Below are 219,488 nucleotides of genomic sequence, written 5' to 3'. Positions count from 1 at the left end.
CGTTGAAGACTCACAACCACACCCCCGAAAGGGTGCAATCAGATCAAAAACTAGAGTCCGAAAACCTAGCAAAACAATCGCCAGCAAAAAGCTGACAAAAAATGCCCGACCCTCCACACGGGGAGTGCAAGAGCCGGAACCAAAAAATATTTGGCACTGACATTCATCGACACACTATTGAGTTCTCAAAGAACACACGCACACACATCCGGGCCGGTCTCAACCGAACCTTCTGTGAGGCAACTTTTCCAGTCTAAGCACGTAGTCAACCGAAGTCAAGTCCTGCCGGATGACCCACGCCACTCCGTATATCAGGCGCTCCTCGTCCTACCTCGTTTCCCGGTCCATCCGCTCAGCGTCTCCGCTTCGCTTCTCGGCTCCGGGTCGGTGTCCGTGTCGCTCTGACTTGGACTAAGTTACGCGGCGGATAACGCTACGTCAAATCGCCTGAACAACTTAGCGTTTCCGCAGGTCAGAGGGCGGGATTCGGAGTGATTGGCGGCTTGAATCACACGGATGTGATTCAAGCCACCACGAGGTTACACCCCTGCCCGCAGAACTCCGGCGAGGTTCTTCTTGCCGCGCCGCAGGACGAGCCAGCGTCCGTGCAGGTAGTCGGCATCGGCCGGAGTCCAATCGATATCGGAGATCTTCTCGTTGTTCACCGAGGCGCCGCCTTCGTTCACCGCGCGGCGAGCGGCCCCACGGCTCTCGGACAAGCCGGTCGCGACCAAGAGATCCACGATGGTGTTCGGCTCGCCTGCCTTGACCTGCGCGACCTCGCCGTCGATCGCAGCTTCGCGCAATGCCGCGCCGAGGGTCGCCTCGTCCAGCTCTCGCAGTTCGCCCCGGCCGAACAGCGCTTGACTGGCCAGCTGCACGGCGCGCGTGTCGGCTTCACCGTGCACCAGGGTCGTCATCTCGGCCGCGAGCCTGCGCTGCGCTTCCCTGGCGTGCGGGCGTTCGGCGGTCGCCCGCTCCAGTTCGTCGAGTTCCTCGCGGGACAGGAACGTGAACCACCGCAGGTAGCGCACCACGTCGGCATCGGCGGTGTTCACGAAGTACTGGTACCAGGCGTAGGGGCTGGTCATCTCGCGATCGAGCCACAGGCTGCCGCCGCCGGTGGACTTGCCGAACTTCTTGCCGTCGGCGGAGGTCACCAGCGGAACGGTGAGGGCGTGCACGGACGCGCCGTCCACCCGGCGGTTGAGCTCGACGCCGGCGATGATGTTGCCCCACTGGTCGGAGCCGCCCACCTGCAGTGTGCAACCGTAGTTGCGGCGCAGCTGCAGGTAGTCGTTGGCCTGCAGCAGCATGTAGCTGAACTCGGTGTAGGAGATGCCCTCGCCCTCCAGTCGTCGCTTGACGGTGTCACGCGCCAGCATGACGTTCACCGAGAAGTGCTTGCCGACATCGCGCAGGAAGTCCACCGCGGACAACGGCCCGGTCCAGTCCATGTTGTCGACGATGACCGCACCGGTGGGTGAGTCGTCCAGGTCGACGAAACGCTCCAACTGGGATCGGATCCGTTCGGCCCAGCCGGCGACGGTGTCGGCGGAGTTCATGGTCCGCTCGCCGACGTCGCGCGGGTCACCGATCAGCCCGGTGGCGCCACCGGCCAGCACGATGGGGCGGTGTCCGGCTCGCTGGAAACGCCTCAGGGCCAGCAGTGGCACCAAGTGGCCCGCGTGCAGGCTGGCGGCGGTGGGATCGAAGCCTGCATACAGGGTCAGCGGCCCGGCGGCCGCCGCCGCACGCAAGGCATCCAGGTCGGTGGACTGCGCGATCAGTCCGCGCCAGGTCAGTTCGTCGATGATGTCGCCGCTCACGCTGTCCTATCTTTCCGCACGAGGTCCACGGCCTCGTGCGGACCTCGGTGTCGTGGCACGGCGTGGACAGTTGCCGGACTCTCACCGACCGTCGCCGGCACCTGGGAGGCGCATCGACCTTGAACGCCTATCAGGTCGAGACTGCCGCGATGGCCGACTACAACGCGGCACGGCGGCTGGTGGACCGAAGTCGACCGACCGTCCTCGTTCGCGTCTTCGCTCAACGAGACAGCGTTCCACGCACCGCGCGGCGATGCTGTCGTGCCGCTGGTAGGCGATCCAGGCGAACACCACGACCGGCACCAGCGGGAACGGCGCCAGCGCGGGTGCGCCCACGATGAATGAATGCCTGGGTGGCTCCCGCCGATGTCATGGTGACGGAGCGCCCGGCTGCGGTCGGACCGCTCAGCCGCGGCACCGGCAGCCCGACACCACCCGCGACCTCGATCAAGCCTGTGAGGTATCGGAGCCATCGCCGAAGCCGATCTCGTCGAAGATTCCCACGGCGTCGGCCTCACCGACGAGTTTCGGCAGCCCGAGGCGATGATCAGCAACAGGCCGAGCAGGATCCGGAGTGTCCGCAGGATGCGATCGTCAGGCGGACTTCACGGCGGGCAGCGGAGCACGCGGACTGCGGCGGTACACCGACACCGCCCGCGAACCCGGAAGCCAGAACCGCCACGGCACGTCCGCCGCGCTGCTGACACCGACCCGCGGGCCGCTCGTGATCTCGGCGGCCTCGACCGGGCCGTTCAATTCCAACCGGATCGGCGATGACGGATCGAACAGTGGAGTTCCGTAGTCGCTCAACGTGATTCCCAACGCGCTGCCGAAGTTGCCCGGCCCACGGGCCAAGCCGAGATCGGAGCGCGCGCCCGGGCGACGCGCCCGTACGGTCTCGAGCCCCTCGATCACCTCGCCGGAGCGGATCAGCACGGCGCTGGCGACTCCATCCGGGCCGCTCGTCACGTTGATGCAGGTGTGCATGCCGTAGCTGAGATAGACGTACAGCACACCGGCAGGACCGAACATCACTTCATTGCGCTTGGTCCGGCCACGACCGGAATGCGAAGCCGGGTCCGGCCACGGCCCGGCCGGGTCGCCCCCGTAGGCCTCGACTTCGACGATGCGCACCGCGACCGGTCCCGACCGCAACGTGGCTCCGAGCAAGCGCCGGGCGGCGGCGGGTGGTTCGACGGCGAGTTCCTCGACAGTATGGGCACACACAGTCGCCATTGTCCTCGACGGCTCCGACATGGCTCGCCGAGCCACTGTGACCGCGGCGCGCAGCCCACACTCGGATCGATCACGCCGGAACCCTGAAGGGGTGCCGCTGAGCCGATCCAAACGGTCGGATCACCGAGGCAGGGTTCGCGGGTGGTGACGACCATAGGACAGGCGTACGGGCCGGGACGTGAGTCCCCGAGCTGTGTTCCGAGTCGGACGAGGCGATCGCACGGCGGCCGGACCACCCTGACGGTTGCGTCGCCTGCCGTCAGGGGCGGGACGGGGACGAAATAGGGACGCTCCCGGATGTGTTGGAGCGCCGTCGATTCTACCGTCGGTCCATGTCTTCGGATTCCCGGCCGCGCAGGTGGCGACGGTTGCTCCTGGTCCTCGTCTCCGTCGTGACTCTGCTGGTTCTGGCCATATTCGCCGGCGTGGCCCGGGTGTACGTCGAGGCGACCGTATCCACGGTCGGCAGTACCGACTTCCGGAACGAACTCGTCGTTCCTCCACTCGCGCCGTCCCGGCTCGGCACCGACGGAATTCGTACGTTCGAACTCGACATGCGACCGGGGCGGAGGGAATTCCTCCCGGGCCGGGCTACCGAGACCTGGGGTTTCAACGGCGACTACCTGGGTCCGACGCTGCGGGCGCGGCGCGGGGAGAAGGTGGCGGTCACCGTGCGCAACAACCTGCCGGAGGCCTCCACCGTGCATTGGCACGGTATGCACCTGCCCGCCGCGATGGACGGCGGCCCGCACCAGATGATCGCGCCCGCAGCGGCGTGGACGCCGACTTGGAGCATCGATCAACCCGCTGCCACGCTCTGGTATCACCCCCATCCGCACGGCGCGACCGAGAGCCATGTGCGCCGCGGATTGGCAGGCATGTTCCTGCTCGACGACGACGTGTCCACCGATCTGCCACTCCCCTCGACCTACGGCGTGGACGACCTGCCGGTGATCGTGCAGGACGTGAGATTCGACGGCGCGGCATTCGACTCCGCGCACAGGGTGTTCCGCGATGCCGGATTCCTCGGCGATCGGACGATGGTCAACGGGGCGCTCGCGCCCTACCGGAACGTCGCCGATGAACTCCTCCGCCTGCGACTGCTCAACGCTTCGACCGCACGCACTTACACCTTCGAGTTCTCCGACCTGCGCGCGTTCTTCCTCGTCGCCACGGACGGCGGCCTGGTCGAACGCCCCAGCAGCCTGGCTCGGCTGCGGTTGTCGCCGGGCGAGCGAGCCGAGATCGTGGTGCGGATGCGGCCGGGCGAGCGCACCGTGCTGCGCAGCGGCGAACTCGACGCCGGGCTCGATTTCTGGACCCAGCGTTTCTCCGGTGGGGACGACACCTTCGACCTTCTCGAACTGCGCGCGGCCCAGACGCTGCGGCCCTCACCGGCCTTACCCGCGACGCTGGCTTCGCCCACCACGCCGGATGGCGGCGATTCGGTGCGGGAACGGCATTTCGACCTGAACCTGAGCGGGATCAACGGCACGCCGATGGATATGGACCGCATCGACTTCGCGGTCACTCGCGGCACCGCGGAGACCTGGGTGGTGCGCAACAACGACGGGATGCCGCACAACTTCCACGTCCACGACGTGCAGTTCCGCGTGCTCGCACTGAACGACGGCCCACCGCCGGCCGGGCCGAAGGACACCATCTACCTGCCCCCGGGGAGCACGGCGCGACTGGCCATGCGGTTCGACGGCCCGGCGGATACCGACTCGCCGTACATGTACCACTGCCACCTGCTCTGGCACGAGGACCTCGGGATGATGGGCCAGTTCGTGGTCGTGGACCCGGGCCAGGCAGCGGGCAGACCGCCGACACACCACGGCCACTGATTACTCGGTCCGGCGCTCTTGCCTGGTCAGCCCAGGCGAGATAAATTCATCACATAGTGAATTCAACACTCGATGAATTGAGGCGGCCGTGTCGCAACCCACCCCATCCCCCGCAGTCGAAGTACGGAACCTGCGGGTCCGCCGCGGCGGCCGGGAGGTCCTGCGCGACGTCTCGCTGACCATCCCGTCCGGTTCGATCACCGGGCTGCTCGGTCCGTCCGGGTGCGGCAAGACCACGCTGATGCGCTGCGTCGTGGGCACTCAGATCACGGAGTCCGGTGAGGTCACCGCGCTCGGCATCCCGGCGGGCTCCGCGGCGTTGCGCCACCGGATCGGCTACGTCACCCAGGCGCCGAGCATTTACAACGACATCAGCGTCCGCGAGAACGTCGCGTACTTCGCCGCGCTCTACGGCCGCGACCGCTCCGACGTCGACGACGCGATCACGGCGGTCGGCTTGACAGAGCACGCCCAGCAGCGCGGTGACGAGCTCTCCGGCGGCCAGAAGACGCGCGCGTCCCTCGCGTGCGCGCTGGTAGCCCAACCTCAGCTGCTGGTCTTGGACGAACCGACGGTCGGTCTTGATCCCGTGCTGCGGGTCGAGCTGTGGAAGCAGTTCCACGAGCTGGCCGCGAACGGGACGACCCTGTTGGTGTCCAGTCACGTCATGGACGAGGCCGAGCACTGTGACCGGCTGCTGCTGATGCGCGACGGTCAGCTGCTCGCCCAACTCAGTCCCGACGAACTACGCGCGCGGACCGGGGAACAGAACCTGGAGACCGCCTTCCTCACACTGATCACGATGGGACAGAACGCATGACCGCCACCTCGGCAGCCGCGCCCCGGCGGACGCCCACGATGCGTCCCTACGCCGCGACCACCGGTCGCATCCTGCGGCAGCTGCGCAATGACCACCGCACCGTCGCCATGATCCTGGTGGTTCCCGCCCTGCTGATGACGCTGCTGTATTTCATCTACAAGGACACCCCGACCAACCCGATGAATCCGGTCTCGCTGTTCGACCGAGTCGGCATCAGCATGCTCGGCATCCTGCCGTTCATCGTGATGTTCCTGATCACCGCGATCGCCATGCAGCGCGAACGCACCTCGGGCACGCTGGAGCGGCTGCTGTCCACCCCGCTGACGAAACTCGACCTGCTCGCCGGATACGGCACCGCGTTCTCGCTGGCCGCCGCCGCTCAAGCGACCGTCGCCTGCCTGGTCTCCTTCGGGTTGCTGGGGCTCGGCGCGGCGGGCAGCCCCGGTTGGGTCGTGCTGATCGCGGTGGTCGACGCGGTGTGCGGGGTGGCCCTCGGCCTGCTGGCAAGCGCTTTCGCCCGCACCGAATTCCAGGCCGTACAGTTCATGCCGGTCGTGGTCGCACCGCAGATCTTCTTGTGCGGCTTGCTCGTTCCCCGCGACCAGCTGCCCGATTGGCTGGAGGTGATCAGCGACGTGATGCCGTTGAGCTACGCGGTCGATGCGCTGCAACAGGTTTCAGTGCATCCGGAGGTCACCGGTGCGATGTGGCGTGACCTGGCCATCGTCGCGGCATTCGCGATCGTCGCCCTGTGCCTGGGCGCGGCGACGCTACGACGGCGGACCGAGTGAGGGCAGGCGACGATTCCGGCGGTGCCGAGCGGCCCCTGCGCACCGGGCGTCGACCAGGGCGATCGGGCGCCCGCGAGGCCATCCTCGCGGCCGCCCGCGCGCGTTTCGCCGAGGCGGGCTTCGACAAGACCTCGGTGCGCGCGGTCGCCGCCGACGCGGGGGTGGATCCGGCCCTGGTGCACCACTACTTCGGCACCAAGCAACAGCTCTTCGCAGCGGTGGTGGAGCTGCCGGTGGATCCCGAGGCGACCTTGCGGATCCTCGATTCCGTGCCCCTGGAACAGTTGGGCGAGACCATCATTCGCGCGGTCGTGGGGGTATGGGACTCCCCGGCGGGTCCCGGTGTGGTCGCGGTGGTGCGCAGCATCCTGGCCGGCAACGACGACCCGGCGCTGGCCAGGACGTTTCTCTTGGAAGTCGTGCTGGAACGCGTCCGCCAGCGCATCGCCACCCCGGAGGACGACGGTCGCACCCGGGTCGCACTGGTGGCGTCGCAGATGATCGGCGTGCTGGTGGGCCGCAAGATCATCGGCGTCGAGCCGCTGGCCTCGATGCCCGCGGCCGACCTGGCGGCCACGGTGGGCCCGACGCTGCAACGCTATCTGACCGGTGACATCACGCGGAGACCGGCGTAAAGGTCACCGCTGCGCGGGCCGTCACTCCACGACTTCCACGACGTCACCCGGCCACAGGTACTCGTAAAACGCCTTCGCGCCCTCGTGGGTCATCCGGACGCAGCCGTGCGACTTCTTCTCGATCGGGCCGACGTGGAAGGCGATGTCGCCGTTGAAGAAGGTCGCGTACGGCATCGGAGCGTTGTGCATGGTGCTCCAATGGAACTCCTTCTTGAACGACACGCGGAAGACTCCGGGCGGCGTCTCGTATCCGGGCATCCCGTGCGAAATGGGGGTCGGGCCGTAGACCACCTTGCCCTCGTCCATCAGCCAGGCTTCATCCGTCGACAGCCGCATGCACGCACGGGCCGCCGTGGAACACGGCGCGACCGGCGGCGGGGGCGGAATCAGGGCGGGCATACCCGGAATGTCCGGTCCACCCGGCCAGAGCGGTTCCGCCTGCGCGGGCGCCGCTACGACCAATCCCGCCGCGGCCGCGCAGGCAATCGCACATCGAGCTGTCCAGTTACGTAAACGCGAGCTGCTCATTACGTTCCCGACCTCTCTCCCCATACGCCACCTGTGCCGCTCGTCAGGCTGGCCGCACCGCCCCTTTGCTGGAGCGAATGGACCGTCTCGAGGTGCAAATGATCATGGCGGACCCGGCTTCAAACGGTCAATGGAGGCAAAACGACCGTGACTCATCCGTTGCCCGGGGGCCGCCCCGACCGCCGCGAGGCCGACGGGAGAGGAATGGCAGCAGGACGTGCGGAGGATCAGGCGTCGGCCTGCGCGATGAACGCGTCGTGTTCGGCGTCGGTGACGTCCCTGGCTTCGTCGACGAGCAGGACCGGGATGCCGTTCTCGATCGGGTATGCCCGGCGCAGGCGCGGGTTGTAGAGCAGCGCGCTGCCGTCGGCGGCACGGACCAGCCGCAGCGGTCCCTTGTCCTGCGGGCAGGCCAGCAGGCTCAACAGTGTGGCGTCCAGGGTGGTGTGCTCAGGCATACGAGAAAACCTACCTCCCGGGCGGACCGGACCGAGAACCGTCCACACCGAGCGCCGGCGTCCGGCGGAACGAGATGTGGCGATGCCCGAAGAAGCTGGCGCCGGCCACCAGCGCCATCACCGCGACCGCCGACGGGATGCGCGGCAGATGCAGGACCGACACCCCCACCTGGAGCAGCGCCATGTTCAGCGCCAGCCCGCCGGAGTTCACCGCGACGAAGGCGAAGAAATCGCGCCTCAGGCGTCCGCGCACGCGGAACACGAGGGTCCGGTGCAGGAGGAACGCCACGACGACGCTGACGCTGTAGGCCAGGGCGGGTGCGACGGCGGCGGGCACCCGCTCGCCCAGCACCGCCAGCCACGTCACCGTCAAGACCATGCCGAGGCCCGTGTTCACCATGCCCACGAGGGCGAACGCGATCTCTTGACGTCGCACCAATCGCAGCAGCGGACCGGGATCGGCGGGAAGCGGCGTGGTCTTTTCCGCCACGCCGGTGAGCCGGGCGTCCGTCACGAAGGCCCGAGGCGCCTCCGTCACACCCGCGACGTCGCGCCGCATACCCGTCGTCGGCGCGCCGACTCGATCCGCCGCGCCCCCGTTCATCGGACGGCGTCGGCCAAGTCGGTCTCCGGTGTCACGGCCGTGTCGCCCGGGGACGGCGCGTCACCTGCTTCGACCGATCGGTCCGGCCGCCGCCTGCCGCGCCGGTACACCCACTGCAGCAGCGCGATGCCGAGCATCCCGAGCAGCGACGCGGCGACGCCGATCCGCCAGCCGGGCGGCTGCCAGGACAGCACCAGCTCACCGGAGCTGCCAGCCGGAAGATCGACCGCGACAAAGGTTTTCGCCACCAGGGTGGACGGGATCTCGCGGCCGTCCAGCGTCACCCGGTAGCCCGGCCAGCCGAGCCGCGCGAAGACGACCCGCCCGCCCTCCGGCGAACTCACGCGGACCCTGCTGGTCGTGTCCGATTCGGCGACCGATGTGGCCGTCACGCCCTGGACGGCCGCGACCCGGCCGTCGCGGGCCGAGATCAGGCCGTCGATGCGTTCCAGCACCGCGATGTACTTCTCGTGCCCCGGATAGTCGACCCACCTCCAGCCGGAGGGCGCGGGCTGGTCGCGCGCGTCCGGATACAGGGCGCGATGCAACACGACCCGATCGACTTTCATCAAGTCGACGATGGTCCGGCCGGTGGTCGGCTCGGCGGCGAAGGCGCGCCGGTAGGCGTCCGGGCAGACGCTGGTGTCCCATCGCATGCACAGCGTCTCGCCGAACCAGTAGTGCCCGTTGGGGGTGTACCCGCTGACGTAGGTCAGCTCGAGATTTTTGGCGTAGTTGCCGAAAACCAGCGAGCCATACGCACCGGAGAGATTCCGTTCCGCCGGCGGGATGAGCATACGGTCCCCGAGTTGGAGCGTTGTGCCCGCGAAATCGGGGAACGCGGCCTTCATCTCCGACCGGTTCTCCGGCAGATTCCAGCCCATCGGCGTCGGTTGCGCGGCCGACACCTGCCAATACGCGATCGGGAACACCGAAACGACGACCAGCGCGCACGCGGCCGCCGTGCCGTGGCTGCGCCCGAGCCAGACCGCCACCGCGCCGAGCGCGGCCACACCGAGCGCCGCGAGGACGTGCCCGACCACCTCCTGCGGGGCGGCCGAGAACGAACGCGCCCACAACAGGCCGATGAGCACCGCGGCCGCGATGCCACGCCGCCGCCGGTCCTGGAAGGTCGCGAAGCGGCCCAGCAGCACGCACACCAGTACCAGCAGGCCGAGCGCGACCATCGGCAGCACCCGGGCGGGCCAGCGCAGCGGGCCGATCGCGCCGGGCCCGGCTGTCCACATCAGCGCCATCACCGCGAACAGCGCGGGCGCGACGAATTCGCGCGCGGCGCGCAGCGCCCGGGGCCAGTCGACGAAGGCCAACGCCGGAATCAGGAACCACGCGATGTAGACCACCGGCATCGGCTGCACGTACCCCCACCAGGAATTGAAGGCGGGCAGCGAACTGGGCAGGCTGGCGTTCAACGACTCCGACCACGGCACCGTGAGGAACTGGTCGTTGTTGATCTGCGCGGTGCCGCGCCAAGTCACCTTCGCCGACAGCATGCTCGGCAGGTAGGTCGCCAATCCGGCCAGAGCCGCACAGGCCGCGACCGTGAGCAGGCGCAGGGAGGGCCGCCACGCCTTCTGATGGACGAGTTCGCCGATCGCGACGGCGCCCACCATCAGACCGGCCTCGACCGCGGGAAAGATGTACTGCACCGAGATGGCCAGGTACAGGAAGACGAACGTCGGAATCGGCCCGCTGCGCCCGCGGGCGTACCGCACCCCCGAAGCCCACGCGTGCGCCATCCAGGCGGTGCCGGTGAACGCGGTCATCCAGCTGGCTTCGTCGAAGAACAGCAGCCATCCCGTGAACGGCATGGCGACGCCGGCCACCGCCGCCCAAGGGGCCTTCGCCCCGTAGGCCGAACAGATCCGATAGACGCCGAGCGCGAGGATGATCGCGAAGATCAGCTTCACCACGGTGGCGTACAGCGCCAGATTGTCGACCGACGGAGCGATCAGGTCGATCAGCAGTTGCGGCGGATTGAGCAGACCGGCTTCTTCGATGGCGTAGTTGCCTGCCATCCAATGCTCGGGCACCAGCGCGGGAAAACGTCCCTCGCGCAGATACCGGCCGAGCATCACCCAGAGCGGGGCGTACTGCGACTCCGTGTCGTCGGTATAGAAATGCCGGGCATTGGCTAGTAGAACGGCACCGTATCCCGCGATCACCCCGAGCGCCGTGATAGCGCCCCATGTGAGATCTTCTCGCGAAGGAAAGGTTCGACGTTCGGCCACGAGTCACAGACCATACCCGCAACTCGGCGCCGTTCCGGCAAGCCAGTGCCGGAAGGCCGTCGGCGAAGGCGCTATCCGGTCGCGTGCGCCGACGGGGTCTCCGGCCTACGGCGGAACGAGATGTAGCGATGGCCGAAGAAACTGGCGAACGCGACCAGCCCCATCACCACGACCGCCGCCGGAATCCGCGGCAGGTGCAGCACCGAGACGGCCAGCGACAGCAGCACCGTGTTCATCAGCAGCCCACCGGAATTCACCACGACGAAGCCGGCGAAGTCGCGCAATACCCGGCCGCGCACCCGGAACACGAGGGTTCGGTGCAGAACGAAAGCGACGACGATCCCCATGCCGTAGGCCAGCACCACCGAGACGGCGGGCGGCCACGCGTCACCGAGCACCGCGAGCCACGCGACCGTCAGCCCCATGCCGAGCAGGGTGTTGCACGCGCCGACCAGGGCGAATGCCACCTCCTGACGACGGACCGCCCGCACCAGCAGGCCTGCCTCGGGCTCCGGTGCCGCCGCGCCGGGATCCGCGACCACGGGACGCGCGTTCGTCTTCACGAAACGACGTCCGCCAATTCGCGATCCGTCTCGGCGGGTTCGGCGGCGCCGGTCTGCTCCGGCTGCTCGCGTCGCCGGGAGCGGATATACAGCCACTGCAGAACGCCGAGGCCGAGCACGCCGGCCAGCGCGGTGGCGATGCCGATCTTCCAGCCCGGGGGACGCCAGGTCAGCACCAGTTCGGCGTTCTGGGTACCCGCGGGAACCTCGACGGCGACGAAGGACTTGGCGACAGTCGTGATCGGAAGAGACTCGCCGTTCAAGGTGACGCGGTATCCCGGCCAGCCCAGCCGGGCGAACACGACCCGGCCGCCGTCGGCCGAGGACACGCGGACGCGGCTGGTGGTGTCGGTTTCGGATATGGACGTCGCGGTCACGTCGTCGGCGGCGGCGACGCGGCCGTTCTTCGTCGAGACGAGTCCGTCCACCCGTTCCAGCACCGCGATGTAGCGCTCGTGACCGGGATAGTCCACCCACTTCCAGCCCTCGGGCGCCGGTTGGTTGCCCGCGTCCGGGAACAGCGCTCGTTGCAGCACCACCCGGTCCAGCTTCATCAGGTCGACCAGCGGCCGTCCCGTGGACTGCTCCGGCGCGAACATCCGCCGGTAGGCGTCCGGGCAGACGCTGCCGTCCCAGCGCATGCACAGCATCTCGCCGAAGTAGAAGTGACCGCTCGGGGTGTAACCGTTCACATAGTCGAGTTCGACGCCGCGAGCGTAGTTGCCGAAGACCAGTGACCCGTAAGCGCCCTCGACGCTCTTGTCCTGAGGCTGCAACAGACCGCGGTCGCCGAGCTGGATCGAGGTACCCGCGAAGTCCGGGAACGCCGCCTTGGCCTCCGATCGCTTCGCGGGCAGGTTCCACGACATCGGAGTCGGTTGCGCGGCGCTGACCTGGAAGTACGCGATCGGGAACATCGCAAGGACGGTGAGAGCGCAGACCGCCGCGGTCCCCTTGGTTCGCCCGAGCCACACCGCCGCGGCCACCAGGGCGGCCAGCGCGAGCGCCGCGACTACGTGCCAGATCGCGTCGTGCGGGTCGGCGGAGAACGAGCGCACCCACAGCAGCAGGATCAGCACGCCCGCCGCTGTGCCGCGGTTCTTCGGGTCGCGCACGGTCCCGTAGCGGCCCAGCAGCACGCACACCAGCACGAGCAGGCCGATGGCCAGCATCGGCAGCACGCGCGCCGGCCAGCGCAGCGGTCCGACCGAGCCGGGACCCGCGGTCCACATCAGCATCATGATCGCGAAGATCGCGACCGCGCTGAGTTCCCGCCAGGACTCCTTGGCCCGGCGCCAGTCGATGAACGCCAGGGCGGGAATCAGGAACCACGCGATGTAGGTGACCGGCAGCGGCTGCACGTAACCCCACCACGAACTGAACGCGGGCAGCGAACTGGGCAGGCTGGCGTTCAACGACTCCGACCACGGCACCGTGAGGAACTGGTCGTTGTTGATCTGCGCGGTGCCGCGCCAAGTCACCTTCGCCGACAGCATCGACGGCAAGAAGGTCAGCAGACCCGCGAGCCCGGCGCAGCCCGCCGCGAGGGTCAGCCGGAGCACCGGCTGCCACTTGCGCTGGTACACGAGTTCGCCCACGGCCACCGCCACCAGCATCAGCACCGCTTCCACCGCCGGGAAGATGTACTGCGTCGAGATGGTCAGATACAGGTAGACGAAGACGGGGACGGGCCCGCCGAGACCGCGCGTGTAGCGCACCGAGGCCGCCCAGGCGTGCACCAGCCACGCGGTGCCGGTGAGCGCGGTCATCCAGCTGGCTTCGTCGAAGAACAGGAAGAAGCCCGACAGCGGCAGCGCGATGCCCGCCACCGCCGACCAGGCCGGCCGCCCGCCGTAGGCGAGGCAGACGCGGTACACCCCGAGCGCTGCGATGATCGAGAAGATCAGCTTCACAACGGTGGCGTACAGCGCGACGTTGTCCACCGAGGGTGCGATCAGATCGATCAGCAGCTGCGGCGGATTGAACAGTCCCGCGTCGTCCATGGTGTTGTTGCCCGACATCCACTGTTCGGGGACCATGACCGGGAACTCCCCCGCGCGCAGCGCACGGCCCAGGCCGACCCACAGCGAGGTGTACTGGGACTCGGTGTCGTCGGTGAAGAAATGCCTGGCGTTGGCCAGCAGGACAGCGAGGTAACCCGCGACCACTCCGAGCGCGGTGATGACCCCCCACCGGTAGACATCTCGCCGCGAATAGACATCCGGCCGCGAGCCGAGCACTGCACTGTCCGTCACGAGTTCCAAACCCTACAGGGCGGCTGTGCGGTTGGCATCGCTCGTGGACGCCGCCAAGATGGGGGCATGATCAGCTGCTCCGGTGGCCGCGTATCGCACCGTGCTAAAGTCCACACCGGTTCGGGCTCTGCAGTTCTGCAACGAGTACCGGCACGCACCGTCATCGAAAGTCGATCCAGCTGATGCCGATTCCCCCCGCCCGTACATTCCGTTCCGGCGCCCCCGCCACGAACGGTGACCCGGCACGGCCCGGCGTGGATCGGCCGCACCGGGTGTCGGTGGTCGTGCCGGTGTACCGGGGTGAGGACACGATCGCGGGTCTGGTCGCCGAACTGCACGATCTCACGCGCCCCGTCGAGACGCCGGGCGGCACCACGTTCACGGTCACCGAGATCATCCTGGTGCACGACCACGGCCCCGACCGTTCCGACGTGGTACTGCAGGAACTGCAGCGAACCTATCCCACGGTGCGCACCGTCTGGCTCAGCCGCAACTTCGGCCAGGACGCCGCCACGATCGCCGGGATGTCGGTCGCGGCCGGTGACTGGATCGTCACCATGGACGAGGACGGCCAGCACGATCCCCGCTTCATCAGCACGTTCCTGGACACGGCCTTGGCGCAGCGAGCCGACCTGGTCTACTCCAAGCCGAGCAACACCAGGCCGCACGGATTCCTGCGCAATCTGACCTCGCGCGGAGCCAAGCTGGTGCTCGCGACGCTGTTCGCGTTCCCGGATTCCACCCGGTTCGAAAGCTACCGGCTCATCCGTGGGGACATCGGCAGGCAGCTCGCCGAAGTCGCCTCCAACGGCGTCTACCTGGACGTCGCGCTGACCTGGGTGGTCGGCGCCGTCGCGCAGGCGCCGGTGGTGTTGCGGGCCGAGGGCAGGGAGGAGTCCGGCTACAACTACCGTCGCCTGTTCTCGCTGTTCTGGAAGATGGTCCTGTGCAGCGGCACCCGCGGATTGCGGCTGGTCAGCCTGCTGGGCGTCACGCTGGCCCTGGCCGGCGTCGTGATGGCCGCGATCGTCGTCTTCGAAGCGCTGACCACCGACGGCTGGGCACCCGAAGGCTGGGCCTCCACCATCGTGGTGCTGCTGCTGTGCTCCGGCGCAGTGCTCTTCTCGCTCGGGCTCATCGCCGAGTACCTGGGCGTGGCCCTGCACATCCTGGTGGGCAAACCGCTCTACCTCACCGTCGAGACGCCGACGCCGCGTCCGGCCGACACTTCGGAATTGACCGCGACCACCGCCAGCAGGGGGACCGACCGGGTTGAGCACTGACCGCGTCATCTTCAGCCGCCCATTCCGGGCGCGCCGGGAACTAGCGAACCTGGAGGCCGTGCTGGCCTCCGACCACAGCCATGGCGACGGACAGTTCACCGCGTCGGCCACCGCGAAGCTGAAGGCGATCACGGGCGCGCCGCACGCCCTGCTCACCACCTCCTGCACGTCCGCGTTGGAGATGGCGGGCCTGCTGCTGGAGCTGGGCCCCGACGACGAAGTGATCGTGCCCAGCTTCGCGTTCACCTCCACCGCCACCTCGATGGCGCTGCGCGGCGCCACATGCGTCTTCGCCGACATCGATCCGGCAACCGGCAACCTGGACCCGGCGTCGGTGGCCGCAGTGATCACCGAGCGGACCAAAGCCGTGGTGGTCATCCACTACGGTGGCGTCGCCGCCGACATGGACGGGTTGCTGGCCCTGGCGAACGCGCACGGCTTCGCCGTCGTCGAGGACAACGCGCACGGGCTCGGCGGCACCTGGCGCGGCAGGCAGCTGGGCACCATCGGCACGATGGGCACGCTCAGCTTCCACGACACCAAGAACGTGCACTGCGGCGAGGGCGGCGCGCTGCTGCTCACCGACGAGATCCTGATGGCGCGCGCCGAGATCATCCGGGAAAAGGGCACCGACCGTGCCCGGTTCCTGCGCGGAGCAGTGGACAAGTACTCCTGGCAGGACATCGGCTCCAGCTATCTGCCGAGCGAGCTGAACGCGGCCGTGCTCGACGCGCAACTGGACGAGTTCGACACCATCCAGGCCGGACGGCACCGGGTGTGGGACGCCTACGCCGCCGCCCTCCCGGACTGGGCCCGGCGCAACGACGTGCGCCTGATGTCCGTGCCCGCCGATCGCGGGCACACCGCGCATCTGTACTACCTGCGCACCCCGACCGAGCGACGCCGCGACGACCTCATCATGCACCTCGCCGCGCAGGGCATCTCCGCCCCGTTCCACTACATCCCGCTGGACTCCAGCCCGGCCGGCTTCAAACTCGGCCGCACTCCGCGACCGTGCGCCCGCAGCGCCGAGTTCTCCGGAACCGTCGTGCGCCTGCCGCTGTGGCCGGATCTCACCGACGCGCAGGTAGCCCGCGTCGTGGACGCGGTCACCGCGTTCACCGTGTGATCGCGTCGTCGCCATAGACGAGACCCGATCACGGCTTACGCGGTGAGCACGTAGAGCTTCTCCCTGCCGCCCGCGATCAGGGATCGCCGTGCCACGCGCGGCGCGTACGGCGTGAAGAACTCGTCCAGCGTCTGCTCGGTGAAGCGGTGCGCCTGCTCGCCGTCGCCCGCGTCGGTGAACCGCTTGCCGATCGTGGCGAGGACCGGATTGTCGCTGGTCGCCAGGTTTCGGACCGGTTCGGCGACGATCACGTGCTTGCCCGCGGCCGCGAGCATCCGATCGAGGAGGGGGCCCGGCTCGGGGAGGAAATGATAGAGGCTGGCCTGCATGATGACGTAGTCGGCGGCGGGCAGTGCGTCATCCGAACGCAGGTTCCATACCCTGCCCCGCCCGCCCGCTTCGTTCACGCGCGCGACGAAACGCTCGTTCAGGTCCAGGCCCGTGTAGTCGACCGACTTGCGGCGCAAGTAGCGGGTGTAGAGCGTCGCAGGTCCGCAGCACAGATCCACCACGCTCGCTCCCTCAGGGACGAGCTCCGCGATAGCGCGATACCGAGCCGTGTAGTGCCTGCCGTACAACCCGCGCATCAGCACCTCGTAGACGGTCCCGTTGCGGTAGATGAGGCTCGTTCTCACAGGCACTCACTATGCCATCGGTCGGTGAATCCGGCGCTTCGGCAACATGAATCGCGTCAATCGCCCAGCAATGTGTGTGCTTGGTCCTCGGTGAGGATCTCGTAGGCATCGGAAGCCCGGTTGTACCACCAGGTGTCCGGTCCCGGCTCGGGGCGCCCGGCCGCCTGCACCGCACGGGCGGAGGGGCGGAAGGACGAGCTGCGGGGAATGTCGTTCACCACGTACACCAGGTCGGGCCGCTGATCCGGTTCCAGCGCGCGCAACGCCTCGGTGACGTCCTTCGGTTCCAGGTGGAAGCCTTCGCGCACGCTCACTGCGGCCACCGCGATGCAGTGGTCACCGACATTGAGGCCGTAGGTTACTTCCATGTCGACCGCGGTGATGTCGTTGAGCACGTCGACGATCGGCTGCCCGAACACCGGCCCGCGCCGCGTGTGGATCACCGTGTCCGTGCGGTCGATCAGCCAGTAGTCGCCGTCGCTGTCGCGGCGGAACAAATTCTCCGTCGGCATCCAGGAGTCGCCCGCCGTGAAGACCCCGCGCAGGCCGCCGGCGGAGATGTCGACGCCGTCGGACGCTTTGCCGATCAACAGGCCCACCTCGTTGTCCGCGCAGCGCCGGGCGAAGCCCGAGCCGTCGACCAGAACGCGCTCGGTGAGCGGATCGTAGGCGACCAACTCCACCTTCGCGGTGCCGGGAACCGGCCTGCCCTTGCACCCGCGCTTCTGACCGGCCACATTGGCCAGCACCACGTCGCCCTCGATCGAGGCGTAGAACTCCAGTACCCGGGCGGGTTCGAACTGCTCGACGGTGCGCCGCCACAGTCCGGCGGGCATACCGGAGCCGATGAACAACCGGATGGGGTGGCGATGACCGGCCGGGAACACCTCGGCGTCGAGGATGTCGCGCAGCATGGTCCAGGTGTAGGTGACCACGGTGACGCCATAGCGGTGCACCTCCTCGGAGAAGCGCTCCGGATTCAGCGACCGGGCCAGTGCGATCCGGCTCCCACCCGCGACCGCACCGCCGAGGCTGACCAGCAGCCCGGAGGAATGGTGCAGCGGGGCGAGGCAGTACACCGTGTCCTTGCGGTCGAGATCAGCCGTGGTCGCGGTACCGAACGCCGACAGTGCCCAGCGATGGTTGGTGATGTACTTGGTCTCCAATCGGTCGCCGGTACCGGTGACGAGCACGAACGCCAGCTCCCGCGCCAGGCCAGGATCGGGCCGGTACCACGCGGGCAGCTGCACCCGGGCCGGGTCGATCTGCTCGAGGTCGATCAAGCGATCCCCGGCGGGCAGGGACAATTCGCGGGTGTCGCCACCGCCGAGCACCAGCACCCGGGCGCTGGTCGCGGCGGCCTGCCGCAGGTTCTCCGGGTCGGCGATCAGAGTATCCACGCCGGTCAGCTCTATCGCGCGGCTCAGTTCGCTGTTCGGGGCCAGCAGCACCGCCACCGCGCCCAGCCGCGACAGCGCCGCGACAGCGGCCAACGCGCTCGGCCGCGTCTCCATCACCAGGCCGACCCGCATGGCGGGACGCACGCCCACCGAGATCAGGCCGCGCACCACGTTGTCGATGCGCGTGTTGACCGCCGCGTTCGTGTGCACCCGGTCGTCGAACAGGAACAGGTCCCGCCGCGGCGCGCGCCGCGCCTGCTCGGCCAGCAGTCGGCCGAGCGATACCCGGGTGTGCGGCTGGATCATGCCCAGTCGGGTCAGCCTGGGTAGTGCCCGTGCGGCTTCGCCGGCCAGTTCGATCGAGCCGCGCACCGTGTTGTTCGCGATGCCCTCGAGTGCTTTGCCCACGCCGGTGCCCGCCTCCGCCAGCGTCGCGGCGGTGTGCACCACCCGGGTCGCCGCCGACCGGGGGCGGTTGCTCGCCACATGCTCGGCCATCGGCACGATTTCCGGGGGCAGCGGCTTGTCGCCGTCCATCCACTCGACCCACTGCCGCACCAGCGGCCAGGTGTGGTTGGTGGCCGTGCTTCCGGCCACCAGGCCGAAGTGCCCCGCCACCAAGGTCGCCTCGTAGACCTCGGCGTTGGGCGCGGCCCGCACGATGCCGCGCACGGCGGCGGGCTGTCCGATGTCGTCCACCTCGCCGACGAACGCCAGGATCGGGCATTTCAGCTCGGCCAGCGAGATCGGCTGATCGCGGATCACGAATCCGCCGAGCATCAGCCGGTTGTGCGCGACGAACTGCTTGAGCAGGTCCGCCGCGGCGGGGCCCGCGTAACCGACCCAGCCGTCGCTGTTGAGGAAACGGCGCTGGCGCTCCTTCGGCAGCAGCGCCTCCCGGTCGTGCAGCTGACGCAGGAAATCGATCCTGGACTTGGCCGTCTTCACCGGGTCGAGCAATTGGAAGCCGATCCGCACCATGGAGTCGGTGATCGGCAGCCGGGTGACCACGTGGTCGGCCAGGAAGTCGGCGACGTCGGAGACCATGCCGTAGGGCAGTCCGAACGGCATGCCCGCGACGATGTCGACCGGGCTGCCGAAGGTCACGATGCTGTCCACGCCCTTGCCGTACCGGTAGGCGGCGGACTGGTAGGCGAACATGCCGCCCTGCGAGTAGCCCATCAGGTGCACGCCGCTGCCGGTGGCCTCGTTGACGGTGTCGATGGCGCTGTTGACGGCGAGCACGTGGTCGGCGAGGTCGCGTTGCCAGCCGCCCTCCTCACTCGCGGGCGAGCCGAAGTCCACCACCCAGCAGTCGACGCCACCGCGGTGCAGGATCCCGACGGCGCCGTCCTCGGCGTTCACGTCCCAGATGTCGGCGTTCACCATGAGAGGCGGGACCAGCAGGGCCACCGGACGGCCGGGGGTGGCGTCGTCGGGGAAGTAATGGCGCAGCCGGTACATGCGTCTGCGCTCCACGACTTCGAACGGAGAGGACGCGACGTCATGGGTCAGCCCGCCGAAGCGGATGACCTCCAGGCCGTTCTGCGCGGTCGCCATCAACCGCTGCACCGAGCCCACCACATCCTTCGCATTCAACTTCACCATCGCTCCTGGCCCTACCTAGAACGTGACCCGCATCACACACCGCGAGGTGTTCAGACGAGCTTCCCATACCACCTGTCCATTATGTGTCCGCTGTGACACGACACATGCATGGATGCCGCGGTCGGCTTCCATGACGTTTACGCATCGGCTCGTGAACGGCGCCCGGCGAACGTGCGAGGCACCGGGAAACCGACAGCGGAGAGTCACCGGTGCGCCTCGGTGGGCACGCCGCCCCCCTGAGCGAATACCGACCCACCCTACCCAGGGAGACGAGCCGCTCCCGGCACAGCCACGCACACGTCAGCCATGGCTGAGCCCGATCTCTTGATAAGCGAACGAGCGCGCCGGTGGGAGCCGCCTGCGCATTGCCGGTGGGTCGCCGCGGTGGTCTGGTCATCACATCGAGTACGACGCCCGACCACAGGCCAGGAGGCATCGATACAGAGAGCTGATCATGGGCAATCGCAAGGCAATTGGCAGATTCATCTCTGGGCGCCACCCGCCGTTACCGGAATCGACTGCGTGTCGTAACCATCCGCAGGCACTCGCGCGAATCTTCGAAGTTTTCCTGTGCGCAGCAGCTTTCGGCGTCTACCATCGATCACGTCTGGAACGCCTTGGCGCGTAGGCAATCTCGTTCGATGAGCTCTTCGCGGACATACCCGCTGCTGTTTTGATGTGAACACCCAGCGACTCTGAACTATCGACGACTCCGTATTCACCCTGCCCCAAAACCCGTCACCGGCTCCCGGTGGCCGTCTCGAGGTGAGGACCACGCATGACCATAGAAATGCCAGTCGAAACGGAAAACAACGTGCGCAGGAGCCTGAGCACCAGCACGGCAGGCCTACTCGCGCACACCACCAAATCCGAACCGCAGATGCAGGGCATCAGCTCGCGCTGGCTCACCCGCGTGCTGCCGTGGACGCAGGTCAACGGCGGTGTGTATCGGGTGAACCGCCGCCTGACCCATACCGTGGGCAACGGGGAGGTGGAATTCGTCATCGACGGCGGCTCCGCACGGGTGATTCCCCTCGAATTGCAAGAGCTTCCGGCACTGCGCCATTTCGACGACGAGGACGTGTTGCGCGGCCTCGCAGAGCGTTTCGAACAGCGTGATCTCGAACCGGGCACTGTAGTAGCGGAATTCGGCAACCCGATGGATCAGGTTCTGCTGATCGTGCACGGCAAATTGAGCAAGATCGGTTCGGGCGAATACGGAGAGCAGACAAAGCTCGGCATGCTGGGGGGCGGTGACTACTTCGGCGACGTGATGCTCATCGAGCCCTCGGCGATCTGGCCCGTCACCGTCAAGACGGTGACCAAGACGACCATGCTGGTGCTTCCCCGGCAATCCCTGACGGAGTACCTCGACAGCGCTCCGGCGCTGCGGGAGCAACTCTCCCGCGTCGCGTCCGCGCCCACCCACCGCCAGAACAACAAAGGCGAGGCCGACATCGAGGTCGCCTCCGGCCACTCCGGGGAGCCGCTGCTGGAAGGCACGTTCGTCGACTACGACGCCTCCCCGCGGCAGTACGAGCTCAGCCTGGCGCAGAGCGTGCTGCGCGTGCATACCAGAGTCGCCGACCTGTTCAACGACCCGATGAACCAGGTCGAGCAGCAACTGCGCCTGACCATCGAGGCGCTCTACGAACGGCGGGAGTACGACCTGGTCAACAATCCCGACTTCGGCCTGCTGCACAACTGCGATCTGAAACAGCGCATCTACACCGAGACCGGCGCGCCCACCCCGGACGACATGGACGAACTGCTCAGCATGCGCCGCAGCACGAAACTCTTCCTCGCCCACCCGAAAGCGATCGCGGCGTTCGGACGCGAATGCAGCAAGCGCGGGCTCTACCCGGACCCGGTCGAGGTGGACGGACATCGTGTGCCCGCGTGGCGCGGCGTGCCGATCTTCCCGTGCGGCAAGATCCCGATCAGCGACACCCAGACCACCTCGATCCTGGCCATGCGCACCGGCGAGAAGGACCAGGGCGTGATCGGCCTGCACCAGACCGGGATCCCGGACGAGTACGAGCCCAGCCTGAACGTGCGCTTCAAGGGCATCGATGACCAGTCGATCATCTCCTACCTGATCAGCTGCTATTACTCGGCCGCCGTGCTGGTGCCCGACGCCCTCGGCGTGCTCGACAACGTCCTGGTCGCCCGGCAAGCGGACTGACCGGGGTGATGAGCATGTCGGTGCTCTCCCGCGCCGCGGCGGCGCAGGCCTCCAATGAGGTCGCCGCCACCGTCGTCGCGCTGCTCACCAACACCGGGACGGCCGCTCCGTCCGACCTCTTCGCGCCGAAAAAAGCTGACGCACCGGATATTCCGCCCCCGGATGGACCAGCGGGTGTGCGGCCCGCCGGGTTGCTCGGTCCATCCGGCCTCGGCGCCGCCGCCCTGCTGCTGCCGATTGGTGGCACGGACCGTGTCACGACGCCCGCCGTCGTGGCGGCGACCTCGGCCGCTGTCCACACCGACGGGCGGGGCACCGCCATCGACGAAACCAGAACAGCGGCCACGCCCGGCGGCATACCGAGATCGGTGAAACGGATGCCGGTGTCGTCGCCGCCACGCATCCCCACCGGACCGACCGGACTCGGCACAGCGTCGGCGTTCTTCGGAAGAGACGGCATCGCGGTGTCGCCACGCACGGCCGGGCACACGGCGCCCGGCCCGGAACCCGCCGGTGATTCCGCGCGCACGCCGCGAATGCCGACCAGCACGACGCACCGCGATCGACCGGATCCGATTCCCCCGCTGTACTGCCCGCCGCCGCTGCGTGACGATCCCGCTCTGGCCGAAGCCGTCAATACCGGGATCGTCGATTGGGCGAGGGACATCGGGCTGTACGAGGGCCGGCTGGAGGAGTTGCGCGACGCCGATTTCGGTCGGCTGATCATGCTCGCCCACCCGGACTGCGACGACGCGGACCGGCTGCTGGCAGCGGCGAAGTGCGCCGTCTCGGAATGGTCGGTGGACGACTACTACTGCGAGGAGGACGCCGACGACCGGGCTCCGGACGGCACGCCGTCCAGTGCCGAGGCCGAACTGGGTCCCCGGCTCGAATTGGCCGCCGCCGCCATGGACCCGGTTCACCTGCCCGTGCGATACGTCGCCCAGCTCGAGGCGGCTCTCGAGGCCGACCCCATCCTGCGCGCCTTCCGCACGTCCTTCGACCATCTGGCGCGCTACGCCAGCCCGGCGCAGCTGGCCCGGCTGCGCACCGAGATCGCGGGCTGGTTCATCGCGCTCGGCGCGGAAGCGGGTTGGCGGGCGGCGGGACGGATGCCGCCGGTGTGGGAATACCTCACCAACCGGCAACCGCACAGCTTCTTGCCCTGCATGGCGCCGACCGACGTGCTCGGCGGCTACGAGTTGCGAGCCGCGGAGTACACCCACCCGGCGGTGCGCCGTGTGGTCACCACGGCGGCGCTGGCCAGCCAGATGGTGAACGACCTGTATTCGATGGCGCGCGAGGACCTTTCCAACGGCAGAGAGTTCAATCTGCCGACCGTCCTCGCCGCCGAGGAGCGCTGCTCACGCCGCGAGGCCGTGCTGCGCACCGCCGAGGTGCACGACGAACTGGTGCACCGGTTCGAACGCGAGGCGGCGCCCCTGGCCGCGGCGGGATCGCCGCAGCTACGCCGCTTCCTCGCCGGCCTGTGGGCCTGGATGGGCGGCAACCGTGCCTGGCACGCCAACAGCAAACGCTATCGCGATGTGAAATGAAGCAGTACCGCACCGAGAGAGGATGATCGCGCATGACCATGCTCAACCCGGACACCGGGACCGTTCTGCGTACCAGTTACCAGAAGTCCGTCGCCGCGTACTGGAACAACAACCCGAACGACGACCGGGTCAACACCAAACTCGGTGAGGTCGACGGGCTCTACCACCATCACTACGGCATCGGCGACCCGGATCTGTCCGTGCTGACCGGCCCGGAGGACACCCGCGAGGAACGCATCGTCACCGAGTTGCACCGGCTGGAGACCGCGCAGGCGGAGTTCCTGCTCGACCACCTCGGCGACGTCCGCCCCGGCGACCGGCTGATGGACGGCGGCTCCGGCCGCGGGGGCACCAGCTTCATGGCCAATCAGCGCTTCGGCTGCCAGGTCGACGGGGTGACCATCTCCGAATACCAGGTCGGCTTCGCCAACGACCAGGCCGCCCGCCGCGGTGTCGCGGACAAGGTGAAGTTCCACTTCCGCAACATGCTGGACACCGGATTCGAGACCGGTTCCATGCGCGGCATCTGGACCAACGAGACCACCATGTACGTGGACCTGTTCGACCTGTTCCGCGAGTTCTCCCGCCTGCTGGAACCGGGCGGACGCTACGTGTGCATCACCGGCTGCTCCAATGATGTCACCGGTGGCCGTTCGTCCTCGGTCAGCTGGATCGACGCGCACTACGGCTGCATGATCCATCCGCGCAGCGAGTACTTCCGCGCCATGGCCGAGAACAACCTGGTGCCCATCGCCGTGACCGAGCTCACCGCCGCGACAATCCCGTATTGGGAGCTGCGGACGAAATCCGAGCTGGCCACCGGCGTCGAGAAGCCGTTCCTGACCGCCTACCGGGAGGGCAGCTTCCACTACATGCTCATCGCCGCCGATAAGGTGGGCAGGTGACCGACACCCTCGCCCAGCAGCACACCGACCGCGAGGCCCTGCCCGTCGAGCTCGTCGACGACATGGGCCGCGCGGTCGGCGAGTGCTCGGTCGCCGAGGCCCATCTAGCTCCGGGGCGACTGCACCGCGCGTTCTCCGTGTTGCTCTTCGACTCGGCGGGCCGGGTGCTGTTGCAGCAGCGTGCGGCGGTGAAGACCAGATTTCCGTCGCTGTGGGCCAACACCTGCTGTGGGCACCCCGCACCTGACGAACCGGTCGCGACCGCCGCAGGGCTGCGACTGAACGAGGAAATGGGCCTGACCTGCGCGCTCACCGAAGCGGGAATCTACCGGTACCACGCCGCGGACCCGCGGACCGGTCGCGTCGAATCCGAATGGGATCACGTGCTGATCGGGCGGTTGGACATCGGGACACCTCGGCCGGATCCGGCCGAGGTCGCCGACTACGCCTGGATCCAACCGGACGCGCTCCGCGACGCGCTGGTCGACAATCCGGACGCCTACACACCATGGCTGGCGGGAGTCCTCGACATAGCCGAGCCCGCGTACGTCCCGAGAAGCTCGACACCCTGACCGTCCCTCGACTTCTATGGCCCGAGGCAGCCGAGCACATCGTCGACTGCTGGTGGTCGACGCCGATCCGGCTGCCTCGATCCAGCTTCGCGACGTCGCGGCACCTCCCTTTCCCGGCTGTCTCGTAACTCCGCGTTCGAGCGTGCTGTTACCGGCAGCCGGGACGATCTCATTGATAGATGCGCATATCCCTGTAACACCATGGACAGAAACTGAGAGAAATCATAGGAACGGCACAGGCTTTGGCCAGGACCGTTCTGCATCGTTGACGTTGTTGGAGTTCTCGGTGAAGTGAGGTGCGTGATGGTCGAATTCGAGGTCACCGGAACGAGGGTGACCGTGCACGTGCGCGGCGCCCATCAGCTGCTCGCACTGCGCGACCAGCTGACGTTCGATTTGTCCGACATCACCGCGCTCGGCTTGGCCGGGGTCGATCGCCGCCCGCCGTGGGTGCGCGCGCCCGGCGCGTTCTTCCCCGGCGTCATCGCGGCGGGAACGTTCCGGGGCAAAGGCCGCAAGGAATTCTGGGACACACGCTTCGACGGGCACGCCATTCGTATCGACTTGGCAGGCGCCGACGTGACACGCCTCGTGGTCGACGTGGCAGACCCCGACGCCGAGTTGCGGAAGCTCGCGACCGCCGTGGCCGCCTGATCCCTCGGACGCTGCACGAACTCGGCGAGCCCCCGTCCGGGTCAGGGCAGTGCGCTCGTGCCCGGACGGTAGCGCCCCCTCCCCTACCCGACTGCGCGACTGCGCGTGAGCCGCGTTTACAACGTCGGCGCCGCCGCCACGCCGCCACTCGACCATCATGGCCACGCTGACCACCGCCACGCCGACCTCGGTACGCAGGTGCGCACAGAGTCTGCCGCCCCCACATTCCGAAACGATCGCGTCGGACAGTCCGCCTTCCCCCACGCCTCGATGATCTGGCGACCGCTCGGACGAGGGCCATAATGGGCCGCGAGCACGCAGCGTCCCATGCGCTGGAAATCGAGCACGAGGTTTCGATGACAGTTTCGGCAGCACAGCACGTCGATCGCCGCTTCGCACGTTTGGTCGCCGAATTCGACCGGCTGTTCCGGCGTCCGTCCGACGGCGGCGGGGCGCTGGCGGTCTATCTGCACGGCGAGCCGGTCGTGGATGTCTGGGCCGGATACGCGCATCCCGACGTCCCGTGGGCGCACGACACCGTCGCGATGGCGTATTCCACCGGCAAAGGTATCGCGAGCACACTGGTGCACCGGTTGGCCGAGCGCGGCCTGATCGATTACGACGAGCCGGTCGCGACATACTGGCCCGAGTTCGCGGCCGCGGGCAAGGACCGCGTCACGGTGCGCGCGATGCTGACCCACCGGGCGGGGCTGCACCGCCTGCGCGGACTGCTGCCGGGCCCGATCGAGCTGTTCTTCGACGACGCGGCGGTCACCGCGGCGCTCGCGGCCGCCGCTCCCGATCCGCGGCACGAGGTGACCAGCGGCTATCACGGCATCACCTACGGGCATCTGGTCGCTGAGCTGGTGCGCCGGGTCGCCGGGTCGGAGTTCACCGATGTGCTGCGCACCGAGATCGCGCAACCGCTCGGGGCGGAGGAACTGTGGTTCGGTGTTCCGGAGTCCGAGCGCGGGCGTATCGCCACCAACTTCCCGCGTCTCACCGTCGCTGGGATGAGCTGGGAGCGCGGCTCACGGCTACTGGCCCGCACCCGCTTCGCGGCCGCGGCCGACACGACGCCGACGGGGTTCGCCGAACTGGTCGCCGACCCGCGCCTGCACGATTCGGTGATGCCCGGCCTCAACGGCGTCTTCTCCGCGCGGGCGCTGGCCCGGGTGTACGGCGCGCTCGCCGACGGCGGACGGTTGGACGGCTACCAGCTACTGCACGGGGACACCATCGAGCGAATGACCCGGCGACAGGTCTTCACCCCCGATTACGTGCTGGCCTTCCGCATTCCGTGGGCACTCGGCTACCACGGCGTGCCGATGAAACCATCCAGGGCCGAACCGATCTCGGCGTTCGGCCATTTCGGGCTCGGCGGCTCCGGTGGTTTCGCCGATCCCGCGACCGGGATGTCGCTGGGCTTCGTCACCAACCGCCTCGGCAGCAGGCTGACTCCTTTGGGCGATGCCCGCTTGGCCCGCCTCGGTGCGCTGGCTCACAACCTCGCCCGAGCCGCCTGACCGTCTGGCTGCCCGAATGGCAGCATGGCGGTATGGAGTCGGTTGACATGTCGCGAATCGAGGCGGCCGCGCGGCTGCTGGCCCCGGTGATCAGGCGCACGCCACTGCTGGCGTCGCGGGCGCTGTCCGAGCGCGCGGGCACCGAAGTGTGGTTGAAGTGCGAGAATTTGCAGCGGACCGGCTCGTTCAAGCCGCGCGGCGCCTACAACCGGATCGCCAACCTGTCGCAGGAGGCACGCGAGCGTGGCGTCGTCGCCGCGAGCGCGGGCAACCATGCGCAGGGGGTCGCGTGGTCGGCGTCGTCGCTCGGCATAGCGTCCACGGTGTTCATGCCGGTCGGGGCCTCCCTGCCGAAATTGACGGCGACCAAGGCCTATGGCGCCCAGGTGCGCCAGGTCGGCGAAACCATCGACGAGTCGCTGGACGCGGCGCTGGATTTCGCCGAACGGTCCGGCGCGACGCTGATCCACCCGTTCGACCATCCCGATATCGTGGCCGGTCAAGCCACCATCGGCCGGGAGATCCTGCGGCAGCTGCCGCAGGTGGGCACGGTGCTGGTGCCCACCGGCGGCGGCGGGCTCCTCGCGGGTGTCGCGGTCGCGATGCGGCACCTGGCGCCGGACGTGCGCGTCATCGGGGTTCAGGCGGCGGAAGCGGCCGCCTGGCCTGTCTCGCTGGCGGCGGGTGCGCCGGTGCGGATAGACCGGATGTCGACCATGGCCGACGGCATCGCGGTCGGGCAGCCCGGTGCGGTGCCCTTCGCCCATGTCGCCCAGTATGTTTCGAGCATCGTGACGGTGGACGAGGAAGCGTTGTCGCAGGCGCTGCTGCTGTGCCTGGAACGCGCGAAGGTGATCGTCGAGCCCGCGGGCGCCGCGGCGGTCGCCGCCCTGATGAGTCACGTACCATCGGAGCTCGGCCTGCGCGGACCGGTCTGTGCGATCTTGTCCGGCGGCAATATCGACCCGCTGCTGCTGACCCGGGTGATAGGGCACGGTTTGAGCGCCGCGGGCCGGTATCTGGCTGTGCGCGTGACGATCTCCGATCGCCCCGGTGCGCTGGGCACGCTGCTCGCGGTGATCGGCAAGACGGGTGCCAGTGTCGTCGACGTGGCGCATTCGCGCACCGGAACCTGGCTGGCGGTGGACGAGGTCGAAGTGGCGCTGACGCTGGAGACGCGCGGGTCCGAGCATCGTGACGACGTGCTCACCGCGCTCGCGAACGCGGGATACGCGGTGCGGGTCTCGGATTGACCGGTGACCGCCGGTGTCTTGGTCGGCAGGCGAGGACGCGGCAAGCCGCAGGTCAGTGCGCGCCGCCGAGTTCCAGAGCCAGTACTCCGAGAATCACCAGAGCGATGCCGCCCACCTGCATCAGGCTCAGTCGCTCGTCCAGGAACAGCACGCCGATCAGTGCGATAGCGGCCACACCCACCGCCGACCAGATGCCGTAGGCCACCCCGATCGGCATGCCCCGCTTCAGTGCCTGGGCCAGGAAGAAGAACGCCGCGCAGTATCCGACGACCACCACGATCGACGGAACGAGTTTGGTGAATCCCTCGGAGATCTTGAGTGAAACGGTCGCGGTCACCTCGGAAGCGATGGCCAAGGCAAGCAGCAGCAAGGTCATTTTCGCAGCGTAATCGAGCCTCGCGGGGCTCATACCGGGCAGCGTTCCGCAAACGCGTACGCTCCCCATCGCAGGGAATTCGCCGACGGGTTGCGGGACGACGCGCGGCTACGCTCGGCACATGCGTAGCTCGAACGTTGCGGTAACCGCTTTTCCGTTCCATGAAGTGACCTGCAACGAGTTGCCGTACGGCGAACGCGACGAGCGGTACCGGCGGTTGTACGCCTGGCCCGAACCTAGCTACGCACATCCGTCCGGACTACGCATGATCTGGAAATACGCCGACGTGCGCGAGGTGCTGGAGGCGAGGACGCCCGGCATCTCCAACGCGAATTCGCTGGACCCCTTGGTGGGCTACGCGCGCATCGCGGCGACTCCGCGAGCCATCCCGCATTTCGTCCGGCACCTGGTTCCGCCACCCGCGAAAGCCACCGCGAACCTCGCCGACGACCGCCTGCACAAGCGCGTGTGGAACACCATGGCCGGACCCACCGGACACTTCACGATCACCCCGGCCGAGCGTCCGAACCGGGCGGCGGAGATGATCGAGCATTTCCACGACGCGGTGCGCGAGGCGAGGTTTCGACCGGGGTCGCCGGTCGACGTGAGCGCGTTGTCGATCGCCTATGCCGCCCGGACCGTCGGCGCGGCGGTCGGCTTGCCCGCGGCGGACTGGCCGCACGTGGCAGCCTGGAGCGGCGCCCAATCGGGGCTGCTCGGCCGGGTGCTGCGGGGCCGCGAACTGGCCGACGCGGTGAGCGCGCTCGGCTGGTTGTTCACGGTGAGCGGCAAGGCGGTGCGGGAGGGCCGCGGCAGCGAGGCGACCGGCTTCGCGCGCAGGCTCCGCGATGCCGGGCTCTCGCATCGGATCGCGGTGTCGGTCATGGCGAATTCCCTGGCCGCAGGCGTGCACACGGTGAGCGGCAGCATTCAGCAAGGTGTGCAGCGACTGCTGGGCGATCCCGACCGCGCCTGGTGGGACCTGCTCACCGACCCGCGGGACGCCGGCCGGGTCGCGGCGAAGATCCTTCAGCTCGATCCCGGGCTGGTGGCGTGGAAGCGCCGAGCCCGAACGCCGGTCGAGTTGTCCAGCGGCACGCGGCTGCCCGCCGGGCCGTTACTCGTGCTGTTCGCCGCGGCCAATCGCGATCCGGAGGTCTTCCCCGACTGCCTCGACCTGCGCGGGACCGGCAAGATGCCGTTGACCTTCGGGTTCGGCAGGCACGTCTGTCCCGGCAAGAGCATGGCCACGCTGGCCGTCGAAGTGTTTCTCCAGCAGCTGCGCGAGCTGGCGCCGGAGGCCGAACTCGTGCCGGATTCAGGTCGTGCCGTTCGGCGCAGCGATCTGCTGTTCAGCGGCGCCGACATCACCATCGTCGGGTAGGCATCCCGCAACCGGCTCAGCAGCAACTGCTCGGCTGGCCGGATCAGCCGAGCCAGGCCCGCGCCGTGTCCGCCGCCCCGCGCACCTCCGCGAGCTGTGCCGTGACCTGCGCACCGGCCGTGCCGCCCCGGGCGTTGCGAGACGCGATGGAACCTCCCACGGTGAGTACCTCGCGTACTTTCCCGGTCAGCGCCGGGTCGACGGCGGCGAACTCGTCGTCAGTGAGTTCGTCGAGGCCGACGCCGCGGGACTCGGCTACGCGCACGCACGCACCCGCCGCCTCGTGCGCGACCCGGAACGGCACGCCCTGGCGGACGAGCCATTCGGCGATGTCGGTGGCCAGCGTGAAACCGGCCGGCGCGAGTTCGGCCATGCGGTCGGTGTGGAAGGTCAGCGTCGACACCAGGCCCGCGATGGCCGGGAGCAGCAGTTCGAGTTGCGCGACCGAGTCGAACAGGGGTTCTTTGTCTTCCTGCAGGTCACGGTTGTAGGCCAGCGGTTGCGCCTTCAGGGTGGCCAGCAGACCGGTGAGGTTGCCGATCAGCCTGCCCGCCTTGCCGCGGGTCAGCTCGGAGACGTCCGGGTTCTTCTTCTGCGGCATGATCGACGAGCCGGTCGACCAGGCGTCGGCCAAGGTGACGTAGCCGAATTCCGGTGTGCTCCAGAGGATCACCTCTTCGGCCATCCGGCTCAGATCGACGCCGATCATGGCGAGCACGAACGCGGCCTCGGCGGCGAAGTCCCGCGCCGAGGTGGCGTCGATCGAGTTGGCGGCCGCCGCGTCGAAATCCAGTTCCGCGGCGATCGCCTCCGGGTCGAGACCGAGCGAGGAACCCGCGAGCGCGCCGGAACCGTAGGGCGACACCGCGGCGCGGCGGTCGAAGTCGCGCAGCCGGTCGAGATCGCGCAGCAGCGGATGGGCGTGCGCGAGCAGATGGTGGGCCAGCAGCACCGGCTGCGCCGCCTGCAAGTGCGTCTTGCCCGGCATCACCGCGTCCGGGTGCGCGGCGGCCTGCTCGACCAGCGCGTCGATCACCGCGAGCACACCCGCAGCCACCCGGCGCACCCCATCGCGCAGCCACATCCGGAACAGCGTGGCCACCTGGTCGTTGCGGGAACGCCCGGCCCGAAGACGGCCACCGAGCTCCGCGCCGACGCGCTCGATCAGGCCGCGCTCCAGCGCGCCGTGCACGTCCTCGTCCGACTCGGCGGGACCGAACGCACCGGACTCCACGTCCGCCGCGAGACGATCCAGGCCCTCCAGCATGCCCGCGAGATCGGTGTCCGACAGCAGGCCGGCTTTGTGCAGCACCCGCGCGTGCGCCCTGGAGGCCCGGATGTCGTAGGGGGCCAGCGCCCAGTCGAAGTGCGTCGACTTGCTCAGCGCGGCCATGGCCTCGGCCGGGCCGGAGGCGAATCGCCCGCCCCAAAGCGCGCCTTGGTTCGTGCCGCTGCTCATGCTTGTCCGCCTCTCCGGTTATTCAGGCTCCCCCGCCGCTGCGTGCTTCAAGCCGTACAAGTCGGGAGACAAAACAATTTCGTTCAGGTGCCGCTCGAGGTCTTTGTTCGAATGTCGTGCCCTGGTGAAGCCCTCGCGTACCAGCCCGGACAGACGCACACCGAGTCATCCGGCTCCGAGACTACGACTTCACATGAGCAGTCGACGCGCCGGTACGCGTTCGCGCACCGGCGCGCCTGGCGCTTACTTCTGGTTCAGGTCGCGGCGGGCGGCGACCTTGGAGGACAGGCCGTGGATCTGGACGAAGCCCTTGGCCAGCGACTGATCGAAGGTGTCGCCCTCGTCGTAGGTGGCCAGGTTGAAGTCGTAGAGCGACTGCTCGGAGCGACGGCCGTTGACCACGATGGAGCCGCCGTGCAGGACCATCCGGATGTCGCCGGAGACGTGCTGCTGGGTGTCGCCGATGAACGCGTCCAGCGCCCGCTTGAGCGGGGAGAACCACAGACCGTCGTAGGCCAGCTCGCCCCAGCGCTGCTCGACCTGCCGCTTATAGCGGCCCAGCTCGCGCTCGATGGTGACGTGCTCGAGCGCTTGGTGCGCCGTGATCAGCGCCATGGCGCCCGGCGCTTCGTAGATCTCGCGGCTCTTGATACCGACCAGACGGTCCTCGACCATGTCGAGCCGGCCGACGCCCTGGCGGCCAGCGCGGTGGTTCAGCTCCACGATGGCCTCCAGCACGCTGACCTGGCGGCCGTCGATGGCCACCGGCACACCCTTGTCGAAGGTGACGATCAGCTCGTCCGGAGCCTCGAAGTTGACGGTCGGGTCGGAGGTGTAGTCGTAGACGTCCTTGGTCGGAGCGTTCCACAGGTCCTCGAGGAACCCGGTCTCCACCGCGCGGCCCCAGACGTTCTGGTCGATGGAGAACGGCGACTTTTTGGTGACGTTGATCGGCAGCGCGTTCTCCTCGGCGAAGGCGATGGCCTTCTCCCGGGTCCACGCGTAATCCCGCACCGGGGCGATCACGTTCAAATCGGGCGCGAGCGCGCCGATGCCCACCTCGAAGCGGACTTGGTCGTTGCCCTTGCCGGTGCAGCCGTGCGCGACGGTGCTGGCGCCGTGGAACTTGGCGGCCTCGACCAGGTGCTTGACGATGAGCGGGCGGCTGATCGCCGACACCAGCGGATACTGGCCCATGTACAGCGCGTTGGCCTGGATGGTGGGCAGGCAGTACTGGTCGGCGAACTCGTCGCGAGCGTCGATCACGATGGCCTCGACGGCGCCGCAGTCCAGGGCGCGCTGACGCACCACGTTCATGTCCTCGCCACCTTGGCCGAGGTCGATGGCCACGGCCACCACTTCGGCGCCGGTCTCCTTGCCGATCCAGCTGATCGCCACGGAGGTGTCCAGCCCACCGGAGTAGGCGAGTACGACGCGCTCGGACATGTTCTGTGTGCTCCTCGAAGTTCAGTAGGTGTATCAGCAGTATGGCGGGTGTCCGAGCGTGGGAACGGCCCGGCCCCGACGCCCCGAGACCAGCCTGGGCAGGCCCGCGTCGTTCTGCAAATGATTATGCACGATGATGCAATCTCATTCACAATTGGGGTAGCGTCCGCGGCCCGCGCCGATCTAGCGAACCATCAGGCGTCCCCGCCGCGCCACCGCCCGCCGCAATGATGATGCGGGCGTCGGGAGAGCTACCCTCGCGCCACCGAGCTGGGTCGAAATTGACGTCGCTATCCTCAATGCTCAACCGCTCCACAACGCCCTGACCGTCCGATTGCAACCTCTGATACTCCTCAGTCTGGAACTCACACCCACGGCGGCCATCGAATCGGCGTCGGCCGGGGCGGAGGCAAGATGTCCTGGACTCGCGGCAGTACATCCGTGTCTTCACCCCCTCGCCGCCAACGCCCGGTCTTCCCGTTTGCAGGCGGCAGTTGTATCGGTTCTGTCTCCGCCTCCATCCATCGCATGGCATCATTCGGATGGTTCGCGCTTACCCCCTCTTGCCTCCGCCCCCTCAGCACTGAGACCTGCGGCCGCTCCCCCGACGCCAGGTAACGCCCAGCATCTCCACTATGACGGTTTCCTCGGATGAGTTCGCGCCTGCCGGGGCTATGAGCCGCTTTCCACCACATGCCGGAACAGAAGCCGAGCATTGCGGCACAGAACAGCGAAGCGGGCCAGAGAATGAAGGCGAGGACGGAGGGCATTCGGATCAGCAGCCATTACCGCCGAGGAGGTGCGCTATCAAGAAGGGTCCTCGCTGCGCAGCAGCAAGCAGGCTGCTGCCAGATGCACCAAGCATTCGTCCGGATGATGCTCTCGGTGGATGTACTGCAGCTGCAAAGCCCGTTCCGGTGTCAGCTCGAGCAGGTGAACCTGGCACATGAACTCGGCGAGCACGCCATCGGCCTGGAGGAAGGTTCGATGCTTCACGGGATCCGTCATCAGCAGACCGCCTGGTCGTCACATCTCTTGAGCAAGTCGGTCTGCGCAGGATTCGGCCGGATCGTCTTCGGTGAGTGGACGTCCGCCGACTGCTCGGGCAAGCGGACTTTTCCCGTGCGGACGTTCGGCGCCTGGTGCGCTTCCTGCTCGCTCAGGACGTTCAACTTGTGGATGGCGAGTGAATGCATAGCGGATCTCCTCCGGCTCGGGCGGTTCTCGACCGGCAAGGTCGAGGTGGTGGCACCCGGCACCGGGGCGGGTGAAGCCCCTGGTTCGCCGCGTCGTTGGGCGACCGGTGCGCCGCTGAGGGGCTACGACGTCACCCCGATACCGGGTACCGGCCGACCGTAAACGGAATGCTGGGCCGTTCAGCGGACGGAATAACCGAAAGTTCTGGAAAATAGCCGGAACCGCATAAGGTAGCTCCGGGTGAAAATTACTGCTGGACAATAGGTCCGGAAATCGCACTGATCTTGCAGGTGTGCATTCACAGGGGGTGAAGACAATCGACACCAGTGTGCTCAGGTCTGCGCGACGAGCTCGCGGCTGGTCACAGGCACGACTGATTACCGCTTTGCGGGAACAGGCCGAGCGCGACCGCGTTAGGCTGATGACAACCGCAAGTCTTCGAGTTGCGCTGTCCCGCTGGGAGAACGGCCACGTTGTCCCAGACGCAGTGCATAGTCGCCTCCTGTGCCGGGTCCTGGAACTGGACGAAGGAGACGTGTCACCGGTCCGGATTGCACGCGACAGCGCGAATGACGGGTCCCTGTTCCAACTATTGACGGGGCATACGAACAGCTTGAGATTGCTGGACCGTCGGCTGGGCGCAAAAGCAGTCCGGATTCAAACAGCCGGCCACGTAGTGGCTTTGGAGGCATTGTGGCAAGAAGCTGTCGGTTCGGACCGGGTGAGTATTGCCCGCGTGCAGGCCGACACGGCAGCGTTGGCCGCATGGCAGGACCTCGATGTCGGCGACTACCTGAGTGCGTCGAGGCACTATGCGCTGGCAAGACGGGCTGCGTCCCGGGCAGGCGACCCGGTGTTGTGGGCTCATGCAGTAGGAGAGCATGCGGTGCTGCTTGCCGAAACCGGTAGAGCCGCCGCTGCTATCGCTCAGGTCGCCAAGGCGGAATCGATGCCCATGCTGCCGGTGTTGCTGCGCTCGTGGCTGGCGGCGACACACGCTCAGGTGGCCGCCGGGCTGCCGGGTCACGCACCGTCGGTGCGGTCAGCGTTGGCCCGCGCCGAGGCCGACCTGCTCCGTTCGAGTGACGGCGACGAGGAGGCCATGCCGTATCTGGCACTGAACGCGGTACACCTCCAACGATGGCAGGGCCACATCCTGGTCAGATCCGGTGACCCAGCCGGAGCAGATGCGACGCGAGCAGCGTTGAACGAGGTGCCTGGGGAGTTCGTTCGGGCACGCTGCGGGCAGGTACTCGACCTGGCCGAAGCCGACCTGGGCGGTGGTGAGTTGGAGGAGGCCCGCGAACTTCTCGACACCGCAGCCGCGACGATCTCACGGCTCGGCTCAGTCAGGCTCGGCAAGCGCCACGAACTGTTGTCCGGACGATTGCGTTGTCGGTTCGCCGGCGACCAGCGCTGCGGCCGCGAGCATGCCAACAGCCGTGCCGGTACCCAGTAGCATGCCTTTTGCCAGCAGGCCGGTGGTTTCGGCCAGCGGCATCCAGAGCAATTGGGCAGCTTCTTCGGCATCGCTGGGCGTGGTGACCTGACGGGGATCGTGCCCGAGGTACACGAGGTGGCGGGTTTGCACGAGCCCGGGCATCGGTTCGAGGTCGGCTACCAGCGTCAGTGTGTCGACTTCGAATCCCGTTTCTTCCAGCAGCTCTCGGCGAGCGCAGGTCAGTGGGTCTTCGCCCGGATCGACAATTCCGCCGGGTGATTCCAGGCCGATCGTGTCGACGATCCATCGGTGGCGGCGCATCAGGAGGGCGCGGTGGTGTTCGTCGACTGCGATCACTATCGCGACGGTGTTCAACCGGATGGCGTGATGGGTCCGGTGGAGTCCGTCGGGGGTGATGATCTCGTTGCGGGTCACCTCGAGCCAGGGGTTCCCGTCGTAGACAGTCCACACCCGATGAACGGTGGTGCGCGGCGGTTCGATCATGGATTCACGGTAGCGGGGGCCTCGAGCTACGGGGTGCTACCTTTCGGTACCAGCCGATCCCTGGGAAAGTGAGCGGAGACGAGTGATCACTACACTCATGTCGACGTGGCAGCCGTTTTCAATGGATCGGTTGTGAGGTTGTCGAACCCAGCAATTCGCCCCAGGCCGTATCAATGTCGTGGGCGACGAGTCGCGGATGCCCGCACCCGCCGGGCAGGCTACTGAGAGGACTTTCGCAGTCGTGACCCAGACCCGGGCCAATGCCCTTGACGAGCTCTCCTGGCGCGGGCTTGTCGCGCTGTCCACCGATGAGGATGCGCTGCGCGCCTCCCTGGCGGCCGGCCCGGTGACCTACTATTGCGGGTTCGATCCGACGGCACCGAGCTTGCACATCGGCAACCTGGTGCAGCTGTTGACAATGCGCCGCGTGCAGGACTTCGGGCACAAACCGATCGCGCTGGTGGGCGGGGCGACCGGGCTCATCGGCGATCCACGCATGTCGGGTGAACGGGTGCTCAACGACCACGACACTGTGGCGGCCTGGGTCAGCCGGATCCGCGACCAGGTTGAGCGGTTCCTGTCTTTCGACGGTGACAACGCCGCCGTGGTCGTGAACAACCTGGACTGGACCTCACCGATGTCAGCCATCGCTTTCCTTCGCGATGTCGGCAAACACTTCCGGGTCAACCGCATGCTGGCGAAGGAAGCGGTGTCGGCGCGACTCGACAGCGAAGCCGGGATCAGTTTCACCGAGTTCTCCTACCAGCTTCTACAGGGCATGGACTTCTACCAGCTCTACCGCCGATACGGATGCACATTGCAGACCGGCGGGTCCGACCAGTGGGGCAACCTCACCGCCGGCGCGGACCTCACTCACCGCGTCGAGGGCAAAAGCCTGCACGTCTTGGCCACGCCGCTGATCACCAAGGCCGACGGCACCAAGTTCGGCAAGACCGAAGGCGGCGCGATCTGGCTCGACCCGGAGATGACCTCGCCGTACGCGTTCTACCAGTTCTGGCTCAACGCCGAGGACGCCAAGGTCGCTGACTATCTCAAGATCTTTACCTTCCGCAGCCGGGACGAGATCGCGGTGCTCGAGGAGGCCACCCGGGACCGGCCCGCTCAACGGGAGGCGCAGCGCGCGCTCGCCGAGGACGTCACCGCCCTGGTCCACGGTGAGGAAACGATGCAGCGGGTACGTGCCGCCAGCCAGGCGCTGTTCGGCAGCGGCGACCTGGCCGCGCTCGATGCGTCGACACTGGGTGATGCGGTGCGTGAACTGCCCTCGGCGTCGATCTCGAGTGGGACACACAGCGTCATCGACCTCTTCGCCGCAACCGGGCTGGTCGCGAGCAAGTCCGCGGCCCGTCGTGCCGTGAGCGAGGGCGGCGCCTACGTCAACAACCTCAAGGTCGATACCACCGAGGCGGTGGTGGACGCTACGGACTTGCTGCACAACCGCTGGATCCTGCTGCGGCGAGGCCGCAAAACGCTCGCAGTCGTGGAAGTCGGCTGACAGAATCCGGTGCGGATCGTGCCCCGGCCGGAGCCGCCCCACACCTCCGTCGCCCGGGCATAAACGGACTGTCAGACGCGTGCAATCCGATCGACCAGAGGACGGCTGATGGGTCAGCGGCTGATCATTCTGGACCTCGATGGCACCTGCTATCCCAGCGACAGTGCGCTTACCCGGATCATCGATACCCGCACCACCGAATTCCTCACTCTGCGTGGGAGCTTGACCCCCATGCAACTTACCGCGATGGAGGAGCAGACACCTTCGATCCTCGAGGCACTCGCTCGACTCGGCCTCCCCCGCCAGCAGTGGGCGAGCGCGGTATATCGGGCGATGCCGTATCGACAACTTCTCCGTCGAGATCCTGCGTTGGTGCGCGCTCTGTCACGCATGGCCGCGCGCCGGGTAGTAGTGACCATGGCCCCGGAACAGCATGCGGCCGCCGTCCTCGAAGCGCTCGGGCTCACCGGGGTGATCGACGACACGATCTCAGTGTTCGAAGTCGGCCATACGGACAAGCGGGTCATCTACCGGAGCCTGGTCGAGACGTACGGCGCATCCACGACAACTGTTCTCGGGGATAACGTGGCCCTCGATCTGGAACCGGCAGCAGCGTTGGGATGCGGGTGCGCGCACATCCACCCCCGACACCACGCCGGACCGTTCCCTGTCTATCGCGATCTGCTCCAGGCACTATCGGCACTGCCATAAGTTCTGTAGCCCAATAGCATTCGCTTCATATCGCCATTTTTGACGTGCTACGTCATGCTACGTTCCCGCCCTCCCCGCGTTCCCCGATCCTCAAGGGTATGACTAAGGCAACCACACGCACACCCTCGAACTCGTTGCCGCACAGACTCTCCCTTGCTGACGGGCGAGAGACGAACACACCTCTTCTCGACCTCTTCCAGCACCCCGACCGAGTCGACCTCGGCGACATGCACCGCTGTCTTCGCATGCTGGAAGATCTCGTCAGCCGCTACACCGATCCGGCGGACCCACGAATGAGACGTGAGGACCTGCGGTCATTCGGCCAGATGCTCGAACACGAGTCGCTCCCGCACGAATCCAGTGCACCGGAGGCGGTGCTGGCCGAGCTGGCACCCTATTTCCAAGGCATGCTGCGCTGGAACCACCCCGGAACAATGATCAATGTAACCCCGCCACCGACGCTGCCGTCGGTGGCGGCTGCGGCATACGCGTCTGCGCTGAACCCCAACGGTGCGCAGGACATGTCCAGCGGCCTGCTGCTCGGCACCGAGCTCGCTGTGGTGAAGATGCTTTCCCAGCTGGCCGGGATCGACATCGACAGGTCGGGTGGGGTCTTCACCTTCGGCGGCAAAAGCACCAACATGCATGCGATCAAGCACGGCATCCAGCGGGCGCAGCCGCAAGCTCGCCGTGAGGGCATCACCACCCCGGTGCGGGTCGTGTCTTCGACCCAAGGTCACCCCTGTCACGAGGAGGCGTGCGGGTGGCTGGGCATCGGCGAAAGTAGCTGCTTGCGCGTACCGACCCGAGCCGACGGCGTCATGGACCTGCACGCACTGGAGGACACGATCCGGCGCAGCGTCCGCGCGGGCGAACAGATCGTGACGATCTTCGCCAACGGCGGCACCACAATTCAGATGCTTGTCGACCCCATCGGTGACATCGTCGCCCTGCGTGACCGGCTTGTCGAAGACCTCAACCTGGACTACGTGCCTCGCGTACACGTGGACTCGGTCGTCGGGTGGGTGTGGCTGTTCTTCCGTGACTACGACTTCCAGACCAACCCCTTGGGGTTCCCGCCGACGACGCTGGCCCGCATCCGCACACAGGCCGCCCGAATCTCCGAGATCTACCTTGCAGACTCCTTCGGCGTCGACTTCCACAAGACCGGATTCGCCTCGTACGCGTCGAGTATCTATATGGTCGCCGACCGGACCGAGATCTACCAGCAGGGTGGAATCACCGACGCCGACCACCCGATCGGCGGCGGTGGCCGTAGGGACTGCCGTACGAGGACCTTCGGTTCGGTCACCATTCGCCGTTCCAGTACACCCTCGAACTCAGCCGTTCGATGGCCGGGCCGGTGCAGGCCTACGTCAATTTGAAGATGCTCGGCATCACCGGCTACCAACGTCTCATCGGCGGTCTGCTCGTGTCCTCGCAGCGGTTCGCCGACGAGCTCACTGCGCTGGGCAGGTTCGAAGTTCTCAGCGACGCCGACTGCCAGGGCTTCGCCGTGCTGTTCGTCGCCAAACCGGCTACGGACACGCCGTCACTGTTCGACCACGCGTGGACCCGAGCCGGTCTGGAATCGATGGCGCGCTACAACTACCGCTTCTACCGGTATCTGTTCGAACAACAAGCCTTGGGGCGCTGTCCGATCGCCTGTGACTACTCCTCCGGCTATCACAAGCTGGTCGGCGGCGCGAAGATCGGAGTGCACAAGTCCTACCCCATGTCGCCGTTCTACGACCAGAAGACCGCCATCGCCTTCGCCCGCACACTCGGCGAACTACTCGACGGATTCGACCGCCCACACGCAGACCACACACCTGCAACCGGACCACATGAGGCCCGGCCGCTCATCTTCCGACCGGGATCGCTGACATGATCGACGGCCTCTACCTCTCCACATTCTTCGACATCGGCCCCTTGAAGAACCTCCTCGACATCCGCCTGCGCCACGATCACGGCGCCGCGTTGTGGGAACTCGACAGCGGCACCCTCAGGCTCCACCGCTACTGGGAGTTCGAGCGAATCAGCGGCATCAAGCAGCACAGTCGCGCCCTCTACGACCGGCCCCAGGCGCGCCGACTCCTTCAGCATCTCCTTGCTGAGGAAGGCGCCGACCTGCGCGACGTGGTCGAAATCTGGGGGACGCCCGGCATCGAAACCAGCACCGACTACCAGCGCACCTTCGGCGGCGCCTACGCATTCCACGGCATGGCCCACCTCATGACCGCCCTCCTCTGCCAGAACCAAGCACCGTTCACCGAACCGGTCGTGGCCATGTCGCTGGACGCCGGGCCCGACTGCCTCTTCGAACCCGACGCCTACAACCGCCACTACTACCCGGGCTGCGTCATTGACGAGCGCGGCCTGCGCATGTTTCCCTGCGAATCCCCGGGCCGGCTGTGGTCCTACGCCAGCAAGAAGTATGGGCTGCGCGAAGGGACGCTGATGGCACTCGCCTCAGCCTGTGACGACGACACCGAACTGGACCTGACCGCGTTCGATCGGCAGCCCCTCCTCGACCTGTCAGCACGGCGTGCCGCAGCCGACATCATCGACACCATCGACGCCCACGTACGCGGCACCCTGCGTGTCGGTCGCGGCACCACAACACCAGCCGCTGAAACCCTGACCCCAGCCGAACACCATGTCAGCGCCGTTATGAAGATCATCGCGAGACTGTCACTACGCATCGTCCGCCGCAACCTGTCCTTCGCTGAAACCGAGTACGACGCCGACCTGGCCACTTCCCGCCTAGCGATGGCCGGAGGGTTCGCTCTCAACTGTCCGACGAACTCGCAACTGTTGCGAGATTTCGCGTTCACCGGCTTCCAGATCCCACCGTGCACCAGCGACAGCGGCATCGCCCTGGGAACTGGGCTGGCTGCGTTTTATCCCCAGTTGAGCAGCGGCGAGATCACCACTGAGTTCGACACCGCCTACTACGGTCAAGGTCCCGGCAACATCGCCACCGAACTCGAAATGGTGTCGGACTTGGTCGAGGATGTGAACACAGTTTCGGCGAACGATGTCGCCGAACTCCTGACCAGAGAAGGCATCGTCGCCTGGGTCAACGGCTCGGCCGAGATCGGACCCAGAGCGCTGGGAAACCGCTCTCTGCTCGCCGATCCCCGATCGCTCGACGTCAAGAATCGACTCAACCACATCAAGCACAGGCAGTGGTGGCGCCCTGTGGCACCACTGATTCTCGACGACGACGGCCACGACTACTTCTGCGACTACCGGCACTCGCCATACATGCTGCTCAACCTCCAAGCCACCGCCCGTGCGCAAGCTGCGGTCCCCGGCGTCCTGCACCTCGACCACAGCGCCCGCGCGCAGTCAGTCAGCCCCAGCACCAACCCCGACCTCGCAGAACTGCTTCACGCCTTCAAAAGAAGTACCGGAGTCCCAATTCTGGGCAATACCTCCCTCAACGATGCTGGCGAACCCATCATCAACCGGCTCTCCGAGGCCGTCCACTTCGCCGCAGGCAAAGGGATCAGGGCATTGATCGTCAACGCAACAACACTGATCAGCCTGCGCGACAACACGACACACCACCCAGGACCCCACCCGCGCCAGCGGAAGTTCTTCGAGCCACCCGCCGGGACAGACTCCGACGCAGTTATCCGGGCGTTCAACCCGCATGACCTCGACCGGCACGAACTCACCTACTTCTACGACAACCCGGCGCTTTTCGCCGCCATCGACATCCGGGCCGCAGACGACGCGAAGCACGTCCGGAACCGCACCGAGGCGTACCTGCTTGAAAACCCCGGCGCATTGGACCGCAGATGACCACGCTCCCCGACCAAGTCCTCGAAAACCACCTACGCCACTACGCAGCCTTCGCCGAAGCCGACCGCACCCGCATCCTCGCCGCCGTCATCAAGAACTACGGCCGCAGCGTCGACAACTCCGACCTCGACCGCAACACACAGTGGCGCGCAGCTGTCCAGGACCTCACCACAAGCCCGCTCACCGCAGAACTCGTCGAGTCCACCGCCCGACTGCTGTCCAACCGTTCTGCCAACACGCGGCCGAAATTCCGGGCGCAATCGTTCCTGGCCGACATCGGCGCGGCAGTACAGCAGGTACCGTCGTCAGCCGAGCAGCAACTGGGCCTTGCCCTCGACATGCACGAGCAAGGCATTGCTCCCGTGCTGACCTACGCCTTCAACCAGTGGGTCACCACAGGCGTCGAACCGAAGGCGGTGGGACGGTGTCTCGCTGAACTCACCGTCATGGGCCTCTACCGCCTCGCCAATGCGCATGAAGCAGCGACCGATGCGACGCTGCTCGCCTCCGGCTCCACAGCGGCCGTGATCCGAACTCGCGAACGAGTCCATAAACACCCCCGGAACTATGCAGCCCGTGAGGTGCTGCTCCCGCTCGAGTTCACCAACTACCAGATCCTGGCCAAGACCTGTCTCCACGACCGCATCCCCGCCAACGCTGACTTCGATCCGACGACGAAAATCCTTCACCACGACTACGTTCCAGGAAGAGACGGAGAAGCCATCCTCAGATCCGGACTTCTGCCGAATCCGCAGCAGGAGACCGACCTGAAACACCTGCACTCGGCCCTGCTGCGAGAACTACGCGAACACAGCCTTGTTCTCGATCTTCATCCCGGAAACTATGTTTGGAATGCCGCCCGCGACAGATGGGTGCTGGTAGACATCGGGCCGATCCCGCTCATCGGATCCGAAGAGTACTTCATCGAAGACTTCAGCGCTTACTACACCCACACCTGGCTGAACCGCCTGACCAGGGAACGCGCCGAACCGGTTCGATCGATTGACTACAGCGTCGGGCCCCTGATCGATCCCCCAGCAAACGCAGGGTCTTCAGCGAGGTAGCCGAGAAGTCCACCGTGGGGAACCGCACCGATCTTGTAGATGCACATTCACAGGGGAATGGAAACAGCGGAATGCACATCACGACTGGCGAGATTATCCGCCGTATCCGCAAGTCGCTCGGCATGACTCAATCCGAATTGGGAGCCGTTCTCGGCTATACCCAGCCCGCCATTTCGCAGCTCGAGCGCGGCGGTGCTGCGGTGCACGATGTGCGGGTACTACGCCGAGTAGCCAAGGCGCTTCACGTTCCGCTTGCCATACTGGTGGTGGAGTCAGACGAGGAGGCGGATATGAACCGTCGCAACTTCCTACGCGCCAGCGCCCTCGGTGCCGGATCTGTCATCACAACTGGCGCGACGGGGCACGCAGTTGCCACAGTGCCATCAACCGCCAGCATCCGTGTGGGTGCTGCGGATGTCGCTGAAATTACTGCCAGTATCAATCAAATCCACGAGCTGGACCTGCTGGTAGGCGGCGACCGGCTGCGCCGGATAGCGGCCAACGAAGTGCGTTACGTCGGACAGTTGCTGGATAACGGAGCCTACACCGATGACATCGGGCGGACCTTGACCAGCGCCGCTGCTGAGATGATGACCGCCGCAGGCTGGGTCCACTTTGACGCGGTCCGGCTGGAGGACGCGCGTCGCTACTACGCACGAGCAGCGCAGACTGCGACCGCCGCAGGCAATGGCATTGCGGCGGCGCACGCTCTACTCAACGCAAGCATGCTCAGCTTCCAGGGTGGCTTCTCGCCGTCGAAGCCCTCGAAAGATGCGCGTCCCAGGGACGGGATCAACCTCGCCGACGCCGCGCAAACCTCAGCCCGCCGGGAGGGCGGGCCGAAGTTGCGTGCATTGGGAGCGATCTACGAAGCAGGAGCCCACAGCGCCATGGGCGATACCAGCACGATGGTGGAGGCGATCAGTCGTGCCCATCGTGCGTACGAGTCGAGCCGCGGTCATGACCCGGACTGGGTATACCTCCCGCCAGCGGCGCTGACCGGGATGACTGGTTGGGCGTACATGCGAATCGGCGACCACCGCACGGCGACCGCGTACCTCCAGACGGCAGTTGACGGCACGAACGCGTGGCCCCGGGAGAATATTGGCTGGCGCATCAAGCTGGCCGAGAATTTCATCCAGGCCGGAAAGATTTCTGAAGGCTGTCGGGTACTCATCGACCACTTCGATCAGATCAGCAACTTGACCTCCACGCGGTTGCAGTCCACCCTCCATGGCATCGTGGAAGACATCCGCCCATACGCCGGGGTACCGGAGGTACGCGAGTTTCTGGGGAAGCGGGCAGAAGCGATGTAGTTCAGTCGCAGTCCGCGGAAACCGCCGATCAAAGCCCAGGATCGGCACCGCTCGCCTCATCGATTTTCGCCGGGCCTGCGGTCCGGTGCGGTCAGGTGCGACTGCCACCAGCGGACCGTTGCACGCTGCGGGACGGAAGCGCCCGGTCTCTGCAACGCGAAGGACAGGCCCACCACCCGTCACGAATTTTCCCGAGAACCATTGGCCACATCCGATATCCGCGCAGTGAGAAATTCGGAGCGTTTTTGTTCGAGATACTCCTGCCAACGTTGACGAAGGCCAGGATACCCTGGAACACCGCCGGGTGGCGGCGGCATGAAGGTGACGAACTCCCCGACATCTTGCGGATAACCAAAATCGGCGAACAGCAGATCGACAGTTTTGAAGGGATCCTCGAATTCTGCCTGGTTCTCATGCACCCAAGCGAGTGCGAGATACGTCCAGACAAGGTCATCACGATCGACCAACTGATCCATCAGATCGGGGAGACGATCCAACTCATCCGAGAGCAGCAGTGAGATCTCCTCTATAGAACCCATCTTGGAACTAGCAGGCACAACGCATCCCAGCGCCAACTCAACCACATCCGACGGCGATATCCATCGGTTGACATAACCGTAATTCAGCTCGCCCGGAGTCAGGCGAGCTCGGTCGGTGATGAAGGACGCGGGGATGTTGAATTTCGCCGAATATTCCATAGATTCGCTCATGGCTTCGACGGTATTCCGTTAATCGTTCCATTGGGTACAAACAATTGATGTGTAACCTTTCCGGTCTCGTCTACAATCCACTCGAAACGCCCAGCCTTCCCGTTCAACTCACCCGGCATCTGCACCAGTGTATAGGGCTTACCATCTCCGCCGACGTTCTTGAACAAAGTCCCCTTCTCTGCGATGTCGTCGACAGGCCACGAAGCAGCACGATGATAAGGGTCAGGCTTCAGGCCGGATCCTGAGCGATCTGCCACCTTGATGACATCCTCGGCATCCTGTGGGGATCCGATCCTCATTGGAGATGTTTTCGCTTTCCCAGCATTCCTGACTTTTTCGAGCAGTTTGGTGGCAAGGTCCTTGATGCGCTGGACGACTTCTTTGGTCTTCGAGGTGACGCGTTCAACTGCGACGGCCGTACGTAGTTTCGCGGCTTTGACCGCAATTTTGATGAGATCGGCGAATTTATCGATGATCCTGGCGACCGCAGCGGTGGTTCTTGCGGCCACGGCGGCGGCACCGACGCCGAAACTGACGCAGGAGACGAGGACCGACAGCGCGAGGCTGACGGCCACTTCTACGGCGATTTCCTTGGCGAGGTTCCCGAGTAGTCGCTCGAGCTCGGCCCGCAGGGCGTCGTGGGCTTGTTTCTGGTCGCGGCAGGATTGGGCCATCTCGCCATACGCGCCGGCCAGGTCGGAGGCAACGGTTTTCAGTTCGCGCAGATCTTCGTCGATGAAGCCGGCGTCCGGTGAGGTGACCTGTTCGAACATCACCGCGGCGCGTTCGAGTTCGGTCGCGATAGCGGTGACGGACTCGTGAGTGGACAGCGTGTGCCACACATCGGCCGCGTGCGACAACTTGGCGGTGTCGCCATCCGGGATCGGGATACCGACCTTGGTGGCAAGTTCCAGACCGTCGTCGACCAGGCCGCGCCCGTCGCCGCCTGCGGAGGGCGGAATCGTCGACAACAGTTCCAGCGGTGTGTAGCCGAATGCCGCCGCCAGGCTCGGCAGCTGAGGTTCGGGCCGACCGCCGGCAGGGTCGTGATCGGCGAGGGCGTGGTTGTATCCGGCCTGATTCAGGACTTGGGCGTAGCCGTCGAGCGCCATGGTGAGGTCGAGCGAAAGCTTCCACATGTCGCTGGCCTGCTGATCATAGGACTCGGCCCAGATCTTGCCGTCGCCGATGCTGCCGGCCATGCCTCGTGTTTCGTCGAGGGACTGCATCTTGCTCTGGAAAGCGTTGATGAAACCGGAGGCGGCGGTGTTGCACGCGACGGCGGCGTCGTAGTAGACCTGTGGCGCGACATCCAGCACCGTCACGACGCTGCTCCACCACGGCCGAGCATTTCCAGATTCGCGGCCACGGCCGCGGTGTATCGCTGATGCGCGGCGACTGCGGCGGCCTGCATCTCGCGGATCCCCTCGGCGACATCCTGTGCGCCGGTGAGCCAACGAGCGAAGGCATCGTTCGCGGCGGTCGCAGACGGGCCGCTCCAGCCGGCTTGAACGGCGGTGATCCGCTGCTGGATACCGACGAGACTGTCCTCGAGGAAACCGGCGAATCCGGCCACGCGCGCGGTGATGTCGTCGAGTTCGGTCAGATCGACCCGAAACGGTTCGGCCATGCGTCATCTCCCCCGAGATCTACGGCAGATCGAGTGAACTGGTATTCGTGGCACGATCGGTATCGAGCTGGATATGCGTATCCGCGGTGACACCCATCAATTCGGCCAGCGTCGCGAGCGCGTCCAGAACGGTTTGCGCGCCTTGACGGGTTTCCTCCCAGCCTGCCTGGTACGCGGTCGCCGAGACCCCGGTCCATCCCTGCAAGAGGGCACCGATTTCAGTGTCCAAGGTACGGACTCCGTCGACCAACTCTTGGGCAGTCAACTGCAAGTAACGCCCCGCATCGGAAACCTCGGACGGGACGACATCGAAAGTCCCATCACCCTGCGCCATACTCCCCCTCCCCAGGCCCTGATGCCGGCAACCTTACCTCACCTCGTCCGATGGTTGCGTCCATAGCGTTGAGATGCGGCTCGAGCATCGGACCGGGTCAGAGCGTGTCGCAGCCGAACCGGCCTGGCCTCTCGCCGGGCTTCGGTCCGGCGTGTGCCGGCTCGGATTGGTTGCGGTGGTTGATCGCCCGGTGGGCAACCGAGGGTGCGTGCAACTTTTAATCCGCTTCAAGCGCGCAGAACAAGGCGGGATACGGAGGCCCGATCGTGCAGCGCGCCGCCCCGCACGGATTGCACCTGATGCCCTCGATCATCACCTGCGGCCTGTGGCTGCCGCTCTGGCTCATCCACTACCTTGTGGCCGGCAACCGCTGACCGCGACAACCACCTTTCGACGCCAAGGATCACTCGACATGTCCGCACGCTCGTCGCCGTCATCGCCTGCGGCGCCCTCACCTCGCTCGCCATCGGACTCGCCCACGCCGACTGGAGCGACTCCAAGCGCAACCGTATCCGTCGTGAGCATCCCGGCATTCTGCTGACCACACCGGAATCTTTGGAAGCCATGCTGATCGGCACAAAGACCGATCATCGGGAATTGCTCGGCCATATCCGGGCGGTCGTGGTCGATGAGGTACACGCCTTCGCCGGTGACGACCGTGAATGGCATCTACTGGCCGTCTTGGAGAGATTGCAGCGGGTCACCGGGACGCCGATCCAACGGGTCGGATTATCGGCGACAGTCGGCAATCCGAATTGATCAACGGAGCCTACACATGTCGATAGCCCAACGGATGAGTCGGCTCGGGCGGTTCACCGGATTCAGCCTCCTGGCCGTCGCCATAGTCGTGCCGGTAGCCATCGTCTGCCTGGTCGTCTGGGGCACGATCCGTAAGAAGTTGGACCCGCCCGCCGAGATGCGGCATACCTCCGCGACCGAAGTGGACCGGATACGAAACCGTCTCCACCGAAAAGGAGAATATCGGCGGCCTGCTCGTTTCGAAGGTCTTCATCGGTCCCGTAGTCGACCGGCCACAAGACCGCATAATCTCTCCGGGGGCGACGTACTAAGCCATGGGCAAACCGGGCCCGGCCGGAGTCTATTGGCTTGTCTACGGTGATTACGCAGACGGTTGTCACATCAGCGTCGATCGCGTGGTCGGCGGAGACGCCCTGCGCACAGTCCACAAGTTGTCGAGCACTCGACGCGACGAAGTATCCGGCGGCGAAAAACTGGTGCTGGTCGCGAAATTCACCTGCGGGGAGGGTTGATACCTCCAAGCGGCCATCCGGTCTCGTCCAGTCGGCGCTTGCTGCCGATCCCGTCACTGTCGAGCTAGAGATCGGCGGACGAGTGAATAATCAGGCTAGTTGTTCGATCTTCGCGGCTACCTCGGCGCCGGTCAGCGGCTCGCGCGCGATGACGGCGATGGTGTCGTCGCCCGCGATGGTGCCGACGATGTAGGGCAGTGCCGCGCGATCGAGAGCGCTGGCCAGGTAATGGGCGGCGCCGGGCGGGGTGCGCAGGACCGCGATGTTGCCGCTGGCGTCGGTGGAGACCAGCAGGTCGCCGAGCAGCTTGGACAACCGGTCGGTGCCGCCGGTGACGCCGCGGACGGGGCTGCCGTCCTCGGGCACCACGTAGACGCCCGCACCGCCGTCGGCGGCGCGCAGCTTCACCGCGCCCAGTTCGTCCAGATCCCGCGACAGCGTGGCCTGGGTGGTCTCGATGCCTTCGGCCGCCAGCAGGGCCGCCAGTTCGGTCTGGCTGCGCACCGCGTGCGCCGTCAGCAGCTCGATGATGCGCGACTGCCGTCCGGCGCGAGTACGCGCGATGGCGGGGCCGCTTCGCCCCGATTCCGACTGCGAAACGCTCACGACCGCGCCTCGCCTGAGCTCGGCGGCATCATCCGCGCTCGCACGCCGTCGCTTCGGTGCGCCGTCCGGCCCGGCTCGCCGCGACGGGAAGACGTCGCGGCGGTTCGCCCGCCCCCCTCGTTCACGCCCCGCTCCCGGATCGTCGCTCCAGCAACCAGACCAGCAGCGCTTTCTGGGCGTGCAGGCGGTTCTCGGCCTCGTCCCACACCACACTGCGCGGCCCGTCGAGCACCTCGTCGGTGATCTCCTCGCCGCGATGCGCGGGCAGGCAGTGCAGCACGACGGCATCCGGTTGGGCGTGCGCGAGCAACTCGGCGTTGAGCTGGAACGGCCGGAACGGACCGACGCGGTCCAGGCCGTCGTTCTCCTGCCCCATGGAGGTCCAGGTGTCGGTGACCAGCGCGTCGGCGCCCCAGGCCGCGGCGACCGGATCGCCGGTCACCGTGATGGTGGCTCCGGTCTCGGCGGCGCGCTTGCGCGCGGCCTCCACGATCCACGGCTGTGGCTCGAAGCCCGCGGGCGCGGCGATGGTCACGTTCAGACCCGCGGTGACGCCGCCGAGCAGCAGCGAGTGGGCCATGTTGTTGGCGCCGTCACCGAAGTAGGCGAGATCGCGCCCGACCAACTCGCCCTTGTGTTCGGCCAGCGTCTGCAGATCGGCGAGCACCTGGCACGGATGGAACTCGTCGGACAGCGCGTTGATCACCGGAACCGTGGCGGTGGCGGCCATCTCGTCGAGCCGGGACTGCTCGAAGGTGCGCCACACGATCGCGTCCACGTAGCGGGAGAGCACCCGGCCGGTGTCGCCGAGCGTCTCCTCCCGGCCCAGCTGGGTGTCGCGGCCGTCGACGACCACCGCGTGCCCGCCGAGCTGGGCGATGCCCATCTCGAAGGAGAAGCGGGTGCGGGTGGAGTTCTTCTCGAAGATCACTCCGACGCCGCGCGGGCCCTCGAGCGGGCGCCGGGCGAAGGGCGATTTCTTGAGTTCGGCGGCGAGCGCCAGGATCTCGGCTTGCTCGGCGGGGCTGACGTCGTCGTCACGCAGGAAGTGCCGCACGGAAGTCATTGCGCCGCAACTCCTTTCGTGTCCTCGAGCGCGCCGTCGAGGATCTCCGGCAGATCGGCGACGAAGTTGTCCGCCTGGGTCTCGGTGAGCACCAGCGGCGGCGCCAGCCGGATCACGTTCGGTTTGGCCGGGTTGACGAGGTAGCCCGCCTCCCGTGCTCGCGCTTCGACCCGCGCGGACACGTCGTCGGTGAGCACGATGCCCAGCAGCAGGCCCGCACCGCGCACCTGATCGATGAGCGGATGTTGCAACAACTCGATGCCGTCGCTGAGCCGCTTGCCGACCGACTCGACGTGCGAGAGCAGATCGGTGTCGTCGATCGTGCGCAGCACCGCGAGCGCCGCAGCCGCGCACACCGGGTTGCCACCGAAGGTGGTGCCGTGCAGGCCGGGGGTGAGCAGATCGGCCGCCCGCCCGTTGGCCAGTACCGCGCCGATGGGCAGTCCGCCGCCGAGGCCTTTGGCCAGGGTGATGACGTCCGGCACGATGCCGACGGCCTGGTGGGCGTAGAACTTCCCGGTCCGGCCGATGCCGGTCTGCACTTCGTCGAGCACCAGCAGCGCCCCGCTGCGCGCGGTGATCTCGCGCGCCTTGGCGAGGTAGTCGAACGGCGGTACCACCACTCCGCTCTCCCCCATGATCGGCTCGAGGAACACCGCGGCGGTGTCCTCGTCGACCACGGCGTCCAGCGCCGCGGCGTCGCCGTAGGGCACGTGCACGACACCGGGCGGCATCGGTTCGAAGGGGGTCCGCTTGGACGGCTGGCCGGTGAGGGCGAGCGCGCCCATGGTGCGGCCGTGGAAGGCCTCCTCGCAGGCGACGATCTTGTGGCGCCCGGTGAGCCGGGCGATCTTGAACGCCGCCTCGACCGCCTCGGTCCCGGAGTTGCAGAAGAAGGCGCGGCCCTCGCCGTCGGCGAAGTGCGCAAGCAACCGCTCGGCCAGCTCGATGACCGGCTCGCTGGCGTACAGGTTCGACACGTGCCCGAGCGTGCCGAGCTGCTGGGTGACCGCCTCGAGGATCGCGGGGTGCGCGTGGCCGAGGCTGTTGACCGCGATGCCGCCGAGGAAATCGACATAGCGCTTGCCGTCCGCGTCGTAGACCACGGCCCCCGCGCCGCGCACCAGCGCGACCTTCGGCGTGCCGTAGTTGTTCATCAGCGCGGCGGACCACCGCTTCTGCAGTTCAGCTGTGCTCATTGTTTCGTTCCGTCCGGTGCGCCGGACCCGTTCGGGGTGAGCGGGGCGGGAGTCACCATCGTTCCGATTCCTTCTCCGGTGAACAGTTCCAGCAGCACGGCGTGCGGGACGCGACCGTCGATGACATGCGCGGTCGGCACCCCCGCCGACACGGCGCGCAGGCAGGCTTCCATCTTGGGCACCATGCCCGCATCCAGGCGCGGGAGCAACTCGGCCAGCGCCGTCGTATCGATGCTGGAGGTGAGCGAGGAGCGGTCCGGCCAGTTCGTGTACAAGCCCTCGACGTCGGTGAGCACGACCAGTTTCTCGGCGCCGATGCCTTCGGCCAGCGCGGCGGCGGCGGTGTCGGCGTTGATGTTGTGCACCACGCCGTCGGCGTCCGGGGCGATGGTCGACACCACGGGGATGCGGCCGGCATCGATCAGGTCCAGCACAGCGTCGGGGTTGACCTCGGTGACGTCGCCGACCAAGCCGATATCGGTGGGCTCGCCGTCCACCTCGACGGTGCGGCGGGTCGCGGTGAACAGCCCGGCGTCCTCACCGGAGATGCCGACCGCGTAGGGGCCGTGCGAGTTGATCAGGCCGACCAGCTCACGGCCGACCTGCCCGAACAGCACCATCCGCACCACATCCATCACCTCGGGGGTGGTCACCCGGAAGCCGCCGCGGAATTCGCCTTGCAGGCCGAGCCTTTTCAGCATCGCGCTGATCTGCGGGCCGCCGCCGTGCACCACCACCGGGTGCACGCCGACCGTGCGCAGGAACGCCATGTCGGCGGCGAAGGCCTGCTTCAAATGCTCGTCGACCATGGCGTTGCCGCCGTACTTCACGACGACGATCTTGTCCCGGAACTTCTGCAACCACGGCAGGGCATCAGCCAGGACGTGTGCCTTGTCCAGTGCGGAGAGCGTGTGCAACACCTGACTGGTCATGAGCTGTAGGCCGAGTTCTCTTCGACGTAACCGTGCGAGAGGTCGGTGGTTCGGATGGTCGCGCTCGCGGAGCCGACGTTCAGCTCGATCCGCACCTCGATGTCGGTGCCGGAAAGGTCGACCGCGCGGGCTCCGGGCGCGCCGACTCCGTCGACGCACACCGGCTTCCCGTTGAACGACACCGAGATCCGGTTCGGATCGAGCGTGATCGGCGCCATGCCCACCGCGGCGAGCACACGTCCCCAGTTCGGGTCGGATCCGAACAGCGCCGTCTTGACCAGGCTATCGCGGGCGACGGTGCGCGCCGCGGCCACCGCCTCGTCCTCGGTGGCCGCGCCCGCGACGGTGACCAGCACCCGCTTGGTGACGCCCTCGGCGTCGGCCATCAACTGTGCGGCCAGATCGTCGCAGACCGCGAGCACGGCGGCGTCCAGTTCCTCCTGGCTGGGGGTGACCTCGCTGGCGCCGTTGGCCAGCAGCAGCACGGTGTCGTTGGTGGAGCAGGAACCGTCCACGTCGAGCCGGTCGAAGGTGCGGGCGGTGGCGTTGCGCAGGGCCTGGTCGAGCTGATCGGCGGTCACCGCCGCGTCGGTGGTGAGCACCACCAGCATGGTCGCCAGCGACGGGGCCAGCATGCCCGCGCCCTTGGCCATGCCTCCGACATTCCACTTGTCGCGGTGGTGGAACGCCGCCTCCTTGGGCACGGTGTCGGTGGTCATGATGGCCCATGCGGCATCCGAGCCACCGGAGAGGCCGCCGCCCATCTCGTGCACGATCTCGGTGACGGCGGGGATCAGTTTGTCCATCGGGAGCCGGTCACCGATCAGCCCGGTCGAACAGACGGCGATCTCGCCCGCGCCGGTCTCGGTACCCCAGTTGCTCAGCGCGGTGGCGAGTTCCTCGGCGGTCTTGTGCGTGTCCTGGAATCCGCCCGGCCCCGTGCAGGCGTTGGCTCCGCCGGAATTCAGGATCACCGCGCGCAGCCGCTTGCCGGTCAGCACCTGCTGCGACCACAGCACCGGTGCGGCCTTGACCTTGTTGCGGGTGAACACGCCCGCGGCCGGGTACTCCGGCCCTTCGTTGAACACCAGCGCCAGATCCGGCTTGCCGCTGGCCTTGATGCCCGCGGCGATACCCGCCGCGCGGAAGCCGAGTGGTGCGGTCACGCCCTGGGTCCGGACCAGCTTGCCGTCGGCGATGTCGGCTGTCGTCACGGTGCCACTCCTACGGTGGAAAGTCCTGCGGCCTCGTCGAATCCGAGCGCCAGATTCATGGATTGGACCGCGGCTCCCGCGGTGCCCTTGGTCAAGTTGTCGATCGCGCCGATCACCACGAGCAAGCCCGCGTCGGCGTCCACCGCCACCTGCAGGGTGACGGCGTTGGAGCCGAGTACCGACCCGGTCTGCGGCAGCACGCCTTCCGGCAGCAGGTGCACGAAAGGCTCGTCGGCATACGCTTTCTCGTACACGGCGCGCGCCTGGGCGGCGTCTACACGGATCGGCGCCGTGCAGGTGGCGAGGATGCCGCGCGGCATCGGCGCCAGTACCGGAGTGAACGACACCGAGACCTCGGCGCCACCGGCCGCCGCGAGATTCTGCGCGATCTCCGGCGTGTGCCGGTGCGCGCCCGCGATACCGTAGGCCCGCGCCGAGCCCATCACCTCCGATCCCAAGAGCCCGATGTCCAATTTGCGGCCGGCTCCGGACGCGCCGCTCACCGCCACCACGTGCACGGTGGGCTCCACGATGCCCGAGGCGACGGCGGGGGCCAACGCGAGGCTGGCGACGGTCGGATAGCAGCCGGGGACCGCGATCCGCGTCGCTCCGCGCAGTTTCTCCCGGCCGCCGGGCAGCTCGGGCAACCCGTAGGGCCAGCTGCCCGCGTGCGGGCTGCCGTAGTATTTCTCCCAGGCATTCGGGTCGGTGAGCCGGAAGTCGGCCCCGCAGTCGATGATCACCGTGGAATCGGGCAACTCGGCGGCGATGGCTCCCGACTGGCCGTGCGGCAGCCCGAGGAAGACCACGTCGTGGCCCGCCAGCTCGTCGACCGTGGTCGGTGCGAGCACCCGATCGGCCAGCGGCAGCAGATGCGGCTGCAACTCCCCCAGCGCGGTGCCCGCGTTCGAGCCCGCGGTGAGCGCCCCGATGACTAGGCGCCCGCTTCGGTAAGCGGGATGTCCCAGCAGCAGACGCAACACTTCGCCGCCCGCGTATCCGCTGGCGCCGGCTACCGCGACCCGCACGGCGGGTCCGGGCGGGCGGGGCGCATCCGAGGAATCAACCATGTGATGATTATGCATGACCATGCAAGCTCATTCACAGCCTGGGTTGCCGCTCCCGGTCACGACCACCTGATACCCGCCGCCTCGCTGACCAAACCGCGCGACCGAGACCTCGGCGCGAGCCGCCGTGCGACGGCTCAGCGCAGCACGGCCGGGTCGATACCCAGCGCTTCGGCCAGCCCGGCTTCGCCCCGCGCGGTGACCCGCACGGCACGGCCGCTACCGACGCCCTTGACCCACTCCAACTCTTTCAGGCGGCGGCACAGCTGTGCGCCCGCCGAGCCGCCGAGATGGACGCGGCGCTCGGTCCAGTCGAGGCAGGGCCTGGCCACCGGGCGTCGCGTGGCGCGCAGGGCGGCAGGGTCGACGCCCATCGAGCCGGTGAGCCACGCCGAGCCGGAATCGGTGAGGGCGAACCCGCCGTCACCGTGGAGCAGGCCACGCGCGGTCATGGCGTCGGTGATCGCCACACCGAGCCGGCCCGCGAGATGGTCGTAGCAGGTGCGGCCACGAGCCAGCGCGGCGGCGACCGCGGCGGTGCGCAAGCCGGTCACCGGGCGGCCGGACGGGCCGAGATGAGCGACCATGCCCTCGAGCAGTTCGGCGACCTGCGGACCGGCCAGCTGGACGTAGCGATGCCTGCCTTGACGGTGTTCGACCAGCAGGCCGCCGTCGCACAGGCGGTCCAGGTGCTCGGTCGCGGTGGACGCGGCGACACCGGTGTGGCGCGCGAGCTCGCCCGCGGTCCACGCCCGTCCGTTCAGCAGGGCGAGGCAGATGTCGGCTCGGGTGCGGTCGGCGAGCAGGGCGGCGAAACCCGCCAGTTCGGCTCCTGTGGTCGGCACCACTCCATGATGGCGGCCCCTCGTTTCGGCGGGCGCCGAAACGTTCCGTGGCTACCGTCGCGGCATGACTTCGTCTTCTCCGGCGCCCGGCGCGGCCACCTCGCCGACCAAGTTCGAGATCTTCCACGGTCTGCATCACCGTGACCGGCCCCTCGTACTGCCCAACGCCTGGGACTTCGCGTCGGCCGCGCTGCTGGCGACCGAGGGATTCCCGGCGATCGGCACGACCAGCCTCGGCGTCGCCGCCGCGGCAGGGCTGGCCGATGGGGCGGGCAGAACGAAGGCGGAAACGCTCGCTTCCGCCCGTCGCCTGGCGCGGCTGCCGATCCCCGTGACCGTCGACATCGAGGGTGGCTTCGACGAGCGGCCCGGCGCTGTAGCGGATTTCGTCGAACAGCTCGCCGCCTGGGGGATCGCGGGCGTCAACCTGGAAGACGGCCGTGCGGGATCGGCGCTGGCGACGCCGGAGCACCAGGCCACACTGATCGCCGCGATCAAGGAACGCACGCCTGAAATGTTCGTCAATGCCCGTATCGACACCTACTGGCTGGGTCTCGATCACGGCTCGACCCACGCCCGCGTGCGACGGTACGCGGCGGCCGGAGCCGACGGCGTCTTCCTGCCGGGCCTGACCGACCCGGAGCGCATCCGGCGGCTCGTGGCGACGACGGAATTGCCGGTCAACGTCCTCTATGCCGCCACCGGCCCCGGCGTCGCGACGCTGACCGGACTCGGCGTGCGCCGGATCAGCACCGGGTCGCTGCTCTACCGCTCGGCGCTGTCGGCCGCGGTGGAGGTCGCACGCTCCGTGCGGGACGACGCCTCCCCTGCGTCCGGCGTCGTGAGCTACACCGATATCCAACGCCTGCTGCCTGCGCACACCAGCCAGTGAGCAGCGATTCGTCCGGAACTCGAAAGCGTGGACCACTTCGCCCTCAGCCGTCGGCGAGCGGGTCCACTCCGGCCGCGTCGCCTGCGACGCACGAGTGGCGATGCCCCCGACGCGTCCGGCCGGAGCAGCGCCGTTTCCGCCACCGAGTCAGTGCTTCTGCACCACGCGCTCTCCTTCGCCGGGTTTCCAGATGGTGATGTCGAGGTGGTCGCCCGCTACCTCCACCGTCGACGCCCCGGTGAGCTCGGCGACGTAGAAGTGGTCGAACTCCTGACCTCGGATGTCGAAGCCGGTCTCATCGAACAGTTGCTGAGCGAAGCGGGTGTGCACCTCCCGGTCGGGGAGGTCCATGACGGTGCCGAACAGTTTGGCGTCGCCGTCGGACACGTTCGTGTCGACCGTGGCGGTGTGCAGGCAGAAGCGCGGATCCCGGGCGAGGTCGCGGAACTTGGTGGTGCCCGGCATCCCCGCGATCACGAGCAACCCCTCGAAGACCCGCGGCTCGATCGGGCTGATCCGCGGGTAACCGTCGGAACGGAGGGTGCCGAGCATGCAGAGATTCCCCGCGGCCCGGTGCCTGCGCAGGAAGACCTCGGCGATATGCGGCGCTTCTTCGGTGAATCGGCTCCAAGTGGTCATGCCGAGGACGGTACGGCGAAAACTTGCCGTCTTCTGTCAAGGTTTCCGGCTAGTGTCGCGGGCATGCGGGCGAGTCGACTGGTGCAACTGCTTCTGCTGTTGCAGACCCGGGGCCGGCTGACCGCGCCGGAACTCGCGCGGGAACTGGAGGTCTCGGTGCGCACCGTCTATCGCGATGTCGAAGCCCTCTCGGCGGCGGGTGTCCCGGTCTACAGCGAGCCGGGTCGCGCGGGTGGCGTGCGGCTGCTGGACGGCTACCGCACCCGGCTCACCGGCCTCACCACCGACGAGGCCGACGCGGTGCTGCTGGCCGGATTGCCCGGCGCCGCAGCCGATCTCGGGCTCGGCACCGTGCTGGCCACCGCGCAGTTGAAGGTGCTCGCCGCGCTGCCACCGGAACTGCGCGGACGCGCGACGCGCATCGCCGAGCGGGTGTACGTCGACGCGCCGGGCTGGTTCCACCGACCGGACGAGACGCCGACGCTCGCGACGATCGCCGACGCGCTCTGGCACGACCGCACGCTGCGCGTGCGCTACGGCCGCAAAGACACGGTGGTCGAGCGCTTGCTGGACCCGCTCGGGCTGGTGCTCAAGGCAGGCACCTGGTACCTGGTCGCCCGGAGCGGGCGCACGCCCCGCTCGTATCGGGTGGGCCGGATCCTCTCCGCCGAACCGACCGGCGAATCGTTCGACCGCCCCGCCGAATTCGACCTGCGCGCGCACTGGAGCGACGCCGCCGACGATTTCGCGCGTTCGATGCTGCGCGTCCGGGCGCGCTGCCGGATCGCCGCCACCCACCTGCGGTTGCTGCGGCTGATGAACGATCCGGCAGCGGTCGCGGAGGCACAAGCCTCCGCGGGACCGCCCGATGCCGAAGGCTGGGTCGAAGTGGTCGTGCCGTCCGAGTCCTTCGAGGTGCTCGCGCACGCTCTTCTTCCCCTCGGCGAGTTCGTCGAAGTGCTGGAACCGCCGCAGCTGCGCGCACAGCTCGCGGCGACGGCCGCCGCCATGCATGCGCGCTACCGCGGAGGTTAGCTCTCCCGCACCCGCCCGGTTCGGCTAGCGCCGGGTGCGGAAGAACTCGCGGACGTCCGCGGTCAGCAGGTCCGGCGCTTCCATCGCCGCGAAATGCCCGCCGCGGTCGAATTCGGTCCACCGGACGATGTTGTGCGCGTCTTCGGCGAGTTTGCGGATCGAGAGGTCACCGGGGAACAGCGCCGCCGCGGTCGGCACGTCGGACTTCCGCACGGGCGCTCCCCAGGCCGCGGATTCGCTGTAGAGCCGCAGCGAGGAGGCGAAGGTTCCGGTGAACCAGTACAGGCTGACATTGGTCAGCAGCGCGTCCCGGCCCACCGCGTCCTCGGGCAGTTCGATCGCCGGATTCGTGTACTGCCGGAACAGGTCGGCGATCCAGGCCAACAGCCCGGCGGGCGAGTCGTGGATGCCGATCGCCAGCGTCTGCGGACGGTTGGCTTGCAGCGTCGCGTAGTCGTAGCGGGCATAGCTCTCCGGGCCGGTCAGCGTGGCCAGCTTCGCCTGATCCTCCTGGCTGTACCCGGCCTGCGCACCCGCCGAGGACCACTCGCCCGCAGCCGCCGATTCCTCCGCCCCGCCCCACGAGTCGGTATCGCCGCTGTCCCACGCGGGGATCGTGATCGGACCGTTCACGTGCAGGCCCGCGAGGTGCTCGCGGGCGATATGGCCCAACCGAGCGGCGATGAAGTACCCCGCGTCGCCGCCCTGCACGCCGTAGCGGTCGTAGCCGAGGCGCGCCATGAGCGCGGCGACCACCTCCGCGAACCGCTCGGTCGAGCCAGCACCCGGGTCCGGGGACACCTCGGAGAACGCGAAGCCCGGCAGTGAGGGCACGACCAGGTGAAACGCGTCGGCCGGGTCGCCACCGTGCGCGCGGGGATCGCTCAGCGGTCCGAGCACCTCCAGGAACTCGACGAACGACGCGGGCCAGCCGTGGTTGAGCACCAACGGCAGCGCATCCGGCTCCGGCGAGCGGACGTGCAGGAAGTGCACCTGCCGCCCGTCGATGCCGGTGACGAAGTGGGGCAGTTCGTTCAGCTTCGCTTCGACGGCGCGCCAGTCGAATTCGGTGCGCCAGTACTCGGCCAGCGGACGCAGATAGGACACCCGCATACCCTTGTCCCACTTGGCGCCGGGCAGGTCGTTCGGCCATGGCGTGCCGGCGAGGCGGCGATGCAGGTCGTCGATCTTCTCCTGCGGGATATCGATGCGGAAGGGGCGAATGTCCTGGTCGGTAGTCATGTCCACCACGGTAGGAAGCGCTTAGGACGCGATCGTTCCTAAGTTTCCGGCATTGTGGCGTAATGCTCGAAACGTCGGCTCGCCTGCTCAAACTGCTGGCCCTGCTGCAGACCCATCGCGACTGGACCGGCGCCGAACTGGCCGAACGGCTCGGCGTCACCGGGCGCACGGTGCGCCGCGACGTCGATCGGCTTCGGGAACTCGGCTACCCGGTCCACGCCACCCAGGGCGCCGCCGGATACCGCCTCGGCGCGGGGGCCGCGCTGCCGCCGCTGCTGCTCGACGACGAGGAAGCCGTCGCGGTGGCGGTGGGCCTGCGCGGCGCCTCCGCCGGCACCGTGACCGGGCTCGAGGAGGCGTCGCTGCGCGCGCTGACCAAGCTGGAACAGGTGCTGCCGCCCCGCTTGCGCCATCGGGTCCGCACGCTGCGCGGCGCCACCTTGCGCGTCGGCACGCCCGGCAGCGACGTCCGGCCGGACACCCTCCTGGCCGTCGCTGAAGCGTGCCAGCGCCACGAACGGTTGCGGTTCGACTATCGCGCGCTCGACGGCGCGCCCAGTGTCCGCACCGTCGAGCCGCACACCCTCGTGCACTTCAGCAGACACTGGTACCTGGTCGCCTGGGACGTGGACCGCGCCGACTGGCGCACCTTCCGTGCCGACCGGATCACCCCGCGGATCCCGACCGGTCCCCGATTCGCACCGCGGGAACCGCCGGAAGGCGATGTCGCGGCGTATCTTTCGATGCGGCTGTCCACCCGGGCCTGGCCGCGGCAGGCGACGGTACTGCTGCACGGCTCCGCGGAGTATGCCGCCGATCGTGTCTGGCCCGGGATGGGCGTGCTGGAGGCCGTCGACGACCACAGTTGCCGCCTGCTAGTAGGGGCGGAAACACCGGAGCAGTTGGTGTGGATGATCACCTCGGTCGATCTCGACTTCACACTGCTCGCCGGTCCGCCGGAACTCGTCGAAGCCCTGCGGGCCCAGGCCGCCCGATGCGAGCGAGCGCTGCGCGCCTTCCCCGCACCGTAGCGGCCGCGGCGGCTAGCAGCTCCAATCCAGAACGGAGGCGAGCGATCTGAGCTGCACCGAGGCGGGGATCGCCCGCACCACGGCGTCACGGAACGCGACGGCGGGCGGAAACGACAGTTGCGCCGCCGCGCCGAGTCGGCGGGAACGGGACGCGATCATCCGGGTGCGCCGCCCGCGCTCCCGGTCGTAGCCGGCCAGGCCGCCGCCCGCGGCGGCCACCCTGCTCAGCACCACCGCGTCCTCCAGGGCTTGGCAAGCGCCTTGCCCGAGGGTGGGCATCATGGCGTGCGCCGCGTCGCCGACGAGCGCGATCCGCCCTGCTACATAGGTTTTCAATGCGGGCAGGTCGTAGAGGTCATGCTTCAGCACCTCGGCTTCCCCGGCCGCGGCGAGCAGAGCGGGAATCGGCTCGTGCCATCCGCCGAAGCGCGCGCGCAACTCGGCCAACCCGCCGCTCGGCGTGGCCTCGGGCAGGTTCGCGGTGGCGAAGCAGTAGACCCGGCCGTCGGCGAGCGGGACGTAACCGAAACGTTCGCCGCGTCCCCAGCTCTCGCCCATCTCACCGACCGGCTCGTGCGGCGTGACGACCACACGCCACGCGGTGTAGCCGCCGTAGCGGGGCCGTACCTCGCCGCACACGGCACGACGCACCACGCTGCGAATGCCGTCGGCGCCGACGACGACGTCGCCGCTGGATGTGCCGGCCGAATGCACCACCGTGCCGTCGGTTCCGGCCTCGGTCACGGTGACACCGGTGCGCAGCTGCTCCCCGGGGATCGCGGAGCGCAGCGTGTGCACCAGATCGGCACGGTGCAGCATGATCGGACTGCCGTATCGCGCCCGGATCGCCTCGGCGTCCATCCTGGTCAGCCAGCGCCCCGCCTGGTCACGGATGCCCGCCGCGCCTTCCTCGACGGCCCGTGCACGCACTTCCTCGCCGACACCGAGCGCGTCGAGGGCGCGAAGAGCGTTGGGCCACAGGGACAATCCCGCCCCGACCTCGGTGATCTCGGCGGCGCGCTCGAGCACCTCGACCTGCCATCCCCGCCGCAGGAAGGCCACCGCCGTCGCCAGACCACCGATGCCACCGCCCACGATGAGCGCCTTCGACATGGCTTCCCCTTTCTCCGGACCGCTCGGCGAGCAGCTGTCCCGGACCATACTACGAATGTAGTAGCGAATCCCGGGCCTGTAGCACGGATCACTACTGCTGTAGTATCAGGGGCATGTCCACCAAGCGCGAGATCGTGTTGGACGCGGCGATCGACCTGCTGGGATCCCGGGGCACCCGCGCGCTCACCCACCGCGCGGTCGACGAGGCCGCGGGCATGCCGGCCGGCTCGGCCTCCAACTACTTTCGCACCCGAGAGGCGCTGCTGACCGGAATCGCCGAGCGGCTCGAGGCGCGCGACTACGCGGATTGGGCAGCGCTCAACCGGCAACCCGCCCCCGGCACGATCGAGGAACTCGTCGACGGCATGGCAGCCTTCGTCGTATACGCCGTGCGGACCGACCGTGTGCGGACACTGGCTCGATACGCGCTGTTCCTGGAGGCGCAAACCACGCCCGCGTTGCGCGAGACCGTGCGGCGCGGGCACCGCAGGTTGACCGAATGGGCCGCGGGCCTGCTGGCGGCGGTCGGCGGCGACCAGGCGATGACGCAGATCTTGGTGGGCCAATTCGACGGCATCATCCTGCACCAATTGGTGGACCCGGCGCCGGACTTCGATCCGCGCCCCATGCTCGGCCGGTTGGTGCGCACACTGATCGCTTCCAGAGGTTGATGTACGCGCGACATCGGCATCCCGGCACCGCGTTCCACCGAAGGCCCCGGCGCTGCCAGGAACTCGCTGAATCTCCCTGAGGGTCGTCTCTCAGAAGAACGTGTGCAGGAGATCGACCACCCGGGGCGTCGCAGCGTCGGCGTCATCGATCACGGGAATGAGCCGCCATTTGTCGAACGCCGTGCACGGATGCGAAAGACCGAGGCGCACGACCGCGCCGATCGGCAATTCCGTCGCGGCGCCACCCGGCAGCCGGAGGAAGGCGTGCTGGTCGTTGAGCGCGGAGACCGAGGCGCCCGGGTCCAGCGCGTCGCCGCCAGGTCCCGCGACGCGTTGCGGGATCGGAAGCCCCTCGTCGAACGGCAGATCGCGTTTGCCCGCGTCGAGCAACGCGAGTCCGGACTCCGGGCGCGAGAGAGTACGCGCCCAGCCGTGCATCGCCGAACGCAGCGGCCGCGCGCATCCGGGCGCGACCAGAGGCGACATGCTCGCGTAGAAGCCGTCGTCGTGGATGACGTACGCCCCAGAGCGCAGGACGACCGTCGTCGCGACACCGTGGCTGCCCTGTTCGTCGGAGAGCGGGGCGAGGTACTCGAGCGCCAGCTCCGGATAGGCGCTGCCACCCGCGGTGACGATCGCCGGACCCCGGTATCGCCCGGCCGCGGCGAGTTCCCGGTGCAGGCGGGCGAGTGCGGCGAGATAGTCGTGCACCGCGCGGAGGCCGTTGGCGGTGCGGTCGTGCGCGAGCGCGCCTTCGTAGCCGCCCACCCCGGCCAGCGACAGCCGGGACGCCGCGTCGATCGCCCGCGCCACATCGTGCGCTTGCTCCACCGTGCGCGCGCCGGTCCTGCCGTTCGGGCCGCCGAGTTCCACCAGCACCCGGATCCGCTCTCCCTCCGGGGCGGTGCGCAGGTGCGCGTCCATCAGCGCGACCGTTTCGACGCTGTCGGCCCAGCAGACGAACTCGAAAGACGGGTCACGCGCCGACTCCGCCGCCACCCAGCGCAGTCCGACCGGATCGACCAGCGCGTTGGCCAGCAGTACCCGCGCGATGCCGAAGGATCGCGCCACCTGCGTCTGCCAGATGGTGGCCAGGGTGATGCCCCACGAGCCCGCCGCCAGCTGGTCGGCCCACAGCTGCGGGGCCATCGTCGTCTTGCCGTGCGGCGCCAGCCGCACGCCTGCCGCGCGGACCCAATCGGCCATCACCGCGATGTTCGTCGCCACGGCCGCGCGATCCACGGTGAGCACCGGCGTCTCCAGCTGCTCGAGCGTCGGCGCGGTGGCGCGGAACTCCCGCACGGTGCGTCCCCAGGCCGCCGGTGGCATGCCCTTGTGCTCGGGACCGATCCGGCGGTCCGCGAGCGCCGCTACGGCTGCTTCGTCGATCTGCACGACGTTCTTCCTACCGGACCGGACTGCTCGGCGGTACGGCCCAGGCGGCTCAGCCCGAGTTGCGCAGGGCCGTGGCCAGGCCGTTCATGGTCAGCAGGATGCCGCGTTTCACCAGTTCGGAGTCGTCCCCGGCGCGCAGGCGGCGCAGCAGTTCCACCTGCATCTGATTGAGCGGCTCCAGGTAGGGGAAGCGATTGTGGATCGACTCCGCGAGCGACGGGTTGTCGGCCAGCAGGTGATCGTTGCCGGTGATGGCGGCGTGCATACGCACGGTCCGGGCGTGTTCGTCGCGGATCATGCCGAAGATCTGCTCCCGCAACGACCCGTCCTCCACGAGTTCGGCGTAGCGTGCCGCGATGTCCAGATCGCTCTTGGCCATCACCTGCGCCATGTTGGACAGCACGGTGCGGAAGAACGGCCAGCGGCGGTACAGGTCGGCCAAGGTGGCCAGTCGCCGCGGGTCGCCGCCGATCCACTCCTCCAGCGCCGTGCCGGTGCCGTACCAGCCCGGCAGCATCACCCGCGCCTGGCTCCAGGACATCACCCAGGGGATGGCGCGCAAGTCGGCCACCGAACTCGTCGGCTTGCGCGAGGCAGGCCTGCTGCCGATGTTCAGGTCGCCGACCTCGGCGACCGGCGTGGATTGCCGGAAGTACTCGACGAATCCGGGTGTTTCGTGCACCAGCCGCGCGTATGCGGCGCGAGCGCGGGCGGCCAGGTCGTCCATGATTCCGTAAGACGGCTCGGCGTCGGGGCCGAGGCCCTCCACGTCCAGCAGGGTCGACTCCAAGGTGCCCGCGATCAGCGATTCCAGATTGCGGTGCGCCGCACCGGGTTCGGCGTATTTCGCGGCGATCACCTCACCCTGCTCGGTGAGCCGCAGCGAGCCGCGCACCGCACCCGCGGGCTGGGCGAGGATGGCGTCGTAGCTGCGGCCACCGCCGCGACCGACCGTGCCGCCGCGACCGTGGAACAGTCGCAGCCGGATCCCCGTCTTGCGGGCGACCTCGACCAGGTCCAGTTCGGCCCGGTACAGCGCCCAGTTCGCGGCCAGGTACCCGCCGTCCTTGTTGGAGTCGGAGTAGCCGAGCATGACCTCTTGGCGCATCCCCTGCGCGGCCACCAGATCGCGGTAGACGGGCACCTCCAGCGCCGCGGACAAAGTCGCCGCCCCGGCCCCCAGGTCCTCGATGGTCTCGAACAGCGGGACGATGCCCACCGGGCAGCTCGGCGGCCCGTCCGGCTCCCCGGGGTCGAGCAGTCCGCCTTCCTTCAGCAGCAAAGCGGCTTCGAGCAGATCGCTGACCGACGTGCACATGCTGATGATGTAGTTCGGCACCGCCTCCGCGCCGAGGGTGCCCACCACATCCCGTGCGGCGCGGACGATGCCCAGTTCCTTCGCGGCGAGTTCGCTCAGCCGTGCGTGCGGGCCGAGCAGCGGGCGGCGGGTGCGCAGTTCGGCGGCGAGCAATTCCACCCGGCGCGACTCCGGCAGGCTCGCGTAGTCGGGGTGCACCCCGGCCCAGGCCAGCAGCTCGGCGACGACCTGCTCGTGTACCTCGGAGTTCTGTCGCAGGTCCAGGCCTTGCAGGTGGAAGCCGAAGGTCTCCAAGGCATAGCGCAACGCGGCGAGACGATCGTCGGCGAGCAGGCCGTCACCGCTGCGCCGCAGCGAGGCGTCGATCGCGTCCAAGTCGTCCAGCGCCGCCTGCGGCGTCGGGTAGGGCCGCGCCCCGGTGTCCAGGCCGTTGGCCGGAACCTCTCCGAGCGCGGCCAGCGCGGTGGCGGTCAGCCGGGCGCGAACATGGTGCAGCGCACGGCGATACGGCTCGTCGGCATGCGTGGCCGGATCGGGATATCCGGTCTCGGCGAGGGCGGCGACTTCGGGCGTCACCGTGACCAGCCGAGCCGACAGCGACAGCGTCTTCTCCAATTCCACCAGCTCGCGCAGGTAACGCTCGAAAGCGACGCCCGCCGCGCGGAAGGCGGCCTGACGCACGACATCGGCGTCGACATAAGGGTTTCCGTCACGGTCGCCGCCGATCCACGAGCCGGGACGCAGGATCGGGCGCGGCAGCAACTCGACACCGGGCCAGCGCGAGCGCAGCGCCGCGCGCACCTCGGCGTTGATCTTCGGGATCACGTCGAACAGGGTGAGGTCGTAATAGCGCAGACCCACCGAGATCTCGTCCTGGATGCGCAAGCGGGCCAGGCGGATCAGCGCGGTTCGCCACAGGCTCAGCACCTGGCGACGGATCCGCAACTCCAGATCGGCTCGCTCGCCCTCGGCATAGCGCTGACGCAGGCGCATCAACTCGGTGATCCGGGCCTGCGCGTCGAAGACGGTGCGGCGGCGGGTCTCCGTCGGGTGCGCGGTGATCACCGGCGACACCAGCGCGTCGGCCAGCAGATCGGCGACCCGGGCCCCGTCGAGCGCGGCCGCGTCCAGTTTGCGGTAGGTCGCCGCCAGCGAGGAGTCCTGCGGAGGCTCCCCCGCCGCCTCGTGCGCGGCGCGGCGGCGGTCGCGTTGGATGTCCTCGGCCAGATTGGCCAGCAGCACGAAATAGCTGAACGCGCGGATGAGCGGAAGAGCCACCGCGATGTCCACACCGTCCAGCATTTCCGCGACGGCGCTGCGCCCGACTTCCTCGCGGCGTACCCGGAAAGCCTCGATACGCACCCGCTCGATGAGGTCGAAGACCTCCGGTCCCTCGTGGTCGCGAATGGTGTCGCCGAGCACGCCGCCGAGAAACCTGATGTCGTCGCGCAGCGGCCGGATGGCGTCCTGTTGGGTCTCGCTCATCGTTTCGCCCATGATCAGACAGTATTGCCCTCCGGCCCGCGCGGGTATGCGACGCGGCCCACACCGGCCGCGCCCGGATCAGTCCGGGAGTTCGGAGAAGCGCAGGTGGTTGCCCCACGGGTCGCGGAATCCGCAGTCGCGCACCCCGTACGGCTGCGAGATCGGCTCCTGCGTCACCTCGACCCCGGCGTCGCGCAGCCGGGCGAAGGTCGCGTCCACGGCGTCGGTGGTGAAGATCAGCGTGCCCTGCGCGCCGTTGGCCAGCCGAGCCCGCGCCGCCGCACCGGCGGCCTCGTCCGGCACCATCTCCGGGGTCTCGAGAATGAACTCGATACCCGGCTGCTTCGCGGGGCCGACGGTCACCCAGCGCCCACCGGCGAACGGCATGTCCGCGCGCACCTCGAGTCCGATGACGTCGCGGTAGAACTCCAGGGCCTTGTCCTGGTCACCGACCAGCACGCCGATGTGGGTGAGGGCGAGGTCCGCGCCGTTGCTCACGATGATGCTCCTTGTCGTCGTTCGGGAGGGGCAACAGTACAGACGCCGGACGCGCGGCGAATTCATCGGTGACGACCTTCGGATTTTCGGCCGGTGCCGCAGTGCACCCTCGTTCGAGCGACCCATCTGGCACCGGCCGGAAACTTCGTACCGCCGACAAGCCCCGATGCGTGGCGATCAGCCCATGTCTCACGCGGTGAGCTGATCCGGGCGGTGCAGCAGTACCTGCTCCAGCAGCGAAACCAACACCTCTTTGACCGAATCGCGAGACCTGGCATCGCACTCGAGAACCGGAATCCAGTTCTCCAGCTCCAGCGCTTCGCGAACCTCGCCGAGGTCGAAGTGGGCGCTGCCGTCGAAGCGGTTGACCGCGACGACGAAGGGCGTGCCGCGCTCCTCGAAATAGTCCAGCACCGGGTAACAGTCGTCGACGCGGCTGGTGTCCACCACGATCACCGCACCGAGCGCACCGTCGACCAGGTCGTCCCACAGGAAGACGAAGCGGTCCTGGCCCGGCGTGCCGAACAGGTACAGGATCAGCGAACTGTCCAGAGTGATGCGGCCGAAGTCGAGGGCGACCGTGGTATGCGTCTTGTCCGCACGGTGTCCTGGGTCGTCCACGCCGACGGCCATTTCGGTCATCGCCGCCTCGGTCACCAGCGGCTCGATTTCGGAGATGGCTCCGATGAACGTCGTCTTTCCGACGCCGAACCCGCCGCTGATCACGATTTTCACCGAGGACGGCATGGTCGGCGTTCGCATGTCAGAGTGCCCGGACAAGATCCCTGATCCTCTCGATGGCAGCGGCGGTGAGCTGGTCGGCGGCGCGTACGGTCACGTGTCCGGCGGCGGCCAGGTCACTGACGACGACCTTGGCCACCCCGATCGGAACCCGCAGCGCGGTGCCGATTTCGGCGATGGAGTGCGGCTGCTGGCACAGCCGGACCAGGGTGTGCTGCTCGAAGCGCAGCGGAGCGGACAGCGCGGCGGGCTCGGCCCGCACCAACGTCTCGATGCGCAGCCCCTCCAGCAGTGGCGTGGTGCGTCCGGCGGTGACCACGAAGGGACGCACGAATCGCTCGTCGGCGGTGGATTCCCGTCTCATCGCCGCAGCGTCTCGCGGAGTTCGGCGATGAGCGCTGGATCCAGCAGCGCGCCGGCGCGCTCGGCGAGCACCGCCATCTCGTACCCCACCAGACCGACGTCACAACCGCTGTCGGCGATCACGCCGAGGCAGCTGCCGTCGCCCAGGGCGGAGACGAGCAGGAAGCCGCGCTTCATCTCGATCATGATCAGCTTCAGCCCGTCGAAGGCGTAACTGCGCGAGGCGCTTCGGGCGAGCCCGACCAGCCCGGACACCATGGCGGCGAGCCGGTCGGCGGAGATGCGGTCCAGGCCGTCGGACATGGCGATGAGCAGGCCGTCCGAGGAGACCGCGACCGCCTCGCGTACACCGTCGGTCTCCCGGACGAAGTTGGCCAGCATCCAATTGAATGTGTGCGGGTCGGCGCTCGGTATGTGGGTGGTCACCGGATCTCCTCTGCCATGGTGGCGGCGGGCTGGAATTCGTGCGCCGTATCGGCGGCGCGGATGACGTCGTCGTGCGGGGTGGCGGCGTGCCTTCCGGGCGCGCCACGCTGATAGCCCGATCGGAAGGCGGACAGCATGCCGCGGATCTCCTCGGGTGAGCGCTCGACCGCGGGTGCGGGCTCCGATCGCGGCACCGTGCCGGGCCGTGGACCGGTAGCGGCAGCGCGGGCCTTTTTGTTGCGTTTGACCAAGCCGTTCTTGGTGTGCCGCAGCACGGATTCGGAACCCGCTGCCGGGCTGCTCGAGTCGAGGGCCGCGACGCACGGCGCAGCCGCCGGTTCCGTTCGCGGTGCGACGAGCTGGGTCTGCGCCGACGACCCGGCGTTCGTCCTGGATCGAGCCGGTGCGCGAGCCACGGTCGCTTCGGCAACGGACGGACGCGGTCTCGGCGAACTCGAACCGATCGGGAGCGCAGCGACGCGTGGCGCGGGCTCGCTCGGGTCGTCGCGCTGTACCTGTCCGGTTTCGAGCATGGCCGACGGCAGCGTCAGACGCGCGACGATGCCGCTCACCGGCGAGGCGCTCAGGTCGACCTCGATGCCGAGCCGCTCGGCGAGCCTGCCGACGACGTAGTGGCCCAGATGGCGGGTCGGCGCGACCACGAAATCCTGTTCGCTGCGCAGTCGTGCGTTGGCCTGTGCCAAGTGCTCGGCGGGCATGCCGACGCCGTGGTCGACCACCGCGAGCAGATATCCGTTCGGCCCGGCGCGCCCGTAGATCTCGACCTCGAGATCCGGTGGGGAAAAGGCGAGTCCGTTCTCGATCAGCTCCGCGAGCATGTGTGCCAGCTCGCTGGCCGCCGCGCCCGTGACGAGCACCTCGTCCATCCGGCGCAGCACCACTCTGCGGTAGTCGTCCACCTCGGACAGGCCCGCGCGGATGACGTCGCTGAGCGGGATGGGTTCGGCCCAGCGGCGCGGGCTGGCCTCGCCGACCAGCACGAGCAGACTCTCGGCGTTGCGGCGCAGTCGGGTGGCGAGATGGTCGAGTTCGAACAGGTTCGACAGCGCCTTGGGATCGAGCTCCTCCCGCTCGAATTCGCTGATCAGACCGAGCTGGCGGCGCACGAGATTCTGGCTGCGGCGGGCCAGGCCGACCATCGACTCCGTGGTGTTGCGGCGCACCAGCGCCTGCTCCGACGCGAGGTCGAAGGCGGTGGACTGCACCCGATCCAAAGCTCCTGCCACGGCGGCGATCTCGACGCTCGCACCCGCCGGTGTCCGCACCGGTGCGGGTGGGTCCGGCGGGCGGGTGTCGTGGCCGGTGCGCCAGGCCGCGATCACGTCGGGCAGCCGCCGGCTCGATACGTCGTCGGCGTCCGCGGCCAGCATGGCCAAAGGCCGGACGATGGCGCGCACCGCGGAGACGACCAGCGCCACTTCCACCGCGATCGCCGCCAGCGCGGCGAGCACGAACGCGCCCAGGATCGAGGCGGCGTTGCGGCGCAACACCTCCGCGCGCGAGCCGATGTCGGCGCCGACCGCCTGCTGCACGGTGCGCTGCTCATCGATGACCCCGGTCATCCCGGCCCACCAGGTGATCGGGTCGACCGGACGCACCAGCGGTCCGGCGCTCGAGGCGATCGCGATGTTCTCCGACTCCGCGGTCCGGACCGCGCTGTCGCTGTCCAGCACGGCGTCCAACCGCGCCTGCTGAGCCGCGGTGGCATAGCGGGCGAACGCGGCCAGAGCGGCCAGCTTGGCCGCCCGGATGTCGAGGAACTGCACGTACTCACCCGGCCCGAAAGCGCCGGCGGCGAAGACGCCGTTCAGGAAGCCGCGTTCCCGCGCCGTCTGCTCCTTGGCTTCGCCCAGCGCGTACAACGCTTGCAGACCGTGCCGGACCGCCGGATCGGCGGCCTGGTCCAGACCGAGGGACAAGTGGTTCAGCGCGTCGATGGCGTCGGTGTAGTACTGGAAGGCCGCGTGACGGGCCGTTCGCCGCTCATCGATCCGGGCGCGGGTCGCGTCCAGGTCGGTCAGCGGCCGGGCGGCCGCGCGCACCGGTTCCGCGCCGGGCGGGTTGTCCGTCATCGCACGCCGCAGCTCGCGCAGCGCACGGTCGACCGCGCCGCGCTGGTCGGCGACGGGCTGGAGCAATCGCCCGTCGCCGCCGAGCAGTCCGTTGGTCAGGCCGCGCTCGCGCTGCGTCTCGTGCACCAGTTTCTGCACCGCCAGCGCCAGCGATACCGCAGCCGCCGTGTCCCGGCTCCCGCGGTACGCGTCGACCTCCCGCGCGACCATCGCGCCCAGCAGCGTGAGCACCAGTACCAAAGGGACGACGAGGATTCGAGCCAACTGTCCGCGAATGGTGCGGGGGCGGACGATTCCGCTGCCCGCCCCCTGCCATCGGCCGGGCGTGGATAACCGTGTGCCGCCGGATAATTCCGGTCGTCGACGTGACCGCACCACCCTCTGCTCCTCCGATCGGCCGCCGTGACCGCTGCACGACGAGGACACGGAAATCAGGGGCAAACTTTCACAGGGCCTTCCCGGTGTCAACGCGAAATTCGGGCAAACCGGACACTGTGCGGACTTCTAAACACACTGGCAACGAGGGATTACCGGGCGCGACGAATCCGGCCTCCACCCGGAGGGGGTAGACGCCGAGTCAGGCTGCCTGTTACCCGCGTTCGCCCGCCCCGAAACCCCTCGGCGCGATTCTGATACAGTCCGGCGCGATACATCGGAGGGCAAGAGGGCTGGATGGCGCACCGAATTACGTTGATTCCCTTGGCAATAGCACTTGCGTTCGGATCTGCCGCCTGCGGCGACGAGTCCGGCGGGTCACCGGCGACGACCACCACGCAGGCCGCTGGCACGGCCACCCAGTTGTTCGATCCCTGCACGGGCATCCCCGACACCGCGCTGACGAGCGCCGGACTCGATCCGGCGAGCAAGCAGGTCGGCGTCGGCGGGGCGAAGCAGCCCGGCTGGGAGATCTGCGGATGGAAGGGCGCGGACTTCACCCTCGGGGTGTTCTCCAACAGCGCGTCCGTGGCCGAGTTCGAGCGGAAACCGGGCAATGTCGACTTCCAGGAAGTCACCATCGCCGGACGACCCGGACGCCAGTTCCGAGTCGACGACGCCGCCAGAGACCAGATGTGCGATGTGCTGTTCCCCGCTCGCCAGGGATTGCTGCAACTGACACTGGTCAACAAGTCCGCGGACCAGAATCCCTGCGATCGCCTGGCGAGCATCGGCGAAGCGATCGTCCCCGCACTGCCGAGGTAGCGCAGCGCGCCGCTGGAGATCAGACAGAGCCCAGGATGCCGAGCACCTCGTCGGAGCTGTAGAAGGGAGCCAGGCGCTCACGGATCAGCCCGGCGAGGACGCCATCCCGCTTCGCGCCCTCGATGACCGCCGGTCCGTAGCGCAGGATCTCTGCGACGATGTCGTCACCGGTGAGCCCGAGTTCGGGCAGCATGGCCGCCAGGGTGTAATCGCCGTACTTGGTGAAGAACACCTCCACGCACTCGTCCAGGAGCAGGCCGAAGTACTCCTTCTCGCGGGTGGTGACGGCGATCTCGTAGCACAGCAGCACGAGTTCGTTGAGGTCCTTCTGGGTCAGGTACCGGCGCAGCCCGCTGACCGGTTCGTCGGCGTGCAGGTCCCAGAACTCCATCGCGGCGTCGTGCACCGGCGCGTCGCGCAGCATCTCGCGGATGGCGTTGTTGGTGCGCTTGAGCGCGAACAGCGCGCCCTTGCCCGCCAGATCGCCGACGAACGTGCTGTCGGCGGCGACCTTCTTGGCGCGATTGGCCGCGGACTGGCCGAGCGACATCAGCGAGGAGACGCCCGGGATCTTCTCGGCACGCTCCCGATTGGCCTGCATGAAATCGTTGATGAGCTTGTCGACGAACTTCGACGCGACCGTGGCCACCAGCGGGCTCTCGGTGAGCCGGTCCAGAATGCGCTCCTGCGCCTGATGCATGCCGAAGATCTTCTCCAGCAGCGCCTCGACCGGCTCGCGGTCGACCACCTCGCCGAGCGTGTAGTCGTGGTTGGCGGCGATATGGTCGTAGATGGAGTCGGCGAACACACCGACCATGTCCGCGATCACCGGACTCCCGCCGATCAGCTCGACGATGGTGCGGACGGTCTGCTTGGCCTGGCCGATCTCGACGACGTCCCGGAAGACGAGTGTGTCGGCGACCGCGAGCACGGCCTCGGTGTCGCGTGCGACCACCTCCGCGAAGCGCTCACCGGTCACTTCCGCGAGCAAGAATTCCACCTGGGCGTCCAGTAGCCGTTCGGCGATCTCACGCGGCTCGCTCATCGAATTCCACCCATCACAGTCGTCGTCCGGCACGGCCGGCCCGGATCACGGCTGCTGTGGGTCGGCGTCGTCGCCGTGCACCGACTTCCGTATCCGGTCCAAGCGCTCGCGCGCGGCCTTCTCGCGTGCCTGCCATTGTTCGTCCACACTGCGGCCCGCGGGAGTCTGCCGGTCGAGTTCACCCATCCCCTGCGCGGTGCCATAGCGCTGCTCGACCTTATCGCGAACTGACTCGAAGGTAGGAACGCCGGTGGCCGAATACCCGCCGCTCGTGGCGGGCGGCGGCGTACCGGGCAGCGGTACCGGTACCGCTGGTACCGCGGAAGGGCCGCCGACCTGGCCGGATACCTCCGGCAGCGACCCAGGAGCCGGGGCGGTTCCGGCTGGGGTGGTAGGAGTCACATCCGAGGCGGCTCCTACCTCACCGGTCTCCACCAACCCGACCAGCGCCGCGTGAACCGCACCGAACCCCGGGCGCCCGGCCGTCGCGACCAGCAGCACACCTGCCAGTTCCCTGTCGGGCAGCCCGGCCAACCGGCTAGCGATATCGCTGTTGTCACTCATACCGCCAGGCTACGCAGCCGGGACCGGACCACGCGCCGTTCACGACCGCACGAGCGCGCCCGCCCAATCGCGCACGAGGTCGTACCACATCGAACCGCCGACGAGGATCAGGTCGTTGTGCCCCGCGCCGGGAAAGACGACCAGCCGCTTCGGCTGCGGCGCCGCGGCGTAGAGCCGTTGCGCGTGCCGCAGCGGCAGCAATTCGTCCTGGTCGCCGTGCATGATCAGGACCGGAGCGCGCAGCGAGCGAATACGGCGTTCGTTCGGATAGGCGTTCGGGACCAGCGGTGCCGGCAGGAAGGGATACACCGAGCGAGCCGCGTCGCGAAGACCGCTGAAGGTGGACATCAGCATCACCCCGGCCGGCGGATGGTGCTGCGCCAGCTCGAGCACGACGCCACCCCCGAGGGACTTGCCCAGATACAGCACGCGGCTCGGATCGACGCCCGGTTGCGCCAGCAGCGCCCGGCGCGCGGCATGTGCGTCCAGGTAGGTGCCGTGCTCGGTCGGTTTCCCGGTGCTGCGTCCGTACCCGCGGTAGTCGAAGGCCAGCACGTCGAACCCGGCCTCGGTGAGCAAGGCGAAGATCGGCACCCGGTCACCGATGTTGCCCGCGTTGCCGTGCGCGAACAGGATGTGTCCGGCCGAATGCCGGGCGGGCATCCACCAGCCGTGCACGGTTTCCCCGTCCGAAGTCGGCATGGACAGCTCGGTGTAGTCCATGCCGAGCAGCGCCGGGGTCTGCAGCACCATCCGCTCCGGCAGGTAGGTCAGCGCGTTCAGGATCGGACGAGCCGGATGTCGCATGTCCACGTTCTTACTCCTGCGGAAGCGGGGCGGCATCAGGCGGGTGGTGGGAGAACCAGCCGGGCGAGAAGACCGTGCGGGTCACACCTGCCGCACGGTCTCGTCGGTCGGGAAAGCAGGCGGTCAGCCGCGCAGCACCGCACCGACGGCCTGGGCCGCCGCCGCGACCGCCGCGTCCCGCGCCGCACTCGCCTCGTCTTCGGTGAGGGTCCGGTCGGGGGCCCGGAAACGCAGGGCGTAGGTGAGCGACTTACGTCCCTCGCCCGCCTGAGCGCCCTCGTACACGTCGAACAGCGCGATGTCCTCCAGCAACTCGCCACCGCCGGTGCGCAGCGCGGCTTGGACGGACGCGGCCGGAATCGACTTCTCGACGCTCACCGAGACGTCCTGGAGCACCGCAGGGAACGGCGACACCGTCGGAACCGGCCGAGTTTCCCGCAGCGGCAACGCGTCGAGGTCGAGCTCGACGGCGCAGGTGCGCGGCGGCAGACCGGAACGTTCCAGCACGGCTGGGTGCAGTTCACCCGCGTGGCCGACGACAGTTCCGTCGACCACCAGCTCGGCGCAGCGTCCGGGGTGCCAGGGCAGATGAGCCGCCGGACGGCGCTCGATCGTCACACCCGCCGCGTCGCCGACGGCGTCGGCCAGGGCGAAGGCGTCGGCGGCCTCCACCGGACGGCCCGGCCCCCACGGCCCGCGCGGCTCGCGGCGACCGGTCAGGACGGCGGCCACGTGCACCGGCTGCTCGGGCAGCGATTCGACCAACTCGGCGATCTCGTCGTCGGTGGGGCGGCGGTCCACCGGCAGCGGTTCGACCGCCTTGGTCTTCGCTCCGGGCAGCACGACTTGCGCGATGCCGTAGATGGCCAGATCACGCGCGCCCCGCGAGATGTTGCGGGCGGCCACCTCGAACAGGCCGGGCAGCAGCGTGGTGGCCAATTCGGAACGCTCCACGTCGAGTGGGTTCAGCACCTTGGTGGTGGCGCGACGCGGGTCGTCGGCATCCAGGCCCCAGATGTCGAACACCCCGGCGGGCAGGAACGCCGGCGGCGGAACCTCCACGGCGCCGGCGAACGCCAGCGCACGGCTAACGGCGCGGCGGCGGCGCTGGGCCGGGGTGAGCCCGCGCCCGGCCGGTGCGGCGGGCAGCACGGAGGGGATCTGCTCGAGCCCCTCCAAGCGCAGCACCTCCTCCACCAGGTCGGCGGGCTGGGCCAGATCGGGCCGCCAGCTCGGCGGCGTCACGACCAGCTGACCGTGTCCGCTGTCGCTGACGCCGACCTCGACAACGCAGCCGATCTGCGCGAGGCGGCGCGCCGAGGTCCCGGTGGGGTAGATGACGCCAGCGACGCGGTCGGCCAAGTCGATGTCGATGCGGATGGGCTCGCGAGCCGCCACCGGCACCCGGACGTCGGTCAGCACGGGTTCGACGGTGCCACCGGCGATTTCGGCGAGCAGGGTGGCGGCCCGATCGAGCGCGGCGACGTTGATCTCCGGATCGACGACCCGCTCGTAGCGCTTACCGGCCTCGGACACCAGCTTGTGCCTGCGCGCGGTCCGGTAGATCAGCAGCGGATTCCAGGTGGCCGCTTCGAGCAGGATGTCGGTGCTCTCCGCACCGACCTCGGTGCTCGCCCCGCCCATCACACCGGCAAGCGAGATGACGCCGGAATCGTCGGCGATCACCACGTCCTCGGCGTCGAGCGCCCGCTCCACGTCGTCCAAGGTCCGCAACTTCTCGCCCTGGTTCGCGGTGCGGACCACCAACCCGCCGGACAACTTGTCCGCGTCGAAAGCGTGTAGCGGCTGCCCGAGTTCCAGCATGACGTAGTTGGTGACGTCCACCGCGGGCGAGATCGGGCGCACGCCCGACAGCAACAGCCTGCGCTGCAACCACCAGGGGCTGACCGCCTTCGGGTCGACGCCGGTGACCCGGCGCGCCGCGAAACGGGTGCACCGGGAGTCCGGCTCGACCTGGATCGACCAGGCTTGCTGCTCGTGGTCGGGCAGGGTCCGCACCGCCGGGTCGGCGTACTCGAGATCGAAACCGCACGCCAGTTCGCGCGCCAAGCCGCGCACCGAGAAGCAGTAACCGCGGTCGGGGGTGATGTTCAGCTCGATGACGGTGTCGTCCAGACCGAGCAGTGCGTTGGCGTCGGTGCCCGGCTCGGCGGTGCCCGGTTCCAGCACCAATATGCCGGAATGGTCTTTGCCGATGCCGAGTTCGGCGACCGAGCAGATCATCCCGTTGGAGACGTGGCCGTAGGTCTTGCGCGAGGTGATCTGGAATCCGCCGGGCAGTACGCCGCCGGGCAGCACCACGACCACGAGGTCACCGACCTCGAAATTACTCGCGCCGCAGATGATCTCCTGCAGTTCGGGCTTGCCGATGTCCACCTTGCAGAAGCGGATCGGCTTTTTGAACTCGGTCAGCTCGGTGATCTCGGCGACCCGGCCGACCACCAGCGGCGCCTCGCCGCCCTCCGGGCCCGCGACCCGCTGGAGCTTGTCGACCTCTTCGACTTCGAGCCCGACCCGGACGAATCCCGCGTCGAGCTCCTCCGGCGTCACCGACCACTCCGGGGTGGTGCGCTGGATGATGTCGGTCAGCCAGGACTGCGCTACTCGCACTTGACGTTTCGCTCTCTCGATCGAAGGGTGAGGTCAGGACCGGATGCCGAAGGGCAGCGTGAAACGCACGTCGCCTTCGACGATGTCGCGCATGTCCGGGATGCCGTTGCGGAACTGCAGCGTCCGCTCCAGGCCCATGCCGAACGCGAACCCGCTGTACACCTCGGGATCGATCCCGCTGGCGATCAGCACCTTCGGGTTCACCATGCCGCAGCCGCCCCATTCGACCCATCCCGCGCCGCCCTTCTTGTCGGGGAACCACACGTCGACCTCGGCGGAGGGCTCGGTGAACGGAAAGTAGTTGGGGCGCATGCGGGTGCGGGTCTGCGGCCCGAACAATGCCCTCGCGAACGCGTCCAGCGTGCCGCGCAGATGCGCCATGGTCAGGCCCTTGTCCACCGCCAAGCCCTCGACCTGTGAGAACACCGGGGTGTGCGTGGCGTCCAGCTCGTCGGTGCGGAAGGTGCGGCCCGGGCAGACCACATAGATCGGCACGTCCCGCTCCAGCATCGAGCGCACCTGCACCGGAGAGGTGTGCGTGCGCAGCACCTGACGCGAGCCCTCCGGCGCGATGTGGAAGGTGTCCTGCATGGTGCGGGCGGGATGGTCGGGCAGGAAGTTCAGCGCGTCGAAGTTGAAGTGCTCGGTCTCCACCTCGGGGCCTTCGGCGACCTCCCAGCCCATCGCGACGAACACGTCGGCGATCTGCTCGGAGATGACCGTGATCGGGTGCCGGGCGCCGACGGCCGTGCGGCGGGCGGGCAGCGTCACGTCGATGGTCTCGGCGACCAGTACGGCGGCATCGCGCTCGGCCAGCAACGTGGCGCGGCGGGCCTCGAACGCCTCCGACACCCTGGCCCTGGCGACGTTGACCCGTTTGCCCGCGTCGGCCTTCTCCGTCTTGGGCAGGCTGCCCAACGCACGCTGCGCCAGGGCCAGCGGCGCCTTGCCGCCGAGGTGCTCGGTTTTCGCGACCGCGAGCGCATCCAGGTCGGCGGCAGCGGCGAACGCCTTCTCGGCGGCCGCCGCGGCCGCGGCCAGTGCCTCCTCGGTCAGCGCTGCGCTCTGCTCGACTGCCTCGATGTCGTCGGCCACGATGCTCCGTCTCTCCCCTCGGGATCGGTCCGCGGGCACGGCTGATCGCCATCCCGCATTGCTGCTGGTCGAATCGTATTCGATACCTCGGTGGCGATTCACGCGGATTACCCGCTAACGCGGACCGAGCGGTCTGTTCAGTCTGTGCCGATCTGCCCATCCGCGGCCTGCGGGCACCAGCGCGCGGGCGGATCGGCGAGGTCGCCGGTTGCGCGTTGCGACCGAGGTCTCGGCACCCGGACCGCAGGTGGGCTGCATGGTCCGGATCGCCGATGCGCCCGCCGGGTGCACAGCGCACCCCTAGCCCAACCCGCGGTCTCGAGCGCAGCGAGACCGACCATTGTCCGCTCGCGGCCCGGCTCGCGTCCGAGTGGCCGCCGCGTACATGACGAAGGAGCAAGCGGCGGCCGCTCGGACACGAGCCACAAGGGAGCCGCCAACACGTCGCGCCGCAGGTGGCAGATCAAACACAGTAGCGGACGCGCGAGTTCGCGTAGAGGCAGATCGCGGCGGCCGTCGCCAGATTCAGGCTCTCGGCGCGGCCGCGGATCGGAATGCGGATGCGGTGGTCGGCGCGCCGGGCGACGGCCGGGTCCAACCCGTGCGCCTCGTTGCCGAACAACCAGGCCACCGGGCCGGTGAACAACTCGTCCGCGTCGTCGAGATCGACCTCGCCGTTCGCCGCGGTCGCCAGGATGGTGATGCCCGCCGCGGCGATCGCATCCAGCGTCTCGCCGACATCGCGGTGCCGTGCGATCGGCACGTGGAAGATGCTGCCCGCGCTGGCGCGCACGCACTTGCCGTTGTGCGGATCGACGGTGTCGCCCGCCAGCACCACGCCGTCGGCGCCCACGGCATCGGCGACCCGCACGAGCGTGCCCGCGTTCCCCGGCTCGGCCATCTCGACCGGAACGGCCAGCATTCGCGGCGCCGAGTCGAGGATTCGGGAAAGGGGCACGTCGAGCAGATCGCAGACCGCCACCAATCCCGGCGCCGTCACCGTTTCACCGAGATGCTGCGCCGCTCGATCGCTGACCAGCGTGGTGCGCACGCCCGTCGCGGCCGCCTCCGCGATCAGCGCGTGGTCGCGTTCGGCGGCGGCTTTCGAATAGAACAGTTCGTGGACGCGCGCGGTCTCCAGCGCTGCCGCGACGGCGTTGGCGCCTTCGGCGAGGAATCGTCCCGCTTTCCGACGCTGTGCGCCGCGCTGCAGCTTGACAGCGGAAACGACCCGTGGATTGCGCTCGCTGAGCGCTTCCACGGGTCGTTCCGAGAGTTGTCCGTGTGCCAACGGATGCGGCTCAGGCAGCCGGCGCGTTGACGTCCTGCGGCAGGGCGGCCTTCGCGACCGCGACGAGCCCGGCGAACGCCTCGGCGTCCGACACCGCGAGCTCGGCGAGGATCTTGCGGTCCACCTCCACACCGGCGGCCTTCAGGCCCTGGATGAAGCGGTTGTAGGTGATGTCGTTGATCCGCGCGGCGGCGTTGATGCGCGCGATCCACAGCTTGCGGAAGTCACCCTTGCGCGCCCGGCGGTCCCGGTAGGCGTAGGTGAGCGAGTGCAGCTGCTGCTCCTTGGCCTTGCGGTACAGCCGCGAGCGCTGGCCGCGGTAGCCCTTGGAGGCCTCGAGGATGGAACGGCGCTTCTTCTGAGCGTTGACGGCCCTTTTGACGCGTGCCACTGGTCAGTCCTGTTCGATCTGGGGGCGCGGGGCAGCGCCCGGAAATGGGTCGGGGTGGCGACGGGGTTGCTCCGGTCGCGGTGTGCTTGTCGGTCCGCGCCGGGCGCGATCAGATACCGAGAAGCTTCTTCACGCGACGGACGTCGGCGGGGGCCACTACTTCCACGCCGTCCAGACGACGAGTCCGGCGGGTGGGCTTGTGCTCGAACAGGTGGCGACGGTTCGCCTGCTGGCGAAGCAGCTTGCCTTTGCCGGACACCTTGAATCGCTTCGAGGCGCCGCTGTGCGTCTTCATCTTCGGCATGGATTCCTCTATCTGTCGTCCCGGCGGCCGGGGCGGGTCGCCGGTGTTCTGATCGGTGTTACTGCGGGCCGGCCGTCTCGGCCTGCTCCGCAGCGGGCTGACCGGCCGGGGCGGCACTGGGCGCCGGGCGCGGACCCGACTCCTGCTGCGCCTTCACCCGGGTCTTCGCACCTTTGTGGGGGGCGAGGACCATGGTCATGTTGCGACCGTCCTGCTTGGCCGAGGTTTCCACGAAACCCAGTTCGGCGACGTCGGATGCCAGCCGCTGCAGCAGCCGGAAGCCGAGTTCGGGCCGGGACTGCTCGCGTCCCCGGAACATGATCGTGACCTTGACCTTGGACCCGGCCTCGAGGAAGCGAACGACATTGCGCTTCTTGGTCTCGTAGTCGTGGTCGTCGATCTTCGGGCGGAGCTTCTGCTCCTTGATCACCGTCTGCTGCTGGTTCTTCCGAGACTCGCGCGCCTTCTGCGCCGTCTCGTACTTGAACTTGCCGTAGTCCATGATCTTGCAGACCGGCGGACGGGCATCGGGTGCCACCTCGACCAGATCGAGGTCGGCTTCGAGGGCGACGCGTAGTGCATCTTCAACACGCACGATCCCAACCTGCTCGCCGCCAGGTCCGATGAGCCGGACCTCGGGAACTCGGATGCGATCGTTGATGCGGGTCTCAGTGCTGATGGGGCCTCCTAGGTCAAGCGGTGTCGTCGGACGACCGCGCGCAATAACTGCAACCCCTGTTCAACACGAAGGCCCCGGTGCGGTATTCCGCACGAGGCCCGATGTCGACCGATCGCCGACCACGAGCGAACTCGCGTCGACCCTCGTGATTCGGGTTCTCCATGAGAACTCCGGCACGAGAAACCCGCCCTCTCGGGCGGATGACCGGACCGCTGGACCGTACGATGACTCGTCGGCAACGGTGGGAGTCGGGCTCCACTTATCAGCCCCGAGGCAAGCCCGGGGCGGTCGTCGGCGGAAAGTCTAACATTCCGTTCGGCTATCGCCGAATCGGGTCGAAAATGCCTTGCCCGGCCCGCACCCGCGTGCCACCCTCCCCCGGTGCTCACATCACGCCGTGACCTGCTTCGATGGCAATTCGACCTGACCTGGTCGCTCGCCGGGATCCATTTCGACGCGCTGCGGCCCGAGGATTTCCTCTGGGAACCCGCCGAACTCACCTGGACGGTACGCCCCGGCGCCGACGGCGTGTGGCGGCCGGACTGGGCCGACAGCGAACCCGACCCCGTGCCCGTCCCGACGATCGGGTGGCTCACCTGGCACATCGGCTGGTGGTGGGGCACGGCCATCGACCACGTCGAGGGTCTCACCCCGCCCGCGCGGGAGGACGTGCACTGGCCCGGCGACGGCGCCGCGGCCATCGCCTGCCTGCGTGATCTGCACACCGAGTGGGTGCGCGTGCTCGGCGGGTTCACCGAGGCCGACCTGGACCGCCCGTCCGCCTACCCCTGGCCCGCCGACGCCGGGCTGAGCATCGCGCACCTGGCGGCCTGGGTGAACGCGGAGTTGATGAAGAACGTCACGGAGATCGGCCACCTCCGGATGCTTCGCGCGGCGTCGCTAGCCTGAAGGCATGACTGACGAGCTCGACGCCTCCGTACGCGAACTGGCCGATATCCCCGCGGTCGAGGTGATCAGCCGCGCCGCCGTGATGCTGATGAGCTCGGCGGCGGAGAAGCTCGGGTTGGCCGACGAGGACCCGGACAACAGCCCGCGCCGTGACCTGGACGAGGCGCGCCGCGTGATCACCGCGCTGGCCGGACTCGTCACCGCGTCGGTGGAGTACCTCGGCCCGCACGCCGGACCGATCCGCGAGGGGTTGCAGTCACTGCAACGCGCCTTCCGCGAGTCCTCCGCGCATCCCGACGAGCCGGGTAAAGGTCCGGGCGAGAAGTACACCGGCCCGGTCTACTGACGAAGACGTCCTCGGGGCACCAGCCCACCGATACTTCCGAGCGCGGCCGGAATTGTGAACGAAACACATATGGCGACAACGATGGTTAGGAAATTTCCCAACGATTAGGGCACAGTGAGCCCATGGCTACTCGGATTCTTCTCGCTCCCGGATTCTGGCTCGGTGCATGGGCGTGGGACGAGGTCGCACCCGATCTGCGCCGGCGTGGCAACGAAGTACAGGCGCTCACATTGCCGGGCCTGGATGCCGCGGACTCCGATCGGTTGTCGGCCACCCTGGAGTCCCAGGCACAGGCCATCATAGACGCGGTGCCCGCGGGCGAGACCGTCGTGCTCGTCGCGCACTCCGGCGGCGCGGCGCCCGCCTATCTCGCCATCGACCGCGCCCCCGAGTTGTTCCGGCGGGCGATCTACGTCGACAGCGCGCCGCTGCCGAACGGCTTCGTCATCAACTCCGCGCTGGACGTCGCCGCGCGCGAATGGGTTCTGCCGGAATGGTCCGAACTGGAGGCCGAGGGCAGCAGCTTGACGGGCCTGGACGAAGCCGCGCTGGCGCGCTTCCGCGAACGCGCCGTGTCGGAGCCGGTATCCGTCGCGGCCGCACCGCTGCGGTTGAGCGATTCGGCCGCGCGGCTCGCGGTCCCGACCACCGTGATCTGCAGCAGCATGACCGCCGAGATGGTCGAGAAGCTGCGAGACAACGGCGAAGCCCCCATTTTCGCCGAACTGGCCCGAATCGACGCCGAGTACGTCGACCTGCCGACGGGCCACTGGCCGATGTGGTCCAAGCCGAAGGAACTCGCCGAACTGATCCACACCATCGCCAACCGCTGACGACGAAAACGGCGCGGCTCCGGACGAATCCGGACCGCGCCGCACGGACGACAGGTCAGCCGACCGCCGCGGTCTTCTTCACCGCCCGCCTGGTGGCCTTCGCCGCCGCCTTCTTCGCCGGAGCCTTCTTCTCGGCGTTCCGCGGCGCGGGGGACGGATTCAGGACCTCTTTCAGGAACTGGCCGGTGTAACTGTCCGCGACGGCCGCGATCTCCTCCGGGGTGCCCTGCGCGACCACGGTGCCGCCGCCGGAGCCGCCTTCGGGCCCCATGTCGATAACCCAGTCGGAAGTCTTGACGACGTCCAGGTTGTGCTCGATGACGATCACGGTGTTGCCCTTGTCCACCAAGCCGTTGATGACGTTGAGCAGCTTGCGGATGTCCTCGAAGTGCAGACCGGTGGTCGGCTCGTCGAGGATGTACACGGTGCGGCCGGTGGACCGCTTCTGCAGCTCGGCGGCGAGCTTCACCCGCTGGGCCTCGCCACCGGAGAGGGTCGGAGCGCTCTGGCCGAGACGCACATAGCCGAGCCCGACGTCCACCAAGGTCTTGAGGTAGCGGTGGATCGAGGTGACCGGCTCGAAGAATTCGGCGGCCTCCTCGATGGACATGTCCAGCACCTCGGCGATGGTCTTGCCCTTGTAGTGCACCTCGAGGGTTTCCCGGTTGTAGCGGGCGCCGTGGCAGACCTCGCACGGAACGTAGACATCCGGCAGGAAGTTCATCTCGATCTTCAGCGTGCCGTCACCGGAGCAGGCTTCGCAGCGACCGCCCTTGACGTTGAACGAGAACCGGCCCGGCTGGTACCCGCGCACCTTGGCCTCGGTGGTGGCCGCGAACAACGTGCGGATCTTGTCGAAGACGCCGGTGTAGGTCGCCGGATTCGATCGCGGGGTACGGCCGATGGGCGACTGGTCCACCTGCACCAGCTTGTCCAGGTGGTCGAGCCCGTTGACCCGGGTGTGCCTGCCGGGCACCTGCCGCGCGCCGTTGAGCCGGTTCGCCAGCACCGTCGCGAGGATGTCGTTCACCAGAGTCGACTTGCCCGACCCGGAGACGCCCGTCACGGCGGTGAGCACCCCGAGCGGGAAGGCCACATCGACGCCCTTGAGGTTGTGCTCGCTGGCCCCGACGACGGTGAGTTGCCGCTTCTTGCTGACCGGACGGCGCACCAGCGGCACGTCGATCCGCTCCCGGCCCGACAGATACGCCCCGGTGAGCGAGTTGGGGTCGGTGAGCAGTTCTTCGTAGGGCCCGCTGTGCACCACGGTGCCGCCGTGCTCGCCGGCGAACGGGCCGATGTCGACCACCCAGTCCGAAGCACGGATGGTGTCCTCGTCGTGCTCGACCACGATCAACGTGTTGCCGAGATTGCGTAGCCGGGTGAGGGTTTCGATGAGCCTGCGATTGTCCCGCTGGTGCAGGCCGATGGACGGCTCGTCGAGCACGTAGAGCACGCCGACCAGGCCGGAGCCGATCTGGGTGGCGAGCCGGATCCGCTGCGCCTCGCCGCCGGAGAGCGTGGCGGCCGCGCGGGACAGCGTCAGGTACTCGAGGCCGACGTCCAACAGGAAGCCCAGCCGCGCCTGCACCTCCTTGAGCACCTGCCCGGCGATGGCGGCCTCGCGCTCGCCCAAGGTCAGCGAATTGAGGAACGCGGAGCACTCGCCGATGGACAGATCGCTGACGTCGGCGATGGACTTCTTGTCGCCGTTCGCGGCGATGGTGACGGCGAGGATCTCCGGGCGCAGCCGAGCGCCGTTGCACACCGGGCACGGTATGTCGCGCATGTACCCGTCGTAGTGCTCTTTCATCTGCTCGGACTCGGTGTTCTCCATGCGCCGCTGCAGGAACGGCATCACGCCCTCGAAGTCCGCGTAGTACGACCGCTTGCGCCCGTAGCGGTTGGTGTAGGACACGTGCACCTGGTCGGCGCTGCCTTCCAGCACCGCCTTGCGCGCCTTCGGCGGCAGATCCTGCCACGGGGTGTCCATGGAGAAACCGATCGCATCGGCGAGACCGGACAGCAGCCTGGTGAAGTACTCGGCGGTCTGGCCACGCGACCACGGCGCGATGGCGCCGTCGTTCAGGCTCAGCGCCGGATCGGGCACCACCAGTTCCGGGTCGACCTCCTTGCGGATGCCCAGGCCGGTGCAGTCCGGGCAGGCGCCGTAGGGCGAGTTGAACGAGAACGAACGCGGCTCGAGGTCCTCGATATCCAGTGGATGGCCGTTCGGGCAGGCGAGACGCTCGGAGAAGCGGCGCTCCCGGTCGTGCGCGTGCTCGTCGCGATCCACGAAGTCGAGCACCACGATGCCGTCGGCCAGCCGCAGCGCGGTCTCGATCGAATCGGTCAGGCGCTGCTTGGAATTCGGCTTCACCGCCAGCCGGTCGACCACGACCTCGACGTCGTGCTTCTCCTGCTTCTTCAGCTTCGGCGGATCGGTGAGCGGATACACCACGCCGTCGACCCGCACGCGGGAGTAACCCTGCGTGTTCAGCTGGTCGAACAGGTCGACGAACTCGCCCTTGCGGGTGCGCACGACCGGGGCAAGCACCTGGAAGCGGATGCCCTCCTCCATGGCCAGCACCTGGTCCACGATCTGCTGCGGCGTCTGCTTGGCGATCAGCTCGCCGCACACGGGGCAGTGCGGCGTGCCCGCCCGCGCGTACAGCAGCCGCAGGTAGTCGTAGACCTCGGTGATGGTGCCCACGGTCGAGCGTGGATTGCGGTTGGTCGACTTCTGGTCGATGGACACCGCGGGCGACAGACCTTCGATGAAGTCGACGTCGGGCTTGTCCATCTGGCCGAGGAACTGCCGCGCGTACGCCGAGAGCGACTCGACATAGCGCCGCTGCCCCTCCGCGAAGATCGTGTCGAAGGCCAGACTCGACTTGCCGGAGCCGGACAGACCGGTGAACACGATGAGGCTGTCGCGGGGCAGGTCGAGATCGACACCTTTGAGGTTGTGCTCCCGAGCTCCGCGCACAGTGAGGCGTTCCGCCACAGGTCGTCCCTTCTCCTTCGTGTTCGACGTCCGGACATACCCCCGGCCGCCATGCTAGGCATGAGCACCGACAAGTTTCGCGGACCGCCCGTCACCTCGACGAATGGCGGGAACCCGGCGGCCGGACGTTACGTGATCGAGCCGGGAAACAGGCCAGGACGCCTCCGTAGCATCGCCCTCCCGGCATCCCTGGTCAACAGTGCGACTGCGCTCGCCATTCCCCCGGCCACCCGCCGTCACGGTGCCGCGCCCGCACTTCCGGGGAATTCGCAGACCCGAGGGGCGGTGCGGGGCTACCGAGTCCGGCAGGGCTCGCCAGGGTCGCCGCCGGAGTGCACCTGGCGCTCATCACCCTGGTGGTGTGATGAAGAACATCGGCACGGGCCCCCGGTACCGTCCATCGAGTACGGGTTCCCGGCGTGCGCGCCAGTCCGCCGACTAGACTGAACTCGCTGTGCGCACCCCATCGGCCTCCTGGGCTCCTTCATGACGGACCTCACCCCGCACCTTCCGTCAACGGTGCTCGACACCCTGCGCGCCATCGTGCGCACGGCCACCCGCCTGGTCGATGCCCGCTACGGCGCGCTCGGCGTCCGCGGACACGATCGCCAGCTGGTCGAATTCATCTTCCAGGGCATCGACGACACGACACCGATCCACATCGGCCGCTCCCCCGAGGGACAGGGCGTCCTGGGACTGCTGTTCCTACATCCGGAACCGATCCGGCTGGACGATCTGTCGAAGCATCCCGCCTCCGTGGGTTTTCCGACCCACCATCCTCCGATGGGCAGCTTTCTCGGCGTCCCGGTGCGGATCGGCGAGGAGATATTCGGCAATCTCTACCTCACCGAGAAGGCGGGTGGGCAGCCGTTCACCGACGACGACGAGGCCATCGTGCTGGCGCTGGCCGCCGCGGCCGGTATCGCCATCGAGAACGCCAGGCTGTACGAGTCCGCGCGGACCAGGCAGGCCTGGATCGAGGCGACCCGCGACATCGCGACCGAGTTCCTCGCCGGCACTGCACCGGACCTGGTGCTCGCGCAGGTGGTCGCGCGCGCCCGCGCGCTGACCGGCTCGGAGCAGGCGCTGCTGGCCGTGGTCGCGCCGGCGACGCCGCCCGACGAAGCGACCGAACTCGTTGTCGCGCAATGGTTCGGCCCCGGAGCGGGCCCGCAGCGGGTACGTATCGCGGGCACCGCCACCGGCACGGCGTTCACCGAGCGCGCGCCGGTGCAGGTCGCCGATGCCGGGTCGGTCGATCTCGGCGCTCCGGTCGGCTCGGCGGGGCCCGCACTGGTGCTGCCGTTGCAGACCGCCGATCTCATGCTCGGCGTGCTGATCATCGTGCGTCCGCCCGGGTGTCCCCCGTACCCCGGCGAACTGGTCGAGCTGACCGCCGCGTTCACCGACCAGGCGGCGCTGGCCATGCAATTGGCCGAGACGCAGCGCAGGATGCGCGAACTGGACGTGCTCGCCGACCGCGACCGCATCGCCCGTGATCTGCACGACCACGTCGTCCAGCGGCTGTTCGCCGTCGGGCTCGGGCTGCGGGCCACCGCCGCGCGCACCGACGATCCGGAAGTGCGGCAACGACTTTCGACCGAGATGGACGGTTTGCAGGAGGTCGTGCAGGAGATCCGCACGTCGATCTTCGACCTGCACGGCGGCGACCCGCTGCGGCGGCGGCTCGAGGACGCGATCCGCCAGCAGACCGCCGACGGCGCGTTCCGCACGAGCGTGCGCTTCTCCGGACCGCTGTCGGTCGTGGGCGACGCCCTCGCCGATCACGCCGAAGCCGTGGTGCGCGAATCGGTCAGCAACGCGGTGCGCCATTCCGGTGGGAACAGACTGGCCGTCGAGATCACCGTCGACGACGAGCTGACCGTCCTCGTCGAGGACAACGGCACGGGCATGCCCGCGGACGTGACGCCGAGCGGACTGGCCAACCTCACGCAGCGCGCGAGCATGTCCGACGGCCGATGCACGGTGGGTCCGGCCGAGGGCGGCGGCACCAGAGTGCACTGGTCCGCGCCGCTGGCCTAGCGATCAGGCGGGTACCACGAGCGCCAGATCGCCGTCGTGCCGCCGGTACAGCAGCCCGCCGCGGCCGCTGCCCGGGTCGGTGCAGAACAGGAACGGTAATCCCTTGCGGCACAGATCCTTCGCCGCGTCAGCCGGATCGAGGCACGCGGCGGGATCCGCGTCGACGACGATCGGCGGGGCGCTCATGGCCACCTCCGGTGACCGGATCGGCGGATGGGTCGCCCCTTGGCGGACGAGCCGCACGCCGGGCTCCGCCCAGTGCACCACCGCGTCCTCACCGGTCTCGGCGTCGGTGAACAGGTGGGCGCCGTAATCCATGGCGTCCAGGATCTCGACCGCTTCGGCGGGCGTGCAGGTGGACAAGGCACACCGCTTACGGCGGACGATCGGGCGCGGCTCGCCGGCCCGGGCAAGTGGAGGTCGGCCCGGATCGGGCCAGGTCCGCGCTTCTCCCCTGGCCAGCCGGGCCAACTGGCGGTCGAGGCGCTCGGCGGCGAAGGTCACCGCGAACCCGCGCGGCCCGGTGACCTGGACCCGGGTGACGACCTCCCGGTTGCGGACATCGACCTGCACCACCATCGGCTCGGCCGCGTCGGGCGGGGCGCTCATACGTACCCGGGCGGGCGCGTCGAGATGATGTCTGCGCAGGACGCGAACGATCGCTCGCACCGCCCGCGTGACGTCCATGGCGGGCACGTCACCGCGCGTGGTCACCGCCACTTCCGGTTCCGCGGCCGTCGTCCAGTGGTCCGATGCGTATCGCAGCCCCGGTGAAACCATCCGCAATGCCCCGCTTCCCAGATTCGATCCGTCCCCCTATGCCAGCACCGCATGGGTGTCGCGAACAGGGCCGAAAGTCCCATCGGCGAAAAGCGTTGACTCCGGCGCATTCCGGGCTCGTCGAAACCGACCGGGCCGAACGTCTCCGTCGCGCATCGCGGTCGCCCGAGCGACGCTCAGGCGGCGCCGAGCACCACGACGGAGTTGTTGCCGCCCATGCCGAGGGAGAGCTTCGCGGTGAGGCCGCCTTCGAACGGCGCCGGGCCGTCCAGCAGCCGCGGATGCGCGGGCGCGACGATCGGGGCCGCGGGCACGATGCCCCGGTCGTAGCCGAGCGCGGCCACCGCCACCTCGACGGCGGCCGCGGCCCCTTGGCAATGACCGGCCAGCGGCTTCACCGCGTAGATGTGCGGGCGGTCGGCGAACAAATGCTCGAGCAGATGGTGTTCGGCGACATCGCACTGGCGGGTTCCGGTGCCGTGCGCGTTGAAATAGCGCACGTCCCCGGCGGTGACGCCCGCGTCGGCGAGCGCGCGGCGGGTGCAGTCGAGGATGTGCTCGTGCGTCGGGTCGACCGAGACGACGTGGTAGCCGTCGTTGGACATGGCTCCGCCGAGTACCGCGGCATACGGCCGATCGGCCGAACGGGTCAGGACGAACGCGACCGAGGCCTCCCCCATGCTGAACCCGCGGCTGCCCTGCTGGAAGGGCCGGCACGCGTCCAGCGGTTCGGCGTCGGTGATCGCGGCGCCGAGCCGGACGAAACTCTCCACCATGTCCGGGGTGGCCGACAGGTCGGTCGCCACGAAGAGCACGTCGTCGGCCATGCCCGCGTCCAGCCAGAGTTTCGCGGTGATCAGCGCGACGTTGGCGGAGCTGCACGCGGCGGAGACGTTCATGGCCGGACCGTGGAAACCGAACTCCTGCGTCAGCATCGAGACCGGCGTGGACGGCAGCAGCCGCAGGTAGTCCCTGGACCGGCGATCGCCCCCGTCGACGAGGTAGAAATCGCGCCAGTTCACCACGTCGCCGAGCACGATGGCGTGCAGCAGCCCGACGGTGCGGCCGGGCCGCCAGCCGCGGTCGCGCGCGTCCGCGACGGCCTCCCGCGCGGCCTCGTGCACGGCGCGTCCGTAGCGGCTGGGGCTCACCTCGGGGTCCCCGCCGTCGGGGACCAGCGCGACCCACGCGTCCTCGTCGCGCCCGGGGCCGTAGCCGCGTTGCAGCGATGCCGCCGACTTGCCGCTGAGCAAGCCTTCCCACAATCGCTCACGTCCCCACCCGTACCCGGTGATCGCGCCGATCCCGGCGATGGTCATATGATCTCGGTGCCCCGGATCGAATCGGAACCGCGTGGCGGTGTTCGGGTCGGTGCCCGGCATGTATCGCTCCTTCACCGGCTCCCCGGGCCGACCGAGCGGTCTGCCCCACCTCGACGCAGGAACCGGGTTCAGTAATGATCGCCGGATCCGACCCGAGAACGTGCCAGTACTGTGATCGAAGCAATACCGTCGACGATGTGATCTTGTACACGTCGATACAAGAATAATCCCGTGTTCCAATGGCCATAATGGGGTCGATGATCGGGGGTTCGAGTGGGTGACGACAAGCTTGCCGCCGCGGTCGACGCCGCCGAACAGCTGGCCGCGCGTTACCGCTCCCTGGTCGAACACACCCCGGACGGGATCTGCGTGCACGAGCGCGGCGTGGTGGTCTACGTCAACCCCGCGACCGTCCGCCTGCTCGCCGCCGAGAACGCCGAGGAGGTCGTCGGCCGTCCGCTGACCGACTTCGTCCACCCCGCTTCCGTCCCCTCGATGCTCGATCGGATCAGCACCCTCACCACCGCGGGCGCGGCCTCGGCGCCCACCGAGATGACGCTGATGCGGGTGGACGGCGGCACGGTCCCCGTTGAGACGGTGTCGGTGCTGACCGCCTGGCACGACCGCCTCGCCTACCAGGTGGTCATCCACGACCTCACCGCCCAGCGCCACGCCGAAGCCGCGCAGCGCAAGGCCGAGCACTACTTCACCACGGTCGTCTCCCAGTTGGAGGAGGGCGTGGTGGTGATCGATCCGGAAGGCCGGATCGAGTCGATGAATCCGGCAGCCAAGCGCATCTTCGGCACCGAAGGGCCCGACGGGCACGTGATCGGCCGCACCATCCAGTCGCTGCCGCTGGTGCTGCTGGACGCGAACGCCCAGCCGCTGCCGCCGAGCCGCCATCCGGTGGCGCGCACCCTGGCCACGGGCGAGACCATCACCGGCTACGTCTTCGGGGTCGACCGGGTGGACGGTCAGCGCCGCTGGTTGTCGGGCAGCAGCCGCCTGCTCAATCCCGGCGACCCGCGCTCGTCGGCGGTGTCCTCCTTCGCCGACATCACCGAATTCCGCGCCAGCAGAAGGCAGCTGGAGTACCAGGCCACGCACGACTCGCTCACCGGGCTGGCCAACCGTTCGCTGATCCTGTCCCAGCTGGCCGCCGCGCTGGCCAGTACCGATGAACTGTTGCCGGTGTCCACCGTGCTGTTCATCGACCTGGACGGGTTCAAGGCGATCAACGACACGCTCGGGCACGCCATCGGCGACACCGTGCTGCAGATCGTGGCCCAGCGTTTGCAGCGCGCGCTGCGCGGTGACGACATCGTCGGCAGGCTGGGCGGCGACGAGTTCCTGGTGCTGTTGTCCGGCCGCACCCGGCGCGTCGACATCGAAGCGCTGGTGAACAGACTGCGCTGCACCATGGCCGAGCCGATCATCGCGCGCGGGCACCGGATCGAGGTCAACGCCTCGATCGGCGTCACCGAACTGCGTGCGGGCGACCGGCGCAGCCCGGAGGCCGTGCTGCACGACGCGGACCTGGCGATGTACCAGGCGAAGCCGCCCGGTCACCGAGAAGGGGCCGTCACCAAGGGCCGCAGGCCCAACAGCACCCACGCGTCCTGACCGCCCCCATGATCGTCGAACACGCCCTGCTGCCGGTTCGCCCCGAGCGCGCCGCCGAGTTCGAGGCCGCCTTCGCCGCGGCGCGGCCGATCATCGCGAACATGCCCGGCTTCCGATCGCTGTCGCTGGCGCGCGGCGTCGAGTCGCCGGGCAGTTATCTGCTCCGGGTGGAATGGGACCATCTCGACGATCACGTCACCGGATTCCGCGGCTCTCCGGAATATCAGCGCTGGAAGGACTTGTTGCACCACGTCTACGACCCGTTCCCGGTGGTCGAGCACTTCACGCCGGTGCCGCTGACCGCGGCCGAGGACGCCTGCGTCGCGTCGCCCTCGACCAGACCTGCGGTTACGGCGCGGCCTGGGCAACCCCAGTAGAATCGACAACTCTGCTTTCCGAGCGTTCACCTACCCCGCCGGGTAGTGTGCTCGCGGCTCTTCGCGGTGACAAGGAGTTCAGTTTGCCCGACCTCACTCAGGACCGTGCCGCCCACGACGGCGCACCCGAGCGGACCCGCGAGACCGATCAGGAGCAGGCGTACCTGTCGGTTCTGTACGAGCGGCTGGACGAGATGCGCGCCTACGCGCGCAACCGGTTGCGCACCGTGCTGCTGGAGACCGGCGGCACCCCGCAGGCTCGCAGCGAACGGGAGTCGTTCAGCCAGCTGTACTCCGAGGACCTGGCGAAATACGACGCCGCCGAGCACGGCCTGTGTTTCGGCCGCATCGATCTCGACGGCGCGCAGGAGGCGTACCGCTACATCGGCAGGATCGGCATCCTGGACGAGAAGGACGACTACGAGAGCCTGCTGCTGGACTGGCGCGCCCCGCTGGCGCGGCCGTTCTACCTGGCCACCACCGCAGCGCCGGACGGCGTGACCCGGCGCAGGCACATCCGCTCGCGCAACCGCAAGGTCACGGCGATCAACGACGAGTACCTCGATCTCGAGGCCGCCCGCCGGGCCGGCGCCACCGACACCGACGGCGGTGTGGGCAGCGAGAGCGCGCTGCTGTCGGCGCTCAACGCCGCCCGCACCGGCCACATGAACGACATCGTCGAGACCATCCAGCACGAGCAGGACGCGATCATCCGGTCCGAGCACAAGAGCGTGCTCGTCGTGCAGGGCGGGCCGGGCACCGGCAAGACCGCCGTCGCACTGCACCGCGCCGCCTACCTGCTCTACACCTACCGTCAGCAGCTGGCCAAGAGCGGCGTGCTGATCATCGGCCCGAACGCCACCTTCCTGGACTACATCGGGCAGGTGCTGCCGTCGCTCGGCGAGACGGGCGTACTGCTGTCGACCATCGGCGATCTGTACCCGGGCGTGCGGGCGGCCCGTGAGGACTCGCTGCGCGCGGGCGAGATCAAGGGGTCGCTGGCGATACTCGAGGTGCTCAAGCAGGCGGTGCGCGACCGCCAAGAGGTGCCCGCCGAACCGATCCGGCTGAGCTTCGACGGATATCCGGTCACGCTGGACCGCAAGATCGCCACCAAGGCGCGCGGCCGCGCCCGCTCTTCCCGCAGGCCGCACAATCTGGCCCGGCCGATCTTCGCGAGCTCGGTGGTCGACGCGCTGACCGACCAGCTCGCCCGGACGATGGGCGCTGACCTCTCCGGCGGGCCCAGTCTGCTCAGCTCCGCCGACCTCACCGAGATCCGCGACGAGATGCGCGCCGACCCGCAGATCCAGGCCGCGATCGCCGAGCTGTGGCCGATCCTGTCTCCGCAGGAGGTCCTGGCCGACCTGCTCGCCGACCCGAAGCGGCTGGACCGGGTCGCGAGTTCGCTGGACCCGGCCGACCGCGCCGAACTGCTGCGGCCGGACAACGGCCAGTTCAGCGCCGCCGACGCGCCGCTGCTGGACGAACTGGCCGAACTGCTCGGCGTAGACGACACCGAGGAACGCGAACGCGCCCGCCGGCGGTGGCGCGCCCGGATCGCCGAAGCGCAGGACGCGTTGGACATCCTCACCGGCTCCGCGCCCCAGGACCTCGAGGACGACCTCGACCCGGAGATCCTGATGGCCTACGACCTGATCGACGCGAGCCAGCTTGCCGAGCGCCAGGACGTGCGCGCCCGCCAGACCACCGCGGAGCGCGCCGCGGGCGATCGCACGTGGACCTACGGCCACGTCATCGTGGACGAGGCGCAGGAACTGTCGGAGATGGCGTGGCGCATGGTGATGCGGCGCATTCCCAACCGATGGGTCACCGTGGTCGGCGACGTCGCCCAGACCGGCGACCCGGCGGGTACGTCGTCGTGGCAGCGAATGCTCGAACCGTATGTCGCGTCTCGGTGGAAGCTGACCGAACTCACCGTCAACTACCGCACCCCGGCGGAGATCATGGACGTCGCGGCCGATGTCCTCGCGGCCATCGATCCGACGGCGTCCGCACCGCGCTCGGTCCGCGAAACCGGCGTCGTACCGCAGGCATACCGGGTCACGCCCGGTGACGTGCACGCGGAGGTCGCCCGGCTCGTCGCCACCGAGACCGGGCCGGGCACCACGGCGGTCATCGCCCCGCACGCGCTGGTGGCGCGGCTGGCCGACCTCGCCGAGGATTCGGTGCGGGTGCTGACCGTGCACGAGGTGAAGGGTTTGGAGTTCGACGCGGTCTACTTGGTGGAGCCGCAAGGCATCCTCGACGAATCGCCGCGCGGGCTCAACGACCTGTACGTCGCGGTGACCCGCGCCACCCAGCGGCTCGGCGTCGTGCACAGCACGGATCTGCCCGGCGTGCTCGACCGGCTGCGCTGACGCCCTCGGCGCCCGAGAACGACGAAAGGCTCCGTGCCGCATCGCTATTCGCGAGGGCGACGGAGCCGTTCGGCTGTCGAGAGACTCAGCGCACGGTGTGCACGATCAGCACGTCCGAGCGGGATTTGCGCGCCACGTCGGAGGGCACCGAACCGAGCAGCCGTCCGGCCAGGGTGTTCAGCCCCCGGTTGCCGACGACCAGCAAGTCGGCGTCGACTTCCTTCATCAGCGCCAGCAGCGACTCCACCGGCTCGCCGACGATGGCGCGCTCGACGATGTCGGCCGCCCCCGCGGCGATCGCCTTGTCCCGGGCGATACGCAGGATCTCGTTGGTCGGGGCGGAGCCGCGCACCTGGTACGCCTCCTCCTTGAGCACGTCGGCGGCGGCGGCCACGTCGCGGTCATCGGTGGGGTAGTACGCGCAGGCCACGACCAGAGTCGCGCCGGACACGCCGGCCAGGGCGCCGGCCTTCTCGACGGCGACATACGACGAGTCCGAGCCATCGGTACCGACGACAATGGTCCGGTAGGCGGTCATTCTCTCCTCCAACTATGCGGTGGGTCGGGTGCTGCGCGCGGGTTCGTCCCGGCTTCCCGGAGCGTCGGCGCGGCGACTGGGCTCGACCATAGCGGCAAATGGTACGGAAATTTCAGAAATCGCAAGACATCACACTCGAGGTGTTCCACCATTCCCGCCGGATATTCGCCAGGGAATGCCGGAAAGACCAGACCAACCAGCGCAGACCCAATTCCCGAGACCTGTCCCTGTGAGGTGCCACAACCGTATCGAACCATGATGCGTCCGTGGGATATTCATCACAGAGCCAGGTCCGTCACACGGCGATCGGCCCGCCCCGCCGCGTGAATCACGCTCCCGGGACGGGCCGATCGAGTTGGTCCACAGCGCCGCTACGGCCACTGCCGATAGTTCGCCCAGAATATGCCGAGAATCGCTCCGATGATGTCCATGTCCTCCTCTTCCTCTTGTAAAAAGGACGCGCAATATTAGCGCGCGGAGCGGACTGCGCGGGCGAGACTAGAGATCGAAAAGCGGCCTCGTGACGGTCAATCCGAGTTCGTCGACGTGCGCGAAGAACGCGAACAGCATCAGTGCGGCGCCCGCGAGAGCGAGGTCCTTGGCGAACTGGGTCGTCTCGGCCTGCTTGATCTGCGGGTCGGTCTCCTGCCAGAACCGGTGCATCACGACAGCGGTCGGCAGCAACGCGATCACGAGCAGCAGCGAGCCGAGATCGGCCCAGATACCCAGCAGCACGCTGAGACCGCCGAGGCCGAAGAGGACGCCCGAGCCGAGCACCGCGGCCTTCGCCATCGGAACGCCTTTGCTTCGCGCGTACCCCGCCATCGCCTCGGTCTGGGTGAAATGCCCGACAGTGGAAGTCAGGAACAACACCGCGAACAGCACTCGTCCGATCAACACCACGACATCCATGTCCAGCTCCTAGTCGACTCTCCGGCAACTAAGCTCGCATCGGCATGACCTTGGCCGTGACCTCGTTGCGCAAACGCAGCGAATTCTTGGCGTACTCCAGAGGGGCCATACCCACTTCCGCGGTGAACTCACGTGAGAAGTGGGCCTGGTCGAAATAACCCAGGTCCGCGGCCAACGCGGCGAGGTCTTCGGTGCGGCCCTTGGCGAGCAGATCGGCGCCGTCCTGCAACCGATAGCGCCGCAGGACCCATTTCGGTCCCGCACCTACGTACCGGCGGAACATGCGCTGCAATGTCCGGACGGGCACATCGAATCTCTCGGTGACCTGATCGACCCTGGTCAGCTCTTGATCACCGGCCATCGCGTCGACGATGCGCAGCACCAATCGGTAGGTCGGGTCCTCGACGGCGGGATGGTCGGCAAGGTACTCCTCGACAACGCACCGGCGCCGCTCGACGGTCGGCGCGTCGAGCACCCGCTCGGTCAAGCCCGCGGTATCGGGCAGCACGTCGGCGATGGGCACGGCGCGATCGCGCAACGAGCCGACATCGAGTCCGGTGAACGCGCCGAACCCGCCCGCGCGGAAGCGGATACCGAAGGTTTCCCCTACCCCGCTGAGTTCACGGATGAACTTCGTGGTGGTCACGCCGGTGACGAATCCACCGGTGCGCATCTCGGACCGTTCGAAGGTGACGTTCACACTCGGATAGGACAGCACCTCCGCCCGGTACGGAGGCCGGCCACGCAGATCCCAGCGCACCGCCCAATACCACTCGACGTAGCGACCCACCGGTAGGCTCGGCGGCAAGCGGACCAGCGAGCGATGCTTCGCCTGCTCGTGCGGATGCAGAATCCCCTTGGTGTCGGTGGGCGCCAGCGGATGGCGAGCAACCGGCGGCTCGTCGGCGGGCGGTTCGGCGCTACGCGGCATGGTGTCGCGTTCTTACAAGACCCGACGACCAGCACCGGCGAGAGTTGTGGTCATGACGAACACAGTGAATCCCATCGCCGACGGCTACCACTCGATCACTTGTTTTCTCGCGGTCGGTGACGGCAACAAAGCCATCGAGTTCTATCGCGCCGTCTTCGGAGCCGAGGTGCTCAGTCGCAACGACCTGCCCGACGGGCAGCCCGCGCACGCCGAACTGAGGATCGGCGACTCGACCCTGCAGATGGGGATGCCGATCCCGGACAACGGCGTGCTCGCCCCGAACGGCGAATGGGTGCACACCTCGATCGTGCACTACTGCCCGGATGTCGACGCGGTGGTGCGGCGGGCCGTCGAACACGGCGCCCGCAGCGTCGAGGAGCCGCAAACCTTCGTGACCGGCGACCGGTTCGGCGTGGTCATCGACCCCTTCGGCCACCGCTGGGCGGTGCTCACCAAGGTCGAGGACGTCTCGCGCGAAGAGGCCGAACGCCGGGTGAACGAATGGATGGCCACCCAGGCCTGACGGCACGGCTGCCTCCGCGGCTGTTCGGCGAACGGCTCGCGGAGGCAGCGCCGCTGCGGCGCGGCTCAACTCAATCCGGCGGCGTCCATGCCGCGCAATTCCTTCTTCAGATCCGCGATCTCGTCGCGTAACCGCCCGGCGAGCTCGAACTGCAACTCCCGGGCCGCGTTCATCATCTGTGCGGTGAGTTCCTTCACGAGATCGGCCAGTTCGGCGCGCGGCATCGACTTGACGTCGCGGCCTTCGTACACCCCCGCGCTCACCGCGCGGCCCGGCTCGCCTTGCGCACGCCTGCCACGGCTGGCATTGCGTCCGGAGCCGCCGACCTCCACCTCGTCGGCCTCCCGATACACCTGGTCGAGGATGTCGGCGATCTTCTTGCGCAGAGGCTTGGGATCGATGCCCATTTCCTCGTTGTAGGCGACCTGCTTCGCGCGACGGCGCTCGGTCTCGTCGATGGCGTACTGCATCGAATCGGTGATCTTGTCCGCGTACATGTGCACTTCACCGGAGACGTTGCGCGCCGCGCGGCCGATCGTCTGGATCAGTGCGGTGGTGCTGCGCAGGAATCCCTCCTTGTCCGCGTCGAGGATCGCCACCAGCGACACCTCGGGCAGGTCGAGACCCTCGCGCAGCAGGTTGATGCCCACCAGTACGTCGTATTCGCCGAGCCGCAGCTGCCGCAACAACTCGACGCGGCGCAGCGTGTCGATCTCGGAGTGCAGGTAGCGCACCCTGACCCCCAGCCCGAGCAAGTAGTCGGTGAGGTCCTCGGCCATCTTCTTCGTGAGCGTGGTGACCAGAACGCGCTCGTCGCGCTCGGTGCGCTGCCTGATCTCGTGGATCAGATCGTCGATCTGCCCCTTCGTCGGCTTCACCACGACCTTGGGATCGACCAAGCCGGTCGGCCGGATGACCTGCTCGACCACTTCACCGCCGGTCTGCCCCAGCTCGTACGGACCCGGAGTGGCCGACAGGTAGACCGTCTGCCCGATGCGATCGGCGAACTCCTCCCAGGTCAGCGGCCGGTTGTCCACCGCGGACGGCAACCGGAAGCCGTATTCCACCAGGTTGCGCTTGCGGGACATGTCGCCCTCGTACATACCGCCGATCTGGGGAACGGTGTTGTGCGACTCGTCGATGACGAGCAGGAAGTCCTCCGGGAAGTAGTCCAGCAGCGTCGCAGGCGCCGAACCGGCCGGACGGCCGTCGATGTGGCGCGAGTAGTTCTCGATGCCGGAGCAGAACCCGACCTGGCGGATCATCTCCAAGTCGTACTGGGTGCGCATGCGCAGCCGCTGCGCCTCGAGCAATTTCCCCTGGCGTTCCAGCTCGGCGAGCCGCTGCTCCAGCTCGGCCTCGATATCGCGCACCGCGCGCTCCATCCGCTCCGGCCCCGCCACGTAGTGGGTGGCGGGGAAGATCCGCAGCATGTCCACCTGGCGGACCACGTCGCCGGTGAGCGGGTGCAGGTAGTACAGCGCCTCGATCTCGTCGCCGAAGAACTCGATACGGACGGCGAGTTCCTCATAGGACGGAATGATCTCCACGGTGTCGCCGCGCACCCGGAACGAGCCGCGGGTGAACGCCATGTCGTTGCGGGTGTACTGCACGTCCACCAGCAGCCGCAGCAGCGCGTCCCGATCGAGCTCGGTGCCGACCTGCAACTGCACCGACCGGTCGAGATACGACTGCGGCGTGCCGAGACCGTAGATGCACGACACGGAGGCGACCACCACCACGTCGCGCCGGGACAGCAGGCTGGAGGTCGCCGAATGGCGCAGCCGCTCGACATCGTCGTTGATCGAGCTGTCCTTCTCGATGTAGGTGTCGGTCTGCGCGATGTACGCCTCGGGTTGGTAGTAGTCGTAGTAGGAGACGAAGTACTCCACGGCGTTGTTCGGCAGCATCTCGCGCAGCTCGTTGGCCAGCTGGGCGGCGAGCGTCTTGTTCGGCGCCATCACCAGCGTCGGCCGCTGCAACCGCTCGATCAGCCAGGCCGTGGTGGCCGACTTTCCCGTACCGGTGGCGCCGAGCAGTACCACGTCGCGCTCTCCCGCTCTGATCCTGCGCTCGAGCTCGGCGATCGCGGCGGGCTGGTCGCCCGCGGGCTGGTGATCACTGACCACCTCGAACCGGCCGCCGACACGCTGGATCTCGCCGACCGGGCGGAACTCCGAGTGCGCCAGCGGTTGCTCGGCGGCCCTGTCCTCGTAGCCCTCCGCCGGGATCTCGGTTGCGAATGCCATGCCCACCAGCGTAGGCCCACTCACCGACAGATTCCCGGGGCGGCGGGCGGCCACGAATCGACGAACTGCTCGCCGGACCGGTCGGCGCGGCAACAAACGCATCGGGCCTCCGAGCCGGCCACGGCGACGCCGAAGCGGCAGGCCGCGCACGAGCACCGCGTCGAGGACCGGCCGGCCGGCCACGGCGTCACGCTCACCTGATGTAGCTCGCGGATTACTGCGTCCGACTCGACGGGCCGGGGGCGACGGTAGATTCTTGAGGCATGACGCAGGCACCTATCGTGGACGTGCACCGGCCCAAAGTCGAGTACTTCAACATCGCGGACCTGACGAACACGGATCCGAAGGGATTCGTACGCCCGGTCGAGAAGTACCGCGTCGAGCCGTGGGGCCTGTACATGGCGCGTACCTCGGACCATTCGCAGTTCCATTACATCGAGTCCTGGCTGCTGCCGAAGCTGCACCTGCGCGCGACCATCTTCCACTATCTCCCCGCCCACCGGCGCGACCAGGACTACTACCTCGACGTCGGTGACTTCAGGGTGGTCGCCCCGAAGAAGTGGATGGCCGTCGACCACTACCTCGACATCATCGTGCGCTCGTCCCGCGACACCCAGTTGCTGGACGTCGACGAACTGCTGGCCGCACACACCGCGGGACTGATCTCCCTCGCCGACGCCGAGGCGGCCGTGCAACACGCGACCGCCGCCATCGACGGCATCGCCGCCAACGGCCACACCTTCGAAGGCTGGTTGGAGACGATGGACATCACCCTCACCTGGCTGTAGCGCCAGTCGCCCGGATGCCGTAGCCCACACACGCGGAGGCGGTCCAGTCATGGGCGATCGCGTTCCAGCACCGTCCGGGTCCTCGAAGTACCGTGCGAACTGATTCTCCACGCGCGGAACCGGCCCCGGGCAACACCCCGAACGAGCGGGCCGAGAGCTGTCTCGGTACAGCGCGAGCGGATCGCGGTCGAGCCGCACGGACTCCGACGAAGGCCGAGAACGGCCGGGGGTGAACTCGACCGTCGCCGGAGTGCTAGCCCGCCGACGTCTCCCGCCAGGCCAGAGCCCGGGGATAGGCGGCGTCGAACCACGGTTCCTTGACGTCGAGGTAGGCCGCGGTCGCCTCCGCACCGGTCAGCCCCGCCGCCTTGGCCTCGCCCTCGCGCTTCAGGGCGAGATACTCCGCGCGCGCACCGGCGTCGGCGCGCAGCCAGTCCCGCAGCAGCAGCGCGTACTGCTGACCGGGCGAGCCTTCGACCCGCACGTGCACGTTGGCCAACCGGCCGGGATCGGCATTCTGATGAAAACGCTTGGTCCACAGGCCGGTATCGATGCCGGCCGGGTCCCCCGGTGTCGGCTTGGGGTTGTCCTGGGTGACCTCCGGCCGAACCGGGAAGCCGGCGGCGCCGAGCGCGTCACGCAGGCCGTCGGCGGCGGCCAGGTCGGTGACCGTGATCTGCAGATCGATCACGTCCTTGGCGGGCAGTCCCGGCACCGAGGTGGAGCCGATGTGGTCGATGCGGGAGGCCGCGCTGCCGCAGGCGACCCACAATCGCGCGATCAGCCGCTGCGCCTGGGCCGGCCACTCCGGATCGGCGGGCACGAGCCGGATGTCGCCGCGGCGCGCGGACACACCGGCACGCAGGTTGCGCTCGAACGGCACCAAACGCTCGGCCCACAGGCGGCGAAGCTCGACCTCGACCGCCCCGGGTGCGCCACTGTTATCCAGCAACACATCGGCAACGGCTCGGCGCTGTTCGTCGGTGGCCTGCGCCGAAATGCGCGCGCGGGCATCGGCTTCGCTGACGCCGCGGAATTCCACCAAACGGCGGATACGTGTTTCGGCATCCACGTCGACGATCAGCACGAGATGCATCAACGGCGCGAGTCCGTTTTCCACAAGCAGCGGAATATCCTGCACGACAATGGCATCCGGAGCCGCGGCCGCGATCAATTCTGCGGTGCGCTTTCCGACGAGCGGGTGGGTGATCGCATTCAATTTCGCGCGCGCCGCGTCGTCCCCGAAGGCCCGCGCCGCCAGGGCCGGCCGGTCGAGGCTGCCGTCCGCGGCGAGGATGCCTGCGCCGAACGCTTCCACCAGGGCGGCCAATCCCTCGGTGCCCGGCTCGACGACCTCCCTGGCGATGAGATCGGAATCGATGACCACGGCGCCGAGGTCGGCGAGCACCCGGGCGACCGTCGACTTCCCCGCTCCCATGCCTCCGGTGAGGCCGATTCGTAACATTCGACCAGTCTCCCATCCGGACGCGGCGCGAGCGTTCGCCGCCCCGATCACGGTCGGCGACACTCGGCCGATCGGCGGTCGACCGCGCTCGACATGCGATCTCCCGCCGAATCACGAGCAATCCGCTCGATTACCCGAAGCACGCGCGCGTGCCACCACCTGCGGCACCATTTGCCCGATCCGTGACTGCGCCGAGACCGATTCGCAACAATTCCGGATGTTTACGGCTCGGCGGTGACACCTTTCCGACACGCCGAGGCAATTACTCGGGCAAAATACGCTGCCGAGCAGTTTCGTTCCGCTAATCTTCGCCGTGGCGATCCAGGCCGACACCAGCGATGCAAAGGAATACCATTGGGCACCAGAATCAACCAGACGGGTCGCCACCGTTTGGGCATGGCGGGGCGAGTGCACTGCATTCAGATTCCCGCTGTCGCGGCGGCGCTCGCCGAGCACCGTCGCTCTTGGTTCACCGCGTTCATCAGTCCCGCGCGGCACAGTTTCGCTGCCATGCGGAACCGTCCGGCCGCACCCGCGGTCCGGTGGGTACCTGCTACCGCAAGCTGAACCCGAGTTCGAAGTGGCCCAGCCTCTCGCCAAGGCTGGGCCACTCTTTTGTGCGCCGAACGCGGCGCGGTGCGCGGCGGCGCAATCCGTGCGACTCACGGTCCGACCCTCGGCCGACCTGGTGTTCGCAGGAGTGAATGTAAGTACAGATGCAAGAACATTCACCCGGGACAGTCGGAATCCGCGGCCGGTATACCGCGTCTGGACCGAATTCATCGGCGGCATCTCATAAAACAGCATGTGCACTCGCCTTACGGAACTCGCGAAGGGTCCGGTGTTCAGGCCGCCCAGCGGATATTTCTCAGGATTCTCCTGCATTTTCCGGCTTCCTGCGGCGCAAGCCAAGTGAAAGAGCCATCGGCCTATCGGGCGCATTGATCCCGGAGGAATGTCGAGGAAGGCAGCCGGAAGCTCATCGTCCGACCCGAGCCGAAACGAGTGACGGCGAAGCCGACGGTGCGACGGGACGCCGAGATTCCGCATTCATAGGCGGCCGAGACATTACAAGTTTTCGAATTCGATGTTCTGCCAGCAATCTTTCGTCTTCGAGACCTTCGTCGCGGAACCCGGTGCCACGCTCTCCCGCGCGGTGCCCGCCACTCGCTGAGCCGACCCGCCTACAGGCCGAGAGACCGGACCAGGTCACGCATCTCGGCGCGGAAGAGTTTCGCCGGGTCTCGGGATTGCGGGCGCAGGTGGCCGTACACCTCGAGCGCGATCAATCCGTGCATCCTGCCCCACATGCGCAGAGCCAGAGCCAGCGCGTCCGGAGGCAGCTCCGGGAAGTCGGAACGGACGTGCTCCGCCAAGGCGGCGTCGAAATCCGACCACGCGCAGTCCCCGGCAGTCTGCGTGGCCGCGGCCCGTGGCCATGCGGCACTCGCCAGACCGACCAGCCCGGTGCAGGCACGCAATTCGGCCGCTGCGGCGGGACCACCCGGCGGCGGCCTGTAACCGGGCACCGGGTCACCATAGATGAGCCGGAATTCGGCGGGCCGCTCAACGGCCCAAGCGCGCACGCCCTCGGCCCAGGCCATGATGCGCCCGGCCGGATCTTCGACCGGTACGGCGTCGCGTGCGGCTTCGAGGCGGTCGACCAAGGCGGTGTAGACGTCGGAGATCAGCGTGGAGATCAGGTCGTCGCGGGTGGCGTAGTAGCCGTATATCGCACCCGCCGTCATCCCCATCTCGCGGGCGATGGCACGCAACGAGATCGCGTCCGGACCTCCCTCCATGAGCAGCCGCATCGCGATCGCGGTGATGTCCTCCAGCGTCTGCGCGCGCAGGCGCTCCCGGCGACTTCTGACGACCTCGGCCACGGTTGACACTCTACAGCGTTTGGCTACTATCAGCCGTGCCGCTACTGAACGGCGTGTAGTAAATGAACGTTGTTAAGGAGTAATGGTGGATATCGGAGTTTTCGGGGCTACCGGCGTCATCGGTTCGCGGGTCGTCGCCGAAGCCCTACAGCGCGGGCACCGGGTCACCGCCTTCACCCGCGACGCGGCCCGGTTCCCCGCTCGGCACGGGGACGAGACGTGGGCGGTGGCCGACTGGCTGAACGCCGAGAGCGTGGCGGCGGCGATCGCAGGCCTCGACGTGGTCGTGAGCGCGGTGAACGCGGGGCACGGCATCGCCGACACCATCACCAACGCGCACGATTTCGTGGTTGGTGCGCGAGCGATGGTCGCCGCGCTGGATCGGCAGCCGCGCGTCCGGCTGATCGCGGTGGGCGGAGCGGGCAGCCTGGAGGTGGCGCCCGGCGTACAACTGCTCGACACCGGGGACGAGTTCATTCGCAATCTCACCGAAGTGCTCGACGTCCCGGCGGAGTATGTCGAGGTGGTGCGTGCGCTGCGCGACGCGTTGAACGTCTACCGGCTGTCCAACCGCAATTGGACCTATTTGAGCCCCTCCTCGGGGCGGATCAATCCCGGCGAGCGCACCGGCCGCTTCCGGATCGGCGGCGATCAGTTGCTCGTCGGCGGCGCGGATCTCTCCGCCGAAGACGTAGCGGTCGCGCTCCTCGACGAAGCCGAGCAACCCCGCTTCATCCAACGCCGGTTCACCGTCGGCTACTGAGCGCGTACGAATCCACGGACCCCGTTTGTGTCGGACCCCTCCGGCACAATGAACATCGTCGGACGTCGAACGAGTTGCCGCCCAATGTAATCCGCAACCCGACCGAGGAGAGTCCATGCCTGAAGTCCACGCTTCGACGCCCGACCCACGTGACCCGGCGACCATCGACATCGATCGCGCGATCGAGTTGGCGGTCGAGATCGAGCGGCACCGGTATCTGCTGCACCGCGCGGTGGAGGACTACCGGTTGCGGGTCAGGCGGCGGTTCGAGCATTTGGACCCGCCGGAGCTGGAACTGCGCCTGCGTCAAGCGGAGCAGTTCATCGAGGCGCTGATGATCGACCCGATCAGGCACGGTGCGCTGGACTTGGTCGCCTACCGGGCAATTCGGGACGGTGCACCGGTCGTGTTCGATGCCGAGCGCCGGACGTATGTCCTGCGTCGGCACGGGCAGGCTCCATTGCCTATCCGCCCTGGCTTGCCGGAGCATCGGCTGGGTGTGATCGCCCGGCTGGCGGGGATCGGCCTGCGTTTGGAGGAGATCCAGGTGGTGGCGCTCACGACGGCGCAGACAGTCGCTCCGCACGAAGCGGCCGAGCGACCCGAGGAGGTGCCCGAGGTGCAGCGCGGAACGACGAAGCCTTCACGGGGGATTCGCAGGCCGCATCGCCGAAAGCGCCCTGCGGGGCGTTGATCAGAACCACAAACGACTGCACCCCAACCGGAAACCGGTTGGGGTGCAGTCGCGAATCAGCTCAGCAGATGCCGATCAGGCGTTGCCGGACAGCTTCTCACGCAGAGCCGCCAGTTGAGCGTCGCTGGCCAGCGAACCGCCGGCGGGCTCGGCCTGGCTGGCGGAGGACTGCGAACCGCTCTCGGAGGAGTAGTTCGACGCGCCGCCGCCGTTCGCGGCCTCGGCCGCGGCGTCGGCCGCCATCTTCTCCATCTGCGCGGTGTGCATCTTGTGGCGACGCTCCGCCTCGGCGTAGCGGCCTTCCCACTCCTCGCGCTGCTTGTCGAAGCCCTCGAGCCACTCGTTGGTGTCGGGGTCGAAGCCCTCGGGGAAGATGTAGTTGCCCTGCTCGTCGTAGCTGTCGGCCATGCCGTACTTCGACGGGTCGAACTCGGCGTGGTAGTCCTCGTTGGCCTGCTTGAGGCTCAGCGAGATCCGGCGACGCTCCAGGTCGATGTCGATGACCTTGACCATCGCGTCGTCGCCGACGGCCACGACCTGGTCGGGAACCTCCACGTGGCGCTCGGCCAGCTCGGAGATGTGCACCAGGCCCTCGATGCCCTCCTCGACGCGGACGAACGCGCCGAACGGAACGAGCTTGGTGACCTTGCCCGGCACGATCTGGCCGATCGCGTGGGTGCGGGCGAACTGACGCCACGGGTCTTCCTGGGTCGCCTTGAGCGACAGCGAGACGCGCTCGCGATCCAGATCGACGTCGAGCACCTCGACGGTGACCTCGTTGCCGACCTCGACGACCTCGGACGGGTGGTCGATGTGCTTCCAGGACAGCTCGGAGACGTGCACCAGACCGTCCACGCCGCCCAGGTCGACGAAGGCGCCGAAGTTGACGATCGAGGAGACCACACCCTTGCGGACCTGGCCCTTCTGCAGCTGGTGCAGGAACTCGCTGCGCACCTCGGACTGGGTCTGCTCCAGCCACGCGCGGCGGGAGAGCACGACGTTGTTGCGGTTCTTGTCCAGCTCGATGATCTTGGCTTCGATCTCCTTGCCGACGTACGGCTGGAGGTCGCGGACCCGCCGCATCTCGACGAGCGACGCGGGCAGGAAGCCGCGCAGGCCGATGTCGAGGATCAGGCCGCCCTTGACGACCTCGATGACGGTGCCCTTGACGGCCTCGTCCTTCTCCTTGAGCTCCTCGATGGTGCCCCACGCACGCTCGTACTGCGCCCGCTTCTTCGACAGGATCAGGCGGCCTTCCTTGTCCTCCTTGGTGAGAACAAGGGCCTCGACCTCATCGCCCACGGAAACGACCTCGTTGGGGTCGACGTCGTGCTTGATGGAGAGTTCACGAGAGGGGATGACGCCTTCGGTTTTATAACCGATGTCGAGCAGGACCTCGTCGCGATCGACCTTGACGATGGTTCCTTCGACGATGTCGCCGTCGTTGAAGTACTTGATCGTGGCGTCGATGGCGGCGAGGAAATCCTCGGCGGAGCCGATGTCGTTGACGGCTACCTGCGGCGAGGTGACGGTGGTGGGCATATGTCGGTTTGCTCCGGACGGATTGTGGTCGGTTGCGGACATTGGAACTTTCGGTACGCTGCGATCTCACCGCGAGGTGTGAAGACGGACACTTAGGAACGTACCGCACGCGACGCGCGTGAAACTCAGCACGGGTTGAACTCCGGTACGGCTGTACGGAAGACACTCGCGCGTTCAGCGTACGCGACCTCGGTCCGGGCGGGCAAACCGGTCGGGTCGCCACGCCGATAGTCTGATCGGCGTGTCGGAAGATCGCCATGCGCAAGCAAACGCACTGCTCGGAACGGCGGGAATAGCGCGAACCCGGATCGGATCGGCGGCCAGCAGGCTGGCCAGCCGACGATGGTGGGACGCCGATGCCGCCCAGTACCACGAGACGCACGCGGAGTTCCTCGGCGTGGAGTCGCCCGGCGGCGAGTTCGTCTGGTGCCCGGAGGGCATGCACGAGGGCGACATGCGCTTCCTCGGCGACGTCACCGGCAAGCGGGTGCTGGAGATCGGTTGCGGCTCGGCTCCGTGCGCGCGCTGGCTGGCCGGGCAGGGTGCGCGGCCGGTCGGGCTCGACCTGTCGCGCGGCATGCTCGAACGGGGGCTGGGGGTCATGGCGCGCGGCGGGCCGCGGGTGCCGCTGGTGCAGGCGGACGCGGAGGCTCTTCCGTTCGCCGACGCCTCGTTCGATCTGGCCTGCTCGGCGTTCGGCGCCGTGCCGTTCGTCGCCGATTCCGCGCTGGTGATGCGCGAGGTGGCGCGGGTGCTGCGGCCGGGCGGGCGCTGGGTCTTCTCGGTGAACCACCCGTTGCGCTGGATCTTCCCGGACGATCCCGGTCCGGCGGGGCTGACCGCCACCATCCCGTACTTCGACCGCACCCCTTATGTCGAGGTGGACGGCGACGACGTGCCCACCTACGTCGAGCACCACCGGACCATCGGCGACCGCGTGCGCGAGATCGTCGCGGCGGGATTGGTCCTGGAGGACATCGTCGAACCGGAATGGCCGGAATGGCTCGATCGCGAATGGGGACAGTGGAGCCCGATGCGCGGCGAACTCTTCCCCGGCACGGCGATCTTCGTCACGAGGAAGCCGTGAGCTTCGGATGATGCTCGTCGACCAGCTCGAGGATCGAGACCTCGTGCGTGACCAGCATCTCCTGCGACCGCGGCTGACCGGCGATCTCGCGCAGTCGCTCCCGGAACGCCTCGGCCGCGGCCATGCTGTCGAAGTCCACGTCGACGAGCACCCGATTGGGATAGTGCGTGAATCGCTGCACCCGGCAGTTGCGAGCCCCCGCCTCGGCGAGGAAATTGTCGAAGGCGTCGAACATCGGTTTCCACGTCTCGTAGTCGCGCACGACGTGGTCGATGTGCACTGTCGCGGCCATCTGTGTCCCCTTTCCGTGGGTACGGCCGAAGTTGCCGACACTTAGCAGTCTTCGCGCCGATCGGGCGGGGCACCATCTCTGATCGGTCTCGGAGTCGCCTCACTGCGACTTCGGTTTGCGCCCGGCCTGATCCAGCGCCAGGCGCAGCGCGTACTCGATCTGGGCGTTGATGCTGCGCAGGTCGTCGGCCGCCCACTTCGCGATGGCGTCGTGGACGGCCGGGTCCAGGCGTAGCAGCAGTCTCTTGCGCTCAGCCACGGGCCGCCCGCCTCAGGAGTAGAGCGAACCGGCGTTGACGACAGGCTGAGTCGGACGGTCACCGCACAGCACGACGAGCAGGTTCGACACCATCGCCGCTTTGCGCTCCTCGTCCAGCTCCACCATGCCTTCCTGCGCAAGCCGCTCCAGAGCCAGGCCGACCATGCCGACCGCGCCCTCCACGATCCGGGTTCGCGCGGCGACCACCTGGGCCGCCTGCTGCCGAACCAGCATGGCCTGGGCGATCTCGGGCGCGTAGGCGAGGTGGGTGATCCGCGCCTCCAGCACCTCGATGCCCGCCATCTCGGTGCGGTCACGCAATTCCACGGTCAGCTCCTCGGCGACCTCGGCGCCGTCACGCAGGCTGGTGCGGCCCGCCTCGTGCGCGTCGTAGGGATGCGTCGTGGCCAAGTGCCGCACGGCCGCCTCGGACTGGGTCTCGACGTACTCCTCGTAGTCGTCGACGGCGAAGGCGGCCTTGAAGCTGTCCACCACCCGGTAGACGACCACCGCGGCGATCTCGACCGGGTTGCCGTCGGCGTCGTTGACCTTGAGTTTCTGGGTTTCGAAATTCCGCACGCGCAGCGAGATGCTCTTGCGGTCGGTCAGCGGGAGCACCGAGAAGAAGCCCGGTTCGCTCACCGAGCCGACGTAGCGGCCGAAGAACTGCACCACCTTGGCTTCGTTGGGGTTCACCACGGTCAGGCCGGTCGCGAGCAACAGCAAGACGACCACCATCACCGTCGCGGCCACCGCGCCGGCCACGGCGAGGCCGTTGCCGTGGCGGGCTCCCGCGACGAAACCGAACGCCGCGGCGGCGCCGAACAGGAGCGTGAGCACGAACCATCCCAGCAGCACCAGAAAGCCGTTCAGGCGGAACGCGGATCGAAACTGCATGACATCCTCCCAATATCAGAGTGATATCACGAAGATAGCATGCTGCCGCCGCGCCCCACCAGGCAGCGGCGGCGGCGAACTCACCGGGCGTCCGGCCGGATGTTGCGGTTGAAGCGGAACAGGTTGCGCGGATCGTGCTGCGCTTTGAGCGCCGCCAGCCGGGCGTAGGTGTCGGGCCGAAAGCCTGCGCGGGTCTGCGCCTCGTCCGCCTCGGCGCCCGCCCCGTAGAGGAAGTTGAGGCTGTGCCCGAGAGTCCACGGCGCCAGCGCGGCACGGATATCGGCTCGGGTCGCGGCAGCCTCGGGGCCGGTGATGATCCGGACGACATAGGAGGCCTCACGATGGTCCACCGCGATTCCGGCGTCGCCCGGGCGGGCCGACGCGCCACCGAGATGACGGATGTCGACCACCGCCCCCGCGCCGGATTCCGGCCCAGCGGCAGCCAGCAAGGCCGCGGCGGCGTCCTCGGTGAACTCACTCAGCAGCGCGTTGGTGGCGGCGTAAGCGTGCGGGTGATCGGGGTCGCTGTGAATGGTGTGCGACTCGGTGTACGGCATCGTGCGCAGGTCGTCGGTCAGCCGTTCGCCGACCGCACGCAGCGGTGCGATCAGCCGTTCGGCTTGCTCGGCAGGCCCGTTGTACGCGATCCGGATCGAGGCGACGTACCGTCCGCGCAGTTGCGCGGGCACCGGCGGGATATCCGGGAATGCGAGCATGGCGACCGTCGAGGTGAGTTCCTCCGGCACGGTCGCGGTCCATTGCCGCCACGCGTCCAACGCCCGCTCCACCAGCGGCGTGTCGAACACCAACTGCCCGCCGTACACCGTGGTGACCGGGACCAGACCGACCTCGAGGCCGGTCACGACACCGAAGTTGCCTCCGCTGCCGAGCACGGCGCCGAACAGTTCGTCGCCCGGCGACAGCGTGCGCACCCTGCCGTCGGCGGTGACCAGCTCGATCGCCCGCACGTGCTCGGCGGCGTACCCGAACTGACGCGCGAGCAGTCCGACGCCGCCACCGAGCAGATAGCCCACCATCCCCACCGACTGCGACGAGCCGTTCAGCGGCGCCAATCCGTGCTCGGCCGCCGCGTCGACCAGCGCGCCCGCGCGGACCCCGGCGCCGATGTGGGCGGTCCCGCGTACGGGATCGATGCGGATGCCCGCCAACCGGCGCGTGCTGATCAGCACTCCCCCGTCGGCCGCGACCGACAGCCCGTGACCGGTCGCCTGTACCGCGATCGGCAACTCGTGCCGCGCCGCGTACTCCACGGCAGCGCGCACGTCCTCGGCGTGCGCAGCGCCGACGATCAGGGCGGGGCGATGCGTGTAGGCGGTCTGGAAACCGGCGATCTCCGCGTCGTAGCCCGCGTCGCCGGGACGGAAGATCGGGCCGGTGAAAGCGTCGAGGTCGATGGTCTCTGCTATGTGTCCCATGGCTTCGACGATTCCCCGACGAGTTCAATAAGTAAAACAGCCAGCTTTTCTACTTCCTATAATTGCTAGTTATGGAATTGCGGCAGCTTCGCTACTTCGTCACGGTGGCCGAGGAGGCGAACTTCACCCGCGCGGCGGCGCGGCTGCATCTGACCCAGCCCGGGCTCAGCGCCCAGATCCGTCAGTTGGAGCGCGAGCTCGGCCTGCCACTGCTCGACCGTGGCGGGCGTACGGTCACACCGACCGAGGTGGGCGCGGCCGTGCTGCCGCACGCGCGGGCGGCGCTGGCCGCCGCCGAGCGGATCACCCACACGGCGGACGAGTTCACCGGGTTGCTCCGCGGACAAGTCCGGCTCGGGCTCATCTCGGGGGCGGCGGTCGAGGAATTCGACGTCGCCGCGGTGCTCGCCGATTTCCACCGAGACCACCCGCAAGTCGGCATCAGCCTGACCGAGGACACTTCGGAGCGGATGCTCGCCGCCCTCGACCGGGGCGAACTCGATATGGCTCTGATCGGAATGACCGGCGCGGACGTCGGTCCCGGCATCGGTATCGAGGTGCTGCTGGAGACCGCGGTGGTGGCGGCGGTCGCGGCGAGGGACCTCGGCGACGGCGCCGAGATCCCGGTCAGGGCGCTGCGCGATCGTCCGCTGATCTGTCTGACGCCGGGCACCGGCATCCGCGCCGTCTTCGAGCGAGCCTGCGCGGCGGCGGGTTTCGAACCCGCCGTCGCTTACGAGGCGGCGGCGCCCGCACTCCTGCTGCGGTTGGCGGCACGCGGTCTCGGCGTGGCCGTGGTGCCCGATCTCACCGCCGAGGAGGCCGAGGCTTTCGGAGTGCGGACCATGCGCATCGTGGAACCGGAAGTGCGCGGGCGTCTCGCGCTGGCCTGGCGCACCGACCGTCCCGCGAGCCCAGCCGCCGAAGTGCTGCTCGGTCAGCTGCGAATCGCCCTGCGCGTCGACGAATGAACCGACCGGCCCGCCGGAGTGGCAAGCGCCCGCCGAGCGGGTCCATCGCATCCGCACTCTGCTGGCCACGGGCCTCAGCACTGCCACCATCGCTCATGTCCTGCCCTGCATCCTCGACACCGGCGACGGGCTGGCCGCGGCCTGTCCGGACCTGCTCGCCGATCTGCACCGGGAACGCGACAGGATCTCCGCCGCCATCGGTGAGCTCACCAGCGCACAGCACGCTTTGGACTCCATCATCCACGCCACGAAGCGATTAATCGCCGGTACCGCCGCGCCGCTCGGAGTCCGAAGGCGGGAAAGCCGCGGCAGGCAGATGCGCGGCGATGATTTTCTTCAGCTCGACCCGTCTGAAGTTGTATGAGTTTGATTGGTAAGAACGCGGTGGTGTACGGAGCGGCAGGCAGTATGGGCGGGGCAGTGGCGCGGGCGTACGCCGGCGCAGGGGCACAGGTCTATCTGGTCGGGCGCACTCGGGCGACGCTGGAAATCGTGGCCGAGGAGATCACGGCATCCGGCGGTCGCGCGAAGGTCGCAGAGGTCGACGTGTTCGATCGAACGGCTGTAGAGGCTCACGCAGACGAGATGATCGAAGAAGCCGGCTCGCTCGATATCTCCTTCAACGCGGTAGGTATGAAGGCAATCCAAGACGTGCCGCTGGTCGATATGGACCTCCAGGACTTCATGATCCCGATCATCGAGGCCGCGCGTTCACACTTCATCACCACGACCGCGGCGGCACGCCGGATGACTGCGCGGGGTAGCGGGGTCATCGTCCTGCTATCCGCTACCGCAGCCGCTGAATATCGGTACCGCATGGGTGGATTCAACATCGCTTGCGCCGGCATCGAGGCCCTCAACCGCAGCCTCGCTGGCGAAGTCGGCCGGTACGGGGTGCGCGTCGTATGCATTCGCTCCAACTTCGCCCCGGAGACCGTCCCTGGCCTGTCCGAGAACGACCCCTCCCTGCAGACCTTGATAGGCGATACCCGACTCGGGCGACTTCCCCGCCTCGCCGAGGTGGCCGACGCGGCGGTATTCGCCGCGTCCGACATGGCAGGCGCCATGACCGGCGCGGTCCTCAACCTTTCGTGTGGCGCCCTCGTCGACTGACTTCGAGACCGGGAGGCCTTCCGGGACCTGGTGCCGGATACCGCCCTCGTCGGTGACGGAAATCAAAGCAGTCGTGAAAGGAAGGCCTTCGTGCGCTGCTGGCGTGGATCGGCCAGCAGCTGCCGAGGCGGTCCCGCCTCCACGACCACGCCGCCGTCCATGAACGCCAGTTGATCGGCCACCTCGCGGGCGAATCCCATCTCATGGGTCACGACGACCATCGTCATGCCCGAGCGAGCGAGTTCGCGCATGACCGTGAGGACTTCGCCGACCAGTTCGGGATCCAGCGCGGAGGTCGGCTCGTCGAACAGCATGAGTTTGGGGTCCATGGCCAGCGCGCGGGCGATCGCCACGCGCTGCTGCTGACCGCCCGACAGTTGTGCCGGGTAGGCGTTCGCTTTGTCCGCCAGGCCGACCCGGTCGAGCAATTCCCGCGCCCTGGTCACCGCGTCGGCCTTGCGGACCTTCTTGACCTGGGTCGGCGCCTCGATGATGTTCTCCAGCGCGGTCCGATGCGGGAACAGGTTGAAGTGCTGGAACACCATGCCGATCTCGCGGCGCTGCTTGGCCGCGTCGCGCGGGTGCATCTCGTGCAGCTTGCCGTTCTTCTCCCGGTAGCCGACGATCTCGCCGTCGACGTAGAGCCGGCCCGCGTTCACCTGTTCCAAGTGGTTGATGCAGCGCAGGAAGGTGGACTTTCCCGAGCCGGACGGCCCGATGAGACACAGCACCTCACCGCGGCCCACCTCGAGCGAAACGCCCTTGAGCACCTGCAGCGCCCCGAAGTTCTTGCAGACCCGGTCCGCCACGATCATCGGAGGGGAGGTGGTCTTCTCGACGTCCACGCTCATTTCGCCTTCTCCACCTGCTGGGCGTCGGCGAGTTCCTGCAGCTGCTTGGCGGTCAGCCTGCGGGAGACGCCGCGCGAGTAATAGCGCTCCAAGTAGAACTGCCCGACCATGAGCACGCTCGTGATCGCCAAGTACCAGGTGGCGGCGACCAACAGCAGCGGAATCGGCTGGAAGTTCACGCCGTAGATATCGCGTGCCCGGCCGAAGAGGTCGGTGCTCAGCGGGATGCCGGTGACCAGCGAGGTGGTCTTCAGCATGCCGATGAGCTCATTGCCGGTCGGCGGGATGATCACGCGCATAGCTTGCGGCAGCACCGTGCGGCGCATGGTCTGATTCCAGGACATGCCGAGCGCGAACGACGCCTCCCGCTGCCCCTCGCCGACGGAGTTGATCCCGGCCCGGACGATCTCGGCCATGTAGGCGGCTTCGTTGAGGCCGAGGCCGAGCACCGCGAAGGTGAACGCGGCCTGCAGTTGCTGCACGTCGAGTTGGAAGAACTGCGGCCCGAACGGAACGCCCAACTGGATCTGGCTGTAGAGCGAGGGGACCAACCCCCAGAACACCAGCTGCACGAACACCGGGGTGCCGCGGAAGATCCAGAGATACACCCACGCCGTGGCGCGCAATACCGGGTTCGGCGACAGCCGCATCACGGCCAGCATCGTCCCGAGCGCGACCGCGATCGCCATCGCGCACACCGTCAGTTCCAGCGTCACGATGGCGCCCGCGGTGATCCGGCTGTCGAACAGATACTTCCAGTAGGTGTCCCAGCGATAGGCCGGGTTCGTCGCGGCGCCGTAGACGAACAGCGCCACCAGGACGAGGATGACCGCCGCCGCTATCCAGCGCCCCGGCCTGCGCAGCGGAACCGCTTTGATCGGCTCCGGCTCCCGCGTCGAATCCACTCCGCCGGGCCCGGGATCACCGGGCGCAGGCCAAGTGTCGTTGTCCGCCATCGATCAGCTCACGGCGCCGTTGATGACGGACGTGGTGATGGCGCCTTCCTGGACACCCCAGTTCTTCGTGATCTCGAGGTACTTGCCGTTGTCGATCAGGTGCTGGACGGCCTTTTGCAGCACGGCGGCCAGCGGCGCGCCCTTGGGCACCGCCCAGCCGTAGGGTGCGGAGTCGAACACCGGCCCCGCGGTCTCGAGCTTGCCGCCGCTCTGCTTGATCGCGTACGCGGTCACCGGGGAGTCGGCCGACATGGCGTCGACCTGACCGAGAACCAGCGCGTTGGTCGCGGCGCTCTGCTCGTCGAACGGCTTGATATCGATCGCGGGCTTGCCCTCCGCGACGCACTTGGCGCTCTTGGCGGGCACCTCCTCGGTGTGCTCCACGGTCGTGGCCTGGACGGCGACCTTCTTGCCGCAGGCGTTCTCCGGGTCGACCGGCTTGCCCTTCTGCTGGGCCCACTGGACACCCGCGTTGAAGTAGGTGGTGAAGTCGACCTGCTGCTCGCGTTCCTTGGAGTCGGTGATCGATGACATGCCCACGTCGTAGGTACCGGCCTGGATGGCGGGGATGATCTTCTCGAAGGCCGACTCGACGTATTCGGCCTTCACGCCGAGCACGGAGGCGACCGCGTCCATCAGGTCCACGTCGAAGCCGACGATCCGGCCGCTGGCGTCCCTGTACTCGTTCGGCTGATAGGGGACGTTCACGCCGACCACGAGTTTGCCGGACTGCTTGATCTTGTCGGGCAGCTGCGCGGCGATCTCTTCGACCTTGTCCACCTGCACCTTGGCCACCGAGGGTCCGGTTTCCTCGGTGTTGGTGGTACATCCGGTCAACACGAGCGCGCCCGCGGCGAGCGCGCCCGTGGCGGCTCGCAGGACGCGCCTGCCGAGAAACGATCGATCAGACACAGCAGTCCTCCACATTTTTGCTCCACGCAACCCGGGCGTCACCACCCGTTTGGCAATCTAAGCGACCGGGACGCTCCGCGCTGGACAGTAATGCAACAGCAACACGAAACCGTCGCCGGTCCCGTGCCGCCGCACCGGCCCGACACCCTACCCCGTTGCCAGCTGACCTGCGGGTTCGGGTTGCGGCGGCCTGGTCGGGCGCGACACCGGCGTGGATCCGCGTTCCGTCCCGGCACACCCGCTCGGGCTACCAGCGATGCACCCTGGCGCACACCTGTTCGGTGAACTCGCTGGTCGATGCGAGTCCCCCCAGGTCGGCGGTGGCGATGCCCGCCTCGAAGGTCGCGGCGACCGCCCGCTCGATCCGCTCACCCGCCCGCGCCAGGGTCACCTCCGCGTCCCGGGTCGCCAACCAGCGCAACAGCATCGCCGACGACAGCTGCAACGCTGCCGGGTTCGCGCGGTTGTGCCCGGCCAGCGACGGCGCGGCCCCGTGCACCGCCTGGGCCATCGCCGTGGTGGCCGAGCAGTTGAGCGACGCGGCCAGGCCGAGCGACCCGCTCAGTTCCCCGGCCAGGTCGGACAGGATGTCACCGAACAGATTCTCGGTGACCAGGACGTCGTAGTCGGCGGCGGCGCGGACGAGATGCGCCGCCGCCGCGTCGACATGTTCGTCGTCCACCTCGACGCCCGGGTACGCGAGTCCGACCTCCCGGCAGACGTCGCGGAACAGTCCCATCGTCAACGGCAGGACATTGGCCTTGTGCACGATCGTCACCCGCTTGCGTCGTGTCGTGGCCAGCCGGAACGCCTGATGCGCGATCCGCTCACAGGCGGCACGGGTCACCAGCCCGACCGACATCGCGATATCGGGCGTGGGCCCGAACTCGCCCACTCCGGCGAACATGTTCCGGTCGGCGTAGAAACCTTCGCTGTTCTCCCGGACGATCACCAGGTCGATGCCCGGCGCCGCCGCGTGCACACCGGCGAACGCCCGCGCGGGACGGATGTTGGCGTAGAGGTCGAAACGCTTGCGGATCACGCCGCCCGGCGCGATGCGGTGTTCGGCGGGATACGACGCGTTGTCGTGCGGGCCGAGAATCCACGCGTCCACCCCGGCCAGCTGCTCGAGTGTCTGCTCCGGCAGCGGGGCGCCGAATTCGGCGATGGCAGCGTGGCCCATGGCCAGCGGCACCCAGTCGACCGGCGCGGCGCCCACCGCCGACAACGCCTCGTCGACCACCTGCCTGGCGGCTCGCACCACCTCGGGGCCGATGCCGTCGCCGTCGATCAGGCCGAGCCGCAGTGCCCGCCCCTCCCGAGGTTGATTCACGTCGTTCACCGGGACATCCTCCCGCCGACATGCCCGGGTGCCGGAACCGGCCCGCGGCAACGCCGGATGCGGTTACCTTCGGGGACCATGGTGCAGTCGGTCGAACTACTCCTCGACGAGGCCGCCGACACCGAGATCCGCCGCCAGTGGCAGATGCTCGCGGAGGCCGGTGTGGCGAGCCTGGCCGCGCGCACCGACGAGTCCAACCGTCCGCACATCACCGCCGCGGTGGCCAGGCAGATCTGGCCGCGCATCGAGCAGGCCCTGGACGAGCTGGCCTTCGCGCCGATCCCCGTGCGGCTCGGCGGACTGGTGGTCTTCGGTGCGCGCCGTCCGATCCTGGTGCGACTGGTGGTGCCGTCCGAGGCGCTGCTCGCGTTGCACCGGCGGATCTTCCACACGATTTCCCCGTGTCCCGGCGTTCCGGCCAATGTGCACCCGGACGCGTGGACGCCGCACATCACCCTGGCCAGGCGGGTGCCCCCGCACCTGCTCGGCGAGGCGATCCACGCCGTGGCCGGTGACCGGGATTTTCCGGCGACGGTGCTGGGTATCCGTCGGTGGGACGGGGATCAGCGGCGCGAATGGCCGGTCGGCCGGATCCGCCGTGGAAGATAACCGAGGAAGCCCGCGTTGTAGCAGGCATACCGAGACGAGAGGATGTCATGGCCACCCAGACGCTGACCCAGCACAATTTCGATGAGGTAGTCACCGGAAACGACGTGGTACTCGTCGATTTCTGGGCCGATTGGTGCGGTCCGTGCAAGAGTTTCGCACCGACTTTCGAGGCCTCCTCCGACAAGCACCCCGACGTGGTGCACGGAAAGGTCGACACCGAATCCGAGCAGGGCCTGGCGGCGGCTGCCAACATCCGCTCGATCCCGACCATCATGGCCTTCCGGGAGGGCGTGCTGGTGTTCGCGCAGCCCGGCGCATTGCCGCCCGCCGCGCTCGAGGATCTGGTGACCCAGGTCAAGGCGCTGGATATGGACGAGGTGCGCAAGCAGCTCGCCGAGCAGCAGGCGGCTGCCGAGAACCAAGCCGGACAGTGATCCGCGCGGCGCGGTGAAACACTGCGCCGCAACGATTTTCACTCGGGCCCGGGGACGGACGCGCGGGAGCGAAGTCCGCGTCCGGGCCCACTCCCCACGGTGACGGGGGCGGCAGGCTGCCTCCCCGCGGTCCGTGCGTGATCTCAGGACACGCCGAGCAAGTTGACGCCCGCGATCATGGCGCGAACCGTCGATTCCGCGCCGTCATCGGCGATCGCCGCGCCCCAGCCGCGCCTGCCGTTGCATTCGCACCGCACGAAGGTGGCGGTGCCGTCCGCGGTGCGCCGCTGGTGGAATTGCAGAATCTCCACGGGGTAGCCCTCCTCGTAGAGAGCCGAGGTCAGCGCGGCGACCGGGCTGCCGGTGGCCACGACGGTCCGCAGATGGTCGGCGAACTCCAGCGTGGCGGTGAACTCCGCGGTGCGCGCGCCCGCAGGAGACCACTCACCGAGGCGGATCGGACCGCCGTCCGCGCAGTAGCGGCTGTGGAACTCTGCCGAGGTCAGCCCGGCGGCTTCGGCGCGTAAGCCCTTGGGAGCGGCGGCGTGGAACATGTCTGTATCAAGAGTAAGGATGGTCATTGAAAGTAGGTCTTCCCGGAGAATGTCGTGGTTCAGTTGACAGAGGGGACCAGCACTAACAAGTGAAAAAGCCCGCAGCGAGGGGGCCGGCCCGAATCAGACCCCGCTACGGCGGGGTACTACGAGGACTCGGGGACGCGGCGCCACCATCGCGGTGAGCGGAAGTAGCTCGGCGCGAACCTCGGGCTCGAAGGCGGTAGCCTGCGTCACCACGGAGGGCCCGATGAGCGACGCCGAAAGCAGAGCGCTGTCGCGGTCTGCGACGGTGAGCGCTGCGCTGCGGCGGTCGGCGGGATTCGGCACGGCATCGAGAATAGGGACATCGCGACGCAATAGCAACCACATTCGATGCCCGATTTGTCTACTGACGAGTACCGTTCGTGCAGTTCAGGCCGCTGCGGGCGGAACGAGGGTAGCGTCGGTGACATGGGTCTCCTCGTCGCGATGACCATTCCGGGTCTGGCCGTCCTGCTCATCCTGTTCGCCTTCGCCGAAGTCGCCTGGAACAAGCTCACCGGTAGCCGCGCGCTGCCCTGGACCCGCAAGCGGTCCGGCCGCCCGGTGGCGGCCGCAGGCTTCGAAGAAGTCACGGCGGTTTTCCAAGGCGGCAAACACCACGAGTTCGAGCAGCGGCTGACGACACTGATGCACCGCGAGGACAAGTCCGACGGCGCGCCGCCCCGCGACGAGGTAGATCTCGCCCACGGTTCGGCCCGCCTGGTCGGGCAGCGGCCTTCGGGAAGCCGGACTTCGTGAACATGGTCGGCCGTAGGGAGATCCGGGCGCCGTCTTCCGGATCGCACTGTGCGGGCGGATTCGCCCCCTAGCGGGGAAGAACCTCGTTCAGCTTGCCGGTGGCGACATCGAAGACGAACCCGCGGATCGAATCCTTGTGCGGCACGAACGGGCTGGCGACGATGCGCGCGATCGATTGACGCACATCGGTTTCCAGGTCCGAGAACGCCTCCGCCGCCCACTCGGGCTTGATCCCGGTCTCCTCCTGGATGCTCGCCTTGAAGTCGTCGTCGGCGAAGGTGAGCATGCCGCAATCGGTGTGGTGGATCAGGATGATCTCCCTCGTGCCGAGCAGCCGCTGGCTGATGGCCAGCGAGCGGATCTCGTCGGGAGTGACGACGCCGCCCGCATTGCGGATGACGTGCGCCTCGCCTTCGGCGAGGCCGAGCGCGCCGTAGACGTTGAGCCGCGCGTCCATGCACGCGACCACGGCCACGCCCTTGGCGGGCGGCAGCGGCAGCGGGCCTCGGAAGGTGCTCGAATAGGCGGCGTTGTTCTCCAGGTACTCGTCGGTGACAGTCATGGGCCATCCCCTGCGCTCGGTATGCGTGAATCCCTCTGTGTGATCAGCCCAACGGTAGGTGGCCGCGCAGTATGGGACAGCGGTCCCGTTCACCGTGATTCATTCACTTGCACGCGGCGGCCCGATGATAGCTCGCCGATTGCCCCATGCCGGGCCCGTGCGGTCGGGCCCGGCATGTCCGGTGCGGTGCGCGGAGCCGGTCAGTGCGCGGCGGAGTCCCAGCTGTGGCCGACGCCGACCGAGACCTCCAGCGGCACCGAGAGGGCGATGGCGGAGGACATCTGTTCGCGTGCCAGCGCCTCGAGCACCTCCCGCTCGCCGTCGGCTACCTCGAACAACAGTTCGTCGTGGATCTGCAACAGCATCCGCGAGCGCAAACCGGCCTCGTTCATGGCCCGGTGCACGTTGATCATCGCCACCTTGATGATGTCGGCCGCGGTGCCCTGGATCGGGGCGTTGAGCGCCATCCGTTCTGCCGATTCCCGGCGCTGCCGGTTGCTGGAGTCCAGGTCGGGCAGGTAGCGGCGGCGGCCGAACAGCGTCTCGGTGTAGCCGACCTTGCGCGCCTGCTCCACCACCTCGTACAGGTAGTCGCGGATGCGGCCGAAGCGGGCGAAGTAGACCTCCATCTGCTCCTTCGCCTCGGTGGTGCTGATCTTCAACTGCGCGGACAGACCGTAGGAGCTCAATCCGTAGGCCAAGCCGTAGGACATCGCCTTGATCCGGCGGCGCAGTTCCGGACCGACCTCGGAGATCGGGATGTCGAACGCTTTCGACGCCACGAAAGTGTGCAGGTCCTCACCGGAGTTGAACGCCTCGATCAGCCCCTCGTCCCCGGACAGGTGCGCCATGATCCGCATCTCGATCTGGCTGTAGTCCGCGGTCATCAGCGACTGGTAGCCGGAGCCGACCACGAATGTGTCGCGGATCTGCCTGCCGGTGTCGGTGCGGATGGGAATGTTCTGCAGGTTCGGTTCGGTCGAGGACAGCCGACCGGTGGCCGCGATCGTCTGGTTGAACGTGGTGTGGATGCGACCGTCCTCGGCGACGCACTTGAGCAGGCCGTCGACGGTGACCTTCAGGCGGGTGGCGTCGCGATGCGCGAGCAGATGCTCCAGGAACGGGTGCTGGGTCTTCTCGTAGAGCGACTCCAGCGCGTCCGCGTCGGTGGTGTAGCCGGTCTTGGTGCGCTTGGTCTTCGGCATGTCCAGCTCGTCGAACAGCACCACCTGCAACTGCTTGGGCGAGCCCAGGTTGATCTGCTTGCCGATCACCTCGTAGGCCGCCTCGGCCGCATCTGCCACCCGGTCGGCGAACTGCCGCTGCAGCGTCGCGAGCTGGTCGGTGTCCACCGCGATGCCCGCCTCCTCCAAAGCGGACAGCACACCCAGCAGCGGCAGCTCCATGTCCGCCAGCAGCGGGATGGATTCGATCTTCGCCAGTTCCTCGTCGAGCGCGTCGGCCAGGTCGGCGACGGCACGCGCGCGCAACATCTGCGCCCGCGCCAACTCGGCGTCGACGGCGTCCTCCTCGTCGAGCAGTGACAGCTGCGCGGTCTCGCCGGCCTCGGCGCGCAGCTCTCGGTGCAGGTAGCGCAACGACAGGTCATCGAGGTTGAAGGTGCGCTGACCGGGGCGGACAAGATACGCCGCCAGCGCGGTGTCGCTGGTCAGCCCGCCGAGAGTCCAGCCGCGACCGCGCAGCGCGTGCAGGGCGGCCTTGGCCTCGTGCAGTGCCTTCGGCACGGCCGGGTCGGCGAGCCAAGCGCCCAGCGCGGCTTCGTCTTCCGGGGTGAGCACCGTGACGTCGATGTAGCCGCTTTCGCCGTCACCCGCCGCGATGGCCAGCGCTCGGACGTCACCACCGGCCGGAGAGCCCGTGCCGACGATCGATACACCATGGCGCGCACCGGCTTTCGCATGCTCGGCCAGCCAGCCCGCGACCGCGCCGATCTCCAGCGCGCCGCCGCTGATCTCGAATCCCGACTCCGCCTCCGGCTCCGGCGGCGCCAGCGTCTCGAACAGCCGGTCGCGCAGCACGCGGAACTCGAGATCGTCGAACAACTGATGGATCTTCTCGCGATCCCACGGCCCCTGCGCCAGCTGATCGGGGGTGTAGGGCAGCGGCACGTCCCGCATCAGCTCGGTGAGCTGCCGGTTGAGCACCACGCTGCTCAGATTCGCCCGCAGCGCGTCGCCGACCTTGCCTTTCACCTGGTCGACCTTCTCCACCAGGACGTTGAGGTCACCGTACTCACGAATCCACTTGGCGGCGGTCTTCTCCCCCACGCCGGGAATGCCGGGCAGGTTGTCGCTGGGGTCGCCGCGCAGCGCCGCGTAGTCGGGGTACTGGTTCGGCGTGAGGCCGTATTTGGCCATCACCTCTTCCGGAGTGAACCGGGTCAGGTCCGATACGCCTTTGCGCGGGTACAAGACGGTGACGTTCTCGTCCACCAGCTGGATGGCGTCCCGGTCACCGGTGACGATGAACACGCGGAAACCCGCGGCCGTCGCCTGCGTGGTGAGCGTGGCGATGATGTCGTCGGCCTCGAAGCCCTCGATGGCCATCACCGGGATGCCCAACGCCCCGAGCACGTCCTTGGTGAGCTCGACCTGGCCGCGGAACTCGTCCGGCGTGGTGGTGCGATTGGCCTTGTACTCCGGGTACGCCTCGGCACGGAAGGTCTGGCGCGAGACGTCGAACGCCGCGGCAACGTGTGTCGGCTTCTCGTCGCGCAGCAGGTTGATCAGCATCGCGGTGAAGCCGTAGACCGCGTTCGTGGTCTGCCCGGTGACCGTCTTGAAGTTTTCCGCCGGTAGCGCGAAGAACGCGCGATAGGCGATCGAATGCCCATCCAGCAACAGCAGCGTCGGCCGGTCCCCCGAACCGGGATCGATGGAGCCGGACGCGGGGGCAGGACGCGGAGCGGTCGTGGGTGAACTCACGCCCCAGAGTCTAGGGACCGGCACCGACAAGGCCATACGCCGACACCCGGCTGACCGACGGTCGGCGGCGCGCCGATCCCACCTGCGGCCCGGTCGGTACGCGGACCGCTCATTCACCCCTCGCCGTGCGGGTTGAAATGCGATGATAGAGACAGACTTCCATAAGGAGCCGCCATGAAATCGCCCGCCGAGATTCCCCCGGTTTCCGCTCCGGCATCCGCGCTCGACCTGGCCCTGGAGCGATTGCACGCTCCGCGAGCCGCGGACTGCGCGGCCTACGCCCACAGTTCGAACGGGCGCGCGGTCACCGCCGTCCGCGCCCCACGACAAGACCGGTAATCCGGATACAGAGATGTCGGCGGATCTGCCGTGGCCGGGCTTCTCCTCGGCTCCGGCGCGGCCGACCGGCGGATTCCGTCCGTTACGCGAGTTCGTTCTCAAGGTTCAGTCCCGGTGCAATCTGGACTGCGACTACTGCTACGTCTATCACTTGGCGGATCAGTCGTGGCGCAACCAACCGCGCGGTATGGCGCCGGAAATCGTCGCCGCTGTCGGCGACCGCATCGCCGAGCACGCCCGTACACACGATCTGGACAGTGTGACCGTCCGGCTGCACGGTGGAGAACCTCTGCTCGCAGGCCCTGACTACCTTGTGCGGATCGTCGACGAGCTGCGCCACCGACTGGCGCCCACCCGTGTCGTCGCTTCGGTTCAGACCAACGGCGTGCGGCTGGACGCGGTGGCCGCCGACCGCCTGATCGCAGCCGATATCGGCATCGGGATCAGCCTGGACGGAGACCGGAAGGCCAACGACCTCCACCGGCGTTTCCGTAACGGCAGGTCCAGCTACGACACCGTCGTGGCGGCGATCGAGCTCATGCGTGAGCCGGAGCGGAGCGCGTATTTCAGCGGCGTCCTCTGCACCATCCAACTCGAGGCCGATCCGCTCGACGTCTGGCGGGCTTTGCGGGATAGGAATCTGCCCGCGGTCGATTTCCTGCTCCCGCACGGCACGTGGGAGAACCCGCCGCCCGGTCTGGTTCCCGGCGACGGTCGTACTCCGTACGCCGACTGGCTGATACCCATCTTCGATGAGTGGTTCGATGCGGCCGAATGTCCCTGCGGGGTACGTATATTCGAGGATTTGGTGCATCTGGTGCTCGGTGGTACCGAAAGCTATGAATCGTTCGGGCTGGATCCGGTGGCGCTCGTGGTCATCGAGACCGATGGTTCATACGAACAGGTGGACAGCATGAAAGCCGTGCACGACGGCGCAGCGGCCACCGGCCTGCATGTCCTGCGGCACGCACTCGACGACGTGCTGCGACTACCGTCCTTCGTAGCCAGGCAGCAGGGAATCGACGCGCTGTCGCCCATCTGTCGCTCCTGCGCACACCACCGGATCTGCGGTGGCGGCCTCTACCCCCATCGGTATCGGCCGGAGAACGGGTTCGGCAATCCGTCCGTCTATTGCGCCGACCTGTTCGCCATGATCACTCATATAGAGCAGCGGGTTGCCGACGGCTTGGCGCGGCGCGGGACCTCACTCGCCGCAATCCGCGCCACCCGCAGCAGGTAGCAGCCCTAGCTCCCGTGCCCATCCTCCGAATCGACCCCCAGTTCGCGCAGGCGCGCACGCACCTCGTCGGCACGGGGTGAACCCGATTCCACGTAAACGGCCAATGCTTGGAGCAGCGCGCTCTGCGCGCCCACCTGGTCGCCGAGCAACCGCCGGGTCTCCCCGAGGGCGTAAAGGGTTTCCGCCTCCCCGAAACGGTCGCCGCTCATCCTCCGCACCGCCAGCGCCTCTTCGTAAGTATCCGCGGCCTCCCCGTACCGGAGCATGGCCTGCAGGGTGGTACCCAGGTCGTGCAGTACGTTGCCCTCGGTGTGCGAGTCGATGCCATGACAAGCCGCGAGGGCATCCCGGTAGAGCCGTTCCGCCGCCGGGTAGTCACCGTGATCGAAGCGCGCACCGGCGAGGACATCTCGCAGCACAATGGCTTCGTTGCGCCGATCGCCGATCGCGCGCCAGATCGCGAGGGCCTGTTCGCCCAGCTCGCTGGCATAGTCGGGGCGGTCGAGCTCACGCGCGGCCTCCCCGAGGTTTCCCAGCGCCATGCCCTCGCCGATCCGGTCGCCGATCTGCCGGTTGATCCGCAGCGACTGCTCGTACGCCGACCGCGCCTCTTCGAAACGGCCGACCTCGACCAACGCGCCACCCAGACTGGTCAGGCACCACTGCTCGGCGAAGGCGTCTCCCGCCTCCCGCGCCGCGGTCACCGCAAGTTCACTGGTCGTCAGCCAATCGTCGTGGTGACGGCGGATCTTGTAGAAAGTCACCGCGGCCAGCGCCAGCCGCCACGCGACGTCCGGCATACCGTCCGTACCGGCGGCCCGTATCGCCGCGACCAGGTTGGCTCTCTCGCTGTCACACCACTTCAGAGCATTGTCGTAGTCGCCGAACTCGGTGGTCGGAGTGCCGGGGCCGGGCGGCTCGAGCGGCACATGCCGACGCAGCGGCGCCAGCAATCGGTCGGCGGCGTCCACGGTATGCGCGTACCAGTCGAGTTCCCGAGCCAGCGCAGCGTGACGCGCTCCGTCGGGCTCGTCTTCCGCGGCTCGCTCTGCCGCGTACTCCCGCAACAGGTCCAGCAATCGGTAACGATTGCGGGACAGGCGCTCCAGCACACTGAATGCCACGAGGGAGTCCAGGATTCGGCGGGCTCGATCCGCCGGAACACCCAGCAGCGCCGCCGCGGCCGTGGTGCTGAATTCATCGCCCGGATGCAAACCGAGAAGCCGGAATGCACGGCGGAGATCATGGGGCAGATTCCGGTAAGACCAGGAGAACACCATCCGTACCTCCGATGTCGGGTCACCGTCCACACCGGCCAGTGCGTCCAGCCGGTTCCGTTCGTTCGACAGCTCGGCCGCGAGCTCACCCAAGGTCATGCCGGACACGGCGGCGTGCTCCGCAGCGAGCTTCAGCGTCAGCGGCAGATGCCCGCACATCCGTGCGACCTTCGCCGCCGCGGCGCTGTCCTGCGAGCCGGTCGCGGTCCTCAGCAACGTCTCGGCGTGGGCCGGCATCAGTGGCCGTAACACCAGCCTGCTCGCATCGTCCCGTACCACCAGCCCGGACAACGGGCTTCGTGACGTGATCACGGTCGCGCAGCAAGGCGGCGGCAGCAGCGGCCGCACTTGTTCCGGAGTCAAGGCATTGTCGATGACCACCAGCACGCGCCGCCCATCGAGCAGCGCGCGGTAGCGCTGCGCCAGCCGTTCCACGTCCAGCTCCGGGTCCCCCTGCGCGGTGTCGTCGAGGGTCCGCACGAAACGATCCAGGGCCTCGTAGGCCGTCGATGCCGGCATCGCGCTGTACCCGTGCAGATCCAGATACAGTTGCCCGTCCGGGAACTCCGCGCGCAGCGCGTGCGCCACCCGGACCGCCAGCGTCGACTTTCCGACACCGGGCGGACCGCTGATGATGCCGATCGAGCGCGCGCACGTTCCGTCACCGCGCAGTAGTGCGGTCAGCCAGGCGCTGTCCTCGGCGCGATCGGTGAAACCCGATGCAGCGGCCGGTAATTGACGTGGGCGAGGTCTCGAAGCCGGCGCCACGACAGGGCCGCGCATCGCGTCGTCGAGCATCAGCTGGGCGATGGCTTGCGTCAGCGCGGCGTCCAGCTCACCCGGGTCGGCGACGCGGGCGATCGTCAGCCCGGAATCGAGCAGCCGAGCGTGGAACGCGAGCTGGCGGGCGTCGGCCGGCCTGGGTGAATCGTCCGCGACCAAGAACACCAGTCTGCGTTTGCCCGCCGCTGTGGCGGTGTCGAACTCGAGTTCGGTGTAAGAGCGTGACGGGTCATCGGGCACCGGCGAGCCGTAGTTGCTCCCGATGATCCCGACGTACAGATCGGCGAGACCGACCAGCTCCGCGCACACCTGGGCAGGTGGCCGGCCATCGGCGGCGAAGTACTTCATGTCCACCGGCGCATGCCGGAACCTTTTCACCGCTTCCTCGGCCGAGGTGATCCAGGAACGTCCACTCGGCTTGGACCGGAGATCACGAGTGTGACTCAAGAACACCCGCCACGGCCGTCCGACCGCTGTCACCTGTCAACGGTAACCCGCGGGACGCGGTCATCGCCCGGAAAAAGCTTCAGCGGACCGAAGCGGCCTGTGCTCCCGGGCATCGGGAGCACAGGCCGCGCTGGTGAAGACGCCTATCCCACGCCCAGATACGCCGACTTCACCGCGGGGTCGGTGAGCAATTCCGCGCCGCGGCCGGACTTGGTGACCTCACCGGTCTCCATGATGTAAGCGCGGTCGCTGCGGGCCAGCGCCTGCTGGGCGTTCTGCTCCACCAGCAGCACCGTGGTGCCCTGCTGGTTGATCTCGCCGATGATCCGGAAGATCTGCTGGATCACCATGGGCGCCAAACCCATCGACGGCTCGTCGAGCAACAGCAGCCGCGGACGCGCCATCAGTGCGCGGGCGATGGCCAGCATCTGCTGCTCACCGCCGGAGAGCGTGCCGCCGACCTGTTTGCGCCGCTCGAGCAATCGCGGGAAGAGCTCGAACACCCATTCCAGCGTCCGGTCGTACTCGCCCTTCCGCTTGAAACCTCGTCCGTAGCAGCCCATGTCGAGGTTCTCCTGCACCGTCATGCCGGGGAAGACACCCCGGCCCTCCGGAGCCTGGATCAACCCGTGCGTCACCCGCTCGTGCGCCTTCATCCGAGTGATGTCGCGGCCCTCGAACAGGATTCGGCCGCGGGTCAGCGGCAGCAGCCCGGACATCGCGCGCATGGTGGTCGTCTTGCCCGCGCCGTTGGCGCCGAGCAGGGTGACCAGCTCGCCCTCGGCGACGGTCAGCGAGATCCCGTGCAGCGCTCGGATCCTGCCGTAGTTGACGACCATGCCCTCCACTTCGAGCAGCGGAGCACCCGCGGCAGGAGGCTTGTCCGGCGCCTCGGTCACCGGTGGAGTGACCGCCGTCTCGGCGCCCGGCGCCGCCGCCGGTTCCGGACCAGACGGCGCGCTTTCGCCGCTCTCGCTGCCCTCCGGCACGGCGGGGTCGAATTCGCTCACCTCGGTATCCGGCACGCCGAGGTAGGCCGCGATCACCGCCGGGTTGTCGCGGATGTCCGCGGGCAATCCGTCGGCGATCTTGCGGCCGAACTCCAGCACCACGATTCGGTCGGTCACGCCCATGACCAGCCGCATGTCGTGCTCGATCAGCAGCACCGTGAACCCGTCGTCGCGGATCTTGCGAATCAGGTCCATGAGCGCGGACTTCTCGCTCGGATTGAATCCCGCCGCCGGCTCGTCCAGGCACAGCAGCTTCGGCTCCGTGGCCAGCGCGCGGGCGATCTCCAGGCGACGCTGGTCGCCGTAGGACAGGTTGCGTGCCTTCTCCACCGCGCGCGGAGCGATGCCGACGAACTCCAGCAGCGCCATGCCGCGCTCGATGGCGTCGCGTTCCTCGCGTCGATGCCGCGGCGTGCGGAACACCGCGCCGGGCACCGAGGTCTTGTGCCGTGCGTCGGTGCCCACCACGACGTTCTCCAGCGCCGTCATCTCGCCGAAGAGCCGCACGTTCTGGAACGTGCGCGCGATGCCGAGCCGGGTGATCGCGTTGCGTTTGGTCTTGGTCAGCGGCTTGCCGTCGAAGTACACCAGTCCGGAGGCGGGCTGGTAGATACCGGTGATCGCGTTGAAGCAGGTGGTCTTGCCCGCGCCGTTGGGGCCGATGAGACCGAGGATCTCGCCGCGGCGGATCTCGAAGCTCACCTGGTCCAGCGCGGTGAGACCGCCGAACTTCACCGTCAGGCCGTCGGTGCGCAGCAGCGGCTCACCCACCGCGGTCTCGATATCGCGGCGCGGCGCGACGACTTCCGCGACCGTCTCGGCGTCGGCGAGGTCCGGTATCACCTGGGTGACGTCGACCGTCCCCGCGGACTCGGCCTGCGGCTCGGCCGCGTAACCCGCGGCCATGTCCTCGTTGTCGAACAGCGCGTCACCCGCGCCCGGCCCGGTCATCGGCCCGCTCCGATCGGCTCGACCGCGGCCGGTCTGCGCACGGCCAGAACCACTTGCCTGCCGTAGGTGAGCAGTTTCTGCCGCACCGGGAACAGACCCTGCGGACGCAGAATCATCATCACCACCAACGCGATACCGAAGTACAGATATTTGAGGTCACCCAGCGACTGCGCGCCGCCCTTGCGGAACAGCAGCACGCTGCCGAGCAGCAGCAGCGCCAGCACGCCGGTCGTGACCATGCCGGTGATCACGCCGCGCCGCTGCCAGGTGCCCAACCGACCGGCCCACAGCCGCCAGAAGACGATCAACGCGACGAACACCGCCACGTCGATCGCCAGCAGCACGTACCCGGTCGTCTCGTTGCTCACCAGGTTCACCGACTGCAACCGCGCGGGCAGATAGGCGATGACGAACGCGCCGAAGATCACTCCGAGCTTGTTGCCCTGACCGCCGATGACCACCGCGCACAGGAACAGCATCGAGTTGATGATGTTGAAGCCGGTGGGGTTGATGAACTGCACCTGCCCGGCGTAGATCGCGCCGGACATGCCGCCCACCGCGGCCCCGATCATGAACGCCCACAGCTTGAACTTGAACGTCGGCACGCCCATGATCTCGGCCGCGTCCTCATCCTCGCGGATGGCCACCCAGGCGCGGCCGACCCGGCTGCGCTCCAGGTTGCCGACCATCAGCAGCACGATGACCACCAGCACCATGCCGAACCAGTACCAGTAGGTGCCGTAGCTGGCGCGGTCGAGCAGGTTCGCGCTGTCGGGGTCGCCGCTGTTGCCGCCGGAGAAGACGCCCTCCGGCTTGCTCTCGGATTCGCCCACGTGCGGGTAGGCCACACCCGACAGGCCGAGGCTGCCGTTGGTGATCTCGGTGAGGTTCTCCGCGAGGAGCCGGACGATCTCACCGAATCCGAGCGTCACGATCGCCAGGTAGTCGCCGCGCAGACGCAGTGTGGGTGAACCGAGGATCAGGCCGGAGACCGCGGTCACCGCGACGGCGATCGGCAGACAGGCCAGCCACGCCCACTCCGGATCCAACCAGCCGCCGTCGGTCTGGTTCCACGGACTGTTCGGGCTGGTGAGCAGTCCGACGGTGTAGGCGCCGACCGCGTAGAAACCGACGTAGCCGAGGTCGAGCAGACCCGCCTGCCCGACCACCACGTTGAGGCCGATGGCCAGCAGCGCGTACATCGCCACCTGCGCCATCACCAGGCCGAAGTTGTAGGAGGGCGTGTTCAGCAGTGGCGGAGGAAACAGCGGCAGCAACGCCAGCAGGATGAGAATCGGGACGCCGACGCCCCACTGCGCGGGCCTGCTCAGACCGTCCCACCAGGTGCGGATCGCATCGCCGAGGCCGCGGCGCGCGGTGTCCGGCGACGCCGTCTTGGTCGTGTCGGTCATGCGCGCGCCCTTCCGAGACTCTCGCCGAGGATGCCGGTCGGGCGAACCATCAGCACAATAACCAGCACCACGAACGCGACCACATCACGCCACTCGGTGCCGAACAGGATCTGGCCGTACTGCTCCACCACGCCGAGCAGCAGGCCGCCGAGCAGCGCGCCCCGCAGATTGCCGATGCCGCCGAGTACCGCAGCGCTGAACGCCTTGATACCGAGGACGAATCCGCCGGAGTAGATGATCCCGTTGGGAATCTTCAGCGTGAACAGCATCGCCGCCGCGCCCGCGAGCACACCGCCGATGAGGAAGGTCAGCATGATGACCCGCTCGCGTGACACGCCCATCAGCGTCGCGGTGTCGGGGTCCTGGGCCACCGCGCGGATGCCACGGCCGAATTTGGTCCGGTTGATCAGCACCTCGGTGGCGATCGCCAGCACCACCGCCGCCGACACGATCAGCAGCATGATGTTGGTGACGTCCGCGCCGCCGAAGCTGAACTGCACGGTGGGCTCGACCAGGCGGATCGGCTGCTGCGCGTTGGTGCCACCGAGATCGGGGCGGATCTTCGGCAGCACGAAGTGCACCAATTCCTGCAGCACGAACGACATGCCGATCGCCGTGATCAGGAAGGCCAGCGGTTTCGCGCCCCGTTTGCGCAGGGGTCGGTAGGCCACCCGCTCCAATCCGACAGCCGCGCCACCGGATACCGCCATGCCCACGACCATCGCCAAACCCAGATAGACGACGGTGAGCACCACGCCCTGGGTGTACACATCCGCGCTGGCGACGAATCCGAAGATCATCAACCCGATCAATTGCCCGAACAACCCGAGCATGAAGATTTCCGAATGGGCGAAATTGATCAGCCGCAATACGCCGTAGACCAAGGTGTAGCCCACCGCCACCAAAGCATAGATGGCGCCGTAGGTCACGCCGTCGACGGTCAGTCGCCAGAAACTATCGACCAACCCCTCGTAGTTGAAGTCGATCGAACCGGCCGTGAGTTGTATCCCACCGGCCAATAACGTTTGTTTCATTTATTTCTGCCCTCATCCTTTCGCCCACCGAACAACGGCACGTATGGGGATCCGGCCGAATCCCCATACGTGCCGTGCGCCCGGAATCCGGAGCTACTTGACCTCGTACACCCAGATCAGCGCGTTCGACAGCTCGCCGTTGGGATCCCACTTGTACTGACGCGCGAGGCCGGCACCGTCGTACGTCCGTACATGGTCGAGCAGATCCGGGCGGGTCACCTTGCCGCCGTCGATGCCCTTGGCCAGGATCGTGGTGAGGTCGTACGCCTCGACCGAGTAGACACCGGGCGCCTGACCGTTGAGCGCCTCGTAGTCCTTGGCGAACTGCTCCGGGGCGGGACCGCACGGGCACGACAGCTTCGCGCCCTTGGCGGCGCTGCCCGCCTGGGTGACGAACTGCGGGTCGTTGGTGCCGTCGGCGGAGACGAAGACCGCGTTCACGCCACCGGACTTCAACTGCTGGGCCAGCGGCGCGCCCTCGGAGTAGTAGCCGGAGTAGAAGATGGCGTCCGGATTCGCGGCCGCCACCTTGGTGACCGTCGCGGAGAAGTCCTTGTCGCCCTTCTTGATGCTGGCCGCGCACGCCGGGTCCGCGGCGGCGCCGAGACCGTCGGTGATCGACTTCGCCAGACCCGTGCCGTAGTCGGTGTTGTCCTGGATGACGCAGACCTTCTTGTAGCCCGCGGTGTTGACCAGGTACTTCGCAACCGACGGGCCCTGCACGTCGTCGTTGGCCAGACCGCGGAAGAAGGTGGTCCAGCCGTTCTGGGTCAGCGTCGCGTTGGTCGCCGAAGAGGTGACCGAGACCAGCCCGGCGTCGCTGAGGATCTTGCCGGTCGCCTTCGTCTCCCCGGAGAACGCGGGACCGACCAGGCCGATGATCGACCGATCGTTGACGATCTGCGGGATCACCTGGGTGGCCTTCTGGGGGTCACCCTCGGTGTCGAACTGCTTGAGCTCGATCTTGCAACCGGGGTTGGCCTTGTTGTGCTTGTCGAGCGCGAGCTTGACGCCGTTGACGATGTTGATGCCCAGCGCGGCGTCCGGACCGGTCAGCGCGCCCGCCATCGCGATGGCCGTGCCCGGCGCGCAGGTCGCCTTGCCGTCGCCCGCGGGATCGGCCGCCGCGGACGCGTCCGCCTTCGGCACCTCCTTGCCCTGCTGGTCGACCTGCAAGACCGGCTGGATGGACAAGCCGCCCGCGCCGTTGGTGCCCGAGGAATCCGAACCGCTGCTGGTGGATTTGTCGCTACAACCGGTCAGCACCAGCGCGGCGGCGGCGCCGACGGCCAGGACACCGAGCGTCGAGCGACTGCGCCATGTCGAACTAAGCACGTTTCACCTCATCTAAGTTCTGTGCTCCCCCGGGTTCACCGAGGAGGCCGACCATGTCAGCCCGGTCAGAACATAGCGTCGGTACGTTAGTTCCGCATCACATTCGGATCATGCGCGCGACATCGTTTCGAATTCTTGTTCACGATCACGTTTCGTCTGCGTAAATTTTCGCGCGGGCCCCGTCACTTCGGCGTCAGGTTCTCCAACACGACCTCCGCGACCGCCTTCATCGTCGTGCGACGATCCATTGCGGTGCGTTGAATCCACTTGAACGCCTGCGGCTCCGAAAGGCCCTGCGTCTGCATCAGAACACCCTTGGCGCGCTCGACCAGCTTGCGCGTCTCCAGCCGGTCGGCCAGATTCGCGACCTCGCTCTCCAGCGCGGTGATCTCGTGGAAACGGCTGGCCGCCAATTCGATGGCGGGCACCAGATCCGATTTCGTGAACGGCTTCACCAGGTAGGCCATCGCCCCCGCGTCACGCGCCCGCTCCACCAGATCGCGCTGGCTGAACGCGGTCAGGATAACCACGGGTGCAACACGTTTCGAGGCGATCTCGGCCGCCGCGTCGATCCCGTCGCGGCGCGGCATCTTCACGTCCATGATCACCAGATCCGGCCGGTGCTCGACCGCGAGATCCACTGCCTGCTGGCCGTCACCCGCCTCACCCACCACCTGATAGCCCTCTTCGGTCAGCATCTCGACCAGATCCATGCGAATGAGCGCTTCGTCTTCGGCGACGACGACCCGCTTCGCCCCGGCGTCCCGCTTGGTGCCGGCGCCCCCAGCTGCTGTGCTCATAGGTAGACCCCTCTGGTTCCGATGCCCTGTCCCGACCGAACCGAAAGAAAGCCGGGATCGCACGGGGCGACCTTCGGCCTCATCGGGGCTGTCGAGTGATGTAAAGAGTACCTTTCACTTCGGCATAGAACGCATATACCCTGCGCAAACCGTGTGGTCGCGCCGCAGAGACCAACCCATTCGCGTTCCAGCCACCCGACCCGCTATAGTTGCCACCCGGTGCGCCGGGTTGGCGGAACTGGCAGACGCGACGGTCTCAAAAACCGTTGTCCGAAAGGACGTGTGGGTTCGAGTCCCACACTCGGCACTCGCTTCTGGGCGTCCCCTGCTCGCGGAGAGCGCTTGCGGGGGGCGCTCGTCATTTCTTCCGGGGGTGCAACCCCCAGGCCCCGCTCGGCGGGGCTTCGCCCCCCGAACCCCCGAGGTGTGGTTGCGTTGCGGGGAGAGCGCTTACGTGGGGCGCTCATCGCTTCTTCTGTGGGCAACCGTGAGGGCCCTCGGAGGGGCTTCGCACCCGACCCCCGAGGTATGTGGTTGCGTTGCGCGGAGAGCGCTTGCGCGGGGCGCTCATCGCTTCTTCTGAGGTGCAACCCCCAGGCCCCGCTCGGGCGGGGCTTCGCCCCCCGAAACCCCTGAGGTGGGTAGTTGCGTTGGCAGGGGAACGTGGCGTTTGACAGTTGAGGCGCTGCCTCTGCCTCTCTGGTGTAGTCCCCCCGGCTTCGGAGCGGAAGCCCACCTTCAGTGCCGACGAATGGGGGGCGCCGGTTGGGAATGGTGGCGTTCGGGATGAGCACTCGCGAAGTGTCCCGTCTTCCCCTTCTGTGCTGGCGGATGGTGCTCGTGGCCGGTCGAGAGGTGATGTCGGGGTATGAGGGGTGGGTTACCCGTGACGGCATCGCTGACATGGTCTCGGCGGTCGGCGCGTACGGTTCGCGTCCGGCGTCGCCTCGCGCGGTCACCGGCTCTGCACCGCGATCGCATCCAGGGCAGAGCCGGCGAGGGTCCAGCCCCGCGTTCGCGAATCCCCTTACCGAAGCGGCGAATACGAGGCGGGTGCGCATCGCCGTCATATTACGAAGCAATCACAAGGCAGCGTTTGAATGCGTGCGGTCAGGGGTAAAGGCATGAGGGGAGTCGAACCGTTGCACCTCCCGCAGTGACGTACGTCGCAGGCAGGCAGGCGAAAGCGGTGTGCTTCGTGTACAGCGCGCTACGAGCAGATGAATATGTTGTTCCCACATGTGGGACTAACGACTCGAGCCCTTCTGGTATCCTCCGCGCCGTTTATCGTGGTCTGTATGCACGTCTTGTTCGTCTGCAACGGCAACGTTTGTCGTTCGGTGATCGCCGAGCGGCTCACGCGCGCCCTCGCGGTCGAATACGATCTTCCCTACCTCACCGCCGAGAGCGCGGGAACGCGTGCGCTCGTGGGATTTCCGGTCGAGCCGCTGGCCGCGCAAACCATCGCCGGGCTCGGCGCCGATCCCGGCAGCTTCCGGGCACGGCGCCTGAAGCCCGAGATGATCGACAAGGCCGACCTGGTGCTCACGATGACCGAGCAGATCCGCGACCAAGTCGTCGACATGGCGTTCGGCGCCGGGTCACGCACCTTCACCCTGCTGGAAGCCCACCGGATCGCCCGCGTCACCGGCGCGCGCACGGTCGCAGAATTGCACCGGGCACGCAACGACCTGTCGCTGGTCGGCCGAGAGAACATCGCCGACCCGGTCGGGCTGTCCGCTCAGGCGTTCTGCGAGGTCGGCGACCGTATCGCCGAGGCGCTCGTGCCGCTGCTGCTGGCGCTCGCCCCGCACGAACAGCCGCGCTGGCCGCACGACGAACGCCGTGGACTGGTGATCCGCCCCGGCGGCGCGCCCGCACCGCTGGCGACCTTCCTCGCCGCCCAACGCACCCAGTGATCACCGGAGCCGACCGCGCGCGGTAGGGCGCCGGGATTCACCGCGTATCAACCTGTTATCACCCGGCTGTGTCCTTTTCCGCACCGGACGCATTAAACTCCCGCCGGACAACACTCTCCGCCGTTGCTGGTTCGACACAGGACAGGAAGAAGACATGCCGAAACGCATTTCGGATGTTTCGCTCCATGTTTATGTGACACCGGAAACCCTCGAACGCGTCGTCGACACCGTGCGTGCGGTGGTCGACGACCACCTCACCGACCGTGACGTGTTCGCCTGGCGTTTCACCTTGCCGGTCGACATCGATGACCCCGCCCACACGGCGCTCGCAGGCCGCTGCCCCGCGGCTGTGCCCGGCGCACTCGCGGACGACCGCGGCACCTACGAGATCGCGCTCAGCTTGGTCGGCGCACCCGACCAGCTGACCGGCGACCACATGGCCGCGCTGGAACGGCAATTGCTGCATGCGATCTCGGGGCTCGCGCGAACCGAGCCGGGAGACGAGATCCCGGTCTCGATTCGCGCATCGCAGCGCACCGACGTCGATCTCGACATCGATCGCGACCTCGAACTGCTATAACCCTAACGCCGCGAGGGGAAGTGGCGGATGAGTCCCTCTTGCACCGTGGTGGCGAGCAGATCGCCGCTGCGGGAGTAGAAGCGCCCGGTCGCCAGCCCACGGGATCCCGCGGCCACCGGTGACTCGGTGCAGTACAGCGCCCACTCGTCGAAACGGAACGGGCGGTGGAACCAGATCGAGTGGTTGACCGTGGCCGCGATGATGCGGTCCAGACCCCACGACAGCCCGTGGGTGGTGATGATCGAGTCCAGCACCGTGGTGTCGGACGAATAACCCAGCGTCGCCACGTGGATCAGCGGATCGTCGGGCAGCTTGCCGTCCGCGCGCATCCACACGCGGTTGTGGTTGAGCCGCTCCCCGGTGCCCTTCAGGATCCACGCCGGGTCGTTGGTGTAGCGCATGTCGATCGGATGCGGCGCCTTGACGAACATCTCCAGCTTGTCCTCCAAGCCTTCGAAGCTCTCCTCCACCCGCGGCAGCGTCTCCGGGTCCGGTACCTCCGGCTGGGCGTGCGCGTGCTCGAGTCCCGTGCCCCAATCCTGGAACGCGGCGAGCATGACGAACAGCTCCTGGCCGTCCTGGCTGGCGGTGACCGTGCGATTGGCGAAGGCGCGGCCGTCGCGATGGCGGTCCACCCGGTACTCGATCGGCTTCTTCACGTCGCCGCCGCGCACGAAATGCGCGTTGACGGCGTGCACCGGGCGGTCACCGACCGTGCGGCCCGCCGCGATGATCGCCTGCGAGACGAGCTGACCGCCGAAGGTCCGGCTCCACACCTTCTCCGGATGCTGGCCGACGAACACGTCCTCGTCCATCTGTTCGAGATCGAGCAGACCCAGCAGCACATCCAGGTCGGAGCGCGGCGCGTGCGGGTCCGCGATGTCGACGGGGCTGCTCAGGGAAGCACTCACTAATGGTCCTCCTCACCGATTCGGTGAACGTGGATCAGGTTGGTGGACCCGACGGTACCGGGCGGCGACCCGGCCACGATGACAACCAGGTCCCCCTTCTGGTATCGCTCCATCGACAGAAGTGCTACATCCACCTGGTGGATCATCGCGTCGGTGCTGTCGACGGTCGGCACGATGAAGGTCTCGGTGCCCCAGGTCAGCGCCAGCTGGCTGCGCACCTCCGGCAGCGGCGTGAACGCCAGCAGCGGCAGCGGAGTGTGCAGCCGCGCCAGGCGGCGCACCGTGTCGCCCGACTGGGTGAACGCGACCAGCGCCTTGGCGTTGAGCCGCTCGCCGATATCGCGGGCCGCGTAAGAGATCACACCCCGCTTGGTGCGCGGCACGTGGGTCAGCGGCGGCACCCGGGTCGACTCGGTCTCCACCGCGTGCACGATGCGCGCCATCGTGCGCACCGTTTCGATCGGGTACTTGCCCACCGAGGTCTCGCCCGACAGCATCACCGCGTCGGCGCCGTCGAGCACCGCGTTCGCCACGTCCGATGCCTCGGCGCGGGTGGGGCGGGAGTTTTCGATCATCGATTCCAGCATCTGCGTGGCGACGATGACCGGCTTGGCGTTTTCGCGCGCCATCTGGATGGCGCGCTTCTGCACGATCGGCACCTGCTCGAGCGGCAGCTCGACACCGAGGTCGCCGCGCGCGACCATCACCGCGTCGAAGGCCAGGACCACGGCCTCCAGGTTGTCGATCGCCTCCGGCTTCTCCAGCTTGCCGATCACCGGCACCCGGCGGCCCACCCGGTCCATCACATCGTGCACCAGCTCGACATCGGACGGGGACCGCACGAACGACAGCGCGATGAAGTCCACGCCTAGCTTCAGCGCGAATTCCAGGTCCTCGATGTCCTTCTCGGACAGCGCGGGCACCGACACGTCCATGCCCGGCAGCGAGACGCCCTTGTTGTTGGAGACCGGACCGCCCTCGGTGACCCGGCAGACCACGTCGTTGCCCTCGACGCGGGTGACGATGAGGCCGACCTTGCCGTCGTCGACCAGCAGGCGATCGCCTGCCTTGGCGTCCTGCGCCAGTTCCTTGTAGGTGGTGGACACGCGATCGTGGGTCCCGTCGATGTCGTCGACGGTGATGCGGACCTCTTCACCCGTCGCCCAGACGGTTCTGCCTTCCAGGAAGCGGCCGAGGCGGATCTTGGGACCCTGCAGGTCGGCCAGAATGCCGACCGCCCGGCCGAGGTGGTCGGAGGCCTGACGCACCTTCTTGTAGTTCTCGGCATGGTCGGAGTGCTCACCGTGGCTGAAGTTCAGCCGAGCTACGTCCATACCGCTCTCGACGAGTTCGCGGATACGGTCCTCGGTGGCAGTGGCCGGTCCGAGCGTGCACACAATCTTCGTCCGTCGCATCACGGGTAGAGCCTAGTCCCGCTCGGTGCACAGGTCCCGCCCTGGCCACGGTGAAACCTTGGTGAAAAATATGAACTACGCCTCGTAGCCGGCACAAACGGATACTCATCGTGCGACATGGCGCGCCAGCCGGGTCTCCAGCCGAGTCTGCCCGAACCCGAGGATCAGGCAGATCACCCAGTAGTACAACGCCGCGACCCCGTAGAGCGCGAAGAAATCGAAGGTGGGCGCGGCCGCGAGCTGGGCGACGCGCAGCAACTCGGTCACCAGGATGGTCGAGGCCAGCGAGGTGTCCTTCACCAGGGAGATCAGCGTATTGGACAACGGCGGCACGGCGATCCGCGCGGCCTGCGGCAGGATGATCAGCCGCAGCATCATCGGATACGACATGCCGAGCGCCTGCGCCGCCTCCCACTGACCCGCCGCGACGCTGAGAATGGCAGCGCGCACCACTTCGGCCGCGTAGCCGCCGACGTTGAGGCTGAACGCGATCACGGCGGCGGGAAACGGGTCGATCACGATCTCGAACTGCGGCAGCGCGTAGAACACGATGAACAACTGCACCAGCAGCGGGGTGCCGCGAATGATCGAGATGTAGCAGCGGGCCGCCGCCGACAGCGGCCACACCGGCGACATCCTGGCCAGCGCGACGAACAGCGCGATCACCAGGCCGATGGCGAAACTGATCGCCGTGAGCGGCAGCGTCTTGGTGACGGTGGCCTGCAGCATCGGCCACAGGTTGTGCCAGATGAGATCCCGGGTGGCGGCGTCCATGAAGGTGGTCGGCTACTGGCTGACGTCGGTCCCGAAGTACTTCTCGGAGATCTTCGCCAGGGTGCCGTCGGCGCGCAGCTGGTTCAGCGCGTTGTCCACGTCGGTGATCAGCGCGTCGCCTTTACGCGCGGCGAAGGCCTGCTTGCTCACCGACCCGGTCCGGCCCGCGACCTTCACGCTCGTGTCACCGGTCTTCTCGGTGTATTCCGCGACGGCGAGGTTGTCGTTGACGGTCGCGTCCACACGGCCGTTCTTCAACAGCTGGACGGCCTGCACGAAGCCCTCCACGGCCTCGACCTTCGCGCCCGCCTCGGTGGCGACCTTGCTCCAATTGCTGGTGGCCGACTGCGCGCAGGTCTTGCCGTCGAGATCGGCGAGTGCGGTGATGGTGTTGTCACCGGCTCGGGTGACGATCACGCCCGCCGATGTGGTGTACGGCGCCGACAACGCGTACTTGCCCGTGCGCTCGTCGTTCACGGTCACCTGATTGGCCACCAAGTCGAAACGCTTGGACTCCAGGCCCGCGAAGATGGCGTCCCACGGCGTCTGCACGAACTCGACCTTCTTGCCGAGCTTGTCGCCGACCGCCTGGATAACCTCCACATCGTAGCCGGTGAGCTTGCCGTCGGAACCCTGGAAGCTGAACGGCGAGTAGGTGCCCTCCGTTCCGACCTTCAGCACATTAGGGTCACTGCCGCCGCACGCGGTCAGTCCGGTGGCGGCGACGACGGCGAGCATGGCGGCGGCGAACAGCTTACGGCGCACGGGATCCCTCTCTTCGGTGCGTGGAGCTCCACACACGGCACGCGAATCCGAGCCATGCTACGCCCGGAGCTACCCGAGCGACAGTATCGCGATCGTCGTGCGCGAAAGAGTTGCGCTCCGTGGTCCCGGCCCGGTGCCCGCCGGCAGAAGAACGCGTCGCGCCCTCCTGTCGGCCGGCATCGATACCGTCGCCGTCAGTCGCGCAGCGGGCGGCCTTGCGAATCCGGCACCTTGCCGACCAAGATCATGATGCCGTCGATGAGGCCCCAGATACTGCCGAGGCCGCAGGTCACGATGGTGACCGCCAGCTGGGCGACGCCCAGGCCGGTGTAGCCGAGGTAGAAGCGGCCGACGCCGAAACCGCCGAGGAAGATCTGCAGCAGACCCGCGATCAGCTTCTGCTTGTCCGACAGCGGTACGCCGAACGGGTCGCGGCCCCAGGGCGCTTCCGGGTCGTTCGGGTTGTAGCCCTGCGGACCACCCGGGTACGGGGCCGGTGGGTAGCCACCCGGCTGCTGACCATAGGGGTCAACGGGCTGGCCGTACTGGGGCTGACCGTACGGGTCCGACGGCGGGTTGTACTGCGGCTGACTCTGCGCCTCGAGCGGCTTGGTCAGATCCGGGCCGGTGCCGGGCGGGCCGTACTGCGGGCCCCCGGAACCCGGATTCTGCTGGTAAGGGTCGGTCACTCATGTCCTCCTCATTAGTGCGGGCACCCTCTTGTCGGCCCCCGGCCTTGCTGGATCGCCGAACTGCCGCTCGCGACGATCACGAGTCATTGTCACCGGGATCGACCGGGTTGTCGCCCCGGGATGGTTCGGTCCCGCGAATAGTTATCGCGGCGGGTCGCCTGATCGTTGCCGCGAACGAGAATTCGCTGTCGGCGGCGACGGATCCGACCCAGGCACGCACCGAACGATCAGCTGTTGTCCGAGGCCGACTTCTCCGAGGCCGACTTCTCCGAATCCACCTTCTTCGGCGCGGTTTCGGTGGACTCGGTTCCGGCCCCGGCAGCCTCTGCCTCGGATTGCCCGCCTGATTCGGTCGCGCCGGACTCGGCATCGGACACCGCGCTCTCGGACGCGGCGGCATCGGTCTCGGACGCGGCAGCATCGGTCTCGAACGCGGCAGCGTCCGGGGACTTCTCGGCCGACGCCGCTCCCGCGGCACGCAGCGCACGGATCTGCCACGGCCACGGACGCGGGCTCGCGCCGGGCTGCAACTGCTCGGGCGTCTCTCGGCCCTTCGTCGCGAAGACGAAGTAGGCGATCGCGCCCAGGAACACGACGGCGGAGGTGAACGAGTTGATCCGGATACCCGCGATCTTCGTCGCCTCGTCGGCGCGCATCAGCTCGATGAAGAACCGGCCGAAGCAGTAACCCGCGACATACAGCGCGAACAGCCGCCCGTGGCCGATCCGGAAACGCTTGTCCACCAACACCAGCAGCACGACGACGAGCACGTTCCACAGCAGCTCGTACAGGAAGGTGGGGTGCACGATCTTCTCGACCACGCCGGTGGAGACGCCGTTCATCATGTCGAGCCGGCCGTCGTCGCCCACCCGCCGGTAGATCTCCAGGCCCCACGGCAGGTCGGTCTCGCGTCCGTAGAGTTCTTGGTTGAAGTAGTTGCCGAGCCTGCCGATGGCCTGCGCCAGCAGGATCGGCGGGGCGACCGCGTCGCCCAAGGCGGGCAACGGGATCCGGTACACCCGGCAGCCGATCCAGGCGCCGACGCCACCCAGCAGCACCGCGCCCCAGATACCGAGCCCGCCTTGGTAGATCTTCAGCGCGTCGACCGGATTCCCGTCCGCGCCGAAGTACTTCTGCCAGTCGGTGGCCACGTGGTAGAGCCTGCCGCCGACCAGACCGAACGGCACCGCGAACATCGCGACGTCCAGGATCGCACCGGGCTGCCCGCCGCGAGCGCGCCAACGCCGTTCGCCCCACCAGATCGCGACGACGATGCCGAGGATGATGCACAGGGCGTAGGCCCGCAGCGGGAACGGCCCGATCTGCCACACGCCCTGCGCGGGGCTGGGGAGGTAGGCCAGCACGGCGCCGCTGACGCCGCCGTCGGCCAGGACACTGTCTGCGAGGACTCGTAACGTCACGGGGCAACCGTAGCGGAGAGTCTCAGCCGACTCGCCACCAACGCACCGCCCCCGCCGTGGCCGGGCACGCCCATGCCGCGCGCGACGCTCCCACCGCCGTGAGAGCTATCGCCTTCTCGGGTCATCGGGGGGCCAAGGGCGCGCGGTGCAGCACACGACGAGGCCACTCACGCATAGCGGCAGACGGTCCGGGAGCGGTACGCGAGTTCGTTCGTCCGCCGTCGCGGAGGACGCGGTTTCGCCACCGGCGGGTGGCTACGACGCGACGGTCGCCGACCGCACCCCTCGAGCCAGTTCCGCGGTGAGTGCCCGCACCGCGTCCAGTCCGCGGCCCGCCGCACTCACCAACGCCGAACCGACGATGACACCGTCGGCGTAGGAGGCGATCTCGGCGGCCTGCTCGCCCGAGCGAACACCGAGGCCGACGCCGATCGGGATGTCGGAGTGGGACCGGATGCGGGCGCACAGCGCGGGCGCTGCCGAGGACACCGCGTCGCGCGCGCCGGTGACGCCCATGGTCGAGGCCGCGTACACGAAACCGCGGCTGGCCTCGAGCGTCTTCACCAGGCGCTCCTCGGTGGACGACGGCGCGACCAGGAAGATGCGGTCCAGATTGTGCGTGGACGAGGCGACGAACCAGTCGTCGGCCTCCTCCGGGATCAGGTTCGGGGTGATGATGCCCGCGCCGCCCGCGGCGGCCAGATCCCGCGCGAAGCTGTCGACGCCGTACTTGAGTACGGGATTCCAGTAGCTCATCACGACGGCCTTGCCGCCCGCGCCGGTGATCGCCTCGACCACGGTGAACACGTCGCGCACCCGCACGCCGCCGCGCAACGCCTGCTCGGCCGCGGCCTGGATGGTCGGGCCGTCCATCACCGGATCGGAGTAGGCGACGCCGACCTCGATGATGTCGCATCCGGCCTCGACCATCGTGCGCACGACCTCGATGGAGCCGGCCAGGTCCGGGTAGCCCGCGGGCAGGTAACCGATCAGCGCCGCCCTGCCCTCGGCGCGGCAGGCGGCGAAGGTGTTGGCCAGGCGGGATTGCTGGCTCACTGGTCGGCCTCCTGCGGCTCGTTCTCGGCGCCGAACAGCCCGAACCACCGCGCTGCCGTATCCATGTCCTTGTCGCCCCGGCCCGAGAGGTTCACCAGGATGACCGCGCCCGGGCCGAGTTCCTTGCCCAGTTGCAGCGCGCCCGCCACCGCGTGCGCCGACTCGATCGCGGGGATGATGCCCTCGCTGCGGCTGAGCAGCAGCAGCGCGTCCATCGCCTCGCTGTCGGTGACCGGCCGGTACTCGGCACGGCCGATGTCCTTGAGATAGGCGTGCTCGGGGCCGACGCCCGGGTAGTCCAGGCCCGCCGAGATCGAATGCGACTCGATGGTCTGGCCGTCCTCGTCCTGCAGCAGGTAGGAGTAGGCGCCCTGGAACGCGCCCGGTGTCCCGCCGGTGAACGTGGCCGCGTGCCGCCCGGTGTCGACACCGTCACCGGCCGCCTCGTAGCCGATCAGCCGCACGTCGGCGTCGTCGAGAAACGCGTGAAAGATGCCGATGGCGTTGGAACCGCCGCCGACACAGGCGACGACCGCGTCGGGCAACCCGCCGGTCGAGGCCTGGACCTGGGCGCGGGCCTCCATGCCGACGATGCGCTGGAAATCGCGCACCAGCATCGGGAACGGATGCGGACCCGCCGCGGTGCCGAAGCAGTAGTAGGTGTCGTCGGCGTTGGTCACCCAGTCGCGCAGCGCCTCGTTGATGGCGTCCTTGAGAGTCTGCGAACCCGACGTCACCGAGATCACCTCCGCGCCGAGCAGGCGCATGCGCGCCACGTTCAACGCCTGGCGCGCCGTGTCGACCGCGCCCATGTAGACGACGCAGTCCAGCCCGAGCAGGGCGCAGGCGGTCGCTGTCGCGACGCCGTGCTGGCCCGCGCCGGTCTCGGCGATCACCCTGGTCTTGCCCATCCGCTTGGCGAGCAATGCCTGACCGAGCACGTTGTTGATCTTGTGCGATCCGGTGTGGTTCAAGTCTTCGCGCTTGAGCAGGATGCGGGCGCCGCCCGCGTGCTCCGACAGCCGCGTGCACTCGAACACCGGCGACGGACGGCCGGTGTAGTCGCGCTGGAGCCGGTCGAGCTCGTTGAGGAAGGACTCGTCGAGCCGTGACTTCTCGTACTCGGCGGTGACCTCCTCGATCACGGCCATCAGCGCCTCGGGGACGTGCCTGCCGCCGTAGACGCCGAAGTGCCCGCCCGCGTCCGGCTCGTGGCCGCTGCGCTGGGCGATGCCGTCACTGGCCCGGGGTAGTGCCGTCACGCCCGTCACCGGCCCCGCCGCGCGGGCTTCGGGCAGGACGGGTGGGTACCCGCGGTCACCAGCTCCGAGACCGCCGCACGGGGGTCGCCACTGGTCACAAGTCCCTCGCCGACGAGGACGGCGTCCGCGCCCGCACCCGCGTAGGCCAGCAGGTCGGCGGTGCCGCGGATGCCCGACTCGGCGATCCGGATGACCTCGGTGGGCAGTCCGGGCGCGATCCGAGCGAAGACGTCGCGGTCGACCTCGAGCGTCTTGAGGTTGCGGGCGTTCACGCCGATCACCGACGCGCCCGCCTCCAGCGCGCGGTCGGCCTCCTCCTCGGTGTGCACCTCGACCAGCGCGGTCATTCCCAGCGACTCGGTGCGATCGATGAGGGAGGACAGGACGTCCTGTTCCAGCGCCGCGACGATCAGCAGGATGACATCCGCGCCGTGCGCGCGCGCCTCGTGGATCTGGTACGGGCCGACGACGAAGTCCTTGCGCAGGATCGGGATGTTCACCGTGGCGCGGACCGCGTCCAGGTCGTCCAGCGACCCGTTGAAGCGGCGGCCCTCGGTGAGCACGCTGATGATCCGGGCTCCGCCGTCCTCGTAGGCCTTGGCCAGGCTCGCGGGGTCCGGGATGTCCGCCAGCTCGCCCTTGGACGGACTTGCCCGCTTGACCTCGGCGATCACGCCGATGCCGTCCTCGAGCAGCGCGGCGCGGGCGTCCAGCGGCGCGGGCGCCGCCGCGGCGGCCGCCTTGACCGCCTGGAAGTCGAGAAGGGCTTCCCGAGCGGCCACATCCGCGCGGACCCCGTCGAGAATCGAGTCGAGTACCGTCATCTGGCTCGAATCCTTTCTGGGGAGACGGACTTGCTACCTGAGAATCCCCCCAGGCGCTGTCTCACCGATGCTGACAAAGAATAAATGGACCTACCGGGCGCGTACGCGCCGGGGCTCGGGTTGAACCACGCGGAAGGGCTCGGCGCAAGGTGGCAGCCGCCACACCCGGCGCGCGGGGACAGCTCAGCGGCCACGTCGGCCCACCTCTCCGTGGTCCGGATTCTCCGGAGGCGGCTGCCCGCCGGAAGGTTCCTCGGTCGGGTCGGTGCCCGCGTCCAGCGCGTCCCACAGCACGCGCTCGGACAGCTGCGCTGAGGGTCGCTCGTCCGGGGACTGCGTGCGCCGCTGCGTGACCTCCGCCGTCGCGGCGGCGCGCCGGAAGACCGGGTTGTCGTACTTGCCGGACAGCCGTGCCGCCTCGGCGGGCATACGCGCCAACAGCGCGCCCGCGCCGAACGCGGCGATCGCGCCGAGCAGCGCCAGCACGGCCGGAAACGCCGACGTGGTCGCCTCCTCCACCTGTGCCCGTGCCGGGAGCTCGGCGAGTTTCGCGGCCCGCTCGGCGAGCTTGCCGGAGTCGGTCAGCAGCGCGAACGCGGGCACCGCGGCCACCGCCGCGACCAACGCGATCAACACGCCGACCACCCGGCGTAGCCAGCCCCTGGTGGCCAGCACGGCCGCGATCGAGGCGAGCAGTACCAGCGCCAGCGGCGTGAGCGCGCCGAACCACACCCCGCCGTCGAGCTGATCGGTGCGGGGTTGGGTGAGACCGTCGGAAGAGGTGACCGTCACCCAGGTCATCCGGGACGACGCCCACAGTGCCGCGGCGGCGGCAGCGAGCAAGACGATCGGGCCCACCGGGTATTTCCGGCGCGAATCGTCGCCGGCGCCGGGCGATCCGGTGGGCGGGGCGGATTCTTCGGCCGAAGGCAGGGATTCCCGTGTCGTGGCGCTCGTATCCGGGGCGGGCTCCCGCGCCCGGCCCGGTTCGTCTTCGGGACGGGCAGCCGTCATCGCGGTCCGCCGTCCGCCGTATCCGGCTGCGTGCCGTACGCCCGCACCGTCCGGGCCGCCGCGACCGCCTTCAGCACCGCCATCGCCTTGTTGCGCGCTTCCACGTCCTCGTACTCCGGATCCGAGTCCGCGACGACTCCCGCGCCCGCCTGCACGTAGGCCGTGCCGTCCTTCAGCAGCGCGGTGCGGATGGCGATGGCGGTGTCGGCGTCACCGGCGAAGTCCAGATATCCGACGACGCCGCCGTAGACGCCGCGCCGGGTCGGTTCGAGTTCCTCGATCAACTCCATCGCGCGCACCTTGGGCGCACCGGACAAGGTGCCCGCCGGGAAGCACGCCCGCACCGCGTCCAGCGCGATCCGCCCGGGCGCCAACCGGCCCGAGACCGTCGAGACCAGGTGCATGACATGGCTGTAGCGCTCGATGTGCCGGTACTCGGTGACCCGCACGGTGCCCGGCTCGCACACCCGGCCCAGGTCGTTGCGGCCGAGGTCGACGAGCATGAGGTGCTCGGCGTTCTCCTTCTCGTCGGCGAGCAGGCCCTTCTCCAGCAGGAGGTCCTCCTCCTCGGTGGCCCCCCGCCAGCGGGTGCCCGCGATCGGATGGGTCGTCGCCACGCCGTCTTTCACGGTCACCAGCGATTCCGGACTGGAGCCGACGATGGAGAACGCGGTGCCGCCCTCGCCATCCGGGATGTGCAGCAGGTACATGTAGGGGCTGGGATTGGAAGCGCGCAGCATCCGGTACAGGTCGATCGGCGCCCCGTCGTAGTCCATCTCGAAACGCTGCGACAGCACCACCTGGAACGCCTCGCCCGCCTCGATCTCCTTGACCAGGCGACGCACACCCGCACCGAACTCCTCGGTGGTGCGCCTGCGCCGGTATTCGGGCTCGGGCCGGTCGAACACCGACACGGTGGAATCGGCGGGCTCGCCGAGCGCGGCGGTCATCCGGTCCAGCCGGGCCACCGCGTCGTCGTAGGCCTCGTCGACGCGTTCGGCGGTGCCGTTCCAGTTGACCGCGTTGGCGATCAGCGTGATCGCGCCCTCGTGGTGGTCGAACGCGGCCAGATCGGTGGCCAGCAACAAGACCATCTCGGGCAACCGCAAGTCGTCCATGGCCAGCTCGGGTAGTCGCTCTATGCGGCGCACCGCGTCGTAGCCGAGATACCCGACCATGCCGCCGGTCAGCGGCGGCAAGCCGGGCAAACGCTCGGTGCGCAGCAACTCCAGCGTCTCGCGCAACGCGACCAGCGGATCGCCGCCGGAGGGGGCATCCACCGGGATATAGCCGAGCCAGGCCGCCTCGCCGTCGACGACGGTCAGTGCCGAAGGGCTTCCCGCGCCGATGAACGACCAGCGCGACCACGACCGGCCGTTCTCCGCGGACTCGAACAGGAACGTGCCCGCCCGGTCACCGGCGAGCTTGCGGTAGGCCGAGAGTGGAGTCTCCGAGTCCGCCAGCACCTTTCGGGTCACGGGGACGACCCGGTGCTCCGCGGCCAGCTGATGGAACTGCTCGCGGGTCGTGGTGGTGGGAGTGGACGCGCCTGGCATGTACTCATCATCCCAGGCCGGGCCGACCGACCGGTGAGCGGTGCCGGTGACACGGCGAAGGACGCGACAAACCCGACAAATCAGGTCGACCGTCCGGTTCCCACGCGGCCGCGGCAGGTGTGGCCGGGCTCACTACACTCGCGGCGTTCCACGTCGCATGCGGTATCCATCTCGAGAGGAAACAACTGATGTACCCCTCGCAATCGGTAGCGCCCGAGGGCCCTCGGCACGTCGCGGGCCGCCACGTCCCGCGCCTCGACACCTCGCGGTCGGCGGGCACCGGTCAACCGGCCCACCCCCCCGGCGTTCCGAGCAACGCGCTCGCGTCCTTCGTCACCTACGTCAAAGCACTGGAGTCCCTGGACAAGAACCGATTTCCCGACGAGTACGCCGTCCACAGCCATCGCATCAAGGAGCTGAAGCCGTTCCTGCGAGCCCACGGCATCCTCGACGTGATGGCGATCAAGAACCCTGAGGTGGCAGCGCTCATCGGCGCGTAACCGCACCGCGCACCCCCCGGCTCGTGCCCGGCCACCGACGCGGCGATCCGATCGCGGGCGGCGTATCGACGGGCACGAGCAACAGGTCCGCCGCCCGCGCGCCTACCCGATTCAACCAAGCGCCCGGTAGCGTGCCCGGGTATGCAGCAAGGACAGCTCGCCCCTGATTTCGAGCTTCCCGATCAGTCCGGCACCCCTCGCTCGCTCGACGCGTTGCTGGCGAACGGCCCCTTGGTCCTGTTCTTCTATCCCGCGGCGAATACGCCCGTGTGCACGGCCGAGGCCTGTCATTTTCGCGACCTCGCCGCCGAATTCGCCGCTGTCGGCGCAAGCTGCGTCGGCATCAGCACCGACGGCGTGGCCACCCAGGCGGGATTCGCCGAGAAGCAGCGTCTGGGCTATCCGTTGCTCTCCGACGCCGACGGCGCCGTGGCCGCGCGGTTCGGCGTGAAGCGCGGCCTCCTGGGCAAACTCGCGCCCGTGAAGCGGCAAACGTTCGTCATCGACACCGACCGCACCATCCGCAAGATCATCACCGGCGAGTTGCGCGCCGCGGTGCACGCCGACGAAGCACTGAACTACCTGCGCACCAGGTAGAAGGCACGGCGCGCCGGGTCCGCGCAGCCGCTGCCGAGCAGTGGTGCGGCCTAGGCTGGATCCATGACTTCGACCGACGTTCAGCCGGGCGGACGCAAACCCGTGGCAGCCGTCTGGCGCACCCGGATCATCGGTGGCGCCGCGGTCGTCGCCGTCCTCGTCATCCTCTACTTCATCCTGTCCGCGTTCATCCCACGCTGGTGGGCGCAGCGGGTCGGGTCGACGGTGCAGGGAAGCTTCGCCAAGGGCATCGGCTGGGGTCTGTTCTACGGCGGGTTCTGTACCGTCGTCACGCTTTTCCTGCTGCTGTTCGCCGTGCTGATGTGGCGGCGCAAGGCGGGTAAATTCCTCGCGGGCGCGGCCGCGGTCGTCGCGATCCTGTTCGCGATTCCCAACCTGATGACGCTGACCATCGTGCTGGGCAACAGCAGCGCCGCCCACGCGGGTGAGCGTGTTCTGGATGTCGACGCTCCCGCCTTCCGCGGCGCCGCGCTCACCGGGGCCCTCATCGCGACGCTGCTGTTTCTCCTCGCGGTCGCGCTGTTGCTGCTGCGCAGGTGGCGCCGCACGCACCCGCGGACGCCGAAAGCCGAGGACACGCCCCCACCCGCCGTGTGAGTGAACTCACGTCATGCAGCATCTTTATGACGGTCGAGCGAAGTCGTGGCAAACTCGATGTCGCGGGTGACTGTGCACAATTTTCTCGACAATCACTAGGACTACGGACAAAACCACGTCACTTGGCTTGAAAGAAGGCACACAGTGACGAAGTGGCTCGACCCGGTCGAACAACGAGCTTGGCGCGCAATCGTTGCGCTGATGACGCGGCTGCCAGGAGCCTTGGACACCCAGCTCCAGCGCGAGTCCGGCGTGACGCATTTCGAGTACTGGGTACTGACCCTGCTGTCGGAGGAACCGGGGCACCGACTGCAGATGAGTGAGCTTGCCCACAAGGCAAATGCATCGCTATCGCGGCTGTCGCATGTGGTGTCCAAGCTGGAGCGCATGGGCTGGGCGCAGCGCTCGGCGACCGCCGGGCGGCGCGGCGTGCAAGCCGTCCTCACCGACGAGGGGTATCTCAAGGTCGTCGAAGCCGCGCCCGGATATCTGGACGCCGTGCGGCACTTGGTCTTCGACGGCCTGGACACCGCGCAGAAGGCCCAGGTCGCCGAGCTGGGCCAGCTGCTGGCCGAGCGGCTCGCCGACGTGCTCGACCAGCCCGGCGGACTCGCCGCGCCGAGCCGGGACGACCACCGCCCGAACGGCGCCTAGCCGGGCGCGTTCACCGATCGCGCGGGCAAGAGCACGTCCGAGTCGAAACAGGTATGCGTGCCGGTGTGACAGGCCGCGCCCGCTTGATCGACGACCAGCAGGATCGTGTCACCGTCGCAGTCGAGCCGCACTTCGTGCACGTACTGGGTGTGGCCGGAGGTCTCCCCTTTGACCCAGTACTGCTGCCGGGAGCGCGAATAGTACGTCGCCTTGCGGGTTTCCAGCGTGCGCGCCAACGCTTCGTCGTCCATCCACGCGACCATCAGCACGTCACCGGTGGCGCGTTCCTGCGCTACGGCCGACACCAACCCGGCGTCGTTGCGCTTGAGACGGGCGGCGATAGCGGGATCGAGACTCATAGCACCGTTATAACAGGGGCCTGCGGGGGCCGGATCGCCCGGAGTGCGCGGTCAGCGCGCACGGGAGCGCTGGAGTTCGCCGAGCGCCTCCCAGGTCCGCCGCTGGTCCTGCGGGGTGGTCAGATCGGTTTGCGAGAAGACGACCTCCGTCGCCCCCGCCGCGAAGTACTCCTCGACGCGCGCCGCGATGGCTTCCTCGTCTCCGACCACCACGAGCTCCGCCGCACGCGACGCGCCGGACAGCTCGATCATCCGGGCATAGGAGGGGATGTCGTCGTAGAACGCCGTCTGGGCCGCGGCCGCCGCACGGGCGGCGTCGATGTCCGCGGTGACCACGCCGGGGACGAGGGCGGTGATCCGCGGCCGCGGCCTGCCCGCGCGCTCGGCCGCCGCGGTGAGCGGCGCGACGATGTGTTCGGCCAGCGCCTTGGGGCCGACGAGGAAGGGCAGGGTGCCGTCGGCCAGTTCACCGGTGACGCGCAACGCCTGCGGTCCCATGGCGGCCACCAAGATGGGCACTGGTGGGCGCGCCCCGGCCACCGCGGCGGGCATCGGGGCGGCCGCGGTGAGCGTCTCCCCGTGGAAATCGACCGCACCGGTGTGCACCACGGTGCGCAGCGCGGTGAGGAACTCGCGCAACCGGGTGATGGGCCGGTCGAAGGAGCCGCCGAACACCGGTTCGGCGAACGATCTCGCGCCGAGTCCGAGACCGAGACTGAACCGGCCGCCGGTGGCCGCCTGCGCGGTCTGCGCCTGAGCGGAGGTCAGCAGCGGATGACGCGCGGTGATCGGCACCGCGGACGTGCCGACCGCGAGTTCGGGCACCGCCCGGCCGACGATCCCGGCCAGCGCGATGGCATCGCTGCTGAAGGTCTGTCCGAACCACAGCGAGGCCAAACCGGCGGCGGCCGCCGACACACCCAGCGACACCGCCGCGTCCACGGCGTTGTCGGTGGCGTCGAGGGAGAAGGGGGACAACGCGATACCGATGCTCATGCCCGAAGCAACCGCGATACCGCGACCCGCCTTCCTACTCGGCCGATTCCCGCCAATCGCTACCGGATGACGATCTTCTCCGCCCGCATCGACTCCTTGACCTGGCCGATGGTGAGGTCGCCGAAGTGGAACACGCTGGCCGCCAGCACCGCGTCGGCGCCCGCGTGCACGGCCGGGGCGAAGTGCTCGACCGCGCCCGCGCCCCCGCTGGCGATCACCGGCACCGTGACGGCCGCCCGCACGGCACGAATCATCGGCAGGTCGAAACCGGCCTTGGTGCCGTCGGCGTCCATCGAATTGAGCAGGATCTCGCCGACACCGAGTTCGGCGCCGCGCACGGCCCATTCGACGGCGTCGATGCCGGTGCCCCGTTTGCCGCCGTGCGTCGTCACCTCCCACCCGGAGGGGGTTTCCGGCTGCCCCTCCGGCACGGTGCGCGCGTCCACCGACAGCACGATGCATTGGGAGCCGAATCGCTCGGACATCTCGCGCAGCACCTCCGGCCGCGCGATCGCGGCGGTGTTCACCGAGACCTTGTCCGCGCCCGCGCGCAGCAGACGGTCCACGTCCTCGACGGTGCGCACCCCGCCGCCGACGGTGAGCGGGATGAAGATCTGCTCGGCGGTGCGGGTCACCACGTCGATCATGGTGCCGCGGTCGCCGGTGGAGGCGGTGACGTCGAGAAAGGTCAGCTCGTCGGCGCCCTGCGCGTCGTAGAGCGCGGCCAGTTCGACCGGATCACCCGCGTCACGCAGGTTCTCGAAGTTGACGCCCTTGACCACCCGTCCCGCGTCGACGTCCAGACACGGGATCACCCGTACGGCCAACGTCATTGCCTCACCCTTCCTCCGCGGCCGCCGGGTCGGCGACCGTGCAGATCATGTCGAGCAGTTCCTCGTGCACTCCGGGCGCGGCCGCGAGCACGGAACCGGAGGTGATGGTCCACGGACGGCCCACCAGGTCGGTGACCACACCGCCCGCCGCACGCACCAGGGCGACGCCCGCCGCGTTGTCCCAGGGATGGTGGCCGAACACGATCGCGCCGCCGAGCACGCCGGAGGCGGTGAACGCCAGATCGATGCCGGTCGAGCCGTGCATGCGCACCCGGGAGGACAGCCTGCTCAGCGGGCCGAGCAGATCGAAGCGGAACTGTCCGGGGATGCGGCCGTCGGAGTCGACGTTGAACGCGCCGAAACCGATCATGGCCTCGGCCAGCTTGCCGCGCGGCAGCGGGGGCAACGGCCGCCCGTCCAGCAGCACCGGACCTCCCGCCATGGCCGCGTAGCGGCGGCCGAGCAGCGGCAGCCAGGTCAGTCCCAGCACCGGCTCCCCGTCGCGGACCAGTGCGAGCAACATGCCCGAGAGCGGGTGCCCGGAAGAGTAGTTGAAGGTGCCGTCGATCGGGTCGAGCACCCACGCCGTGCCGGAGGTCAGCTGCGGGCCGCCGAACTCCTCGCCGTGCACCTCGATCCCGGTGCGCCGCAGCAGCTCGGCGGAGACGGTGCGCTCCAACTCCAGGTCGAGTTCGGTGGCGAAGTCGTTGCGGCCCTTGTCGACCGCGCTCGGCGCGCCGATACCCTCGACGAACCGCGAGCGCACCGAGTCGAGAACCTCGCTCGCCTCCGCGAGCAGTGCCGACAGCTCCTGGGTCATCTCACCGCGGCCAGCGCCTCGGGCAGGGTGAAACGTCCCGCGTACAGCGCCTTGCCGACGATCGAGCCCTCGACGCCGTCGGGCACCAGTTCGGCGATCGCGACCAGGTCCGCGATGGTGGAGACGCCGCCGGAGGCGATGACCGGGGCGTCGGTGGCCGCGCAGACCTCACGCAGCAGATCCAGGTTCGGGCCGGTGAGCGTGCCGTCCTTGGTCACGTCGGTCACCACGTACCGCGAGCAGCCGTCCCGTTCCAGGCGCTCGAGCACCTCCCACAGGTCGCCGCCGTCGCTGACCCAGCCGCGGCCGCGCAGCCGATGCTCGCCGTCGACGATGCGCACGTCCAGGCCGACGGCGATGCGCTCACCGTGCCGGGCGATGGCCTTCGCGCACCACACCGGGTCCTCCAGCGCGGCGGTGCCGAGGTTGACCCGGGCACAGCCGGTGGCCAAGGCGGCCTCGAGACTCTCGTCGTCGCGGATGCCGCCGGACAGTTCCACTTTCACGTCGAGTTCCCCGACCACGCCCGCGAGCAGCTCACGATTCGAGCCGCGCCCGAAGGCTGCGTCCAGGTCGACCAGATGCACCCATTCCGCGCCGGCTTCCTGCCACGCCAGCGCCGCCTCGCGAGGCGAGCCGTAGCTGGTTTCGCTTCCGGCCTCTCCTTGCACGAGGCGCACGGCCTCTCCGTTGGCGACATCGACGGCGGGTAGCAGCACAAGACTCACGAGAGCAGCCTAGTGGCTACCCGGCCGCGGACGAGCGCAGGGCCTGGGCGGATGGGACCTCGATCACCCGGTGCGGGTCAGCCGCTATGGGCGTCGAGGATGCGGGTGAGCAGCGTGACCAGGGTGCGCCGATCCCTCTCGGTGAAGCCGGCGAGCAACTCGTCCTGGGCGAGGGCCAGCCGCTCGTGGAGCTCCTCGAGGTGGCGGGCGCCCGCGGCGGTGAGGGTGACGATGTTGCGGCGGCGGTCGGCGGGATCGGGGCTGCGCTCGACGAAGCCGCGCGCGGCGAGATCGTTCACCGCGGCGACCACGTCGCTGCGGTCGATGCGGGTGCGCCTGCCCAGTTCGGCCTGGCTGTCGGGGCCGAACTCGCCGAGCGTGGCCAGCAGCGCGTAGTGGTGACGGCGGGAGCCGGTCGGTTCCAGGGCGCGCTCCGTCGCCCGATTCGCCACCAGGGCCACCTGATTGACCAGCCTGGTGGGCAGGACCCGGAGCCGTCTCGCGGCGCCCTCGTGCGCGATGTGCATGCGGCCACTGTACCAACACTTGTTGGCGTCACCCACAATCTGATACGTTGGCACACCCAACGTTGGAACAACCAACGTTATTTCCGAAAGGTCACTGCGATGCGCAAGATCCGCCTGGCTCTCCCCTTGCTCGCCGTTCCCCTCGCTGCCCTGACGGCCGCCTGCACTTCCGCCGCCGACCCCACGCCGGAGGTACGCGAAATGCTCGACCGTCAGCAGATCACCGCTCTGGTCGACCGGCTCGGCCGCGCCTTGGACGAGGGCCGCTTCGACGATCTGCGGGCGATCTACACCCCCGACGCGACCGCGAAGACGCCCGGCGGCACGGCCGAGGGCCGCGAAGCGCTGATCGCCCAGGCCAGTCGCAATCACACCGGCGACAAACGCATCCAGCACGTCATCGGCAATGTGCTGATCGACTTGCGCGGCGACGCGGCTGACGTCCGGGCGAACTTGATCGCCACCTTCGCGCCCGCCTCCCCGGGCGGGACGATCCCGCAGCCGCAGTACACCCTCGGTGAGATCTACCGTTTCGACGCGGTGCGCACCGGGGAAGGCTGGCGCCTGTCCCGGGTGCAGACCACTCCGATCTGGTCCACCGGCACCCGGCCGTGATCAGCCGGTGGCGAGCACACGTGCGCGATAGCAAGCCAGGGCGGCGAGCACCGCGCACAGTGCCGTCACCGCGGCGGCCGCGATCCGCAGGCCGTGGCCGACTTGGAACTCCGTCGCCGCGCGTTCGATCTCGGCGAGCGTGTGGGAGTGCCGGTCGTCGAACAGGATCGACGCCCGCGGCCACAGGTAGAGGATCGACAGCAGGAACTGCCCGCTGAGCAGAGCTGCCAGCGAGAGACCTAGCCATCGGCGTCCGATCCGGTAGATCAGCGACACCGCGCCCGCGACCGACGCGCACAGCGTCAGCGCCGCGCCGAGCGGGCGCATGATGTCACCGACGGCGACGACACTCATGAATTGCTCGGTGAGCTCCAGCGATTCGGGAACGTCGCGAAAGATGTTGGGATACAGCAGCAGTGTTTCCGCGGCGGTCGTCGCGAACGCGAAGCTCGCGATCACCGCGTAACCGGTGAGCACCGTCAGCGGGACGATGACGCTCTTCATAGCGGCCTCCTCGCATCGAAGGTAGATCCGAAGCGGCCGTCCGCGGATCCGGAGCGAGCCCCCATGGACGGGTCGACCGGATCAGGGTCTACCCCGAGTCACGTGCTCCCTGATCGGCCGTCGGCTCGAGGCGAGCACCGGCTCCCGGAAGCACGCCGTGATCGGTGGACGTCTGGCCAGGCGCGCGAGGGCGCGCGCCGGGAGGCACGAGAAACATCCGGCGGCGGGCGCCGAAGGCCGATGTCGCCGCGAGATCGACGCGGCCCGTGCGGCGCGGCCGGTATCGTCTCCGCTCGGCGACCACCCCCGGCCGCCGCTTCCACCTCGCACAGAGGAAGTGCATGTCACGATCGAAACTCCCCGCCGCCCTGTCGCTTTCGGCAGCCGTCTGCTGCGCGGCGCTCGCCACCGCGCCCGCCGCCATGGCCGCCCCGCCCGAGGAGGCGCGCCTCGCCGGATGCGAGTTCGGCTCCGCCGCGGCAACCTACGACTACGCGCGGTTCGGCGACCACGCCCGCCGGATGCTCGACCTCAGCACCGGAGAGTTCCGGGCGGAGTTCGAGAACTTTCGCGCCAACATCCAGTCCAGCGCTGAGGCCGCGCACACCCGGGCCGAGGCCGAGTCGGCCGACTGCCGCATCGTCTCCGGCGACGACAACCGGGCCGAGGTGGACGTCGACGTGGTGCGGACAGTGACCAGCGACGAAACCGACGGCCTTCCCCAGACCGGCCGCATCTCGATGACCGTGACGGTGGACAACGTCGACGGGCGCTGGCTGGTCAGCAAAGTCCGGTCGCACTGACCCGGCGGGGCGGGTCCCGCGCTGTCGGTGCGCGGGATTCGCCCTACAGCGAGTTCACCCAGTTACGCAGCAGGTGCGCGCCCGCGTCACCGGACTTCTCCGGGTGGAACTGGGTGGCCGAGAGCGCACCGTTCTCCACCGCCGCCAGGAACGGCACCCCGTGCTCGGCCCAAGTCAGCTTGGGGGCGGCGAAGTGCTCGCTGGGCGGCAGATCCCAGGTCTGCGCGGCGTAGGAGTGCACGAAGTAGAAGCGGGTGTCGACGTCGAGACCCGCGAACAGGACGCTGTCGGACGGGGCGGAGACGGTGTTCCATCCCATGTGCGGCAGCACCGGCGCGGACAGCCGGTCGACCGTGCCGGGCCATTCGGCGCACCCGTCGGTCTCCTCGCCGAACTCGACGCCACGCTCGAACAGGATCTGCATGCCCACGCAGATGCCGAGCACCGGACGCCCGCCTGCCAGCCGCTGACCGATCAGGCGCTCGCCGCGCACCCCGCGCAGCCCCGCCATGCACGCGGCGAAAGCCCCGACGCCGGGCACGACCAGACCGTCGGCGGCCAGCACGACTTGCGGGTCCGCGGTCACCTCGACGTGCGCGCCCGCCCTGGCCAGCGCCCGTTCGGCCGAGTGCAGGTTGCCCGAGCCGTAGTCGAGCAGGGCCACGGATTTCGCGCTCACAGCGCTCCCTTCGTCGACGGGACCCCGCTCACCCGCGGGTCGGGTTCCACCGCGGCGCGCAGCGCGCGCGCCACCGCCTTGAACTCGGCCTCGGTGACATGGTGCTGGTCGCGGCCGTAGAGCACCCGGACGTGCAGGGCGATGCGCGCGTTCGACGCGATCGACTCGAACACGTGGCGATTGAGCACGGTGGAGTACGGCGCGCCGGGACCGGACCCGGGAATCACCGCGTGCAGCAGATGATCCGGCTCACCGGTGTGCACGCAGTAGGGGCGGCCGGACACGTCGACCGCGGCGTGTGCCAGCGTCTCGTCCATCGGGATGTAGGCGTCACCGAACCGGCGGATACCCGCTTTGTCACCCAGCGCCTTGCCGAGCGCCTGACCGAATACGATCGCGGTGTCCTCGACCGTGTGGTGCGCCTCGATCTCGATGTCGCCCTCGGCGCGCACGGTCAGATCGAAACTCGCGTGCGCGCCGAGCGCGGTGAGCATGTGGTCGTAGAACGGGACGCCGGTGGCGATCTCGGTCTTGCCGGTGCCGTCCAGATCCAGTTCCACGACGATGCTGGATTCCTTGGTGACCCGCTCCACCCGGGCGGTCCTACTCATGCTCATGTCCAATCGGGTTGTCGCCGAGGGCTTCCCGGCGCTGGTTCATCGCGGTGCGAGGTCGGTGCCGGCCAGCAGCCCGCTGACCCGCAGCAGTTCGTCGTTCTCGGCGGCGAGGCCGATGGTGGTGCGCAGATAGCCGGGAATGCCGACGTCGCGGATCAGCACGCCGTGATCGAGGTAGCGCTGCCAGGTGCGCGCGGCGTCGGTGAAACGGCCGAACAGCAGGAAGTTGGCGTCGCTGGGGATCACGTCGTAGCCGAGTTCCCGCAGCGCCGCCGCCACCCGGTCGCGCTGCGCGGCCAGTTCGGCGACGCTGCCGAGGGTCTCGTCGGCATGCCGCAGGGCCGCGCGCGCGGCGACCTGGGTGACCACCGACAGGTGATAGGGCAGCCGTACCAGCAGCATCGCGTCGATCACGGCGGGCGCGGCGACCAGATAGCCGAGCCGGCCACCGGCGAACGCGAAAGCCTTGCTCATCGTCCTGGTCACCACGAGCTTCGCGGGGAACCGGTCGATCAGCCCGATGGCGCTGGGCTGTGCGGAGAACTCGCCGTAGGCCTCGTCGACCACCACGATGCCCGGGGCGGCCGCGAGGATGCGCGCCAGGTCCTGCTGCGGGATGCTGTGGCCGGTGGGGTTGTTCGGGCTGGTCACGAACACCACGTCGGGTGCGCGCTCGGCGATGGCGGCCAATGCGTGGTCGACGTCGAGGGAGAAGTCGGCGTTGCGCTTGGCCTCGATCCACTCGGTATCGATGCCTTCGGAGATGATCGGATGCATCGAGTACGAGGGCACGAAACCCAGTGCGCTGCGGCCCGGCCCGCCGAAAGCCTGCAACAGCTGCTGCAGGATCTCGTTGGAGCCGTTGGCCGCCCAGACGTTGCCGGTGTCCACCGCGACGCCGGTCTGCGCGGTCAGATACCGCGCCAGGTCGGTGCGCAGCGCGACGGCGTCGCGGTCCGGGTAGCGGTGTAGGTCCGCGGCGGCGGCGCGGATCGACTCGGCGACGTCGTCGATCAGCGCCCGGCTCGGCGGATGCGGGTTCTCGTTCGTGTTCAGCTGCACGGGCACGGTCAATTGCGGTGCGCCGTAGGGTTTCTTGCCCCGCAGGTTGTCCCGCAGCGGCAGTTCGTCCAGGGTCAGGTCCGCGCCGGGCGCGCTCACCGCGCGCGTCACGACAGCGCCTCGAAACGCGCCCGCACGGCCTGGCCGTGGGCGGGCAGGTCCTCGGCGTTCGCCAGCGCCACGACGTGGCCCGCGACATCCTTCAGCGCGGCTTCGGTGTACTCGACGACGTGGATTCCGCGCAGGAAGGTCTGCACGCTCAGACCGGACGAGTGCCGCGCGCAGCCCGCGGTCGGCAGCACGTGGTTGGAGCCCGCGCAGTAGTCGCCCAGGCTGACCGGCGCGTACGCGCCCACGAACACCGCTCCGGCACTGCGCACCCTGGCCGCGACCGCGGGGGCGTCGGCGGTCTGGATCTCCAGGTGTTCGGCGGCGTAGGCGTTCACCACGCGCAGCCCCTGCTCGATGTCGTCGACCAGCACCGTGCCGGACTGCTTGCCGCGCAGCGCCTCGCCCACCCGGTGGGCGTGCTTGACCACGGTCAGCTGCGCGGTCAGCGCCGCGTCCACCGCGTCGGCCAGGTGCTCGCTGTCGGTGACCAGCACGCTGGCGGCCAGCACGTCGTGCTCGGCCTGGCTGATCAGATCGGCGGCGACGTGCACCGGGTCGGCGGTCGCGTCGGCGAGGACGGCGATCTCGGTGGGGCCCGCCTCGGCGTCGATGCCGACCAGGCCGCGGCACAGCCGCTTCGCCGCGGTGACGTAGATATTGCCCGGACCGGTGATCAGGTCGACCGGTTCCAGCTGCGCGCCGTCGGTGTCGAGACCGCCGTAGGACAGCAGGGCGATGCCCTGGGCGCCGCCGACCGCCCACACCTCGTCGACGCCGAGCAGCTGCGCGGCGGCGAGGATGGTCGGGTGCGGCAGTCCGCCGAACTGCGCCTGCGGCGGCGAGGCCACCACGAGTGAGCCGACGCCCGCGGTCTGCGCGGGCACCACGTTCATCACGACGCTGGACGGGTAGACGGCGTTGCCGCCCGGCACGTACAGGCCGACCCGTTCGACGGGCACCCAGCGCTCGGTCACCTTGCCGCCCGGCACCACCTCGGTGGTCTTGTCGGTGCGCCGCTGATCGGCGTGCACCTTGCGGGCCCGGTCGATGGACTCCTCCAGCGCCGCGCGCACCGCCGGTTCCAGCCGCTCCAACGCGGCTTCCAGCTCGGCCGCGGGCACCCGCACCGTCGCCGGGATCACGCCGTCGAAGCGCTCGCTGAATTCCAGCGCCGCCGACACACCGTGGTCGCGGATCGCCTCGACCACCGGCCGCACCTGATGCAGCACCGAGTCCACGTCGACTCCCCCGCGCGGCAGCGCGGCGCGCAGCTCGGCGACGGAGGGAGTACGACCGCGCAGATCGACGCGGGCGAGCTCGATGCGGGTTGTCATGAGGTGTCGGTCCTTGTCTCCAGCTGATTGCGCAACAGGAAAGTTGCAGCTACCAGCCTAGTGGGCCGACGCCAGCCGTTATCCGCGTGGTCCGGGCGGTCGGCGCGCGCCGGACCCGTGTGCGCAGGTCCGGCCCTCGGGAGCGTTCCTGGAGTGCGGCGAAGTGTGTCGCCGCTCTCGTCCGAGGCCGACCCGCGCTGGTCTCCCGGGCGATGTGCCGGATGCCCCGGCACGACGACCAGTAGCAGGTCGTCTACTTGGTGTCGCTGTCGATGAGCAGACGCCCGCCCGAGCTGATCACCCGCAGCGTCAGGCTCTTGGTCTGGCCCTCGACCGTGATGCTGGCCAGCCGCATGTCGACCGACCCGTCGTCGTTGTTCGTCCGCCTCGCGGCCTCGATGGTGTTGAAGTCGTCGATGGTCCGCGCGTCCCAGTACTGCCGGAAGGCCTGCTCGCTGCCATAGGTCTTCTGCGCCGCCGGTGTCAGCAGTGCCCACGACCCGGACGGATTGGTATAGAAGTCCTCCACCAGGCGACCCGCCGACCCGATGTCGACGCGCTCGCCGGAGCTGGGGGTGCGTCCCAGCTCGGCCGCGACGGTCGAGGTGGTCCCGGGCCTGGTCGTCGAACTCACCGACGGCGGGCTCGCCTGCGGACCCGGCGAATCGGAGTCGGACTGAGTGAACGCGCTGATCAACAGCGCGGAGACGGCGGCCACCGCGCCGACGAGTGCGCCGATCAGCACCGCGCGCCGTTTGCCCGCCGGCCGCTGCTGCGGTTGCGGGCGCGGCTGCGCCATGGTGCGTGGATGGGCCGCGGTGTCCGGGTGCGCGGGCCGCGCGGGCGCGGGGCGGGGACGCGGCTGACGCTCGGTGGGCGTGTAGGGCGCCGACGCCATCGCCGACGGCCGCAGCGCGCGGGTCGCCGATTCGGGCTCACCCGCCCTCGGGCGGGTGAACGCTTCGCTGGCAGGCACGAACCCGGCGGCCACCGGCGCGGGACCGGCGTCGGCGAACGCGGCGAGGTGATCGCGCGCCGCCCGCATGCTCGGACGCTCGGAGGGCTCGGGGCTGAGCAGGTCGAGCAGGAAATCCGTTGCGGGACCGGCGTTGCGCGGTTCGCTCAGCTGGCCGTTCGCGGCGGCGTAGAGCACCGCCAGCGGATTGGAGCCCGCGCCGTAGGGCGGTTCGCCCTCCAGCGCGTGAAACAGCGTGGCACCCAAGGCGAAGACGTCGGATGCCGGACTGGGATCGGAGCCGCGGGCGACCTCCGGCGCGAGATAGGCGGCGGTGCCGCAGATCAGCCCGGTCTCGGTGAGGGTGACGTCGCCGGTCGCGCGGGAGATGCCGAAGTCGGTGATCTTCACCGTGCCGTGATCGTCGAGCAGGATGTTGCCCGGCTTCACATCACGGTGCACGATGCCCGCCTGGTGCGCGGCGATCAGGGCCGAGGCCACCTGCTCACCGATCCGGGCGACCTGGGTCAGCTCCAGAGTGCCCTGCGCGCCGATGACCGCCGCGAGGCTCTTGGACTTGAGATACTCCATCACCAGGCACGGCTCGCCCTCGTGCTCGGTGATGTCGAACACGACGATCGCGTTCGGATGCTGGAAGCGAGCGGCGTTGCGGGCCTCCCGGATCGCACGCTGGCGCACCACGACGCGCTCGGCCTCGGGCAGGCTCGGCTGGATGCGGATCTGTTTGACGGCCACGGAGCGCTGGAGGCGTTCGTCGACGGCACGCCAGACCACGCCCGTGCCGCCGCTACCAATCCGCTCGACCAGGCGGTAATGCTCCGCGATCAACTGACCGGTATCGATGGCGCCTACTCCGAACCTTCTCGAAATCGTGACATCCCGCATATTGATTACTCACGCGGTCCGGGGATGAGTGTAGCTGGCTTCGGAATGCTCGCACGCGGCAGCCAGACCTTCGGGTGCGCCCGAATCGACCGAAACGGACTATCGGCGCGCCCGCAGCATCCGGCCCGCCGCGTCCACCGCGGGCGCGGAACTGCTCGCGTCGCTGATGAACACGGCAAATGCCAGGTCGCCGTCGATGCCGACGAACCAGCCGTGCGCATGCGCGTCATCGATGTACTCCGCGGTGCCGGTTTTGCCGAGCAGGCCGGGAATGTCGCGCAATTGGGTCGCGGTGCCGCCGGTGATCGTCTCACGCATCATGGCTTTCAGCTGGTCGGCGACCTGCGGCGGCAGCGCGTCCGGGGTCCGGTCCGGAGTGCCCGGCCTGCTCGCGACGAGGGTGGGCGCGGGCGCCGCGCCGCGGGCGATGGAGGCGGCGACCAGCGCCATTCCGAACGGCGACGCTGTCACCTGCCCTTGACCGATCGCCGACTCCACCCGCAGCGCGGAGGTGCCGGCCGGTGGCACTTTTCCGGTGACGGTGGTCAGGCCCGGTGTGACGTAATCGATCCCGAGTCCCAGTTGTGCCGCCGCTTTCGTCAGCGCGTCGGCGGGCAATCGCACGGCCAGGGCGCCCATCGTGGTGTTGCAGGAGCGGGCGAACGCGGTGTGCAACGGGACCGATCCCAGATCGAAGTTGTTGTCGTTGGGGATGCGACGGCCCTCGATGTCCGCGGTGCCCGGGCAGGGCAGCACGGTGTCGGGTGTCACGGTTCCCGCCTGCAACGCGGCGGAGACGGTGACCGTCTTGAACGTCGAACCCGGCGGGTAGAGCCCGGTCAGCGCGATCGGGCCCTGCGCGTCGGCGGCGGCGTTCTGCGCCATCGCGACGACGTCGCCGGTCGAGGGCCGCAGGGCGACGATCGCGGCGGGCTGGGCAACCGGGGCCAAGGCCGCCTCGGCCGCGCGCTGCAAGCCGGGATCCAGCGTGGTGGCGATGTCGGCGGTGGGCCTGGGGTCGGTTCCGGCGACGCGCTGGGTGCCCTGGGGCGTCTGGGCGCGCACCGCCCATCCGGCGTTCGCGTCGGCGGACTCCTGCCACAACTCGGCCAGTCCGGACAGGGTCGGTCCGGACAGGGCCTTGTCGGTCGTCAGCAACCGGGTCTGCGGCGCGAGGGTGACGCCCGGCAGCGCGGTCAGGCGATCCCGGATCGCGGCGAGGTCTGTCTCGCGCAGGGTGATCGCGGTGATCGGTTTTCCTTGCGCCGCGGCCAGTTCCGCTTGCAGCGACTGCGGGGTGACGCCGGGTGCGAGCGGGCCGAGCAGGTCCGCGACCGCGGAGAGGTCGGCGCCGGAGCCGACGTTCACCAGCGTGACGATCTGCTCGGTCATCAATTCGCCGCCGGCGGCGTCGAGTACGCGGGCAGGTCTCGGATAGACCCTGCTGTAGCTCAACGGGCCCGCGTCCAGTCCGGGGGCGACCGTGGCCGGATTCCACTTCACCCGCCATCCCGCCCCGTCGTCGCGCGCGGCGCCGTTGGTGGTGTAGGTCCACTCGGACTTGCCGTCCGCGCCCAGCTTCCAGGTGGCGGCCAGCGCGAAGTCGTTCTCGTCGGCCGAGCGGACCTCGAAGCGCACGTCCTGGCCGAGCCCGTCGTAGAGCGCGTCGAGGGTCTCGGCGGCCTGGGCCGGGTTGTCGGTGAGCGCGGCGGCCGCGGGGATGTCGTCGCGGTTGAGCGCGTCGGCGAACTGCCCGGCGACGGTGTCGGGCTGGTCCGGGCCGGACGAGCAGGCGGCGAGCACGAGCATCGGTGCGGCGAACAGGACGAGAGATTTCCGGTTGGTAGGCACGCGCTCGACCTTATCCGGCCGTGGCGGATCGCGATCTCAGTCGCGCGACCAGGGCGCCTGCGCGAGGGCGGCGGCGTCGGCGTCGGCGAGGTCGATGTCGAACACTTCGGCGAGGATCTTGGGCAACTCGGTGGGCGCCAGCTCTCTCGTGTCGCTCGTGCCGTCGGGGTACTCGGTGACGAACGTGGTGCCGTCCAGCACGTGATGCACCTCCGGGTGGAAACGCTGCACATAGGGCCGGGTGGTGAAGGGGGAACGCGGCGAGGTCGACACGAAGTGATTGCCGACGGCGTAGTCGATGCGGTACTGCGGATTCACGGTGAAGCTGTGCCGGTCGACCCAGCCTTCGCGGCCGTACTGGTGCAGCACCCACAGCTCGGAATCCAGCTCCCCGCGCGTGCGCTCCAGCCGGAACTTCCATTCTCCCGCCGCGAATTCTCCGGTCTCGCCGGACAATTCGAAGGGCACGAGCGGTCCGGCGCCGAAGCCGACGTCGCACAGCCACACCCGGTCGTCGTCGGCAGTCGTCACGCGCAGCAAGGCGTGGGTGGCGGGCCGCAATCCCGCGCCCGCGCCCATGCTCACCCGGCCGCTGAGTCCGGTGACGCCGAAGCCGAGCCGTTCCAGCGCGGCCGCGAACAGTCCGACGTTCTCGTAGCAGTAGCCGCCGCGACGGCGGCGCACCATCTTGTCCTGCAGGGTAGCCAGGTCGAGCGGGATCGTCCTGCCCAGGATGATCTCGAGGTTCTCGAACGGGATCGCGGTGGTGTGTGCCCGCACCAGTTCGTGCAGCGTCCGGACGGTGGGAGCGCACTCGCCGTCGAAACCGATCCGGGCCAGATAGGCGTCCAGGTCGAGTTCGGCTCCGTTCCAGTGGTAGGCCGGGTCGGCCGGTTTGCTCATCGCGTCCTCGCTTCGTCGGTCGGTTTTTCTCGGTCAACCGCACCGGGACGCGATCATGTTCCCGGCCGCCGCCTCACGCCGCGCACTTCGCACCCGGCGGGGCGGGCGGGGTGGTGACGACGCCGTGCGCGACGTCCACGAGGTAGTCGCGATCCGGGCCGTCGACCGGTTCCGCGCCGAGCAGCAGGCGCTCGACGACGCAGCCGCCTTCGAAGAAGGCCGGGCCGACGCTGTGGTCGCCCGGGACCACGCGCCCGTTCAGGTCGCGCCCGGTGACGACGGTGTACATCGAAGTGGGCTTGCCCGCGGCGACGAGCCCGGCGCGCATCTCGACGCTCGTCGCGTAGGGCACCACGTCGTCGGCGGTGCCGTGGACGAGGAACGCGCGCCGCACGTCCATCCGGGCGGCCAGCAGTGCGGGCGAGCGTTCGACGTAGGCGAGCGGACAGGCCGCGGGCGGGCAACCACCCGCGTCGCGCTCGATCTGCGCGGGCAGCGCCGGATCGACGGCCACCGCGCCCAGCCACATCGTGAAATCGTCGGCGGGACCGTAGTTGTCGACCCAGTAGTCGAACATCCCGCGCGGACCGTGCGCCACCGCGAGACCACTGGTGATGCCGCCCTGGCTCCAGCCCCACAGCACCGTGCGCGTGATCGAGCGGTGGCTCTGCCGGTACCACTCGGTCGCGGCGACGATGTCGCGCCAGCCCGCCCACAGATTCCACTCGCCGGTGCGCCATACGCTGTCCGCGGAACGCAGGTCCATCGACAGGATCGGAGTAGCGGTGCGGCGCGCGATCGAGTCGAGATAGCCGGCGAAATCCGCCGACGACCCGTCGTGCCCGTGCACCGCGACCACCAGAGCCTGCGCCGCCACATCGCCCTCGGCGCACCGGTAGGGCTCGTACACCCGCCCGGTCGCCTCCTCCCCGTCCACGGTCACCGCCACCGGGTGGACAGCCACACCCCCGGCGCACACCTGATCCGCCGAAACCCGCGGCGCCGCAGAGGTTGTCATCACGAGCGCACCGACCAGCGCGCAGCACAGCACGAGTATCGGAGAGGCCTGGCGCATCCTCGGATGATGCCACGCCGTCGACGTGTCCCCGCGCAGACGCATCACGACGAGCAGCCCGCCCGCGGCCGCCGCGACACCCACCACACGGCAGTCATCCCCGCGCTCAGCCCGTAGGCGGCGCCGAGAAACCAGTAGGCAGCGGCCGAACCGGCGGACTGATCCCGATTTTTTGGGGGCAGGACCCGGCGTCCGCGCGCTGTTACGGTCCGGGTACTCATTTCGAGTCCGGACGGCACGGGTCCGCGCGTTCGGACGTCTTCTCATGGAGTCAGCCATGACCATCGCACCTCGCCGCATTCCCGACGCGACCCTGATCAGCACGCTGGCGGAGACCGCCGCGACGTGGCGAGGCCAGCTGCTCGCGAAACGGAACGAGTTGCGGGGCGGAACTTTTCGAGACGCGGCGGTTGCCCTGTGCGCGTGGATCGCGGTGACCGACGGCCCTGCCGCGGGCGGTGACCGCGCCACCGTGGCCGAGTTCCTCACGGCCGACCCGGTTCTGCGGAATTTCCCGGTCGACGACCTGCGTGCGCTGTTCGAGGACAACTGCAATCGGCTGGCGAACAATCCGGTCCTCGGCTGCGCGCACGTGCTACGGCAGATCGCCAAAGCGGCGGACAAGCCCGCCGAAGCGGACGCGGTGGTCCGGATCGGCATCCTGATCGGCAGCGGGGCCGGCGCCTGTGGCCCGGAGGCGATCGATGCCCTCCACGACGCCTGCCGGACCTTGCGGCTGGCTCCGGAGCACTTCGGCCTCTGAATCCGCCGAACGCTACGATTCGCCTATGCGTTCGATTGATGCCGCCGAGCGGCGCGCTCGGCTGGCTGTGCGGCACCGGCTCGCGACGCCCGAACGGTCCGGGCTGGTCGACGAGATCGCCCGCTCGCTGGTCGCCCTGCACGCGACCGATCCGGCGACCGTCTTCCTCTCGGTCGCGGCGCGTGGCAAGGGCCTCACGCCCGCGGATGTCGAACGGGCGCTCTATGAGGATCGTTCGCTGCTGCGGATGCTGGCCATGCGCCGCACCATGTTCGTGGCGCCGGGGGACCTGGTGCCGATTCTCCAGGCCTCGTGCGCGGACGCGTTGGCGCACAAGCAGCGGCGCACCTATGGCAAGTACCTGGCGCAGGCCGGTATCGGGGACGGTGACACGGCGGGCTGGTGGGCCGAGGTCGAAGCCGAGACGCACAAAGCGTTGCTCGCCCGCGGCGCGGCCACCGGCGCGCAACTGAGCAAGGACGTCCCCCGGTTGCGCACCCAGGTGAACACCGCGCCGGACAAGGCGTATTCGAAGCCGACGAACATCACCACCTGGGTGCTGGTGGCTCTGGGCTGTGAGGGCCGCATCGTGCGCGGGCGGCCGAACGGCAGCTGGGCCAGCAGTCGATACACCTGGGCGCCGATCGAGTCGTGGTTGCCCAGCGGCGTCCCGTCCGTCCCCGCCACCGAGGCTCGCGTAGAGCTGGTCCGCCGCTGGTTGCGCGCCTTCGGTCCCGCACCCGTGTCGGACGTCAAGTGGTGGACCGGATGGACTCTGGGCGAGGTTCGCGCGGCGCTCGGCGCGCTCGAGCTGGTCGAGGTCGACCTGGACGGCGTGACCGGTGTACTCCTGGCCGACGACGTGGAACCGGTCGCCGCGCCGGAACCCTGGGCGGCGCTGCTGCCGGCCCTGGATCCGACGCCGATGGGCTGGCAGGCGCGGGAGTGGTATCTCGGCCCCCACGCACCGAGCCTGTTCGATCGCAACGGGAACGTCGGCCCCACCGTGTGGTGGGACGGACGGATCGTCGGCGGCTGGGCACAGCGCAAGGACGGCGAGATCGTCTACCGCCTCCTCGAAGACGTGGGAGCCGACGCCGACGCGCTGATCGCCGCGCAAGCGCAGCGCGTCGCCGAATGGTTCGGCGAGGTGCGCACCATTCCCCGGTTCCGGACACCACTGGAACGCGAGCTCACCGCCTGACCGACCGGAGACCCGACCCGCACCGGGTAGTTTGAGCCGCATGGAGATTCGCGGATTCGCCGAGAGCGACCGGGCCGCCCTGCGCGCTTTGTTCGTGCGCGCGGGTGCGGGTTCGCCGACCGAGTCGCTGTAGGGGCATCCGGAATCCGAGGCGGCCGTCTATCTGGAGCCGTACATGGATCTGGAACCGGCGTCGCTGTTCGTCGCGGAGCACGAGGGCGAGCTGGTCGGGTATCTGACCGGCTGCGTGGGCAGCGCGGGGTTTCCCAGCGAGAGCGAGCGCATCGATCAGGCCATCCGCCGCTATCGCCTGGTGTTCCGCCGTGAGCCCGCCGGGTTCTTCGCACGCAGCATCGCCGATGTCGCGGGTGCGGCGATCCGCCGGGCTCCGACGGCGGGAGATTTCCGCGACGAGCGCTGGCCCAGCCATCTGCACATCAATGTCGCGCCGGAGGCCAGGGGCACCGGCGCGGCCGACCGGCTGATGGTCCGCTGGCTCGAGCGCCTCACCGAAACCGGTTCGCCCGGCTGCCATTTGCAGACGCTGGTGGAAAACGTCCGTGCCGTCCGGTTCTTCGAGCGCATGGGATTCACCGCCCACGGCACCGAGCCCCTGGTCCCCGGCCTGCGCTATCGCGGAGCACGAGTGCACCAGCGCACGATGGTGCGCGACAGCTGACGGGCACGCGACGGCGATCCCGGAGTCGACCGCGTGCCACTACTCCCAGCGGCGGAAGTACACCGACTTGTGCGGTCGACCGGGCTGTCGAGCCCGCCGCAGCCACTTCACCGTCACGGGTTCCGGGAAAGCAAACGCGCCCGCAAGCGACTCCCCGGTGCGGTCATAGCTCGAGGGTGGCCGAGGTCAGCTCGCACCTCGACCGCGTGTTCGAGCTCCGGGCTCGACACCGGCCGAACTCGAAGTCACGGTCCCTGCTGCCGGTGACGGTCCCGCGACCACACGGCCGAGCCGGTGTGCTGAGGATTCCGCTACATGTCCAGCCCGAGGTCGAGCACACGGACCGAGTGGGTGAGGGCGCCCACGGCGAGGTAGTCGACGCCGGTGCGGGCGTAGTCGGCGGCGACCTCGAGGCTCAGGCCGCCGGAGGACTCCAGTTTCGTTCGCGGAGACGCGGCGTTGCGGCGCTGCACGGCCGCCTGGGTCTGCCAGAGCGGGAAGTTGTCCAGCAGGACGAGTTCCACGTCCTCGGCGAGCACGGCGTCGAGCTGTTCGAGACTGTCGACTTCGACCTCGCAGGGGATGTCGGGGGCGGCGGCGCGCACCGCGCGCAGCGCCTCGACCACAGATCCCGCGGCGACCACGTGGTTGTCCTTGATCAGGGCGGCGTCACCGAGACCCATGCGGTGGTTGACACCGCCGCCGACGCGCACGGCGTACTTCTGCAGCGCGCGCAGGCCGGGCAGCGTCTTGCGGCTGTCCCGGATGCGGCAGGAGGTGCCCGCGACGGCGTCCACCCATGCGGCCGTCGCCGTCGCGATGCCGGACAGATGGCATACCAGGTTGAGCATGGTGCGCTCGGCGGTGAGCAGCCCGCGAGTCGGCGCGATCAGGGTCAGCACGGACTGTCCCGGCGAGACCCGGGTACCGTCGGCGACGCGATCGGTGATCTCGTAGTCGCCCGCGCCGATCACCTCGTCGAGCACGAGCAACCCGGCGTCGAGCCCGGCCACGGTCCCCGGCTCCCGCGACACCACCGACGCCTTGATGACCGCGTCCGCGGGCACGGTCGCTGTCGTCGTGACGTCCGGGCCGTAGCGCAGGTCCTCGGACAGCGCGGCGCGGATGATCCGCAGCACCTCGTCGCGATCCAGGGCGGCATCCAGGGCCATCGAAGTTCCTCTCTCGCCGAGCGGGGCCGGTGGACGGCTCGGCGGCTGTCGTCAGGGGATGGGCGCGTACTCGGGTACGCCGTCGTTGTTCAGCCGGATCGGGAGGCCGTGACGGAGTTCGGGAACGGCGTCCGGGTGGTCGGACCGGGTGTGACAGCCGCGGCTCTCGGTGCGGGCGAGCGCGGCCAGCAGCAGCGTGCGGGCGGCGAGGGTGAGCGCGGCGTCCTCGATCCCGGCGATCGGGTGGGTGAGGGTGGTGTTCGTGTCGCGCCGGGTGACCACGTCATCGAGCCGCTTGAGCGCTTCGGCCAGACCGGCGCGGTCGCGGACCACCGAGGCGTGCGTGGTCATCAGACCCTGCACCACCTCACGGGCGGCGTAATCGGCGGTGCGAGCGGGTAGCTCGCGCACCCCGGCCCGCTCGCCGAGCCGTTCGGCGGCGGCGGCCCCGGCGCGCTCACCGACCACCAGTCCCTCGAGCAAGCTGTTGGAGGCCAACCGGTTCGCCCCGTGCAGACCTGTGCGCGCGACCTCACCGGCCGCGTACAGACCGGGCACTCCGGTGCGGCCGTGGGTGTCGGTGACGACTCCCCCGCACTGATAGTGCGCGGCGGGCGCGACCGGGATCAGGTCCGTGCGCGGATCGATGCCCGCGGCCAGGCACGAGGCGGTGATCGTCGGAAACCGTCGACCGAAGCCGTCGATCGACCGCGCATCGAGGTAGACGTGCTCGGCGCCGATCGCCCGCATGCGGGCGGCGATGGCACGGGAGACCACGTCGCGGGGGGCGAGGTCGCCGCGCGGATGCACCCCCGCGGTCACCGGATCGCCTTCGGTGTCGACGAGCGTCCCGCCTTCGCCGCGCACCGCTTCGCTGATCAGCGGCCTGCGCCCCATCCCTCCCGGGGTGTAGAGCACGGTCGGATGGAACTGCACGAACTCGAGATCGGCGACGGTCGCGCCGGCCCGCAGCCCGAGCGCGACGCCGTCGGCGGTGGCGCCGGGCGGATTGGTGCTCAGCGCGTACAACTGTCCGAGCCCGCCGGTGGCCAGCAGCACAGCGGGGGCGTGCACGACACCGAAGCCCTTGTCCGACACCGCGACCACGCCCCGCACACCGTTCGGGCCGGTGACGATCTCGGCGACCGCGGCGCCGAACAGCACCGGCAGACCGGCCTCGTTCAGCGCCCGCTGCACCTCCGCGCCCGTGGCGTCGCCACCGGCGTGGATGATCCGGCGGGTGCTGTGCCCGCCCTCGCGGGTCCGCGAGATCTGGCCGTCGCGGCCGAGGTCGAACACCGCGCCCAAATCGGTCAGCGCGGCCACCGCGGCCTGCCCGCCCGCGACGATGGAGCGCACGGCGTCCACGTCGCACAGGCCCGCGCCCGCCTCCACCGTGTCGTGCACGTGCGACTCGACCGAATCCCCGTGCGGCGCCACCACGGCGATGCCGCCCTGGGCGTACTGGGTGGAGGTGTCGGTCGGCCCGCCTTTGCTGAGCGTGAGCACCCGCAGGCCACGCAGTGACGCGGTACGCGCCGCGGTCAGTCCCGCGACGCCGCCGCCGATCACCACCAGATCGGCCTCGGCCTCCCAGTCACCCACCGCCGCACGGGTAGCGGTCGGGCTCATTCACCGCCGCCGGGATTGCCGATAGCGATCATCCGCTGCACCGAATTGCGGCCCAGCGCGGCGGTTTCCGGATCGACATGGACTTCGTCGCGACCTTCCACCAGGCAGCGCAGCAGCGCCGCCGGGGTGATCATCTTCATGTACTTGCACGAGGCCCGGTCGTTCACCGCCTGGAAGTCGATGCCGGGAGCGGCCTTGCGCAGCTGGTGCAGCATGCCGACCTCGGTGGCCACCAGCACCTGATTCGACTTCGCCGCCTTGGCCGCGTCGATCATGCCGCCGGTGGACAGGATGTGCACCCGCTCGGCCGGGAACGCGCCCTCCCCCGCCAGGTACAGCGCCGAGGTGGCGCAGCCGCATTCGGGGTGCACGAACAGCTCCGCGTCGGGATGGGTGCGGGCCTGCTCGGTCAGCTCCTCGCCGTTGATGCCCGCGTGCACGTGGCATTCACCCGCCCAGATGTGCATGTTCGCGCGGCCGGTGACCCGCTTGACGTGCGCGCCGAGGAACTGGTCCGGCAAGAACAGCACCTCACGGTCCGGGTCGATCGAGGCGACTACGTCGACCGCGTTGGACGAGGTGCAGCAGATGTCGGTGAGCGCCTTCACCTCGGCCGTGGTGTTCACGTAGGAGACGACCACCGCGTTCGGGTGCTCGGCTTTCCACGCGCGCAGTTCGTCGGCCGTGATGGAGTCGGCGAGCGAACATCCGGCGCGCTGATCCGGGATGAGCACGGTCTTCGCCGGGCTGAGAATCTTGGCGGTCTCGGCCATGAAGTGCACGCCGCAGAACACGATGGTGTCCTCGGGCGCCTCGGCCGCGATCCGCGACAGCGCCAGCGAATCGCCGACGTGGTCGGCCACGTCCTGGATCGCGGGCAACTGGTAGTTGTGCGCCAGGATCGTCGCGTTGCGCTCCCGCGCCAGCCGCTTGACTTCCCGCGCCCACTCCGGCGATGCCTCGACACCCGCGAACCCGGACGGCCCGTCGAACACCTGCCCCATCAGCGGGGGCGCCAGTTTCGCACCCGTCGTCGCCATGGATGGCTCCCTTCCTCGTGCGGTCGGCTACCCGCCGATTCGCACCAAACCAGGTTTTCGACTTACAATCGAAAACGTGGCCCATAGTAGCACCATCCACGAATCGCTCACCGCGGTGTTCCAGGTTCGCCGCTTCCCGAAGAACGTCACCGCAGGTCACAGCGCAGCGGAGCGCGCGGAAGAGTTGACGCGGCGGTGCCCGCCCGATCAGCGGACCGAACTGGCGGTGTTGCTGTGGGAACGCGCTCTCGACCCGCAGAAGGGCACCTGGTCACTGCCGGGCGGCAGGCTCGGTGACGACGAGGACCTCGACACCTCCGCGCGCCGCCAGCTCGCCGAGAAGGTCGACGTGCGCGAGCTGAGCCACCTGGAACAGCTCTCGGTGTTCAGCGCCCCCGACCGGGTGCCGAGCCCGCGGCGCATCGCCTCGGCCTACCTCGGACTGGTGCCGCTGACCGCCGATCCCCAGCTGCCCCCGGACACCGCGTGGCACCCGGTCGCGGCACTGCCGGACATGTCCTTCGATCACCGCACGGTGGTCGACCACGCCCGCACCCGGCTGGCGGCGAAACTGTCCTACACGAATATCGCCTTCGCCCTCGCACCGGACCGGTTCACCATGTCCACCTTGCGCGAAATCTACTGCGCCGCATTGGGCTACGATGTGGACACCACGAACCTCCAGCGAGTTCTCTCCCGCCGCAGAGTGATCACGCCCACCGGCGCCACCGCCGCGCCCGGCCGCGCGGGCGGCCGCCCCGCCGCGGTCTACCGCTTCACCGGCTCCGGCCTGCGCGTGACGGACGAATTCGCCGCCCTCCGTCCGCCCGGCCCCTCCTGAGCTGCTGCCTTCGCCAGCGCAGCTCGACCCCTGTAGACAAGACCCGTCCGCGCCTGCTCTCGAAGCACAAGTGCGCACGCGGCTTTCGGCAAGCGTCGAAGTAGGCGCCGAGGACATCGGCTTCACCGCCGATGGGCGTCGGCGACCAGGAACTGAGCAGCGTGATGAGGCCGCGATTACTGGTCGGTGGTTTTGCGGTGCTTGTCCCTGCGGCGGTACTGCCGCTTGCTGGGTATCGGACGCGCGGCGTTGCTGCGCCGCAAGGCGTCTCGGCGGCGCCATGCCGCCAGATCGGCGCGCTCGCTCGCCGCGGGAGGCGCGTCGGCCATCGCATGACGTGCGGGATTCACGGCCGGTCCCCCTTTCGCGTATCCGGCTACTCCGGTTCACACCGTATCGCCGCGCGGGTTCGGCCTCCACCGATTTTCACCGTGGGCGGGCCGGCGAGCGCGTCGGCGAAGAGCTCACCGCATCCTTCGGCCACGCCCAGCGCCGTCGCGATAGGGCCCTCAGCCCTACCGTTGGCTCGGGAGATCCAGTTCGGCCACCTTGACCAGGCCCGTCTCTTGCCGAGCGGTCTCCAGCGTGAACCGGGCGCGGCGGCCCCGGACGTCGAGGGAGGCGATCGAATTGCCGAAGTGCGGGCCGCTGATCTTGCGCCAGCGGACCGGATCGGGTGAGAGCCCACGCCGATCCGCGAGCCACCGCAGCGCCGACGCGATCGGCGCCGCCCACGACAGCGCGAACGCGGGCTGGAACATCTTCGGTGGCTCGTTGTGCACCGGCGAACACACCAATTGCAGCACTTGTGATTTCGTCGGCTCCGCGTAACCGGCGACGGCGACGTAGCTGTGGTGCACGTCCCCGGAAAGCACGCAGATCGTGCTCGGCGACTCCGGGGCGGTACCCAGCCGGTGGATCAGCCGCGCGAGCCGTTCGAACGACGCGCGGAACGCGGGCCAATGCTCCAGATCCGCTGCCTGCCTGACCTTTTCGCCCAGTCTTCCGCGCCATCCCGGCAGGTCCGCCGCCCGCTCGTTGAGCGATTGGAAGTGGCTCAGCGCGTGCGGCATCAGCCACGGCAGGGACGATCCGATCAGCAGGTGGTCGACGTCGCCCGCGGCGTTCTCCTCGATCCAGTCGAATTCCTCGGACCCGACGATGAGGCGCTGACCGTCGAGGATCCGGCCACCGCGGGTGTCGATCACCAGCAGCCGGACGCGGCCGAAGTCACGGCGGTAACTCCACCGGGTGGGCTTACGACCGTCGACCTCCTTGTCGGCCTGCTCGGCGAAATTCTCCAGCAGACCTTGCACGTCGTCGCCCGCCTCGGTGACCTCGCGGTAGAGGGTGTTGCGCGCCAGTTCGTCCGGGCCGAGGTTGCCGATGTGCTGATACACCCAGTAGGACGCGAGTCCGGCGCGGATGCGCTGGTTCCACCACGGCTTGCGCGCCATCTGTTCGCGCCAGGTACGCGAGGTGTTCCAGTCGTCGCGTACGTCGTGGTCGTCGAAGATCATCGACGTCGGCACGGTCGACATCAGCCAGCGGATCTCCGGGTCCGCCCACGACTCGTGGTAGAGCTCGGCGTACTCGCGGAAGGACACCACCTCGCCCTGCGGCTCCTGCCCGCCGCGCCGCCGTGCCAGCCACTCCTTCATCCGCGGGGTCGGCTCGTCGGCGTAGACCTGGTCACCGAGCAACAGCAGGGCATCCGGCCATTCCTCCTCCGGCAGTCCCGTCATGCGCGCGGCGTACGCGTCCAGCGCGTCCGCTCCGAGCTTGTCCGCCTCGAGCACCCCCGGCGTGGCCTTGGCCGCCCGGCACGACCCGAACAAGATCTTCTCGACGGGCCGCGTACGGATGCGGCACGGCGGAAACTCCGATTCCGGCTCCGGCCAGACCGGCACACCGTCGAGCCGCACCTGGTAGGGCACCGACTGGCCTGGTTCCAGCCCGTCGATCACGACCAGCGCGAAGTGCTGCTCCTCCACATGGAACGTGCGGGCGCGCCGTCCCAGAACGTCCACTTCGCACGCAGCATCGGTTTCCACCCAGACGGTCGCCGAAGTCGCGTCGACATGCCGCAACACCGGCCCCAATACCAATTCCGCCATAACAACCGACGTTACGTCCACATGCGCGCTCCGGCATGATTACCGACTCGGCGCGATGAACACGGGCCTTCCGGTGTGCGGTGATGCCGGCGGCAGCCTGGTGACGCTGCTGGGACCGCGGGTTCGCCCATGGTGTCGGTTAGCTCACAAACCGCTGCTGGGGTATCGGGAAATGCCGATCCATGGCAGGGTGGATCCGTGAGATCAGGCTTATCGATGTGATTCGCTTGGCTCATCTACAGAAAAGATTGAAGTAAAGCAATGGCTCAAGGCAGTGTGAAGTGGTTTAACAGCGAAAAGGGCTTCGGCTTCATCGCGCAAGACGGCGGCGGCGCCGACGTGTTCGTTCATTACTCCGCCGTGTCCGGCTCGGGATTCAAGTCCCTGGAAGAAGGACAGCGCGTGGAGTTCGAGATCGGCCAAGGTCAGAAGGGCCCCCAGGCCCAGGACGTTCGCGCGATCTGATCGACGTAGCCAGGTGAAAGCCCCGCACCCACAGGGTGCGGGGCTTTTGCGTATACGCCAGTCGATGATCGACGGCACATGGTCGCGGCAACGCGCGAGAAGGGTCCTCCACCATGTGCGTCGATCATGAGGGGTCATGGAGGAAAGCGATGATCGCGGTGAGGTCGGGGCGGTAGCCGGAGGTCGTGTCGACCTCGAGTGACGGCGCGTCGAGGGCGATGCGTTGGAACGCGGCAGGCGTCGGTGGCGGGTGGTCGGGATCGGAATGGGCGCGGCGGAGTGGATCGGCTCGGCGGCGCTGGTGGATTCGCGCGGTCGTCAGAGCCGGATCGGTCACGCAGTGGACGACGCGCAGCCGTGCGTGGGCTTGCAACGGTGTGAGGCCCGGACGCCACAGCCGGTCCTGGAAGGCGGCTTCGGCAACCACGGTGACGCCGGCCCGCACGAGGAGCTCCAGCGTCTGGAAGAACACCGGCAGAGTGCGCAGGTTCAGTTCATCCGAGCGGTCCGGGGCGTAGTTCCCCGTCGCATGCACCATTCCCTCTTTGATCTCGTCCCGGCAGATGGCAGGGCAGCCGATCGACCGGGCAAGGGCGTGTGCGAGCGTCGTCTTGCCGGACCCGGGTGGGCCGCTGACGACGACGAGGGTGGGGAGCGTATCCGGTTCGTCGGCCATTCCCGCACCGTAGTACCACTCGAATTGCCAAGCTCCCGCGCTCTCGGCACGAGTGTGACATCGCGCCGTCGCATACGAAGTCTGCGACGACCCCTCGTTCAGGCGGACTTCATCTCCGGGCCGGGCGGCGGCGCTTCGGTCCGCTGCGCCACGCGCGCTCCTGCCCAGAAGACCAGCTCCACCAGCCAGAACAGCAGGAGGAACACGGTTACCACGGTCACGGGGACGGCGAGGAAGAGCACCGATGGGACGGCGACGACGACGAAGCGGGCGAAGTCGGCCGTGCTCGCGCCGCTCAACCGGTGGGCCGCGCGCACGGCCGCCCACATCATCCAGCGGCGCGGCAGCGAGACGCCGAGCTCGTGCAGGCTGCGGCGGAAGACGCCGTCGGCGTCGGCCACGCTCACCGCGGTCGAGTTGAGCAGATAGTCGTGCAGGATCGCGGCGCGGGTGTAGACGCCGTAGCGCGGTATCAGCCAGACGAGAGCGCGCGGCACCGAGGCGAAGTCGGTGCGGAAACCTGCGGGGATCACGAATTCCTCGGTCGCGCCGCGATAGACGAGCGGTTCGGTCACCCGCCAGAATCCGGCATCGAGTTCTTCGACGATCGGCCCGCCACCGACAAAGGTCACGTCCTGTTCCTTCCGCGCACTACCCCACCCCACGGTGGTTCGGCAAAGCCTCCCGGCGGCGGTGACGTGCCGGACGACGCGTCAGTACCGCGGGTGGGATTCGGGCACCGAATACCCTTCCCTGGCAGGCTCGTAGCCACGATAAGGGAGCTCTACCCCGCTCGCAGCTTCACCGTAGGGAGTCAGAGTGCCTCGGGTGTCGAAGGTGTCCACTCGGTCCCGGGCGGTGCGGCGGCCGCTGCCGAGATCCTCCGAAACACTGAGGGCGGCAAGAAACAGCATGGCGAACGACGCGATCAGCGGCTGCACGATCAGCGCGAGCGCACTGCCCAATTCGATCGGCAAGGCGACGATCTGTCCGACCGGCGGGTCGTTGGGCCGCGGATGCAGCCAGGCGGCGACCTGCTCGCCCACGCCCGCCATCACCACCGCGCCCACAGCGGAGCCGATCAGCAGGCCGAGTTGCAGCAATGGTCCGCGCGCCGAGCGCCACCGCCACGCGGCCAGCGCCGAGAGCAGTCCCAGCACCGCCCCCGCGAGCAGGAACATCGCCAGCGCGTCGAACTGATGCGCGCTCTCACCGGTCAGCGCGACCCCGCGCCCCGGCTCGACCACCAGCAGCCGCTCGGTCGGCGCCGACACGCCCCATCCGGCGCCGGCGATCGCGCTGACGATCACCACGGAGACGGCGACCAGCGCCGCCGAGCGCACCTCGCTCCCGGCCGACGCCACTAGCGGCGTTCCAGTTCGGCCGAGTCGATGACGCCGTGCCGCGAGCACCTGGCCCACCAGCCGTCCGGGCTGACCTGCACGATCATGCGGCGCCCGCACTGCTCGCAGAACCGCGGCGGCTCCAAGCCCAGCGCGGCGGCGGCCGGGATCGCGTCGTCGAGACCCGGCACGATTCGCTTGCCGGTGAACGGGTTGTAGCGCTCGTCCATGTCCATGACAGTACTCATGCTCGCCTGCCTGTTCGTCGCAACCGAGCCGGTCAGAGCGTTTCGTTGAGCGCCTTGATCGGCATCTTCAGCTCGCCGAGCAGATCCAGGTCCTGTTCGGCCGGACGGCCCAGGGTGGTCAGGTAGTTGCCGACGATGACGGCGTTGATGCCGCCCAGGATGCCCTGCTTGGCGCCGAGATCGCCCAAGGTGATCTCGCGGCCACCCGCGAAACGCAACATGGTGCGCGGCAGCGCGAGCCGGAACGCGGCGACGGCGCGCAACGCGTCGGACGCGGGCAGCACCTCGAGGTCGCCGAAGGGGGTGCCCGGCCGGGGATTGAGGAAGTTCAACGGCACCTCGTCGGGCTCGAGCTCGGCCAGGTTCGCGGCGAATTCGGCGCGCTGCTCCAAGGTTTCGCCCATGCCGAGGATGCCGCCGCAGCAGACCTCCATGCCCGCTTCGCGGACCATGCGCAGGGTGTCCCAGCGCTCCTCCCAGGTGTGCGTGGTGACCACGTTCGGGAAGTAGGAGCGGGAGGTCTCCAGGTTGTGGTTGTAGCGGTGCACGCCCATGGCGGCCAGTTGGTCGACCTGCTCCTGGGTGAGCATGCCCAGCGAGCAGGCCACCTGGATGTCGACCTCGTTGCGGATCGCCTCGACGCCCGCGGCGACCTGGGCCATCAGGCGCTCGTCCGGACCGCGCACGGCGGCCACGATGCAGAATTCGGTGGCCCCGGTCTTCGCGGTCTGCTTGGCGGCCTCGACCAGGCTCGGGATGTCCAGCCATGCGGCGCGCACCGGGGACTGGAACAGGCCCGACTGCGAGCAGAAGTGACAGTCCTCGGGACAGCCGCCGGTCTTGAGGCTGATGATGCCCTCCACCTCCACCTCGGGGCCGCACCACTTCATGCGCACCTCGTGGGCCAAGGCGAGCAACTCCTCGAGCCGGTCGTCACCCAGGCGTAGCACCTCCAGCGTCTGCTCCTGATCGAGCCCCTCGCCGCGCTCGAGCACCTGCTCGCGGGCGATCGACAGGATCTCGGTGTCTACGGGTGCCTGGGTCACAGCACGAATCCCTTCGTCCGGCCGAGGTGGCCGTGCAACTTGAACGGTGTTCAGGCTAGGGTAGCGGTAGGAGTGAGTCAAAGCACGACGAGAGGGCATCGAGTGCAACTGCACCGGGCGGACGTGGTCGACGGCGCCATCGCGATCCTGGACCGATACGGCCTGGCCGACCTCACCATGCGCCGGTTGGCCGGTTCCCTCCAGGTCCAGCCGGGCGCGTTGTATTGGCATTTCCCCAACAAGCAGGCGCTGCTCGGCGCGGTCGCGGACAAGATCCTCGCGCCCATGGAGGACCCGATCGAGGCCGGGGAATGGTCCGGGCAGATCACCGAATTGGCTCACCGGCTGCGGAACTGCCTGCTGGCCTATCGCGACGGGGCCGAATTGGTTTCGGCGACATACGCTTCCCGGCTCACCACGAGCAAGGGGCGGGAACGTCTGGCGAGCGCGGCGATTCGCGCGGGCATGCCGCGCGAGGAGGCCGAACTCGCGGCGTTCACACTGCTCTACTACGTTCTCGGCGAGACCGTCGACGAGCAGTCGCGGATGCAGATGGACTCGGTGGGCGCCCTGCCCGACGACGCGTCGCCACTGGAGGAGACCCCGGACGCCACAGCCCGTTTCGACTTCGGTCTGCAATTGTTCGTCGCGGGTGTGCGCCACCTGCTCGGCACCCGGGTCCGCTGACCTGCTAGCCACCTGCCGGACACCGGGCTCCCAGCGACGAGGGATTCGGTCGGGGTTCCGCGCTCGGTGACGTGCGGAACCGTTGGCTGTGCATCGGTCTCGCCGTTCGGTCCCCGGCCGATGAGCGAGCGGTCTGGCACGATCGGTGCGACGCTGGATGGCCGCTCGACCGACGGGCATCTCCCGGCTTCGGGCCGCGACTCGGGCTCACCTCGTCCCTTCATGCGACCGCGGTGACGGCCGGACCGCACCGGGAAACCAGAGGTGCATCGTGTACGCGCCCGCCGCGGCGGCGAGCGCGAGCGCGACGGCCGCCGCACCGAGCACGGTGACGGCGCTGATCGCGCCCACCGCCACCGGTCCCGCGAACATGCCGATGTCGTGGGTCAGCCGCCAGGCTCCGAGGAATTCCGCGCGCTGCCCGTCGGGTGCGACGTCGGCGCCGACCGTCATGATCAGCCCGTTGCTCATTCCGTTGGCGAGCCCGAGCAGCACGGCGGCGCAGCCGAGGCCGAGCACCGTCGAGGTGAACGGCAGCGAACCGAAACCGGCGGCGAACAGGATCATCGACGGCACGCCGGTGGCGCGCCTGCCGTAGCGATCCAGCCAGACCCCCGCCGGATAGGACAGCAGCACGTCCACCGCTCCCGCCAGGCCGAAGATCAGACTGGTGGTCGAAGCGCTCAACCCGATGTGCGCCGCCCACAGCGGCAGCAGCGCCAGCCGCGACGCCCGTGCCGCGCCGACCAGCAACGCGGCCGAGCCGAGCGTGCCGAGGGTTCTGCGGTGCTCGACCACGATCGCTCCCAGCGAAGCCCGCGCGCCTGTCTCGCCCGGCCCGTCGGGTGACCGGATCGCCGCCATGGCCGCGCCGGAGATCACCGTGGTCGCCAATTGCAACCACAGCGCGCCGTTCGGGCCGAGGGAGTGCACCACGGCCGCACCGAGGAACGGTCCGCAGAAGAACCCCAGCCGCATCGAACCGGCCAGCGTCGACATCGCGCGCCCGAGGTCGCCCACGGGCACCACGGCCACGAGGTAGGTCTGGCGAGCCAGGCCCCACACCGCGCCCGCCGCGCCGCCCAGCAGCATTCCCAGGGCGAGCACCCCGACGTTGGGCGCGAAGATCGCCGCGAGCACCCCGACGCCCCCGATCACCGACCCCACCGCCATCGCGCCGCGTTCCCCGAACCTGGCGACGGCCCTTCCCGCGGGCAGATCGGTGAGCACCATCCCCAACCCGGACAGCGCGACGATGACCCCGGCCAGTCCGGCCGACGCGCCCAGGTCCAGCGCGCGCAGCGCGTACATCGGCGCCGCCGCGCCGGACCCGATGCCGTACACCACCATCGGAACGAACACGGTCCAGGTCAGCGACCGCAATCGCACCGGGTTCGCGACCGCACCGACCACGACGGACCGCTCGTTCATCGCCGAGTCACCGTACGGCAAGAACATCCCCGAGTCCGTGAGGCCACCCGCCGCGCACTGCTCCAACCGGTCACCCGCCGCCCGAACCCGCTGCTCGCGGCGTTCGATCCGGGCCGCCGCCCCCACGATTCGGCGGGAGCCCGCAGGACCGCGCGGCAACTCCGCACACTGGATTCGGTCATCCGCGCGACGCGAGCAGCGAATCCAGCCGATGACGCAATCCGGTCGCGCACCCGATCGCGACCGACGACTGTGCGCTCGTTGCCCGTCACCCACGCCACCGCGCGAGCACTCTCCGACCACACACCCACGGCCCGCGAGCGGCCCCGGGTGTGACCGATAATCGACCGCTGGTTCGGGCCGGGCCGCGCGCCGCGCGAATCGGCGAGAACCCGTAGGGCGCTCAGTGAGCGGGGCACGGCACCGACCGGCTCCCGACCGGCCGCGCGAGTCCGGTCCATGGCGGGCACCGGCGTGGTGGGACGTCGGACAGCTCGGTGCGCCCGCGCCCCGGCGGGACAGTCGGTTTCGCCGGTGCCGCTCACCGGGTCAGCGCGGGCTGCCGGGCGAAACGGCTCTCGGGACGGGGTAGGCCGAAGTGGTCACGCAGGGTGGTGCCGGTGTACTCGGTGCGGAACAGTCCGCGCTGCTGCAAGATCGGCACGACCGTTTCGGCGAAGACCTCCAGTCCACCCGGGTAGTACGGCGGCATCACGTTGAAACCGTCGGCGGCGCCGCCGCGGAACCATTCCTCGATGGTGTCGGCGACCTGCTCGGGGGTTCCGGCGAACACCCGGTGACCGCGCGCACCGGCGAGGCGGTGCAGCAGACCACGGACAGTCGGCCGTTCCCGCTGCACGATCCCCGCCACGACTTGCAACCGGCTCTGGCCGTTGTCGGTGACATCGCCCGCGGCGTCGAACAAATCGGCCGGAATCGGCTCGTCCAGCGCCAGGTGCCGCAGGCTGATCCCGACGATGCCCTCGAGCTGTGCCAACCCGTACTCCGGCACGGTGAGCTCGTTGAACTCCTGTTCCAATTTCTTGGCCGCCGCCTCGGTGTCGGCGATGAACGGGCTGATCCCGGGCAGGATCTTGACGTGCTCGGGGTCGCGGCCGAAGCTGCGGGCCCGCTGTTTGATGTCGGCGTAGAACGCCTGCGCGTCGCTGAGGCGCTGATGCGCGGTGAAGATCGCCTCGGCGTACTTGCCCGCGAACGCCCGGCCGTCGTTCGACGCGCCCGCCTGCACCAGCACCGGGTAGCCCTGCGGCGTGCGCGGCGCGTTGAACGGCCCACGCACCCGCAGGTATTCGCCCTCGAAGTCGACCCGGTGAATCTTCTCCGGGTCGGCGTACACGCCGGAGGCCCGGTCCCCGACGATGGCGTCGTCCTCCCAGCTGTCCCACAGCGCGGTCACGGCGTCGACGAACTCCCGCGCCCGCGCGTACCGTTCGGCGTGGTCGGGATGCTTGTCCAAACCGAAGTTCGCCGCGGCGAGATCGGTTCCGGTGGTGACGATGTTCCAGCCCGCGCGGCCGCCGGAGATGTGGTCCAGCGTGGAGAACAGCCTGGCGAGGTTGTAGGGCTCGTAGTACGTGGTCGACGCGGTGGCGATGAGGCCGAGGTGCGTCGTCGCCGTGGCGATGGCGGTGAGCAGGGTGATCGGCTCGAGGCCGGAGGCCGCGTTGTGCCGTACGTTGGTGCGCAGCGCTGGACCGTCGGCGAAGAACACCGCGTCCAGCTTCGCCGCTTCGGCGGTGCGTCCGATCTCTTGGTAGTAGGCGACGTCGTAGATCCGGTCGGGACTGCTCCACGGATGCCGCCAGGCGGCCTCGTGGTGACCGGAGGGATAGATGAAGGCGTTGAGACTGAGTTGGCGCGGTGCGGTCATGAGGCTTTCTTCTCGTCGGTATGCGTGTCCGCGACGTCGACACCCAGGCTGGCCAGCAGCAGGGATCGGTGCCGCAGGAAGGCGGGATCGCCGTGGCGGCGCGGGCGTTCCAGGTCGATGCGCTGGTCCACCGCGAGGTGCCCGTCATCGAGCACCAGCACGCGGTCGGCGAGCAGCACCGCCTCGTCCACATCGTGGGTGACCAGCAGGACGGCGGGGCGATGCCGGGCGCACAGGTCCTGCAACAGCGCGTGCATCTTGATCCTGGTCAGCGCGTCCAGCGCGCCGAACGGTTCGTCCGCCAGCAGCAGCTCCGGCTCGCGCACCAGCGAACGCGCCAGGGCGACGCGCTGTTGCTCACCGCCGGAAAGTTCCTTGGGCCATGCTTTCTCGCGGCCCGCGAGGCCGACCTCCGCCAGCGCCGCGCGACCGCGACCGGCCACGTCCGCGCCACCGAGGCCGAGGGTCACGTTCTCCAGCACGCGCGCCCAGGGCAGCAACCGGGAGTCCTGGAACACCACCGAGCGCTCGGTGGGCACTCTCAGCTCACCGGATCCGGTTACGTCGTAATCCAATTCGGCCAGCGCCCGCAGCAGCGTGCTCTTGCCCGAACCACTGCGGCCCAGCAGCGCGACGAACTCGCCGCGGGCGATATCGATGTCGAGGTCGCGCAGCACGACCCGGTCGCCGAAGCCACGGCGCAGCCGCCGGGCGCGGACGACGTTCAGTCCCCGAGTGTCTGTCGCCATGACAGCGCCTTCCTTTCCACGGCGCGCACCAGGATGTCGCCGAACAGGCCCAGCAGGCCGTAGATCACCAGGCCGACCACGATGATGTCGATCTGGCCGTAGGTGCGGGCCTGGGTCATGAGGTATCCGATGCCGCTGGTGGCGTTGACCTGTTCCACCACGACCAGCGCCAGCCACGAGATGGTGGCCCCGAGCCGCAGACCGGTGAAGAATCCGGGCAGCGATCCCGGCAGCGCGATCCGGCGGACGAACCCCCACCGCGACAGATCCACAGTCTGGGCGAGTTCCACATACCTGGCGTCGACGCTGCGCAGATGCGCGTGCGTATTCAAGTAGATCGGGACAGCCACGCTGGTGGTGATCACCAGCAGCTTCATTTCCTCGCCGATGCCGAACCACACGATGAACAGCGGGATCAGCGCGAGCGTCGGAATGGCGCGTTTGATCTGAATAGGGCCGTCCACCAGCGCTTCACCGAGCCGGCTCAGCCCGGCCAGCAGCGCGAGCACCACACCGATCGCGACACCGATCCCGAGCCCGATGGCGGCGCGCTGCACCGAGGTGAGCAGGTTGCTCTGCAGTCGGCCGTCGGCGAGCAGGTCACCGGCGGTCTGCGCGACCGTCCACGGTGCGGGCAAGGTTTCCGGATCCAGTGCGCCGGAGGCGGATCCGGCGACCCACGCGGCGATCAGCAACGTCGGTCCCAACGCGATACCGAACGGGATCGGGCGGCCCGGTCCCAGGCGCGGCCTGCTCGGTTTGCGTTTCGCCAGGACCGGTTCCGCGTCGGGGCGACCGAGGCCGATGCGGCGCAGCACGGTGGCGTCGAGGGTGGCCATCAACGCGCCTTCGGTTCGAACGACGCGCCGCTCTCGGTGACCGCCTGGGTGATCGCGGCGTCGAAGCGCAGGTCGAAGCCGTCGGCCGCCCGCACCTTCTTGGGCAGCTCACCCGCCTCGGCGATGGCGTCGATGGTGGATTGCTGACGGTCGATCAGTCGCTGGTCCAGGTGTGGGAAGACGTAGACGCCAAGCGATTGCACGATCCGTTCGGCGTCCTCGGCGCTGACCTTCTGGTTCTCCACGTAGTAGCGGCGCGCCCACTCCTGCGGATGGGTGTTGGCCCACTGGTAGGCCCGCACGAAGGCGCCGACCAGGGCGCGGGTGGCGGCCGCCTCGGCCGGGTCCTGCACGACGGCCCGACGGGCGTAGAGGTAGGCGAGGCCGCTGTAGACGCCCGCGGTCTCGGAGTCCGGTACGAGAGAGGTGCCCGGCGTGCGCAGCAACCGGGTGACGTTCGGTTCGATCAGCGGCGCGACGTCGACCTGGCCGGTGCGCACGGCATCGAGGAACTCGGCCAGTTGCAGCCGGACCAGCTGCACGTCGGAGGTGGTGAGTCCGGCTCTGTCGAGGGCGCGCAGCACGGCGGCCTGCTGGGCGGTGCCCTCGGCGTAGGCGATCTTCTTGCCCTTCAGGTCCGCCAGCCGCGTTACCGACTTGCCCGGCGCCACCGCCAGTTTCAAAGCGGTGGTGCTGGTCTGGTAGGACGCGACGATCGGAACGTCCTGCCCCGCCACCAGGGCGTGGATCGGCGGGACGTCGCCGACCTGCGCTACGTCGGCGGCGCCCGCGCGGAACGCCTCCAGGATGGCGGGGCCGCCGACGAAGTTGGCGAACTCCACCTCGAAGGGGAGCTTGTCGAGTTCACCGGACAGGCGCAGGACCGATTGCAGGCGCTCTTGCTGGTCGGCGATCACGAGGGTGGTCCCGGGGGGAACCTCGGTCGGCAGTGGCCCGTCGGCTGTGGGACCGACCGGCTTGTCGTCGTTCGCGCAGCCGGTGAGTCCGAGAGTCGCAACGGTTGCCACGGCGAGCAATGCGGCGGTCGTGCGGCCGCGGAGGCCGGACCGGAACGTGCTGGGTCGGAACATAGGCGAATTGAAACAGCGCCACAGCGGCCGGAGAACGGTTTGTCTCAGCCTGGTTCGAACCCGGTCAGCGGTGCGGCGCGGCCACCGTCGTCGACCGAACCTGTTGCTGATAGCGCTGCATGAACGGCAGGATCTGCTGCTCGATCACCGTGTTGTATTCCCGGGGGCGCTGCATCGGGTTGGCGTGCCCGGTGTTTCGGGCGAGCACCACCAGCAGTGTGCCGTCCACCCCGCCGGACCGCTCGATCAGCACTTGATGGGAGTGCTCGACATCGACGACGCGGTCACGTCCCGGGTCGCGCGGACGGATGAAAACGATGGCGGGCCGCGGCTTCTCGGCCGTGGGCTCGGCCAGGGAACGCAAGTTGTCCGCCGCTCCACCGGCCACGATGGCGGTGAACTGGGACTCGATCAAGCCGTTGCTCGCGGCGTCACGCGAGACGATCTTCTCCCGCAGCACCTCCGAGACCACCTTGCCCAGCTCATGGAGCCGGATGCCGGGCAGCCCGTCGCCGCGGTCGAGGAACCGGTCCCGGCGGGCATAGGTCTCCACGGCCAGCCGGAGCGTGCGGCTTTCCCGGGCGCCGGGCAGCCAGCCCATCCAGCGCAGCATGTCCTCGCCGCGGCCGCGGCTCTCCGGACGGACCGCGTTCAGGTCCACCGGCGTGCAGTCCAGGATCACCCCGACCAGCCTGCGGTCGCTGTCGCGGTGAATGTGCTCGGCCACCTCCAGCGCGATCACGCCACCCATGCTGTGGCCGACGAGCACCACGTTGCGCAGGCCCGACAGTTCGGCGGCACGCACGACCAGGTCGGCGATCACCTTGGTGTCGATGCCCTGATTGTCGTAGCGGATCGCCCACACCATGCCCATCCCGCGCAGCGCGGGCAGGGCGGCCGCGGTGTCAGTGGCGTCGAGTCCGCCGAGCCCGACCAGGTCCACCACGACGGTGTCCCAGTTCCGCGGGTCCACCGGCGGGGCGACGGGCAGGATGGCCGGCTCGGTGCGCGCCAGCCGCGCCTGTTCCGGCGCGACGTCGTACTTCCAGTACTGCGCGAACACCACGAGCCCGGTCAGCAGCAGTGCGGCCACCCGAAGCAGCGTCACCCTGGTGCGGCGCAACGTCTTCCACTCGTGCCCCAGGCTCGTGTCCCGCAGCCGAGCTCGGCGTCGCGTGTCGTCCCAGTCGGAGACGGTGGACGGGTGCCTCTCGTCCATCGGCGACATCCATCCCACTGTAGGCACGGGTGCGGACCGTCGCCATCACGCCGAGTCAGGTCGCGCGCGCCACGGCGGCCGGTGACGGCGCGGCGAAACGTGCCCGCTCCGAGCTGCCGAAGCCCCTTCCGCGCTGGTCAGCGCACCGACGTCATCGCGGCGAGCTTGCCGAGGCAGATCCGCCGACCGAGTTCGTTCTGCTCGGGCGCGGTCCCGTCCGGCAGGCCGCGGCGCCGCGCGCCGACGTCGGTGCCGCCGCCCGCGCGGAATCGCGGCCATGCCACCCACCGTGTGCGGCACCGACAGACTCGGGCTATTCGGCCCGCCGGATCGTGGTCCCGCCCGACCGTGGATCAGCGCGTCAGCTGAAAGGCGACCAAGCGGGATCGAACCAGCCCGGGGCGGCGGCGGTGAACCGCGCACGATCCCAGCCGCCCGCGCCCGCGGGCACCGAGCCCACGAGGTCGACGCCGGTGACGCGGGGCAGGTCGGTGCGGTTGCACTCGGCCGCCAGATCCGGCGCGGCGGGCCACGCGCCGATCACCAGGCCGGCACAGCGCACGCCCGCCGAATGCAATGCGCGGGTGGTCAGTTCGGTGTGATTGAGTGTGCCCAGCGCGGCCGCGGTGACCAGCAGCACGGGTGCGCCGAGTTTCTGGGCGAGATCGAGCAAGGTGAAATCGCCCAGGCGCACCAGCAATCCGCCCGCGCCCTCGACCAGGACGAGGTCGGCGGTCATGGCGTCCACCGCGGCGGCGGTGTCGGCGAGGGTGAGTTCCGGCAGACCGGCACGGCGGGCGGCGGTGTCGGGCGCCAGCGGGTCCGGATAGCGGGCTAGTTCGACCGTCCTGGTCACGCCGGACAGACGCTGGATTTCCGCGAGGTCACCGGGTTCGCCGACGGCGACGCCGGTTTGGCCCGGCTTGCACACCGCCACCGAGTGCCCGCCCGCCAGCGCCACCGCGGCCACGGCGGCGGTGACGACGGTCTTGCCGACGTCGGTGGACGTGCCGCTGATCAACAGGACGGTCATGCGGGCACCGTGCCCCGCGCCTCGGCCGACATCGCGCCCCGCGCCTCGGCCGACATCGCGCCCCGCGCCTCGGCAAGCACCTCGCCGAGCACCGTTGCGATGGAGTCGAGTTCGATGGGAGTGAGGTTCGCCCGCGCGGTCAATCGCAGGCGCGAGGTGCCCTCCGGGACCGTCGGCGGGCGGAAACAGCCCACGTCGAGCCCGCGCGCCCGGCACGCCTGGGCCGCGTCGAAGGCCACCTGCGCCGGACCGAGCACGACCGACACCACCGCCGAAGGCGGCGCGGGCACACCGGCGATCCGGGCGATGTCCGCGGCGCGGGCCAGCACCCGTTCGGCCAGTCCGGGTTCGGAGCGCAGCAGGCGCAGCGCGGCCCGCGCGGCGCCGACGGCGGCGGGCGCCAGACCGGTGTCGAAGATGAACGTGCGCGCGGCGTCGATCAGGTGGGCGCGCACCCGCGCACTGGCCAGCACCACCCCGCCCTGCGCGGCAAGGGACTTCGACAACGTCGCGGTGATCACCAGATCCGGTGCCCCCGCCAGACCCGACTCGTGCACCAGCCCGCGCCCGCCCGCACCGCGCACGCCGAGCCCGTGCGCCTCGTCCACCACGAGCACGGCGGCGTTGGCCCTGGTCACGCGATGCAGTTCGGCCAGCGGCGCGAGATCGCCGTCGGCGCTGAACACCGAATCGGTGAGCATCAGCGCACGCTCCTCGGTGCGCTCCGCCAGCAACCGGTCCACCGCCGCGATGTCGCGGTGCGGCGCGATCTCCACCCGGGCGCGCGACAACCGGCAGGCGTCCACCAGCGACGCGTGGCTGCCCGCGTCGGAGACCACGAGCGAGCCGCGCCCGGCGAGCGCGGTGACGGCGCCGAGGTTGGCCGCGTATCCGGAGGCGAACACCAGCCCCGCTTCGGCGCCGACGAATTCGGCCAGCTCGGTCTCCAGCAGCTCGTGCTCGGCGGTGGTCCCGGTGACCAGGCGCGACCCGGTCGAGCCCGCGCCCCAGCGGCGCACCGCCTCCACAGCGCCCTCGATCACCTCGGGGTGGCGTACCAGGCCCAGGTAGTCGTTGGAGGCGAGATCGATGGACGGGGCCTGCGGGGTGCGCGGGCGCAGCTCACGGCGCAGTCCCGCGGCCACCCGCGCGGCCGCGCGTTCGTCCAACCAGCTCAGCGGATCGGTAGTCACAGCTGGGCAGCATACTTGAACACCGTTCAGGGCACCCGTCCACCGGCCCGGCTGGTACCGTTGAGCCATCGTTGGTGGTGTCACCGGCCCGCGGTGACGGAGCTGCACCGGGGAGGAACACGGCCGGATGCCGCGGTGGGCAATAGTCGTCGAGGAAACCACGGGTTCGGGCGACCACAGACGCTGGTCACCCCGGATCCTCGCGGAAGTGGTCGGCACGCGCGCCCAGGCGCTGGCGAAGCTGGCCGGCGTACTGCCCACCTACACCCCGGAGCATCCCAAACTGCGCGGCCGCCGCGTCGTCCTCCGCGACGGCGACACCTACTTACTGATGGTGCGCGGCTGGTCGGATGACTACCACTGCATCTTCCGGGTGTGGGAGATGCTGTCGGACAGCGATCGCCCGGAGATCGCCGACAACCCGCGCGGCGGAAGCGATCGGCTCACGGACCGTTGAACCAGTTCGGCGTATCGAGCCGGAACACCTCCCCGGGCGCCAGCAAGCGCAGATCGCGCTCCAACGCCGCCAGCCGGTCCACACCGAGCAGATCGGCCCAGCGATCGCGGATCCGGTCGAAGGCGCGGGCCGATCGGGTCAGCACCTCCTCGGCGCGGTCGGTCAGCGTGTAGACCTTGCGGCGCGCGTCGGTCGGATCGTGCCCGCGCCGCAGGTAACCCAGCCGCTCCAACGCCTCGACGTGCTTGCCCGCGGCCTGTTTCGAGACGCCCAGGGCGCGCCCGAGGTCGGCGGCCGTGCAGCCGTAGGGACCGCCCGCCCGGCCGACCGCCTGGAAGACGAAGCCGTGCATGGGCCGCAACTCGGCGTGGCCGTACTCGGCCAATTCGGCGTGCACCTCATCGATGACGGCGCGGAAGCCGAGCAGCATGCGCAGCGGCAACTCGTAGCCACCCACGTCACTTGACATTATGGACAACCTCATTGACTATATGGACAACCACGTTGTCTAGTTTAGAGGAATCGCCTGATGACCGTCATCCGACACTCCGATACCCGCCGCACCGAAACCCCGGGCGGCGTCATGACCACACTCGCCTCCCCCACCCAAGGCGGATCCGCACTCGCGTTGTGGCGGGTCGAGGTGCCGGCGGGAACCAGCGGGCCGCTGCACTTCATCGACACCGAGCAGATCTGGACCGTTCTGGCCGGACGGATCGACGTCGCGATCGACGGCACGGAAGTCACTGCGGCCGAGGGCGATACGGTCATCCTTCCGGCGAACGTCCTGCGGCAGGTGCGCACCGGCGTCGGCTACACCGCCATCGTCACCGCACAGGCGGGCGCCCGAGCCGGAACGCCGGACGGCGACGGCACGATCGTCCCGCCGTGGATCGCCTGAGCGGTCACCGATCGGACTGCGCGGCGACCGCGGCGCGCATTCCGGCGGTGATCGTCGCGATGTCGCCGGGGGAACTGATGAACGGCGGCATCGCGTACACCAGGTTCCGGAACGGACGCAGCCACACCCCGGCCGCCACCGCGGCGTCGGTCGCGGCGCGCATGTCGACCGGGCGGTCCAGCTCGATCACGCCGATCGCACCGAGCACCCGCACCTCCACCACCCCCGGCAGGCCGCGCACCGGAGCCAAACCCGCCGCCAGCCCCGCCTCGATCCCGGCCACCTCGCCACGCCAGTCGCGCGAACGCAGCAACTCGATCGAGGCGACGGCGACCGCACAGGCCAGCGGGTTGCCCATGAACGTGGGACCGTGCATGAGCCCGCCGTGCGCCGCGCTGATCGTCTCGGCGATCCGCGCGGTACACAGCGCGGCGGCCAGGGTGAGGTAGCCGCCGGTCAGCGCTTTCCCGACGCACATCACATCCGGGCTCACCCCGGCGTGCCCGGCCGCGAAAAGCTCTCCGGTGCGGCCGAACCCGGTGGCGATCTCGTCGAAGATCAGCAGCACGCCGTGTTCGTCGCACAGCCTGCGCAGGTCGGCGAGGTAGCCGGGGTGGTGCCAGCGCATCCCGCCCGCGCCCTGGACGACCGGCTCCACGATGACCGCCGCGAGTTCGCCCGCGTGCGCGGCGATGACCCGCTCCAGTTCCGCGACGTACTCCGGCAGGTACGCACTCGGCGGCACCGGCGCGAACACCTGGTTCACCAGGATGTCGGTCCACAGCGAGTGCATGCCACCCTCCGGGTCGCACACACTCATCGGAGTGAACGTGTCGCCGTGATATCCGCCCCGCCAGGTGAGCAGTCGGCGCTTCTCCGGTTTGCCCAGCGAGCGCCAATATTGCAGGCACATCTTCACCGCGACCTCGACCGACACCGAGCCGGAGTCGCACAGGAACACTTTGTCCAGCCCCGCGGGTGTGGAATCGACCAGCAGCTCGGCCAGCCGTGCCGCGGGTTCATGGGTGAGCCCGCCGAACATCACGTGACTCATGCGCCGCGACTGGGCCAGCAGCGCCGCGTCGAGCCTCGGATGCCGGTAGCCGTGGATGGCGGCCCACCAGGAACTCATGCCGTCGACCAGCGAACGCCCGTCGGCCAAGGTCAGCCTGGTCCCCTCGGCGGCGGTCACCACCAGGGGTTCGGTCGTGGCCGGGAAGCCGCCGTACGGATGCCAGACGTGCTCGGCGTCGAGTGCGGTGATCTCGTCGGGGGTCAGTGCCACAGCAATCCTCGCGTCACGGCCCCGGCCCGCCGGGGCGGCTTGAACACCGTTCAAGTTAACACCCGGCCCGGCACGAGTCCGCCGGGTGCCCGGTATGACGGGAGTTCGGCCGTTTCCCCACTGCGCGGCAACGCTTGGCCGGCTATCCGAGTTGCCGCGACGAGCGGCGCGAGCGCGCCTGGATCGCGGAAGCGGACGGCCGCCCGGTAGGCAGCGTCTTCTGCGTCCACGAGGACGACACCACCGCACGGCTGCGGTTGCTCCTGGTCGAGCCCGCCGCCCGCGGCCTCGGCGTCGGTTCGGCGCTGGTCGACGCGTGCCTGCGCTTCGCCACCGCGGCGGGTTATCACGAGATCGTGCTGTGGACCAACGACGTGCTCACCGCGGCGCGGCGCGTCTACCAGCGGGCAGGGTTCGAGCTCGTGGATCAGAGCCCGCATCACAGCTGGGGGCACGATCTGGTCGGCCAGACCTGGCGGCGCTCACTCGCGCCCGCGAACTGACCCGCGCGGCGGGCATCCTGCGGTCTCCGGGCGGTGGATCACCCGTCTCCATCGGCGGTCGTTTCCGATGCCAGCACCGCACCCACTCGCGCCAGCGCGGCGCGCATCTCCGCGAGGCGACGCTCACCCAACGCCTGCGCCACCGTGCCCTCGATCTCGCGAATGCGCTGCTCCGCCACGCCCAGCGCGGCCCGGCCCGCCTCGGTGACCATGACCACCCGCGCGCGCCGGTCGGCCGGATCAACCTGACGCACCACCAGCCCGCTGTGCTCCAGATGCGTCACCAGCTCCCCCATCGACTGCTGCGTCATCCCCGCGGCCTCGGCCAGCGCGGTGATCCGCGACCCGTTCGGATCCAGATAGCGGAACACCGCGTAGTGCGCGGGCCGCAGGTGCCCGTCCAGCCGCGCGCGCAGCTCGTCGTTCAGCGCGCGCTCGTATGCGGCGGTGGCCTGGCTGAGCAACTTCAGCAGCGTCGGTTCACCCGTTGACATATTACGAAGGATACCTTTATATCTGGAAGTATGCGAGACGCGCGAACACTGACCTTCCGCAATGGGCATCGCGTGACGTTCGTCGCGCAGAACACCGACGAACAGGGCCCCTACCTGCGACTCGAGCACGTGCTGCCGCGGGCGGAACGCCAGGCGGGCCCGCACTGGCATCCGGTGCTGGCCGAGCGATGGACGGTCCGGCAGGGACAGTTGCGCTTCCGCATCGACGGCGCGGAGGTCCTCGCGCATCCCGGCGACACGGTGACCGCGCCTGCGGGCACGGTGCACGAGTTCCACAGCACGGTTCCCGGGACGGTGCTCGATCACGAGATCCGGCCGCCGCTGCGGCACTGGGAGATGTTCCTGCTCTGGCACCACCTGGATCGCACGGGGAAGACCACCTCGACGAGGGTGCCTCGCGATCCACTCGCCCTCGCCCTGCTGTGGGACTACCAGGACGGCTATCTGGCGGGCATCCCCCCGTTTGCGCAACGGGTGGTGCTCGGTGGTCTCGCGCGCGTAGCGACACGCTTCGGCTACCGGCGCCGCTGGCTGGAAAACGCCCACGACCTCCCCTGATCCACTCCGCCGCAACCACCCGCACAGCGCGAGGCCCGACTGCCGCTACTGTCGTTGCCATGGCTCAGCCCGACGCAGCGCCCGGCGACGCGACACCCCTGGGTGTCTGGCCCGGCACCGCCTATCCCCTGGGGGCCACCTACGACGGCGCGGGTACCAATTTCTCGGTGTTCTCGGAGGTTGCCGACGCGGTCGAATTGTGCCTCGTCGACGGCGACGGCGCCGAGACCCGCCTCGCGCTCGACGAGGTCGACGGCTACGTCTGGCATGCGTACCTTCCCGCGATCGGTCCCGGTCAGCGCTACGGGTTCCGGGTGCACGGTCCATACGACCCCGCGAAGGGATTGCGCTGCGACCCGAGCAAGTTGCTGCTCGACCCGTACGGCAAAGCTTTCGACGGCGACTTCGGCGATCATCCCTCGCTGTACACCTACGGACTGGACTCGCTCGGCCACACCATGACCGGCGTGGTGATCAACCCGTACTTCGACTGGGGCGACGATCGCGCGCCGAAGCGGCCCTACCACGAGACCGTGATCTACGAGGCGCACGTCAAGGGCATGACGATGACCCATCCCGAGGTGCCGCAGGAGTTGCGCGGCACCTACTCCGGCATCGCGCACCCGGCGATCATCGACCATCTGAAGAGATTGGGTGTCACCGCGATCGAGCTGATGCCGGTGCACCAGTTCCTGCACGACCGGGTGCTGCTGGACCAGGGACTGCGGAACTACTGGGGCTACAACAGCTTCGGCTACCTGGCGCCGCACAACGAGTACGCGGCGATCGACCGCGCCGGATCCGCGGTCACCGAGTTCAAGGCGATGGTGCGCGCCCTGCACGCCGAGGGCATCGAGGTGATCCTCGACGTGGTCTACAACCACACCGCCGAGGGCAACCACCGCGGTCCCACGATCGGCTTCCGCGGCATCGACAACGCCGCCTACTACCGCTTGGTCGACGACGACCCCTCGCTCTACATGGACTACACGGGAACCGGCAACAGCCTCAACGTGCGCCACCCGCACACCTTGCAGCTGATCATGGACTCGCTGCGCTACTGGATCCTGGAGATGCACGTCGACGGCTTCCGTTTCGACCTTGCCGCGACACTGGCGCGGGAACTGCACGACGTGGACCGGCTGTCGACGTTCTTCGATCTGGTGCAGCAGGACCCGGTGGTGAGCCAGGTCAAGCTCATCGCCGAACCGTGGGACGTCGGCGAGGGCGGCTACCAGGTAGGCAACTTTCCCGGCCTGTGGACGGAGTGGAACGGCAAATTCCGCGACACCGTGCGCGACTACTGGCGCGGCGAACCGGCGACACTGGGCGAGTTCGCCTCCCGGCTCACCGGCTCCTCGGACCTGTACGAGGCCACCGGGCGCAGACCGAGCGCCAGCATCAACTTCGTCACCGCGCACGACGGATTCACCTTGCGGGACCTGGTGTCCTACAACGAGAAACACAACGAGGCCAACGGCGAGGACAACCGCGACGGCGAGAGCTGGAACCGCTCGTGGAACTGCGGCGTCGAGGGGCCTACCGACGATCCGGAGATCCTCGCGCTGCGCGACCGGCAGAGCCGCAACCTGATGGCGACGCTGCTGCTCAGCCAGGGCGTGCCGATGCTCGCGCACGGCGACGAGATGGGCCGCACCCAGCAGGGCAACAACAACGTCTACTGCCAGGACTCGCCGCTGGCCTGGATGGACTGGTCGCTGCGGGACAAGCATGCCGACCTGCTCGAATTCACCCGCGCGGTGATCGCGTTGCGCACCGAGCACCCGGTCTTCCGGCGCCGCCGCTTCTTCGCGGGCGGCCCGACCCGTTCGGCGGACAACGCCCGCGACATCGCCTGGCTCACCCCGTCCGGCGAGGAGATGACCGAAGCGGACTGGGACAGCGGATTCGGCAAGTCGCTGGCGGTCTATCTCAACGGCGAGGCGATCCCGGAGCCGGGCCCGCGCGGGGAGCGGATCACCGATGATTCGTTCCTGTTGTGTTTCAACGCCCACGACGCGGCTATCGACTTCGTGCTACCGCGCGCCGGCGACGGCGTGGAATGGTCGGTGGCATTGGATTGCTCGACGCCGACCGGTCCGGCCGACGCCGGATATCCCGGGGGCGCCACCGTCACCGTCGAAGCTCGTTGTCTCCTCGTCCTCCGCCAGGCCGCCTGACCCGAATGCCGATGAACCCACCCGATTCCACCGAGATGCACGTGACCGACCCCGTGTCCCTCCGACGCAAACCCGCACGCCAGACGACGATTCGCAGCGCCTACCGGCTACAGCTGCGACCGGACACGCTCACCTTCGCCGAAGCGCGCGCCATCGCGGAATACCTCCAGCAGCTGGGCATTTCACACCTGTACCTGTCGCCGATCCTGACCGCGACGCACGGCTCGACGCACGGCTACGACGTCACCGACCCGACCACGGTCTCCGCCGCTCTCGGCGGGCCGACCGGGCTCAAGGCCCTCGCCGACGAGGTGCGCAGCCGCGGCATGGGACTGATCGTGGACCTGGTGCCCAATCATGTCGGCGTCGCCGATCCGCGGCAGAACGCCTGGTGGTGGGACGTCCTGCGGAACGGCAAGGAATCACGGTTCGCGCACTACTTCGACATCGACTGGAGCCCGGGCAACGGCGCGGGCGGCAGGCTGGCGCTGCCGGTGTTGCAGAGCGAGAACGACCCGGCGGCCCTGACCGTGGACCGCACGGGCGCCGAACCCATGCTCGCCCTGCACGATCTGCGGTTCCCGATCGCGCCTGGCACCGATGGGGACAACGCCCTGCGCATCCACGACAAGCAGCACTACCGGCTGGTGAGCTGGAAGGCCGGGCTGTGCACCTACCGGCGGTTCTTCGCGGTCAGCAGCCTGGCCGCGATCCGCCAGGAGAATCCCGAGGTCTTCGAGGTCACCCACCGCGAACTCGCCGCCTGGTGCGAGCACGACCTGATCGACGGTGTGCGGGTCGACCATCCGGACGGTCTGTCCGATCCCGCCGGCTATCTCGCCCGGCTGCGCAGGTTGATCGGCCCGCACCGGCTGCTGCTGGTGGAGAAGATCCTGGCCAACCGCGAGCCACTGGACGCCACGCTCCCGATCGACGGCACCACCGGCTACGAAGCGCTGGCCGACTTCGGCGGCGTGCTGATCGATCCGCGCGGGGAGCACGCGCTCACCGAACTGTCGCGGCGGGTCGCCGGGCACGGCAGCGACCGGGCGTGGATCGGCGAGACCGAGCACCGGATCAAGCGAGCGGTCGCGGAGAGCATCCTGACGCCGGAAGTCCGGCGGCTGGTGGCCGCGATCAAGCAGGACGCGAACGCCGAGAGTTTCGACACCATGGCGCTGACCAACGCCACCATCGAGGTGCTGGCGTTCATGCCGGTGTACCGGGCCGACTACGCGCCGCTGGCCGGAATGGCGGGTGCGGTGATCGCCGAGGTGGAGAAGCGCAACAGCGAGCTCACCGCGCCGCTGGCGGTGCTGGTCGCGGCGCTGGCCGCCGACGGGGACGCGGCGGTGCGCTTCAGCCAGGTCTGCGGCGCGGTGACCGCGAAAGCGGTCGAGGACACCATGTTCTACCAGGCCGCGCGGCTGGTCTCGTTGCAGGAGGTCGGCGGCAATCCGGCGCGCTTCGGTCATTCGCTCAACGAGTTCCATCTGTCCAACAGCCAGCGCGCGCAACTGTGGCCCGCGACCCTGACGACGCTGTCCACCCACGACACCAAGCGCGGCGAGGACGTCCGCGCCCGCATCGGCGTACTGTCCCAAGCCGCGGAGATCTGGGCGCGCAACGTGGACTCCTGGTTGGAGACCACCCCCGCGCCGGACGGGGCGACGGCACTGTTCCTGCTGCAGAACATGTTCGGGGTGTGGCCCGCGGACGGACGGCCCGCCGCGTCGGTGCCCGGCCTGCGCGAGCGTCTGCACGCGTTCGCCGAGAAGGCGATGCGGGAGGCGAACACCAAGACCTCCTGGGAGGAGCCCGACGCGGAGTTCGAGGCCGCCGTGCACGCGTGGCTGGACGCGGTAATCGACGGACCGGTGGGCTCCGAACTCGGCGACCTGGTGCACGAACTGGCCCCGCACGCATGGTCGGACGCGTTGTCGCAGAAGCTGCTGCAGCTGTGCGGCCCCGGCATCCCGGACGTCTATCAGGGCTGCGAGCTGTGGGAGGACTCCCTCGTCGACCCGGACAACCGCAGGCCGGTGGACTTCGCCGCCCGCGCGGGCATGCTGCAATCGCTCACCGGCACACCGGCTTTGGACACCACCGGCGCGGCGAAGATGTGGATCGTCGCCTACGCGCTGTGGTTGCGCCGCGAACGTCCCGACTGCTTCGTCGGCGGCGCCTACCGGCCGCTGTTCGCCACCGGCGACCACGCGGCCGAACTGGTGTCCTACGCGCGCGGTCGCACGGGCGAGCCGCCGGAGGTCATCGTCGCGGCCACCCGCCACAGCGTGAGCCTGGCCGAGAGCGGATGGGGCGACACGTTCCTCGATCTGCCCTCGGGCAGCTGGACCGACCGGCTGACCGGACACACCTTCCAGGGCCGGGCCAGGCTGGAGAAGATGTTCGCCAGGCTGCCCGTCGCGCTACTGGTGCGCTGAGAGCTCGAGCGGGGGCGCGGTGGCCACCGCGGGAGCCTTCACGAGTTCCTTCGAGAAGACGCCGCGAACCTGCTCGAAGGTCTTCTCCGGAATCACCCCGCCCAGTTCCTCGCGCCAGCGCCGCAGATTCGCGGGATCGTAGTCGAACGCCTCCTGCGTGCAGGCGGCCAGCCGGACCCCATGATCGGTGGGCGTGGATATCCGGCGCCAGGAATCCCAGTGGAAGCGGCGGCTGCGCGGATTGCGCAGCGTGCGCACCACGTTCAGGATGCGATAGCCCATGCTCAGGGAATCGTGCAGCCGCATGTGCCCGCCCTTCGCGGTGTCGCAGCGTTTGGACAGCTCCGCCAGCCGATCCCGGTCGAAGGCCAGCCCCACCGACTCTGCCTCGCGGACCATCCACTGCAGCGTCATATCGGACAGGCCGCATTCGGCGTAGCCGCCCCCGATGTCGGTGTGCACGCCGGGGAACCACACCTGCTTGACCCGCTCGAACCCGCGCCGGTACTTCACGGTCGGTTCGACCGGAACCTCCCACAGGGACGGTTCGAAGTTGCGCCGCCGCTCATCGATGGCCAGTGCTTGCCGGGCACAGTGCACGTGACGGGAGAGCTTGACGTCGTGGAAGCGGTGCCGCAGCGAGGTGACCCCTGGCACGCCCAGCGCGCCGACGGTGTCGAACACGCCGAGGAAGTCGATCTTCGCTCGCCTGCAGTTCTCGCGGCGGAACTCCCGCCACTGCCGCGGCTCGGGCGGATCCGGATTCTCGGGCGTCGGTGCGGGCGGCCGCTGCCGGTAGATCCGCAAGGCCTCGGGGTACTTGCCCGCGATCATCGCCTCCGGGGTCATGATCCCGATGCGACTGATCAGGCCGGCCAGGCTGCGCGCGGTGAAGGCGCCGCGACTGAACCCGAAGATGTAGATCTCGTCGCCCTTTTCCCAGTTCAGGGCCAGGTGCCAGTATGCGGAGGACAGATTCGCCTCGAGCCCGAGTCCGAAAGCTCCGCCCAGCAGGCGATCGCTGAGGAAGCCGCGCGCGCCGGGGCCGGAGACGTAGGTGACCCACTGCTGGATCGTTTGTCCCGCCGGTCCCGGCGCGTCGAACCGGATGGTCTGCGCGATCTTGACAATGTTCGAAACCGTGCTGCTCGACTCGGCCTTCCACGTGCCGTCGCAACATACAACCAGGCGTTTCATGCCTTGATCCTCCCGCTGGTAGCTCACCGAAACCCGCGTACTCCACTACTCGAATTCATCGCCGAACAGACCGGACAGCGTTAATGGCAAGCCGGAATACGCGAGTCGGCAAGACGGGCGAAGCGCTGGTCGCGATCGCTACGCGCGCCGCGGGCCCGGCTCGTCGCGCCGGGCGGAGCCCAGCCCGATCAGCCAGCGCGCCGCACCGAGCGCGGCCGCGACGAGCACCGCCAGCTGCAGCGATCCGGTGATCAGAGCCAGGACGAGGCAGGTCCCCAGCCCGATGACCAGTGCATCGAGCTTGTATACCGGCCACGCGCTGCCTGCGATGTCGATCGTGGCGCCGCGTGCCGAGGAGTGAACGACCGCCATCTGCTCAGGGTAGTCGGATTCCGAAGTTCGGGCCAGCGAACTTTTCTCGCCGGGAACACGCAGGATCGCCGCGGCGTTGCGGCAGACATGCCACTGACAGGTGAATACGAACCGAGCACATCGGACTGGGCCCGTGAGCAAGCCGAGAAGTACGAGAACTCCGGCGGCGCCGAGGGCGCGACGTTACTGGGCAAGCCCATCATCCTGCTCACCACCAAGGGCGCGAAGACCGGCAAGCTGCGCAAGACGCCGCTGATGCGGGTGGAGCACGACGGCGAGTACGCGGTGGTCGCTTCGCTGGGCGGCGCGCCCAAGCACCCGGTCTGGTACTACAACATCAAGGCCGAACCGCACGTCGAACTGCGCGACGGCGCGGTCAGCAAGGACTACACCGCGCGCGAGGTCTTCGGCGAGGAGAAAGCGCAGTGGTGGGAGCGAGCGGTCCAGGTATGGCCGGACTACGCGGAGTACCAGACGAAAACCGACCGTCAGATCCCCGTCTTCGTCCTCACGCCCAGGTAGCTCCTACGCAGGTGGCCCGCGTGTCACTGCCACCCGCCGCAGCTCGCCGCCGCGGCAGGTGGCAGCATATTTCGGGTGTCCAATCCGCTTGATGTCCTCGACGCACTGTCCGCTTCTCGCCCTGCGCTCACCGCGGACGAGATCGATGCTGCCGCCAAGCGAATTGCCGACGTCATCGACCCGACCCCGCTTCAGCGCAGCGAGCGGCTGTCCACGCTGACCGGGGCGGAGGTCTATCTCAAGCGCGAGGATCTCAGCCCGGTCCGCTCCTACAAGCTGCGCGGCGCCTACAACCTGGTGGTGCAGCTGACCGAGGACGAACGCGCCGCCGGCGTGGTGGCGGCCAGCGCGGGCAACCACGCGCAGGGCGTCGCGTTCGCGTGTCAGGCGATGGGGATCAAAGGACGTATCTACGTGCCGACCACGACGCCGAAGCAGAAGCGTGATCGCATCCGGGTGCACGGTGGCGAGTTCGTGGAATTGATCGCGGTCGGCGAGACCTACGACGCCGCCGCCGCGGCGGCCGCCGCCGACGTGCAGCGCAGCGGCGCGACGATGGTGCCGCCGTTCGACGACGCGCGCACCGCGGCGGGTCAGGGCACCATCGCCGCGGAGATCCTGGAACAGCTCGGCGCCACTCCCGACCTGGTGATCGTGCCGGTGGGCGGCGGCGGCTGCCTGGCCGGTATCGGCACCTACCTGCGCGCGCGGTCTCCGCGCACCGCCATCCTGGGTGTGGAGCCTGCGGGCGCGGCCTCGATGACCGCGGCCCTCGTGGCGAGCGGTCCGGTCACGCTGCCGGAGATCGACCCGTTCGTGGACGGCGCCGCGGTGCGCCGGGTCGGCGCCGTGCCGTATGCCGCGGTGTCCGGATTCGGCGGGCGAGTGGTCTCGCACGCCTCACTGCCGTTGCTGACCATCAGCGAGTCGCCCAGGGGCGCGGGCGCGTTCCAGATGATGCAGGTCGACGAAGGCGCGATCTGCACCACCATGCTCGACCTGTACCAGAACGAGGGCATCATCGCCGAGCCCGCGGGCGCGCTCACCACGACGGCGCTCGCGGAGATCACCGTGGAGCCGGGCTCCACCGTGGTGTGCCTGGTGTCCGGCGGCAACAACGACGTGTCCCGCTACGGCGAGATCATCGAGCGCTCGCTCGTCCACCGCGGTCTCAAGCACTACTTCCTGGTGGACTTCCCGCAGGAACCCGGCGCGCTGCGCCGTTTCCTCAACGAGGTGCTCGGTCCCGACGACGACATCACGCTGTTCGAGTACGTCAAGCGCAACAACCGGGAGACGGGAGCCGCGCTGGTCGGCATCGAACTCGGCGCGCCGGACGGGCTGGGGCCGTTGCTGGAACGGATGCGCCATTCGCCGATCCAGTGCGAGCGCCTCGAACCCGATTCGCCTGCCTACCGTTACCTGACCTGAGCCGGACGACGGCTACCAGCGGCCCCGCGCTCCGGTTCCGGTCCGAACGAGCCGGCCTGGGCGGCCCGAATGGCTACCGGGCACCGGAACCGCCCGGCAGGTCAGGCGGCCTTGCGCGTCTCCGTCGAAGGTATCCGGCGGCGGGACGCGCGCAGGCAGTTCAGCATGAGCGGCAACAGCCAGAACGCCGCCGACTGGTCGTAGCTGAGCTGCGCGGCGGAGAGCCGGTTGTGCACGAAGCCGACCGACAGGCCCAAGCGGGGTTCGGCCCAGCCGAAGGAGCCGCCGAGCCCGATGTGCCCGAACCCGGCGTGCGCGCCCGGCATCGGCAGCGAGTGGTAGCCCAGTCGCCACATCATCGGCAGGTAGAACAGCGCGCGGTCGGGCTGATAGGTCTCGACACGGCGCAGGGCCTTCATGGTGTGGCGGCCGAGATACCTGCGGTCGGCCACGGTGCCGTCGCCCGCGAGCGCGCCGTACATCGTGGCCAGCGCGGGCGCGGTGGCCACACCGTTGCCCGCACCGAGTTCGGTGTCCAGGATCGGCGGGCTGACGCCCTCGAGAATGGCTTCCAGACCGGGCAGGAACAGGCAGCGGGTGGCGGCGCCGAGCGCGCCGGGAATCTTGTGGCTACGGCCCAGAACCGCCGCGCCGAGCGGCCTTCCGAGCATGCTCAGCTGGGTGCCGGCCAGCGGCGCGTAGGTGAGCGCCGCACCGGCGGGCGGCCTGCCCAGATGCAGGCCGTCGATGCCCAGCGGCTCGGCGACCTCGGTGCGGATCAGTTCCGCCAGACTGGTACCGGTGATCGCGCGGGCCAAGCCACCGATCAGCCAGCCGAAGGTGAGCGCGTGGTAGGTGGGCACGCCGAGCGAGCGGTCGGGCTTCGCCGCGGCCAGGCGCTGCTCCATGAGCTCGTGGTCCAGCACATCGGCCAGGCCGCCGGTCGCGATCGGGGCCAAGGCGGACAGCCCCGCCCGATGGGTCAGCAGCTGGCGAACGGTGATCTTGCGCTTGCCGTTGGCGCCGAATTCCGGCCAGTACTCCGCGACCGGAGCGGAATAGTCGAGCAACCCGCGGTCTGCGAGGCGGTGCACGACGGTGGCGGCGATTCCCTTGGTGGCCGAGAAGATGATCGTGCCGGTGTCCCTGGTCCACGGAACGTCACCACCGGAGCCGACCCAGATGTCCACCAGCGGCTCTCCGTGCCGGTGCAGCGTGAACGCCGCCCCCGCACCCCGGCGAGTACCGAACGCCCGTGCGAAAGCGCGCACGAACGGTGCGAATTCGGCGGCTGCGCTGCCACCCATTCCCGGGGGGAGAACCGCGAGGTCCCCGGAAGCGACGTTGCTCATCTCTCCACGGTAATCGCACGGGACGATTCCGGCAAAGTACCTGTCTCGGACAGTTGTACGCCCGTTATCCGGAAAACGCCCGAAAGGCGGCCCGGAGCTGGGATTCCACGCTCTCAGCGCCTGCCGGGCAGCGCCGTCTCCAGCAGGGCGAACGAGTGGCCGGGAACGGTTGTGGCGGAAGGGCCGATCGTCGGGGATTCCCAGGACAGCAGCGGGATGCCCGCGATCGGGACGGCCACCGGGTCCTCGCCGAGGTTGCACACCAGGGCCAGCGTGCCCCGGTGCACGACGATCCACCGCGCCGCCTCGTCGTAGTCCACCGAAACGTGGGTCAGCCATGGGTCGCTGAGCTCCGCCCGGTCGCGACGCAGTGCCAGCAGGGCGCGATAGCACGACAGCAGCCGCGCGTGTTCCGGCTCGTCCGGTTCGGTCCAGTCGAGCTTGGAGCGCAGGAACGTCTTCACGTCCTGCGGGTCGGGCACCTCGCCCTCGGACCAGCCGTGGGCGGCGAACTCCTTCTTGCGCCCGGATGCGGTGGCGGCGGCAACCTCCGGGTCGGTGTGCGAGGTGAAGAACTGGAACGGCGTGTGCGCGCCCCACTCCTCCCCCATGAACAGCATCGGCGTGAACGGCCCGCACAGCACGAGGGCTGCTTTGATCGCCAGCTGGCCGTCGGTCAGGTAGGCGCTGGGCCGGTCGCCGAGCGCGCGGTTGCCGATCTGGTCGTGGTCACAGGTGTAGGCCAGCAGCGCGCTACCGGGGATGAGACCGCGATCGATCGCTCGGCCGTGCGTGCGGCCACGGAAGCTGGAATACGTTGCGGCGTGGAAGAACCCGTGCTTCAACGTCCGCGCCAGGCAGCGCAGCGAACCGAAATCGGCGTAATAGCCCTGCCGCTCGCCGGAGACGGCGGTGTGCACGGCGTGGTGCAGGTCGTCGTTCCACTGGGCGGTCAGGCCGTACCCACCGGCCGCGCGCGGGGTGATCAGCTTCGGATCGTTGAGATCGCTTTCCGCGATCAGCGTCAGCGGCCTGCGCACGTGGGTGGCGAGACGCTCGGTCTCGACGGCGAGTTCGGCCAGCAGGTGCGTGGCCGTGCGGTCGACGAGGGCGTGCACCGCGTCCAGGCGCAGCGCGTCGACGTGGAACTCGCGCAACCATCGCAAGGCGTTGTCGAGGATGTACCTGCGCACGTGATCGGACTGCGGACCGTCGAGGTTGAGGCTCCGCCCCCAGGTGTTGCGACCCTCGGTCAGGTACGGCGCGAAACGTGGCAGGTAGTTGCCGGACGGGCCGAGATGGTTGTAGACGACGTCCAGGCACACCGCCAGACCACGGATATGGCAGGCGTTCACGAACCGTTGCAGGCCGTCGGGCCCGCCGTAGCTTTCCTGCACCGCGTACCAGAGCACGCCGTCGTAGCCCCAGTTGTGCGTGCCGTCGAAGGCGTTCACCGGCATGACCTCGACCACGGTGACGCCCAGCGCGACGAGATGGTCGAGCCGCTCGATCGCGGCGTCGAAGGTGCCCTCCGGGGTGAAGGTTCCGATGTGCAGTTCGTAGTAGACCGCCCCGGCCTGCGGACGGCCGGTCCACCCCGCGTCGGTCCACGCCGCCGGATCGAGGGTGTGCAGCGCCGAGCGGGCGTGCACCCCGTCGGGCTGGCGCGGCGAGCGGGGATCGGGCAGCACTGTCGGGTCGTCGTCGAGCAGGAACCCGTATCTGGCCCCCTTCGCGGCCGGTACGTCGGTGCGCCACCACCCGTCCGGCGACCGCGTCATCGAGTGGACGACACCCTCCAGATCCAGCCGCACCGCCTCGGGCCGCGGTGCCCACACCTCGAACACACTCACCGAGCCAGCATCGCACGGGCGCGCCCGGCCCGCCGGATAGCGACACCTGCCTCGGAGACAACGGCCTGCGCGCTCCCGGCTTCGCGACCAACTGCCCGCAGTCCCTTCATTCGTCCGCGCGACCACTGTGACCGGATCAAGGGCCGAGGCCGACCGGCTGTGGCCGTGGGGTCCTGGCCGGAACGGGCGATCCCTGCCAGAGTGGAGGCGTGGGTGTCTACGCCGAGCACGTCCTACCGCGCATCGTCAACGTGGCCTGCGGGATGCGGGTCAACGACCCGCTGCGCGAGCGGGTGTGCGCCGGGCTGCACGGACGGGTCGTGGAACTCGGTTTCGGCTCGGGACGGAATGTGCCGTTCTACCCGGCGGCGGTCGCGGCGGTGAGCGCGGTCGAGCCCGCCGATCTCGGCTGGCGACTGGCTGGCGAACGAGTCGCCGCGGCCACCGTGCCCATCGAGCGGGCCGGGCTGGACGGACAGGCGCTGCCCTTCGCCGACAGCACCTTCGACTGCGCCCTGTCGACGTGGACCATGTGCACCATCCCCGACATCGCCGCCGCGCTCGCCGAGGTGCGCCGGGTGCTCGTTCCCGGCGGAACCCTGCACTTCGTCGAACACGGGCTGGCGCCGGACGACAAGGTGCGGGTGTGGCAGAACCGGCTGAATCCGGTCCAGAAACGACTGTTCGGCGGCTGCCACCTCAACCGCGATATTCGCGCCCTGGTGACAACCGCCGGTTTCGAGATCCGCGAGGCCGAGTCGTTCTACGGGGAGGACGCCCCCCGCTTCCTGGTCGCCCAGACGCTCGGGGTCGCGGTCTCGCCCTGACGGGATCAGATGATGCGCACCGACAGGGTGTAGGTGGCGTTGCCGCGGCTCGGCGCCACCGAGATGGCGTAGTAGCCGGTGCGCGGCAGAGCGATCCGGCTCCAGGTCTCCTCGAGGCACAGGACGCTTCCGCCCGGGGCGGTGGTGGTGAACCGCGCGTTGCCCTCGACCGAGGTGAGCTCGGTGATCAGCGTCTGCCCGGCCCGCGCCTCGAACGCGAAGGTGTCGGCGTCGCCGCGGACCACCGCGCCGTCGACCGACGCGCGATCGCTGCCCGGCGCGAACTTTATCTCGTAGACCGAGCCCGCGTTCGCCGCGCCCGCACCGATCGCCGCGACGGCCGACGACGCCGCGAGCACGGTCACGCCGACTACGAGCAGACGCAGACTGCGGAGTATGGCTTGCATGATGTTCCTCGTTCTTCTCGAGTGGACGACCTTGTCCCAGAACTGTCGGCGAACCCGCCTGTCGAATGCTTAACAGCCGCTTGGAGATCGACAGAAGCGCAGGCAGCGTTCGCATCCGACACTTATTGGAATGATCTGTTCAAAACTGTGCTAGCCTGAATCCGTGGCACGACCCAGATTGTTCGACGAGGACCGCGCGGTGGACGCGGCGATGCGCGCGTTCTGGCGCGCCGGATACGAGGCGACCTCCACCGAGGACCTCTGCGCCGCGACCGGACTGGGCCGCAGCAGCATCTACAACACCTTCACCAGCAAGCGCGACCTGTTCGGGCGCACCCTGCGGCACTACATGGCGACCAAGAACGCCGCGACGTTCGACCTGCTCGACAGCCGGACGGAGGTGCGGGCCAAGATCCGCGCACTGCTGTGGCAGATCGTCGAGGCCCCGGACGAGGACCCGCGCGGCTGCCTCGTGGTCAACTCGACGATCGAACTGGCCCCGCGCGACCCCGAACTGGCCGCCGTCCTCGCCGCCGACCACGAGCGACGGCTCGCGGTGCTGACGGACGTGTTCGAAGCGGGCAGGCGCGCGGGCGAGATCGCACCGGACAAGAATCCGTCCGCCCTGGCCCACTTCGTGATCGCCACCATCGGCGGCATGCGGGTGGCCGCACGCGGCGGCGCGGATCGCGAGACGCTGGCCGCCATCGCGACCACCGCGCTCGACGCGCTCTGAGTCGCCCAAGCCTGTTTCCATCCGACGGCGAATATGCCGCGCCCTCATTTTGGATAGTTCAGTACAAAACAAGGAGGTACCGATGCCCGTGGCGATCTATGTCCTGGGTCTTTCGATCTTCGCCCAAGGCACCTCGGAGCTGATGCTCGCGGGCCTGCTCACCGAAATGGCCGGGGACCTGGGCGTATCCGTGCCGCGCGCGGGCCTGCTCATCTCGGCGTTCGCGCTGGGCATGCTGGTGGGCGCGCCGGTGCTGGCGGTTTCGACGCTGCGCTGGTCGCGGCGCACCGCGCTGCTCGCCTTCCTCGCGGTGTTCGTCGGCACCCATGTGATCGGCGCGCTGACCTCGGACTACTGGGTCCTGTTCGCGACCAGGGTGGTCGGCGCGTTCGTCTACGCCGGATTCTGGGCGATGGCCGCGACCACGGCGATCAGCCTGGTGCCGCCCACCGCACGGGGCAAGGCGATGAGCATCGTCGCGGGCGGGCTGACCTTGGCCATGATCATCGGACTCCCTGCGGGCACCGTGATCGGACAGCATTTGGGCTGGCGTGCGGCGTTCTGGGCCGTCGCACTGCTGTCGGCCGCCGCGATGATCGGCGTGCTGGCGAAGATCCCCGGCGGACGCCCCGCCACGCCGCCACGGCTGCGCACCGAACTGCGCACGATGCTGCGCCCCGAACTCTGGCTGTCCTACGCCACCACCGCGCTGGCCATCGCCGCCCTGATGGTCACCTTCGCCTACCTCGGCGCCTTGCTGTCGGACGCGACCGGCATGGCCGAGGGCTGGATTCCGGTGGTGCTCGGTATCTACGGCCTCGGCGCCTTCCTCGGCATCGCGATCGGTGGGCGCACCGCCGACACCCATCCGCTGACCAGCCTGTACGTCGGCATCACCGGAGGCGTGCTCACCTCGGCACTGCTCGCCCTTACGGCGGAATACACCGCTCCCGTCGTCGTGCTGTCATTCCTGTTGGGCGCCTTCGGTTTCGGCATCAACCCGACCTTGAACAGCCGCGTCTTCACCCTCGCGGGCGACGCGCCCACCCTGGCGGGAGCCACGAACATCTCCTCGTTCAACGTCGGCATCACCGCAGGCCCCTGGCTCGGCGGCCTGGCCATCGGCGCGGGCCTCGGTTACGACGCGGTCGCCTGGATCGGCGTGGTTCTCGGCATCGCCGCGCTAGGTGTCGTCGCGTGCAGCCACGCCCTGCACCGCAAGCAGGCGATACGAGCGTCGACCGCCGCACCTGCCCCGGCACTGGCCGACGTGGCTGGGTAACTCTTCGCACAGTGGCAGCGGCCCTCACCCGACGATGCGCGGATCGGGTGCAGGGCCGCTGTTGTGGGAAACCCGTCGCTCAGCCGGCCAGGCAGCCGGGGCCGAGGAGGGCCTTGAGGTCGCCCATCAGGGCGGAGGACGGTGAGACTCGCAGGCGGTCGTCGAGTTTCAGCAGCGTGGTCTTGTCCCGGGCGCCGACATGCCGGATATGGACATCCGACGTGCCGGGGTGCCTGGACAAGACCCGCTTGAGTTCGCCGATCTTGTCCGGTGTGCACATCCGGGTGGTGACGGTGACCGCGAGCGGCTTGGCTACGCCGACGGCGGACAGGTCGGGGACGGCCAGATCGTTGGCGATCAACGAGATCCGGTCGTCGCGGACCGAGACGCGCGCCTTGATCAGCACCACGGCGTCCTCGACCACGTCCATCCCGTACACCGAGTACGCCTGCGGGAAGAACAGCACCTCGATGCCACCGGTGAGGTCTTCCAGCTGCGCCGAAGCCCAGGCCAGGCCGTTCTTGTTGATACGCCGGTTCACCGACGCCAGGATGCCGCCGACGGTCACCTGGGTGCCGTCTTTGATGTCGCCTTCGAGGATGGCGGGGATCTGCGTGTCGGCTTGGGCCGCGAGCACGTGCTCGACGCCGTTGAGCGGGTGCCCGGAGACGTACAGGCCGAGCATCTCCCGCTCCAGCGCGAGGCGGTGCTTGGACTCCCACTCCTCGTCGGGCACCTTCACGTTGAAAACCGAAGTCACCGACTCGTCCGCGTCCAAGCCGCCGAACAGGTCGAATTGACCGATCGCCTCGGCCTTCTTGGTGGCCATCACGGCATCGATGGCGTCGGAGTGGATCAGCATCAGGCCCTTGCGCGGATGACCGAGGGAGTCGAAACCGCCTGCCTTGATGAGTGATTCGGTGACCTTCTTGCTCGCGGCGATCGCGTCGATCTTGTTCAGGTAGTCGGAGAAATCGGTGAACTTCGATTTCTCCTTGCGCGCCTCGATGATCGAGGCGACGACGTTCGCGCCGACATTGCGCACCGCGCCGAGACCGAAGCGGATGTCCTTGCCCACGGAGGCGAAGTTCTGCTCGGACTCGTTGACGTCCGGCGGCAGCACGGTGATGCCGAGACGGCGGCAGTCGGAGAGGTAGACCGCGGCCTTGTCCTTGTCGTCGCCCACGGAGGTGAGCAGGCCCGCCATGTATTCGGCCGGGTAGTTGGCCTTGAGGTAGGCGGTCCAGAACGAGACGAGGCCGTAGCCCGCGGCGTGCGACTTGTTGAACGCGTAGCCGGCGAACGGAAGGATGGTGTCCCACAGCGCCTTCACCGCGGCCTCGGAGAAGCCGTTGGCGGTCATGCCCTCGTGGAAGCCCTTGTACTCGGCCTCGAGCACCTCGAGCTTCTTCTTACCCATGGCCTTGCGCAGCGCGTCGGCCTTACCCATCGAGTAGGAGGCGACCTTCTGCGCGATGAACATGATCTGCTCTTGGTAGACGATCAAGCCGTAGGTCTCGGCGAGGATGTCCTCGAGCGGCTCCTCCAGCTCCGGGTGGATCGGCTTGATCGGCTGCCGCCCGTTCTTGCGGTCGGCGTAGTCGTTGTGCGCGTTCATGCCCATCGGGCCGGGCCGGTACAGCGCGAGCACGGCGACGATGTCGTTGAAGCCGGTGGGCTGCATGCGGCGCAGCAGATCGCGCATGGGGCCGCCGTCGAGCTGGAACACGCCGAGCGTGTCACCGCGCGAGAGCAATTCGTAGGTCGCGGGATCGTCCAGCGGCAGGTTGTCCATGTCCAGGTCGATGCCGCGGTTGGCCTTGATGTTGTCCAGCGCGTCACCGATCACGGTGAGGTTGCGCAGGCCGAGGAAGTCCATCTTCAGCAGGCCGATGGCCTCGCAGGACGGGTAGTCCCAGCCGGTGATGATCGCCCCGTCCTGGGGCCGCTTCCACACGGGGATGGCGTCCATCAACGGCTCGGAGGACATGATCACCGCGCAGGCGTGCACACCGGCGTTGCGGATCAGGCCCTCGAGGCCGCGTGCGGTCTCGTAGATCTTGGCCACGTCCGGGTTGTTGCCGATGAGCTCACGAACCTCGGCGGCCTCCTTGTACCGCTCGTGGTCGGGGTCCATGATGCCCGACAGCGGGATGTCCTTGGCCATGATCGGCGGCGGGAGCGCCTTGGAGATCTGGTCGGCGATGGCGAAGCCGGGCTGGCCGAACTGGACGCGCGCGGAGTCCTTGATCGCGGCCTTGGTTTTGATGGTGCCGAAGGTGATCACCTGGGCGACCCGGTCGGTGCCCCACTTCTCGGTGGCGTAGCGGACCATCTCACCGCGGCGGCGATCGTCGAAGTCGATATCGATATCGGGCGCAGAGGGGCGCTCCGGGTTGAGGAACCGCTCGAACAGCAGGCCGTGCGGCAGCGGGTCGATGTTGGTGATGCCCAGCGCGTAGGCCACCAGCGAACCGGCCGCGGAACCACGGCCGGGGCCGACCCGGATGCCGACCTCCCGCGCGTGCTTGACGAGGTCGCCGACGACGAGGAAGTAGGCGGGGAAGCCCTTCTGCTTGATGACGTCGAGCTCGAAGTAGGCGCGGGTGTAGTACTCCTCGGGCACGCCGCCGGGGAACCGGCGGGCCAAACCGCGGTCGACCTCTTTGCGCAGCCAGGAGTCCTGATCCTCGCCCTCGGGCACCGGGAAGACCGGCATGCGGTCCTTGAAGGCCCACACGTCGTCGTAGGACTGCACCCGCTCGCCGATCAGCACGGTGTTGTCGCACGCGCCGGGCACCTCGGCGTCCCAGAGCGCCCGCATCTCCTCGGCGGACTTCAGGTAGTAGCCGTCACCGTCGAACTTGAACCGGGTGGGGTCCGACAGCGTCTTGCCGGTCTGCACGCACAGCAGCGCCTCGTGGTTGGCGGACTGATCCTTGGTGACGTAGTGGCAGTCGTTGGTGGCCAGCGCCGGAATGCCCAGCTGCTTGCCGACGTTCAGCAAGCCCTCGCGGACCCGGCGCTCGATGGACAGGCCGTGGTCCATGACCTCGAGGAAGAAGTTCTCCTTGCCGAAGATCTCCTGCCACTTGGCGGCGGCCTCCAGCGCCTCCCGCTCGTGACCGAGGCGCAGGCGGGTCTGCACCTCGCCGGAGGGGCAGCCGGTCGTCGCGATGATGCCCTCGGCGTACTGGGCGATGATCTCCGCGTCCATGCGCGCCCACTTGCCGAGCTGGCCTTCGATGGAGGCCAGCGAGGAGAGCTTGAACAGGTTGCGCAGGCCGGTCGCGTTCTCGGCGACCATGGTCATGTGCGTGTAGGCGCCCGAGCCGGAGACGTCGTCGCCCTTCTGGCCGGGATCGCCCCACTGGACGCGCTTGGTGTCGAACCGGGAGCCGGGCGCGATATAGGCCTCGATGCCGATGATCGGCTTGATGTCGTGCTTCTTGGCCGAGTTGTAGAACTCGGAGGCGCCGTACATGTTGCCGTGGTCGGTCATCCCGACCGCGTTCATCCCCAGCCGTTTCGCCTCGGTGAACAGTGGCGAGATCTTGGCGGCACCGTCGAGCATGGAGTACTCGGTGTGGTTGTGCAGATGGACGAACGATCCGGACGAGGCGGCCAAGACGGTCCTTCCTCCCAAGGTCTCGACGGGGGTTGGCTGGACCGATTCTAGGCGTGCGCACCGACTGGTCTTGACCGGCACGCGGGTGCGGATCGGACATCGGCGTGTCGGCTGCTCAGGCCACCGGCGCGTCCTGGCGACTCGCCCGAGGAGCGGCCGATTTCCGCGAGTGTTGCAATCGCGCCGAATGCCGGAACACCGAACGTCGGCCGTGGCGCGGCGGTAGGCTCTGCTTCCCTCCCCCACGGCGATGTCGGACGCTTGACGGGACGGATGAGCGTGACAGACAAGAACTTTCCCGATTCGTGGAGGTGTCGATGCATTCGACGACAGCGCTGTTGATGGTTCCCGCGACGGCGGTGGCCGCCCTGGTCGCGACGGCCGCTCCGGCGGCGGCGGCCCCAGCCGCCTTCGCCACGGTGTACACCCTGGCGCAGGGGCCGTGCGTGGGTCAGGTGGAGATGTCGGTCAACGGCAACGCCTACCCCAACCAGGCGGCGTTCACCGTGGGCGCGACGCTGGTCGGCGCCGGGCCGTGCACGCTGCCGCTCACGCTGAACTGGCGCAATGTCGCGACCGGTCAGGAAGGGGCGTTCAAGGTGGTCGCGCAAGGTCCCGGCTACTGGGGCAACAGCGGCCACTCCGCCCTGTTCGTGCCGGGCATCGGCACGTTCACCGCTACCGTCGGCGTCGGCGCGGCGCACTTCCCGGCGCCCGGCACCGTGGAGTTCACGGTGCCGCAGTACCAGGGCTGAGCCAGCCGTCCCCGTCCGGCCTCTACACCGGCCGTCTCGGGCAGTCACATCGATCGCCTGGGACAGCTACACCGGCCGCCTCGGACAGTGCCATCCAGCACCGCGCCCACCGGCAACCGAGAGCACCCGGTCGGTACGGTCGTCCGGCATGGTCCCCACCCACCGGACCGCACCATCGCCCGGGTGACGCCGCGGTCCGGTGTTTCGGGCCGGAGCTCGGTCGCAGGTCCGCCACCGTGCCGCACCCCATCCGGTCGACGCGATAATCGTCCCATGAAGTCCGTGCGCCGATGCCCGCCATGACCACCGCGCTCGCCGTCGTGGCCGTGGCGGCGCTACTCGTCGGTGCGCTGCTGATCTGGTCGCGCACCCGCAGAGTGGTGACCACCCCTGCCGAGCGGGCGGTGCATTCGGCGCTGCACACCGCGTCGCTGGCGGCGGTCCCGCTGCGCCGCGGGCTGACCGAACGCTCAGCGCGGGAGGCCGCGCCCCACCTGCGCGCGCTCACCGGCGCGGACGCGCTCGCGCTGGCGAGCGCAGACGGCACGCTGCTCGCCTGGGACGGCCCGCACGCCGAACTGGCCGAGTACTTCACCGAAGCCGCGGAGCGCGCCGTCGCGGGCGAGCGGCCGGTGCTCGTGGCCGGGCCCGGCCGCGGCGAACACGCGGGGCGCACGCTGATCGCGCAACCATTGTTGATCGACTCGACCGGCGTGGCCGGGGTGCTCGGCGTCGTGAGCACCGGGCAGCCGGGGCCGGGCCGGCTCGGTGCGGTCGCCGAGGTGGCGCGCTATGCCTGCGGCCAGCTCGAATTGGCCGAGCTGGACGCGTCACGGGCCCGGTTGGACCGAGCGGAAGTGCGTGCGCTGCGAGCGCAGATCAGCCCACACTTCATCTACAACGCCCTGAACACCATCGCCTCGTTCGTCCGCACCGACCCGGCGCGGGCCCGCGAACTGATCCTCGAGTTCGCCGACTTCACCCGCTATTCCTTCCGCGCGGCGGGCGAATTCACGGTGCTGTCGGACGAACTGCGCAACATCGAGCGATACCTCGCGCTGGAACGGGCCCGCTTCGGCGACGCGCTGCAGGTCCGGCTGCGGATCGCGCCCGAGGTGCTCGGCGTGGTCCTGCCTTTCCTCGCGCTCCAGCCGCTGGTGGAGAACGCTGTGCGGCACGGCCTGGCGGGCACCGCGCGCGGCGGCACCGTCAGCATCGTCGCCACCGACGCGGGCACCGACTGCGTGATCAGCGTCGAGGACGACGGCGTAGGCATGGACCCGGACCTGCTGCGCTCGGGCGCGCTGGACGCCGTCGACGCCGGAACGGGCCCGGCGGGCTCCGGCGAGTCAGCCCACGTCGGTCTGGCCAACGTCGACGACCGGTTGCGCGCCGCCTTCGGCGACGACTACGGCCTGGTCGTGGAAACCGCGCCAGGGGCGGGCACCAAGGTCAGCCTGCGCGTCCCGAAATTCCGCGCGGGGATCCGGGCATGAGACCCGCGCGCGAAGCCCGGAACACGGCTCGTGCCTACGGCAAGCCACCCGATATTCGACCAACGCGCCCGAGGCCCGGAAGCACAGCGGGTCACGCCGACGACGCCCGGTCGGCGGCCCCGCACGGGAGCCTTACCATGGAGCGATTGTGACCCGCGTTACCGGCAAACCGGCGGGCGCGCTACGCGTGCTCGCCGTGGACGACGAGAAACCCGCTCTCGACGAGCTGGTGTATCTGCTGCGCGCGCGAACCGAGATCGGGGAGATCCACGCGGCCGGTGACGCCACCAGCGCGCTGCGGGTGCTGCGGGCCCATCCGATCGACGCGGTGTTCCTGGACATCAACATGCCGGGCCTGGACGGGATGGAGCTGGCGGGCATTCTCTCGGAATTCGCCAATTCACCCGCGGTGGTCTTCGTGACCGCGCACGACGACCGGGCGATCGCCGCGTTCGACCTGGGCGCGGTGGACTACCTGCTCAAGCCGCTGCGCGAGGCGCGGCTGGCGGAGGCGGTGCGGCGGATCGCCGCGGCGCGCAGCACGTCGCACCAGCCCGCCGCCGACGCGCGCGCCGATCCGAGCGAGGTCATTCCCGTGGAGCTGGGCGGGGTCACGACGCTGGTGCCCAGGTCGAGCGTGAGCTGGGTGGAAGCCGACGGTGACTACGCGCGGCTGCACACCAGCGACGGATCGCACCTGGTGCGAATCCCGTTGTCGGCATTGGAGGCTCGCTGGCACGACGCCGGTTTCCTGCGGGTGCACCGGTCCTACCTGGTGGCGCTGCGGCTGGTCACCGGGCTGCGCACGGTGGGTACCGGGACCGTGGTGTGCCTGCGGGCCGAGGGCGACGCGCAAGCGGTCGAACTGCCGGTCAGCCGAAGACAGGTGCGCGAACTGAAGCAGCGGCTGGTGCACCGGCCACGGCAACACTGGGGCGCCCCGTGACCGCGCCGCAGCGTCCGGGGCGCAGTCGCGTCGTGCTCTCCGAGCGCCGCGGGGCGCGGCGGGTACGCACACGGGTGGAGGTCGCCGAACAGACCGAGTTCGGCGAAGCGCTCATCGGCGGCCTCATCCGCGCGCAGCTAGGGCTCGCGCTACGCGTCGGCCTCGTGACGATCGCGCTGCTGTGCACGCTGCCCGTGCTGTTCCGGACCGGCTCGATCGGCTCGGCGACGGTGCTGGGCATCCGGTTGCCCTGGCTGCTGCTCGGCGGCGCGGTGTACCCGTTGCTGTTCCTGATCGGCTGGACGTACGTGCGCCTTGCCGAACGCAACGAGCAGGACTTCCTCGAATTGGCCGAGGACTGACGGTGCGCCGAGCTTCAACCACCTCCGCAGCGCGGACCACCGGCTTCGCCCACGCATACGTGGCGAGCGATTCGGCGGGCACGGGTACAGCCCGGCCGGCCCGCCCACTACGGCAGGCAGGGCTTCAGTCGTCCAAGCGATCCGCCACTGCCATCATCACACCCGCATCGCCCGCCACACCGACTCACCTGCCTCGCGGGATACGGCACGCAGGGCTTCAGTCGACCCGGCTAGAGGCAGCCGAGCGGAGCCGACGGCCACGGCAGCGATCCGCCTCACCCGCCGGACTGATTCACCTGCCGCGGGGCGCTTCGTGATCTCCGGCACCGCGCCCGCGCTGACCGTGGCCGCGCTGGTCCTCGCGGCGCTGGCGACTGTCGCGATCGGCGCTTACGGCGTGCGGCTCGCGCGCACCACCTCCGACTTCCTCGTCGCGTCCCGCAGCGTGGGGCCGCGCTGGAACGCGGCGGCGATCTCCGGCGAATATCTTTCGGCCGCATCGTTTCTCGGGGTCGCCGGATTGATCGCGAAATACGGCGCGGACGCGCTATGGTATCCGGTGGGGTTCACGGCCGGGTACCTGGCGCTGCTGCTTTTCGTCGCCGCGCCGCTGCGGCGCTCCGGCGCGTACACCGTGCCCGACTTCGCCGAATTCCGTTTGGGCTCAGTGCGTTTGCGCAGGCTCGCGGCCACCGTGGTGGTGCTGATCTGCGCGGTGTATCTCATCCCGCAGTTCCAGGGGGCGGGGCTGACCCTGCACATCCTGCTCGGGGTGCCGGACTGGGTGGGCGCGGTGGCGGTGGGCGTGATCGTGATCGCCAACGTGGTCGGCGGCGGGATGCGCTCGATCACCCTGGTTCAGGCCTTCCAGTACTGGCTGAAGCTGACCGCGGTGGCGCTCCCCGCGCTGGTCTTGCTCGGGCACTTCCTCGCCGACGAGCGGCAAGTCGGCGCGCCCGCTCCGCCGGTGGTGACCGAGCGAACGACAGTGGACGTGACCACCGACGTGGTGGTGCGGGTCAACGCTCCGCAGCAGGTCGCCATCACGGGAACCCTCGACAACCGCGCGGTCGACGGCCTGGTGCCGCTGACACCCGGAACCCATGATCTGGCGGCGGGCACGCGATTGGTGCTCGAGGCCGGAGCCACGGTGCCGGTGGTCGCGGGCGCGCCGGCGGACGGTGCGGCCTGGCTGGCGCCGGGTGGCGGGTTGGGCGGCCCGCATCCGACCTACCAGGTCTATTCGCTGATCCTCGCTACTTTCCTCGGCACCATGGGGCTCCCGCACGTCCTGGTGCGCTTCTACACCAACCCCGACGGGCGGGCCGCGCGCGCGACCGCGCTCGCGGTGATCGGCCTGGTCGGGCTCTTCTACCTGTTCCCCGTGCTGCTGGGCGTCTTCGCGCGGTTGTACGTGCCGCAACTGCTGATCACCGGGACCTCCGACGCCGCTGTGGTGCTGCTGCCCGGATCGGTGGTCGCCGGACTGCCGGGTCAGCTGCTCGCGGCGCTGGTCGCCGCGGGTGCGATCGCCGCCTTCCTGTCCACCTCCTCGGGACTGCTGGTGAGCATCGCGGGCGTGCTCAGCACCGACATGCTGCGGGGACGGATCCGTGACTTCCGCACGGCGGCGCTGGCGGCGGGCTCGGTCCCACTGGCGCTGTCACTGACCGTCGCGTCGCTGGACCTGTCCCGCACTGTCGGCCTGGCCTTCGCGGTGGCCGCCTCCACGCTGTGCCCGCTGCTGGTCCTGGGCATCTGGTGGCGCGGGCTGACCGCGGGGGGCGCGGCGGCCGGCCTGGTCGCGGGCGGGCTCGCGGCGGGCACCGCGACCGCCGTCTCGGTGACCGGCGGCTTCTCCGACGAGGTGGCGGGCGGCTGGCCCGCGGCGCTGCTCGGCTACCCGGCGGCGATCAGCGTGCCGTTGGCGTTCGCCACCATGGTGCTGGTCAGCTCGTTCACCCGCGGGCTCGGCGCCAGGGCGGTGAGCCGGATCTTCGTGCGGATGCACGCGCCGGAGCGACTGGGCATGGGCGCGGACCGCGAGCGCAGTCTGCGCTCGGACTGACCGGCGACCTGCCCGCGGCGCCACTCGGGCCGACCGTTCGTCGCGGCGCATCGACCGCTCACCGCAGATTCGGACACCTTCACGGAGTGACCCAGACCACAGCCTACTGACGCCCCGCTGGTCTGGCTTACCGTCCTCGAGAAGTAAGCCACGTCACTTGGTAGGACGATCATGACCAGTATCCAACTCGACGACACCGCCCCGCGGCGAGCGCCGAGCGCAGCAGAATTCGCCGAAGTACAGGCGAGCCCCCAATTCCAGGAACTGCGAAGCCGATTGCGCCGCTTCGTTTTTCCGATGACCGTGTTGTTCCTGCTCTGGTACCTCGGTTTTGTCCTGCTCGGCGCCTACGCCCATGACTTCATGAGCCGCTCGGTGTTCGGCAACATCAACGTCGGATTGCTGCTGGGCCTCGGCCAGTTCGTATCCACCTTCGTCATCACGGCGCTCTACGTCCGGTTCGCCAACCGTGAACTGGATCCGCGCGCGGCGAAGATCCGCGGCTACCTCGAGGGAGACCGAGCGTGAACACCGTGCACACCTATGCCGCGGCGGCGACGGTCGGCAACCCGATCGCCAATATCGCCATCTTCGGCGTCTTCGTCGCCATCACGATGATCGTGGTGATCCGGGCCAGCCGCAACAATGCCACCGCCGCCGACTACTTCACTGGAGGACGCGGCTTCTCCGGTCCGCAGAACGGCGTCGCCATCGCCGGCGACTATCTGTCGGCCGCGAGCTTCCTCGGCATCGCGGGCGCCATCGCGGTCTACGGCTACGACGGGTTCCTCTACTCCATCGGGTTCCTGGTCGCCTGGCTGGTCGCCCTGCTGCTGGTCGCCGAGATGCTGCGCAACACCGGCAAATTCACCATGGCCGACGTGCTGAGCTTCCGATTGAAGGAAGGCCCGGTGCGCACCGCCGCCGCGCTGTCCACGCTGACGGTGTCGCTGTTCTACCTGCTCGCCCAGATGGCGGGCGCGGGCGGGCTCGTCGCGCTGCTGCTGGACATCTCCGACAAGACCGGTCAATCCGTCGTGATCGCCGTGGTCGGCGTGCTGATGATCGTGTATGTGCTGGTCGGCGGCATGAAGGGCACCACGTGGGTGCAGATCATCAAGGCGGTACTGCTGATCGCGGGCGCGGCGCTGATGACCGTCATGGTGTTCGCCAAGTTCGGTTTCAACTTCTCCGACATCCTCGGCTCCGCCCAGGACGCGGTCTCGGATTCGGCGAACAAGGCGGTCGCCGCGCGCGACGTGCTCGCTCCCGGCGCGCAGTACGGCGGCAGCGAGACCTCGAAGCTCAACTTCCTGTCCCTCGGTCTGGCACTGGTGCTGGGCACCGCGGGCCTGCCGCACGTGCTGATGCGCTTCTACACCGTGCCCACCGCCAAAGAGGCGCGGCGGTCGGTGGTCTGGGCGATCGGCCTGATCGGCGCGTTCTATCTGTTCACCCTGGTGCTCGGCTACGGTGCGGCCGCGATCGTCGGACCGGACCGCATCCTCGCGGCCGCGGGCGGCCAGAACTCGGCGGCTCCGCTGCTGGCCTTCGAACTCGGCGGCGTAGTGCTGCTCGGGGTGATCTCGGCGGTCGCCTTCGCCACCATCCTCGCGGTGGTCGCGGGCCTGACCATCACCGCGTCGGCGTCGTTCGCCCACGACATCTACGCCAGTGTCATCAAGCGCGGGAAAGCCGGTGAGCGCGAACAGGTCCGGGTCTCCCGGATCACCGCGGTGGTGATCGGCGTACTGGCCATCGCGCTGGGCATCCTGGCCAACGGGCAGAACGTCGCCTTCCTGGTGGCGCTGGCGTTCGCGGTCGCGGCGTCGGCGAACCTGCCCACCATCCTCTTCTCGCTGTTCTGGCGGCGATTCAACACCACCGGCGCGTTGTGGAGCATGTACGGCGGCCTGATCTCCACGATCGTGCTGATCGTGTTCTCCCCCGCCGTCTCCGGCAGCAAGTCCGCCATGCTTCCCGGCTCGGACTTCGACTGGTTCCCGCTGTCCAACCCGGGCATCGTCTCCATTCCCTTGGCGTTCGTGCTCGGCATCGTCGGCACCTTCGTCGGCGGCAGGTCCGAGGATCCGGCCAAGGCCGCGGAGATGGAGGTCCGCTCGCTCACCGGCGTCGGCGCCGAGAAGGCCGTGGCGCACTGATCGTTGCCCGGCACACCTCGTTCCCTTTGCTTTTTCGTTAGGAGATTCGCGTGACCAGCGCAACCACCGATGACCGCGACACCACCGCCTTCCCGCCCGACGCGGATTTCGCCGCCCAAGCGAACGCGAGCGCGGCGTTGTACGACCGGGCGCAGTCGGATCGGCTGGAGTTCTGGGCCGAGCAGGCCCGCAGGCTGCATTGGGACCAGCCATGGACACAGGTGCTGGATTGGAGTGACGCGCCGGTGGCGAAGTGGTTCGTCGGCGGCAAGCTCAACGTCGCCTACAACTGCGTGGACCGCCACGTCCTCGACGGCCACGGCGACCAGGTCGCCATCCACTGGGAAGGCGAACCCGGCGACTCCCGCGCCATCACCTACCGCGAACTGCTCGACGACGTCTGCCGGGCCGCGAACGCCTTCACCGACCTCGGCCTCGTCGCCGGAGACCGCGTCGCGATCTACATGCCGATGGTCCCCGAAGCCATCATCGCCATGCTCGCCTGCGCCCGCCTCGGCCTCACCCACTCGGTCGTCTTCGC

At 68.7% G+C, this 219,488-nt stretch carries 206 protein-coding genes, 1 tRNA gene and 3 pseudogenes; 81 read left to right on the top strand and 129 right to left on the bottom strand.

What is annotated here, in order from left to right; all coding sequences use genetic code 11:
• Positions 1-539 precede the first annotated feature (539 nt).
• Both tyrS (GVY39_RS13195) and GVY39_RS13190 read right to left on the bottom strand, forming a co-directional pair.
• On the bottom strand, positions 540-1,829 hold the full coding sequence (gene tyrS / locus GVY39_RS13195) for a tyrosine--tRNA ligase (RefSeq protein ID WP_159924011.1): 1,290 nt from the start codon (positions 1,827-1,829) through the stop codon (positions 540-542).
• A 594-nt stretch (positions 1,830-2,423) separates the two neighbouring features.
• On the bottom strand, positions 2,424-3,065 hold the full coding sequence (locus GVY39_RS13190; protein WP_159924009.1) for a DNA-3-methyladenine glycosylase: 642 nt from the start codon (positions 3,063-3,065) through the stop codon (positions 2,424-2,426).
• A 332-nt stretch (positions 3,066-3,397) separates the two neighbouring features.
• On the opposite strand from GVY39_RS13190, the gene GVY39_RS13185 reads away from it, so the two are divergent.
• From GVY39_RS13185 to GVY39_RS13170, 4 genes are all read left to right on the top strand, one after another.
• Positions 3,398-4,912, top strand: a complete 1,515-nt coding sequence (locus GVY39_RS13185) for a multicopper oxidase family protein (protein WP_159924007.1) — start codon at positions 3,398-3,400, stop codon at positions 4,910-4,912.
• An 88-nt stretch (positions 4,913-5,000) separates the two neighbouring features.
• On the top strand, positions 5,001-5,732 hold the full coding sequence (locus tag GVY39_RS13180; protein ID WP_159924005.1) for an ABC transporter ATP-binding protein: 732 nt from the start codon (positions 5,001-5,003) through the stop codon (positions 5,730-5,732).
• Positions 5,729-6,523, top strand: coding sequence for an ABC transporter permease (locus GVY39_RS13175; protein ID WP_159924003.1), 795 nt, complete (start codon positions 5,729-5,731; stop codon positions 6,521-6,523). Before GVY39_RS13180 ends, GVY39_RS13175 begins: the two co-directional genes overlap by 4 nt.
• The gene (locus GVY39_RS13170) at positions 6,520-7,158 is read left to right on the top strand and encodes a TetR family transcriptional regulator (protein WP_159924001.1); all 639 of its coding nucleotides are present in this window, start codon (positions 6,520-6,522) and stop codon (positions 7,156-7,158) included. Before GVY39_RS13175 ends, GVY39_RS13170 begins: the two co-directional genes overlap by 4 nt.
• Positions 7,159-7,179: 21 nt before the next feature.
• Here the strand turns inward: GVY39_RS13170 and GVY39_RS13165 are convergent, their stop codons facing one another.
• The 6 genes from GVY39_RS13165 to GVY39_RS13140 form a co-directional block, all read right to left on the bottom strand.
• A complete protein-coding gene (locus GVY39_RS13165) occupies positions 7,180-7,557 on the bottom strand; it encodes a L,D-transpeptidase (RefSeq protein WP_236565434.1) in 378 nt (125 codons plus the stop codon).
• Positions 7,558-7,913: 356 nt separating this feature from the next.
• A complete protein-coding gene (locus GVY39_RS13160) occupies positions 7,914-8,144 on the bottom strand; it encodes a Trm112 family protein (protein ID WP_159923997.1) in 231 nt (76 codons plus the stop codon).
• Positions 8,145-8,154: 10 nt separating this feature from the next.
• Positions 8,155-8,658: a GtrA family protein gene (locus GVY39_RS13155; RefSeq protein ID WP_236565433.1), complete on the bottom strand. Its 504-nt coding sequence runs from the start codon at positions 8,656-8,658 to the stop codon at positions 8,155-8,157.
• A gap of 86 nt (positions 8,659-8,744) precedes the next feature.
• Positions 8,745-10,931 (bottom strand): hypothetical protein, encoded by a 2,187-nt coding sequence (locus GVY39_RS13150; protein ID WP_370523788.1) that lies wholly within the window; start codon positions 10,929-10,931, stop codon positions 8,745-8,747.
• A 137-nt stretch (positions 10,932-11,068) separates the two neighbouring features.
• Positions 11,069-11,560, bottom strand: a complete 492-nt coding sequence (locus tag GVY39_RS13145; RefSeq protein WP_223516971.1) for a GtrA family protein — start codon at positions 11,558-11,560, stop codon at positions 11,069-11,071.
• Positions 11,557-13,728, bottom strand: coding sequence for a hypothetical protein (locus GVY39_RS13140; RefSeq protein ID WP_236565437.1), 2,172 nt, complete (start codon positions 13,726-13,728; stop codon positions 11,557-11,559). Before GVY39_RS13140 ends, GVY39_RS13145 begins: the two co-directional genes overlap by 4 nt.
• A gap of 269 nt (positions 13,729-13,997) precedes the next feature.
• On the opposite strand from GVY39_RS13140, the gene GVY39_RS13135 reads away from it, so the two are divergent.
• Complete coding sequence (locus tag GVY39_RS13135) at positions 13,998-15,098, top strand: glycosyltransferase (RefSeq protein WP_159923993.1); 1,101 nt, start codon at positions 13,998-14,000, stop codon at positions 15,096-15,098.
• Positions 15,088-16,227 (top strand): dTDP-4-amino-4,6-dideoxygalactose transaminase, encoded by a 1,140-nt coding sequence (gene rffA, locus GVY39_RS13130; RefSeq protein WP_159923991.1) that lies wholly within the window; start codon positions 15,088-15,090, stop codon positions 16,225-16,227. The genes GVY39_RS13135 and rffA overlap by 11 nt, the downstream gene beginning before the upstream one ends.
• A 35-nt stretch (positions 16,228-16,262) precedes the next feature.
• Here rffA and GVY39_RS13125 read toward each other — a convergent pair whose 3' ends face one another.
• Entirely contained in the window at positions 16,263-16,862 is a 600-nt protein-coding gene (locus GVY39_RS13125; RefSeq protein WP_159923989.1) for a bifunctional 2-polyprenyl-6-hydroxyphenol methylase/3-demethylubiquinol 3-O-methyltransferase UbiG, read from the bottom strand.
• Between the two features lie 56 nt (positions 16,863-16,918).
• Positions 16,919-19,870, bottom strand: a complete 2,952-nt coding sequence (locus GVY39_RS13120) for an acyl-CoA synthetase (RefSeq protein ID WP_159923987.1) — start codon at positions 19,868-19,870, stop codon at positions 16,919-16,921.
• A gap of 778 nt (positions 19,871-20,648) precedes the next feature.
• On the opposite strand from GVY39_RS13120, the gene GVY39_RS13115 reads away from it, so the two are divergent.
• The 7 genes from GVY39_RS13115 to ilvA (GVY39_RS13085) all read left to right on the top strand — a co-directional run bounded on the left by GVY39_RS13115 (position 20,649) and on the right by ilvA (GVY39_RS13085) (position 28,521).
• A complete protein-coding gene (locus tag GVY39_RS13115) occupies positions 20,649-22,055 on the top strand; it encodes a family 2B encapsulin nanocompartment shell protein (protein WP_159923985.1) in 1,407 nt (468 codons plus the stop codon).
• 14 nt (positions 22,056-22,069) lie between these two features.
• Positions 22,070-23,611: a family 2 encapsulin nanocompartment cargo protein terpene cyclase gene (locus GVY39_RS13110; protein ID WP_159923983.1), complete on the top strand. Its 1,542-nt coding sequence runs from the start codon at positions 22,070-22,072 to the stop codon at positions 23,609-23,611.
• Positions 23,612-23,643: 32 nt separating this feature from the next.
• The gene (locus GVY39_RS13105) at positions 23,644-24,516 is read left to right on the top strand and encodes a geranyl diphosphate 2-C-methyltransferase (RefSeq protein ID WP_159923981.1); all 873 of its coding nucleotides are present in this window, start codon (positions 23,644-23,646) and stop codon (positions 24,514-24,516) included.
• Positions 24,513-25,088, top strand: a complete 576-nt coding sequence (gene idi, locus GVY39_RS13100; protein WP_159923979.1) for an isopentenyl-diphosphate Delta-isomerase — start codon at positions 24,513-24,515, stop codon at positions 25,086-25,088. The genes GVY39_RS13105 and idi overlap by 4 nt, the downstream gene beginning before the upstream one ends.
• A 303-nt stretch (positions 25,089-25,391) precedes the next feature.
• Positions 25,392-25,742, top strand: a complete 351-nt coding sequence (locus GVY39_RS13095; protein WP_159924066.1) for a hypothetical protein — start codon at positions 25,392-25,394, stop codon at positions 25,740-25,742.
• A gap of 356 nt (positions 25,743-26,098) precedes the next feature.
• Positions 26,099-27,268 (top strand): serine hydrolase, encoded by a 1,170-nt coding sequence (locus GVY39_RS13090; RefSeq protein WP_159923977.1) that lies wholly within the window; start codon positions 26,099-26,101, stop codon positions 27,266-27,268.
• Positions 27,269-27,315: 47 nt separating this feature from the next.
• Positions 27,316-28,521, top strand: coding sequence for a threonine ammonia-lyase (gene ilvA / locus GVY39_RS13085; RefSeq protein WP_236565432.1), 1,206 nt, complete (start codon positions 27,316-27,318; stop codon positions 28,519-28,521).
• 52 nt (positions 28,522-28,573) lie between these two features.
• Here ilvA (GVY39_RS13085) and GVY39_RS13080 read toward each other — a convergent pair whose 3' ends face one another.
• On the bottom strand, positions 28,574-28,897 hold the full coding sequence (locus tag GVY39_RS13080; RefSeq protein ID WP_159923973.1) for a multidrug efflux SMR transporter: 324 nt from the start codon (positions 28,895-28,897) through the stop codon (positions 28,574-28,576).
• Positions 28,898-29,018: 121 nt separating this feature from the next.
• On the opposite strand from GVY39_RS13080, the gene GVY39_RS13075 reads away from it, so the two are divergent.
• A complete protein-coding gene (locus tag GVY39_RS13075) occupies positions 29,019-30,281 on the top strand; it encodes a hypothetical protein (protein ID WP_159923971.1) in 1,263 nt (420 codons plus the stop codon).
• A gap of 43 nt (positions 30,282-30,324) precedes the next feature.
• On the opposite strand, the gene argH is transcribed toward GVY39_RS13075, so the two are convergent.
• The 4 genes from argH to GVY39_RS13055 all read right to left on the bottom strand — a co-directional run bounded on the left by argH (position 30,325) and on the right by GVY39_RS13055 (position 34,382).
• Positions 30,325-31,740, bottom strand: coding sequence for an argininosuccinate lyase (gene argH / locus GVY39_RS13070; protein ID WP_159923969.1), 1,416 nt, complete (start codon positions 31,738-31,740; stop codon positions 30,325-30,327).
• Between the two features lie 243 nt (positions 31,741-31,983).
• A complete protein-coding gene (locus GVY39_RS13065; RefSeq protein WP_159923967.1) occupies positions 31,984-33,186 on the bottom strand; it encodes an argininosuccinate synthase in 1,203 nt (400 codons plus the stop codon).
• A gap of 807 nt (positions 33,187-33,993) precedes the next feature.
• A complete protein-coding gene (locus GVY39_RS13060; RefSeq protein ID WP_236565431.1) occupies positions 33,994-34,194 on the bottom strand; it encodes a hypothetical protein in 201 nt (66 codons plus the stop codon).
• Positions 34,194-34,382 carry a hypothetical protein gene (locus tag GVY39_RS13055; protein ID WP_159923965.1) on the bottom strand — a complete coding sequence of 63 codons (189 nt, stop codon included), beginning with the start codon at positions 34,380-34,382 and terminating at the stop codon, positions 34,194-34,196. Before GVY39_RS13055 ends, GVY39_RS13060 begins: the two co-directional genes overlap by 1 nt.
• 308 nt (positions 34,383-34,690) lie before the next feature.
• On the opposite strand from GVY39_RS13055, the gene GVY39_RS13050 reads away from it, so the two are divergent.
• Positions 34,691-35,842 carry a helix-turn-helix transcriptional regulator gene (locus GVY39_RS13050; protein WP_159923963.1) on the top strand — a complete coding sequence of 384 codons (1,152 nt, stop codon included), beginning with the start codon at positions 34,691-34,693 and terminating at the stop codon, positions 35,840-35,842.
• On the opposite strand, the gene GVY39_RS13045 is transcribed toward GVY39_RS13050, so the two are convergent.
• Positions 35,729-36,259, bottom strand: a complete 531-nt coding sequence (locus GVY39_RS13045; protein ID WP_159923961.1) for an NUDIX hydrolase — start codon at positions 36,257-36,259, stop codon at positions 35,729-35,731. The two genes, GVY39_RS13050 and GVY39_RS13045, sit on opposite strands and share 114 nt — an antisense overlap.
• Positions 36,260-36,569: 310 nt before the next feature.
• Between GVY39_RS13045 and tyrS (GVY39_RS13040) the strand changes: the two genes are divergently transcribed.
• The 7 genes from tyrS (GVY39_RS13040) (at position 36,570) to GVY39_RS13010 (ending at position 44,748) form a co-directional block, all read left to right on the top strand.
• On the top strand, positions 36,570-37,844 hold the full coding sequence (tyrS, locus tag GVY39_RS13040) for a tyrosine--tRNA ligase (protein ID WP_236565430.1): 1,275 nt from the start codon (positions 36,570-36,572) through the stop codon (positions 37,842-37,844).
• Positions 37,845-37,952: 108 nt separating this feature from the next.
• Entirely contained in the window at positions 37,953-38,555 is a 603-nt protein-coding gene (locus tag GVY39_RS13035) for an HAD family hydrolase (protein ID WP_159923957.1), read from the top strand.
• A gap of 293 nt (positions 38,556-38,848) precedes the next feature.
• Positions 38,849-39,940, top strand: a complete 1,092-nt coding sequence (locus tag GVY39_RS13030) for a pyridoxal-dependent decarboxylase (RefSeq protein WP_159923955.1) — start codon at positions 38,849-38,851, stop codon at positions 39,938-39,940.
• Positions 39,907-40,446, top strand: a complete 540-nt coding sequence (locus GVY39_RS13025; RefSeq protein ID WP_159923953.1) for a hypothetical protein — start codon at positions 39,907-39,909, stop codon at positions 40,444-40,446. Before GVY39_RS13030 ends, GVY39_RS13025 begins: the two co-directional genes overlap by 34 nt.
• Complete coding sequence (locus GVY39_RS13020) at positions 40,443-42,368, top strand: carbamoyltransferase C-terminal domain-containing protein (RefSeq protein ID WP_159923951.1); 1,926 nt, start codon at positions 40,443-40,445, stop codon at positions 42,366-42,368. Before GVY39_RS13025 ends, GVY39_RS13020 begins: the two co-directional genes overlap by 4 nt.
• Positions 42,365-43,432, top strand: a complete 1,068-nt coding sequence (locus tag GVY39_RS13015) for a hypothetical protein (protein WP_159923949.1) — start codon at positions 42,365-42,367, stop codon at positions 43,430-43,432. The genes GVY39_RS13020 and GVY39_RS13015 overlap by 4 nt, the downstream gene beginning before the upstream one ends.
• 71 nt (positions 43,433-43,503) lie before the next feature.
• Complete coding sequence (locus GVY39_RS13010) at positions 43,504-44,748, top strand: helix-turn-helix domain-containing protein (protein ID WP_159923947.1); 1,245 nt, start codon at positions 43,504-43,506, stop codon at positions 44,746-44,748.
• A gap of 179 nt (positions 44,749-44,927) precedes the next feature.
• Here GVY39_RS13010 and GVY39_RS13005 read toward each other — a convergent pair whose 3' ends face one another.
• Genes GVY39_RS13005 through GVY39_RS12990 form a run of 4 tightly spaced genes read right to left on the bottom strand, consistent with a single transcriptional unit; the run spans position 44,928 to position 47,422 of the window.
• The gene (locus GVY39_RS13005; RefSeq protein ID WP_159923945.1) at positions 44,928-45,458 is read right to left on the bottom strand and encodes a DUF2247 family protein; all 531 of its coding nucleotides are present in this window, start codon (positions 45,456-45,458) and stop codon (positions 44,928-44,930) included.
• A complete protein-coding gene (locus GVY39_RS13000) occupies positions 45,455-46,783 on the bottom strand; it encodes a hypothetical protein (protein WP_159923943.1) in 1,329 nt (442 codons plus the stop codon). Before GVY39_RS13000 ends, GVY39_RS13005 begins: the two co-directional genes overlap by 4 nt.
• Complete coding sequence (locus GVY39_RS12995; RefSeq protein ID WP_159923941.1) at positions 46,780-47,088, bottom strand: WXG100 family type VII secretion target; 309 nt, start codon at positions 47,086-47,088, stop codon at positions 46,780-46,782. Before GVY39_RS12995 ends, GVY39_RS13000 begins: the two co-directional genes overlap by 4 nt.
• A gap of 19 nt (positions 47,089-47,107) precedes the next feature.
• Positions 47,108-47,422: a WXG100 family type VII secretion target gene (locus GVY39_RS12990; RefSeq protein WP_159923939.1), complete on the bottom strand. Its 315-nt coding sequence runs from the start codon at positions 47,420-47,422 to the stop codon at positions 47,108-47,110.
• A 477-nt stretch (positions 47,423-47,899) separates the two neighbouring features.
• Here GVY39_RS12990 and GVY39_RS12985 point away from each other — a divergent pair.
• Positions 47,900-48,175 (top strand): annotated as a pseudogene (locus GVY39_RS12985) (DEAD/DEAH box helicase); the annotation flags it as partial.
• A gap of 608 nt (positions 48,176-48,783) precedes the next feature.
• On the opposite strand, the gene GVY39_RS12980 reads toward GVY39_RS12985, so the two are convergent.
• From GVY39_RS12980 to GVY39_RS12950, 7 genes are all read right to left on the bottom strand, one after another.
• Complete coding sequence (locus tag GVY39_RS12980; RefSeq protein WP_195072334.1) at positions 48,784-49,299, bottom strand: arginine repressor; 516 nt, start codon at positions 49,297-49,299, stop codon at positions 48,784-48,786.
• 121 nt (positions 49,300-49,420) lie between these two features.
• Positions 49,421-50,365 (bottom strand): ornithine carbamoyltransferase, encoded by a 945-nt coding sequence (gene argF / locus GVY39_RS12975; protein ID WP_159923937.1) that lies wholly within the window; start codon positions 50,363-50,365, stop codon positions 49,421-49,423.
• A complete protein-coding gene (locus GVY39_RS12970) occupies positions 50,362-51,564 on the bottom strand; it encodes an acetylornithine transaminase (RefSeq protein ID WP_159923935.1) in 1,203 nt (400 codons plus the stop codon). Before GVY39_RS12970 ends, argF begins: the two co-directional genes overlap by 4 nt.
• The gene (gene argB / locus GVY39_RS12965; RefSeq protein WP_159923933.1) at positions 51,561-52,496 is read right to left on the bottom strand and encodes an acetylglutamate kinase; all 936 of its coding nucleotides are present in this window, start codon (positions 52,494-52,496) and stop codon (positions 51,561-51,563) included. Before argB ends, GVY39_RS12970 begins: the two co-directional genes overlap by 4 nt.
• The gene (gene argJ / locus GVY39_RS12960) at positions 52,493-53,710 is read right to left on the bottom strand and encodes a bifunctional glutamate N-acetyltransferase/amino-acid acetyltransferase ArgJ (RefSeq protein ID WP_159923931.1); all 1,218 of its coding nucleotides are present in this window, start codon (positions 53,708-53,710) and stop codon (positions 52,493-52,495) included. Before argJ ends, argB begins: the two co-directional genes overlap by 4 nt.
• Positions 53,707-54,780: an N-acetyl-gamma-glutamyl-phosphate reductase gene (gene argC / locus GVY39_RS12955; protein ID WP_159923929.1), complete on the bottom strand. Its 1,074-nt coding sequence runs from the start codon at positions 54,778-54,780 to the stop codon at positions 53,707-53,709. The genes argJ and argC overlap by 4 nt, the downstream gene beginning before the upstream one ends.
• Positions 54,781-54,914: 134 nt before the next feature.
• On the bottom strand, positions 54,915-55,622 hold the full coding sequence (locus GVY39_RS12950; protein WP_159923927.1) for a helix-turn-helix transcriptional regulator: 708 nt from the start codon (positions 55,620-55,622) through the stop codon (positions 54,915-54,917).
• A 64-nt stretch (positions 55,623-55,686) separates the two neighbouring features.
• Here GVY39_RS12950 and GVY39_RS12945 point away from each other — a divergent pair, with 64 nt between their 5' ends.
• Complete coding sequence (locus GVY39_RS12945) at positions 55,687-56,514, top strand: isocitrate lyase/phosphoenolpyruvate mutase family protein (RefSeq protein WP_159923925.1); 828 nt, start codon at positions 55,687-55,689, stop codon at positions 56,512-56,514.
• A gap of 147 nt (positions 56,515-56,661) precedes the next feature.
• Here GVY39_RS12945 and GVY39_RS12940 read toward each other — a convergent pair whose 3' ends face one another.
• Positions 56,662-57,153: a pyridoxamine 5'-phosphate oxidase family protein gene (locus GVY39_RS12940; RefSeq protein ID WP_159923923.1), complete on the bottom strand. Its 492-nt coding sequence runs from the start codon at positions 57,151-57,153 to the stop codon at positions 56,662-56,664.
• Between the two features lie 63 nt (positions 57,154-57,216).
• On the opposite strand from GVY39_RS12940, the gene GVY39_RS12935 reads away from it, so the two are divergent.
• Positions 57,217-58,188, top strand: coding sequence for a YafY family protein (locus tag GVY39_RS12935; protein ID WP_159923921.1), 972 nt, complete (start codon positions 57,217-57,219; stop codon positions 58,186-58,188).
• A gap of 24 nt (positions 58,189-58,212) precedes the next feature.
• Here the strand turns inward: GVY39_RS12935 and GVY39_RS12930 are convergent, their stop codons facing one another.
• Entirely contained in the window at positions 58,213-59,430 is a 1,218-nt protein-coding gene (locus GVY39_RS12930) for an epoxide hydrolase family protein (RefSeq protein ID WP_159923919.1), read from the bottom strand.
• Between the two features lie 62 nt (positions 59,431-59,492).
• On the opposite strand from GVY39_RS12930, the gene GVY39_RS12925 reads away from it, so the two are divergent.
• A complete protein-coding gene (locus tag GVY39_RS12925) occupies positions 59,493-60,461 on the top strand; it encodes a YafY family protein (RefSeq protein ID WP_159923917.1) in 969 nt (322 codons plus the stop codon).
• Positions 60,462-60,473: 12 nt separating this feature from the next.
• Here GVY39_RS12925 and GVY39_RS12920 read toward each other — a convergent pair whose 3' ends face one another.
• A complete protein-coding gene (locus tag GVY39_RS12920) occupies positions 60,474-61,622 on the bottom strand; it encodes an FAD-dependent monooxygenase (RefSeq protein ID WP_236565429.1) in 1,149 nt (382 codons plus the stop codon).
• A 65-nt stretch (positions 61,623-61,687) separates the two neighbouring features.
• Between GVY39_RS12920 and GVY39_RS12915 the strand changes: the two genes are divergently transcribed.
• Positions 61,688-62,245 carry a TetR/AcrR family transcriptional regulator gene (locus tag GVY39_RS12915; protein ID WP_159923915.1) on the top strand — a complete coding sequence of 186 codons (558 nt, stop codon included), beginning with the start codon at positions 61,688-61,690 and terminating at the stop codon, positions 62,243-62,245.
• Positions 62,246-62,335: 90 nt separating this feature from the next.
• Here GVY39_RS12915 and GVY39_RS12910 read toward each other — a convergent pair whose 3' ends face one another.
• From GVY39_RS12910 to GVY39_RS12880, 7 genes are all read right to left on the bottom strand, one after another.
• Entirely contained in the window at positions 62,336-63,574 is a 1,239-nt protein-coding gene (locus GVY39_RS12910) for an amino acid deaminase (RefSeq protein WP_159924058.1), read from the bottom strand.
• 115 nt (positions 63,575-63,689) lie between these two features.
• Complete coding sequence (ppc, locus tag GVY39_RS12905) at positions 63,690-66,443, bottom strand: phosphoenolpyruvate carboxylase (protein ID WP_159924056.1); 2,754 nt, start codon at positions 66,441-66,443, stop codon at positions 63,690-63,692.
• A gap of 78 nt (positions 66,444-66,521) precedes the next feature.
• On the bottom strand, positions 66,522-66,941 hold the full coding sequence (locus GVY39_RS12900; RefSeq protein WP_201295215.1) for a VOC family protein: 420 nt from the start codon (positions 66,939-66,941) through the stop codon (positions 66,522-66,524).
• Positions 66,942-67,130: 189 nt separating this feature from the next.
• A complete protein-coding gene (locus GVY39_RS12895; protein WP_321209885.1) occupies positions 67,131-67,703 on the bottom strand; it encodes an ATP/GTP-binding protein in 573 nt (190 codons plus the stop codon).
• Position 67,704: 1 nt separating this feature from the next.
• The gene (locus GVY39_RS12890) at positions 67,705-68,046 is read right to left on the bottom strand and encodes a DUF742 domain-containing protein (protein WP_159923911.1); all 342 of its coding nucleotides are present in this window, start codon (positions 68,044-68,046) and stop codon (positions 67,705-67,707) included.
• Positions 68,043-68,426: a roadblock/LC7 domain-containing protein gene (locus GVY39_RS12885; RefSeq protein WP_159924052.1), complete on the bottom strand. Its 384-nt coding sequence runs from the start codon at positions 68,424-68,426 to the stop codon at positions 68,043-68,045. Before GVY39_RS12885 ends, GVY39_RS12890 begins: the two co-directional genes overlap by 4 nt.
• A 41-nt stretch (positions 68,427-68,467) precedes the next feature.
• Positions 68,468-70,828 (bottom strand): nitrate- and nitrite sensing domain-containing protein, encoded by a 2,361-nt coding sequence (locus tag GVY39_RS12880; protein ID WP_236565428.1) that lies wholly within the window; start codon positions 70,826-70,828, stop codon positions 68,468-68,470.
• Between the two features lie 435 nt (positions 70,829-71,263).
• Here GVY39_RS12880 and GVY39_RS12875 point away from each other — a divergent pair, with 435 nt between their 5' ends.
• Entirely contained in the window at positions 71,264-71,764 is a 501-nt protein-coding gene (locus GVY39_RS12875) for a DUF3558 domain-containing protein (RefSeq protein WP_159923909.1), read from the top strand.
• Between the two features lie 19 nt (positions 71,765-71,783).
• Here GVY39_RS12875 and GVY39_RS12870 read toward each other — a convergent pair whose 3' ends face one another.
• From GVY39_RS12870 to infC, 9 genes are all read right to left on the bottom strand, one after another.
• Positions 71,784-72,809, bottom strand: coding sequence for a hypothetical protein (locus GVY39_RS12870; RefSeq protein WP_159923907.1), 1,026 nt, complete (start codon positions 72,807-72,809; stop codon positions 71,784-71,786).
• 45 nt (positions 72,810-72,854) lie between these two features.
• Entirely contained in the window at positions 72,855-73,373 is a 519-nt protein-coding gene (locus GVY39_RS33885; RefSeq protein WP_195071654.1) for a PspA/IM30 family protein, read from the bottom strand.
• Positions 73,374-73,412: 39 nt separating this feature from the next.
• Positions 73,413-74,180: an alpha/beta hydrolase gene (locus GVY39_RS12860; protein WP_159924046.1), complete on the bottom strand. Its 768-nt coding sequence runs from the start codon at positions 74,178-74,180 to the stop codon at positions 73,413-73,415.
• A 123-nt stretch (positions 74,181-74,303) separates the two neighbouring features.
• Positions 74,304-76,811 (bottom strand): phenylalanine--tRNA ligase subunit beta, encoded by a 2,508-nt coding sequence (gene pheT, locus GVY39_RS12855; RefSeq protein WP_159923905.1) that lies wholly within the window; start codon positions 76,809-76,811, stop codon positions 74,304-74,306.
• 33 nt (positions 76,812-76,844) lie between these two features.
• On the bottom strand, positions 76,845-77,906 hold the full coding sequence (gene pheS / locus GVY39_RS12850; protein WP_159923903.1) for a phenylalanine--tRNA ligase subunit alpha: 1,062 nt from the start codon (positions 77,904-77,906) through the stop codon (positions 76,845-76,847).
• Positions 77,907-78,369: 463 nt separating this feature from the next.
• Positions 78,370-79,167 carry an RNA methyltransferase gene (locus GVY39_RS12845; RefSeq protein ID WP_159923901.1) on the bottom strand — a complete coding sequence of 266 codons (798 nt, stop codon included), beginning with the start codon at positions 79,165-79,167 and terminating at the stop codon, positions 78,370-78,372.
• 40 nt (positions 79,168-79,207) lie between these two features.
• On the bottom strand, positions 79,208-79,588 hold the full coding sequence (rplT, locus tag GVY39_RS12840; RefSeq protein ID WP_039797323.1) for a 50S ribosomal protein L20: 381 nt from the start codon (positions 79,586-79,588) through the stop codon (positions 79,208-79,210).
• 109 nt (positions 79,589-79,697) lie between these two features.
• A complete protein-coding gene (rpmI, locus tag GVY39_RS12835; protein WP_043689645.1) occupies positions 79,698-79,892 on the bottom strand; it encodes a 50S ribosomal protein L35 in 195 nt (64 codons plus the stop codon).
• A gap of 58 nt (positions 79,893-79,950) precedes the next feature.
• The gene (gene infC, locus GVY39_RS12830; RefSeq protein WP_159924044.1) at positions 79,951-80,616 is read right to left on the bottom strand and encodes a translation initiation factor IF-3; all 666 of its coding nucleotides are present in this window, start codon (positions 80,614-80,616) and stop codon (positions 79,951-79,953) included.
• A 336-nt stretch (positions 80,617-80,952) separates the two neighbouring features.
• Between infC and GVY39_RS12825 the strand changes: the two genes are divergently transcribed.
• The 3 genes from GVY39_RS12825 to GVY39_RS12815 all read left to right on the top strand — a co-directional run bounded on the left by GVY39_RS12825 (position 80,953) and on the right by GVY39_RS12815 (position 82,659).
• Entirely contained in the window at positions 80,953-81,480 is a 528-nt protein-coding gene (locus tag GVY39_RS12825; RefSeq protein ID WP_159923899.1) for a DinB family protein, read from the top strand.
• Positions 81,481-81,484: 4 nt separating this feature from the next.
• Positions 81,485-81,826, top strand: a complete 342-nt coding sequence (locus GVY39_RS12820; RefSeq protein ID WP_159923897.1) for a DUF1844 domain-containing protein — start codon at positions 81,485-81,487, stop codon at positions 81,824-81,826.
• Positions 81,827-81,948: 122 nt separating this feature from the next.
• Positions 81,949-82,659, top strand: coding sequence for an alpha/beta fold hydrolase (locus tag GVY39_RS12815; RefSeq protein WP_159923895.1), 711 nt, complete (start codon positions 81,949-81,951; stop codon positions 82,657-82,659).
• A 55-nt stretch (positions 82,660-82,714) separates the two neighbouring features.
• Here GVY39_RS12815 and uvrA read toward each other — a convergent pair whose 3' ends face one another.
• On the bottom strand, positions 82,715-85,666 hold the full coding sequence (gene uvrA / locus GVY39_RS12810; protein ID WP_159923893.1) for an excinuclease ABC subunit UvrA: 2,952 nt from the start codon (positions 85,664-85,666) through the stop codon (positions 82,715-82,717).
• Between the two features lie 486 nt (positions 85,667-86,152).
• Here uvrA and GVY39_RS12805 point away from each other — a divergent pair, with 486 nt between their 5' ends.
• Positions 86,153-87,709 (top strand): GAF domain-containing sensor histidine kinase, encoded by a 1,557-nt coding sequence (locus GVY39_RS12805; RefSeq protein WP_159923891.1) that lies wholly within the window; start codon positions 86,153-86,155, stop codon positions 87,707-87,709.
• A 3-nt stretch (positions 87,710-87,712) separates the two neighbouring features.
• Here GVY39_RS12805 and GVY39_RS12800 read toward each other — a convergent pair whose 3' ends face one another.
• On the bottom strand, positions 87,713-88,423 hold the full coding sequence (locus tag GVY39_RS12800; protein WP_236565427.1) for a sigma 54 modulation/S30EA ribosomal C-terminal domain-containing protein: 711 nt from the start codon (positions 88,421-88,423) through the stop codon (positions 87,713-87,715).
• Between the two features lie 242 nt (positions 88,424-88,665).
• Entirely contained in the window at positions 88,666-89,871 is a 1,206-nt protein-coding gene (locus GVY39_RS12795) for a beta-ketoacyl synthase N-terminal-like domain-containing protein (RefSeq protein WP_321209887.1), read from the bottom strand.
• A gap of 213 nt (positions 89,872-90,084) precedes the next feature.
• Here GVY39_RS12795 and GVY39_RS12790 point away from each other — a divergent pair, with 213 nt between their 5' ends.
• The 3 genes and pseudogenes from GVY39_RS12790 (at position 90,085) to GVY39_RS12780 (ending at position 94,192) form a co-directional block, all read left to right on the top strand.
• Positions 90,085-91,434: a diguanylate cyclase domain-containing protein gene (locus GVY39_RS12790; RefSeq protein WP_159923887.1), complete on the top strand. Its 1,350-nt coding sequence runs from the start codon at positions 90,085-90,087 to the stop codon at positions 91,432-91,434.
• An 8-nt stretch (positions 91,435-91,442) separates the two neighbouring features.
• Positions 91,443-91,727, top strand: a pseudogene (locus tag GVY39_RS12785) (antibiotic biosynthesis monooxygenase); the annotation flags it as partial.
• A gap of 167 nt (positions 91,728-91,894) precedes the next feature.
• On the top strand, positions 91,895-94,192 hold the full coding sequence (locus GVY39_RS12780) for an ATP-binding domain-containing protein (RefSeq protein ID WP_321209888.1): 2,298 nt from the start codon (positions 91,895-91,897) through the stop codon (positions 94,190-94,192).
• 85 nt (positions 94,193-94,277) lie between these two features.
• On the opposite strand, the gene GVY39_RS12775 is transcribed toward GVY39_RS12780, so the two are convergent.
• From GVY39_RS12775 to GVY39_RS12765, 3 genes are all read right to left on the bottom strand, one after another.
• Positions 94,278-94,730, bottom strand: coding sequence for a universal stress protein (locus GVY39_RS12775; protein ID WP_043723394.1), 453 nt, complete (start codon positions 94,728-94,730; stop codon positions 94,278-94,280).
• 498 nt (positions 94,731-95,228) lie between these two features.
• On the bottom strand, positions 95,229-95,642 hold the full coding sequence (locus tag GVY39_RS12770) for a DoxX family protein (RefSeq protein WP_159923873.1): 414 nt from the start codon (positions 95,640-95,642) through the stop codon (positions 95,229-95,231).
• A gap of 28 nt (positions 95,643-95,670) precedes the next feature.
• Positions 95,671-96,573: a helix-turn-helix domain-containing protein gene (locus GVY39_RS12765; RefSeq protein ID WP_159923871.1), complete on the bottom strand. Its 903-nt coding sequence runs from the start codon at positions 96,571-96,573 to the stop codon at positions 95,671-95,673.
• A gap of 52 nt (positions 96,574-96,625) precedes the next feature.
• On the opposite strand from GVY39_RS12765, the gene GVY39_RS12760 reads away from it, so the two are divergent.
• A complete protein-coding gene (locus tag GVY39_RS12760) occupies positions 96,626-97,096 on the top strand; it encodes a VOC family protein (RefSeq protein ID WP_159923869.1) in 471 nt (156 codons plus the stop codon).
• Positions 97,097-97,161: 65 nt separating this feature from the next.
• On the opposite strand, the gene uvrB is transcribed toward GVY39_RS12760, so the two are convergent.
• On the bottom strand, positions 97,162-99,345 hold the full coding sequence (gene uvrB / locus GVY39_RS12755) for an excinuclease ABC subunit UvrB (protein ID WP_159923866.1): 2,184 nt from the start codon (positions 99,343-99,345) through the stop codon (positions 97,162-97,164).
• Between the two features lie 263 nt (positions 99,346-99,608).
• Here uvrB and GVY39_RS12750 point away from each other — a divergent pair, with 263 nt between their 5' ends.
• Positions 99,609-100,133, top strand: coding sequence for a DUF402 domain-containing protein (locus tag GVY39_RS12750; protein ID WP_159923864.1), 525 nt, complete (start codon positions 99,609-99,611; stop codon positions 100,131-100,133).
• 253 nt (positions 100,134-100,386) lie between these two features.
• Here GVY39_RS12750 and coaE read toward each other — a convergent pair whose 3' ends face one another.
• Both coaE and GVY39_RS12735 read right to left on the bottom strand, forming a co-directional pair.
• Positions 100,387-101,598: a dephospho-CoA kinase gene (gene coaE / locus GVY39_RS12745; protein ID WP_159923862.1), complete on the bottom strand. Its 1,212-nt coding sequence runs from the start codon at positions 101,596-101,598 to the stop codon at positions 100,387-100,389.
• Between the two features lie 1,184 nt (positions 101,599-102,782).
• Complete coding sequence (locus GVY39_RS12735; RefSeq protein WP_159923860.1) at positions 102,783-103,484, bottom strand: TetR/AcrR family transcriptional regulator; 702 nt, start codon at positions 103,482-103,484, stop codon at positions 102,783-102,785.
• 85 nt (positions 103,485-103,569) lie between these two features.
• Here GVY39_RS12735 and GVY39_RS12730 point away from each other — a divergent pair, with 85 nt between their 5' ends.
• A complete protein-coding gene (locus GVY39_RS12730; protein ID WP_159924038.1) occupies positions 103,570-104,247 on the top strand; it encodes an NAD(P)-dependent oxidoreductase in 678 nt (225 codons plus the stop codon).
• A gap of 115 nt (positions 104,248-104,362) precedes the next feature.
• On the top strand, positions 104,363-104,941 hold the full coding sequence (locus tag GVY39_RS12725) for a hypothetical protein (protein ID WP_159923858.1): 579 nt from the start codon (positions 104,363-104,365) through the stop codon (positions 104,939-104,941).
• Between the two features lie 75 nt (positions 104,942-105,016).
• Here the strand turns inward: GVY39_RS12725 and rpsA are convergent, their stop codons facing one another.
• Entirely contained in the window at positions 105,017-106,483 is a 1,467-nt protein-coding gene (gene rpsA, locus GVY39_RS12720; RefSeq protein WP_063022430.1) for a 30S ribosomal protein S1, read from the bottom strand.
• A 241-nt stretch (positions 106,484-106,724) separates the two neighbouring features.
• Here rpsA and GVY39_RS12715 point away from each other — a divergent pair, with 241 nt between their 5' ends.
• Entirely contained in the window at positions 106,725-107,570 is an 846-nt protein-coding gene (locus GVY39_RS12715; protein WP_159923856.1) for a class I SAM-dependent methyltransferase, read from the top strand.
• Here the strand turns inward: GVY39_RS12715 and GVY39_RS12710 are convergent.
• The 4 genes from GVY39_RS12710 to GVY39_RS12700 all read right to left on the bottom strand — a co-directional run bounded on the left by GVY39_RS12710 (position 107,554) and on the right by GVY39_RS12700 (position 110,453).
• Positions 107,554-107,862: a hypothetical protein gene (locus tag GVY39_RS12710; RefSeq protein WP_159923854.1), complete on the bottom strand. Its 309-nt coding sequence runs from the start codon at positions 107,860-107,862 to the stop codon at positions 107,554-107,556. The genes GVY39_RS12715 and GVY39_RS12710 overlap by 17 nt on opposite strands.
• 99 nt (positions 107,863-107,961) lie before the next feature.
• On the bottom strand, positions 107,962-108,120 hold the full coding sequence (locus GVY39_RS33880; protein ID WP_195071670.1) for a hypothetical protein: 159 nt from the start codon (positions 108,118-108,120) through the stop codon (positions 107,962-107,964).
• 12 nt (positions 108,121-108,132) lie between these two features.
• Positions 108,133-109,017: an SPFH domain-containing protein gene (locus GVY39_RS12705; RefSeq protein ID WP_159923852.1), complete on the bottom strand. Its 885-nt coding sequence runs from the start codon at positions 109,015-109,017 to the stop codon at positions 108,133-108,135.
• Between the two features lie 80 nt (positions 109,018-109,097).
• Positions 109,098-110,453: an FAD-binding oxidoreductase gene (locus tag GVY39_RS12700; RefSeq protein WP_159923850.1), complete on the bottom strand. Its 1,356-nt coding sequence runs from the start codon at positions 110,451-110,453 to the stop codon at positions 109,098-109,100.
• A 71-nt stretch (positions 110,454-110,524) separates the two neighbouring features.
• On the opposite strand from GVY39_RS12700, the gene GVY39_RS12695 reads away from it, so the two are divergent.
• Positions 110,525-111,424: a LysR family transcriptional regulator gene (locus tag GVY39_RS12695; RefSeq protein ID WP_159923848.1), complete on the top strand. Its 900-nt coding sequence runs from the start codon at positions 110,525-110,527 to the stop codon at positions 111,422-111,424.
• Between the two features lie 360 nt (positions 111,425-111,784).
• Positions 111,785-112,537, top strand: coding sequence for an SDR family NAD(P)-dependent oxidoreductase (locus GVY39_RS12690; RefSeq protein ID WP_159923846.1), 753 nt, complete (start codon positions 111,785-111,787; stop codon positions 112,535-112,537).
• Between the two features lie 62 nt (positions 112,538-112,599).
• On the opposite strand, the gene GVY39_RS12685 is transcribed toward GVY39_RS12690, so the two are convergent.
• From GVY39_RS12685 to GVY39_RS12670, 4 genes are all read right to left on the bottom strand, one after another.
• Positions 112,600-113,352: an amino acid ABC transporter ATP-binding protein gene (locus GVY39_RS12685; protein WP_159924036.1), complete on the bottom strand. Its 753-nt coding sequence runs from the start codon at positions 113,350-113,352 to the stop codon at positions 112,600-112,602.
• A 32-nt stretch (positions 113,353-113,384) separates the two neighbouring features.
• The gene (locus GVY39_RS12680; protein ID WP_159923844.1) at positions 113,385-114,344 is read right to left on the bottom strand and encodes an amino acid ABC transporter permease; all 960 of its coding nucleotides are present in this window, start codon (positions 114,342-114,344) and stop codon (positions 113,385-113,387) included.
• 3 nt (positions 114,345-114,347) lie between these two features.
• Positions 114,348-115,271: an ABC transporter substrate-binding protein gene (locus tag GVY39_RS12675; protein ID WP_159923842.1), complete on the bottom strand. Its 924-nt coding sequence runs from the start codon at positions 115,269-115,271 to the stop codon at positions 114,348-114,350.
• Between the two features lie 232 nt (positions 115,272-115,503).
• A complete protein-coding gene (locus GVY39_RS12670) occupies positions 115,504-116,598 on the bottom strand; it encodes an isocitrate/isopropylmalate dehydrogenase family protein (RefSeq protein WP_159923840.1) in 1,095 nt (364 codons plus the stop codon).
• Between the two features lie 78 nt (positions 116,599-116,676).
• On the opposite strand from GVY39_RS12670, the gene GVY39_RS12665 reads away from it, so the two are divergent.
• Both GVY39_RS12665 and trxA read left to right on the top strand, forming a co-directional pair.
• A complete protein-coding gene (locus tag GVY39_RS12665; protein WP_159923838.1) occupies positions 116,677-117,207 on the top strand; it encodes a 2'-5' RNA ligase family protein in 531 nt (176 codons plus the stop codon).
• 47 nt (positions 117,208-117,254) lie between these two features.
• Positions 117,255-117,641 carry a thioredoxin gene (trxA, locus tag GVY39_RS12660; RefSeq protein WP_159923836.1) on the top strand — a complete coding sequence of 129 codons (387 nt, stop codon included), beginning with the start codon at positions 117,255-117,257 and terminating at the stop codon, positions 117,639-117,641.
• Between the two features lie 143 nt (positions 117,642-117,784).
• Here the strand turns inward: trxA and GVY39_RS12655 are convergent, their stop codons facing one another.
• Positions 117,785-118,195 (bottom strand): alpha-isopropylmalate synthase regulatory domain-containing protein, encoded by a 411-nt coding sequence (locus tag GVY39_RS12655; protein ID WP_236565426.1) that lies wholly within the window; start codon positions 118,193-118,195, stop codon positions 117,785-117,787.
• A 123-nt stretch (positions 118,196-118,318) separates the two neighbouring features.
• Positions 118,319-118,525 carry a hypothetical protein gene (locus tag GVY39_RS12650; RefSeq protein ID WP_159923832.1) on the bottom strand — a complete coding sequence of 69 codons (207 nt, stop codon included), beginning with the start codon at positions 118,523-118,525 and terminating at the stop codon, positions 118,319-118,321.
• A gap of 123 nt (positions 118,526-118,648) precedes the next feature.
• Between GVY39_RS12650 and GVY39_RS12645 the strand changes: the two genes are divergently transcribed.
• The gene (locus GVY39_RS12645) at positions 118,649-118,978 is read left to right on the top strand and encodes a DUF6191 domain-containing protein (RefSeq protein ID WP_159923830.1); all 330 of its coding nucleotides are present in this window, start codon (positions 118,649-118,651) and stop codon (positions 118,976-118,978) included.
• A 67-nt stretch (positions 118,979-119,045) separates the two neighbouring features.
• Here the strand turns inward: GVY39_RS12645 and GVY39_RS12640 are convergent, their stop codons facing one another.
• Both GVY39_RS12640 and polA read right to left on the bottom strand, forming a co-directional pair.
• Positions 119,046-119,540 carry a carbonic anhydrase gene (locus tag GVY39_RS12640; protein WP_159923829.1) on the bottom strand — a complete coding sequence of 165 codons (495 nt, stop codon included), beginning with the start codon at positions 119,538-119,540 and terminating at the stop codon, positions 119,046-119,048.
• A 200-nt stretch (positions 119,541-119,740) separates the two neighbouring features.
• Positions 119,741-122,521, bottom strand: coding sequence for a DNA polymerase I (gene polA, locus GVY39_RS12635; protein ID WP_159923827.1), 2,781 nt, complete (start codon positions 122,519-122,521; stop codon positions 119,741-119,743).
• A gap of 138 nt (positions 122,522-122,659) precedes the next feature.
• Here polA and GVY39_RS12630 point away from each other — a divergent pair, with 138 nt between their 5' ends.
• Both GVY39_RS12630 and GVY39_RS12625 read left to right on the top strand, forming a co-directional pair.
• Complete coding sequence (locus tag GVY39_RS12630; protein WP_159923825.1) at positions 122,660-122,824, top strand: hypothetical protein; 165 nt, start codon at positions 122,660-122,662, stop codon at positions 122,822-122,824.
• Between the two features lie 13 nt (positions 122,825-122,837).
• Positions 122,838-124,064 (top strand): FxsB family cyclophane-forming radical SAM/SPASM peptide maturase, encoded by a 1,227-nt coding sequence (locus tag GVY39_RS12625; protein WP_159923823.1) that lies wholly within the window; start codon positions 122,838-122,840, stop codon positions 124,062-124,064.
• 5 nt (positions 124,065-124,069) lie between these two features.
• On the opposite strand, the gene GVY39_RS12620 is transcribed toward GVY39_RS12625, so the two are convergent.
• The 7 genes and pseudogenes from GVY39_RS12620 to GVY39_RS12595 form a co-directional block, all read right to left on the bottom strand.
• On the bottom strand, positions 124,070-126,604 hold the full coding sequence (locus tag GVY39_RS12620; protein WP_159923821.1) for a tetratricopeptide repeat protein: 2,535 nt from the start codon (positions 126,602-126,604) through the stop codon (positions 124,070-124,072).
• Positions 126,605-126,714: 110 nt separating this feature from the next.
• On the bottom strand, positions 126,715-127,410 hold the full coding sequence (locus GVY39_RS34350) for an ABC transporter ATP-binding protein (protein ID WP_236565436.1): 696 nt from the start codon (positions 127,408-127,410) through the stop codon (positions 126,715-126,717).
• Between the two features lie 189 nt (positions 127,411-127,599).
• Positions 127,600-128,487, bottom strand: a pseudogene (locus GVY39_RS34345) (ABC transporter ATP-binding protein); the annotation flags it as partial.
• 41 nt (positions 128,488-128,528) lie between these two features.
• Positions 128,529-129,944: a branched-chain amino acid ABC transporter permease gene (locus GVY39_RS12610; RefSeq protein WP_159923817.1), complete on the bottom strand. Its 1,416-nt coding sequence runs from the start codon at positions 129,942-129,944 to the stop codon at positions 128,529-128,531.
• A complete protein-coding gene (locus GVY39_RS12605) occupies positions 129,941-130,978 on the bottom strand; it encodes a branched-chain amino acid ABC transporter permease (protein ID WP_159923815.1) in 1,038 nt (345 codons plus the stop codon). The genes GVY39_RS12610 and GVY39_RS12605 overlap by 4 nt, the downstream gene beginning before the upstream one ends.
• Before the next feature lie 93 nt (positions 130,979-131,071).
• Positions 131,072-132,313 (bottom strand): branched-chain amino acid ABC transporter substrate-binding protein, encoded by a 1,242-nt coding sequence (locus tag GVY39_RS12600; protein WP_321212649.1) that lies wholly within the window; start codon positions 132,311-132,313, stop codon positions 131,072-131,074.
• A gap of 182 nt (positions 132,314-132,495) precedes the next feature.
• A complete protein-coding gene (locus GVY39_RS12595; protein ID WP_040777220.1) occupies positions 132,496-133,113 on the bottom strand; it encodes an ANTAR domain-containing response regulator in 618 nt (205 codons plus the stop codon).
• Positions 133,114-133,336: 223 nt separating this feature from the next.
• On the opposite strand from GVY39_RS12595, the gene GVY39_RS12590 reads away from it, so the two are divergent.
• The 3 genes from GVY39_RS12590 to GVY39_RS12580 all read left to right on the top strand — a co-directional run bounded on the left by GVY39_RS12590 (position 133,337) and on the right by GVY39_RS12580 (position 135,612).
• Positions 133,337-133,420 (top strand) — tRNA-Leu (locus GVY39_RS12590).
• A gap of 991 nt (positions 133,421-134,411) precedes the next feature.
• The gene (locus GVY39_RS12585; protein WP_159924032.1) at positions 134,412-135,032 is read left to right on the top strand and encodes a low molecular weight phosphatase family protein; all 621 of its coding nucleotides are present in this window, start codon (positions 134,412-134,414) and stop codon (positions 135,030-135,032) included.
• Positions 135,033-135,186: 154 nt separating this feature from the next.
• A complete protein-coding gene (locus GVY39_RS12580; RefSeq protein WP_159923813.1) occupies positions 135,187-135,612 on the top strand; it encodes a hypothetical protein in 426 nt (141 codons plus the stop codon).
• A gap of 2 nt (positions 135,613-135,614) precedes the next feature.
• Here GVY39_RS12580 and GVY39_RS12575 read toward each other — a convergent pair whose 3' ends face one another.
• From GVY39_RS12575 to GVY39_RS12525, 11 genes are all read right to left on the bottom strand, one after another.
• Positions 135,615-136,427, bottom strand: coding sequence for an acyl-CoA thioesterase II (locus tag GVY39_RS12575; RefSeq protein ID WP_223522117.1), 813 nt, complete (start codon positions 136,425-136,427; stop codon positions 135,615-135,617).
• A gap of 95 nt (positions 136,428-136,522) precedes the next feature.
• Positions 136,523-137,941: a pyruvate kinase gene (pyk, locus tag GVY39_RS12570; RefSeq protein WP_195071681.1), complete on the bottom strand. Its 1,419-nt coding sequence runs from the start codon at positions 137,939-137,941 to the stop codon at positions 136,523-136,525.
• Positions 137,942-138,043: 102 nt separating this feature from the next.
• Entirely contained in the window at positions 138,044-138,712 is a 669-nt protein-coding gene (locus tag GVY39_RS12565) for an amino acid ABC transporter permease (protein WP_159923809.1), read from the bottom strand.
• Positions 138,713-138,724: 12 nt separating this feature from the next.
• On the bottom strand, positions 138,725-139,450 hold the full coding sequence (locus GVY39_RS12560; protein WP_159924028.1) for a transporter substrate-binding domain-containing protein: 726 nt from the start codon (positions 139,448-139,450) through the stop codon (positions 138,725-138,727).
• Between the two features lie 221 nt (positions 139,451-139,671).
• On the bottom strand, positions 139,672-140,166 hold the full coding sequence (locus tag GVY39_RS12555) for a TM2 domain-containing protein (RefSeq protein WP_159923807.1): 495 nt from the start codon (positions 140,164-140,166) through the stop codon (positions 139,672-139,674).
• 230 nt (positions 140,167-140,396) lie between these two features.
• Positions 140,397-141,590: a prolipoprotein diacylglyceryl transferase gene (gene lgt, locus GVY39_RS12550; protein ID WP_236565425.1), complete on the bottom strand. Its 1,194-nt coding sequence runs from the start codon at positions 141,588-141,590 to the stop codon at positions 140,397-140,399.
• Between the two features lie 255 nt (positions 141,591-141,845).
• Positions 141,846-142,646 carry a tryptophan synthase subunit alpha gene (gene trpA, locus GVY39_RS12545; RefSeq protein WP_159923805.1) on the bottom strand — a complete coding sequence of 267 codons (801 nt, stop codon included), beginning with the start codon at positions 142,644-142,646 and terminating at the stop codon, positions 141,846-141,848.
• Positions 142,643-143,917, bottom strand: a complete 1,275-nt coding sequence (gene trpB / locus GVY39_RS12540; protein WP_159923803.1) for a tryptophan synthase subunit beta — start codon at positions 143,915-143,917, stop codon at positions 142,643-142,645. Before trpB ends, trpA begins: the two co-directional genes overlap by 4 nt.
• Positions 143,914-144,732: an indole-3-glycerol phosphate synthase TrpC gene (gene trpC, locus GVY39_RS12535; protein WP_040777193.1), complete on the bottom strand. Its 819-nt coding sequence runs from the start codon at positions 144,730-144,732 to the stop codon at positions 143,914-143,916. The genes trpB and trpC overlap by 4 nt, the downstream gene beginning before the upstream one ends.
• Before the next feature lie 183 nt (positions 144,733-144,915).
• A complete protein-coding gene (locus GVY39_RS12530; protein WP_370523787.1) occupies positions 144,916-145,665 on the bottom strand; it encodes a TIGR02234 family membrane protein in 750 nt (249 codons plus the stop codon).
• Between the two features lie 77 nt (positions 145,666-145,742).
• Entirely contained in the window at positions 145,743-147,302 is a 1,560-nt protein-coding gene (locus GVY39_RS12525) for an anthranilate synthase component I (RefSeq protein ID WP_159923799.1), read from the bottom strand.
• A 188-nt stretch (positions 147,303-147,490) separates the two neighbouring features.
• Here GVY39_RS12525 and GVY39_RS12520 point away from each other — a divergent pair, with 188 nt between their 5' ends.
• From GVY39_RS12520 to GVY39_RS12505, 4 genes are all read left to right on the top strand, one after another.
• Positions 147,491-147,802, top strand: a complete 312-nt coding sequence (locus GVY39_RS12520; protein WP_159923797.1) for a hypothetical protein — start codon at positions 147,491-147,493, stop codon at positions 147,800-147,802.
• A 141-nt stretch (positions 147,803-147,943) separates the two neighbouring features.
• Positions 147,944-148,399, top strand: coding sequence for a peroxiredoxin (locus GVY39_RS12515; protein WP_159923795.1), 456 nt, complete (start codon positions 147,944-147,946; stop codon positions 148,397-148,399).
• 63 nt (positions 148,400-148,462) lie between these two features.
• Positions 148,463-149,017 (top strand): permease, encoded by a 555-nt coding sequence (locus GVY39_RS12510; protein ID WP_159923793.1) that lies wholly within the window; start codon positions 148,463-148,465, stop codon positions 149,015-149,017.
• A 201-nt stretch (positions 149,018-149,218) separates the two neighbouring features.
• Positions 149,219-149,671 (top strand): MarR family winged helix-turn-helix transcriptional regulator, encoded by a 453-nt coding sequence (locus GVY39_RS12505; protein WP_159924024.1) that lies wholly within the window; start codon positions 149,219-149,221, stop codon positions 149,669-149,671.
• On the opposite strand, the gene hisI is transcribed toward GVY39_RS12505, so the two are convergent.
• The 6 genes from hisI to GVY39_RS12475 form a co-directional block, all read right to left on the bottom strand.
• On the bottom strand, positions 149,668-150,030 hold the full coding sequence (hisI, locus tag GVY39_RS12500; RefSeq protein ID WP_159923791.1) for a phosphoribosyl-AMP cyclohydrolase: 363 nt from the start codon (positions 150,028-150,030) through the stop codon (positions 149,668-149,670). The two genes, GVY39_RS12505 and hisI, sit on opposite strands and share 4 nt — an antisense overlap.
• Positions 150,031-150,081: 51 nt before the next feature.
• A complete protein-coding gene (locus tag GVY39_RS12495; protein ID WP_159923789.1) occupies positions 150,082-151,026 on the bottom strand; it encodes a TIGR03564 family F420-dependent LLM class oxidoreductase in 945 nt (314 codons plus the stop codon).
• A 59-nt stretch (positions 151,027-151,085) separates the two neighbouring features.
• A complete protein-coding gene (gene hisF / locus GVY39_RS12490) occupies positions 151,086-151,859 on the bottom strand; it encodes an imidazole glycerol phosphate synthase subunit HisF (RefSeq protein WP_159923787.1) in 774 nt (257 codons plus the stop codon).
• Between the two features lie 4 nt (positions 151,860-151,863).
• Positions 151,864-152,679 carry an inositol monophosphatase family protein gene (locus tag GVY39_RS12485; protein WP_159923785.1) on the bottom strand — a complete coding sequence of 272 codons (816 nt, stop codon included), beginning with the start codon at positions 152,677-152,679 and terminating at the stop codon, positions 151,864-151,866.
• Positions 152,676-153,407: a bifunctional 1-(5-phosphoribosyl)-5-((5-phosphoribosylamino)methylideneamino)imidazole-4-carboxamide isomerase/phosphoribosylanthranilate isomerase PriA gene (priA, locus tag GVY39_RS12480; RefSeq protein ID WP_063022395.1), complete on the bottom strand. Its 732-nt coding sequence runs from the start codon at positions 153,405-153,407 to the stop codon at positions 152,676-152,678. The genes GVY39_RS12485 and priA overlap by 4 nt, the downstream gene beginning before the upstream one ends.
• A 77-nt stretch (positions 153,408-153,484) precedes the next feature.
• A complete protein-coding gene (locus GVY39_RS12475) occupies positions 153,485-153,934 on the bottom strand; it encodes a MarR family winged helix-turn-helix transcriptional regulator (RefSeq protein ID WP_159923783.1) in 450 nt (149 codons plus the stop codon).
• 99 nt (positions 153,935-154,033) lie between these two features.
• Here GVY39_RS12475 and GVY39_RS12470 point away from each other — a divergent pair, with 99 nt between their 5' ends.
• Positions 154,034-154,549, top strand: coding sequence for a nuclear transport factor 2 family protein (locus GVY39_RS12470; protein WP_159923781.1), 516 nt, complete (start codon positions 154,034-154,036; stop codon positions 154,547-154,549).
• On the opposite strand, the gene GVY39_RS12465 is transcribed toward GVY39_RS12470, so the two are convergent.
• Complete coding sequence (locus tag GVY39_RS12465) at positions 154,550-155,053, bottom strand: hypothetical protein (protein WP_159923779.1); 504 nt, start codon at positions 155,051-155,053, stop codon at positions 154,550-154,552.
• A 341-nt stretch (positions 155,054-155,394) separates the two neighbouring features.
• On the opposite strand from GVY39_RS12465, the gene GVY39_RS12460 reads away from it, so the two are divergent.
• Positions 155,395-155,856 (top strand): hypothetical protein, encoded by a 462-nt coding sequence (locus GVY39_RS12460; RefSeq protein ID WP_159923777.1) that lies wholly within the window; start codon positions 155,395-155,397, stop codon positions 155,854-155,856.
• A 43-nt stretch (positions 155,857-155,899) separates the two neighbouring features.
• Here the strand turns inward: GVY39_RS12460 and hisH are convergent, their stop codons facing one another.
• The 8 genes from hisH to GVY39_RS12420 all read right to left on the bottom strand — a co-directional run bounded on the left by hisH (position 155,900) and on the right by GVY39_RS12420 (position 165,436).
• Entirely contained in the window at positions 155,900-156,535 is a 636-nt protein-coding gene (gene hisH / locus GVY39_RS12455) for an imidazole glycerol phosphate synthase subunit HisH (RefSeq protein WP_159923775.1), read from the bottom strand.
• Positions 156,532-157,152, bottom strand: a complete 621-nt coding sequence (gene hisB / locus GVY39_RS12450) for an imidazoleglycerol-phosphate dehydratase HisB (RefSeq protein ID WP_195071684.1) — start codon at positions 157,150-157,152, stop codon at positions 156,532-156,534. The genes hisH and hisB overlap by 4 nt, the downstream gene beginning before the upstream one ends.
• A 39-nt stretch (positions 157,153-157,191) precedes the next feature.
• On the bottom strand, positions 157,192-158,325 hold the full coding sequence (locus tag GVY39_RS12445) for a histidinol-phosphate transaminase (RefSeq protein ID WP_159923771.1): 1,134 nt from the start codon (positions 158,323-158,325) through the stop codon (positions 157,192-157,194).
• Positions 158,322-159,659, bottom strand: a complete 1,338-nt coding sequence (gene hisD, locus GVY39_RS12440; protein WP_159923769.1) for a histidinol dehydrogenase — start codon at positions 159,657-159,659, stop codon at positions 158,322-158,324. Before hisD ends, GVY39_RS12445 begins: the two co-directional genes overlap by 4 nt.
• 253 nt (positions 159,660-159,912) lie before the next feature.
• A complete protein-coding gene (locus GVY39_RS12435; RefSeq protein ID WP_159923767.1) occupies positions 159,913-161,520 on the bottom strand; it encodes a serine/threonine-protein kinase in 1,608 nt (535 codons plus the stop codon).
• A 99-nt stretch (positions 161,521-161,619) separates the two neighbouring features.
• A complete protein-coding gene (locus tag GVY39_RS12430) occupies positions 161,620-163,329 on the bottom strand; it encodes a penicillin-binding transpeptidase domain-containing protein (protein ID WP_159924022.1) in 1,710 nt (569 codons plus the stop codon).
• A 78-nt stretch (positions 163,330-163,407) separates the two neighbouring features.
• Positions 163,408-164,274 (bottom strand): arylamine N-acetyltransferase, encoded by an 867-nt coding sequence (locus GVY39_RS12425; RefSeq protein ID WP_159923765.1) that lies wholly within the window; start codon positions 164,272-164,274, stop codon positions 163,408-163,410.
• A gap of 73 nt (positions 164,275-164,347) precedes the next feature.
• Positions 164,348-165,436, bottom strand: coding sequence for a S9 family peptidase (locus tag GVY39_RS12420; RefSeq protein ID WP_236565424.1), 1,089 nt, complete (start codon positions 165,434-165,436; stop codon positions 164,348-164,350).
• Between the two features lie 190 nt (positions 165,437-165,626).
• On the opposite strand from GVY39_RS12420, the gene GVY39_RS12415 reads away from it, so the two are divergent.
• The 3 genes from GVY39_RS12415 (at position 165,627) to GVY39_RS12405 (ending at position 167,995) form a co-directional block, all read left to right on the top strand.
• The gene (locus GVY39_RS12415) at positions 165,627-166,112 is read left to right on the top strand and encodes a TerB family tellurite resistance protein (RefSeq protein WP_159923763.1); all 486 of its coding nucleotides are present in this window, start codon (positions 165,627-165,629) and stop codon (positions 166,110-166,112) included.
• A gap of 25 nt (positions 166,113-166,137) precedes the next feature.
• Complete coding sequence (locus tag GVY39_RS12410) at positions 166,138-167,316, top strand: winged helix DNA-binding domain-containing protein (protein WP_159923761.1); 1,179 nt, start codon at positions 166,138-166,140, stop codon at positions 167,314-167,316.
• Positions 167,317-167,491: 175 nt separating this feature from the next.
• Positions 167,492-167,995 carry a GNAT family N-acetyltransferase gene (locus GVY39_RS12405; protein ID WP_201295213.1) on the top strand — a complete coding sequence of 168 codons (504 nt, stop codon included), beginning with the start codon at positions 167,492-167,494 and terminating at the stop codon, positions 167,993-167,995.
• A gap of 311 nt (positions 167,996-168,306) precedes the next feature.
• Here the strand turns inward: GVY39_RS12405 and nadC are convergent, their stop codons facing one another.
• From nadC to nadA, 3 genes are read right to left on the bottom strand one after another with little or no spacing between them, the layout of a single operon-like run.
• Positions 168,307-169,167 carry a carboxylating nicotinate-nucleotide diphosphorylase gene (nadC, locus tag GVY39_RS12400; RefSeq protein ID WP_159923759.1) on the bottom strand — a complete coding sequence of 287 codons (861 nt, stop codon included), beginning with the start codon at positions 169,165-169,167 and terminating at the stop codon, positions 168,307-168,309.
• 51 nt (positions 169,168-169,218) lie between these two features.
• On the bottom strand, positions 169,219-170,799 hold the full coding sequence (locus GVY39_RS12395) for an L-aspartate oxidase (RefSeq protein ID WP_159923757.1): 1,581 nt from the start codon (positions 170,797-170,799) through the stop codon (positions 169,219-169,221).
• The gene (gene nadA, locus GVY39_RS12390) at positions 170,796-171,839 is read right to left on the bottom strand and encodes a quinolinate synthase NadA (RefSeq protein WP_159923755.1); all 1,044 of its coding nucleotides are present in this window, start codon (positions 171,837-171,839) and stop codon (positions 170,796-170,798) included. Before nadA ends, GVY39_RS12395 begins: the two co-directional genes overlap by 4 nt.
• A 76-nt stretch (positions 171,840-171,915) precedes the next feature.
• Here nadA and GVY39_RS12385 point away from each other — a divergent pair, with 76 nt between their 5' ends.
• The gene (locus tag GVY39_RS12385; protein ID WP_159923753.1) at positions 171,916-172,680 is read left to right on the top strand and encodes an NUDIX domain-containing protein; all 765 of its coding nucleotides are present in this window, start codon (positions 171,916-171,918) and stop codon (positions 172,678-172,680) included.
• A 176-nt stretch (positions 172,681-172,856) separates the two neighbouring features.
• Here GVY39_RS12385 and GVY39_RS12380 read toward each other — a convergent pair whose 3' ends face one another.
• Positions 172,857-173,030: a hypothetical protein gene (locus tag GVY39_RS12380; protein ID WP_159923751.1), complete on the bottom strand. Its 174-nt coding sequence runs from the start codon at positions 173,028-173,030 to the stop codon at positions 172,857-172,859.
• A gap of 165 nt (positions 173,031-173,195) precedes the next feature.
• Positions 173,196-174,797 carry an alkaline phosphatase D family protein gene (locus GVY39_RS12375; protein WP_159923749.1) on the bottom strand — a complete coding sequence of 534 codons (1,602 nt, stop codon included), beginning with the start codon at positions 174,795-174,797 and terminating at the stop codon, positions 173,196-173,198.
• Positions 174,798-175,058: 261 nt separating this feature from the next.
• Here GVY39_RS12375 and GVY39_RS12370 point away from each other — a divergent pair, with 261 nt between their 5' ends.
• A complete protein-coding gene (locus GVY39_RS12370; protein WP_040741190.1) occupies positions 175,059-175,262 on the top strand; it encodes a cold-shock protein in 204 nt (67 codons plus the stop codon).
• A gap of 124 nt (positions 175,263-175,386) precedes the next feature.
• Here the strand turns inward: GVY39_RS12370 and GVY39_RS12365 are convergent, their stop codons facing one another.
• The 5 genes from GVY39_RS12365 to bioB all read right to left on the bottom strand — a co-directional run bounded on the left by GVY39_RS12365 (position 175,387) and on the right by bioB (position 178,575).
• Complete coding sequence (locus GVY39_RS12365) at positions 175,387-175,938, bottom strand: ATP-binding protein (RefSeq protein ID WP_159923747.1); 552 nt, start codon at positions 175,936-175,938, stop codon at positions 175,387-175,389.
• 98 nt (positions 175,939-176,036) lie between these two features.
• On the bottom strand, positions 176,037-176,570 hold the full coding sequence (locus GVY39_RS12360) for a DUF1353 domain-containing protein (RefSeq protein ID WP_159923745.1): 534 nt from the start codon (positions 176,568-176,570) through the stop codon (positions 176,037-176,039).
• An 81-nt stretch (positions 176,571-176,651) separates the two neighbouring features.
• Positions 176,652-177,302, bottom strand: coding sequence for a DUF2567 domain-containing protein (locus GVY39_RS12355; protein ID WP_195071691.1), 651 nt, complete (start codon positions 177,300-177,302; stop codon positions 176,652-176,654).
• Complete coding sequence (locus GVY39_RS12350) at positions 177,302-177,529, bottom strand: hypothetical protein (protein WP_159923741.1); 228 nt, start codon at positions 177,527-177,529, stop codon at positions 177,302-177,304. Before GVY39_RS12350 ends, GVY39_RS12355 begins: the two co-directional genes overlap by 1 nt.
• Before the next feature lie 32 nt (positions 177,530-177,561).
• On the bottom strand, positions 177,562-178,575 hold the full coding sequence (bioB, locus tag GVY39_RS12345) for a biotin synthase BioB (protein WP_159923739.1): 1,014 nt from the start codon (positions 178,573-178,575) through the stop codon (positions 177,562-177,564).
• A 102-nt stretch (positions 178,576-178,677) separates the two neighbouring features.
• On the opposite strand from bioB, the gene GVY39_RS12340 reads away from it, so the two are divergent.
• A complete protein-coding gene (locus tag GVY39_RS12340; RefSeq protein ID WP_159923737.1) occupies positions 178,678-179,262 on the top strand; it encodes a TetR/AcrR family transcriptional regulator C-terminal domain-containing protein in 585 nt (194 codons plus the stop codon).
• Between the two features lie 207 nt (positions 179,263-179,469).
• On the opposite strand, the gene GVY39_RS12335 is transcribed toward GVY39_RS12340, so the two are convergent.
• The 9 genes from GVY39_RS12335 to GVY39_RS12295 form a co-directional block, all read right to left on the bottom strand.
• The gene (locus tag GVY39_RS12335) at positions 179,470-180,852 is read right to left on the bottom strand and encodes an MFS transporter (protein WP_236565423.1); all 1,383 of its coding nucleotides are present in this window, start codon (positions 180,850-180,852) and stop codon (positions 179,470-179,472) included.
• A 382-nt stretch (positions 180,853-181,234) separates the two neighbouring features.
• Positions 181,235-182,584 carry an LLM class flavin-dependent oxidoreductase gene (locus GVY39_RS12330; protein ID WP_159923735.1) on the bottom strand — a complete coding sequence of 450 codons (1,350 nt, stop codon included), beginning with the start codon at positions 182,582-182,584 and terminating at the stop codon, positions 181,235-181,237.
• A complete protein-coding gene (locus tag GVY39_RS12325; protein ID WP_159923733.1) occupies positions 182,581-183,333 on the bottom strand; it encodes an ABC transporter ATP-binding protein in 753 nt (250 codons plus the stop codon). Before GVY39_RS12325 ends, GVY39_RS12330 begins: the two co-directional genes overlap by 4 nt.
• Positions 183,309-184,172: an ABC transporter permease gene (locus tag GVY39_RS12320; protein WP_159923731.1), complete on the bottom strand. Its 864-nt coding sequence runs from the start codon at positions 184,170-184,172 to the stop codon at positions 183,309-183,311. The genes GVY39_RS12325 and GVY39_RS12320 overlap by 25 nt, the downstream gene beginning before the upstream one ends.
• Positions 184,172-185,263: an ABC transporter substrate-binding protein gene (locus GVY39_RS12315; RefSeq protein ID WP_159923729.1), complete on the bottom strand. Its 1,092-nt coding sequence runs from the start codon at positions 185,261-185,263 to the stop codon at positions 184,172-184,174. Before GVY39_RS12315 ends, GVY39_RS12320 begins: the two co-directional genes overlap by 1 nt.
• A 64-nt stretch (positions 185,264-185,327) precedes the next feature.
• On the bottom strand, positions 185,328-186,491 hold the full coding sequence (locus tag GVY39_RS12310) for an alpha/beta fold hydrolase (protein WP_159923727.1): 1,164 nt from the start codon (positions 186,489-186,491) through the stop codon (positions 185,328-185,330).
• 128 nt (positions 186,492-186,619) lie between these two features.
• On the bottom strand, positions 186,620-186,766 hold the full coding sequence (locus GVY39_RS12305) for a hypothetical protein (RefSeq protein ID WP_159923725.1): 147 nt from the start codon (positions 186,764-186,766) through the stop codon (positions 186,620-186,622).
• A 77-nt stretch (positions 186,767-186,843) separates the two neighbouring features.
• Complete coding sequence (gene bioD / locus GVY39_RS12300; RefSeq protein ID WP_159923723.1) at positions 186,844-187,515, bottom strand: dethiobiotin synthase; 672 nt, start codon at positions 187,513-187,515, stop codon at positions 186,844-186,846.
• On the bottom strand, positions 187,512-188,708 hold the full coding sequence (locus GVY39_RS12295) for an 8-amino-7-oxononanoate synthase (RefSeq protein WP_236565422.1): 1,197 nt from the start codon (positions 188,706-188,708) through the stop codon (positions 187,512-187,514). Before GVY39_RS12295 ends, bioD begins: the two co-directional genes overlap by 4 nt.
• 127 nt (positions 188,709-188,835) lie before the next feature.
• Between GVY39_RS12295 and GVY39_RS12290 the strand changes: the two genes are divergently transcribed.
• Entirely contained in the window at positions 188,836-189,165 is a 330-nt protein-coding gene (locus tag GVY39_RS12290) for a hypothetical protein (protein ID WP_159923719.1), read from the top strand.
• On the opposite strand, the gene GVY39_RS12285 is transcribed toward GVY39_RS12290, so the two are convergent.
• Complete coding sequence (locus GVY39_RS12285; RefSeq protein ID WP_159923717.1) at positions 189,152-189,634, bottom strand: MarR family winged helix-turn-helix transcriptional regulator; 483 nt, start codon at positions 189,632-189,634, stop codon at positions 189,152-189,154. The genes GVY39_RS12290 and GVY39_RS12285 overlap by 14 nt on opposite strands.
• Positions 189,635-189,694: 60 nt before the next feature.
• Here GVY39_RS12285 and GVY39_RS12280 point away from each other — a divergent pair, with 60 nt between their 5' ends.
• Positions 189,695-190,066 carry a cupin domain-containing protein gene (locus GVY39_RS12280; protein WP_159923715.1) on the top strand — a complete coding sequence of 124 codons (372 nt, stop codon included), beginning with the start codon at positions 189,695-189,697 and terminating at the stop codon, positions 190,064-190,066.
• Between the two features lie 4 nt (positions 190,067-190,070).
• On the opposite strand, the gene GVY39_RS12275 is transcribed toward GVY39_RS12280, so the two are convergent.
• Positions 190,071-191,351, bottom strand: a complete 1,281-nt coding sequence (locus GVY39_RS12275) for an adenosylmethionine--8-amino-7-oxononanoate transaminase (protein ID WP_159923713.1) — start codon at positions 191,349-191,351, stop codon at positions 190,071-190,073.
• Positions 191,352-191,485: 134 nt separating this feature from the next.
• On the opposite strand from GVY39_RS12275, the gene GVY39_RS12270 reads away from it, so the two are divergent.
• Positions 191,486-191,854, top strand: a complete 369-nt coding sequence (locus GVY39_RS12270; RefSeq protein WP_159923694.1) for a GNAT family N-acetyltransferase — start codon at positions 191,486-191,488, stop codon at positions 191,852-191,854.
• 38 nt (positions 191,855-191,892) lie between these two features.
• On the opposite strand, the gene GVY39_RS12265 is transcribed toward GVY39_RS12270, so the two are convergent.
• Positions 191,893-192,348 carry a MarR family winged helix-turn-helix transcriptional regulator gene (locus tag GVY39_RS12265; protein WP_159923692.1) on the bottom strand — a complete coding sequence of 152 codons (456 nt, stop codon included), beginning with the start codon at positions 192,346-192,348 and terminating at the stop codon, positions 191,893-191,895.
• Positions 192,349-192,378: 30 nt separating this feature from the next.
• On the opposite strand from GVY39_RS12265, the gene GVY39_RS12260 reads away from it, so the two are divergent.
• From GVY39_RS12260 to treY, 3 genes are read left to right on the top strand one after another with little or no spacing between them, the layout of a single operon-like run.
• Positions 192,379-192,927 (top strand): cupin domain-containing protein, encoded by a 549-nt coding sequence (locus GVY39_RS12260; protein WP_159923690.1) that lies wholly within the window; start codon positions 192,379-192,381, stop codon positions 192,925-192,927.
• Between the two features lie 59 nt (positions 192,928-192,986).
• Complete coding sequence (glgX, locus tag GVY39_RS12255) at positions 192,987-195,107, top strand: glycogen debranching protein GlgX (protein ID WP_159923688.1); 2,121 nt, start codon at positions 192,987-192,989, stop codon at positions 195,105-195,107.
• 35 nt (positions 195,108-195,142) lie between these two features.
• Complete coding sequence (gene treY, locus GVY39_RS12250) at positions 195,143-197,551, top strand: malto-oligosyltrehalose synthase (RefSeq protein ID WP_223522123.1); 2,409 nt, start codon at positions 195,143-195,145, stop codon at positions 197,549-197,551.
• Here treY and GVY39_RS12245 read toward each other — a convergent pair.
• Both GVY39_RS12245 and GVY39_RS12240 read right to left on the bottom strand, forming a co-directional pair.
• Complete coding sequence (locus GVY39_RS12245; RefSeq protein WP_159923684.1) at positions 197,537-198,748, bottom strand: DUF2235 domain-containing protein; 1,212 nt, start codon at positions 198,746-198,748, stop codon at positions 197,537-197,539. The two genes, treY and GVY39_RS12245, sit on opposite strands and share 15 nt — an antisense overlap.
• Before the next feature lie 138 nt (positions 198,749-198,886).
• On the bottom strand, positions 198,887-199,120 hold the full coding sequence (locus tag GVY39_RS12240; RefSeq protein WP_159923683.1) for a hypothetical protein: 234 nt from the start codon (positions 199,118-199,120) through the stop codon (positions 198,887-198,889).
• An 87-nt stretch (positions 199,121-199,207) separates the two neighbouring features.
• Between GVY39_RS12240 and GVY39_RS12235 the strand changes: the two genes are divergently transcribed.
• Positions 199,208-199,642 (top strand): nitroreductase family deazaflavin-dependent oxidoreductase, encoded by a 435-nt coding sequence (locus tag GVY39_RS12235; RefSeq protein WP_159923681.1) that lies wholly within the window; start codon positions 199,208-199,210, stop codon positions 199,640-199,642.
• A 75-nt stretch (positions 199,643-199,717) separates the two neighbouring features.
• Positions 199,718-201,073 carry a threonine ammonia-lyase IlvA gene (ilvA, locus tag GVY39_RS12230; protein WP_159923679.1) on the top strand — a complete coding sequence of 452 codons (1,356 nt, stop codon included), beginning with the start codon at positions 199,718-199,720 and terminating at the stop codon, positions 201,071-201,073.
• A 101-nt stretch (positions 201,074-201,174) separates the two neighbouring features.
• On the opposite strand, the gene GVY39_RS12225 is transcribed toward ilvA (GVY39_RS12230), so the two are convergent.
• Positions 201,175-202,425: a serine hydrolase domain-containing protein gene (locus tag GVY39_RS12225; protein WP_201295212.1), complete on the bottom strand. Its 1,251-nt coding sequence runs from the start codon at positions 202,423-202,425 to the stop codon at positions 201,175-201,177.
• A 113-nt stretch (positions 202,426-202,538) separates the two neighbouring features.
• Entirely contained in the window at positions 202,539-204,278 is a 1,740-nt protein-coding gene (gene treZ, locus GVY39_RS12220) for a malto-oligosyltrehalose trehalohydrolase (RefSeq protein ID WP_159923677.1), read from the bottom strand.
• A gap of 209 nt (positions 204,279-204,487) precedes the next feature.
• On the opposite strand from treZ, the gene GVY39_RS12215 reads away from it, so the two are divergent.
• Positions 204,488-205,105 (top strand): class I SAM-dependent methyltransferase, encoded by a 618-nt coding sequence (locus GVY39_RS12215; RefSeq protein ID WP_159923675.1) that lies wholly within the window; start codon positions 204,488-204,490, stop codon positions 205,103-205,105.
• Positions 205,106-205,110: 5 nt separating this feature from the next.
• Here the strand turns inward: GVY39_RS12215 and GVY39_RS12210 are convergent, their stop codons facing one another.
• Positions 205,111-205,512 carry a hypothetical protein gene (locus tag GVY39_RS12210; protein ID WP_159923673.1) on the bottom strand — a complete coding sequence of 134 codons (402 nt, stop codon included), beginning with the start codon at positions 205,510-205,512 and terminating at the stop codon, positions 205,111-205,113.
• A 163-nt stretch (positions 205,513-205,675) separates the two neighbouring features.
• Here GVY39_RS12210 and GVY39_RS12205 point away from each other — a divergent pair, with 163 nt between their 5' ends.
• Both GVY39_RS12205 and GVY39_RS12200 read left to right on the top strand, forming a co-directional pair.
• Positions 205,676-206,248, top strand: coding sequence for a TetR/AcrR family transcriptional regulator (locus tag GVY39_RS12205; RefSeq protein ID WP_159923671.1), 573 nt, complete (start codon positions 205,676-205,678; stop codon positions 206,246-206,248).
• A gap of 82 nt (positions 206,249-206,330) precedes the next feature.
• The gene (locus GVY39_RS12200; protein ID WP_159923669.1) at positions 206,331-207,530 is read left to right on the top strand and encodes a Cmx/CmrA family chloramphenicol efflux MFS transporter; all 1,200 of its coding nucleotides are present in this window, start codon (positions 206,331-206,333) and stop codon (positions 207,528-207,530) included.
• A 79-nt stretch (positions 207,531-207,609) separates the two neighbouring features.
• On the opposite strand, the gene dnaE is transcribed toward GVY39_RS12200, so the two are convergent.
• Positions 207,610-211,158: a DNA polymerase III subunit alpha gene (gene dnaE / locus GVY39_RS12195; RefSeq protein ID WP_159923667.1), complete on the bottom strand. Its 3,549-nt coding sequence runs from the start codon at positions 211,156-211,158 to the stop codon at positions 207,610-207,612.
• A 317-nt stretch (positions 211,159-211,475) separates the two neighbouring features.
• On the opposite strand from dnaE, the gene GVY39_RS12190 reads away from it, so the two are divergent.
• The 8 genes from GVY39_RS12190 to GVY39_RS12155 all read left to right on the top strand — a co-directional run.
• A complete protein-coding gene (locus GVY39_RS12190) occupies positions 211,476-211,913 on the top strand; it encodes a hypothetical protein (protein ID WP_159923665.1) in 438 nt (145 codons plus the stop codon).
• Between the two features lie 299 nt (positions 211,914-212,212).
• Entirely contained in the window at positions 212,213-213,409 is a 1,197-nt protein-coding gene (locus GVY39_RS12185; RefSeq protein WP_159924014.1) for a sensor histidine kinase, read from the top strand.
• A gap of 148 nt (positions 213,410-213,557) precedes the next feature.
• A complete protein-coding gene (locus GVY39_RS12180) occupies positions 213,558-214,355 on the top strand; it encodes a LytTR family DNA-binding domain-containing protein (protein WP_159923663.1) in 798 nt (265 codons plus the stop codon).
• Positions 214,352-214,717, top strand: a complete 366-nt coding sequence (locus tag GVY39_RS12175) for a hypothetical protein (RefSeq protein ID WP_159923661.1) — start codon at positions 214,352-214,354, stop codon at positions 214,715-214,717. The genes GVY39_RS12180 and GVY39_RS12175 overlap by 4 nt, the downstream gene beginning before the upstream one ends.
• A gap of 313 nt (positions 214,718-215,030) precedes the next feature.
• Complete coding sequence (locus GVY39_RS12170) at positions 215,031-216,785, top strand: cation acetate symporter (protein WP_159923659.1); 1,755 nt, start codon at positions 215,031-215,033, stop codon at positions 216,783-216,785.
• A 171-nt stretch (positions 216,786-216,956) separates the two neighbouring features.
• Complete coding sequence (locus GVY39_RS12165; protein WP_159923657.1) at positions 216,957-217,313, top strand: DUF485 domain-containing protein; 357 nt, start codon at positions 216,957-216,959, stop codon at positions 217,311-217,313.
• A complete protein-coding gene (locus tag GVY39_RS12160) occupies positions 217,310-218,947 on the top strand; it encodes a cation acetate symporter (protein ID WP_195071709.1) in 1,638 nt (545 codons plus the stop codon). The genes GVY39_RS12165 and GVY39_RS12160 overlap by 4 nt, the downstream gene beginning before the upstream one ends.
• A 50-nt stretch (positions 218,948-218,997) precedes the next feature.
• A partial coding sequence (locus GVY39_RS12155) for an acetyl-coenzyme A synthetase N-terminal domain-containing protein (RefSeq protein WP_159923655.1) occupies positions 218,998-219,488 on the top strand: 491 nt, incomplete at its 3' end.

Source organism: Nocardia sp. CY15, from assembly GCF_009829295.1.
Classification (GTDB): Bacteria; Actinomycetota; Actinomycetes; order Mycobacteriales; family Mycobacteriaceae; genus Nocardia; species Nocardia sputi.
This window is presented reverse-complemented; position numbering and strand designations above follow the sequence as displayed.

What these genes read in the sequence shown, in the direction of transcription:
- GVY39_RS12310 (WP_159923727.1), bottom strand. Translation starts at nt 186,491, where the DNA reads ATGTCGCCGATGGACGAGAGGCACCCGTCCACCGTCTCCGACTGGGAC.
- GVY39_RS33885 (WP_195071654.1), bottom strand. Translation starts at nt 73,373, where the DNA reads ATGAGTGACAACAGCGATATCGCTAGCCGGTTGGCCGGGCTGCCCGAC.
- GVY39_RS12610 (WP_159923817.1), bottom strand. Translation starts at nt 129,944, where the DNA reads ATGACCGACACGACCAAGACGGCGTCGCCGGACACCGCGCGCCGCGGC.
- GVY39_RS12265 (WP_159923692.1), bottom strand. Translation starts at nt 192,348, where the DNA reads ATGTCAACGGGTGAACCGACGCTGCTGAAGTTGCTCAGCCAGGCCACC.
- hisF (WP_159923787.1), bottom strand. Translation starts at nt 151,859, where the DNA reads ATGACGTTGGCCGTACGGGTGATCCCGTGTCTGGACGTCGACGCGGGA.
- GVY39_RS12940 (WP_159923923.1), bottom strand. Translation starts at nt 57,153, where the DNA reads ATGACCACTTGGAGCCGATTCACCGAAGAAGCGCCGCATATCGCCGAG.
- glgX (WP_159923688.1), top strand. Translation starts at nt 192,987, where the DNA reads ATGGCTCAGCCCGACGCAGCGCCCGGCGACGCGACACCCCTGGGTGTC.
- GVY39_RS12415 (WP_159923763.1), top strand. Translation starts at nt 165,627, where the DNA reads ATGACCATCGCACCTCGCCGCATTCCCGACGCGACCCTGATCAGCACG.
- hisB (WP_195071684.1), bottom strand. Translation starts at nt 157,152, where the DNA reads ATGAGCATGAGTAGGACCGCCCGGGTGGAGCGGGTCACCAAGGAATCC.
- GVY39_RS12630 (WP_159923825.1), top strand. Translation starts at nt 122,660, where the DNA reads ATGAAATCGCCCGCCGAGATTCCCCCGGTTTCCGCTCCGGCATCCGCG.
- GVY39_RS12565 (WP_159923809.1), bottom strand. Translation starts at nt 138,712, where the DNA reads ATGGACGCCGCCACCCGGGATCTCATCTGGCACAACCTGTGGCCGATG.
- GVY39_RS12200 (WP_159923669.1), top strand. Translation starts at nt 206,331, where the DNA reads ATGCCCGTGGCGATCTATGTCCTGGGTCTTTCGATCTTCGCCCAAGGC.
- GVY39_RS12945 (WP_159923925.1), top strand. Translation starts at nt 55,687, where the DNA reads ATGACTTCGTCTTCTCCGGCGCCCGGCGCGGCCACCTCGCCGACCAAG.
- GVY39_RS12320 (WP_159923731.1), bottom strand. Translation starts at nt 184,172, where the DNA reads ATGGCCACCCTCGACGCCACCGTGCTGCGCCGCATCGGCCTCGGTCGC.
- GVY39_RS13065 (WP_159923967.1), bottom strand. Translation starts at nt 33,186, where the DNA reads ATGTCCGAGCGCGTCGTACTCGCCTACTCCGGTGGGCTGGACACCTCC.
- GVY39_RS12280 (WP_159923715.1), top strand. Translation starts at nt 189,695, where the DNA reads ATGACCGTCATCCGACACTCCGATACCCGCCGCACCGAAACCCCGGGC.
- GVY39_RS13060 (WP_236565431.1), bottom strand. Translation starts at nt 34,194, where the DNA reads ATGACGGATCCCGTGAAGCATCGAACCTTCCTCCAGGCCGATGGCGTG.
- GVY39_RS12935 (WP_159923921.1), top strand. Translation starts at nt 57,217, where the DNA reads ATGCGGGCGAGTCGACTGGTGCAACTGCTTCTGCTGTTGCAGACCCGG.
- GVY39_RS13110 (WP_159923983.1), top strand. Translation starts at nt 22,070, where the DNA reads ATGTCGGTGCTCTCCCGCGCCGCGGCGGCGCAGGCCTCCAATGAGGTC.
- GVY39_RS12725 (WP_159923858.1), top strand. Translation starts at nt 104,363, where the DNA reads ATGCCTGAAGTCCACGCTTCGACGCCCGACCCACGTGACCCGGCGACC.
- GVY39_RS13055 (WP_159923965.1), bottom strand. Translation starts at nt 34,382, where the DNA reads ATGCATTCACTCGCCATCCACAAGTTGAACGTCCTGAGCGAGCAGGAA.
- GVY39_RS12685 (WP_159924036.1), bottom strand. Translation starts at nt 113,352, where the DNA reads ATGATCGTGGCGGACCGGGTCTGCAAGAACTTCGGGGCGCTGCAGGTG.
- GVY39_RS34350 (WP_236565436.1), bottom strand. Translation starts at nt 127,410, where the DNA reads ATGGTCGTCAACTACGGCAGGATCCGAGCGCTGCACGGGATCTCGCTG.
- GVY39_RS12350 (WP_159923741.1), bottom strand. Translation starts at nt 177,529, where the DNA reads ATGAGTACTGTCATGGACATGGACGAGCGCTACAACCCGTTCACCGGC.
- GVY39_RS12970 (WP_159923935.1), bottom strand. Translation starts at nt 51,564, where the DNA reads ATGAGCACAGCTGAACTGCAGAAGCGGTGGTCCGCCGCGCTGATGAAC.
- GVY39_RS12775 (WP_043723394.1), bottom strand. Translation starts at nt 94,730, where the DNA reads ATGACCGCCTACCGGACCATTGTCGTCGGTACCGATGGCTCGGACTCG.
- GVY39_RS12505 (WP_159924024.1), top strand. Translation starts at nt 149,219, where the DNA reads ATGACGCGGCTGCCAGGAGCCTTGGACACCCAGCTCCAGCGCGAGTCC.
- GVY39_RS13135 (WP_159923993.1), top strand. Translation starts at nt 13,998, where the DNA reads ATGCCGATTCCCCCCGCCCGTACATTCCGTTCCGGCGCCCCCGCCACG.
- GVY39_RS13030 (WP_159923955.1), top strand. Translation starts at nt 38,849, where the DNA reads ATGAGACGTGAGGACCTGCGGTCATTCGGCCAGATGCTCGAACACGAG.
- GVY39_RS13015 (WP_159923949.1), top strand. Translation starts at nt 42,365, where the DNA reads ATGACCACGCTCCCCGACCAAGTCCTCGAAAACCACCTACGCCACTAC.
- GVY39_RS12925 (WP_159923917.1), top strand. Translation starts at nt 59,493, where the DNA reads ATGCTCGAAACGTCGGCTCGCCTGCTCAAACTGCTGGCCCTGCTGCAG.
- GVY39_RS12495 (WP_159923789.1), bottom strand. Translation starts at nt 151,026, where the DNA reads ATGAGCATCGGTATCGCGTTGTCCCCCTTCTCCCTCGACGCCACCGAC.
- GVY39_RS13010 (WP_159923947.1), top strand. Translation starts at nt 43,504, where the DNA reads ATGCACATCACGACTGGCGAGATTATCCGCCGTATCCGCAAGTCGCTC.
- GVY39_RS13075 (WP_159923971.1), top strand. Translation starts at nt 29,019, where the DNA reads ATGCGTAGCTCGAACGTTGCGGTAACCGCTTTTCCGTTCCATGAAGTG.
- polA (WP_159923827.1), bottom strand. Translation starts at nt 122,521, where the DNA reads ATGGCCTTGTCGGTGCCGGTCCCTAGACTCTGGGGCGTGAGTTCACCC.
- GVY39_RS13160 (WP_159923997.1), bottom strand. Translation starts at nt 8,144, where the DNA reads ATGCCTGAGCACACCACCCTGGACGCCACACTGTTGAGCCTGCTGGCC.
- argC (WP_159923929.1), bottom strand. Translation starts at nt 54,780, where the DNA reads ATGGTTGATTCCTCGGATGCGCCCCGCCCGCCCGGACCCGCCGTGCGG.
- GVY39_RS12765 (WP_159923871.1), bottom strand. Translation starts at nt 96,573, where the DNA reads ATGCCGCGTAGCGCCGAACCGCCCGCCGACGAGCCGCCGGTTGCTCGC.
- GVY39_RS12260 (WP_159923690.1), top strand. Translation starts at nt 192,379, where the DNA reads ATGCGAGACGCGCGAACACTGACCTTCCGCAATGGGCATCGCGTGACG.
- GVY39_RS12915 (WP_159923915.1), top strand. Translation starts at nt 61,688, where the DNA reads ATGTCCACCAAGCGCGAGATCGTGTTGGACGCGGCGATCGACCTGCTG.
- GVY39_RS13020 (WP_159923951.1), top strand. Translation starts at nt 40,443, where the DNA reads ATGATCGACGGCCTCTACCTCTCCACATTCTTCGACATCGGCCCCTTG.
- ilvA (WP_236565432.1), top strand. Translation starts at nt 27,316, where the DNA reads ATGTCGCGAATCGAGGCGGCCGCGCGGCTGCTGGCCCCGGTGATCAGG.
- GVY39_RS13185 (WP_159924007.1), top strand. Translation starts at nt 3,398, where the DNA reads ATGTCTTCGGATTCCCGGCCGCGCAGGTGGCGACGGTTGCTCCTGGTC.
- GVY39_RS12890 (WP_159923911.1), bottom strand. Translation starts at nt 68,046, where the DNA reads ATGAGACGGGAATCCACCGCCGACGAGCGATTCGTGCGTCCCTTCGTG.
- GVY39_RS12510 (WP_159923793.1), top strand. Translation starts at nt 148,463, where the DNA reads ATGACTTCGACCGACGTTCAGCCGGGCGGACGCAAACCCGTGGCAGCC.
- GVY39_RS12710 (WP_159923854.1), bottom strand. Translation starts at nt 107,862, where the DNA reads ATGGCCGCGACAGTGCACATCGACCACGTCGTGCGCGACTACGAGACG.
- GVY39_RS12285 (WP_159923717.1), bottom strand. Translation starts at nt 189,634, where the DNA reads ATGTCAAGTGACGTGGGTGGCTACGAGTTGCCGCTGCGCATGCTGCTC.
- GVY39_RS12680 (WP_159923844.1), bottom strand. Translation starts at nt 114,344, where the DNA reads ATGGCGGACAACGACACTTGGCCTGCGCCCGGTGATCCCGGGCCCGGC.
- trxA (WP_159923836.1), top strand. Translation starts at nt 117,255, where the DNA reads ATGGCCACCCAGACGCTGACCCAGCACAATTTCGATGAGGTAGTCACC.
- GVY39_RS12705 (WP_159923852.1), bottom strand. Translation starts at nt 109,017, where the DNA reads ATGCAGTTTCGATCCGCGTTCCGCCTGAACGGCTTTCTGGTGCTGCTG.
- GVY39_RS12930 (WP_159923919.1), bottom strand. Translation starts at nt 59,430, where the DNA reads ATGACTACCGACCAGGACATTCGCCCCTTCCGCATCGATATCCCGCAG.
- GVY39_RS12760 (WP_159923869.1), top strand. Translation starts at nt 96,626, where the DNA reads ATGACGAACACAGTGAATCCCATCGCCGACGGCTACCACTCGATCACT.
- GVY39_RS13175 (WP_159924003.1), top strand. Translation starts at nt 5,729, where the DNA reads ATGACCGCCACCTCGGCAGCCGCGCCCCGGCGGACGCCCACGATGCGT.
- GVY39_RS12485 (WP_159923785.1), bottom strand. Translation starts at nt 152,679, where the DNA reads ATGACCCAGGAGCTGTCGGCACTGCTCGCGGAGGCGAGCGAGGTTCTC.
- GVY39_RS12995 (WP_159923941.1), bottom strand. Translation starts at nt 47,088, where the DNA reads ATGGCCGAACCGTTTCGGGTCGATCTGACCGAACTCGACGACATCACC.
- GVY39_RS12425 (WP_159923765.1), bottom strand. Translation starts at nt 164,274, where the DNA reads ATGAGCAAACCGGCCGACCCGGCCTACCACTGGAACGGAGCCGAACTC.
- rpsA (WP_063022430.1), bottom strand. Translation starts at nt 106,483, where the DNA reads ATGCCCACCACCGTCACCTCGCCGCAGGTAGCCGTCAACGACATCGGC.
- argH (WP_159923969.1), bottom strand. Translation starts at nt 31,740, where the DNA reads ATGAGCAGCGGCACGAACCAAGGCGCGCTTTGGGGCGGGCGATTCGCC.
- GVY39_RS12595 (WP_040777220.1), bottom strand. Translation starts at nt 133,113, where the DNA reads ATGAGCACAGCAGCTGGGGGCGCCGGCACCAAGCGGGACGCCGGGGCG.
- GVY39_RS12210 (WP_159923673.1), bottom strand. Translation starts at nt 205,512, where the DNA reads ATGCAAGCCATACTCCGCAGTCTGCGTCTGCTCGTAGTCGGCGTGACC.
- GVY39_RS12815 (WP_159923895.1), top strand. Translation starts at nt 81,949, where the DNA reads ATGGCTACTCGGATTCTTCTCGCTCCCGGATTCTGGCTCGGTGCATGG.
- GVY39_RS12625 (WP_159923823.1), top strand. Translation starts at nt 122,838, where the DNA reads ATGTCGGCGGATCTGCCGTGGCCGGGCTTCTCCTCGGCTCCGGCGCGG.
- GVY39_RS12560 (WP_159924028.1), bottom strand. Translation starts at nt 139,450, where the DNA reads ATGCTCGCCGTCGTCGCCGCCACCGGACTGACCGCGTGCGGCGGCAGT.
- GVY39_RS13090 (WP_159923977.1), top strand. Translation starts at nt 26,099, where the DNA reads ATGACAGTTTCGGCAGCACAGCACGTCGATCGCCGCTTCGCACGTTTG.
- hisI (WP_159923791.1), bottom strand. Translation starts at nt 150,030, where the DNA reads ATGAGTCTCGATCCCGCTATCGCCGCCCGTCTCAAGCGCAACGACGCC.
- GVY39_RS12585 (WP_159924032.1), top strand. Translation starts at nt 134,412, where the DNA reads ATGCACGTCTTGTTCGTCTGCAACGGCAACGTTTGTCGTTCGGTGATC.
- GVY39_RS13165 (WP_236565434.1), bottom strand. Translation starts at nt 7,557, where the DNA reads ATGCCCGCCCTGATTCCGCCCCCGCCGCCGGTCGCGCCGTGTTCCACG.
- GVY39_RS12515 (WP_159923795.1), top strand. Translation starts at nt 147,944, where the DNA reads ATGCAGCAAGGACAGCTCGCCCCTGATTTCGAGCTTCCCGATCAGTCC.
- GVY39_RS12165 (WP_159923657.1), top strand. Translation starts at nt 216,957, where the DNA reads ATGACCAGTATCCAACTCGACGACACCGCCCCGCGGCGAGCGCCGAGC.
- GVY39_RS12475 (WP_159923783.1), bottom strand. Translation starts at nt 153,934, where the DNA reads ATGCACATCGCGCACGAGGGCGCCGCGAGACGGCTCCGGGTCCTGCCC.
- coaE (WP_159923862.1), bottom strand. Translation starts at nt 101,598, where the DNA reads ATGTTACGAATCGGCCTCACCGGAGGCATGGGAGCGGGGAAGTCGACG.
- GVY39_RS12325 (WP_159923733.1), bottom strand. Translation starts at nt 183,333, where the DNA reads ATGGCGACAGACACTCGGGGACTGAACGTCGTCCGCGCCCGGCGGCTG.
- GVY39_RS12465 (WP_159923779.1), bottom strand. Translation starts at nt 155,053, where the DNA reads ATGAAGAGCGTCATCGTCCCGCTGACGGTGCTCACCGGTTACGCGGTG.
- GVY39_RS12990 (WP_159923939.1), bottom strand. Translation starts at nt 47,422, where the DNA reads ATGGCGCAGGGTGATGGGACTTTCGATGTCGTCCCGTCCGAGGTTTCC.
- GVY39_RS12750 (WP_159923864.1), top strand. Translation starts at nt 99,609, where the DNA reads ATGACGCAGGCACCTATCGTGGACGTGCACCGGCCCAAAGTCGAGTAC.
- GVY39_RS12520 (WP_159923797.1), top strand. Translation starts at nt 147,491, where the DNA reads ATGTACCCCTCGCAATCGGTAGCGCCCGAGGGCCCTCGGCACGTCGCG.
- GVY39_RS12575 (WP_223522117.1), bottom strand. Translation starts at nt 136,427, where the DNA reads ATGGACGAGGACGTGTTCGTCGGCCAGCATCCGGAGAAGGTGTGGAGC.
- GVY39_RS12525 (WP_159923799.1), bottom strand. Translation starts at nt 147,302, where the DNA reads ATGCCAGGCGCGTCCACTCCCACCACCACGACCCGCGAGCAGTTCCAT.
- nadA (WP_159923755.1), bottom strand. Translation starts at nt 171,839, where the DNA reads ATGGCGACGACGGGTGCGAAACTGGCGCCCCCGCTGATGGGGCAGGTG.
- GVY39_RS13115 (WP_159923985.1), top strand. Translation starts at nt 20,649, where the DNA reads ATGACCATAGAAATGCCAGTCGAAACGGAAAACAACGTGCGCAGGAGC.
- nadC (WP_159923759.1), bottom strand. Translation starts at nt 169,167, where the DNA reads ATGGCCCTGGATGCCGCCCTGGATCGCGACGAGGTGCTGCGGATCATC.
- GVY39_RS12190 (WP_159923665.1), top strand. Translation starts at nt 211,476, where the DNA reads ATGCATTCGACGACAGCGCTGTTGATGGTTCCCGCGACGGCGGTGGCC.
- GVY39_RS12920 (WP_236565429.1), bottom strand. Translation starts at nt 61,622, where the DNA reads ATGGTCCGGGACAGCTGCTCGCCGAGCGGTCCGGAGAAAGGGGAAGCC.
- GVY39_RS12375 (WP_159923749.1), bottom strand. Translation starts at nt 174,797, where the DNA reads ATGGCGGAATTGGTATTGGGGCCGGTGTTGCGGCATGTCGACGCGACT.
- ppc (WP_159924056.1), bottom strand. Translation starts at nt 66,443, where the DNA reads ATGAGCGAGACCCAACAGGACGCCATCCGGCCGCTGCGCGACGACATC.
- GVY39_RS13025 (WP_159923953.1), top strand. Translation starts at nt 39,907, where the DNA reads ATGGCCGGGCCGGTGCAGGCCTACGTCAATTTGAAGATGCTCGGCATC.
- GVY39_RS12290 (WP_159923719.1), top strand. Translation starts at nt 188,836, where the DNA reads ATGCCGCGGTGGGCAATAGTCGTCGAGGAAACCACGGGTTCGGGCGAC.
- GVY39_RS12460 (WP_159923777.1), top strand. Translation starts at nt 155,395, where the DNA reads ATGTCACGATCGAAACTCCCCGCCGCCCTGTCGCTTTCGGCAGCCGTC.
- GVY39_RS12395 (WP_159923757.1), bottom strand. Translation starts at nt 170,799, where the DNA reads ATGAGCCCGACCGCTACCCGTGCGGCGGTGGGTGACTGGGAGGCCGAG.
- GVY39_RS12185 (WP_159924014.1), top strand. Translation starts at nt 212,213, where the DNA reads ATGACCACCGCGCTCGCCGTCGTGGCCGTGGCGGCGCTACTCGTCGGT.
- GVY39_RS12245 (WP_159923684.1), bottom strand. Translation starts at nt 198,748, where the DNA reads ATGAAACGCCTGGTTGTATGTTGCGACGGCACGTGGAAGGCCGAGTCG.
- GVY39_RS12435 (WP_159923767.1), bottom strand. Translation starts at nt 161,520, where the DNA reads ATGCGGGATGTCACGATTTCGAGAAGGTTCGGAGTAGGCGCCATCGAT.
- hisD (WP_159923769.1), bottom strand. Translation starts at nt 159,659, where the DNA reads ATGACAACCCGCATCGAGCTCGCCCGCGTCGATCTGCGCGGTCGTACT.
- GVY39_RS12645 (WP_159923830.1), top strand. Translation starts at nt 118,649, where the DNA reads ATGGGTCTCCTCGTCGCGATGACCATTCCGGGTCTGGCCGTCCTGCTC.
- GVY39_RS12430 (WP_159924022.1), bottom strand. Translation starts at nt 163,329, where the DNA reads ATGCTCGTGCTCGCCGCCTGCTCGTCCGGCCCGGACCAGCCCGACACC.
- GVY39_RS13120 (WP_159923987.1), bottom strand. Translation starts at nt 19,870, where the DNA reads ATGGTGAAGTTGAATGCGAAGGATGTGGTGGGCTCGGTGCAGCGGTTG.
- GVY39_RS12605 (WP_159923815.1), bottom strand. Translation starts at nt 130,978, where the DNA reads ATGAAACAAACGTTATTGGCCGGTGGGATACAACTCACGGCCGGTTCG.
- GVY39_RS13035 (WP_159923957.1), top strand. Translation starts at nt 37,953, where the DNA reads ATGGGTCAGCGGCTGATCATTCTGGACCTCGATGGCACCTGCTATCCC.
- GVY39_RS12370 (WP_040741190.1), top strand. Translation starts at nt 175,059, where the DNA reads ATGGCTCAAGGCAGTGTGAAGTGGTTTAACAGCGAAAAGGGCTTCGGC.
- GVY39_RS12910 (WP_159924058.1), bottom strand. Translation starts at nt 63,574, where the DNA reads ATGCCACCGGCGGCCTGGGGACGCACCGTGCGGGAGTTCCGCGCCACC.
- GVY39_RS12805 (WP_159923891.1), top strand. Translation starts at nt 86,153, where the DNA reads ATGACGGACCTCACCCCGCACCTTCCGTCAACGGTGCTCGACACCCTG.
- GVY39_RS12820 (WP_159923897.1), top strand. Translation starts at nt 81,485, where the DNA reads ATGACTGACGAGCTCGACGCCTCCGTACGCGAACTGGCCGATATCCCC.
- argF (WP_159923937.1), bottom strand. Translation starts at nt 50,365, where the DNA reads ATGACTTCCGTGCGGCACTTCCTGCGTGACGACGACGTCAGCCCCGCC.
- GVY39_RS12235 (WP_159923681.1), top strand. Translation starts at nt 199,208, where the DNA reads ATGCCACTGACAGGTGAATACGAACCGAGCACATCGGACTGGGCCCGT.
- bioD (WP_159923723.1), bottom strand. Translation starts at nt 187,515, where the DNA reads ATGACCGTCCTGTTGATCAGCGGCACGTCCACCGACGTCGGCAAGACC.
- GVY39_RS12470 (WP_159923781.1), top strand. Translation starts at nt 154,034, where the DNA reads ATGCGCAAGATCCGCCTGGCTCTCCCCTTGCTCGCCGTTCCCCTCGCT.
- GVY39_RS12870 (WP_159923907.1), bottom strand. Translation starts at nt 72,809, where the DNA reads ATGAGCGAGCCGCGTGAGATCGCCGAACGGCTACTGGACGCCCAGGTG.
- GVY39_RS12690 (WP_159923846.1), top strand. Translation starts at nt 111,785, where the DNA reads ATGAGTTTGATTGGTAAGAACGCGGTGGTGTACGGAGCGGCAGGCAGT.
- GVY39_RS13105 (WP_159923981.1), top strand. Translation starts at nt 23,644, where the DNA reads ATGACCATGCTCAACCCGGACACCGGGACCGTTCTGCGTACCAGTTAC.
- GVY39_RS12655 (WP_236565426.1), bottom strand. Translation starts at nt 118,195, where the DNA reads ATGTTCCACGCCGCCGCTCCCAAGGGCTTACGCGCCGAAGCCGCCGGG.
- GVY39_RS12410 (WP_159923761.1), top strand. Translation starts at nt 166,138, where the DNA reads ATGCGTTCGATTGATGCCGCCGAGCGGCGCGCTCGGCTGGCTGTGCGG.
- GVY39_RS12580 (WP_159923813.1), top strand. Translation starts at nt 135,187, where the DNA reads ATGCCGAAACGCATTTCGGATGTTTCGCTCCATGTTTATGTGACACCG.
- GVY39_RS12695 (WP_159923848.1), top strand. Translation starts at nt 110,525, where the DNA reads ATGGAATTGCGGCAGCTTCGCTACTTCGTCACGGTGGCCGAGGAGGCG.
- GVY39_RS12885 (WP_159924052.1), bottom strand. Translation starts at nt 68,426, where the DNA reads ATGCTGGCCAACTTCGTCCGGGAGACCGACGGTGTACGCGAGGCGGTC.
- GVY39_RS13080 (WP_159923973.1), bottom strand. Translation starts at nt 28,897, where the DNA reads ATGACCTTGCTGCTGCTTGCCTTGGCCATCGCTTCCGAGGTGACCGCG.
- GVY39_RS12405 (WP_201295213.1), top strand. Translation starts at nt 167,492, where the DNA reads ATGGATCTGGAACCGGCGTCGCTGTTCGTCGCGGAGCACGAGGGCGAG.
- GVY39_RS13190 (WP_159924009.1), bottom strand. Translation starts at nt 3,065, where the DNA reads ATGGCGACTGTGTGTGCCCATACTGTCGAGGAACTCGCCGTCGAACCA.
- GVY39_RS12860 (WP_159924046.1), bottom strand. Translation starts at nt 74,180, where the DNA reads ATGCGACATCCGGCTCGTCCGATCCTGAACGCGCTGACCTACCTGCCG.
- treY (WP_223522123.1), top strand. Translation starts at nt 195,143, where the DNA reads ATGCACGTGACCGACCCCGTGTCCCTCCGACGCAAACCCGCACGCCAG.
- GVY39_RS12315 (WP_159923729.1), bottom strand. Translation starts at nt 185,263, where the DNA reads ATGTTCCGACCCAGCACGTTCCGGTCCGGCCTCCGCGGCCGCACGACC.
- GVY39_RS13005 (WP_159923945.1), bottom strand. Translation starts at nt 45,458, where the DNA reads ATGAGCGAATCTATGGAATATTCGGCGAAATTCAACATCCCCGCGTCC.
- GVY39_RS12795 (WP_321209887.1), bottom strand. Translation starts at nt 89,871, where the DNA reads ATGCCGGGCACCGACCCGAACACCGCCACGCGGTTCCGATTCGATCCG.
- GVY39_RS12365 (WP_159923747.1), bottom strand. Translation starts at nt 175,938, where the DNA reads ATGGCCGACGAACCGGATACGCTCCCCACCCTCGTCGTCGTCAGCGGC.
- rpmI (WP_043689645.1), bottom strand. Translation starts at nt 79,892, where the DNA reads ATGCCGAAGATGAAGACGCACAGCGGCGCCTCGAAGCGATTCAAGGTG.
- GVY39_RS12675 (WP_159923842.1), bottom strand. Translation starts at nt 115,271, where the DNA reads ATGTGGAGGACTGCTGTGTCTGATCGATCGTTTCTCGGCAGGCGCGTC.
- GVY39_RS13095 (WP_159924066.1), top strand. Translation starts at nt 25,392, where the DNA reads ATGGTCGAATTCGAGGTCACCGGAACGAGGGTGACCGTGCACGTGCGC.
- trpC (WP_040777193.1), bottom strand. Translation starts at nt 144,732, where the DNA reads ATGACGGTACTCGACTCGATTCTCGACGGGGTCCGCGCGGATGTGGCC.
- argB (WP_159923933.1), bottom strand. Translation starts at nt 52,496, where the DNA reads ATGACCAGTCAGGTGTTGCACACGCTCTCCGCACTGGACAAGGCACAC.
- GVY39_RS12240 (WP_159923683.1), bottom strand. Translation starts at nt 199,120, where the DNA reads ATGGCGGTCGTTCACTCCTCGGCACGCGGCGCCACGATCGACATCGCA.
- uvrB (WP_159923866.1), bottom strand. Translation starts at nt 99,345, where the DNA reads ATGGCATTCGCAACCGAGATCCCGGCGGAGGGCTACGAGGACAGGGCC.
- GVY39_RS12770 (WP_159923873.1), bottom strand. Translation starts at nt 95,642, where the DNA reads ATGGATGTCGTGGTGTTGATCGGACGAGTGCTGTTCGCGGTGTTGTTC.
- GVY39_RS12895 (WP_321209885.1), bottom strand. Translation starts at nt 67,703, where the DNA reads ATGCGAACGCCGACCATGCCGTCCTCGGTGAAAATCGTGATCAGCGGC.
- GVY39_RS12330 (WP_159923735.1), bottom strand. Translation starts at nt 182,584, where the DNA reads ATGACCGCACCGCGCCAACTCAGTCTCAACGCCTTCATCTATCCCTCC.
- GVY39_RS12225 (WP_201295212.1), bottom strand. Translation starts at nt 202,425, where the DNA reads ATGAGCAACGTCGCTTCCGGGGACCTCGCGGTTCTCCCCCCGGGAATG.
- GVY39_RS12640 (WP_159923829.1), bottom strand. Translation starts at nt 119,540, where the DNA reads ATGACTGTCACCGACGAGTACCTGGAGAACAACGCCGCCTATTCGAGC.
- GVY39_RS12665 (WP_159923838.1), top strand. Translation starts at nt 116,677, where the DNA reads ATGGTGCAGTCGGTCGAACTACTCCTCGACGAGGCCGCCGACACCGAG.
- GVY39_RS12700 (WP_159923850.1), bottom strand. Translation starts at nt 110,453, where the DNA reads ATGGGACACATAGCAGAGACCATCGACCTCGACGCTTTCACCGGCCCG.